General features: G+C 65.8%; 214 protein-coding genes, 5 tRNA genes, 2 pseudogenes and 1 riboswitch (2 of these 222 cut by a window edge). Of the genes and pseudogenes, 114 read left to right on the top strand and 107 right to left on the bottom strand.

What is annotated here, in order from left to right; all coding sequences use genetic code 11:
• From FAZ98_RS11115 to FAZ98_RS11090, 6 genes are all read left to right on the top strand, one after another.
• A protein-coding gene (locus FAZ98_RS11115) for an L-iditol 2-dehydrogenase (protein ID WP_233272605.1) crosses the window boundary here: on the top strand, positions 1-639 show its 3' portion. Its footprint begins 165 nt before the window's first position; only the last 639 of its 804 coding nucleotides appear in the window; its start codon lies beyond the left edge, outside the window; the stop codon is at positions 637-639.
• 93 nt (positions 640-732) lie between these two features.
• Positions 733-2,067: an ABC transporter substrate-binding protein gene (locus FAZ98_RS11110; protein ID WP_158951261.1), complete on the top strand. Its 1,335-nt coding sequence runs from the start codon at positions 733-735 to the stop codon at positions 2,065-2,067.
• 174 nt (positions 2,068-2,241) lie between these two features.
• Positions 2,242-3,156, top strand: coding sequence for a carbohydrate ABC transporter permease (locus FAZ98_RS11105; RefSeq protein ID WP_233272711.1), 915 nt, complete (start codon positions 2,242-2,244; stop codon positions 3,154-3,156).
• Positions 3,153-4,031 carry a carbohydrate ABC transporter permease gene (locus FAZ98_RS11100; protein ID WP_158951259.1) on the top strand — a complete coding sequence of 293 codons (879 nt, stop codon included), beginning with the start codon at positions 3,153-3,155 and terminating at the stop codon, positions 4,029-4,031. The genes FAZ98_RS11105 and FAZ98_RS11100 overlap by 4 nt, the downstream gene beginning before the upstream one ends.
• Positions 4,031-4,747, top strand: coding sequence for an HAD family hydrolase (locus FAZ98_RS11095; protein ID WP_158951258.1), 717 nt, complete (start codon positions 4,031-4,033; stop codon positions 4,745-4,747). The genes FAZ98_RS11100 and FAZ98_RS11095 overlap by 1 nt, the downstream gene beginning before the upstream one ends.
• 74 nt (positions 4,748-4,821) lie before the next feature.
• The gene (locus tag FAZ98_RS11090) at positions 4,822-5,925 is read left to right on the top strand and encodes an ABC transporter ATP-binding protein (RefSeq protein ID WP_158951257.1); all 1,104 of its coding nucleotides are present in this window, start codon (positions 4,822-4,824) and stop codon (positions 5,923-5,925) included.
• Between the two features lie 192 nt (positions 5,926-6,117).
• Here the strand turns inward: FAZ98_RS11090 and FAZ98_RS11085 are convergent, their stop codons facing one another.
• The 5 genes from FAZ98_RS11085 to mutL form a co-directional block, all read right to left on the bottom strand.
• Positions 6,118-7,065, bottom strand: a complete 948-nt coding sequence (locus FAZ98_RS11085; RefSeq protein WP_158951256.1) for a sugar-binding transcriptional regulator — start codon at positions 7,063-7,065, stop codon at positions 6,118-6,120.
• 57 nt (positions 7,066-7,122) lie between these two features.
• Positions 7,123-8,604: a xylulokinase gene (gene xylB, locus FAZ98_RS11080; protein WP_158951255.1), complete on the bottom strand. Its 1,482-nt coding sequence runs from the start codon at positions 8,602-8,604 to the stop codon at positions 7,123-7,125.
• A gap of 140 nt (positions 8,605-8,744) precedes the next feature.
• Entirely contained in the window at positions 8,745-10,151 is a 1,407-nt protein-coding gene (dalD, locus tag FAZ98_RS11075; RefSeq protein WP_158951254.1) for a D-arabinitol 4-dehydrogenase, read from the bottom strand.
• A 416-nt stretch (positions 10,152-10,567) separates the two neighbouring features.
• Positions 10,568-11,554, bottom strand: coding sequence for a tRNA (adenosine(37)-N6)-dimethylallyltransferase MiaA (gene miaA, locus FAZ98_RS11070; protein WP_158951253.1), 987 nt, complete (start codon positions 11,552-11,554; stop codon positions 10,568-10,570).
• The gene (mutL, locus tag FAZ98_RS11065; RefSeq protein WP_158951252.1) at positions 11,551-13,707 is read right to left on the bottom strand and encodes a DNA mismatch repair endonuclease MutL; all 2,157 of its coding nucleotides are present in this window, start codon (positions 13,705-13,707) and stop codon (positions 11,551-11,553) included. The genes miaA and mutL overlap by 4 nt, the downstream gene beginning before the upstream one ends.
• A 242-nt stretch (positions 13,708-13,949) precedes the next feature.
• On the opposite strand from mutL, the gene FAZ98_RS11060 reads away from it, so the two are divergent.
• Positions 13,950-14,633, top strand: coding sequence for a DedA family protein (locus FAZ98_RS11060; protein WP_158951251.1), 684 nt, complete (start codon positions 13,950-13,952; stop codon positions 14,631-14,633).
• 86 nt (positions 14,634-14,719) lie between these two features.
• On the opposite strand, the gene FAZ98_RS11055 is transcribed toward FAZ98_RS11060, so the two are convergent.
• Positions 14,720-15,535: a mechanosensitive ion channel family protein gene (locus FAZ98_RS11055; protein ID WP_158951250.1), complete on the bottom strand. Its 816-nt coding sequence runs from the start codon at positions 15,533-15,535 to the stop codon at positions 14,720-14,722.
• Positions 15,536-15,909: 374 nt separating this feature from the next.
• On the opposite strand from FAZ98_RS11055, the pseudogene FAZ98_RS11050 reads away from it, so the two are divergent.
• Positions 15,910-16,524 (top strand): annotated as a pseudogene (locus tag FAZ98_RS11050) (ParB-like protein); the annotation flags it as partial.
• 139 nt (positions 16,525-16,663) lie between these two features.
• Here the strand turns inward: FAZ98_RS11050 and FAZ98_RS11045 are convergent.
• Both FAZ98_RS11045 and FAZ98_RS11040 read right to left on the bottom strand, forming a co-directional pair.
• Entirely contained in the window at positions 16,664-17,044 is a 381-nt protein-coding gene (locus FAZ98_RS11045) for a hypothetical protein (protein WP_158951248.1), read from the bottom strand.
• Positions 17,045-17,392: 348 nt separating this feature from the next.
• A complete protein-coding gene (locus FAZ98_RS11040) occupies positions 17,393-18,337 on the bottom strand; it encodes a LysR family transcriptional regulator (protein ID WP_158951247.1) in 945 nt (314 codons plus the stop codon).
• Between the two features lie 106 nt (positions 18,338-18,443).
• Between FAZ98_RS11040 and FAZ98_RS11035 the strand changes: the two genes are divergently transcribed.
• From FAZ98_RS11035 to FAZ98_RS11020, 4 genes are all read left to right on the top strand, one after another.
• Complete coding sequence (locus FAZ98_RS11035) at positions 18,444-19,007, top strand: cytochrome b (protein ID WP_199272266.1); 564 nt, start codon at positions 18,444-18,446, stop codon at positions 19,005-19,007.
• Between the two features lie 62 nt (positions 19,008-19,069).
• A complete protein-coding gene (locus FAZ98_RS11030) occupies positions 19,070-19,639 on the top strand; it encodes a YceI family protein (protein WP_158951245.1) in 570 nt (189 codons plus the stop codon).
• A gap of 76 nt (positions 19,640-19,715) precedes the next feature.
• A complete protein-coding gene (locus FAZ98_RS11025) occupies positions 19,716-20,306 on the top strand; it encodes a YceI family protein (protein WP_158951244.1) in 591 nt (196 codons plus the stop codon).
• 206 nt (positions 20,307-20,512) lie between these two features.
• Positions 20,513-21,250 (top strand): hypothetical protein, encoded by a 738-nt coding sequence (locus FAZ98_RS11020; protein WP_233272604.1) that lies wholly within the window; start codon positions 20,513-20,515, stop codon positions 21,248-21,250.
• A 78-nt stretch (positions 21,251-21,328) separates the two neighbouring features.
• Here the strand turns inward: FAZ98_RS11020 and FAZ98_RS11015 are convergent, their stop codons facing one another.
• Complete coding sequence (locus FAZ98_RS11015; RefSeq protein WP_158951243.1) at positions 21,329-21,772, bottom strand: BspC domain-containing protein; 444 nt, start codon at positions 21,770-21,772, stop codon at positions 21,329-21,331.
• A 170-nt stretch (positions 21,773-21,942) separates the two neighbouring features.
• Positions 21,943-22,209, bottom strand: coding sequence for a hypothetical protein (locus FAZ98_RS11010; RefSeq protein WP_158951242.1), 267 nt, complete (start codon positions 22,207-22,209; stop codon positions 21,943-21,945).
• An 85-nt stretch (positions 22,210-22,294) separates the two neighbouring features.
• Between FAZ98_RS11010 and FAZ98_RS11005 the strand changes: the two genes are divergently transcribed.
• The 4 genes from FAZ98_RS11005 to FAZ98_RS10990 are packed head-to-tail and all read left to right on the top strand — an operon-like array spanning position 22,295 to position 24,509.
• Complete coding sequence (locus tag FAZ98_RS11005; protein ID WP_233272603.1) at positions 22,295-22,846, top strand: PAAR domain-containing protein; 552 nt, start codon at positions 22,295-22,297, stop codon at positions 22,844-22,846.
• A 45-nt stretch (positions 22,847-22,891) separates the two neighbouring features.
• Positions 22,892-23,392, top strand: coding sequence for a PAAR domain-containing protein (locus FAZ98_RS11000; RefSeq protein ID WP_158951241.1), 501 nt, complete (start codon positions 22,892-22,894; stop codon positions 23,390-23,392).
• Positions 23,393-24,091 (top strand): M35 family metallo-endopeptidase, encoded by a 699-nt coding sequence (locus tag FAZ98_RS10995; RefSeq protein ID WP_158951240.1) that lies wholly within the window; start codon positions 23,393-23,395, stop codon positions 24,089-24,091.
• A gap of 1 nt (position 24,092) precedes the next feature.
• Positions 24,093-24,509: an OmpA family protein gene (locus FAZ98_RS10990; RefSeq protein WP_158951239.1), complete on the top strand. Its 417-nt coding sequence runs from the start codon at positions 24,093-24,095 to the stop codon at positions 24,507-24,509.
• Between the two features lie 134 nt (positions 24,510-24,643).
• On the opposite strand, the gene FAZ98_RS10985 is transcribed toward FAZ98_RS10990, so the two are convergent.
• From FAZ98_RS10985 to ydfG, 9 genes are all read right to left on the bottom strand, one after another.
• A tRNA-Lys gene (locus FAZ98_RS10985) sits at positions 24,644-24,719 on the bottom strand.
• A 230-nt stretch (positions 24,720-24,949) separates the two neighbouring features.
• Positions 24,950-25,699 (bottom strand): tol-pal system protein YbgF, encoded by a 750-nt coding sequence (gene ybgF / locus FAZ98_RS10980; RefSeq protein ID WP_158951238.1) that lies wholly within the window; start codon positions 25,697-25,699, stop codon positions 24,950-24,952.
• 21 nt (positions 25,700-25,720) lie between these two features.
• Entirely contained in the window at positions 25,721-26,230 is a 510-nt protein-coding gene (gene pal, locus FAZ98_RS10975) for a peptidoglycan-associated lipoprotein Pal (protein WP_158951237.1), read from the bottom strand.
• A gap of 18 nt (positions 26,231-26,248) precedes the next feature.
• Positions 26,249-27,541, bottom strand: coding sequence for a Tol-Pal system beta propeller repeat protein TolB (tolB, locus tag FAZ98_RS10970; protein ID WP_158951236.1), 1,293 nt, complete (start codon positions 27,539-27,541; stop codon positions 26,249-26,251).
• 123 nt (positions 27,542-27,664) lie between these two features.
• Entirely contained in the window at positions 27,665-28,693 is a 1,029-nt protein-coding gene (gene tolA / locus FAZ98_RS10965; RefSeq protein WP_158951235.1) for a cell envelope integrity protein TolA, read from the bottom strand.
• Positions 28,690-29,136 carry a protein TolR gene (gene tolR / locus FAZ98_RS10960; protein ID WP_158951234.1) on the bottom strand — a complete coding sequence of 149 codons (447 nt, stop codon included), beginning with the start codon at positions 29,134-29,136 and terminating at the stop codon, positions 28,690-28,692. The genes tolA and tolR overlap by 4 nt, the downstream gene beginning before the upstream one ends.
• Positions 29,137-29,154: 18 nt before the next feature.
• The gene (gene tolQ / locus FAZ98_RS10955) at positions 29,155-29,832 is read right to left on the bottom strand and encodes a protein TolQ (protein ID WP_158951233.1); all 678 of its coding nucleotides are present in this window, start codon (positions 29,830-29,832) and stop codon (positions 29,155-29,157) included.
• 154 nt (positions 29,833-29,986) lie between these two features.
• Entirely contained in the window at positions 29,987-30,481 is a 495-nt protein-coding gene (gene ybgC / locus FAZ98_RS10950) for a tol-pal system-associated acyl-CoA thioesterase (protein WP_407672006.1), read from the bottom strand.
• Between the two features lie 81 nt (positions 30,482-30,562).
• On the bottom strand, positions 30,563-31,309 hold the full coding sequence (ydfG, locus tag FAZ98_RS10945) for a bifunctional NADP-dependent 3-hydroxy acid dehydrogenase/3-hydroxypropionate dehydrogenase YdfG (RefSeq protein WP_158951232.1): 747 nt from the start codon (positions 31,307-31,309) through the stop codon (positions 30,563-30,565).
• 245 nt (positions 31,310-31,554) lie between these two features.
• Positions 31,555-31,683: riboswitch (ZMP/ZTP riboswitch) on the top strand.
• 169 nt (positions 31,684-31,852) lie between these two features.
• Here ydfG and glyA point away from each other — a divergent pair.
• From glyA to FAZ98_RS10910, 7 genes are all read left to right on the top strand, one after another.
• Positions 31,853-33,100 (top strand): serine hydroxymethyltransferase, encoded by a 1,248-nt coding sequence (glyA, locus tag FAZ98_RS10940; RefSeq protein ID WP_158951231.1) that lies wholly within the window; start codon positions 31,853-31,855, stop codon positions 33,098-33,100.
• A 15-nt stretch (positions 33,101-33,115) separates the two neighbouring features.
• Positions 33,116-33,619, top strand: coding sequence for a transcriptional regulator NrdR (gene nrdR, locus FAZ98_RS10935; protein WP_158951230.1), 504 nt, complete (start codon positions 33,116-33,118; stop codon positions 33,617-33,619).
• A gap of 196 nt (positions 33,620-33,815) precedes the next feature.
• Positions 33,816-34,352 carry a GspH/FimT family pseudopilin gene (locus FAZ98_RS10930; protein WP_158951229.1) on the top strand — a complete coding sequence of 179 codons (537 nt, stop codon included), beginning with the start codon at positions 33,816-33,818 and terminating at the stop codon, positions 34,350-34,352.
• The gene (locus FAZ98_RS10925) at positions 34,349-34,807 is read left to right on the top strand and encodes a hypothetical protein (protein WP_158951228.1); all 459 of its coding nucleotides are present in this window, start codon (positions 34,349-34,351) and stop codon (positions 34,805-34,807) included. Before FAZ98_RS10930 ends, FAZ98_RS10925 begins: the two co-directional genes overlap by 4 nt.
• On the top strand, positions 34,804-35,622 hold the full coding sequence (locus FAZ98_RS10920; RefSeq protein ID WP_158951227.1) for a PilW family protein: 819 nt from the start codon (positions 34,804-34,806) through the stop codon (positions 35,620-35,622). The genes FAZ98_RS10925 and FAZ98_RS10920 overlap by 4 nt, the downstream gene beginning before the upstream one ends.
• A gap of 56 nt (positions 35,623-35,678) precedes the next feature.
• Positions 35,679-36,149 (top strand): pilus assembly PilX family protein, encoded by a 471-nt coding sequence (locus tag FAZ98_RS10915; RefSeq protein ID WP_325072387.1) that lies wholly within the window; start codon positions 35,679-35,681, stop codon positions 36,147-36,149.
• A 72-nt stretch (positions 36,150-36,221) separates the two neighbouring features.
• Positions 36,222-36,644, top strand: coding sequence for a type IV pilin protein (locus FAZ98_RS10910; protein WP_158951225.1), 423 nt, complete (start codon positions 36,222-36,224; stop codon positions 36,642-36,644).
• A 40-nt stretch (positions 36,645-36,684) separates the two neighbouring features.
• Here the strand turns inward: FAZ98_RS10910 and FAZ98_RS10905 are convergent, their stop codons facing one another.
• From FAZ98_RS10905 to FAZ98_RS10895, 3 genes are all read right to left on the bottom strand, one after another.
• The gene (locus tag FAZ98_RS10905) at positions 36,685-37,164 is read right to left on the bottom strand and encodes a DUF3318 domain-containing protein (RefSeq protein ID WP_158951224.1); all 480 of its coding nucleotides are present in this window, start codon (positions 37,162-37,164) and stop codon (positions 36,685-36,687) included.
• Positions 37,165-37,334: 170 nt separating this feature from the next.
• Positions 37,335-37,721 carry a phage holin family protein gene (locus FAZ98_RS10900; RefSeq protein ID WP_158951223.1) on the bottom strand — a complete coding sequence of 129 codons (387 nt, stop codon included), beginning with the start codon at positions 37,719-37,721 and terminating at the stop codon, positions 37,335-37,337.
• A gap of 350 nt (positions 37,722-38,071) precedes the next feature.
• Positions 38,072-38,374 carry a DUF883 family protein gene (locus tag FAZ98_RS10895; RefSeq protein ID WP_117335984.1) on the bottom strand — a complete coding sequence of 101 codons (303 nt, stop codon included), beginning with the start codon at positions 38,372-38,374 and terminating at the stop codon, positions 38,072-38,074.
• 404 nt (positions 38,375-38,778) lie between these two features.
• On the opposite strand from FAZ98_RS10895, the gene FAZ98_RS10890 reads away from it, so the two are divergent.
• Positions 38,779-39,417 carry a peroxiredoxin gene (locus FAZ98_RS10890; protein WP_158951222.1) on the top strand — a complete coding sequence of 213 codons (639 nt, stop codon included), beginning with the start codon at positions 38,779-38,781 and terminating at the stop codon, positions 39,415-39,417.
• A 173-nt stretch (positions 39,418-39,590) separates the two neighbouring features.
• Here FAZ98_RS10890 and FAZ98_RS10885 read toward each other — a convergent pair whose 3' ends face one another.
• The gene (locus tag FAZ98_RS10885; RefSeq protein WP_158951221.1) at positions 39,591-40,781 is read right to left on the bottom strand and encodes an acyl-CoA dehydrogenase; all 1,191 of its coding nucleotides are present in this window, start codon (positions 40,779-40,781) and stop codon (positions 39,591-39,593) included.
• A 200-nt stretch (positions 40,782-40,981) separates the two neighbouring features.
• Here FAZ98_RS10885 and FAZ98_RS10880 point away from each other — a divergent pair, with 200 nt between their 5' ends.
• Positions 40,982-41,809 carry an IclR family transcriptional regulator gene (locus tag FAZ98_RS10880; RefSeq protein ID WP_158951220.1) on the top strand — a complete coding sequence of 276 codons (828 nt, stop codon included), beginning with the start codon at positions 40,982-40,984 and terminating at the stop codon, positions 41,807-41,809.
• Positions 41,810-41,888: 79 nt separating this feature from the next.
• Here FAZ98_RS10880 and argF read toward each other — a convergent pair whose 3' ends face one another.
• Positions 41,889-42,818 (bottom strand): ornithine carbamoyltransferase, encoded by a 930-nt coding sequence (argF, locus tag FAZ98_RS10875; protein ID WP_158951219.1) that lies wholly within the window; start codon positions 42,816-42,818, stop codon positions 41,889-41,891.
• A 561-nt stretch (positions 42,819-43,379) separates the two neighbouring features.
• Here argF and FAZ98_RS10870 point away from each other — a divergent pair.
• The gene (locus FAZ98_RS10870; protein WP_158951218.1) at positions 43,380-43,733 is read left to right on the top strand and encodes a DUF3579 domain-containing protein; all 354 of its coding nucleotides are present in this window, start codon (positions 43,380-43,382) and stop codon (positions 43,731-43,733) included.
• A 184-nt stretch (positions 43,734-43,917) separates the two neighbouring features.
• Here the strand turns inward: FAZ98_RS10870 and rpsT are convergent, their stop codons facing one another.
• Positions 43,918-44,190: a 30S ribosomal protein S20 gene (rpsT, locus tag FAZ98_RS10865; protein WP_158951217.1), complete on the bottom strand. Its 273-nt coding sequence runs from the start codon at positions 44,188-44,190 to the stop codon at positions 43,918-43,920.
• A gap of 702 nt (positions 44,191-44,892) precedes the next feature.
• Between rpsT and murJ the strand changes: the two genes are divergently transcribed.
• The gene (murJ, locus tag FAZ98_RS10860; RefSeq protein WP_158951216.1) at positions 44,893-46,443 is read left to right on the top strand and encodes a murein biosynthesis integral membrane protein MurJ; all 1,551 of its coding nucleotides are present in this window, start codon (positions 44,893-44,895) and stop codon (positions 46,441-46,443) included.
• Between the two features lie 5 nt (positions 46,444-46,448).
• Positions 46,449-47,288 carry a SirB1 family protein gene (locus FAZ98_RS10855; RefSeq protein ID WP_158951215.1) on the top strand — a complete coding sequence of 280 codons (840 nt, stop codon included), beginning with the start codon at positions 46,449-46,451 and terminating at the stop codon, positions 47,286-47,288.
• Positions 47,289-47,371: 83 nt separating this feature from the next.
• Here FAZ98_RS10855 and FAZ98_RS10850 read toward each other — a convergent pair whose 3' ends face one another.
• From FAZ98_RS10850 to lpxK, 5 genes are all read right to left on the bottom strand, one after another.
• Complete coding sequence (locus FAZ98_RS10850) at positions 47,372-48,130, bottom strand: 3-hydroxyacyl-CoA dehydrogenase (protein ID WP_158951214.1); 759 nt, start codon at positions 48,128-48,130, stop codon at positions 47,372-47,374.
• 207 nt (positions 48,131-48,337) lie between these two features.
• Positions 48,338-49,000, bottom strand: a complete 663-nt coding sequence (gene adk, locus FAZ98_RS10845) for an adenylate kinase (RefSeq protein WP_158951213.1) — start codon at positions 48,998-49,000, stop codon at positions 48,338-48,340.
• 309 nt (positions 49,001-49,309) lie between these two features.
• Entirely contained in the window at positions 49,310-50,113 is an 804-nt protein-coding gene (kdsB, locus tag FAZ98_RS10840; RefSeq protein ID WP_158951212.1) for a 3-deoxy-manno-octulosonate cytidylyltransferase, read from the bottom strand.
• A 204-nt stretch (positions 50,114-50,317) separates the two neighbouring features.
• A complete protein-coding gene (locus FAZ98_RS10835) occupies positions 50,318-50,515 on the bottom strand; it encodes a Trm112 family protein (RefSeq protein ID WP_158951211.1) in 198 nt (65 codons plus the stop codon).
• Positions 50,496-51,548, bottom strand: coding sequence for a tetraacyldisaccharide 4'-kinase (gene lpxK / locus FAZ98_RS10830; protein ID WP_158951953.1), 1,053 nt, complete (start codon positions 51,546-51,548; stop codon positions 50,496-50,498). Before lpxK ends, FAZ98_RS10835 begins: the two co-directional genes overlap by 20 nt.
• A gap of 638 nt (positions 51,549-52,186) precedes the next feature.
• Between lpxK and xseA the strand changes: the two genes are divergently transcribed.
• On the top strand, positions 52,187-53,563 hold the full coding sequence (gene xseA / locus FAZ98_RS10825; RefSeq protein WP_158951210.1) for an exodeoxyribonuclease VII large subunit: 1,377 nt from the start codon (positions 52,187-52,189) through the stop codon (positions 53,561-53,563).
• Between the two features lie 650 nt (positions 53,564-54,213).
• Positions 54,214-54,792 carry a superoxide dismutase [Fe] gene (gene sodB / locus FAZ98_RS10820; RefSeq protein ID WP_158951209.1) on the top strand — a complete coding sequence of 193 codons (579 nt, stop codon included), beginning with the start codon at positions 54,214-54,216 and terminating at the stop codon, positions 54,790-54,792.
• 123 nt (positions 54,793-54,915) lie between these two features.
• On the opposite strand, the gene FAZ98_RS10815 is transcribed toward sodB, so the two are convergent.
• Together FAZ98_RS10815 and FAZ98_RS35595 are read right to left on the bottom strand one after the other, a co-directional pair.
• A complete protein-coding gene (locus FAZ98_RS10815) occupies positions 54,916-55,491 on the bottom strand; it encodes an isochorismatase family protein (RefSeq protein ID WP_158951208.1) in 576 nt (191 codons plus the stop codon).
• 56 nt (positions 55,492-55,547) lie between these two features.
• Positions 55,548-55,826: a hypothetical protein gene (locus FAZ98_RS35595; RefSeq protein ID WP_233272602.1), complete on the bottom strand. Its 279-nt coding sequence runs from the start codon at positions 55,824-55,826 to the stop codon at positions 55,548-55,550.
• Between FAZ98_RS35595 and FAZ98_RS10810 the strand changes: the two genes are divergently transcribed.
• Complete coding sequence (locus FAZ98_RS10810; RefSeq protein WP_233272601.1) at positions 55,806-56,297, top strand: TetR family transcriptional regulator; 492 nt, start codon at positions 55,806-55,808, stop codon at positions 56,295-56,297. The two genes, FAZ98_RS35595 and FAZ98_RS10810, sit on opposite strands and share 21 nt — an antisense overlap.
• A gap of 52 nt (positions 56,298-56,349) precedes the next feature.
• On the opposite strand, the gene clpP is transcribed toward FAZ98_RS10810, so the two are convergent.
• Entirely contained in the window at positions 56,350-56,970 is a 621-nt protein-coding gene (clpP, locus tag FAZ98_RS10805) for an ATP-dependent Clp endopeptidase proteolytic subunit ClpP (RefSeq protein ID WP_158951206.1), read from the bottom strand.
• A 268-nt stretch (positions 56,971-57,238) separates the two neighbouring features.
• Between clpP and FAZ98_RS10800 the strand changes: the two genes are divergently transcribed.
• Positions 57,239-58,414, top strand: coding sequence for a sigma-70 family RNA polymerase sigma factor (locus FAZ98_RS10800; RefSeq protein WP_158951205.1), 1,176 nt, complete (start codon positions 57,239-57,241; stop codon positions 58,412-58,414).
• A 59-nt stretch (positions 58,415-58,473) separates the two neighbouring features.
• On the opposite strand, the gene FAZ98_RS10795 is transcribed toward FAZ98_RS10800, so the two are convergent.
• The 3 genes from FAZ98_RS10795 to FAZ98_RS10785 all read right to left on the bottom strand — a co-directional run bounded on the left by FAZ98_RS10795 (position 58,474) and on the right by FAZ98_RS10785 (position 63,236).
• Positions 58,474-59,739 (bottom strand): EAL domain-containing protein, encoded by a 1,266-nt coding sequence (locus FAZ98_RS10795; protein ID WP_158951204.1) that lies wholly within the window; start codon positions 59,737-59,739, stop codon positions 58,474-58,476.
• Positions 59,740-60,225: 486 nt separating this feature from the next.
• Positions 60,226-61,611, bottom strand: a complete 1,386-nt coding sequence (mdtD, locus tag FAZ98_RS10790) for a multidrug transporter subunit MdtD (protein ID WP_158951952.1) — start codon at positions 61,609-61,611, stop codon at positions 60,226-60,228.
• 179 nt (positions 61,612-61,790) lie between these two features.
• Entirely contained in the window at positions 61,791-63,236 is a 1,446-nt protein-coding gene (locus FAZ98_RS10785) for an aminotransferase-like domain-containing protein (RefSeq protein ID WP_158951203.1), read from the bottom strand.
• 179 nt (positions 63,237-63,415) lie between these two features.
• On the opposite strand from FAZ98_RS10785, the gene FAZ98_RS10780 reads away from it, so the two are divergent.
• Positions 63,416-63,874, top strand: a complete 459-nt coding sequence (locus FAZ98_RS10780; protein ID WP_233272600.1) for a DUF2917 domain-containing protein — start codon at positions 63,416-63,418, stop codon at positions 63,872-63,874.
• A 127-nt stretch (positions 63,875-64,001) separates the two neighbouring features.
• On the opposite strand, the gene FAZ98_RS10775 is transcribed toward FAZ98_RS10780, so the two are convergent.
• On the bottom strand, positions 64,002-65,258 hold the full coding sequence (locus FAZ98_RS10775; protein ID WP_158951202.1) for a citrate/2-methylcitrate synthase: 1,257 nt from the start codon (positions 65,256-65,258) through the stop codon (positions 64,002-64,004).
• 153 nt (positions 65,259-65,411) lie between these two features.
• On the opposite strand from FAZ98_RS10775, the gene FAZ98_RS10770 reads away from it, so the two are divergent.
• Positions 65,412-66,857 (top strand): CoA transferase, encoded by a 1,446-nt coding sequence (locus FAZ98_RS10770; RefSeq protein ID WP_158951201.1) that lies wholly within the window; start codon positions 65,412-65,414, stop codon positions 66,855-66,857.
• A 46-nt stretch (positions 66,858-66,903) separates the two neighbouring features.
• Here FAZ98_RS10770 and FAZ98_RS10765 read toward each other — a convergent pair whose 3' ends face one another.
• Positions 66,904-67,650: a GntR family transcriptional regulator gene (locus FAZ98_RS10765; RefSeq protein WP_158951200.1), complete on the bottom strand. Its 747-nt coding sequence runs from the start codon at positions 67,648-67,650 to the stop codon at positions 66,904-66,906.
• A 170-nt stretch (positions 67,651-67,820) separates the two neighbouring features.
• Here FAZ98_RS10765 and FAZ98_RS10760 point away from each other — a divergent pair, with 170 nt between their 5' ends.
• Positions 67,821-68,666, top strand: coding sequence for an aldo/keto reductase (locus tag FAZ98_RS10760; RefSeq protein WP_158951199.1), 846 nt, complete (start codon positions 67,821-67,823; stop codon positions 68,664-68,666).
• A 308-nt stretch (positions 68,667-68,974) separates the two neighbouring features.
• Here FAZ98_RS10760 and FAZ98_RS10755 read toward each other — a convergent pair whose 3' ends face one another.
• From FAZ98_RS10755 to FAZ98_RS10705, 11 genes are all read right to left on the bottom strand, one after another.
• Positions 68,975-70,012 carry a hypothetical protein gene (locus FAZ98_RS10755; RefSeq protein WP_158951198.1) on the bottom strand — a complete coding sequence of 346 codons (1,038 nt, stop codon included), beginning with the start codon at positions 70,010-70,012 and terminating at the stop codon, positions 68,975-68,977.
• A gap of 666 nt (positions 70,013-70,678) precedes the next feature.
• Complete coding sequence (locus FAZ98_RS10750; protein ID WP_158951197.1) at positions 70,679-73,054, bottom strand: dipeptide ABC transporter ATP-binding protein; 2,376 nt, start codon at positions 73,052-73,054, stop codon at positions 70,679-70,681.
• Entirely contained in the window at positions 73,051-73,890 is an 840-nt protein-coding gene (locus FAZ98_RS10745; protein WP_233272710.1) for an ABC transporter permease, read from the bottom strand. The genes FAZ98_RS10750 and FAZ98_RS10745 overlap by 4 nt, the downstream gene beginning before the upstream one ends.
• 59 nt (positions 73,891-73,949) lie before the next feature.
• Positions 73,950-74,984 carry an ABC transporter permease gene (locus FAZ98_RS10740; RefSeq protein ID WP_158951195.1) on the bottom strand — a complete coding sequence of 345 codons (1,035 nt, stop codon included), beginning with the start codon at positions 74,982-74,984 and terminating at the stop codon, positions 73,950-73,952.
• A gap of 85 nt (positions 74,985-75,069) precedes the next feature.
• Complete coding sequence (locus FAZ98_RS10735) at positions 75,070-76,800, bottom strand: ABC transporter substrate-binding protein (protein ID WP_158951194.1); 1,731 nt, start codon at positions 76,798-76,800, stop codon at positions 75,070-75,072.
• A gap of 297 nt (positions 76,801-77,097) precedes the next feature.
• The gene (locus FAZ98_RS10730; protein ID WP_158951193.1) at positions 77,098-78,117 is read right to left on the bottom strand and encodes a HoxN/HupN/NixA family nickel/cobalt transporter; all 1,020 of its coding nucleotides are present in this window, start codon (positions 78,115-78,117) and stop codon (positions 77,098-77,100) included.
• Positions 78,118-78,153: 36 nt separating this feature from the next.
• On the bottom strand, positions 78,154-78,687 hold the full coding sequence (locus FAZ98_RS10725) for a cupin domain-containing protein (RefSeq protein WP_158951192.1): 534 nt from the start codon (positions 78,685-78,687) through the stop codon (positions 78,154-78,156).
• A gap of 234 nt (positions 78,688-78,921) precedes the next feature.
• Complete coding sequence (gene fusA, locus FAZ98_RS10720; protein ID WP_158951191.1) at positions 78,922-81,027, bottom strand: elongation factor G; 2,106 nt, start codon at positions 81,025-81,027, stop codon at positions 78,922-78,924.
• Between the two features lie 403 nt (positions 81,028-81,430).
• Positions 81,431-81,949 carry a DUF192 domain-containing protein gene (locus FAZ98_RS10715; protein WP_158951190.1) on the bottom strand — a complete coding sequence of 173 codons (519 nt, stop codon included), beginning with the start codon at positions 81,947-81,949 and terminating at the stop codon, positions 81,431-81,433.
• Positions 81,950-82,265: 316 nt separating this feature from the next.
• Positions 82,266-82,466 carry a hypothetical protein gene (locus tag FAZ98_RS10710; protein ID WP_158951189.1) on the bottom strand — a complete coding sequence of 67 codons (201 nt, stop codon included), beginning with the start codon at positions 82,464-82,466 and terminating at the stop codon, positions 82,266-82,268.
• A gap of 351 nt (positions 82,467-82,817) precedes the next feature.
• Positions 82,818-83,399, bottom strand: a complete 582-nt coding sequence (locus tag FAZ98_RS10705) for a pseudouridine synthase (protein ID WP_158951188.1) — start codon at positions 83,397-83,399, stop codon at positions 82,818-82,820.
• Positions 83,400-83,732: 333 nt separating this feature from the next.
• Between FAZ98_RS10705 and icd the strand changes: the two genes are divergently transcribed.
• Both icd and FAZ98_RS10695 read left to right on the top strand, forming a co-directional pair.
• Entirely contained in the window at positions 83,733-84,986 is a 1,254-nt protein-coding gene (gene icd / locus FAZ98_RS10700; protein ID WP_158951187.1) for an NADP-dependent isocitrate dehydrogenase, read from the top strand.
• Between the two features lie 658 nt (positions 84,987-85,644).
• Entirely contained in the window at positions 85,645-87,303 is a 1,659-nt protein-coding gene (locus tag FAZ98_RS10695) for a multicopper oxidase family protein (RefSeq protein WP_158951186.1), read from the top strand.
• Between the two features lie 176 nt (positions 87,304-87,479).
• Here the strand turns inward: FAZ98_RS10695 and cspD are convergent, their stop codons facing one another.
• Positions 87,480-87,686 (bottom strand): cold shock domain-containing protein CspD, encoded by a 207-nt coding sequence (gene cspD / locus FAZ98_RS10690; protein ID WP_017776809.1) that lies wholly within the window; start codon positions 87,684-87,686, stop codon positions 87,480-87,482.
• Between the two features lie 616 nt (positions 87,687-88,302).
• Here cspD and clpS point away from each other — a divergent pair.
• The 3 genes from clpS (at position 88,303) to FAZ98_RS10675 (ending at position 92,595) form a co-directional block, all read left to right on the top strand.
• Entirely contained in the window at positions 88,303-88,617 is a 315-nt protein-coding gene (gene clpS, locus FAZ98_RS10685) for an ATP-dependent Clp protease adapter ClpS (protein WP_158951185.1), read from the top strand.
• Positions 88,614-90,914 carry an ATP-dependent Clp protease ATP-binding subunit ClpA gene (clpA, locus tag FAZ98_RS10680; protein WP_158951184.1) on the top strand — a complete coding sequence of 767 codons (2,301 nt, stop codon included), beginning with the start codon at positions 88,614-88,616 and terminating at the stop codon, positions 90,912-90,914. Before clpS ends, clpA begins: the two co-directional genes overlap by 4 nt.
• 286 nt (positions 90,915-91,200) lie before the next feature.
• Entirely contained in the window at positions 91,201-92,595 is a 1,395-nt protein-coding gene (locus tag FAZ98_RS10675; protein WP_233272598.1) for an amino acid permease, read from the top strand.
• A 68-nt stretch (positions 92,596-92,663) separates the two neighbouring features.
• Here the strand turns inward: FAZ98_RS10675 and dut are convergent, their stop codons facing one another.
• The 6 genes from dut to FAZ98_RS10645 all read right to left on the bottom strand — a co-directional run bounded on the left by dut (position 92,664) and on the right by FAZ98_RS10645 (position 100,119).
• The gene (gene dut, locus FAZ98_RS10670; protein WP_158951183.1) at positions 92,664-93,110 is read right to left on the bottom strand and encodes a dUTP diphosphatase; all 447 of its coding nucleotides are present in this window, start codon (positions 93,108-93,110) and stop codon (positions 92,664-92,666) included.
• 15 nt (positions 93,111-93,125) lie between these two features.
• Positions 93,126-94,133, bottom strand: a complete 1,008-nt coding sequence (locus FAZ98_RS10665) for an LLM class flavin-dependent oxidoreductase (protein ID WP_158951182.1) — start codon at positions 94,131-94,133, stop codon at positions 93,126-93,128.
• 73 nt (positions 94,134-94,206) lie between these two features.
• On the bottom strand, positions 94,207-95,379 hold the full coding sequence (coaBC, locus tag FAZ98_RS10660; protein ID WP_158951950.1) for a bifunctional phosphopantothenoylcysteine decarboxylase/phosphopantothenate--cysteine ligase CoaBC: 1,173 nt from the start codon (positions 95,377-95,379) through the stop codon (positions 94,207-94,209).
• Positions 95,380-95,568: 189 nt separating this feature from the next.
• Entirely contained in the window at positions 95,569-96,093 is a 525-nt protein-coding gene (lspA, locus tag FAZ98_RS10655) for a signal peptidase II (protein ID WP_158951181.1), read from the bottom strand.
• On the bottom strand, positions 96,093-98,954 hold the full coding sequence (gene ileS / locus FAZ98_RS10650; RefSeq protein ID WP_158951180.1) for an isoleucine--tRNA ligase: 2,862 nt from the start codon (positions 98,952-98,954) through the stop codon (positions 96,093-96,095). The genes lspA and ileS overlap by 1 nt, the downstream gene beginning before the upstream one ends.
• A gap of 169 nt (positions 98,955-99,123) precedes the next feature.
• Positions 99,124-100,119 (bottom strand): bifunctional riboflavin kinase/FAD synthetase, encoded by a 996-nt coding sequence (locus tag FAZ98_RS10645; RefSeq protein WP_158951179.1) that lies wholly within the window; start codon positions 100,117-100,119, stop codon positions 99,124-99,126.
• Positions 100,120-100,270: 151 nt separating this feature from the next.
• Here FAZ98_RS10645 and purN point away from each other — a divergent pair, with 151 nt between their 5' ends.
• The 6 genes from purN (at position 100,271) to nadC (ending at position 107,591) form a co-directional block, all read left to right on the top strand.
• Positions 100,271-100,930, top strand: a complete 660-nt coding sequence (gene purN, locus FAZ98_RS10640; RefSeq protein ID WP_158951178.1) for a phosphoribosylglycinamide formyltransferase — start codon at positions 100,271-100,273, stop codon at positions 100,928-100,930.
• Positions 100,927-102,381 carry an RsmB/NOP family class I SAM-dependent RNA methyltransferase gene (locus tag FAZ98_RS10635; RefSeq protein WP_158951177.1) on the top strand — a complete coding sequence of 485 codons (1,455 nt, stop codon included), beginning with the start codon at positions 100,927-100,929 and terminating at the stop codon, positions 102,379-102,381. Before purN ends, FAZ98_RS10635 begins: the two co-directional genes overlap by 4 nt.
• A 185-nt stretch (positions 102,382-102,566) precedes the next feature.
• Complete coding sequence (locus tag FAZ98_RS10630; protein WP_158951176.1) at positions 102,567-103,964, top strand: mechanosensitive ion channel family protein; 1,398 nt, start codon at positions 102,567-102,569, stop codon at positions 103,962-103,964.
• A gap of 234 nt (positions 103,965-104,198) precedes the next feature.
• On the top strand, positions 104,199-105,395 hold the full coding sequence (locus FAZ98_RS10625; protein WP_158951175.1) for a DesA family fatty acid desaturase: 1,197 nt from the start codon (positions 104,199-104,201) through the stop codon (positions 105,393-105,395).
• Positions 105,396-105,561: 166 nt separating this feature from the next.
• Entirely contained in the window at positions 105,562-106,692 is a 1,131-nt protein-coding gene (gene nadA, locus FAZ98_RS10620; protein WP_158951174.1) for a quinolinate synthase NadA, read from the top strand.
• The gene (gene nadC / locus FAZ98_RS10615; protein WP_158951949.1) at positions 106,692-107,591 is read left to right on the top strand and encodes a carboxylating nicotinate-nucleotide diphosphorylase; all 900 of its coding nucleotides are present in this window, start codon (positions 106,692-106,694) and stop codon (positions 107,589-107,591) included. The genes nadA and nadC overlap by 1 nt, the downstream gene beginning before the upstream one ends.
• A 91-nt stretch (positions 107,592-107,682) precedes the next feature.
• On the opposite strand, the gene nadB is transcribed toward nadC, so the two are convergent.
• The 4 genes from nadB to radC all read right to left on the bottom strand — a co-directional run bounded on the left by nadB (position 107,683) and on the right by radC (position 111,071).
• On the bottom strand, positions 107,683-109,284 hold the full coding sequence (gene nadB / locus FAZ98_RS10610) for an L-aspartate oxidase (RefSeq protein ID WP_158951173.1): 1,602 nt from the start codon (positions 109,282-109,284) through the stop codon (positions 107,683-107,685).
• Positions 109,285-109,547: 263 nt separating this feature from the next.
• A complete protein-coding gene (rpmG, locus tag FAZ98_RS10605; RefSeq protein ID WP_158951172.1) occupies positions 109,548-109,715 on the bottom strand; it encodes a 50S ribosomal protein L33 in 168 nt (55 codons plus the stop codon).
• 10 nt (positions 109,716-109,725) lie between these two features.
• On the bottom strand, positions 109,726-109,959 hold the full coding sequence (gene rpmB / locus FAZ98_RS10600; RefSeq protein WP_027794135.1) for a 50S ribosomal protein L28: 234 nt from the start codon (positions 109,957-109,959) through the stop codon (positions 109,726-109,728).
• A 305-nt stretch (positions 109,960-110,264) separates the two neighbouring features.
• A complete protein-coding gene (radC, locus tag FAZ98_RS10595) occupies positions 110,265-111,071 on the bottom strand; it encodes a RadC family protein (protein ID WP_158951948.1) in 807 nt (268 codons plus the stop codon).
• 362 nt (positions 111,072-111,433) lie between these two features.
• On the opposite strand from radC, the gene FAZ98_RS10590 reads away from it, so the two are divergent.
• The 7 genes from FAZ98_RS10590 to FAZ98_RS10560 all read left to right on the top strand — a co-directional run bounded on the left by FAZ98_RS10590 (position 111,434) and on the right by FAZ98_RS10560 (position 117,733).
• The gene (locus FAZ98_RS10590) at positions 111,434-111,889 is read left to right on the top strand and encodes an FKBP-type peptidyl-prolyl cis-trans isomerase (protein ID WP_158951171.1); all 456 of its coding nucleotides are present in this window, start codon (positions 111,434-111,436) and stop codon (positions 111,887-111,889) included.
• Positions 111,890-111,894: 5 nt separating this feature from the next.
• Entirely contained in the window at positions 111,895-112,866 is a 972-nt protein-coding gene (gene ispH, locus FAZ98_RS10585; protein ID WP_158951170.1) for a 4-hydroxy-3-methylbut-2-enyl diphosphate reductase, read from the top strand.
• Positions 112,867-113,420: 554 nt separating this feature from the next.
• Complete coding sequence (locus FAZ98_RS10580; RefSeq protein ID WP_158951169.1) at positions 113,421-113,876, top strand: hypothetical protein; 456 nt, start codon at positions 113,421-113,423, stop codon at positions 113,874-113,876.
• A 211-nt stretch (positions 113,877-114,087) separates the two neighbouring features.
• Positions 114,088-115,038, top strand: coding sequence for a branched-chain amino acid ABC transporter permease (locus tag FAZ98_RS10575; protein WP_158951168.1), 951 nt, complete (start codon positions 114,088-114,090; stop codon positions 115,036-115,038).
• A gap of 14 nt (positions 115,039-115,052) precedes the next feature.
• Positions 115,053-116,222 carry an ABC transporter permease subunit gene (locus tag FAZ98_RS10570; protein WP_158951167.1) on the top strand — a complete coding sequence of 390 codons (1,170 nt, stop codon included), beginning with the start codon at positions 115,053-115,055 and terminating at the stop codon, positions 116,220-116,222.
• An 18-nt stretch (positions 116,223-116,240) separates the two neighbouring features.
• Entirely contained in the window at positions 116,241-117,017 is a 777-nt protein-coding gene (locus FAZ98_RS10565; protein ID WP_158951166.1) for an ABC transporter ATP-binding protein, read from the top strand.
• A complete protein-coding gene (locus FAZ98_RS10560; RefSeq protein WP_158951165.1) occupies positions 117,017-117,733 on the top strand; it encodes an ABC transporter ATP-binding protein in 717 nt (238 codons plus the stop codon). The genes FAZ98_RS10565 and FAZ98_RS10560 overlap by 1 nt, the downstream gene beginning before the upstream one ends.
• A gap of 103 nt (positions 117,734-117,836) precedes the next feature.
• Here the strand turns inward: FAZ98_RS10560 and FAZ98_RS10555 are convergent, their stop codons facing one another.
• Positions 117,837-119,006, bottom strand: a complete 1,170-nt coding sequence (locus tag FAZ98_RS10555) for a mandelate racemase/muconate lactonizing enzyme family protein (RefSeq protein WP_158951164.1) — start codon at positions 119,004-119,006, stop codon at positions 117,837-117,839.
• A 148-nt stretch (positions 119,007-119,154) separates the two neighbouring features.
• On the opposite strand from FAZ98_RS10555, the gene FAZ98_RS10550 reads away from it, so the two are divergent.
• Positions 119,155-119,877, top strand: coding sequence for a GntR family transcriptional regulator (locus FAZ98_RS10550; protein WP_233272597.1), 723 nt, complete (start codon positions 119,155-119,157; stop codon positions 119,875-119,877).
• Positions 119,878-119,907: 30 nt separating this feature from the next.
• Complete coding sequence (locus FAZ98_RS10545; protein ID WP_158951163.1) at positions 119,908-120,792, top strand: SMP-30/gluconolactonase/LRE family protein; 885 nt, start codon at positions 119,908-119,910, stop codon at positions 120,790-120,792.
• 6 nt (positions 120,793-120,798) lie between these two features.
• On the opposite strand, the gene FAZ98_RS10540 is transcribed toward FAZ98_RS10545, so the two are convergent.
• Complete coding sequence (locus tag FAZ98_RS10540; protein WP_158951162.1) at positions 120,799-121,842, bottom strand: LacI family DNA-binding transcriptional regulator; 1,044 nt, start codon at positions 121,840-121,842, stop codon at positions 120,799-120,801.
• A gap of 208 nt (positions 121,843-122,050) precedes the next feature.
• Here FAZ98_RS10540 and araD point away from each other — a divergent pair, with 208 nt between their 5' ends.
• The 5 genes from araD to FAZ98_RS10515 all read left to right on the top strand — a co-directional run bounded on the left by araD (position 122,051) and on the right by FAZ98_RS10515 (position 128,208).
• Positions 122,051-123,787, top strand: a complete 1,737-nt coding sequence (gene araD / locus FAZ98_RS10535; RefSeq protein WP_158951161.1) for an L-arabinonate dehydratase — start codon at positions 122,051-122,053, stop codon at positions 123,785-123,787.
• Positions 123,788-123,803: 16 nt separating this feature from the next.
• A complete protein-coding gene (locus FAZ98_RS10530; protein ID WP_233272596.1) occupies positions 123,804-124,625 on the top strand; it encodes an HpcH/HpaI aldolase family protein in 822 nt (273 codons plus the stop codon).
• A complete protein-coding gene (locus FAZ98_RS10525) occupies positions 124,625-125,398 on the top strand; it encodes an SDR family NAD(P)-dependent oxidoreductase (protein ID WP_158951160.1) in 774 nt (257 codons plus the stop codon). Before FAZ98_RS10530 ends, FAZ98_RS10525 begins: the two co-directional genes overlap by 1 nt.
• Positions 125,399-125,517: 119 nt before the next feature.
• A complete protein-coding gene (locus FAZ98_RS10520) occupies positions 125,518-126,879 on the top strand; it encodes a sugar porter family MFS transporter (RefSeq protein ID WP_158951159.1) in 1,362 nt (453 codons plus the stop codon).
• A 123-nt stretch (positions 126,880-127,002) separates the two neighbouring features.
• Positions 127,003-128,208, top strand: a complete 1,206-nt coding sequence (locus FAZ98_RS10515; protein WP_158951945.1) for a porin — start codon at positions 127,003-127,005, stop codon at positions 128,206-128,208.
• Between the two features lie 11 nt (positions 128,209-128,219).
• Here the strand turns inward: FAZ98_RS10515 and FAZ98_RS10510 are convergent, their stop codons facing one another.
• The 3 genes from FAZ98_RS10510 to FAZ98_RS10500 form a co-directional block, all read right to left on the bottom strand.
• The gene (locus FAZ98_RS10510) at positions 128,220-128,687 is read right to left on the bottom strand and encodes a GNAT family acetyltransferase (RefSeq protein ID WP_158951158.1); all 468 of its coding nucleotides are present in this window, start codon (positions 128,685-128,687) and stop codon (positions 128,220-128,222) included.
• A 38-nt stretch (positions 128,688-128,725) separates the two neighbouring features.
• Complete coding sequence (locus FAZ98_RS10505; RefSeq protein ID WP_158951157.1) at positions 128,726-129,910, bottom strand: acetylornithine transaminase; 1,185 nt, start codon at positions 129,908-129,910, stop codon at positions 128,726-128,728.
• Positions 129,911-130,276: 366 nt separating this feature from the next.
• A complete protein-coding gene (locus tag FAZ98_RS10500; RefSeq protein WP_158951156.1) occupies positions 130,277-131,308 on the bottom strand; it encodes a CDP-6-deoxy-delta-3,4-glucoseen reductase in 1,032 nt (343 codons plus the stop codon).
• Between the two features lie 106 nt (positions 131,309-131,414).
• Between FAZ98_RS10500 and FAZ98_RS10495 the strand changes: the two genes are divergently transcribed.
• Entirely contained in the window at positions 131,415-132,515 is a 1,101-nt protein-coding gene (locus FAZ98_RS10495; protein WP_158951155.1) for an NAD-dependent epimerase/dehydratase family protein, read from the top strand.
• 60 nt (positions 132,516-132,575) lie between these two features.
• Here FAZ98_RS10495 and FAZ98_RS10490 read toward each other — a convergent pair whose 3' ends face one another.
• Entirely contained in the window at positions 132,576-132,764 is a 189-nt protein-coding gene (locus FAZ98_RS10490; RefSeq protein ID WP_158951154.1) for a hypothetical protein, read from the bottom strand.
• A gap of 154 nt (positions 132,765-132,918) precedes the next feature.
• The gene (locus FAZ98_RS10485; protein ID WP_158951153.1) at positions 132,919-133,626 is read right to left on the bottom strand and encodes a pseudouridine synthase; all 708 of its coding nucleotides are present in this window, start codon (positions 133,624-133,626) and stop codon (positions 132,919-132,921) included.
• 483 nt (positions 133,627-134,109) lie between these two features.
• Here FAZ98_RS10485 and poxB point away from each other — a divergent pair, with 483 nt between their 5' ends.
• The 4 genes from poxB (at position 134,110) to FAZ98_RS10465 (ending at position 138,139) form a co-directional block, all read left to right on the top strand.
• Positions 134,110-135,828 (top strand): ubiquinone-dependent pyruvate dehydrogenase, encoded by a 1,719-nt coding sequence (gene poxB / locus FAZ98_RS10480; RefSeq protein WP_158951152.1) that lies wholly within the window; start codon positions 134,110-134,112, stop codon positions 135,826-135,828.
• A 314-nt stretch (positions 135,829-136,142) separates the two neighbouring features.
• Complete coding sequence (locus tag FAZ98_RS10475) at positions 136,143-136,973, top strand: TIGR04255 family protein (RefSeq protein ID WP_158951151.1); 831 nt, start codon at positions 136,143-136,145, stop codon at positions 136,971-136,973.
• A gap of 24 nt (positions 136,974-136,997) precedes the next feature.
• The gene (locus tag FAZ98_RS10470) at positions 136,998-137,540 is read left to right on the top strand and encodes a hypothetical protein (protein ID WP_158951150.1); all 543 of its coding nucleotides are present in this window, start codon (positions 136,998-137,000) and stop codon (positions 137,538-137,540) included.
• Positions 137,541-137,542: 2 nt separating this feature from the next.
• Positions 137,543-138,139, top strand: a complete 597-nt coding sequence (locus FAZ98_RS10465) for a hypothetical protein (RefSeq protein WP_158951149.1) — start codon at positions 137,543-137,545, stop codon at positions 138,137-138,139.
• Between the two features lie 244 nt (positions 138,140-138,383).
• Here FAZ98_RS10465 and FAZ98_RS10460 read toward each other — a convergent pair whose 3' ends face one another.
• Together FAZ98_RS10460 and FAZ98_RS10455 are read right to left on the bottom strand one after the other, a co-directional pair.
• Positions 138,384-138,719, bottom strand: coding sequence for a GrlR family regulatory protein (locus tag FAZ98_RS10460; RefSeq protein WP_158951148.1), 336 nt, complete (start codon positions 138,717-138,719; stop codon positions 138,384-138,386).
• A 543-nt stretch (positions 138,720-139,262) separates the two neighbouring features.
• Positions 139,263-139,973, bottom strand: coding sequence for a hypothetical protein (locus tag FAZ98_RS10455; protein ID WP_158951147.1), 711 nt, complete (start codon positions 139,971-139,973; stop codon positions 139,263-139,265).
• A 409-nt stretch (positions 139,974-140,382) separates the two neighbouring features.
• On the opposite strand from FAZ98_RS10455, the gene FAZ98_RS35360 reads away from it, so the two are divergent.
• The 12 genes from FAZ98_RS35360 (at position 140,383) to FAZ98_RS10400 (ending at position 149,897) form a co-directional block, all read left to right on the top strand.
• Entirely contained in the window at positions 140,383-140,547 is a 165-nt protein-coding gene (locus tag FAZ98_RS35360) for a hypothetical protein (RefSeq protein ID WP_199272262.1), read from the top strand.
• Entirely contained in the window at positions 140,540-140,830 is a 291-nt protein-coding gene (locus FAZ98_RS10450; RefSeq protein ID WP_158951146.1) for a hypothetical protein, read from the top strand. Before FAZ98_RS35360 ends, FAZ98_RS10450 begins: the two co-directional genes overlap by 8 nt.
• Positions 140,827-141,186, top strand: coding sequence for a hypothetical protein (locus FAZ98_RS10445; RefSeq protein ID WP_158951145.1), 360 nt, complete (start codon positions 140,827-140,829; stop codon positions 141,184-141,186). Before FAZ98_RS10450 ends, FAZ98_RS10445 begins: the two co-directional genes overlap by 4 nt.
• Positions 141,183-141,527: a hypothetical protein gene (locus FAZ98_RS10440; RefSeq protein ID WP_158951144.1), complete on the top strand. Its 345-nt coding sequence runs from the start codon at positions 141,183-141,185 to the stop codon at positions 141,525-141,527. Before FAZ98_RS10445 ends, FAZ98_RS10440 begins: the two co-directional genes overlap by 4 nt.
• Positions 141,528-141,692: 165 nt before the next feature.
• Positions 141,693-142,511: a hypothetical protein gene (locus tag FAZ98_RS10435; protein ID WP_158951143.1), complete on the top strand. Its 819-nt coding sequence runs from the start codon at positions 141,693-141,695 to the stop codon at positions 142,509-142,511.
• Between the two features lie 98 nt (positions 142,512-142,609).
• Positions 142,610-142,861 (top strand): helix-turn-helix transcriptional regulator, encoded by a 252-nt coding sequence (locus tag FAZ98_RS10430; RefSeq protein WP_158951142.1) that lies wholly within the window; start codon positions 142,610-142,612, stop codon positions 142,859-142,861.
• 279 nt (positions 142,862-143,140) lie between these two features.
• Complete coding sequence (locus FAZ98_RS10425; protein ID WP_158951141.1) at positions 143,141-144,151, top strand: hypothetical protein; 1,011 nt, start codon at positions 143,141-143,143, stop codon at positions 144,149-144,151.
• On the top strand, positions 144,148-145,545 hold the full coding sequence (gene dnaB / locus FAZ98_RS10420) for a replicative DNA helicase (RefSeq protein ID WP_158951140.1): 1,398 nt from the start codon (positions 144,148-144,150) through the stop codon (positions 145,543-145,545). Before FAZ98_RS10425 ends, dnaB begins: the two co-directional genes overlap by 4 nt.
• Before the next feature lie 823 nt (positions 145,546-146,368).
• On the top strand, positions 146,369-146,908 hold the full coding sequence (locus FAZ98_RS10415; RefSeq protein WP_158951139.1) for an aspartyl/asparaginyl beta-hydroxylase domain-containing protein: 540 nt from the start codon (positions 146,369-146,371) through the stop codon (positions 146,906-146,908).
• A gap of 544 nt (positions 146,909-147,452) precedes the next feature.
• Positions 147,453-147,797, top strand: a complete 345-nt coding sequence (locus FAZ98_RS10410; protein WP_158951138.1) for a hypothetical protein — start codon at positions 147,453-147,455, stop codon at positions 147,795-147,797.
• Positions 147,798-148,750: 953 nt separating this feature from the next.
• On the top strand, positions 148,751-149,665 hold the full coding sequence (locus FAZ98_RS10405; RefSeq protein WP_158951137.1) for an integrase domain-containing protein: 915 nt from the start codon (positions 148,751-148,753) through the stop codon (positions 149,663-149,665).
• A complete protein-coding gene (locus tag FAZ98_RS10400; RefSeq protein WP_158951136.1) occupies positions 149,658-149,897 on the top strand; it encodes a helix-turn-helix transcriptional regulator in 240 nt (79 codons plus the stop codon). The genes FAZ98_RS10405 and FAZ98_RS10400 overlap by 8 nt, the downstream gene beginning before the upstream one ends.
• Positions 149,898-150,062: 165 nt before the next feature.
• Here the strand turns inward: FAZ98_RS10400 and FAZ98_RS10395 are convergent, their stop codons facing one another.
• The 4 genes from FAZ98_RS10395 to hemN all read right to left on the bottom strand — a co-directional run bounded on the left by FAZ98_RS10395 (position 150,063) and on the right by hemN (position 153,761).
• Positions 150,063-150,722, bottom strand: coding sequence for a hypothetical protein (locus FAZ98_RS10395; protein ID WP_158951135.1), 660 nt, complete (start codon positions 150,720-150,722; stop codon positions 150,063-150,065).
• A 78-nt stretch (positions 150,723-150,800) separates the two neighbouring features.
• Positions 150,801-152,024, bottom strand: a complete 1,224-nt coding sequence (locus tag FAZ98_RS10390) for a tyrosine-type recombinase/integrase (protein WP_158951134.1) — start codon at positions 152,022-152,024, stop codon at positions 150,801-150,803.
• Between the two features lie 208 nt (positions 152,025-152,232).
• Positions 152,233-152,317, bottom strand: a tRNA-Leu gene (locus FAZ98_RS10385).
• 58 nt (positions 152,318-152,375) lie between these two features.
• Complete coding sequence (hemN, locus tag FAZ98_RS10380; RefSeq protein WP_158951133.1) at positions 152,376-153,761, bottom strand: oxygen-independent coproporphyrinogen III oxidase; 1,386 nt, start codon at positions 153,759-153,761, stop codon at positions 152,376-152,378.
• Positions 153,762-153,989: 228 nt separating this feature from the next.
• Between hemN and FAZ98_RS10375 the strand changes: the two genes are divergently transcribed.
• The 3 genes from FAZ98_RS10375 to FAZ98_RS10365 all read left to right on the top strand — a co-directional run bounded on the left by FAZ98_RS10375 (position 153,990) and on the right by FAZ98_RS10365 (position 155,941).
• Entirely contained in the window at positions 153,990-154,283 is a 294-nt protein-coding gene (locus FAZ98_RS10375) for a YkgJ family cysteine cluster protein (RefSeq protein ID WP_158951132.1), read from the top strand.
• A 105-nt stretch (positions 154,284-154,388) separates the two neighbouring features.
• Complete coding sequence (locus tag FAZ98_RS10370) at positions 154,389-154,976, top strand: DUF1439 domain-containing protein (protein WP_158951131.1); 588 nt, start codon at positions 154,389-154,391, stop codon at positions 154,974-154,976.
• Positions 154,977-155,044: 68 nt separating this feature from the next.
• The gene (locus tag FAZ98_RS10365; protein ID WP_158951130.1) at positions 155,045-155,941 is read left to right on the top strand and encodes an undecaprenyl-diphosphate phosphatase; all 897 of its coding nucleotides are present in this window, start codon (positions 155,045-155,047) and stop codon (positions 155,939-155,941) included.
• 111 nt (positions 155,942-156,052) lie between these two features.
• Here FAZ98_RS10365 and trmB read toward each other — a convergent pair whose 3' ends face one another.
• The 6 genes from trmB to FAZ98_RS35590 all read right to left on the bottom strand — a co-directional run bounded on the left by trmB (position 156,053) and on the right by FAZ98_RS35590 (position 160,099).
• Entirely contained in the window at positions 156,053-156,895 is an 843-nt protein-coding gene (trmB, locus tag FAZ98_RS10360) for a tRNA (guanosine(46)-N7)-methyltransferase TrmB (protein ID WP_158951129.1), read from the bottom strand.
• Between the two features lie 435 nt (positions 156,896-157,330).
• Positions 157,331-157,540, bottom strand: coding sequence for a hypothetical protein (locus FAZ98_RS10355; RefSeq protein WP_158951128.1), 210 nt, complete (start codon positions 157,538-157,540; stop codon positions 157,331-157,333).
• A gap of 347 nt (positions 157,541-157,887) precedes the next feature.
• Positions 157,888-157,962: transfer RNA gene (locus tag FAZ98_RS10350), tRNA-Gly, on the bottom strand.
• A gap of 93 nt (positions 157,963-158,055) precedes the next feature.
• On the bottom strand, positions 158,056-158,619 hold the full coding sequence (locus FAZ98_RS10345; protein WP_158951127.1) for a YggT family protein: 564 nt from the start codon (positions 158,617-158,619) through the stop codon (positions 158,056-158,058).
• A 131-nt stretch (positions 158,620-158,750) separates the two neighbouring features.
• Positions 158,751-159,071, bottom strand: coding sequence for an EthD family reductase (locus FAZ98_RS10340; RefSeq protein WP_158951126.1), 321 nt, complete (start codon positions 159,069-159,071; stop codon positions 158,751-158,753).
• Positions 159,072-159,556: 485 nt separating this feature from the next.
• Positions 159,557-160,099 carry a hypothetical protein gene (locus tag FAZ98_RS35590; protein WP_233272731.1) on the bottom strand — a complete coding sequence of 181 codons (543 nt, stop codon included), beginning with the start codon at positions 160,097-160,099 and terminating at the stop codon, positions 159,557-159,559.
• A gap of 275 nt (positions 160,100-160,374) precedes the next feature.
• Here FAZ98_RS35590 and FAZ98_RS10335 point away from each other — a divergent pair, with 275 nt between their 5' ends.
• The gene (locus FAZ98_RS10335; protein WP_158951125.1) at positions 160,375-160,683 is read left to right on the top strand and encodes a hypothetical protein; all 309 of its coding nucleotides are present in this window, start codon (positions 160,375-160,377) and stop codon (positions 160,681-160,683) included.
• A gap of 151 nt (positions 160,684-160,834) precedes the next feature.
• Here FAZ98_RS10335 and FAZ98_RS10330 read toward each other — a convergent pair whose 3' ends face one another.
• Together FAZ98_RS10330 and FAZ98_RS10325 are read right to left on the bottom strand one after the other, a co-directional pair.
• A complete protein-coding gene (locus tag FAZ98_RS10330; protein WP_158951124.1) occupies positions 160,835-161,503 on the bottom strand; it encodes a LysE family translocator in 669 nt (222 codons plus the stop codon).
• A 170-nt stretch (positions 161,504-161,673) separates the two neighbouring features.
• A complete protein-coding gene (locus FAZ98_RS10325; RefSeq protein ID WP_158951123.1) occupies positions 161,674-163,254 on the bottom strand; it encodes a UbiD family decarboxylase in 1,581 nt (526 codons plus the stop codon).
• Between the two features lie 689 nt (positions 163,255-163,943).
• Here FAZ98_RS10325 and FAZ98_RS10320 point away from each other — a divergent pair.
• Positions 163,944-165,167 (top strand): lytic transglycosylase domain-containing protein, encoded by a 1,224-nt coding sequence (locus FAZ98_RS10320; RefSeq protein WP_158951122.1) that lies wholly within the window; start codon positions 163,944-163,946, stop codon positions 165,165-165,167.
• A gap of 165 nt (positions 165,168-165,332) precedes the next feature.
• Here FAZ98_RS10320 and FAZ98_RS10315 read toward each other — a convergent pair whose 3' ends face one another.
• From FAZ98_RS10315 to ribBA, 4 genes are all read right to left on the bottom strand, one after another.
• A complete protein-coding gene (locus FAZ98_RS10315) occupies positions 165,333-166,526 on the bottom strand; it encodes a pyridoxal phosphate-dependent aminotransferase (protein ID WP_158951121.1) in 1,194 nt (397 codons plus the stop codon).
• Between the two features lie 115 nt (positions 166,527-166,641).
• Complete coding sequence (gene nusB, locus FAZ98_RS10310; RefSeq protein WP_158951120.1) at positions 166,642-167,076, bottom strand: transcription antitermination factor NusB; 435 nt, start codon at positions 167,074-167,076, stop codon at positions 166,642-166,644.
• Positions 167,073-167,585 carry a 6,7-dimethyl-8-ribityllumazine synthase gene (gene ribH / locus FAZ98_RS10305; protein WP_158951119.1) on the bottom strand — a complete coding sequence of 171 codons (513 nt, stop codon included), beginning with the start codon at positions 167,583-167,585 and terminating at the stop codon, positions 167,073-167,075. Before ribH ends, nusB begins: the two co-directional genes overlap by 4 nt.
• A gap of 76 nt (positions 167,586-167,661) precedes the next feature.
• Positions 167,662-168,813, bottom strand: a complete 1,152-nt coding sequence (gene ribBA, locus FAZ98_RS10300) for a bifunctional 3,4-dihydroxy-2-butanone-4-phosphate synthase/GTP cyclohydrolase II (protein WP_158951118.1) — start codon at positions 168,811-168,813, stop codon at positions 167,662-167,664.
• Positions 168,814-169,025: 212 nt separating this feature from the next.
• Here ribBA and FAZ98_RS10295 point away from each other — a divergent pair, with 212 nt between their 5' ends.
• Complete coding sequence (locus tag FAZ98_RS10295) at positions 169,026-169,316, top strand: type II toxin-antitoxin system RelE/ParE family toxin (protein WP_158951117.1); 291 nt, start codon at positions 169,026-169,028, stop codon at positions 169,314-169,316.
• Positions 169,317-169,326: 10 nt separating this feature from the next.
• A complete protein-coding gene (locus FAZ98_RS10290) occupies positions 169,327-169,683 on the top strand; it encodes a HigA family addiction module antitoxin (RefSeq protein WP_158951116.1) in 357 nt (118 codons plus the stop codon).
• Here FAZ98_RS10290 and FAZ98_RS10285 read toward each other — a convergent pair.
• From FAZ98_RS10285 to FAZ98_RS36030, 5 genes and pseudogenes are all read right to left on the bottom strand, one after another.
• Positions 169,680-171,509, bottom strand: a complete 1,830-nt coding sequence (locus FAZ98_RS10285) for an ABC transporter ATP-binding protein (RefSeq protein ID WP_158951115.1) — start codon at positions 171,507-171,509, stop codon at positions 169,680-169,682. The genes FAZ98_RS10290 and FAZ98_RS10285 overlap by 4 nt on opposite strands.
• 428 nt (positions 171,510-171,937) lie before the next feature.
• Positions 171,938-172,567, bottom strand: a complete 630-nt coding sequence (locus FAZ98_RS10280; protein WP_158951114.1) for a riboflavin synthase — start codon at positions 172,565-172,567, stop codon at positions 171,938-171,940.
• A 51-nt stretch (positions 172,568-172,618) separates the two neighbouring features.
• Positions 172,619-173,737: a bifunctional diaminohydroxyphosphoribosylaminopyrimidine deaminase/5-amino-6-(5-phosphoribosylamino)uracil reductase RibD gene (gene ribD, locus FAZ98_RS10275; RefSeq protein WP_158951113.1), complete on the bottom strand. Its 1,119-nt coding sequence runs from the start codon at positions 173,735-173,737 to the stop codon at positions 172,619-172,621.
• 133 nt (positions 173,738-173,870) lie between these two features.
• Entirely contained in the window at positions 173,871-175,205 is a 1,335-nt protein-coding gene (gene hemL, locus FAZ98_RS10270) for a glutamate-1-semialdehyde 2,1-aminomutase (RefSeq protein ID WP_158951112.1), read from the bottom strand.
• 557 nt (positions 175,206-175,762) lie between these two features.
• Positions 175,763-176,209 (bottom strand): annotated as a pseudogene (locus FAZ98_RS36030) (hypothetical protein); the annotation flags it as partial.
• 390 nt (positions 176,210-176,599) lie between these two features.
• Between FAZ98_RS36030 and FAZ98_RS10260 the strand changes: the two are divergent.
• A complete protein-coding gene (locus FAZ98_RS10260; RefSeq protein ID WP_158951111.1) occupies positions 176,600-177,835 on the top strand; it encodes a Bcr/CflA family multidrug efflux MFS transporter in 1,236 nt (411 codons plus the stop codon).
• 333 nt (positions 177,836-178,168) lie between these two features.
• Here the strand turns inward: FAZ98_RS10260 and FAZ98_RS10255 are convergent, their stop codons facing one another.
• From FAZ98_RS10255 to zwf, 3 genes are all read right to left on the bottom strand, one after another.
• Positions 178,169-180,088 (bottom strand): bifunctional transcriptional regulator/glucokinase, encoded by a 1,920-nt coding sequence (locus FAZ98_RS10255; RefSeq protein ID WP_158951110.1) that lies wholly within the window; start codon positions 180,086-180,088, stop codon positions 178,169-178,171.
• Positions 180,066-180,770 carry a 6-phosphogluconolactonase gene (pgl, locus tag FAZ98_RS10250; RefSeq protein WP_158951109.1) on the bottom strand — a complete coding sequence of 235 codons (705 nt, stop codon included), beginning with the start codon at positions 180,768-180,770 and terminating at the stop codon, positions 180,066-180,068. Before pgl ends, FAZ98_RS10255 begins: the two co-directional genes overlap by 23 nt.
• Positions 180,771-180,848: 78 nt before the next feature.
• Positions 180,849-182,318 carry a glucose-6-phosphate dehydrogenase gene (gene zwf / locus FAZ98_RS10245; RefSeq protein WP_158951108.1) on the bottom strand — a complete coding sequence of 490 codons (1,470 nt, stop codon included), beginning with the start codon at positions 182,316-182,318 and terminating at the stop codon, positions 180,849-180,851.
• A gap of 598 nt (positions 182,319-182,916) precedes the next feature.
• Here zwf and FAZ98_RS10240 point away from each other — a divergent pair.
• From FAZ98_RS10240 to FAZ98_RS10225, 4 genes are all read left to right on the top strand, one after another.
• A complete protein-coding gene (locus tag FAZ98_RS10240) occupies positions 182,917-184,164 on the top strand; it encodes an ABC transporter substrate-binding protein (RefSeq protein ID WP_158951107.1) in 1,248 nt (415 codons plus the stop codon).
• Positions 184,165-184,296: 132 nt separating this feature from the next.
• Positions 184,297-185,238 carry a carbohydrate ABC transporter permease gene (locus FAZ98_RS10235; protein ID WP_158951106.1) on the top strand — a complete coding sequence of 314 codons (942 nt, stop codon included), beginning with the start codon at positions 184,297-184,299 and terminating at the stop codon, positions 185,236-185,238.
• Positions 185,228-186,085, top strand: a complete 858-nt coding sequence (locus FAZ98_RS10230; protein ID WP_199272260.1) for a carbohydrate ABC transporter permease — start codon at positions 185,228-185,230, stop codon at positions 186,083-186,085. Before FAZ98_RS10235 ends, FAZ98_RS10230 begins: the two co-directional genes overlap by 11 nt.
• A gap of 40 nt (positions 186,086-186,125) precedes the next feature.
• Positions 186,126-187,244, top strand: a complete 1,119-nt coding sequence (locus FAZ98_RS10225; protein ID WP_158951105.1) for an ABC transporter ATP-binding protein — start codon at positions 186,126-186,128, stop codon at positions 187,242-187,244.
• Positions 187,245-187,340: 96 nt separating this feature from the next.
• On the opposite strand, the gene FAZ98_RS10220 is transcribed toward FAZ98_RS10225, so the two are convergent.
• Entirely contained in the window at positions 187,341-188,111 is a 771-nt protein-coding gene (locus tag FAZ98_RS10220; protein ID WP_158951104.1) for a Smr/MutS family protein, read from the bottom strand.
• Positions 188,112-188,502: 391 nt separating this feature from the next.
• Positions 188,503-189,498, bottom strand: coding sequence for a thioredoxin-disulfide reductase (trxB, locus tag FAZ98_RS10215; RefSeq protein ID WP_158951103.1), 996 nt, complete (start codon positions 189,496-189,498; stop codon positions 188,503-188,505).
• Between the two features lie 437 nt (positions 189,499-189,935).
• Here trxB and FAZ98_RS10210 point away from each other — a divergent pair, with 437 nt between their 5' ends.
• Positions 189,936-192,251: a DNA translocase FtsK gene (locus FAZ98_RS10210; RefSeq protein ID WP_158951102.1), complete on the top strand. Its 2,316-nt coding sequence runs from the start codon at positions 189,936-189,938 to the stop codon at positions 192,249-192,251.
• Positions 192,252-192,300: 49 nt separating this feature from the next.
• Positions 192,301-193,008: an outer membrane lipoprotein chaperone LolA gene (lolA, locus tag FAZ98_RS10205; protein ID WP_158951101.1), complete on the top strand. Its 708-nt coding sequence runs from the start codon at positions 192,301-192,303 to the stop codon at positions 193,006-193,008.
• Positions 193,009-193,143: 135 nt separating this feature from the next.
• Here the strand turns inward: lolA and FAZ98_RS10200 are convergent, their stop codons facing one another.
• Positions 193,144-194,214 carry an MBL fold metallo-hydrolase gene (locus tag FAZ98_RS10200; RefSeq protein ID WP_158951100.1) on the bottom strand — a complete coding sequence of 357 codons (1,071 nt, stop codon included), beginning with the start codon at positions 194,212-194,214 and terminating at the stop codon, positions 193,144-193,146.
• Between the two features lie 183 nt (positions 194,215-194,397).
• Here FAZ98_RS10200 and FAZ98_RS10195 point away from each other — a divergent pair, with 183 nt between their 5' ends.
• The 9 genes from FAZ98_RS10195 (at position 194,398) to bioB (ending at position 204,228) form a co-directional block, all read left to right on the top strand.
• Entirely contained in the window at positions 194,398-194,799 is a 402-nt protein-coding gene (locus FAZ98_RS10195; RefSeq protein ID WP_158951099.1) for a MerR family transcriptional regulator, read from the top strand.
• 90 nt (positions 194,800-194,889) lie between these two features.
• Positions 194,890-196,101, top strand: a complete 1,212-nt coding sequence (locus FAZ98_RS10190; protein ID WP_158951098.1) for an acetyl-CoA C-acetyltransferase — start codon at positions 194,890-194,892, stop codon at positions 196,099-196,101.
• Positions 196,102-196,216: 115 nt separating this feature from the next.
• On the top strand, positions 196,217-196,894 hold the full coding sequence (locus FAZ98_RS10185) for an SDR family oxidoreductase (RefSeq protein ID WP_158951097.1): 678 nt from the start codon (positions 196,217-196,219) through the stop codon (positions 196,892-196,894).
• A 53-nt stretch (positions 196,895-196,947) separates the two neighbouring features.
• Complete coding sequence (locus FAZ98_RS10180; RefSeq protein WP_158951096.1) at positions 196,948-197,400, top strand: YchJ family protein; 453 nt, start codon at positions 196,948-196,950, stop codon at positions 197,398-197,400.
• A gap of 571 nt (positions 197,401-197,971) precedes the next feature.
• A complete protein-coding gene (locus FAZ98_RS10175; RefSeq protein WP_158951095.1) occupies positions 197,972-199,387 on the top strand; it encodes a dienelactone hydrolase family protein in 1,416 nt (471 codons plus the stop codon).
• Positions 199,388-199,791: 404 nt separating this feature from the next.
• The gene (gene bioA, locus FAZ98_RS10170; RefSeq protein ID WP_158951943.1) at positions 199,792-201,150 is read left to right on the top strand and encodes an adenosylmethionine--8-amino-7-oxononanoate transaminase; all 1,359 of its coding nucleotides are present in this window, start codon (positions 199,792-199,794) and stop codon (positions 201,148-201,150) included.
• A complete protein-coding gene (bioF, locus tag FAZ98_RS10165) occupies positions 201,150-202,346 on the top strand; it encodes an 8-amino-7-oxononanoate synthase (protein ID WP_158951094.1) in 1,197 nt (398 codons plus the stop codon). Before bioA ends, bioF begins: the two co-directional genes overlap by 1 nt.
• Positions 202,343-203,101, top strand: coding sequence for a dethiobiotin synthase (gene bioD / locus FAZ98_RS10160; protein WP_158951093.1), 759 nt, complete (start codon positions 202,343-202,345; stop codon positions 203,099-203,101). Before bioF ends, bioD begins: the two co-directional genes overlap by 4 nt.
• Before the next feature lie 38 nt (positions 203,102-203,139).
• The gene (gene bioB / locus FAZ98_RS10155; RefSeq protein WP_158951092.1) at positions 203,140-204,228 is read left to right on the top strand and encodes a biotin synthase BioB; all 1,089 of its coding nucleotides are present in this window, start codon (positions 203,140-203,142) and stop codon (positions 204,226-204,228) included.
• Positions 204,229-204,341: 113 nt separating this feature from the next.
• Here the strand turns inward: bioB and cytX are convergent, their stop codons facing one another.
• Entirely contained in the window at positions 204,342-205,667 is a 1,326-nt protein-coding gene (gene cytX, locus FAZ98_RS10150; RefSeq protein WP_158951091.1) for a putative hydroxymethylpyrimidine transporter CytX, read from the bottom strand.
• 206 nt (positions 205,668-205,873) lie between these two features.
• Between cytX and FAZ98_RS10145 the strand changes: the two genes are divergently transcribed.
• From FAZ98_RS10145 to FAZ98_RS10135, 3 genes are all read left to right on the top strand, one after another.
• Entirely contained in the window at positions 205,874-207,217 is a 1,344-nt protein-coding gene (locus tag FAZ98_RS10145; RefSeq protein ID WP_158951090.1) for a replication-associated recombination protein A, read from the top strand.
• A gap of 77 nt (positions 207,218-207,294) precedes the next feature.
• Positions 207,295-208,587 carry a serine--tRNA ligase gene (serS, locus tag FAZ98_RS10140; RefSeq protein ID WP_158951089.1) on the top strand — a complete coding sequence of 431 codons (1,293 nt, stop codon included), beginning with the start codon at positions 207,295-207,297 and terminating at the stop codon, positions 208,585-208,587.
• A gap of 207 nt (positions 208,588-208,794) precedes the next feature.
• A tRNA-Ser gene (locus FAZ98_RS10135) sits at positions 208,795-208,885 on the top strand.
• 117 nt (positions 208,886-209,002) lie between these two features.
• Here FAZ98_RS10135 and FAZ98_RS10130 read toward each other — a convergent pair.
• A complete protein-coding gene (locus FAZ98_RS10130; RefSeq protein WP_158951088.1) occupies positions 209,003-209,806 on the bottom strand; it encodes a glycosyltransferase family 2 protein in 804 nt (267 codons plus the stop codon).
• A 220-nt stretch (positions 209,807-210,026) separates the two neighbouring features.
• Here FAZ98_RS10130 and map point away from each other — a divergent pair, with 220 nt between their 5' ends.
• The 6 genes from map (at position 210,027) to FAZ98_RS10100 (ending at position 214,430) form a co-directional block, all read left to right on the top strand.
• Positions 210,027-210,812, top strand: coding sequence for a type I methionyl aminopeptidase (gene map / locus FAZ98_RS10125; protein WP_158951087.1), 786 nt, complete (start codon positions 210,027-210,029; stop codon positions 210,810-210,812).
• A gap of 166 nt (positions 210,813-210,978) precedes the next feature.
• Positions 210,979-211,521 carry a GNAT family N-acetyltransferase gene (locus FAZ98_RS10120; protein WP_158951086.1) on the top strand — a complete coding sequence of 181 codons (543 nt, stop codon included), beginning with the start codon at positions 210,979-210,981 and terminating at the stop codon, positions 211,519-211,521.
• Positions 211,522-211,763: 242 nt separating this feature from the next.
• A complete protein-coding gene (minC, locus tag FAZ98_RS10115) occupies positions 211,764-212,651 on the top strand; it encodes a septum site-determining protein MinC (protein ID WP_158951085.1) in 888 nt (295 codons plus the stop codon).
• A gap of 73 nt (positions 212,652-212,724) precedes the next feature.
• Complete coding sequence (gene minD / locus FAZ98_RS10110) at positions 212,725-213,540, top strand: septum site-determining protein MinD (RefSeq protein ID WP_158951084.1); 816 nt, start codon at positions 212,725-212,727, stop codon at positions 213,538-213,540.
• A 14-nt stretch (positions 213,541-213,554) separates the two neighbouring features.
• On the top strand, positions 213,555-213,809 hold the full coding sequence (gene minE / locus FAZ98_RS10105; RefSeq protein ID WP_027795398.1) for a cell division topological specificity factor MinE: 255 nt from the start codon (positions 213,555-213,557) through the stop codon (positions 213,807-213,809).
• 303 nt (positions 213,810-214,112) lie between these two features.
• Positions 214,113-214,430, top strand: coding sequence for a YXWGXW repeat-containing protein (locus tag FAZ98_RS10100; RefSeq protein ID WP_158951083.1), 318 nt, complete (start codon positions 214,113-214,115; stop codon positions 214,428-214,430).
• Positions 214,431-215,192: 762 nt separating this feature from the next.
• Here the strand turns inward: FAZ98_RS10100 and FAZ98_RS10095 are convergent.
• The 9 genes from FAZ98_RS10095 to rph all read right to left on the bottom strand — a co-directional run bounded on the left by FAZ98_RS10095 (position 215,193) and on the right by rph (position 221,312).
• Positions 215,193-215,372 (bottom strand): hypothetical protein, encoded by a 180-nt coding sequence (locus tag FAZ98_RS10095; protein WP_158951082.1) that lies wholly within the window; start codon positions 215,370-215,372, stop codon positions 215,193-215,195.
• Between the two features lie 190 nt (positions 215,373-215,562).
• Positions 215,563-216,879, bottom strand: a complete 1,317-nt coding sequence (locus FAZ98_RS10090; protein ID WP_158951081.1) for an MFS transporter — start codon at positions 216,877-216,879, stop codon at positions 215,563-215,565.
• A 445-nt stretch (positions 216,880-217,324) separates the two neighbouring features.
• Complete coding sequence (locus FAZ98_RS10085; protein WP_158951080.1) at positions 217,325-217,852, bottom strand: energy transducer TonB family protein; 528 nt, start codon at positions 217,850-217,852, stop codon at positions 217,325-217,327.
• Between the two features lie 122 nt (positions 217,853-217,974).
• Positions 217,975-218,187 carry a hypothetical protein gene (locus FAZ98_RS10080; protein WP_158951079.1) on the bottom strand — a complete coding sequence of 71 codons (213 nt, stop codon included), beginning with the start codon at positions 218,185-218,187 and terminating at the stop codon, positions 217,975-217,977.
• A 108-nt stretch (positions 218,188-218,295) separates the two neighbouring features.
• Entirely contained in the window at positions 218,296-218,568 is a 273-nt protein-coding gene (locus FAZ98_RS10075) for a hypothetical protein (RefSeq protein ID WP_158951078.1), read from the bottom strand.
• Positions 218,541-218,630, bottom strand: a tRNA-Ser gene (locus tag FAZ98_RS10070). Before FAZ98_RS10070 ends, FAZ98_RS10075 begins: the two co-directional genes overlap by 28 nt.
• A gap of 96 nt (positions 218,631-218,726) precedes the next feature.
• Entirely contained in the window at positions 218,727-219,896 is a 1,170-nt protein-coding gene (gene hemW / locus FAZ98_RS10065; protein ID WP_233272708.1) for a radical SAM family heme chaperone HemW, read from the bottom strand.
• A 44-nt stretch (positions 219,897-219,940) separates the two neighbouring features.
• Positions 219,941-220,579 (bottom strand): RdgB/HAM1 family non-canonical purine NTP pyrophosphatase, encoded by a 639-nt coding sequence (rdgB, locus tag FAZ98_RS35580; RefSeq protein WP_158951077.1) that lies wholly within the window; start codon positions 220,577-220,579, stop codon positions 219,941-219,943.
• Positions 220,572-221,312: a ribonuclease PH gene (rph, locus tag FAZ98_RS10055; protein ID WP_158951076.1), complete on the bottom strand. Its 741-nt coding sequence runs from the start codon at positions 221,310-221,312 to the stop codon at positions 220,572-220,574. The genes rdgB and rph overlap by 8 nt, the downstream gene beginning before the upstream one ends.
• A 311-nt stretch (positions 221,313-221,623) precedes the next feature.
• Between rph and FAZ98_RS10050 the strand changes: the two genes are divergently transcribed.
• From FAZ98_RS10050 to FAZ98_RS10030, 5 genes are all read left to right on the top strand, one after another.
• A complete protein-coding gene (locus tag FAZ98_RS10050) occupies positions 221,624-222,559 on the top strand; it encodes a YicC/YloC family endoribonuclease (protein ID WP_158951075.1) in 936 nt (311 codons plus the stop codon).
• Positions 222,560-222,572: 13 nt separating this feature from the next.
• Positions 222,573-223,286 carry a guanylate kinase gene (gmk, locus tag FAZ98_RS10045; protein ID WP_158951074.1) on the top strand — a complete coding sequence of 238 codons (714 nt, stop codon included), beginning with the start codon at positions 222,573-222,575 and terminating at the stop codon, positions 223,284-223,286.
• A 40-nt stretch (positions 223,287-223,326) separates the two neighbouring features.
• Entirely contained in the window at positions 223,327-223,530 is a 204-nt protein-coding gene (rpoZ, locus tag FAZ98_RS10040) for a DNA-directed RNA polymerase subunit omega (RefSeq protein WP_027817423.1), read from the top strand.
• Between the two features lie 130 nt (positions 223,531-223,660).
• Positions 223,661-226,027: a RelA/SpoT family protein gene (locus FAZ98_RS10035; protein ID WP_158951073.1), complete on the top strand. Its 2,367-nt coding sequence runs from the start codon at positions 223,661-223,663 to the stop codon at positions 226,025-226,027.
• A 181-nt stretch (positions 226,028-226,208) separates the two neighbouring features.
• Positions 226,209-226,681 carry the 5' portion of a phage protein NinX family protein gene (locus tag FAZ98_RS10030; RefSeq protein ID WP_158951072.1) on the top strand. It continues 7 nt past the right edge of the window, so 473 of the gene's 480 nt are visible here — the first part of the coding sequence; its start codon is at positions 226,209-226,211; its stop codon lies beyond the right edge, outside the window.

Here is a 226,681-nt window from a genome sequence, read left to right as displayed (position 1 = left end):
CTGGCCGCCGCGTATCCCGAGCGCGTGCTCGCCGTGAGCGCCGACGTCACGCGCCGCGAGGACATCGACCGGATCGTGCTCTCGGCCGCCGAACGTTTCGGCCGCATCGACATTCTCTTCAACAACGCGGCGCTGTTCGACATGCGCCCGCTTCTCGACGAATCCTGGGACGTCTACGACCGCCTCTTCAACGTCAACGTGAAGGGCATGTTCTTCCTCATGCAGGCCGTCGCGCGCCGCATGGTCGAGCAGGGCGAGGGCGGCAAGATCATCAATATGTCGTCGCAAGCGGGCCGCCGCGGCGAGGCGCTGGTGTCGCACTACTGCGCGACCAAGGCCGCCGTGCTCAGCTATACGCAGTCGGCCGCGCTCGCGCTCGCGCCGCACAAGATCAACGTGAACGGCATCGCGCCGGGCGTGGTGGACACGCCGATGTGGGAGCAGGTGGACGCGCTGTTCGCGCGCTACGAGCATCGCGAGCTGGGCGAGAAGAAGCGCCTCGTGGGCGAGGCCGTGCCGCTCGGCCGCATGGGCCTGCCCGAAGACCTCACCGGCGCCGCGCTCTTTCTCGCGTCCGCCGACGCCAATTACATCACCGCCCAGACGCTCAACGTCGACGGCGGCAACTGGATGAGCTGAGCCACACCGACCGCTGTGCAACCCTTGCAACCCATGCCAGAACCCTCACGACCGGCCTGGCGCGAATAACGTAACAAACAAGGAGACAACGCCATGAAACCAGCCTTCAAGACCGCCGCCACGTGCATCGCTCGTGCGGTCGGCGCGGGCGCACTGATCGCCGCGGCCAGCGCGGCCCATGCGCAGACCGTGACCGTCGCCATGTTGAACAACCCCGACATGATCGAGCTGAAGAAGCTCTCGCCGGCTTTCGAGAAGGCCAATCCGGGCATCAAGCTCAACTGGGTGATTCTGGAAGAAAACGTGCTGCGCCAGCGCGCCACGACCGACATCACGACCAACAGCGGCCAGTTCGACGTGATGATGATCGGCACGTACGAAGCGCCGCAATGGGGCAAGCGCGGCTGGCTCGCGCCGATGTCGAACCTGCCCGCCGACTACGATCTCGACGACGTGGTGAAGTCGGCGCGTGACGGCCTCTCGTACAACGGCACGCTTTATGCGCTGCCGTTCTACGTCGAAAGCTCGATGACGTACTACCGCAAGGACCTGTTCGCGGCGAAGGGCCTGAAGATGCCCGACCAGCCGACCTACGACCAGATCAAGGAATTCGCCGACAAGCTCACCGACAAATCGGCCGGCACCTACGGCATCTGCCTGCGCGGCAAGGCCGGCTGGGGCGAGAACATGGCGTACGTGACGACGGTGGTGAACACCTTCGGCGGCCGCTGGTTCGACGAGAAGTGGCATGCGCAACTGACCACGCCGGAATGGAAGAAGGCCGTGGGCTTTTACGTCGACCTGCTGAAGAAGGACGGCCCTCCGGGAGCCAGCTCGAACGGCTTCAACGAAAACCTCACGCTGATGTCGTCGGGCAAGTGCGCGATGTGGATCGACGCGACGGTGGCCGCGGGCATCCTGTACAACAAGCAGCAGTCGCAGGTGGCCGACAAGATCGGCTTCGCGGCGGCGCCGACGGCCGTCACGCCGAACGGCGCGCACTGGCTGTGGTCGTGGGCGCTGGCGATTCCGAAGTCGTCGAAGTCGCAGGACGCCGCGAAGAAGTTCATCGAATGGGCGACCTCGAAGCAGTACATCGAAGCGGTCGCGAAGGACGAAGGCTGGGCCTCGGTGCCCTCGGGCACGCGCACCTCGACGTATCAGCGTCCTGAGTACAAGCAGGCCGCGCCGTTCTCGGACTTCGTGCTGAAGGCGATCACGACCGCCGACCCGAACCATCCGACCGCGAAGCCGGTGCCGTACACGGGCGTGCAGTTCGTCGGCATTCCGGAGTTCCAGTCGTTCGGTACCGTGGTGGGCCAGAGCATCGCGGGCGCCGTGGCCGGTCAGATGAGCGTCGATCAGGCGCTCGCCGCGGGCAACGCCGCCGCCGACCGCGCGGTCGCGCAAGCCGGCTATCAGAAGTAACGGTGCGGTCACGAGCCGTGCCGTAAGTAGTCCGCAGTCACTTCGGTAGTTACGCCTGCGCGCGCGGGGCCGCCCGGTTCCGCGCGCGCAGGCGACGCAGTGCGGCGCCGGTCCCCCGCCGGCGCGCAACCGAGAAAGGTGGTCCTCATGCGTCATCTCCATCTCCCCATGCCTATGTTCAATCGAGCGCGCGCCCAAAATTCCCAGCAAGTCGAGCAGCGCCGCTCGGCGTCGCGCTGGCTGGTTTCGCCGTCCGTCGCGGTGCTGTTGCTGTGGATGACGATCCCGCTCGCGATGACGATCTGGTATTCGTTCACGCGATACAACCTGCTGAACCCCGACCTCAAGGGTTTCGCCGGTATCGACAATTACAAGTACCTCGCCACCGATCCCTCGTTCGTGCCGTCGATCGTGCACACCATCGAGCTGATCGTGGCGGTGCTTCTCATCACGGTGATCGGCGGCGTGCTGATGGCCGTGCTGTTCGACCGCAAGTTCGTCGGCCAGGGCATCGCGCGTCTCTTCGCGATCGCGCCGTTCTTCGTCATGCCAACGGTCTCCGCGCTGATCTGGAAGAACATGATCCTGCATCCGGTGTATGGCCTCGTGGCCATCGCGATGCGCTCGATGGGCATGACGCCGATCGACTGGTTCGCCGACTATCCGCTCTTCGCGGTCATCATGATCGTTTCGTGGCAGTGGCTGCCGTTCGCGTTCCTCATTCTGTTCACGGCGATTCAATCGCTCGACCAGGAGCAGAAGGAAGCCGCGAAGATCGACGGCGCGGGCGCGATCTCGATGTTCTTCTACATCACGCTGCCGCACCTGCGACGCGCGATTGCCGTGGTCGTGATGATGGAGTCGATCTTCCTGCTGTCGATCTTCGCCGAGATCTACACGACCACGGGCGGCGGTCCCGGCAACGCGACCACCAACCTCACTTACCTGATCTACTCGATGGGCCTGCAGCAGTTCGACGTGGGTATCGCTTCCGCCGGCGGCATTCTCGCTGTCGTGCTCGCGAACATCGTGTCGTTCTTCCTCGTGCGCATGCTCGCGCGCAACCTCAAAGGGGAGTACGAAAAATGAGCCAAGTCACCGCAACGCATGCGCGCGCGCCCGAGTCGAAGCACGCGGTCAACCGGTCGTCGCCGTTGCAGTTCCTCGGCCGCGTGGTGCCGGGGCTGCTCGCGTGGCTGATTGCGATCGCGCTGTTCTTCCCGATCTTCTGGATGACGATCACTGCCTTCAAGACCGAGCAGCAGGCGTACATCCCGACGATCTTCTTCATGCCGACGCTCGACAGCTTCCGCGAGGTGTTCGCGCGCAGCAACTACTTCGCGTTCGCGTGGAATTCGGTGCTGATCTCGGCGGGCGTGACGGTCGTCTGCCTGATCCTCGCCGTGCCCGCCGCGTACGCGATGGCGTTCTTCCCGAACCATCGCACGCAGAAGGTGCTGCTGTGGATGCTCTCGACCAAGATGATGCCTTCCGTGGGCGTGCTGGTGCCGATCTACCTGCTGTGGAAGAACACCGGGCTGCTCGACACGGTGAGCGGACTCATCATCGTCTACACGCTCATCAATCTGCCGATTGCCGTGTGGATGGCGTACACGTACTTCAACGAGATTCCGCGCGACATTCTCGAAGCGGGCCGCATGGACGGCGCGGCCACGTGGCAGGAGATCGTCTATCTGCTCATGCCGATGGCGGTGCCGGGCCTCGCGTCCACGGCGCTCCTGCTCATCATCCTTTCGTGGAACGAAGCATTCTGGAGCATCAACCTGTCCAGCTCGAACGCGGCGCCGCTCACGGTGTTCATCGCCTCGTATTCGAGCCCTGAAGGTCTGTTCTGGGCGAAGCTCTCGGCCGCTTCGCTGCTCGCGGTGGCGCCGGTGCTGATCGTCGGCTGGCTCTCGCAGAAACAACTCGTGCGCGGTCTCACGTTCGGAGCGGTCAAGTAATGACGATCGATGCACGGACGAGGGAAGCGAAAGCGATCGAAGCGCTCATCTGCGACTGCGACGGCGTGCTGATCGACAGCGAAGCCGTGGCCGCCGCCGTGCTGGTGCGCGAACTCGAAGCGCGCTGGCCCGGCACGAACGTCGCGCCGGTCGTGATGCCGCTGCTCGGGCAACGCATCGAGCGCGTGCTGGCGGGCGCGGGCGAGGCGCTCGGGCGCACGCTCACGGCCGCCGACGTCGACGCGATCCGCCACGTGGCCGAAGCCGAAGCGCGCCAGGCGCCGCTCTTTCCCGGCGTGATCGCGGCGCTCGAAGGCGTCGCGCTCACGAAGGCCTGCGCGAGCAACAGCTACACCGAAGTGGTGCGCGAAGTGCTCGCGCGCAACGGGCTCGAACGCTTCTTCGGCGAGCGCGTGTATTGCGCCGATATCGTCGCGAAGCCGAAGCCCGCGCCCGACGTTTATCTCGCGGCGGCCCAGGGTCTGGGCGTCGCGCCCGGCGCCTGCCTCGTGGTCGAGGACAGCGTGACGGGCGTGAGCGCGGCGCGCGCGGCGGGCATGACGGTGCTGGGCTTCGTCGGCGGCACGCACGTGGGCGGCGAGGCGCATGCGCGCGAACTGCTCGAAGCGGGCGCGAGCGAGATTTTCGACGACATGACGACGCTGCCCGCACGCGTGGCGCAGTGGCTGCACAACACGGCGGTGGGCTCGCACTGAGCCCCTGCTTACGCGGATTCAACCGCAGTGACACGGCGGCGCGCACGATGCGCCGCCCGCACCGGAGACACATCATGGCAAGCGTGATCCTCAGAGACGTCCACAAGCGCTACGACGAAACCGAAGTGCTGCGCGACGTGAACCTCGATATCGGCGACGGCGAGTTCGTCGTGTTCGTCGGCCCCAGCGGTTGCGGCAAGACCACGCTCATGCGCATGATCGCGGGCCTCGAAGACATCAGCGGCGGCGATCTCACGATCGACGGCGCGCGCATGAACGACGTGCCGCCCGCCAAGCGCGGCATTGCCATGGTGTTCCAGTCGTACGCGCTCTATCCGCACATGACGCTGTACGACAACATGGCGTTCGGCCTGAAGCTCGCGGGCGCGAAGAAGCCCGAGATCGACGCGGCGGTGAAGAACGCCGCGAAGATCCTGCACATCGACCATCTGCTCGATCGCAAGCCCAAGCAGCTGTCGGGCGGCCAGCGTCAGCGCGTGGCCATCGGCCGCGCGATCACGCGCAAGCCCAAGGTGTTCCTGTTCGACGAACCGCTCTCGAACCTCGACGCCGCGCTGCGCGTGAAGATGCGCCTCGAATTCGCGCGCCTGCACGACGAGCTCAAGACCACGATGATCTACGTGACGCACGACCAGGTCGAAGCCATGACGCTCGCCGACAAGATCGTGGTGCTCTCAGCGGGCAACGTCGAACAGGTCGGCAGTCCGAACCGTTTGTATCACGCACCGGCGAACCGCTTCGTCGCGGGCTTCATCGGCTCGCCGAAGATGAACTTCCTCGACGGCACGGTCGCGCAGATCACGAGCGACGGCATTCTCGTGCGCTATCAGACCGGCGAAACGCAGATGGTGGCCGTGGAGCCGGGCGGCGCGCGCGAAGGCGACAGCGTGACCGTGGGGATTCGCCCCGAGCACCTGCACGTGGGCACGGAAGGCGTGAGCGCGAAGGCGATGACGGTCGAGTCGCTCGGCGACGCCGCCTATCTCTACGCCGAGTGCCCGGTCGCGCAGGACGGCCTGATCGCGCGCATTCCGCCGCTGGAAAAGCACGAACGCGGCGAGGCGCTGAAGGTTGGCGCGCCGGCCGATCACTGCCATCTGTTCAATGCGCAGGGGCTGGCGTTCGAGCGCCGCTTCGCGCAGGAACTGGCGGCTTGAATCGAAGGGTCGTTGCAGGAGGGCGCGCCGCCTTTCTCCCCTGTTGGCGGCGCGTCGAGCGTGTGTCGTACCGAGGTGGTAGTTGTCTGAGATATTGCGCCCGCTACGTGCGGGCGCTTTTTTTTGCCGGCGTGCCGTGCGTGCTGGGCGCGCCGTGATCGCGCCGCGTCGCGCGCGGGCGGGCGCGCGCGTTCAGCCTTCGAGCGCCGCGCGCGCGCACAACTCGTCGGTGACGAGTCCAGAGAGCCAGCCGCCGTTGAGCGCGGCGAGCACCGCGCGGCGCTTGCGTTCGCCGCCCGCGAAACCGATGGTCGGGCGCTTCGGCGGCGAGTCGAGATAGACGCTCGTCACGCGGCGGCCCGTGGCCGAATCCACGCGCTTGCCCGCCGCGTCGATCGGCAGACCGAGCATTTCGGCCACCGCGCCCTGTTGCATCAGCTCGCGCACTTCGCCGGAGGTGATGAAGCCGTCTTCGTGCAGCGGACAATGCTCGCCAATATTGCCGATACCGACGAACGCGACATCGGCCTCGCCCGAGAGCGACTCGACAATGCGATACAGCCGGTGATTGCACCATTGCGCGCGCTCGGCCTCGCTGTCGGCCATGAGCGGCGCGGGCAGCAGGAAATGCTTGCCGCCGGTTTTTTCGGAGATGTGCAGCGCGACGTCGTAGCGGTTCGAGGAGCCGTCCTGCGCGATCGCGCCCACCATCGACACGAGACGGTGCTGCGGCCGCTCCAGCTGCGCGATCTGGTCGACGGCGGCCTTGAGCGTACGGCCGCTGCTCACGGCCACCACCATCGGCCGTTCTTCGGCGAGGTAGCGCTCCATCACCTGGGCGCCCGCCACGGCCAGCTTGCGGTCGATTTCCTCGGGCGTGTCGTTGTCGACGGGCACGACTTCGCAGGCCGAAAGCCCGTAGCGCTTCGACAATTGATCCGCGAGCGCGAGACAGTCGGCGAGCCGATGATCGACGCGCACGCGAATCAGGTTCTTCTCGACCGCGAACGCGACGAGGCGCTGCGCGACCGGGCGCGACACCTGGAGCTTTTCGGCGATCTCGTTCTGGGTGTTGCCGGCCACGTAGTAGAGCCAGGCGGCGCGGGTCGCGAGATCGAGTTTTTCGGTGGACTTGGGCACGGTGTGAATCTGGGCTCGCGGGATGACGAAAGTGGGGCGTTCGCGGCGAAAGGCGCGTCAGACGAGGCGCTCGCGCGACGGCTCGAACAGCGGCCGCACATGCCGGTACAGCGCGCGGTAGGCGCCAAGGCGCTCGCGCAGCGCCGCATGACGCGCGGCGTTCGGCGTGTATTCGGCGACGATGGGCGGCTTGGTCAGCACGTCGGCAGCATGGCCGCCCGCCGCGAGCCAGCCGAGCCGCGCCGCGCCGAGCGCCGCGCCGGTTTCGCCGCCGCCGTGCTGGCGCGTGGGCGTGTCGAACGCGTCGGCGACCATTTGCGCCCAGTAGCCGCTGCGCGCGCCGCCGCCGAGCATCGAGAGCGCGCCGACTTCGGTGCCCGCGGCCGCGAGCGCGTCGAGGCCGTCGGTGAGCGCGAGCGTCACGCCTTCGAGCACGGCGTAGCCGAGCAGCGCGCGGTCGGTGGCGTGTGTCATGCCGAAGAACACGCCCTGCGCGTACGGGTCGTTGTGCGGCGTGCGCTCGCCCGAGAGATACGGCAGGAAGATCGGTGCTTCGCCGAGCGTGGCCGGCGCGAGTTGCTCGATTTCCGCGAGCAGCGTGGGCTCGTTCGTGCCCGTGAGCTTGCAGACCCAGCGCAGGCAGCTCGCCGCCGAGAGCACGACGCTCATCTGATGCCAGCGGTCGGGAATCGCGTGGCAGAACGCATGCACGGCCAAAGCGGGGTTCGGCCGGAAGCGGTCGCCGACCACGCACAGCACGCCCGACGTGCCGAGCGAGACGAAGCCGTCGCCGGGCTGCGTCGCGCCAATGCCGATCGCGCTCGTGGCGTTGTCGCCGCCGCCGGCCGCCACGATCACGTCGTCGCGCAAACCGAATTCGCGGGCGAGCGCGGGCAACAGCGTGCCCGAGGGCGCGCTGCCTTCGGCGAGCGAGGGCATTTGCGCGCGCGTCATGTTGCAGGCGTCGAGCAGCGCGTCGGACCAGTCGCGTTTGGCCACGTCGAGCCAGAGCGTGCCCGCCGCGTCGGACGGGTCGGAGACCTTGCCGCCCGTGAGTTGCAGGCGCAGATAGTCCTTCGGCAGCAGCACGCAGGCGGTCTGGCGGAACAGGTCGGGCTCGTGGCGCGCGACCCACAGGAGCTTGGGCGCGGTGAAGCCGGGCATGGCCAGATTGCCGGCGATACGGTGCAGCTGCGGCGCGCGCGCGGTCAATTCGGCGCATTCGTCGACGGCACGCATGTCGTTCCAGAGGATCGCGGGCCGCAGCACGCGGTCTTCGGCGTCGAGCAGCACCGCGCCGTGCATCTGGCCGGAGAGGCCGATACCGCGCACCTGCGCGAATTCATGCGGATGCGCGGCGCGCAGCGCGGCGAGCGCGCGGCGCGTGCCGTCCCACCAGTCGGCGGGATTCTGCTCGGCCCAGCGCGCGTGCGGACGCGACACGACGAAGGGCGTGCCGGCGGTGCCGATCACGCGGCCTTCGGGCGCGAGCAGCAGAACTTTCACTTCGGAGGTGCCGAGGTCGATGCCGAGATACATGAGCGCGCGGAAAAACGTGAGGAAGTTGGCGCTACTTTAGCCGCGCGCCGCCCGCGGCGCCATGCGCGCCGACCCCAAGGGCGCGCGCGGCGCGTGTAGCGTAAAAAAACAGGCGGAACGCGTCGAACCCGTCGAACGCTTCAAACGCCAAAGCCGCGCGAGGCGAGCCACGCGTCGACGCGCGCGAGCGCATCGCGAACGGCGGCGCCGAGCGTGGGGTTGTCGGCGAGACCGCCCCACAGCAGTTTGTCGGCGAGGAACACGGCGACCGGATCGGCGCTTTCGAACAGGCGATGCACGGCCGCTTCGTCCATCACGCCGTCCTGGTAGCGATACGGCAGCGTGCCCGTGTGCCAGCGTTCGAGAAAGCGCAGGAACAGCGCGGGCAGCACGGCCGTGGCGGCAGGCGTCGCGCCTTTGGCGATGCGCTGGGCGAGCGTGGGCGCGATGAAGCCGGGGATCTTCGAGAAGCCGTCGGCGGCCACGCGCTGGTTCGTGTCCTGGATATACGGATTGCTGAAGCGTTCGAGCACGACGTCGCGATACTTGTTCAGGTCGAGCGGACTCGGCGTGAGGCACGGAATCACGTCTTCGCTCACGTATTCGCGCGCGAAGCTGCGGATGTCGGGGTCGTTCGTGCCTTCGTGAATGTAGTCGAGGCCGATCAGCGTGCCCGCCCACGCAATGCAGCTGTGCGTGGCGTTGAGAATGCGGATCTTGGCTTCCTCGTACGGCATCACCGATTCGACGAGTTCCGCGCCCGCGCGCTCCCACGCCGGGCGGCCCGCGCAGAAGTGATCCTCGATCACCCACTGGATGAACGCCTCGCCCATCACCGGGCACTTGTCGTCGAAACCGGTCGCGGCTTTCACGCGCTCGGCCACGTCGGGCGTGGGCCGCGGGGTGATGCGGTCCACCATCGAGTCCGGGCAGGCCGTGTTGGCGTCGAACCAGTCGCGCAGTTCGGTCGCGCCGCGCAGCGCGAGGAACTCGCGCATGCCCGCGTGAAAGCGCTTGCCGTTGCTGCGCAGGTTGTCGCAGGTTTGCAGCGTGACGGGGCGGCCGCCGCGCGCCTTGCGCGCTTCCAGAATCGCGGCGAGCGCGCCGTAGATGGTGGTGCGGCCGCCCGCGAGGTCGGCGGCGAGGTCGGGATTGGCGGTGTCGAGGCGGTCGTGCTCGTCGAGGTAGTAGCCGCCTTCGGTCACCGTGAACGAGATGATCTTGCAGGCGTCGTCCGAGCCCGCTTCCACGAGGCCCGCGAGGTCCGCCGACCACGGCAGCACGCGCTGGATCGAGCGGATGGTTTCGTAGGCGCGCTCGCCTTGCGGCGTGACGGTTTCGAGCGTGTAGACGCCGTTTTGCGCGGCGAGCGCGTCGAGCACGGCGTTCATGTCGGAGCGGATATTGCCGACGGTGAGCGACCACGCGGGCTCGCCGGGCTGGCGCGCCTCGTTCACGCGTTGCAGATACCACGCCTGATGCGCGCGATGAAACGAGCCGGCGCCGATGTGCAGGATCACGTGTGCGCCGCTGCGGTCATTGTCCATGAGTGTCTCCGTTGTTCGCCGCGCCGCACGCCGACGCGCTGACGGCGTCGGGGCGCAGGACGGGCATCTGCCATGTCGATAAGGCTTTTTTCATGGCCGCACATTGCTGGCCCGCTACGGGAATCGTGGCGGCGGGCATGGGGCAACGGGCGGCTGAAGATCGAGCAAATGCTCGATTGATGAACGAATGATCGTATCGGGGCGGTCGAAAGTCAAGCGAAGGGCGCCGGGTTTCGGTGGCGCGCTGCGGTGAGATCGGTCGGCATGACAAGGCGAGCAAGCGCGCCGCAGGGGCGGGGCGCCATGCTGTGGCGCACAACGGCGCGCGGCGGATTATTCGTGCCGGGAAAAGGGCTGGCAGCGGGGATGGCAGCCCGGCATAACAACCAGGCGCAACAGCCGGCGGCGTGCGCCGCTTAGCCAGCCACCTGCGCCACGGCGTGGACCGCCTGCGCCGTCGCGTCGCCGGCGCAGCAATCGATCAGCACGCGCTCCGGCATCGCGCGCAGCCACGTGAGCTGGCGCTTGCACAACTGGCGCGTCGCGAACACGCCTTTGTCGCGCATGGTGTCGTAGTCGATCTCGCCGTCGAGGTATTCCCACGCTTGCCGATAGCCGACGCAGCGCATCGAGGGCAGGTCGGGCGTGAGGTCGCCGCGCGCGCGCAATGCCCTCACTTCGTCGAGAAAACCGTGCGCGAGCATCGTGTCGAAGCGCGCCGCGATGCGTGCGTGCAGCACCGCGCGATCCGACGGCTCGAGCGCGATCGGCACGAAACGGTAGCGGGCGGCGTCGTCCTCGCGCGTGGGCGGCGCGGCGAGCAGCACCGACATCGGCTGACCGGCCAGCAGGAAGATTTCGAGCGCGCGCTGGATGCGCTGCGAGTCGTTGGGCGCGAGGCGCGCGGCCGTGGGCGGATCGATCGCGGCGAGGCGCGCGTGCAGCGCGGGCCAGCCGTCGCGCGCGGCTTCGGCGTCGAGTTGCGCGCGCACCGCGGGGTCCGCGCCGGGCAGATCGTTGAGCCCCTGCGTGAGCGCCTTGTAGTAGAGCATCGTGCCGCCCACCAGCAGCGGCACGTTCCCGCGCGCGACGATCTCGTTCGTCACGCGCAGCGCGTCGGCGCGAAAGTTGGCGGCGGAGTAGGCGTCGGCGGGATCGACGATATCGATCAGGTGATGCACGACCGCCGCGCGTTCGGCCGCATCGGGCTTGGCCGTGCCGATATCCATCTCGCGATAGACGAGCGCCGAATCGACACTGACGATCTCGACCGTGCGCCCGCGCGCGGCCGCCTGCTCGGCATAGGCGAGCGCGGCCGCGGTCTTGCCCGAGGCCGTGGGGCCGAGCAGGCAGGCGACGCGCAGTGCCGCGCCGCCCGCTTCGGGTTGCGTTGCTGACGTCATTGACCGCGCATGAAAAGCCGATCGAGATCGGCGAGCGTGAGTTGGTACCACGTCGGGCGGCCGTGGTTGCACTGATCGGCGCGCTCGGTCGCTTCCATCTGGCGCAGCAGCGCGTTCATCTCGTCGAGCGTGAGGCGGCGGTTCGCGCGCACCGCGTGGTGGCACGCGAGCGTGCCGAGCATTTCGTGCTGACGCTCGGTGAGCACGCGCGAGCCGCCATAGGCGTGCAGGTCGGCGAGTACGGCGCGCGCGAGCGCCTGCAGGTCGGCGTCCTTGAGCAATGCGGGCACCGCGCGGATCGCGATGGAGGTGGGCGAGAGCACGGCGAGGTCGAAGCCGAGCGCTTCGAGCGTGGCCTTTTCTTCCTCGACGGTGCCGGTTTCCACGGGATCGGCCGGCATCGAGATCGGGATCAGCAAGGGCTGCACGGCGAGCGAACGTTCGGCGAGCGCGTGCTTGAACTGCTCGTAGAGAATGCGTTCGTGCGCGGCGTGCATGTCGACGATCACGAGGCCGCGCGCGTTCTGCGCGAGCACGTAGATGCCGTGCACCTGGCCGAGCGCGAAGCCGAGCGGATGATCGTCGTGCGCTTCGAGATGTTGCGGCGCGCGGGCGGTTTCCGTCGTGCCGGCGGCGTCTTCGGCTTGCAGCACCGTCGTGCCTTGCGGCGTGCCCGCGCCAATATCCTTGCGGCCGAACAGCGCGTCGTAGAGCGCGAGCGGCTGCGCGACGGGCAGATTGCCTTGCGTCATGCGCGACTGACGTTGCCACGTGTTGCCGCTGCTATTTCCACCGGCATGACCGGCGCCATGCGACATCGGCCCTGAACTGGCGCCGCCGAAGCTGCTCGCGACGCTCGCCGTGCCGAATTTGCCGTCGGCGCCGAAACCGCCCGGCGCGCGTGCGCTGCCGAAGTTCGCGGCGGCCGGCGACGCGCCCGAGGCGAGCCCGACCGAGCCGCCGAGCACGCCCGCGCCCGGAATCGCACGCGGCTCGATCAGCGCGGCGTGACCGCCGGAAGTGGTTTCCGGCGAGGCGCCCGCGTGACGCGCGAGCGCGCGCTGCACGGCGTGGAACACGAACTGGTGGATCGAGCGCGAGTCGCGGAAGCGCACTTCGATCTTCGAGGGATGCACGTTCACGTCCACCGCTTCGGGCGGCAGATCGAGGAACAGCACGTAGGACGGATAGCGGTCGCCGTGCAGCACGTCTTCGTAGGCGGCGCGCACCGCGTGCGTGAGCAGCTTGTCGCGCACGAAGCGGCCGTTCACGAAGAAGTACTGCTGGTCGGCGCGATTGCGGCTGGCCGTGGGCAGACCCGCGCAGCCGTACACGGCGAGCGGCCCGGCGCGCTCGTCGAGCGGCAGGTGCGCCGTGGCGAACACCTCGCCGAGGATCTTCGAAACGCGCGTGGACGGATCGCTCGCGTTCCAGTGCTCGACCGCGCGGCCGTTGTGCAGCACCGAGATCGCCACGTCCGGCCGCGCGAGCGCGCTGCGGCGGATCATTTCGAGGCAGTGGCCGAGTTCGGTCTGCTCGCTCTTGAGGAATTTGCGGCGCGCGGGCGTGTTGAAGTACAGCTCGCGCACTTCGATGGTGGTGCCCTGGCCGCCCGCGGCGGGCGAAATCGCGCCCGTGTTCGCGTCGATTTTCACGGCGTGCGCGGCGTCGGCGCTGCGGCTCGTGATCGACATGTCGGCGACCGAGGCGATCGACGCCAGCGCTTCGCCGCGAAACCCGAGCGTGGCGACGCTTTCGAGTTCGGCGAGCGAGCGGATCTTGCTGGTGGCGTGGCGCAGCAGCGCGAGCGGCAATTCGGCTTCGGGAATGCCGCAGCCGTCGTCGGCGATGGAAATGCGTTTGACGCCGCCTTCGTCGAGCAGGATGCGCAGCGTGGTCGCGCCCGCGTCCAGCGCGTTTTCGAGCAGTTCCTTGACGACCGAAGCGGGGCGCTCGACCACTTCGCCCGCGGCGATCTGGCTGATGAGCTGGTCGGGCAGCGCTTGGATCGCGCGCGCGGGCTGCGCGCCGCGGCCGCTGGCGTGACCGTCGTGATCGGTTGCGCCGCTGGGCGCGCTGGCGGCGGACGGCGTGGGCTCGCGGTCCGGGGCGGCGGCGTCGCTCGCGCCGGTGAGGTCGGGATTCGAAGACATGCGCAATTATAACGAGTTGGCGCGCCGGACTCGGGGCCCCGACCGGCTGCCACGTTGGTGTGACATGGCGCGCTTTGTGCGCCATTTTGAGAACGATTCGCGCATTTGACGGGAATTTTTCGTGACGCACGGGCACTTTCGGTATCATGGCGCGGTCAATCCGGCTTCTCGCCAATCACGCGGTGCACGCGCAGTTTCGACGCGCTCGAACGTGCGCTGCCCACGATCAAAAAGGGTCACTTTTGGATACGTTGCTGCAGTTCGTCAACCTTGTCTTGCACATCGACAAGTTTCTCGGCGTTTTCATCCACCAGTACGGTGCCTGGGTCTACGCGGTCCTGTTCCTGATCGTCTTTTGCGAAACGGGGCTCGTGGTGCTGCCGTTCCTGCCGGGCGACTCGCTGCTGTTCATCGGCGGCGCGTTCGCGGCCACGCACGAGATGAATCTCGGCCTGCTGCTCACTTTGCTGATCGTCGCGGCGATCACGGGCAACACGGTCAACTACCTGATTGGCCGCGCGATCGGCCCGAAGGTCTTCAATACGCGCATACGCGGGCTCGACCGTTTCCTCGACCGCGCCGCGCTCGAAAAGACCCACAACTTCTACGAACGCCACGGCGGCAAGACCATCGTGCTCGCGCGCTTCATTCCCGTCGTGCGCACGTTCGCCCCGTTCGTGGCCGGCGTTTCGCAAATGAGCATGCAGCGCTTCCAGCTCTTCAACATCGCGGGCGCGCTGTTCTGGGTGCTGCTGCTGGTGCTGCTCGGCTTCTTCTTCGGCAACATTCCGTTCATTCGCCAGTACCTGAACGTGATCGTGCTCGTTGGCATTGGCGCGGCCATCGTGCCGGTGCTGATCGGCGGCGTCTGGAAGATGCTGCGCAAGCCCGACGGCGGCGGTGTGCGCAAGCCCAACGGCGGCTGAGTACAGCGCCATCCGCATAAAAAACGGCATCGCCTGCGAGGGCGATGCCGTTTTGTTTTGCGCGATGGCGGGAGCGAGGCTCGCAGCTAGCCCGCCGCGCGGCGCACGAACGACGGCGTTTCGGGCGTCGGATAGCCCGCGCCCTTGAAGGTCTCGACGATCGCGCGGTTGGTGTCGAAGTAGACCTGCCAGTAGTTCGCGTTGCTCGCGTAAGGGCGCACCGCGAGCAGCGGGCCTTCGGGCGTGAACGAAAGAATCTCGACGTCGGGCGCGGGTTCCGGCGCGACGTTGGGAATGCGCGCGAGCGCCGCGCGCAGGCGCGTGGCCGCGTCGACGGGATCGACGCCGTTGGCGATCTTCGCGGTCAGCTCGACGCGGCGCACGGGTGTCGCGCTGTAATTCGAGATGGTGTCCGAGAAGATCTTGTTATTGCCGACGATGTTGACCACGTTGTCGGGCGAGATGATGGTCGTGCCGAAAATGCCGAGTTCCTTGACGGTGCCGGTCACGCCGCCCGCCGTCACGAAGTCGCCCACCTTGAACGGCCGCAGCACCTGCATGAACACGCCCGCCGCGAAGTGCGCGAGCAGGCCGCCCCACGCCGTGCCGATGGCGAGACCGAGGCCCGCGAGCAGCGCCGCGAACGAAGTGGTCTGCACGCCGAACACCTGCAGGATCGCGAGCACCAGCAGCAGGTTCAGCACGGCCGCGAGGATCGAGCCGAGGTAATGCGCGAGCGTGGGGTCGACGCGCTGGTTGCGCCCGAGTACCTTGCGCAGCAAACCGGCCAGCAGGCTGATCGCCCATCGGCCGATGATCCACAGCACGATCGCACCGACGATCTTGGTCCCGAAGTCGATGCCTCGGGTCATGATGAACACGCGTATGGTTTCCAGATCCACGATGCCCTCGCTTGAGTCGTTGGTTGAGCCTTAAAGACGTGCCACGAACTGGCGAATGACTGCGGTGAATGACTGCGGCGAACGAGCCTGGAAACACGCTTGCGAACGTGTTGGCGAAGCCCGGCGGATTGCGTGACGGGAAGTGCTGACGGAAGGCGCGCGACGCACCGGCCGCGTGCGTCTTCCTCGTGGATTTATAGGCGAAGCGGCGCGCGGGCGCAACGAACGTGCCCATGCGCGTGTCGAACGAGGCGGTTTCCCTGCGCGGTTCGCGCTATCGTGGCGCGAGCGCGCGTCGCACACGTATGCGAACGACCGTGGCAAATAGCAGTGGCAAAGGCGCGCGCGCCGCAATCCAGGAAAAGAGGACGCCCATGAATCTGCAGCACAACGATCTGCATCTCGTGACCGTGAAGCTCGACGAACTGCGCCCCACGCAGATCACGGTCGGCTATCGCGAAGTGAGCGCGAAGCGCGCGCACTGGAACACGCTCGACAAGAAGGGCCGCGCGGGCGCCATCGACACGCACTGGTTTCCCGCCGTGCTCGGCCCGAAGTCGCGCTACTACGTGGTCGATCATCACCATCTCGGGCGCGCGTGGCTCGAAGAAGGCGTGGCCAGCGTGCGCGTGACGGTGCTCAAGGATCTCTCGTGGCTCGAGCCCGAACTGTTCTGGCGGATGATGGAGCACAACCAGTGGGTGCATCCGTTCGACGCGTCGGGCGAGCGCTGCGACTTCGGCGCGTTGCCGAAGCAGTTGTCCGGTCTCGCCGACGACCCGTATCGCAGTCTCGCGGGCGAGTTGCGCACGGCGGGCGGTTACGCGAAGGACACCACGCCGTTCAGCGAATTCCTGTGGGCCGACTGGTTGCGCCGCAAGGTGTCGGAAGCGCACGTGCGCAAGGATTTCGACGCCGCGCTCGCCGACGCGCTCGCGCATGCGCACGATGCCGACGCGCGTTATCTGCCGGGCTGGTCGGGCGTGGTGCCGCAAGCGCCTGTAGCGCCGGCTGGGGTGGCTGCCGCGCCCGCTGCTCCCGCCAAAGACACGAAGGACGCCAAAGACGCGAAGCGCAAGAAAGCGTGATGCCGGCGTGGCGCGCGAGCGCCGGGGGCCCGGGCGGGCCTCACATCGGCAAGGTCGATTTGCTGTAAGGCGAGGTTTCGATTTCGACCGGGCCTTGCGCGGGCTGGCGAGGCTGACGCGTCTCGCGCTGCTTCAGGTAACGCGCCAGCATCAACGCGAGCAGCGCCGCAAGCACGTACGCCGAAGCGCGCTCGCCATAGGTCTCGCTGGGGTTGTGCATGCGCCACGGTCCGCCCGCATCGGCGAACACGAGGAAGGTGAGGGCCGTGTCGAAGGCGAGCGCGATCGTCATCAAGCCGAGAAAGATGCGCGTGCCGTGCGGCGTGAGATCGGGGCGCGCGCAACGAATCAGCCAGCAGGCCAGTTGCACGGCGCCGAGCAGGGCGAGATTCCAGAACAGAAAGCAGACGAAGTCGAGCATGATGCGGAGAAAGCGGGACGGGCGCTCGCGCTCGAGTCACAAGCTGCGCGCGATGCGCGTTGCGGCCCGCAAGCGCGAGTGGCGCGATCCTGGCATGTCCCCGCATCTCGATAAATGGCGCGCGACGCGGCGCGCCGCTCGCGTGCGCCGGGCATGGCCGTGCGCGCGAGACTCGGCGCGGCTCGCGCGGAGTTGTGAAGATTTGTCAGCCGCTAGGGCGGGTTGGGACCCGCGCAACGGCGTGTCGGAAATCTGTCGGCGCAAGTTTGCACGAGGCTTTCGAGGCGATCGTATGGGCGCGACACGCTCGCCCGGCGTGCCTCGTTGGCGCGTCCCGGTCAGCGTGTTTCAGCGCGCGTCCGGCAGCGGACTTTCGGGCGGCGTGCCGCGCGTGAGGTAGTGCGTGAGCCAAAGGCTGGCCGGACCGCGCACGGTGTCGGTGCGGTGGATCAGCGAAACGTTGTAGTTGACCGAGCGGCGGTCCGCGAGCGCGACGCGCACGAGCCGCCCGGCTTCGAGATCGGCTTCGACCAGGTGGAATGGCATGGAGCCCCAGCCCAGCCCCGCGAGCAGAAGCCGGTGCTTCGCGCCCAGATCGCCGAGCTTCCACGCGCGGTTGCTGTACACGCCGAAAGTCTGGCCTTCCGTGAGGCGGCTGCGGTCGGTGAGCACGAGCTGCGTGTGCTCGCGCGCGTCGGAAATGCGCACGGGCGCCTCGGCCTGCGCGAGCGGATGGCAGGGCGCCGCGACCAGCACGAGTTCGACCGTGCCGATCGACTGCGCCTCGATCACGTGCGGCCAGTTGTGGTTCGGGCCGCTGATGCCGAACGCGCACTCGCCGTCCATCACGAGCTTGAGCACGCCGCCGAGCGCTTCCATCGTCAGGTTGAGGACGACGGTCGGGAACGCCACCGCGAACGCCTGCAGCGCCTCCACGAGCCGCTGCGAGGGGAACATCACGTCGACGGCCACCGAGACTTCGCCCTCCAGCCCGCGCTGCAAACCGGCCGCCTTGGCGTTGAGCTGGCCCATCAGCAGGTCGAGCCGGCGCGCATCGGCGAGAATGGCACGGCCGGCCGCCGTGAGTTCGGGCTTGCGCTTGCCGCGCGCGAACAGCGCCACGCCGAGCAGCGCTTCCAGATTGGCGATGGTGTAGCTCACCACCGACTGCGCGCGGTCGAGCCTGAGCGCGGCGGCGGAAAAGCTGCCGGTTTCGGCCACGGCGATCAGCGCGCGCAACTGTTCGAGGCTGGGCGCACGGTCGGCGCGATCTTTGTCAGAATGGCGATCCATCAATGAACTATCGACAAAATGGATAAGAACGATCCATTCTAGACGATTGTTTGAATATGTTTGGCCGGTTAAAGTGCGTGTCCAACCTCCACAAAACCCTATGCCGATGAATCTTTCCGTCAAGCCGCCCAGCCGCTATAGCGGCGTCGCGATGCTGCTGCACTGGCTGGTCGCCACGCTGATCATCTGGGGCTTCGCGCTCGGCTGGGTGATGACCGACATTCACGGCATCACGCCCACGAAGCTGCGCTACTTCTCCTGGCATAAATGGATTGGCGTGACGGTGCTCGTGCTGGTGCTGCTGCGCCTCCTCTGGCGCGCGACCCACGCCGCGCCCGCGTTGCCGCGCTCGATGCACGGCTGGGAAAAGCTCGCCGCGCACGCGGGCCATCTGGTGCTGTACGTGCTGATGGTGGCGATTCCCGTCACGGGCTATCTGTATAGCTCGGCGGCCGGCATTCAGGTCGTGTATCTCGGCATCTGGCCGCTGCCCACGCTGATCGGCCCCGACACCGCGCTCAAGGGCGTGCTGCGCACCGTCCACGTGACGCTCAACTACACCTTGCTGGCCGTGGTCGTCCTGCACGTGCTGGCGGTCATCAAGCATCAGTTCATCGACCGGCAGAATCTCATCGCCCGCATGTTGCCGTTCGGCACGCCGCGCGACTGACGCCGCGCCTTTCGCGCGGCGCTCCGCCGCTTCCTCTTTCGACGCTCAACAGACTGAACGCCATGATCCAACGTTTCGCCCGTACCGTTTCCGCCGTCGCGCTCGGCGCGGCGCTCGCCGCCGGCGCGGTTTTCGCCAGCAGCGCCGATGCCGCCGACGCGAAGAATTCCGTCTCGGCCGTTTTCAAGCAGATGAACGTGCCCGTGGAAGGCCACTTCACCCGCTTCACCGCCGACGTGAAGTTCGATCCGGCCAACGTGGCCACGTCGAGCGCGAAGCTCGATGTCGATGTCGCGAGCTTCGATATCGGCGCGCCCGAATACAACAAGGAAGTCGCCGGCGACGAATGGTTCGACGCCGCGAAATTCCCGCATGCCACCTTCGTTTCTTCGCAGATCAAGGCGGGCGCGAACGGCGCGTACACGGTCGCGGGCAAGCTCACGATCAAGGGCAAGACCACCGACGTGGTCGTGCCGGTGCAGTACCACAAGGACGGCGCGAACCAGGTGTTCGACGGCACGCTGCCCATCAAGCGCCTGAACTACAACATCGGCACGGGCGACTGGAAAGACACGTCGATCGTTGCCGACGACGTGCAGATCAAGTTTCACATCGTGAACGCCGCGCATTGAGCGCGTTCGCGCACGACGTTCGTTTCGCATTCACGCCGTTATTTCCGAACCCAACAGAACCAACAGGAATCGTTTCATGAAGATCACGTCTTTCGCGGCCGCCGCCGCCGTTGCGCTCACCGCGGCCCTCGCCACGCCGGCTTTCGCGGCTGCCACGACCTATAACCTCGATCCGTCGCACACGTACCCGAGCTTCGAAGCCGACCACTTCGGCGGCGTTTCGGTGTGGCGCGGCAAGTTCACGAAGAGCAAGGGCGTGGTCACGCTCGACCGCGCCGCGAAGACGGGCACGGTCGACGTCACGATCGATGCCTCCTCGATCGACACGGGCAACGCGCTGCTCGACAAGCACGTGAGCGGCACCGAATTCCTCGACGCGGCCAAGTACCCGACGGCGACCTACAAGGGCACGTCGATCCGCTTCGACGGCGACACGCCCGTGGAAGTCGTCGGCGAATTCACGCTGCACGGCGTGACGAAGCCGCTGAACCTCAAGATCAACACGTTCAAGTGCTTCCAGAACCCGATGCTCAAGCGCGAAGTGTGCGGCGCCGACGCCTCGGCCGAATTCGATCGCGCCGACTACGGCGTGAACTGGGGCCAGTCGTACGGCTTCAAGACGCTGACGAAGCTGCAGATCCAGGTCGAAGGCGTGAAGGCCGACTAAGTCGCTTGAGTCGCGACGCGTTCGCTTCGGCGTGCGTGTTGCGCCGATCCGCGAGTTGGAGAAAAAGCCCGTGTGCCGAATGGCGCGCGGGCTTTTTTATTGGTCGGCGTGAAGCGATGTTGATCGTGAGGCGCGCGCGATCTGTGGCCACGTTGCGCCGATCTGCGCGAGAATGCGCCCGATCGAAACGACGAGGAGCGGGGACGATGGACCGTTGGCGAAAATGGGCGATGTGCGCGTGGATGGGCGCGCTGGGTGTGATGAGCGCGACGCAGGTAACGGCCGCGCTGGCGGTCGAGCCCGGCGACTATCTCTACACCGAAGGCGGGCACGCACACGGCTCGCTCGTCGTGAAGAAAGACAGCTTCACGATCGAGACGGTGGGCGGCAACTGTCACTCGTGCTCGATCTCGGGCGCGTTGAAGGGCAACACGGGCACGGCGGTCGACGGCAGCGACACCTGCCGTCTCTCGATCACGGGCGGCAAAGGCATGCTCAAGGTCGATTCCGGCGACAGCGAAGCGTGCCGCGCGTATTGCGGCGCCCGCGCGATGTTCGACGGGCAGTATCGGCAAGCGAGTCCCGCCTGCATGGACCGCACGCGCGCGAAGCGGCTTTCGCAGGCGCGAACCCTGTATGCGAAGAAGGATTACGCGGCGGCGGCGGCGGGGTTCACGTCGCTGCTCGGCGAATGCTCGACGGAGATGGACTGGATCGAAGCCGACAGCGTGCGCAGCGATCTCGCGCTCACGCAGTATCACCTCGGCGACAACGCGCAATGCCTCGCGACACTGGCGCAAACGATGGCGCTGCGCAACGGCGGCGACGACGCGCAGCCGGACGCGGACTTCGGTTTGCCGCCTTGCGACGCCGACAACTATCGCTCGACGGGCAAGGCGATCCTGCACAACGCGGCGCTCTGCCAGGCGCCGCGCGCGAAGTAACGGCGCAAGGGCGTGGCGGCGTGCGTTCAAGCCCGGGCTCGCACGCGGCTCCCGGCTCGCACGCGGTGCGAGACGCGCTCAGTGAATCGGCGTGGTGGTCGTGTGCAGGCTGCGCGGTGCGAGCGCCACCCCGACGACGTGCGAATGCCAGACGTTGCAGGTCGCGCGCACGGGCACCCACGCGTACTTGCCGCGAATCTTCGCGAAGGCGCGCAGGTGGATCAGCGAATCGATCGGCGAACTCGGCGTGTTGGCGTTCGCCGATGCAGGCGTGACGTTCGACTGCGCGGGTTCTTCGATGCGCGCGGACAGCGCGCGGCGGTCGGGCACGAGCAGCGAGTCGTAACGCTCCGCTTTGTGCACCCACTGATCGAGCGCGGCGACGCAATTGACGACGGCATCGGGAACGCGAATACGGCGCAGATACTCGTAGTCCTCGGCTTGCGGCTGCATTTGCGCCTGCACGCTGAGGCTTATCCAGAAAAGCGCGAGCAGGGCACACGCGAGAGTCATGAACTTCATGTGAATAGAGCGAGGAACAGCGAAATATCGGGGGAAAAACGGCGGAGAGGGAGAAGTATACACGGTGAAAGGTAGCTCACGTCGTGAGGCTTTCATCGGGGATGCCTATCAAGGCGAGAAAAGCCGCCTTGACCGAATCAACGCAGAGATACAAGCGCGGCGGCCAGGATTCAATCAGGCGGTTGCGCTGCGAAGTCACGACCACGCTTCGCGCGAATGAAGACGTTCGCGTTGCGGTCGAAAAGATAGCGTGGACTAGCCGTCAGTCTGGACGACACGAACTGGCGTTCGACGGACCCATGCGGCTTGGCCGAGGGCGAAATATCAAAAAATTCAAATCGCACTAAAGGCCCGCCAGCATGGCGACCGGGCGAGAGCACTACCGCGCGAACCTTGCCGATGATCAAATTGGCCTCGGCACACGATGCAAAGCGCATTGCTTGAAGCCGTTTCGAGGCGTTCTCTGATAGCGCGCCCCACGGAGTACTCCGACGATTGCCGGTTAGCGAAGGCGGGTCCGCTGTGACCGTGCCGGTCACCTACCGGCGGCTTCGTTACCTGCAAACGAACGGAGGGGCCGAATTGAGGCGATATCTGCTGAGGCTGGGCGATAAATCCACGGCGGGCGGTGTTGTGGTGGAAGGCGCGGAAAACTGCTCGCATCGCGGAATACCTGTCACGTTTATCGGGGCGAAGGTGTGGTGTGAAGCGTGCAAATCCGAGGGCTACATTAAGGCAGTCGGACCGCACCGCAACGCAACGATGCTTGGGAAGCAGCAGGCGCTGGACGACGATATCTGTATCTGCAAGTGTTCCCCGCCGCCCGTACTGCTCGCATCGCAAACAAGCGCTTCTCACAGATGGGATGACGAATGTGGGGATAGGGGCTATGCCGCGAGCCTGGCGGCGTCACAGGTCAAACAGCACGTCCCATACGACGAACAGTTCACGCTCACCGATAGAGACGGGCGCGCGCTAGCGAAGGTGCGCTATCGCGTCCGTGATGCATCAGGCGTAATCGCTGGCGGAACCACAGACGCCAACGGTCGCACACAACGCGTCAGGACAACATAAGGGCAAGCGTTACGACTCGATATCGCTCATTGAAAAGGAGGAACCATGTTCGAACGGCTTGTGGCAGACGGGGACCGCACGTCTACGGGCGGCGTTGTGTTTGGCGATAGTGATTTTTTTAACGAAGAAGGCAAGGCATACGCACGAAAGGAGAACAAAGCGACGTGCGGCAACTGTAAGGGCTTATGGGCGATATACGGCACTGCTGACAACTGGACCGATGTCGGTGAACCGTATGTGAAAGACGGGGATCGTGTGCTGTGTCCTTGTGGGAAAAATTTCGTCTCTGCCGCCTTTTCTTCTGATGCCTGGTACTCGGATGACAAAGGCAATGCAAAGGACTCCCCCGCGCCGCAAGCGCTTATCTATGACCAGCATTACACGCTGCGGGATAGCGATGGCCAACCAATCGCCAATCTGGCGTATCGAATGCAGATCGGGGGCGAAGTCGTTGCAAGCGGCGTGACTGACTCAGAGGGGCGCACCGTCCGTATCAGCACGGAAGCAGCGCGGCGGGTTGAACTCGAAATCAATGGGCGAAGCTGAATGAGCGGTTTTTCAAGTGAAAACAAATACGGTTTTAAAGCCAATGAAGAGGAAGAATGGGTTACGGTTCATTCCACTGCGGTCACAAATACGAATCCCGGTTCGATGGTATATGTCAATGTCAATACTGAAAGAATCTGTCAGAACATGTCCAACAAGGAATTCAGGGAGATTATTAATAGCATTCTCCAGCGTGCGATTCCGCTAGTTGATGTCCGCGTGCATGCCTTGACTTTATGGACGCCGGGCGAGCGCGCACGCGTACAGCGTTGGTTTGGACGCAATGATGAATCAGCGCACACGATTTTGCTAAACGGCATACCGCGTATCGCGGCCGTCCTGCGTAGCCTGAGTCCGGCTAACTTCGTTCGCACTGGAAGCGACCGCGACAGAGCGACGGGTTGCATGCCCAACCCAGCGGCTCCTGGCCAGGAGGCCGCACATGTTTGCGCGCCCGATACGGCAACGCATACTGTCAGCATTAGTCCGCTGTTTTGTACCATGAGGCATTGGTCGGACAACTCGGATTCGCGCGTATCGACTGTAATTCACGAAGTCACACACTTCCTGGACACAATGGCGACTCAAGACAACAAATATACGATTGCGTTTACGCTTCGAGATTGGGCGCAATCGAATTCTGATCTCGCACTAAATAACGCCGATAGCGTTGCTGGCTATATTGTCGAGGGTGACTAAATTGAAACGCATCGTTTTGTTTCTTTCTCTCGCACTCGCATTGCCGTGTGCATTCGCGTGTGCGGGATCGCCGCCGATTCCGGGGGTAACAAGAGATATAAATTTTGCATTTAATTCGAGTGAGATGAGTAACGCTGAGATTCTTTCACTCGCAAACTGGATTGTAGACACGCATAGTAAGCGGTCCGTTCTTGAAGGTGTTTCTATTACCGGCCTGGCCGACAAGCGCGAGCATAACCCGCAACTTATCGCGGAGGAGCGCGCCAACATCGTCAAGCGAACGTTGGACGTGCTAGGTGTGCGCGCGGCGAAATTTGAAGTTGTCGGCCACTTATATAGGGCCGCTGTGCCGAACGATAAATTTGAGCCAACAGGAACCAGAGCGGAATTAACGCTTATTCCGGAGTGTCCGGAATAGTAACGTCGAACCTGCGCGGGGAGGCGCAGCTGCCGACTTTTATTCGGTGTGACTAGTCAGCGTGGATAGCGGCGCTGGTCCGTTATACGAAGCAAATAAAAAGGGCTCAGCTTGCGCTGAGCCCTTTGTATCTTTGGTAGGCCGTACGGGATTCGAACCTGTGACCAACGGATTAAAAGTCCGCTGCTCTACCAGCTGAGCTAACGACCCGAAAGAAGCGGGATTATAGCGGGTATAGCGGGGCTGGTCAACTACCCGCACACGCGAGCGCCGCTTCGAACAAAAAACGCACGAAAGCACGGCCCCAAAAAGAAAGCGTGGCCCAAAAAGGACAAGGCCCGAAGCACACCGTGCTTCGGGCCCATCCTCATTTGCGAGAGGCGCGTTTCGCGGCGACATCGAACTGGCGCCGCGTCACGCCATACATCGTCCAGCAGCGCTTATTTGAGCTGTGTGAGCTTGGTCTGCGCCGTCTGGGCAACATCCGAACTGCCGTATTGCGCGACGATCTGCTCGAGCGTGTGCTTGGCCGCAGCCTTTTGCCCCTGCTCGATCTGATTGTTCGCAATGGCCAGCAACGCCTCCGGGGCGCGCGGATGCTGCGGGTAGTTCTTGACCACGTTCTGCCACGTTGCCGTCGAACCCTTGTAGTCCTTCAGCGCGTAGAGCGCGTTGCCGAGCCAGTACTGCGCGGTCGGCTGATACGGGCTCTGCGGGTACTTCGCGATAAAGCTGCGGAACGCCGTTGCCGCATTCTTGAAGTCGCCGCTGCGGAACTGCTGGGAAGCGGCATTGAACGCATCCGTTTCACCCGGCTGAACGGTGCCTTGCATGCCGTCCACGGTTTCCTGCTGCGGCTCGAACTTCTTGAGACGCGTGTCCAGGTCCGTGTAGTAGTCCTTCTGTTGCTTCTGCAGGGTCGCCAGCTGGTTCGCGAGATCCTCGTTCTGTCCGCGCAACGTCGCGACCTGCTGGTTGAGCTGGTCGATGTGGTTGGACTGATCGAGGATCGAGCGCTGGGCGGCGGACAACTGGTTCGACAGATTGTCCGTCTTCGCGCGCAGGTCGAGAATCGCCTGGCGCGCCTGATCGTCATCGAAGATACCTGCGTGAGCCGGCAGCGCCGCGAAGGCGACGCCAGCTACGCAGGCGGCTGCGGCGGCCCGCAGCGGGGAGAAACGGTGCGTCATACGCCCCTTCAAATACGTCGATTACTGTTGATACACGAGGTCAGCACGGCGGTTTTGCGCCCACGATGCTTCGTCGTGGCCCGTTGCGACCGGCTTTTCCTTACCGAGGCTCACGGCTTCCATTTGCGAGTCGGGCACGCCCATCAGCGACAGCGCCTTGCGGACGGCTTCAGCACGCTTCTGGCCGAGTGCGAGGTTGTACTCGCTCGTGCCGCGTTCGTCGGTGTTGCCCTGGATCAGGACGTGACGTTCCGGATGCGTCTTCAGGTATTGCGCGTGAGCCTGAACCACGTTTTGGTAGTCGTCCTTGACGGCGTAGCTGTCGAAGTCGAAGTACACGCTGCGCTTGGCGAGCGGGCTGTTCGGATCGTTCAGCGGGTCGACGTTGACTTGCGCGACGGCGTTCGGGTTCGGCTGCGTGCTCATCGAGCCGGCGTTCGCGTTTTCGTCGGCTTTCGGAGCCGACTTACACGCTGCCAGTGCACCGATCATCAGAACGACCAAAGCCACGCGGACTTTATTCGACATCATTTTTTCTCTCCTGAAGTGTTATTGCATAAAAGGACCCCAGGACGGCTCGCGTACGCTGCCGCCCTGAACGGACAGGATTTGCCGCGTACGACCGTCGGTCGATACAGCAGCCAGCACGCCACGGCCGTTCACCTGAGTGGCGTAAAGAAGGTACTGACCGTTCGCCGCGAAGCTGGGCGATTCGTCATGAGTCGTGTCGGTGAGCGCGGTGGCGACGCCAGACTGAAGATCTTGAATGTACAGCTTAAATCCGCCGCCCGTGCGTGATATGTACGCCACTTGTTTGCCGTCCGGGCTGACCTTCGGGCTCGTGTTGTAGCTGCCCGTGAAGGTCACGCGTTGTGCCGCGCCAGCGCTTTCGCCCTGGGCCGGCATCTTGTAGATCTGGGGCTGGCCGCCGCGGTCACTGGTGAAGTAAATCCAGCGTCCGTCAGGAGAGTAGGTGGGTTCGGTGTCGATCGTCGTGCCTTGCGTGAGGCGGCGCAGACCGCTGCCGTCGGCATTGACGGCGAAGATCTGCGTGTTGCCCGTGCGCGACAGCGCCACGGCGAGCGTACGGCCGTCCGGGGACCAGGCGGGCGCCGAGTTGTTGCCCTTCTGGTCCGAGATGACGACGCGACGACCCGTGGGCAGGTCATGCACGTAGACGATCGGCTTTTTCTTTTCGAAAGAAACGTAGGCGACCTTGGTGCCGTCGGGCGACCAGGCCGGCGAGATGATCGGCTCGGGGCTCGACAGCGCGATGTGCGCTTCCTGGCCGTCGGAGTCGGAAATCTGCAACTGGTAACGGCCGCCCGTGCGGATCACGTACGACAGACGCGTGGCGAACACGCCGCGGTCGCCGAGCAGCTTTTGGTAGATGTAGTCGGCGACTTTGTGCGCGCTCATGCGCAGGCCGCTCGCGGGGCTCGTGAGCACGAGACCGCCGAGGCTTTCGCCCTTCGCGGTGTCGTAGAGCTTGAAGCGCACTTCGTATTGGCCGTTCGCGAGCTTGTTCACGCTGCCCGCGACGAACGCGTTGGCGCCCTTGGCCTTCCAGCTGCCGAGGTCGACCGAGTCGTTTTCGGAGATGGGCGCGCTGCCTGCGTCGATGTTGGTGAACTTGCCGCTGCGTTGCAGGTCGGCGCGCACGATGGCCGCGACCTGCTCGGGCGAGTTCGCTTCGCCGGCGAAGTTAGCCGTGGCGATGGGGAACTGGGTGGAGCCCACGCCGGTGACGAGGACGTTGAGTTGTGCGTTCGCCGTGCCGCCGACCGCGATCAGGCAGGACGCGACGAGAGTTCGCAGGCCAAGCTTCGTCATCAAACTCATGCTGTGATGTTTCCTGAAAGAGCGTTTCCGTAATACCGCGCAACAGCAGACAGACCCCGAAACGCCTGAAACGTTCCTGCGCCCGCTGCCGTGCGCCCGCTTTCTAAGCCCCTGTTTTGCGCCTCAACCTGCCGGACGCAAAGTAATCGTAAAGCTGCCCGGCGCCTTGCCGTCGGTATCAACCGGCATCGGGTCCGAGGCATGGACTGCGCGCAGTGCTGCGCTGTCCCACGCCGCGTTGCCGCTGCTGCGCGTGATGGTCGCCGAAAGCAACGTGCCCGACGGCGAGCAGCGCACTGCGACGACCGTTTCCAGGCCCGCGGTTTCGCCGGACCAGATGACGTTCGGACGGACACGCCGCTGAACCTTGTCCGCATAGCCCGGCGAAGTCGCGTTGCCGCCCGAGCCGCTGCCGTTGCCGCTCTTCGCGAGCCCGTTGCCGCTCGAACTGTCGCCGCCGCCCATCGACCCTTGCATCTGCGCGATACGCGCGCGACGTTCGGCGTCGAGCTTCTTCGCCTGCGCGTCGGCTTGCGCTTGCGCCTTCGCCTTGGCGGCCTTCTCGGCGTCGGCCTTCTTCTGCGCGTCGAGCTTCGCCTGCTTTTGCTGCGCTTCTTCCTGCTGCTGCTTCTTGAGCGCTTCCTGCTGTTGTTGCTGCTGTTGCTGCTTGAGCTTCTCGGCCGCGGCCTGCTGTTGCTCCTGCTGCTGTTGCTTGAGCTTCGCGGCCTTTTGCTGCGCGGCGAGTTGCGCCGCCTGCTGGGCCGCGAGCTGCTGCTGACGCTTGGCCTCGGCTTCCTGCTGCTGCTTGAGGCGTTGCTGTTGCTGCTGTTCGGCGAGTTGCGCCTCGCGTGCCGCTTCTTGCTGCTTACGCTTTTGCTGTTGCAGCGCGATGTCGGCGTCTTCCGTTTGCGGCGGCGGCGGGGCGGGCTGCACCGGCACGGGCGGCGGCGGCCTGGGCGTGGGCGCCGAAAGGTCCGGCACTTCGGTCCAGAGTTCCGCTTCTTCGCCCGCCGGCGTGCTGTTCTGCCAGTGGATGCCGTGATACAGGAAGAACGCCAGCAGCACGTGCATCAGCACGGCAAGCGCAATAGCACGCCCCGTGCCACGCTCGCGCGGCGGCTGTAGCGGATACGTATCGTTCTTCCGGATCATTGCGATTTGACGAGCAGGCCGACACGTTTGACGCCGTGCGCCTTCAGGTCGGACATGACGTTCATCACCGTCTCGTACTTGACGGCCTTGTCGGCGGCGATCACGACCGGCTGGTCGGGATGGCTTTGCTCGCGATCGTTGACGAAGCCGTTGAGATCGGCGCGCGTCATGGTTTCCTGCTGCGTGGCGCCCGAGTCATCCTTGTAACGGACGCTCAGGTTGCCGTCGGGGCGAATATTGACCACGACGGGCGGCACCTGCTGCTGTTGCGACGCGCCGCCCACGGTCGGCAGATTGACGATCGACGGCGCGACCAGCGGCGCGGTCACCATGAAGATCACGAGCAGCACCAGCATCACGTCGATGTACGGCACGACGTTGATGTCGGCCATTGCACGGCGCGAGCGGTTGCCTCGCATGCTCGAACGCATTGAGCCTGCCATCTTCGACTCCTTTGAAGATTAGTGGGCCTGACGCTGCAGGATGTTCGAAAACTCTTCGATGAAGGTTTCGAAGCGGATCGCCAGACGGTCGATGTCGTGCGCGTAGCTGTTGTAAGCGACGACAGCCGGAATCGCGGCGAACAGACCGATGGCGGTGGCCGTCAGCGCTTCGGCAATGCCGGGCGCGACGTTCGCGAGCGTGGCCTGCTGCACGTTCGCGAGACCGCGGAACGCATTCATGATCCCCCAGACCGTGCCGAACAGACCGATATACGGGCTGACCGAACCGACCGAAGCGAGGAACGACAGATTCGCCTCGAGTGCGTCCATTTCGCGCTGGAAGGCGGCGCGCATGGCGCGGCGCGCGCCGTCGAGCACGAGGCTCGGATCGTTCAGGCGCTTTTCCTTCGCCTTCAGGAACTCGCGCATGCCCGATTCGAAGATGCGTTCGAGCGCGCCGATCGTGTGGCGGTTGTTGGCCGCGCTCTGGTAGAGCGCCTGCAGATCGCCGCCGGACCAGAAGTCGCGCTCGAAGCGCTCGGTTTGCGCGCGGGCGCGGCGGATCGCAAACCACTTGCGGAAGATGAAGGTCCAGGAGATCAGCGAGAGGAGCAGGAGAAGCCCCATCACCGCCTGTGCCAGGATACTCGCATTAAGAACGAGTGAAATGATCGACAGATCTTGTGTAGTGTTCATATAGGTTCGTTTTGACGTCCCGGAAGGGGCGAGCGGCTGCAAGACAACGCGAAGCTTTCCGTAGGCTGTTGGGAAGCTTTTGCGCCGTCGCGGCCGAACCCTGCTTGGTCCTGCATTGACCGGCGCGAGTTCACTAGCGCTGTATCAACGGTAATTACTGCACTACCGTTGACACGGCAAACAGTTCTTTCTGCGGACCGCGTCGCAATGCGTCGTGCACATGGTCCGGAATGGGAGCAGGGCGCATTGCCGCGCCATCGACACACGCGACGCGGATGCTGCCCCTTGCAAGCAGCGTGCCGTCCCGCCACGCCTCCTGCATGAAGTCGACAGAAGCGCGGCCGAGCTTCTCGATGCGGCTGACCGTAGTGACAATGTCGTCGAGTCGGGCGGGCGACCGATAGTCGAGCGCGGTGCTGCGCACGACGAACAGCACGCCGGTTTGCTCGGCGAGCCGCCGCTGGTCGATACCGCACGCGCGCAGCCATTCGGTGCGCGCGCGTTCGAAGAACTTCAGATAGTTCGCGTAGAACACGATGCCGCCGGCGTCGGTGTCCTCGTAGTAGACGCGCACGGGCCACGAAAAATCGCTGCCCGCGGGCGGCTGCACGGCGTCCGGCTTGCTGGTAAATCTTTCCATGCCGCGCATTCTACCGGAACGCGCGGCCCGCTCGCCGTTCGTACGCCTGACGATAGAAAGACATCTGTAAGGCTATTTTCTTCTGAAGATTCAGCCGCGATGCACGCTCAATCCGGCAAACGCTTGCGCCACCGGCATCAGTTCGATCGTGTTGATGTTGACGTGCGCGGGGCGCGTGGCGATCCAGTAGATCGAGTCGGCGATGTCCTCGGCCGTGAGCGGTTCGACGTCTTTGTAGACGTTCGCCGCCTTGGTGTCGTCGCCGCGAAAGCGCACGTTGGAGAACTCGGTGCCGCCGCACAGGCCCGGTTCGATGTCGGTCACGCGCAGCGCGGTGCCGGCGAGGTCGGCGCGCAGGTTCAGGCTGAACTGACGCACGAAGGCCTTGGTCGCGCCGTAGACATTGCCGCCCGGATACGGCCAGCGGCCCGCGACCGAGCCGAGATTGAAGACGTGACCGCGATTGCGCTCGACCATGCCGGGCAGGAACGCGTGCGTCACCTGCACCAGACCCGTGCAGTTCGTTTCGATCATGGTTTCCCATTCGTCGAGGTCGGCCTTCTGCGCGGGTTCGACGCCGAGCGCGAGACCGGCGTTGTTGACGAGCACGTCGACGGCCGCGAATTCGGGCGGCAGCGCGGCGGGCGCGGCTTCGACGGCGGCGCGATCGCGCACGTCCAGCTCGAACGGCAGAAGGGCGTCGCCGAGTTCGGCGGCGAGGGCGTCGAGGCGGTCCTTGCGGCGCGCCGTGGCGACGACGCGATGGCCGCCCTTGACGAAGGCGCGCGCGATGGCGGCGCCGAATCCCGCGGATGCGCCGGTGACGAATACGATCATGGTTGCTCCCTGGTCGGTGGTAGGCGAGGAAAGCGGACAGCCTACTTCCAATGACGCGCTGCGGCAAGGAAGGGCCAGAACGCTCGCGGGCCTGCCGGCCTGCTGGTGCCGGGCGAGCCCGGGCGGGGGCGCGCCGGGCGGCGGCGCCGGCATCGGGCACGCGCCGTTTTCGCCCGCCATCGACGGGATCACGGCGATGGCACGCCGGTTGCCTATTCCCGGCCGTTCCAATAAAATTACGCGCTCAATCCCTGCGTGACTGGCGATAGGGTTCCGGAACGGCGCAAGCAAGGCTCGCCGGGCTGGGAACTCAAGGTGGAACGACCCACCGTGAAGCGCAGGGTGCCGTTTTGCCGTTCGCCTGGGCAGCCGAGATCCGCGCGCTTCATCAAGCGCTGCTGGAGCTGCCCTGCCTCGCGTGCGCGGTACCCTCTTTCGCCACGTCAAGGCTGGCCTGTTTCCACAGCGTGCCAGCAGCGCCGCGTACCTGCTACGTGTTCCGCGCGAGACCCGGTCAACCTGAACACACTTAACGGAATCCGTATGTTTGACAGAGCCGAAAGCACCATCGCCAACGTCGATCCCGAACTCTGGAAGGCGATCGAACTCGAGAACCGTCGCCAGGAAGAGCACATCGAGCTCATCGCGTCGGAAAACTACACCTCGCCCGCCGTCATGGCCGCGCAGGGTTCCCAGCTCACCAACAAATACGCCGAAGGCTACCCCGGTAAGCGCTATTACGGCGGCTGCGAAAACGTGGATATCGTCGAGCAGCTCGCGATCGACCGCGTGAAGCAGCTGTTCGGCGCCGAAGCCGCCAACGTGCAGCCGAACTCGGGTTCGCAGGCGAACCAGGGCGTGTTCTTCGCCGTGCTCAAGCCGGGCGACACCATCATGGGCATGAGCCTCGCCGAAGGCGGTCACCTCACGCACGGCATGGCGCTCAACATGAGCGGCAAGTGGTTCAACGTCGTGAGCTACGGCCTCGACGCGAACGAAGACATCGACTACGAAGCGCTCGAAAAGCGCGCGCATGAAACGAAGCCGAAGCTGATCATCGCGGGCGCTTCGGCATTCGCGCTGCGGATCGACTTCGAACGCATCGCCAAGGTGGCGAAGGCCGTGGGCGCGTACTTCATGGTCGACATGGCGCACTACGCCGGCCTGATCGCCGCGGGCGTCTACCCGAACCCGGTGCCGCACGCCGACTTCGTCACCACGACCACGCACAAGAGCCTGCGCGGCCCGCGCGGCGGCGTGATCCTGATGAAGGCCGAGCACGAGAAGATCATCAACTCGGCGATCTTCCCGGGCATCCAGGGCGGTCCGCTCATGCACGTGATCGCCGGCAAGGCCGTCGCGTTCAAGGAAGCGCTCGCGCCGGAGTTCAAGACCTATCAGCAGCAAGTGCTCGACAACGCGCGCGTGCTGGCGGAAACGCTGGTCAAGCGCGGTCTGCGTATCGTTTCGGGCCGCACGGAAAGCCACGTCATGCTGGTCGACCTGCGCGCCAAGAAGATCACCGGCAAGGCCGCGGAAGCCGTGCTCGGTTCGGCGCACATCACGGTCAACAAGAACGCCATCCCGAACGACCCGGAAAAGCCGTTCGTGACGAGCGGTATCCGTCTCGGCTCGCCGGCCATGACCACGCGCGGTTTCGGCGTGAAGGAAGCCGAGCAGGTGGGCAACCTGATCGCCGACGTGCTCGACAATCCGGAAGACGCCGCGACGATCGAGCGCGTGAAGGCGCAGGTCGCCGAGCTGACGCAGCGCTTCCCGGTCTACCGCTAAGCCCTGCGCTGATCCATGCGCTGCCCCTTCTGCCGGCACGAAGACACGCAGGTCGTTGACTCGCGTGTTTCCGAAGACGGCGCCGCGATCCGGCGCCGGCGTCGCTGCCCGGCCTGCGACAAGCGTTTCACGACGTACGAGCGGGTCGAGCTGGCCATGCCCGCCGTGGTCAAGAAGGACGGCAGCCGCACGGAGTTCGACCGCCGCAAGATCGCGGCGAGCATGAAACTCGCGCTGCGCAAGCGGCCGGTTTCCGCCGACGCGATCGACGAAGCGGTCGCGCGCATCGAGTATCAACTGCTCGGCAGCGGCGAGCGCGAGGTGCGCAGCGAACGCCTTGGCGAACTCGTCATGGGCGAGCTGCGCAATCTCGACAAGATCGCGTTCGTGCGCTTCGCCTCGGTGTATCGCCGCTTCGAGGACGTTTCCGAATTCGAAGACGTGATCGAGGAATTCCGCCGCTCCGGCGGCGCGGCGGCCGCCGCCGCGCCCACGCCCGCCTCCGGCAAGAAGCGCTGAGCGCGCTCGCCGCATTCGCGGCATCCGTGTTCTTCGCGAACTCCGCATTCCTGTTCTCCCTTCCTGTTTCGCCGATGTCGTGACGCTTGCATTCTCGCGAGCCCACGCTGCTTCGAACAGTTAGCCGTTCGGCTAATTGTTCGGGCGGGCGTTCGTCCGTAGATTGATGGCAATCCGCACACCTTGAGGATTGCTGATGAAACGCTCGGGATTCACGCTGCTCGAAACGATGATCGTCATCGTGCTGCTCGCGATTTGCGCCACGGCGGCCACGCCCGTGTTCGTCGCGTGGCGCGTGCGCGATCAGGTCGACGCGCGCGCCAACGCGCTGCTCGGCACCTTCGCCTATGCGCGCAACGAAGCGATCCGGCGCAAGGCGCGCATCACCGTTTGCCGTATCGATACCGCGCGCCATTGCCTCGCGGCGGCCAAGGCCTGTCCGTCGGGTCTCGCCGACTGGTCGTGCGGCTGGGCCGTGATGATCGAGCGCGCCGGCGCCTACGTGCCGTTGCGCATGCAACCGCCGCTCGACGCGATCGCTGTCGCGTCCACGCTCACGGCGGTCACGTTCTCGCCGCCCGCCGGGCAGACCATCGGCAGCCTGCGCAATTTCGAGGTCGCGCCGCGCGCGCCGAGCGCCGCACAGCGCGGGACCGCATGGCGCCGATGTCTGCGCATCGCCGCGGGCGGCCGCGCGCGCATCAGCGCGGGTGCGTGTTCGGGGGCGTCATGAAACGGCCAAACGGCAACGCGGCGCGCGGCTCGACGCTGCTGGAAGTCGCCATCGCGCTCGGCATCATGGCGCTCTGCGGCCTCGGTCTCATCAACACGCAACTGGGCCTCGCGCGTCATGCACAACTTGCGGCGGCGCGCGAACGAGCCGCCTTCGCCGCCGACGCCTTGGCGGAATCCGCGTGCCTCTCGGTTTTATCGGGCACATCGGGCACATCGGCCGCAACCGGCGCGGCGGCGGCCGAGCGCTGGAAAACACTCGCGTCGGGCATCGTGCCGGAAGGCAAGCTCACAGCGGCCGGCGTCGGCGGCGACGTGTCCGTCGCGAGCCTCACCTGGCGCGCGACATCGTTCATGTCGATGGCGAGCGCGCCCGCCGTGTCGCACAGCGCGTCATGCGCCGAGGCGAGCGTGCCCGCCGGCCGCGATTGCCTCGCCGTGGCCTTCCTGCGATGAGTGCCGCGCGCAGGAAGCCGCGGCGCTCGCCCGGCCACACGCTGCTCGAGCTGACGATCGCCGTGGCGCTCGGGCTCGTCGTCGTGCTCGGCGCGCTCGCGGCGTATCGTTCGCAGCGCCAGGCGTTCGCCGCTGCCACCGACGCCGCACGCGTTCACGACGCGGGCATGAACGCGTTGACGCTCATCGGCGAGCAGTTGCAGATGGCGGGCTTCGTTGCCGCGGAAGTCACCGCGCCTTTGAGCGGTCCCGCAATCTTCGGCTGCGCGGCAGGGCGCGCCGTGGGCACCGACGCCGTACCGGTCTGCGAAGCGCTCTCGAATCGCTCGGACGGCGTGGCCGTGCGCTATCGCGGCGACGCCGTATCGACATGGTCCGCAACCAGCGGTCAGGCCACCGATTGTCTCGGCCAGGCCGTGGGCGCGGCCGGTTCGACGGAGGCCGAGATCGTCAACCGTTTTCACGCGAAGGCGAGCAGTTCGACCGGCGAGCCCGAGTTGTACTGCGAGGGCAGCGGCAAGGTCGGCACGGCGCAGCCGCTGGTCGAAGGCGTGGAGCGCCTGCGGTTGCGCTACTGGCTCGCGGGCGCGGCGCAAGCCGTGGAGGCTTCGGCGCTCGCGCGCGAGCAATGGAGCGCGGTCGTCGCCGTCGACGTGTGCGTGCTCGTGCGCGGCGCGCCTCTCCCGTTGCCTTTGCCACAGCGCACGCGTTATGTCGATTGCGAGGGCGCGCAGGCGAGTGGCACGGACGGCCGCGCGCGCCACGCGTTCTGGCGGCACGTCGTGCTGCGAAACGCGATGGCGGCGCAATCATGAGCGGCAGGTTACATCGACGGCGAGGTGCCAGGCCGCGAGGCGTCGCGTTGCCGGTCGTGCTGATGATCGTCTCGATGATGCTCGTGACGTCGGCCGCGTGGTTCGAATCGGCGTTGCTGGAAGCGCGCAATGCGAACGCCGTCGCCGATCATCTGCAAGCGTTTCACGCCGCCGACGCCGCGCTCGTGCTGTGTTCGCGCGCGGCGGTAGAGGGTTCGCTGTCGTCGTGGTCGCCGGCTGCGCAGCCCGGCGAGCCGCAGGCGTGGCGCAGCGAAAGCGCTTTCACGCGCGCGGCGCTCACGCCGCTGGCGGCGTGGCCCGGTTCGACGCGCGCGCCGCAATGTCTCGTCGAGGCGTGGCGCGTGGCGAGCCGCCCGCTCGTACGCGCGTATCTGGTCACGGCGCGCGGCTTCGGCGCGACGGAGGAGACGCAAAGCTGGTTGCAGGACGAGCTGGTTCTGGACGGCGTGGGCGACGCGCTGCGTGTGGAGCATCACTGGCGTCGCGTGGTCGCGCGGCCGTTCTAATCGATGCAAGGAGGCGAGGTGAGGCGTGGGACGAACGCAGGCACGGGAGGTTGGAGGAAATCGGCAAACGCCATGCGGCGTCGGGCGTTCACGCTGCTGGAACTCGTGATCGCGCTGGCGGCCGTGGCGATCGTCGCGGCGTACGCGTTGCCCGGCTGGTACGCGCAGATCGCGCGCGGTCATCGCATCGACGCGGTGGCCGCGCTTTATCGCGCCGCGCAATGGATCGACACGCAGAATCCGTCCGCGCTGGCTTTGCCAGCGGGTTACGAGCAGGCGCCATCGACGGGAAGGCCGGTCTATCGTCTGCGCATCGCCTCCGGCGACGAAACCAACGGCGGCTATGCGATCAGCGCGGAGCCGGCGGCGGGTGGGCCCATGCGCGACGACACCTGCGGTACCTTCGTGCTCGATGCAACGGGGGTGCGCGGCAATCGGGTCGCGAGCGGCGATGCCGCGGCAACCGTCACGCAGATGTGCTGGAAAGACCGCTGAGCGCGGCCGGCGGCCCGCTATTGGCGACCGGCCGGGCAGCTCAGCCGGTGAGATCGCCTTCGTCGGCCGGAGTGCGGCGCGCGGCCGCGGGATCGCGCTGGCGTCGCATCTGTTGCCAGACGCGATAGCCCTCCCACGCGGTGAAGGCAAGGCCGCCCCACTTGATCGCGGGGCGCACGGCCGAGGCGAGGCCCGAGCGCAGCGGCTTGGCAAGCACGAGCGACGCGAGCGAACTCAGGATCGGATATTCCTTGAGCAGCGCGCCCATGCCACCGAGGCCGCCCAGGCTCGCCAGGCCGCCGCCGCGCGCGCCCGCGAAGCCAGGCACGATGAAGCGCAGCCAGCTGAAGTTGGTGACGGCCGAGCGCACGTCGAGCAGCGCCTCGGCCATTTCGGCGCGTTCGACGCTCGCGCGCACGAGCAGCAGCTCCTTGCGCAGCGCACGCAGTTGCGGCGTCGAAAGGTCGTGCGAGCGCGTGTGCGTCTGGCGAAACGTGTTGTCGAGGCGGGGTTGGCTCATGGCTTCGGTTCGCGGCGTTAGGGTGGAGCGGGGCGGATGGCGCGTCAGCACGTCACCGCGCGATTGGCACCAGGCCGGGCAGAGGTGCGTCGTCTGAAGCAGCGATAACGCGTCTTAAAGCGGCATAAAGCAGCCACAAGGCGGCCACAAAGCGAGCGCCGCCGGATGGCTTACGGTCGGCGCAAGATCTCGCGATCTTTTTCGAACTCTTCGAGCGTGGTCTGGAACACGATCGGTGCGTTGCGCAAACCGCTGCGCGCCTTCAGCGCACAAACGATCGCGGCGAGCGCGTAGATGGCCGTGATACAGGCGAGCGCCTGCCAGCGGTACGTGTCCCAGAAGGCGATGGCAACGAGCGCGGTCAGCGCGATCAGCGACAGCATCGCCAGCATCATCGCGGCGAGGCCGAGAAAGAGCACGCCGATCAAACGTTCCTTTTCTTCGGCCAGTTCAATGCCGATCAACTCGAGGCGCGTTTGCAGGATCGAGAAGGCGGAGCCAAGCAGGCGGCGCAACGGGCCGTGTTCCTGTCGCTGCGAATGGTGGTCTGTCGTCATGGCGAGGGCAGGTTGCGCGAGCGGGTGCGCGTGCGGTGCGCAAGAAAAAACAGCCGGACATGCGGTCCGGCAAGAGGTGATACACGATGCGCGACGATGCGTGGGCACGCGGCGGATCGGTAAGCGTCAGGACAGTCGCGCCGCATTACATCGCAAGATCGCAAGCCGCCCGGAGCGGAAGCGGCGCCGCGTGATCGGCCAAACAAAACTCGGCACGCGGTCGCCAAGGCAAGCGAAGCCACCGGCCGCCAGGCGACATGCGCGATGAGTTCGGCGCGATCGGGTTGCCGCGCGCTCACAGCGAGGGCGGCGCGACCGCCGCTCTCACCGTGAAGCGCAGTGCGCCGCGCTTACTTGCGGTTGATCAGCAGACCCACCACCACGCCCACGCCGGCCGCGATGCCGATCGACGCCCACGGATGCTCGTGCACGTAGTCGTCGGTGGCGCGTGCCGCCTTCTTGCCTTTCTCGACCACGACAACCTGCACGTCGGCGGCTTTTTCCTTGGCTTGCTTCAGCCGCGAGAGAGCCGTTTCGCGCAGCTCGGAAGCGCGCTCGCCCGTTGCGCTCGCAGCCTGCTTGAGCAAATCTTCTGCGTCCGCGAGGACGGTTTTGATATCGGACATCAGCCTCTCCTTATTGACTTCTGACATTGACTGGCTCCATTCGTGTCACATCACGCGTGAATCGTAACAAAGAAACGGGCGCTGGCAAGCGTGACGCGCCGCCATGGTCGCAGTGCGCGCACGATCCGTACCTGCCTGCGTCGTCAATTGGGCCGACCCAAGCCCGGGACATGCGCACGAGTGGAGCAAAAAACCCTGCGCTTTGCGCAAGAACGAGTCTGAGTGACTTGATCCGGCACGCAAAGTTTCCGCGCGGCTTTCAAAATTACAAAAACTCATACCGGTGTGAGGCGATGTTCGTTATCGGAATGCGGTCGCTGCCTGTATGCTTGAACCTCTGAGCTTCCAGGAAACCGGCGGGCGAGCTTCGCTGGATCGCAGCGGCGAATCGCGCGCCCGTCTCGTCATTTCACGTTCAAAGGAACCGCACCATGAGTCTTCGTCTTGGCGATATCGCACCCGACTTCGAGCAGGATTCGAGCATCGGCACCATCAAGTTCCACGATTGGCTCGGCGACAGTTGGGGTGTGCTGTTCTCGCATCCGGCCGACTTCACGCCGGTCTGCACCACCGAACTGGGCCTGACCGCGAAGCTCAAGGACGAGTTCGAGAAGCGCAATGTGAAGACGATCGCGCTGTCGGTCGACAGCGCCGAGTCGCATAACGAGTGGATCAAGGACATCAACGAAACGCAGGCCGCGAGCGTCGGTTTTCCGATTCTCGCCGACGCCGACCGCAAGGTTTCCACGCTCTACGACATGATCCATCCGAACGCCAACGAGACGCTCACGGTGCGCTCGCTGTTCGTGATCGACCCGAAGAAGAAGGTGCGCCTCATCATCACGTATCCGGCCAGCACCGGCCGCAATTTCGACGAAGTGCTGCGCGTGATCGACTCGCTGCAACTCACCGACAATCACTCGGTCGCGACGCCGGGCAACTGGAAGCAGGGCGACGACGTGGTGATCGTGCCGTCGCTGAAGGACGAAGAGGTCATCAAGCAGAAGTTCCCGAAGGGCTACAAGGCCGTGCGCCCGTATCTGCGTCTCACGCCGCAGCCCAACAAGTAAGCAGGTCGTGCAGAAGCGCTGGCGAGGCACTGCCCGCGAGCGCGATGCACCAAAAAAAACGCCGCGCGGCTCGAAACCGTGCGGCGTTTTTTTGTCGACGGGCTGGCAATCCCGTGCGTCGCGATGCGCGGCGAATGCCGCCGCGTATCGCTTCATGGCACGCGTCAATGCGCTCAGAAGAACGCTTGAATGCCCGTTTGTGCGCGGCCGAGAATCAGCGCGTGGATGTCGTGCGTGCCTTCGTACGTGTTGACGACTTCGAGGTTGACGAGATGGCGCGCCACGCCGAACTCGTCCGAGATCCCGTTGCCTCCCAGCATGTCGCGTGCGAGACGCGCGATGTCGAGCGACTTGCCGCACGAGTTGCGCTTCATGATCGACGTGATCTCGACGGCGGCGGTGCCCTCGTCCTTCATGCGGCCGAGACGCAGGCAGCCTTGCAGGCCAAGCGTGATTTCGGTCTGCATGTCGGCGAGCTTCTTCTGGATCAGCTGGTTCGCGGCGAGCGGACGGCCGAACTGCTTGCGGTCGAGCGTGTACTGGCGCGCCGTGTGCCAGCACGACTCCGCCGCGCCGAGCGCGCCCCACGCGATGCCGTAGCGCGCCGAATTCAGGCAGGTGAACGGACCGCGCAGGCCCTTCACGCCCGGCATGAGGTTCTCTTCCGGCACGAACACTTCGTCCATGACGATTTCGCCCGTGATCGACGCGCGCAAGCCCACCTTGCCGTGGATCGCCGGTGCCGTGAGACCCTTCCAGCCTTTTTCGAGGATAAAGCCGCGGATCTCGTCCTTGCCGTCTTCCTCGAGCTTCGCCCACACGACGAACACGTCGGCGATCGGCGAATTCGTGATCCACATCTTCGCGCCCGAGAGCGAGTAGCCGCCGTTCACTTTCTTCGCGCGCGTGACCATGCTGCCCGGATCCGAGCCGTGGTTCGGTTCGGTCAGGCCGAAGCAGCCGATCCACTCGCCGCTCGCGAGCTTGGGCAGATACTTTTCCTTTTGCGCGTCCGAGCCGAATTCGAAGATCGGCACCATCACGAGCGACGACTGCACCGACATCATCGAGCGATAGCCCGAGTCCACGCGCTCCACTTCGCGCGCGATCAGGCCGTACGCGACGTAGTTGAGGCCGGGGCCGCCGTATTGTTCGGGAATGGTCGGGCCGAGCAGGCCGACTTCGCCCATTTCGCGGAAGATCGCGGCGTCGGTTTTTTCGTGGCGGAACGCCTCGATCACGCGCGGCGCAAGCTTGTCCTGCGCGTAAGCCGCGGCGGCGTCGCGCACCATGCGCTCTTCTTCGGTGAGTTGCTGGTCGAGAAGAAGCGGATCTTCCCAGTGGAATTGAGCGTGTGCTGCCATGGTGCGTCTCTCCTGAGTCTCGAAATTTTCGCGGATTTGCAGGGTGGGGCGTCTGCGCGGATCGAAGCCGGGGGCCGGCGATATCAGCTGAACGGCGTGGCTGACCGACGCGGCCGAACGACGATTTACGCTTGACTGAAGTTCCGCTATGCGGAACAATGTTTTGCAAATTGATCCTAGTGTATCTCACTCGCGCGCCCATGTCTGCATCCGAATCCGAATCGACCTCTCTCGCTGCCGCCTTCCCGTCGGCGCTCCCGGACGGCCCGATCGACGAGCGCAAGTTCGTCGTGGCGCTCGCGCGCGGGCTGGAATTGCTGCGCGCGTTCCGGCCCGGCGAAACGCTGCTCGGCAACCGCGACTTCGTCGAGCGCACCGGCCTGCCGAAAGCCACGGTCAACCGGCTGGCCTACACGCTCACGGTGCTCGGCTACCTGCGCTTCGACGAATCGCTCGGCAAATACGCGCTCGACGCCGGCGTGCTCTCGCTCGGCTTCGCGCTGCTCTCGAGTACGGACACGCTCGAGCTGGCGCGCCCGCACCTGCGCGCGTTCGCGCGCGAAGTGGGCGCGGCCGTGTCGCTCGGTTGCCGCGACGGCCTCGACGTGATCTATCTGGAAACGATCCGCAGCGAAACGGCGCTCACGCTCGGTCTCGCGTCCGGGTCGAAGCTCTCGATGCTCACGAGTTCGATGGGGCGCGCCTATCTCGCCGTGCAGCCGATCGACGTGCGCACGGCGCTGTTCGCCGAACTCGCGAAGGCGGCCGGCGAGGCGGGGCCGGCGCTCGTCGAGGCGGCGAAGCGCGAGATCGAGGTGTTCGGCCGGGAAGGGTGCTGCTACTCGTTTCGCGACTGGCACGAAGACGTCAACGCGGTGGCCGTGCCGTTTCGCGAGCCGCGCGAGCGGCGCTGGCTGGTGCTCAGTTGCAGCGGGCCGGCTTCGTCGATGGGACCCGAGGTGTTTCGCGAGCGCGTCGCGCCGCTGCTGAAGTCGCTGGCACGGCGGCTCGGCGAGACGGTCGGATAAAGCACGCGAGGCGCGCGCCGGACGAAAAAAAACCGGGACGCAGGTCCCGGTTTTTCATGGCGCCGATACGGCAGGCCGCTCAGTGATTGAGCTTGCCCAGCAGCAGGAACTCCATCAGCGCCTTCTGCACGTGCAGGCGGTTTTCGGCTTCGTCCCAGACCACGCTCTGCGGGCCGTCGATGACTTCGGCGCTCACTTCCTCGCCGCGGTGCGCGGGCAGGCAGTGCATGAACAGCGCGTCGGCGTTGGCGCGCGCCATCATGTCGGTGTCCACGCACCAGTCGGCGAACGCCTTCTTGCGTGCTTCGTTCTCGGCTTCGAAGCCCATGCTCGTCCAGACGTCGGTCGTGACGAGATCGGCGCCCGCGCAGGCTTCGTTCGGGTCGTCGAACACGGCGATGAACGGCTCGCTCTCCGGCGCGACCAGCGCGGGGTCGAGCGGATAGCCCGGCGGCGTGGAGACGCGCAGCTTGAAGTCGAGGATCTGCGCGGCTTCGATCCACGTGTAGAGCATGTTGTTGGCGTCGCCGATCCACGTGACGGTCTTGCCGCGGATCGGACCGCGATGCTCGTAGAACGTGAAGATGTCGGCGAGCACCTGGCACGGGTGATATTCGTTCGTCAGGCCGTTGATCACGGGCACGCGCGAGCTTTCCGCGAAGCGCTCGATGATGTCCTGGCCGAACGTGCGGATCATGATGATGTCGACCATGCGCGAGATGACCTGCGCCGAGTCTTCGATCGGCTCGCCGCGGCCCAGTTGCGTGTCGCGCGTGTTCATGAACACGGCGTGGCCGCCCAGCTGGAAAATGCCGGCTTCGAACGAGAGGCGCGTACGCGTGGAGTTCTTCTCGAAGATCATCGCGAGCGTGCGGTCGTGCAGCGGATGATACGTCTCGTAGTTCTTGAACTTGCGCTTCAGGATGCGCGCGCGCTCCAGCACATATTCATATTCGTCAAGGGAGAAATCCTTGAACTGCAGGTAATGGCGTATGGTCCGGGAGGTCATGAAACAAAAATGGCGCCCGATCCGGCCTTGAACTGCAGAAAAGGCCGGGCGACGCCGCTGCGGTTGGTGGTAAGTCAAAGCAGCATAAAGGATTTTGCCGAATTTGACGAGTTGGCCAATAGTGGGAGGAACGTTGCGTGCGCTCCGGCCCCGCGCGCCATGCAACCGGCGGAAGCGGCGTAAAGACGGGGCTTTCCCCCTCTGTTTGGGGCTTGTGTGCGGTGCGTCAAAACGGTCGGTAGGCTATAATCTTCAAGATTTTTCTGGCACGACAAGCAGGCTGGCGCGGTACGGGAAAGCGTTGTGAAAGCACTGTGCGCCGTGGCGCGAACGAGCCGGCGGGAGTGGCCGGTGCCGCTGGCGGTGCGCGCGGCAGCCACCTCCCAATCCATCGGACTAACCATGCGCGTGGTGGTGGGCGACCGGCAACGGGCGACCGGCGACCGGCAACGGGCGGCGACCCCTGCGGCCGGCGTCCCGCGGCAACAGGCGCGGAAAAGCGCTCGTGTCGACGTGACCTGCTGCCATCGCACCGGCAGCTATATACACAGGTACTCCTGCATGGCCGACGAAGCCCCAACCGAATACTTCATTCAAGGCATCACCAGCAACGGCAAGAAGTTTCGCCCGAGCGACTGGTCGGAGCGTCTGGCGGGCGTGATGTCGAGCTTCGGCCCGAAGGCGTCGGCCAACGCGCGGGGTCCGAATGCGTATCTGCGTTACTCGCTGTACGTGCGCCCGACCATGATCGGCGATCTCAAGTGCGTGATTCTCGATTCGCGTCTGAAAGACATCGAGCCGATGGCGTTCAACTTCGTGCTGAACTTCGCCAAGGACAACGATCTGCTCGTGACCGAGGCCTGCGAACTGCCGCTCGAGCACGCGGCCCAGCAGCCGGGCGGCGTGAAGCGATAAGCCGCTAACCGGCTGTCGTGCTGTAGCGATGAAACCCGCCGCGAGCGGGTTTTTTTACGTCCGCGGGTGGTGGCGCGAGCGGTTTTCCATCGGCGGAAAAACAAAAAACCCGCCTAAGCGGGTTTTTCGTGGTGCAGCGGAATCGTCCGGGCAGCGCGCCGAAGCGGGGCGCCCGAAGGAAACCTTACTGCGCTGCCTGCATCGCCTTGATGGCGGCCGACAGGCGGCTCTTCTGGCGAGCGGCCTTGTTCTTGTGAACGATCTTCTTGTCGGCGATGATGTCGAGCGTCTTGGCCGAAGCCTTCAGGACTTCAGCAGCCTTAGCCTGGTCGCCGGCGTCGATCGCCTTGCGAACCGCCTTGATCGCCGTACGGAACTTCGAGCGCAGTGCCGAGTTGTGCGAGTTTGCCTTCGCGGCCTGACGGGCACGCTTGCGTGCTTGTGCGGAATTTGCCATTACATATCCTTGGATTTTCTGGAGCGCGTCCGCCGGTTGCCTATGCGTTCGGACTGGAACGTCGCTCTGTGCCTGGATTTGCGCCTTGGGGCGTGGCCCGAAAGCGCAAAACGGTATTGCCGGCGAGGCTGCGAAACACCGCCCGCCGGCTGCGCCCCTTGTGCCGAAGCGGGCAGCGGCGCTTTGACAGGCCGATGCGCGCTCCCTTTCCAGGACGCATCCGGGTTTCTGGAACTTCTTACAGCCTCTTTACGAAGCCCAGCGAAACTCGGAACCGAAGAGTATAGCAACGAAATCATGAGGATGGCAATCGCGACGTGGCGCCGCGGGTAACGATAACGATCGCTGACGGTCGCTCTTGCAACTAACTGCAAATTCCACGCGCTACGCAGCGATGCCGCGGGATCGATGGACGGGCGAGGGCGGGGGCCTTGGCGATCGCTTTATACCGTGCGCAGGCGCGGGGTTCGTCCATGGCTGCGCGTCGGTCTTCGCTGGCCGGCGCCGTCCGGCGTCGATTTGTCCGGAACGCACATGCGCTTCACCCGCGCCGCACCCGCGTTTCACCCGCGCCGCCCAACGTACCGCCATCGACATCCCGCCTTCGCACCCGCTCGACAAAACCTTGCGGCCCGAGTACCGCACCGCATGCGCGGCGCCCAACATCGGCGCGACCCGCGGCGCCCGTATAATAGGCGCCCCATGAATCTATTCCGAGCCCTGCTGACAGTCAGCGGCTTCACGCTGCTGTCGCGCGTGACCGGACTGGCCCGAGAAACGCTGATCGCGCGCGCCTTCGGCGCGAGCCAGTTCACCGACGCTTTCTACGTCGCGTTTCGCATTCCCAATCTGCTGCGCCGCATTTCGGCGGAGGGCGCCTTCTCGCAGGCGTTCGTGCCGATCCTCGCGGAGTTCAAGAATCAGCAAGGCCACGACGCCACGCGCGCGCTGGTCGACGCCACCTCCACGGTGCTCGCCTGGGTGCTGGCGGTCCTTTCGCTGCTGGGCATTTTCGGCGCGACCTTCGTCGTGACCGTGGTCGCTTCGGGCCTGAAAGCCGACGGCCAGGCGTATCCCATGGCCGTCACGATGACGCGCATCATGTTCCCGTACATCGTGTTCATTTCGCTGACGTCGCTCGCGTCCGGCGTGCTGAACACGTACAAGCAGTTCTCGCTGCCCGCGTTCGCGCCCGTGCTGCTCAACGTCTCGTTCATCACGGCGGCCGTGGCGGTCGCGCCGCACATGAAGCAGCCGGTGTACGCGCTCGCGTGGGCCGTGATCGTCGGCGGGGTGTTGCAGTTCCTCGTGCAATTGCCGGGCTTGAAGCGCATCGACATGATGCCGCGTATCGGCTGGAATCCGCTCAAGGCGCTCGCGCATCGCGGCGTCAAGCGCGTGCTCGCGAAAATGGTGCCGGCGATGTTCGCGGTCTCGGTCGCGCAGATCAGCCTCATCATCAACACGAATATCGCCTCGCGGCTCGGGCCGGGCGCGGTGTCGTGGATCAACTACGCCGACCGGCTGATGGAGTTCCCCACGGCGCTGCTCGGCGTGGCGCTCGGTACGATCCTGTTGCCGAGCCTGTCGAAAGCGCACGTCGACGCCGATCCGCACGAATATTCCGCGCTGCTCGACTGGGGCCTGCGCGTGACCTTCCTGCTGGCCGCGCCTTCGGCCGTCGCGCTGTTCTTCTTCGCCGAGCCGCTCACGGCCACGCTGTTCCACTACGGCAAATTCGACGCCACCTCGGTCGTGATGACGGCGCATGCGCTGGCCGCGTACGGCGTGGGTCTCATCGGCCTGATTCTCATCAAGATCCTCGCGCCCGGGTTTTATGCGCGCCAGGACATCAAGACGCCCGTGAAGATCGGCGTGGGCGTGCTCGTCGCCACGCAGATCAGCAATTACATTTTCGTGCCGATCTTTTCGCACGCGGGTTTGACGCTCTCGGTCGGTCTGGGCGCGTGCATGAACGCGCTGCTGCTCTTTATCGGCCTGCGCCGGCGCGGTATCTACATGCCTTCCGCGGGCTGGACGCGTTTCTTCGTGCAACTGCTCGGGGCATGCCTCGTGCTGGCGGGAGCCATGCACTGGTGCTCGATCAGTTATGACTGGATCGCACTGCGGCACGAGCCGGTCTCGCGCATCGCGCTCATGGCGGCGTGCCTCGTTCTGTTCGCAGCGCTATATTTCGGTATGCTGTGGCTGATGGGCTTCAAATACGCGTACTTCAAGAGGCGGACGAAGTGATCACGATGTCTACGCGGGTTCTGGATTATTTCAGCGCGCTCGTTGCCGAAGACGAGAGCCTGCCGCTCACCGAAGCGGCGCTCGCGATCGCGCAGGATGCCTACCCCGATCTCGACCTGCAGGCCACGCTGGCCGAGCTCGACGAACTCGCGTTGCGCGTGGGCCGCCGTTTGCCCGAAGGCGCCGACGTGCGTCAGCAGATCGGCATTCTGAACCGCTGCTTTTTTCGTGAGATGGGTTTCGCGGCCAATCTCAACGACTATCTCGATCCCGACAACAGTCATCTGAACGCCGTGCTCAAGCGCCGGCGCGGCATTCCCATTTCGCTCGCCGTGATCTATCTGGAGATCGCGAGCCAGTTGGGCCTGCCGGTGCAGGGCGTGTCGTTTCCGGGGCATTTCCTGCTGCGCGTCTCGCTGCCCGAAGGCGACGAAATGCTCGATCCCACCACGGGCCGCACGCTCACGGAATCGGACATGGTCGAGATGCTGGAGCCGTTCGTGGCGAACACGGGCGACTCCGTGGCGCGCGCGCTGCGCATGCTGCTCGAACCGGCCACGCGGCGCGAGATCGTGGCGCGCATGCTGCGCAATCTCAAGTCGGTGTATCTGCAAACCGAGCGCTGGCAGCGCCTGCTCGCCATCCAGCAGCGTCTCGTGATCCTGCTGCCCGGCAGCATCGAGGAAATTCGCGATCGCGGTTTCGCGTATGCGCGGCTCGACTATCTGCGGCCCGCGCTCGAAGACCTCGAACAGTATCTGGAAGCGCGCCCGGAGGCCGAGGACGCGACCGTCGTGGAATCGCAATTGCACGAGTTACGGCAGCGCACGCTCGACAACGACTGATCGCGCCGTTTGCCCAGGCGCCAGCAAAAAAGCCCGCGAGTGATCGCGGGCTTTTTCGTATCGGCGATACATCGTGGCGGCGCTTACTTCGGCTGCATGCGGATCGCGCCGTCGAGGCGAATCACTTCGCCGTTGAGCATGGGATTCTCGACGATCTGCTTCACGAGCATCGCGTACTCGTCGGGTTTGCCGAGGCGCGGCGGGAACGGCACCATCGCGCCGAGCGCGTCCTGCACCTCCTGCGGCATGCCGAGCAGCATCGGCGTTTCGAAAATACCGGGCGCGATGGTCATCACGCGGATGCCGCTGCGCGAAAGGTCGCGCGCGACCGGCAACGTCATGGCCACGACGCCGCCCTTGGACGCCGCATAGGCCGCCTGGCCGATCTGCCCGTCGTAGGCCGCCACCGAGGCCGTGTTGACGATCACGCCGCGTTCGCCGCCCGCGCCCGGCGCGGTTTGCGCGATCGCGGCCGCCGCGAGGCGAATCATGTTGAAGGTGCCGATCAGGTTCACCGAGATGGTTTTCGAGAACGTGTCGAGCGGATGCGGCCCGTCCTTGCCAACGGTTTTCGCGGCCGGCGCGATGCCCGCGCAGTTCACGAGGCCGCGCAGCGTGCCGAGCGCCGTCGCGGCGGCCACGGCGCGCGCGCCGTCTTCCTCGCTCGCCACGTTGCAGGTCACGAATACGCCGCCCAGTTCCTGCGCGAGCGCGTTGCCGGCTTCGGCGTTCAGGTCGGCGATGACGACTTTGGCGCCTTCCGCGGCGAGCAGGCGGGCGCTGGCCGCGCCGAGTCCCGAAGCGCCGCCGGTGATGAGAAATACGTTGTCGCGAATTTGCATGGCTCGTCTCCTGTGTTGTTGTAGGCGCCGTGCCCCGAGCGGGGCGGGCCGCAAAGCAAAACGGGCCGCCTGGCGCCGCGCACGAGGTGAATCGTGACGCGACGCCAGCCGGCCCGCAGGCATGCTCGATGTCGGACTGAAGCCCGCCCGGGCCGACGGCGGGAAGCCCGGTCACGCCGGACCTCCGGCGCGGCCGGAGCGTTGAGCTTACTTGAGTGCGGCGAACACGCGCTCGCGGATTTCGTCGACGCTGCCGAGACCCGAGATCGCGCGGTACTGCGGCGCTTGCAGGCCGTTTTCCTCGCCGCGCTGCGCCCATTCGCTGTAATAGGCGATGAGCGGCTTGGTTTGCGCGACATAGACGTCGAGACGCTTGCGCACGGTTTCTTCCTTGTCGTCGTCGCGCTGGACGAGTGCTTCGCCCGTCACGTCGTCTTTCATGTCTTCCTTGGGCGGGTTGAACTTGACGTGATAGGTGCGGCCCGAAGCCGGGTGCATGCGGCGGCCGCTCATGCGCACGATGATCTCGTCGAACGGCACGTCGATCTCGAGCACGTAGTCGATCGCCACGCCGGCCTGCTTCATGGCTTCGGCTTGCGGCAGCGTGCGCGGGAAGCCGTCGAACAGATAGCCGTTCTGGCAGTCGGGCTGCTGCAGGCGTTCCTTGACGAGGTTGATGATGAGTTCGTCAGTGACGAGTTCGCCGGCGTCCATGAAGCGCTTCGCTTCGATACCGAGCGGCGTGCCGGCCTTGACGGCCGCGCGCAGCATGTCGCCCGTCGAGATCTGGGGGATGCCGAACTTTTCCTTGATGAAGTTTGCCTGGGTTCCCTTGCCCGCGCCGGGCGCGCCCAACAGGATCAAACGCATGGTGAACATCTCCGATCTGTGTGAATTCTTCCGGCGCGGCGGCCACCCCACGCGCGGGGGCGGCAAACGGCAGCATTGGTGCTTGCTTTCGGCACGTGCCTCCCGCTCGCTCACGCCGTGAAAGGCCGGGCAGACGGGGGGCGGCGACACATCCCGCGCGGCAGCGTCCGGGGCGAATGACAGTCAAACGCAGCGGACGGCGCAGCGGGCAGCGCCGGCAAAAAGTGGGGAAACCCCGGTGCACAAAGGCTTTAGACGGCTCGCGCAAACAATTGATTATGCCATGGGATTTTGGCCCCACGGCCCGAATTAAGGCCGGAATAACGCCTGCACGCGAGCGAGATCGGCAGGGGTATCGACGCCCGGCGCGGGCGCTTCGGCGGTCACGAGGACCGCGATGCGCTCGCCGTGCCACATCGCGCGAAGTTGCTCCAGCGCCTCGACCTGCTCGATCGGCGACTGGGACAGCGTGGGGTAGCTGCGCAGGAATTTAGCGCGATACGCGTACAGCCCGATATGCCGATAGACCGTCGCGGGAGCCGGCGGGGCGGGCATTGCGGCGAGATCGAGGCGCGCCGGCGACCAGTGCGGCTGCCAGGCGTCGCGGGCCCAGGGAATGGGCGCGCGCGAGAAGTAGAGCGCCACGCCGCGCGCGTCGAGCACGACCTTCACGACGTTCGGGCTGAGGATTTCGTCCGGTGCCGTGATCGGATGCGCGGCGGTTGCGATGGCGCAATCGGCGTGTTCGGCGAGGTGCGACGCAACGCCGCAGACGAGCTGCGGGTCGATCAACGGCTCGTCGCCCTGCACGTTCACGACGATGGTCTCGTCGCTCCAGCCATAGTGGTCGGCGACCTCGGCGAGGCGGTCCGTGCCGGTGGGATGGTCCGCGCGCGTGAGCATCGCTTCGAAGCCGTGCTCGCGGGCGGCGTCGAGCACGCTCTGCGCGTCGGAGGCGACCAGCACCTGCTGCGCGCCCGAGGCGAGCGCGCGTTCGGCCACGCGCACGACCATCGGTTTGCCGCCGATGTCGGCGAGCGGCTTGTTCGGCAGCCGGGTGGAGGCGAGGCGCGCCGGAATCACGGCGATGAAGGGTTGCACGGAAGCGGTCATGACCTGGGTTCGGACAGTTGCGCGGGCGCTCGGGCGCTCGAGGATGCGCCTCGACTCATCGCGCTGGAAAAAACAACGCGCCGGAAGCGGCGCGCTGCATGACGGACTGGCTCGTCGACATCGCGACGGTAATCACGGGTATCGACAGTATCGGCGAAACGCCGTTCGACGCCCGCGCGGCCCCGGCCGCGCAGCGGCGCGACGTCAGGCGCCGGCGCCCGGGTCGACGGGCGTGCCTTCCACCGTTTGACGCGCCTCGTCGACGAGCATGACGGGGATGCCGTCGCGGATCGGATAGGCGAGTTTGTCGGCGTTGCAGATCAGCTCCTGCGCGGCGCGATCGTAGCTGAGCGGGCCCTTGCAGATGGGGCAGACCAGGATTTCAAGCAGACGGGCGTCCACGGAGTTTCTCCACAACCAGGGTGATAAGGCGATGATCGAGCGCGGCTTCCACGGGGACGACCCAGATGCGCGCGTCGTTCCAGGCCGCCAATTTTACTGCATCCTTTTCGGTGACCAGGATCGTCTCGGCGGCGAGGTCGGCAAACGGATTCGTCGTGTAGGCGTAATGGTCGGGCAAGGGCAGCGTGTGCGGCGCGAGACCGGCCGCGCGCAGCGTCGCGAAAAAGCGCTCGGGCGCACCGATGCCGGCCGCCGCCACGAGGCGCGGCGCGGTCGAGTCGGCGCTGGAACCCGCGCCCGCGTGGTTCGCGAACTGCGCGAGCGGGCGGCGCAGCGCGGGATTCGCGAGATGCCACGCGTCGCCGGGCTCGAGCTTGAGCGCGAAGGTGTTGGGCCACGGCGGCAGCGTGCGCGCGTACGGGTCGTTGACGAGCGTGGCGTCGCGGTGGCGCGACAGCGATTCGCGCAACGGGCCCGCGGGCAGCAGGAAGCCGTTGCCGCCGAGCCGGTGATCGAACACCACGAGTTCGAAGTCGCGCTGGAGCCGGTAATGCTGGAGGCCGTCGTCGCTCACGATCACGTCGACGTCGGGATGCGCGCCGCACAGCGCCGTGGCCGCCGCCACGCGGTCGGGCGAGACCCACACCGGCACGCCGGTGCGGCGCGCGATCAGGAGCGGTTCGTCGCCGGACAGTCTGGGCGGCGTGTCGGGCGTGACCGGCGTGGGCCGGTCGATCTTCGCGCCGTAGCCGCGCGACACCACGCCGGGCGCGTAGCCGGCCGCGCGCAGCGCCTCGACCAGCGCGATCACCGTGGGCGTCTTGCCCGTGCCGCCCACCGTCACGTTGCCGACCACGACCACCGGCACGCCCACGCGCACGCTCTGGAGCCAGCCCGCCGCGAACGCCGCGCGCCGCGCGCCGCTCACCGCGGCGAACACGGCCGCGAGCGGCGTGAGCGCCCACGCGAGACCGCCGCGCCGCTGCCACGCCTTTGCGATACCGGCTTCGGCGCGATCCTTCAACGTGGAAATCGGGCCGGTCATGAGCAGAAAGCGGGGCGAAACGCGCGAAGCGCGGCGCCGCGAGACGCGCCGCGCGCCGCCAGGCAGGCGTCACGATGCGAAGGGCGGGCGGGTAAAACGGGCATCGGGTCGGATCTCCGGTTCGAAGGGGCGAGCGAGCGTCAAGTCGGCGATCGGCCAGCAAGCGGCGGAGTTTCGGCGCGCTCGCGAACCCGGGACTCTAGCGCGCATCGGCCAGCCGGGGCAAGTTGGGTGTCCGCGCGATCGCCCATGCATCGCGTGAATACACCCCTGTGGATAACTTTGTGGAGAAGTCGCCTGCGCGCGGCCGGAAAGGCCCGTTCCGACGCCCTTCCATCGGTGTAAGGATAAATTATCGAAATTAAAAATCCATAAAAATCAAATAGATAGACGAATTTATCCGCGTTTGCGAGGCGCTTTCGGTCATCATGACGCATGATGTGGCCCGTGTGGACACTTCGCGCCGGTTGCGGGCCGGGTCCCGTTCGTGCTCACGACCACCGCTGGACTGCGGCCCCCGGAACGGTCTATCGTCTGTCCGGCCCACGCCGTGCCGGGCGCGTTTGGCCGTGTTTTCGACGCGCTTTCCGGCGAGTTTTTGCCGCGTTTTTGCCCATTCCATTCGCATGCTATCCGACCGTTTTTCCGCTTCCTCCGCCTCGTCCGGCGACGTCGTCGTGCCGGTATCGGCGCTCAATCGCGCCATCGGCGCCATGCTCGAGCGTTCGTTTCCGCTCGCCTGGATCTCGGGCGAAGTCTCGAACTTCACGCGCGCCGCGAGCGGTCACTGGTATTTCTCGATCAAGGACGCGCAGGCGCAGATCCGCTGCGTGATGTTCCGCGGCCGCGCGCAATACGCCGAATTCACGCCGCGCGAGGGCGACCGCATCGAAGTGCGCGCCCTCGTGACGATGTACGAACCGCGCGGCGAACTGCAACTGAACGTCGAGGCCGTGCGCCGCACGGGGCAAGGGCGGCTCTACGAAGCGTTCTTGCGTCTGAAGGCGCAGCTCGAAGCCGAAGGCCTGTTCGACGCCGGGCGCAAGCGCGAGTTGCCCACGCACCCGCGCGCCATCGGCGTGATCACGTCGATGCAGGCCGCCGCGCTGCGCGACGTGCTCACCACGCTGTGCCGCCGCGCGCCGCACGTGCCCGTGATCGTCTATCCGGCGCCGGTGCAGGGCGCGGGCTCCGCCGACAAGCTCACGACGATGCTCGAGACCGCCAATGCGCGCGCCGAAGTCGACGTGATCGTGCTGTGCCGCGGCGGCGGCTCGATCGAAGACCTCTGGTCGTTCAACGACGAAACGCTCGCCCGCGCGATTGCGGCCAGTGCGATTCCGGTCGTGAGCGGCGTGGGCCACGAAACCGATTTCACGATCGCCGATTTCGCCGCCGACGTGCGCGCGCCCACGCCCACGGGCGCGGCCGAACTGGTGAGCCCGCAGCGCGCGGTGCTGCTGCGCGAACTCGATCAGCGCCACGCGGCGCTCGCGCGCGACTTCGGCCGCCTGTTGGAGCGGCGCGCGCAGCAACTCGACTGGCTTGCGCGACGCCTCGTGTCGCCCGCCGAGCGCCTCGCGCAGCAGCGTACGCATTTGCGTCAACTGACGATCCGGCTCGCCTCGGCGGGCACGCGCGCGACCGCCGACGCGCGCGCGCGCCTGAGCCTCGTGCAGATGCGCTGGCAGCGCGCGCGGCCGGACCCGAGCGCCGCGCGCAGTCGCGTCGAGTCGCTGGCGCGGCGTCTGGACAGCGCGTTCGAACGCCGCCGCGAGCGCGAGATCGCGAGCGTTTCCAAGCTAGCGGCGCGGCTCGAGGTGCTGAGCCCGCAGCGCACGCTCGAGCGCGGTTATGCGGCAATGCTCGATGCGCAGAGCGGCGCGGCGCTGCGCTCGCCCGCGGCGCTCAAGCCGGGCAAGCGCGTGACCGTGCATCTCGCGCAGGGTAGCGCCGACGTCGCGCTCGCCGACGTTCAGCCGCGTCTCGCCGACGGGTTTTGAGCCCCGTAGCGACATGCCTGCGGTTGGCTCGCGCATCGGGCGCGTCGCTTGCGGCATCGATCGGGCGACGTATCCGCCGGGCGGCGTATCCGCCTGAAGAATGCGTGCCTGAAGATTGCGTATGACATGGCGGATGCGTCGCGGCCGGCTGGCATCGACCTGACATGAGGCTGCGCGACGATGAACGTTTCACGCGCGTAGGCCTCGCGAGGCAGCACTAGCGCGACGCGCGTCATGCGATGGCAGCTCGATCGCCGCGACCGCATCGCAAAGGGACGAAGGCACGCGAATGGACCCATGCCTGCGCGTTTGACAGCGCGTTTGGCGAGCCTGTGTTATCCCTTTGCAAGAAGTCGACGTGCAGGTCGAAAACGCGGCGAGCCAGGCGGTGAAGCAGGCGATGAAGCACGCGCTTTGCTGCACGACGATCGTTCGCCGCTGGAGCGACTGACGAGGGCTTGCGAAAGCTTGCAAACACGACGCCAGAGCGCGCCGAAGCGACCCTGCCAACGCGCTGAAAAACGCGTGTTCGCCATAAAGTCCGCGCGTTTGCGGGGTTATTCCAACTCGCCTACAATCGAGTGCTCCATGCCGGCGACTATGTAGAACTTCAAGCAGAACTCCCCATAACACGACGAAGGAACCGCATCATGTCATTTACGCTCCCGCCGCTGCCGTTCGAAAAGAACGCCCTCGCTCCGCACATGTCGGAAGAGACGCTCGATTTCCACTACGGCAAGCATCACCAGGCTTACGTCACGAATCTGAACAACCTGATTCCGGGCACCGAGTTCGAAAAGCTGTCGCTCGAAGAAATCGTCAAGAAGTCGTCGGGTGGCGTGTTCAACAACTCGGCGCAAGTCTGGAACCACACGTTCTTCTGGAACAGCCTCTCGCCGCAAGGCGGCGGCGCACCGTCGGGCGCGCTCGGCGAAGCGATCAACGCCAAGTGGGGTTCGTATGACGCGTTCAAGGAAGCGTTCACGAAGGCCGCAGTCGGCAACTTCGGTTCGGGCTGGACGTGGCTCGTGAAGAAGGCAGACGGCTCGCTCGACATCGTGTCGACCAGCAACGCCGCCACGCCGCTCACGACCGACGCAAAGGCACTGCTCACCGTCGACGTGTGGGAGCACGCTTACTACATCGACTACCGCAATGCGCGTCCGAAGTTCATCGAAGCGTACTGGAACATCGTGAACTGGGACTTCGCAGCGAAGAACTTCGCTTAAGCGCCTCCCGCTGCACACGTTGTTCAGCGCCGCACTCAACCTGCGGCGCCCAGCAAAAAGCCCTCGATTCGCATCGAGGGCTTTTTGTTTTTATGCCTGAAATCAGCGGGTTTTTACGAAATCTTATTGAAACGCCGCCATGGTTTCCTGCGTCGAGCGCACGTGGCCCATGATGCCGAACAGCTTGTCGAAGGCGAAGCGGTGCATCTCCTCGTTCAGGCCCGAGGTGGCGTCTTCGACGAACACGAGCTTGAAGCCCCGGTCGAACGCCGCGCGCGCGGTGGACTCCACGCCGAAGTTGGTGGCGATGCCGCCGAGCACGATGGTCTCGATCCCGCGACGGCGCAGTTGCTGTTCGAGGTCGGTGCCGTGGAACGCGCCCCACTGACGCTTGGTCACGAACACATCGCCGTCCTGCGCGCCGATTTCGGGCACGAGTTCCGATGCCTGGGGCGGCGCGGCGGGCGTGTCGGGCTTGCGCATGGGGGTATCCGCGGGCAGCGCCAGAATCTCGTTGACGAGTACGCGTACCCAGACGACCGTGCCGCCCCTGGCGCGCAGCGCATCCGCGAGCGGTCTGGCCTGCGCCACGACCTGCGGGCCGCTATAGGGGCCGAGCGGACGGCTCACGATGCCATGTTGCAGATCGATCATTACGAGCGCGGTCGTGCGCGGATCGAGAGAAAGTGCTTGCGTCATGATTCACCTATATGTGAGGATGGCCTCACATATACTACACGAATGTGAGGGAGTCTTCAGATATGGCGGCAGACCCGCTTGCGCGAGCGAATGGTCGCGGTGTGCGCGATGGTGAAAAAGGCGGCGAAAAAAGCGGCAGGAAAGCCAGCACGAAAGCCGGCGCGAAAGCCGGTGCGAAAGCCGGTGCGAACACCGCCGCGCCAGCCCCGGCGGACCGGCGCGTGCCGCGTCAGGAACGCGCGGCGCGCACCCATGACGCGCTGCTCGAAGCGGCGGGCGAGGCGTTCGCCGAACGCGGTTTCGAAGCGGCCACCATGACGCAGATCGCGCAGCACGCGGGCGTTTCGATCGGCGCGGCGTACCAGTACTTTCCGAACAAGGACGCGCTCGCGTTCGCGCTGCGCCAGCGTTACGGCGACGAAATGGACGCGCGCTGGAGCGCGCTCGTTGCCGGGCACGACAGCGCGGGCGAACTGCCGCTCGCGGCATTGGCCGAACGCGTCATCGACTTGATGGTGGACCTGATGAGCGCGTATCCCGCGTATTTGCCGCTGCTTTCGGTGGCGCTCGGGTTCAAGCGCGACGCGGCCGCGCGCAATCAGTTGCGGCAGCGTTTCGCGGCGCTGTTCGTGCGTTACCGGCCCGCGCTCGAAGCGGAGGAGGCGTATCGCATCGCCGAAGTCATGCTGCAGGTGATCAAGAGCCTCAACCCGCTCTACGCGGCCGCGAAGCCGAAGGAGCGCAAGCTGCTGGTCGCCGAATACAAGGGCGTGGTGGCGGCCTGGCTCGCGGCGCGGCTGGGTTGAGCGCATTTGACAACGCGCTTCGGTGCCTGTTTCCGCGCACGAATCCGCGCGGCTACAACGCTTCGCGCGTCGCGAGCACGCGGTCGATCAGCCCATATTCCGCGGCTTCGTGCGCCGACATGAAATTGTCGCGGTCGGTGTCGCGGGCGATCTGCGCGATGTCGCGTCCCGTGTGCGCGGCGAGCATCGCGTTGAGCCGTTCGCGCTGGTAAATGATCTCGCGCGCCTGCAATTCGACATCGGCGGCCGTGCCTTGTCCGCCGCCCGAGGGCTGATGGATCATGATGCGCGCGTTCGGCAGCGCGAAGCGTTTGCCGGGCGCGCCCGCGGCCAGCAGGAACGAGCCCATGCTGGCGGCGAAACCGGTGCAAAGCGTGGAGACGTCGGGCTTGATGAAGGCCATCGTGTCGAGAATCGACATGCCGTCGTACACGGAGCCGCCCGGCGAATTGATATAGAGGCTGATGTCCTTCTCGGGATTTTCGGCTTCGAGAAACAGCAGTTGCGCGACCACGAGGCTCGCGTTCTGTTCTCCCACCGGGCCGATCAGGAACACGATGCGCTCGCGCAGCAGGCGCGAATAAATGTCGTAGGCGCGTTCGCCGCGTCCCGACGTTTCGATCACGGTCGGCACGAGATTGAGCGCGCTGGGCGAGAGTGGAGCACTATGCATGAAGACCTCGTCGATTGAGCGCGCGGCGCGAATGCGCCGCGTTCTCCCCATGACGCGCGCCGCGCTCGCCGCGTGACGAAAATTTTTTCGCGCGCGGCTGTCACACGGGCGCGCGGCCGTTCGTCATGGCAGGAAGGCGACGAACGCCCGGACGAGAGCGACGCCGCAAGGCGAAGGAGCGAAGCGAATGACGCAGCGGATCAGCCGAATCGGCCCGATTAGTCCCAATCACCCAGGTAACCCGGGCACGCGGAAGATGAGCCATGCAATGGACGCCGAGGCAATCGACGCGAAGGCGCCAGGCGCCGAGGTATTCGACATATCGACACCCGACGTATCGACACCCGACGTAGCGACGCCCGACGAAGCGACGCCGGACGTATCGACGCCCGACGTATCGACACCCGACGTATCGGCGCCCGACGAAGCCACCCGCGCGGCCGTGTTCGACGCGGCGCGCGCGCGTCTGCTCGCGCTCGCCACGCGCGTGCTCGGCAGCCGCGCCGAAGCCGAGGACGTCGTGCAGGACGCCTGGTTCCGCTGGCGCGACGCCGACGCGCAGGCCGTGCGCACGCCGCAAGCGTGGCTCTCGACGGTCACGGTGCGGCTCGCGATCGACCGGCTGCGGCGCCTGCGTCGCGAACAGGCCGACGGCGCGCTCGAGCGCGTGGAAGACAGCGCGCCTTCGGCCGAAGAGACGGGGCTGCTGGCCGCGCGCCTGTCCGACGGCCTGCTGATGTTGATGGAGCGTCTGGCGCCGCTGGAGCAGGCCGTGTTCGTGCTGCGCGAGGGGTTCGACTGCGATTACGCGCAGATCGCGGCGCTCACGGGTTGCACGAATGCGCATTGCCGCCAGATCGTGCGGCGCGCGCATCTGCGGCTCGCGCGGGTTGCAGCGGCGCCACCCGTGCGATCGGTGCCATCGACGCGGCCTGTGCCAGCACAGCGCACCGAACACGCGCGCACGGTCGAGCGGCTGCGCGACGTGCTGCGCGAGCAGGATCGCGCGGGACTGATGGATCTGCTGGGCGTGACCGCGACGGCACTGGTCGCGGCATCGGCGGAAACGACGGTGGTGGCCGGAGCGAGCGCTGCGGCGAACGCGGCCAGCCATGGCGTGTTGCGCGCCGAGGCGCTTGCCATCGGCGAGCGGGACGGCGTGGCGCTCGTCGCCGCGAACGGCGAACTGGCGGCGTGGCTGCATGTGCGCGACGACCGCGACGGCGCGTTCGAGCCCGTGGTGTGCGTGGCCGGCTGGCAAGCGGACAAGAGCGGGAACGAGGGCGAGGGCGACGCTGCGCACGCGTTCGTTGCCGCGAATCGCGCGTTCGGCGGTGCGGCCGTGCGCGCGCTGCTCGCGAAACTCAACGCCCGTACGTGGCGTGTTTCAGCACGAGGCGCTACGTCGCGCGCGGCGGTGGAGCAGCCGCACGCGCTCGCCTGATCGGCAAAGAGAAAGAGAACGGCAAAGGGACGGCCGCGGCACGCGAAACCGCCGCGCGATCAGATGCGCTGCGCCGCCGCGTCCCAGTTGATGTCGACGCAGAGCACCTGCACGCCGTGCGGGGTTTGCGCGGCGATCGAGGCGGTCACGCACAGGTGCGCTTCGTTGATCGACAGATACGGCGGCGTGAACTGCACCCGCCCCGGCGACTTCATCGCGCCGATGAAATACGGCCGCCGCTCCCAGCTCGCGCCCTCCGAATGCAGCAGCGGACGGAAGCGCTTGGCGCGTTGCGTCGTGCGGCCTTCCGGCAGCACGTTGTCGCCGATCTGGCGGCCCGAGGCGTCGAGCAGAAAGCTGCGCGCCGTGTCGTCGAGGTCGAGCAGCGGCAGCGTGGCGTCGTTCATGCTCGCGCCCGTCGCCAGTTGCTGCGCCGCCGCTTCGAGTGCGCTCACGTACGGCGCGAGGCGCGCCGACTGCGCGCGGTCGCGCGCGCTCACGCGCTCGCGCAGGCGCGTGGAGAGATCGTCCATCAGGCTTTGCGCCGTGGCGGGCGGCACCGGCTCGACTTCGGGGCGCGCGAAATACGCGCCTTGCACGAAGTCGGCGTTGCTCTCCAGCGCGATGAGCGCGTCGCGCTCGGTCGAGAGGCCGCCCACGAGCACGAGTTGCCCGGACTCGTGCAGCATGGAAACGAGGCCCGGCAGCACGCGCTCGATATGCGCGTGGCGGCTCGCCTGCGCGAGCAGGCTGCGGTCGAGCGTGACGATGTCGGGGCGCAACTGCCACACGCGGTCGATGTTCGAATGCTTGGCGCCGAAACCGTCCAGCGCGATCACGAAGCCGGCCTTGCGCAGCCCGTCGATGATCGCGGCGAAGCGCGAGTTCTCGCCGCCCGCCTGTTCCGAGACTTCCAGCACCACGCGCTGCGGCGGCAACCCGAGCGCCTTGAGGCCCGCGAGCAGGGCGTCGCCGTAGCTCGTGTCCATGAGCGCGGCCGGATGCAGGCTCAGAAACAGCCATTCGTCATGCGAATCGAACGCGTTGAAGTTGCCCAGATGCAGCGATTCCGCGAGCCGCCCGAGTTCGAGCAGATCGCCGCGCCGCGCCGCCTGGGTGAAGACTTCCTGCGACGGCACCTGCTGACCCTGCTCGTCGTGCGCGCGCAGCGACGCGTGATAGCCGATCGCGCGACGGTGCGCGACCGAGAACACGGGCTGGAATACGCTGAAGACGGTGTAGCCGCCGTAGAGCACGGTGCGGCGAGCGCCTTCTTCGCCCGCGATGGGGCGCGACTGGTAGCCGGGGGGATCGAGGTCGATCATGCTGGTTTCATCGATGAGGAACGCGCGTGGAGCGGCACGCGTGAGCGAAAGTTTACAGCAAGCCGTTGCAGGGGGCCGCAGTTTCAGAATGTGCGGGCTCCGGGCGGGCCGCCACGGATTGCATGAGACCGCAACGAACGAAGCCACGAACGAAGCCACGCGCGGTGGCGAATCCGTGCACCGGGGCGTGCACGAAGCCTTGCCAGACCCGGTGCACGGAGCGCCGTGACAAGGTGGAGCAAGAAGCGTGCAAATGGCGCGTGGATCGATGCGCGATGAGGTAAGCGGGCCCGATTTAGCCGGTTATGGCGCGCTCAGGGCGGCGCTAGCGCGATTTTCGCGGTGCGCGCACGCGCGGCGAGGCCAACACCGCGCGCGGGCGCCATCGACGGAACGAATTGCCTGCACCGAAGCGGTGCGAAACCCGCCGTGCTCAGCTTCGCTTTGGCCCGTTCGCGCCCGCTTCAGGCCCGTTTCAGGCTCGTTTCAGGCCCGTTCCGAGGGGTCGGTTTTCTTCGCCGCGCGCCGCACTTCCGGGGAAAGCTGCGCGAAGATCCACGACGAGGCCGCCGTGATGATGCCCACGCAGACGAAGGTCGCGTGGAACGCGGGGATCACGTTGGTCTCGCGCATGTGGCCGATCAGGCCGGTGAAGGTCGTGAGCAGCGCGCCCGCGACCGTCACGCCGAGACTCATGGAAAGCATCTGCACGAGCGAGAACAGGCTGTTGCCGCTGCTCGCGCCGCCCGTGCCGAGGTCCTTGAGCGTGAGCGTGTTCATTGCCGTGAACTGCATCGAGTTGACCGCGCCGAACAGCGCCAGTTGCGCAATGCGCATCCACAGCGGCTCGCCGGGCGTGGAGAGCGAGAAGCTCGCCATCATCAGCCCGACCAGCACCGTGTTCGACGTCAGCACGCGCCGGTAGCCATAGCGCATGATCAGCACGGTGACGAGACGCTTCGAGAACATGCCCGCGGCGGCGGTCGGCAGCATCATGAGGCCCGCTTCGAACGGCGTGTAGCCGAGCGCGACCTGCAGCAGCAGCGGGATCAGATACGGCATCGCGCCGCTGCCGATCCGCGCGAACAGATTGCCGAGCAGCCCCACGCTGAAGGTGTGGATCTTGAAGAGATCGAGCGAGAAGATCGGCTGCGGCGTGCGCACCGCGTGCAGCCCGTAGGCGACGAAGGCGGCGAGCGAGACGATCAGCAGCACGAGCACCGTGGCCTGATTGAGGCCGAGTTCGGAATGGCCGTCGAGCGCGAACGAGATCGTCACCATGGCGGTGACGAGCAGCAGGTAGCCCGGCAGGTCGAAGCGCGGCGTGTTCGGGTTGCGGCTGTCGGGCATGAAGATGAACGTGGCCACGCAGCCCACCACGCCCACCGGCACGTTGATGAGAAAGATCCAGTGCCACGAGGCGATCTGCACGAGCCAGCCGCCGAGCGTCGGGCCGATCAGCGGGCCGATCAGCCCTGGAATGGCCACGAACGAGAGCGCGGGCAGATAGCGTTCGGCGGGAAAGGTGCGCAGCACGGCAAGCCGCCCGACCGGCAGCAGCATCGCGCCGCCCACGCCCTGCGCGATGCGCGAGAGCACGAGCTGGTTCAGCGTATGCGCGCTCGCGCAGAGCAGCGAGCCCACCGTGAACACGAGAATCGCGCCGAGAAACACGCGCCGCGTGCCGAGCTTGTCGGCGAGCCAGCCCGAGACGGGAATCATCACCGCCATCGTCAGCGAATAGGCGATCACGACCGACTGCATGCGCAGCGGCAACTCGCCGAGGCTTTGCGCCATTGCCGGAAGCGCCGTATTGACGATGGTCGAGTCGAGCGTCTGCATGAAGAAGCCGGTGGCGACGAGCCACAGCATCACGGTCAACTTGCGTTCGGAGGGCGTGGTGCTGGGCGAGGTCGAGGCTTCGATGTCGGACATGGGCGAAAAGTCGCTGGGCGGAAGGCGAGGGCCGAAAGGCGGGGCGGCCGGGCAAGCGCCATTGTAGGGAAAACGCTTTACGCGCGGTGGGAAGCGGCGGCGCGCCCGCGCGCGACTTACGCCCGCAGCTTCGCCGCTTTTGCGAAAAACGCCTGCGCGCGCGGGTCCTGCGCGAGCGCCACGTTGATGCGGATCCACGGACACGCCTCGCCGTGCGGGCGGAAGTGGCTGCCCGGCGACACCGCCACGCCGAGCGTTTCGCCACAGGCCGCGAGCCGCGCGGAGTCGTCGATGCGCGGCACCCGCGCCCACACGAACTTGCCGCCCGTCTGCGCATAGCCGCGCGCCGCGACCGCCGCCGCGTTCTCCTGCGCGCCGAAGATCTCCCAGCCGTGCGCTTCGAGCGTGAGCGCCGCCGCGCCCTGCGCCTCGGCCACGCGCCGCCGCAGCCGGTCGAGATACTTGCGATACGCGCCGCGTTCCAGCAGCGTGGCCGCCACGGCCTGCGCGAAGCGCGAGCCGCTGATGGAGGTGAGCGCCTTGATCGCGGCGAGATCGCGCACGATCGCGGCGCTGGCGACCACGTAGCCCACGCGCAGCGAGGAGGACAGCGTTTTCGAGAGCCCCGCGACGTAGACCACGTGCTCGAACTGGTCGAGCGCCGCGAGACGGTCGGTGGGCTCGGTCTGGAAGTCGGCGTAGATGTCGTCCTCGACGATCGTGAAGCGGTGCTCGCGCGCGAGTTGCAGCAGCCGGAACGCGACGGGCGGCGAGATCGACGTGCCGGTCGGGTTGTGGAACACCGGGTTGACGAAGAACGCGCGCGGCCGGTGCTCGGCGAGCATCGCGTGCAGATGCTCGAGGTCGGGCCCGTTGGCCGCGCGGCGGATGCCGACGAGCCGCACGCCGTGCAGCTTCAGCAGGCCGTAGAGGTTGTAGTAGCCCGGATCTTCCACGAACGCGACGTCGCCGGGCTTGAGCATGTAGCGCATGAGCAGGTCGAGGCCTTCGCTCGCGCCTTCGGTGATCAGAATCTGCTGCGCGTGAGCGACGATGCCGAGCGGCGCGAGCCGGTTGCGCAGATGCTCGCGCAGCACGGGATCGCCGCCCGGCGTGCCGTAGTCGACGAGACTCGCCGGGTCGCTGCGCGAGACGTGGCGGATCGCCTGGCCGAGCGCGTCGAGATCGCGCCACGGCTGCGGGATCGAGCCGCTGTCGAGCTGCAGCACTTCGCCCGCGCGCTCGAACTGGCTCAGCAGATGGCCGGATTCGTCGGCGGCGTTCGAGAGATCGCAGGTGCCCATGCCCGCCATGCCGCCGCGCGCGTGTTCGCTCACGTAGAAGCCCGAGCCGTGGCGCGAGTCGAGGAAGCCGAGCGACACGAGGCGGTCGTAAGCCTCGATCACGGGAAAGCGGCTGATGGCGTAATCGGCGGCGAACTGGCGGATCGACGGCAGGCGCGCGCCGGGATGCGCGGCGCGCGAGCGGATCCATGTCTGCACGCCAGCGACGATCTGTTCGGTGAGCGGCACGTCGCTCGTGCGGTCGAGTTCGAGTTTCATGCGGGTCCAGGCGGAGAGTGTCCGGCGCGCGCTGCGCAAGTGTCCGGCCTAAGTGTCCGGTTTTTTCGCTGCACAGTTTCGCGCGAAGTGTTCGGAACTGTGCATGGGGTCGCGGCGCGCTGTTCGCAATAATGCTCCAACCGGGAGGGCGCTTCAAGCGGCCTTTCGCGGCGGCCGGGGTGACATCGGAGAGCATCGGACGGCCGAACCTCAAGGAGCACGGCAATGCGCGAAATCCGAATCTTCGAACTGGAACAGGGCGAGCCCGTCGAGACCTGGCGGCTCGCGCAGCCCATGAACTGCATGTAAGCGAAGGCGAACTGTGGCTCACCATCGACGGCGACGCGGGCGATTACTGGCTGCGCGCGGGCGATGCGATCGATCTGGCGGGCGGCGCGCGCGTGCACGTGAGCGCGGGATCGGGCGCGGGCATGGGCGTGAGCTTCCCGGACCCGCGCGGCAAGGCGGGCGCGCGCTTCGTGCTCGCACTCGGCGGGGCGCGGGCGGCGGGAGCGCAGGCCCGCGACGGTTTCGCCGAAGTGCGCGCGGGCGGCGCCTCCGGCGTGGTGGCGCGGCTGGGCGAAACGTTGCGCGACTGGGCGCGGCGCGGCCAGTGGGGCGTGCGCGCGGCGGGTTGAGCGAGCGGGCGGCAGCGCGCCGGCGTCGGCGGCTGTTGGTGTAATCCAGGTCGATTTCGGCGCGCGAGGCCTGTCGCTCTCGCATCGAGCGGGCTGTCTCGCGCCGGCATCGACATCCGTCGGCGCGCTATGCCTGCCGCTCGTGCGCCATCTCCCCGACATAACGCGCGCGCGGCCGGATCAACCGGCCATCGGCAGACTGCTCCAGCGCATGGGCGATCCAGCCCGTCACGCGTCCCGCCGCGAACAGCGTGAACGCCGCGCCCGCCGGCAGGCCCAGCACGCGCTCGATGGCGCCGAGCGCATAGTCGAGCGTGGGCCGCGCGCCCGAAGTCGCTTCCACCGCCGCCGCGAGCGCATCGACGTCGCGCATCGCGGCGCGCGCGCCCGGACCCGCGCGTTCGCGCAACCACGCCAGCAGCAGCCGGGCACGCGGGTCGCCCTCGGGGTAGAGCGGATGGCCGAAGCCCGAGAGCGCGGGCGCGTGGCCGTGCTCGTCGGGTGCGAGCCGCGCGGCCAGCCAGCGATGCAGATCGCCGGCGCGCGTGGCTTCCGCGGCTTCGTTGAAGAGCGCCGCCACGCGCAGGGTTTCGCCGCCGTGACGCGGGCCCGCGAGCGCGGCCAGCCCGCCCGTGGCCGCGCCGAACAGATGCGTGCCCGTCGACGTGATGCAGCGCACCGTGAATGTGGACGCGTTCAGTTCGTGGTCGGCGCACAACACGAGCGCCGCGCGCAGCAGGTCGGCGTGCGCACGCGAGCGCACGCCCCATGCGTCGGCCAGTTGCCGGTGCAGCGGCGCATTCGACGGCGCGGCGGAAATCAGCGCGGCCGCGAGCAGGCGCATGAGCATCGCGGCGGTGTCGAGTTGCGCGTCGCGGCCTTGCGCCCAGATGCGCGGGATCTGCGCGGCGGCCGCGGGCAGCAGCACGAGCGCGCGTTCGAGCGGCGTGTGCGCGCTCCAGAGCTTGAGCCACGCCGACCACTGCGCGGACGCGATGGGCGCCTCGGGCGCCTGCGCGAGACGGCGCGGCGTGCATTGCCAGAGCCGCGCGGCCACCCCTTCGAGCGTTGCGCTGTGCGCGAGCGCGATGGCGTCCTCGCCGCGATACCAGAGCCGGCCTTCGGCGATCAGCGTGATCGACGATTCGAGCACGGGCACGCCCCAGTCGAGCACCTTCTGCGCGACCTTGCCCGCGCGTTTGCCGTCCGCCTTGCGGCGCGCGAGGCGGCGCACTTCGTCGGCGCGGTAACGGCGTTGCGGGTGGCTTTTGCCTTCCGGCGACGGCGCGGATTCGAGCAAACCGCGGCTCACGTACGCGTAGAGCGTGGCCCGGCTGATGCCGAGCGCGCTGGCCGCTTCGGCGGCGGTCATATAGCTGGACATGGCGGATCGACCTCGGAAACCGAATAAATCAATCTATGTTGATGATGATAATCAAGATTGATCGCTGACGGCTCCGGCGCGACGATTTCGCACGGGCTCGACCCCAGGCCCAACCCAGACCACGCCAATCCAACGCTGACAAGGACATTCGCCATGACGCCCCGCGACGCGCTCGAACACCTCTGGATGCTGGCCGATGCCGACCCGGCCGCGCTCGACCGGCTCACGATCGAGGGCGCCGATCCGGGCCTGCCGTCGATATTCCGTGTGGGCACGCTGGCGGCCGCGAGCATCGGCGCGGCGGGGCTCGCCGCCGCGCAACTGCACGAACTGCGCACGGGCCGTGCGCAACGCGTGGCGATCGACGTGCGGCGCGCGCTGGCGGCGTTTCGCAGCGAGCGCTACCTGAGCGTGGACGGCGCGCCGCCCGTCGAACTGCGCCATCCCGTGACGGGCCACTTTCCGACCGGCGACGGCCGCTGGATTCAGCTGCACGCGAACTTCCGCCATCACCTCGACGGCATCCTGCGCGTGCTCCAGTGCGCCGACGACCACGCCGCCGTGGCGCGCGCGATTCTCGGCTGGGAGGGCGCGGCGCTCGACGACGCGCTCGCGCAGGCGGGCCTGTGCGCCGCGCTCGTGCGCTCGCCGCGCGAATGGGCCGCGCACGAGCAGGCGAGGGCGGTGGCGAGCCTGCCGTTGTTCGAGATCGAACGCATCGGCGACGCGCCCGCGGAATTGCCGCGCGCGAACACGCACGCAGGCGCGCTTGCGCGCCCGCTCGACGGCGTGCGCGTGCTCGACCTCACGCGCATCATCGCGGGGCCGGTGGCGGGGCGCACGCTCGCGCAGCATGGCGCGAGCGTCTTGCTCATCAACGGTCCGCATCTGCCGAACATCGCGCCGCTCGTGATCGACAACGGGCGCGGCAAGCGCTCGGCCACGCTCGACCTGCGCGAGGCCGCCGCGCGCGAGCAGTTGAGCGCGCTGGCGCGCGACGCCGACGTGTTCCTGCAAGGCTACCGTCCGGGTGCGCTGGCGGCGCGCGGCTTCGCGCCCGAGGCGCTGGCGCGGCTGCGGCCCGGCATCGTCTGCGTGTCGATCAGCGCGTACGGGCATCGCGGGCCGTGGCGCGAGCGGCGCGGCTTCGACAGCCTCGTGCAGTCGGCGAGCGGGATCGTGTGGGCAGAGAGCGTGGCGAGCGAAGCACGAGCCGCGGGCGAGCACGGCGCGCCGTTCACCCAGGCGCGGCCGCTGCCGTGCCAGGCGCTCGATCACGCGACGGGTTATCTCGCGGCGTTCGGCGCGATGATTGCGCTGGCGCGGCGCGCGCGCGAAGGCGGTTCGTGGCACGTGCGGCTTTCGCTCGCGCAAACGGGGCGCTGGCTGCAAACCATGGGGACCGTCGATGGCGGTCAGCGCGCGCCCGAGGTGCATGCCGCCGATCTCGCCGATTGCCTGCAGGAGACGGCCTCGCCGTTCGGGCGCGTGCGCGCGGTCGCACCCGCGGAACGGCTCGAACTCACGCCGCCGTATTTCGCGCGGCCGCCCGTGCCGGTCGGCACCGATGCGGCAACGTGGGACGCGTCGAACGGCTGAACCCGGTCGTCATCGACCTACGCTGGCTGGCGTCCGGCTCGCGCGCCTATTTGCGCAATTCGGCAACGAAATCGTAATAGTCGTTGCGGCAGTAGGTGTCGGTGAGTTCGATCGCGCGCTGGTCGGCCGTATAGCCCACGCGCGTGATGAGCAGCAACGCTTCGTTGGGCGCGATGCTCATCTGCTGCGCGATCTCCTCGCTCGCGTTCACGGCGCGAAAGTGCTGGAGCGCGCGCACGATGGAGAGACCGCGCTGCTCCAGAAAGCTGTAGAGCGAGTCGCCGATCGCGTTCGGATCGGGAATCAGCGCGGCGGGGAAGGTGGAGTTCTCGACGGCCATGACGATGCCGTCCGCGAGCCGCAGTCGCTTGAGGCGCGTGACGGCGGCGGCGGGCGAGAGCCCGAGCTGGATGACTTCGTCGCGGCTCGCGGGCTGGATCTCGCGCGAGAGCCAGCGCGAGGCGGGCGTGAAGCCGCGCTGCCGCAGCATCTCGCTGAAGCTCGTGAGACGCGAGAGCGGGTCTTCGTAGCGCGGCGTGATGAAACTGCCCGCGCCTTGCGTGCGCCGGATCAGCCCCTGTTCGACGAGTAGCGCGATGGCCTTGCGCGCGGTGATGCGCGAGACGCCGAGCGCGTCGGCGAGCACGCGCTCGGACGGCAGCGCCTCGCCGGCGTTCCAGCGGTTGTCGTGGATCGCCACGCTCAGCTTGCGCGCGAGTTGCAGATACAGCGGCGTGTCGTTGTCCGGGTCCGGGCGCAGGTCGCGCCAGCGGTCTTCCGTGGGTGCGTTCATGGGAAGCAGGCATGAAAGGCGAACGGCAATTTTATGTCATCGGCGCAAGAAGCCGGTAATGATTGGCCTGCGAGCGCGCGTATGACCGCGCCGCGCACGAGGCAGTACACTGGTTGGCCGATTTCCAGGCGCCGTGTTTTGCTGGTCGCGCCGCCACGCCGGAGACTTTCATGACGACCGATATCGCCACCGTCGCGCTGCCGAACGGCGAACGCATCCCGAAGCTCGGGCAGGGCACGTGGGAGATGGGCGAGCGCGCCGCGCACCGTGCCGCCGAGATCGCCGCGCTGCGCGAGGGCGTGGCGCTGGGCATGACGCTCATCGACACGGCCGAGATGTACGGCGACGGCGCGACCGAGCGCCTCGTGGGCGAAGCGTTGCAGGGCCTGCGCGACGCGGTGTTTCTCGTCAGCAAGGTGTATCCGCATAACGCGAGCCGCGCGGGCGTCGTGCGCGCCTGCGAGGCGAGCCTCGAGCGCCTGAACACCGACCGGCTCGACCTGTATCTGCTGCACTGGCGCGGCGGCGTGCCGCTCGCGGAGACGGTCGCGGGTTTCGAGGCGCTCGTGCGCGCGGGCAAGATCCGGCATTGGGGCGTAAGCAATTTCGACACCGACGACATGATCGAACTCTTCGACGCGCCGGGCGGCGAGGCGTGCGCGACCAACCAGATCCTCTACAACATCGCGCGGCGCGGCGCCGAATTCGACCTGCTGCCGTGGAGCGTCGCGCATCGCATGCCGGTGATGGCGTATAGCCCCGTCGATCACGCGCGGCTGCCGCGCCGTTCGCCGCTCGACGACATCGCGCAGGCACGCGGCGTCTCGGTGTATCGCGTGGCGATGGCGTGGGTGTTGCGGCAGGAGGGCGTGTGCGCGATTCCGAAGGCGGGGCGCGTCGAGCACGTGCGCGACAATCGCGCGGCGCTCGATCTCGTGCTCGATCCGCAGGAATGCGCGGCGCTCGATGCGTACTTCAAGCCACCGCGCGCGAAGCGTCCGCTGGAGATGCTGTAGCGGTTCGCGGCGGCGTTCGAGGCGATATTCGCAGACGAAATGATGTCGATGGCGCGCGCGGGCCGGTTGCGCGCGCAACGAGTCGGGCGCGATCGCCGGGTCAGTCGAAGTCCTCGACGTGCCGGTGCCGCGCGAGCAGGCACGGCTGAGCGGCACCGGCGGGGTTGACGGCGTAGCCGGCGTCCGGACCGCGGCGGCGGCGACCGGCCGGGGGACCGGTACGCCGCCGCCGATGCCAGGACTGGCGCGTGTGGCTTTCACGCCAGATCGGAGTGGCCGGAGCCGTTCGCCTGCACCGCCGTGCGGGCTCAATGACCGCCGCCATGGCCGCCACCGCCACCACCGTGGCCGCCGCCGTGCCCGCCGCCCGGGCCGCCCGACGAACCACCCTTGCCGAATCCTCCACCGAAACCACCGCCAAAGCCTCCACCGAAACCGCCGCCGAAGCCGTCGCCAAATCCCCCACCGTGACCGCCGGATGGCCCGCCAGCCGATCCGCCGTGTCCGCCGCAACCGCAGCCGGAGCTTCCGCCGCCGTTGTTACCACCGCCGTTGTTACCACCGCCGTTGTTACCACCGCCGTTGTTGCCACCGCCGTTGTTGCCGCCGCCGTTGTTGCCGCCACCGTTGTTACCACCGCCGTTGTTGCCACCGCCGTTATTGCCGCCGCCGTTGTTGCCGCCGCCGTTGTTGCCGCCGCCGTTGTTGCCACCGCCGTTGTTGCCACCGCCACCGCCGCCGCCCGAATTGCTCGAACCGCCGCCGGATCCGCTCGATCCCGAACCGCCCACGCCCGACGAGCCGCTGCCGCTGCCGTGACCCGAGGTCGAGCCCGAGGTGCCCGCGGAGCCGGACGATCCCGAAGATCCGCTCGAACCCGACGAGCCGCTAGAACCCGCCGCGCCCGCTCCGGCGCCCGCGCCGCCGCTGCTCGCACCGGCACCCTTGCCGCCGGGGAAGCAACTGCCGTGATGCTTCTCGCAATCGTCGGGGGCGAATACCGTGGAGAAGTCGCCCGCGACGGTAATCGCGTCGGAGTCCGAACGAGTCGCCGACGGGCCTTTCGTATTCGCCGCGCCGGCCACCGCTGCCGACGACGCGCCGAACGCAGGCGCCGCCGCAATCGGCGCTGCCGCCGAGAGCTTGCCGCGTCGCGTCGCCTGCGCGCCGCTCGCCTGAACCGGCGCATCGGCGACCAGCACGGGTTGCGCGAAGATATCCTCGTGCACCGCGTCCTGTCCGGCTCGCGCGCCGCTGGCCGGCAGCATCACGGCCGCCGCTATCGCGCTCAGTGCGAGTCCTCGCGCTATCCCGTAGCAGTACTGATGAATCGTGCTTGTTCTCATCGCGGTCTCCCGGGCGTGGCGTCTTACGCCACCGCCTCACGCGCCTCGTGCCGGGCCGCTTGCGTGATCGCTCGCGTGCGCTGTCCCCGTCAGGCAATCCCGCTTCATGTCGGCGGTCGCGTCCCTGGCTGGCGGCGCGTCCGGTTCCTTCCGGCGCGAGCGGTACTCGCAGTGCTAAACGAGCACCCAGCCGGCCACATGGCGAGTGGCCGGATCGGACAGGGCGGCTTGTCGATTGTCGGTTTGCGCGTGCGGGCCGGCGGATGAAAAGCGTCGAGCGTCCAGCCACCCGTTCGCCCGGACCCGCCGCGCCGTGTGGTGCGCGGCCGGTCCGGTTTGCGGCGACCGGATGCCTGATGCTGATTTAGCGAGTTCTGTGCCACCGGCCGCAAACGGCCTCGCGTCGCGGGCCTGACAATTGACCTGCGTCCGCGAAGACTGAAAACGTCATGAAAACGTTTCGATGATGAAACGCGCGGCCCCGGTGAGCGCGATTTACGTTACAGACGTGATGCGCGTGGGTCGCGCGGGTGTTGTGCGCTCGGTTCGTGCGTTCGCGTTGCGTGCCGGGGTTGCGCGCGTGTCGGGTTTGCGTTGCCGATGCGCGAGTCGTGCGCGCGAATCGCGGGACGGCGCAACGAACCGCGCGGACGATCGAGCGCGCGCTCAGTTCACCGCGCGCGCCGCCTGCGCGGCGCGTTGCTGCTCGCGCAACGTGTCGACGGGAATGTGGCAGAGGATGCGATGGCCGCCGCCGGCGTCGGCGAGCGGCGGGGCTTCGTCGTCGCAGATCGCGCCGAGCTTGCGCGGGCAGCGCGCGCTGAAAATGCAGCCGCTTCGCGATGCCAATGGCGGCCGCGCGGCTCCGGCGTTCGCGGCGACGTTCGCATCGGCACTCACATCGGCACTCACATCGGCACTCGTATTGGCATTCGTATCGACGTTTGCCGCGGCACTCGCATCGGCATTCGTATCGACGTTCACCGTGGCACTCGCATCGGCCTTCGCGGCTTCGTCGCGGTCGCCCGCCCGGCGCGCCGCGAGCAGCGTTTCCGTGTACGGATGCCACGGTCCGTCGAACACGGCCGCCGCCGGGCCGCTCTCGACCACGCGCCCCGCGTAGAGCACGGCGATGCGGTCGGCGAGATAGCGCACCACGTCGAGATTGTGCGAGATGAACAGATAGCTCACGTCGCGCTCGCGTTGCAGGCGCGCGAGCAGATTGAGGATCGCGGCCTGCACGGAAACGTCGAGCGCCGAAGTCGGTTCGTCGCAGATCACCACGCGCGGCGCGCCCGCGAACGCCTGGGCGATCGCCACGCGCTGTTTGAGACCGCCCGACAGTTGCCGCGCCCGTGCCGCGAGATAGCGCGCGGGCACGCGCACGGCGTCGAGCAGCGCGCCCACGCGAGTGTTCTCGTCGCCAACGTCGTGCGCGGTATGCGCGTCGTTCGCGGCGTCGCGCGGGCGCGTAGCGGCGTTGGGCGCGAGCGCGCGCGCCACGAGCCGCTTCACGCTGAGCGCGCGATTGAGCGACGCGTCGGGATGCTGGAACACCACGCGCAGCGCCGCGCGCTGGGTGGCGTCTCGGCGCGCGACGCGGCCGTCGAGCGGCTGGCCGTCGAGTTCGATCGCGCCGCCCGCGTCGGGTTGTTGCAGACCGAGCAGCAGCCGTGCGAGCGTCGTCTTGCCGCTGCCCGACTCGCCCACGAGGCCGAGCGTTTCGCCCGCATGCAGTTCGATCGACACGCCGTCGAGTGCGCGCACCGCCTGGGCGCCGCGTCCGAACGTGCGCGACACGTCGACGGCGCGCAGCACCACGCGCGCTTCCCGCGCGGCATCCGGCAGGGTGTCCGGGAGTGCGTTCGGCGATGCAGCTGGCGAGGCCGCCTGCGCATCGGCATCGACATCGACATTGACATCCGCATCGATATCCGCCGCGGCATCGACATCGTCATTCCTCTCGACACGCGCATCTTCGGCGGACATCGCGAGCGGCAACTCGATCGCGCGCTCGTGATAGTGGCAGCGCGACATCTGTTCGCCGTGCGGCGAGGTGAGCCGATGCGGCGGCGGCGCCTGTTCGCGGCAGCGCGCGTCGGCGAGACGGCAGCGCGGCGCGTACACGCAGCCATGCAGCAGCGCGCCCGGCGCGGGCAGTTCGCCCGGAATCGTGTCGAGCGCGCCCGCGTGCTTGTTGCGGCCGTGCGCGGGCAAGCAGCGCAGCAGCCCGACCGTGTACGGATGGCGCGCGCGCGCGAACACGTCGCGCGTCGGGCCTTCTTCCACGAGGCGGCCCGCGTAGAGCACGCCCACGCGCTCGCACATGCGGCCGATCACGGCGAGATCGTGGCTGATGAGCAGCACCGCCATGCTGAGTTCCGCGCGCAGCTTCGCGATCAGGTCGAGCACTTCGGCCTCGACGGTCGCGTCGAGGCCCGTGGTCGGCTCGTCGAGGATCAGCAGCGCGGGATTCGAGGCGAGCGCCATGGCGATCACCACGCGCTGCTGCATGCCGCCCGAGAGTTGATGCGGATAGCTCGCGAGCACGCGCTCGGGATCGGCAATGCGCACGCGCTCGAGCATCGCATAGGCGCCGTCGCGCGCGTCGCGCTCGTTCGCGCCCGCGGCTTCGAACGCTTCGACCAACTGACGGGCAATGGTGAGCGTGGGATTGAGCGCGCTGGCGGGGTCCTGATAGACCATCGAAACAGCATTGGCGCGCAGCGTGCGCAGGCCGTTCGCGTCGAGCGCGAGCACGTCTTCGCCGGCGATCTGGATGCGTCCGGCCTTCACGCGGCCGTTGCGCGCGAGATAGCGCAGCGCCGCGAGCGCGACCGTCGACTTGCCGCAGCCCGATTCGCCAACGAGCCCGTACGCCTCGCCGCGCTGAATGCGCAGCGAGACGTCGGTGAGCACGTCGCGGTCGCGGCCGCGCACGCGGTACGCCACGGTCAGGCCGACGAGCGCGAGCGCGTCGTCGTCGCGGGGCGCGGCGAAGGTCGCGAGCGGCGAGCGTGCGGAGTGGGGCGAGGCGTTCATGTTTGCAGGACCTCGCGCAGGCTGTCGGCGATCAGGTTCACGGCCACCACGAGCGACGCGATCGCGAGCGCGTCGAAGGCCACGGTCCACCACGCGCCGCCCGCGAGCAGCGTGTACGAGTCGGCGAGCGCGAGGCCCCAGTCGGCGGAAGGCGGCTGGATGCCGAAGCCGAGAAACGAGAGCGTCGCCACCGCGAAGATCGCATAGCCGAGCCGCACCGTGGCTTCCACGATGATCGGCGGCCACACGTTGGGCAGGATCTCGGTGAACATCACGTCGAAGGCGTTCGCGCCGCGCAGTTGCGCGGCCGCGACATAGTCGAGATGCCGTTCGGCGAGCACGGCCGCGCGCACCGTGCGCGCGATCAGCGGCGCGAAGGTGATGCCGATCACGAGAATCACCGCGAGATTCGACGCGCCCACGGCCGCGAGCACGAGCAGCGCGACGATCACGAGCGGCAGCGCGAGCACGGCGTCGAGCGTGCGCGCGACCAGCGTGCCGAAAAAGCCCTCGAAATAGCCGGTGACGAGCCCGAGCGCCGCGCCCGCGAGCGTGCCCACGAGCGTGGCGAGCGGCGCGATGGTGAGGATGTCGCGCGCGCCCACGATCACGCGCGAGCAGATGTCGCGGCCCAGTTGATCCGTGCCGAACCAGTGCGCGTGGTCGGGCGGCAGCAGCGAGCTGAGCGGATCGGAGGCATAGGCGTCCTGCGGAGCGATCCACGTGCCCGCGAACGCGCAAACGATCCAGCCCAGCACGATCAGCGCGCCCGCGACGAACGAGGGCGAGCGCAGCAGCAAGCGCCAGGCGTCGCGCGCGCGGGTGTCGGCGGGCATGTCATGGTTGTCGCGAGAGTCGTGACCGCTCGGGGCGATCGATTCGGGGGGCGCGTCGCTCATGCGCGTCCTCCGGCATTGCGCAGGCGCGGATCGAGCAGCGCGTGCAGCGCGTCGGCGGCGAGATTGGCGAGCGTGTAGACGGCGCCCACCGTGAGCACGCCCGCTTCGAGCAGCGGAAAGTCCTTCGACTTCGCGGCGTTGTAGATCAGCGAGCCAATGCCCGGATAGCGGAACAGCGACTCCACCACCACGAGCCCGCCGATCAGATAACCGAGCTGCGTGGCCGCGACCGTCACGCTTGGCAGCAGCGCGTTGCGCAGCACGTGACGGCGGATCACCACGTGACGCGGCAGGCCTTTGAGAATGGCGGTGCGCGTGTAGTCGGCGTCGAGCGCGACGATCGTGCCCGCGCGCGCGATGCGGGCGAGATAGCCGAAGAACACGAGCACGAGCGGCAGCACCGGCAGCACGAGGTGGCGCAGCGTTTGCAGCGCGCCCGCGCCCGGCGGCGCGACGGCTTCGATCGGCAGCCAGCGCAGCCACACGCCGAAGATCAGGATCAGCACGATCGACGAAACGAACTCGGGCACCGCGCTCGCGCACAGGCCGCCCGTGCTGATCGCGCGATCGAGCGCGCGGCCCTCGTGCAGTGCCGCCCACACGCCGCCCGCGATGCCGAGCGGCACCACCGCGACGAACGCGAGCAAGCCGAGTTTCGCCGATTGCAGGAGCGCGTCGCCCACGAACGCCGCCACGGGTTGCTTGAAGGTCCACGACATGCCGAAGTCGCCGCGCAGCGCGTGCGTGATCCAGCTCACGTACTGATCGACGAGCGGGCGGTCCGCGCCCAGTTGATGATTGAGCGCGGCCACGGCGCGGGCGTCGGCGAGCGGCCCGAGCACCGCGCGGCCGATGTCGCCGGGCAGCAGCTGGCCGCCCGCGAACACGAGCACGGACAGCAGCCAGAGCGTGAAAATCGCCCACGCGACGCGCACGCCGAGAAAGCGTGCGATGCCCGCGCGCGCGCTGGACGGGTGCGCGGCGCGGGCGGGGCCGGGGGCATCGGGCGTTCGCAAGACCGGCGTGGCCATCGGACCTCCGTTTTCTCGTTTTCTCGTTGTCTATTTCGTTGCGGGTGCGCTGGCGCCGGACAGCAGCTGGGGCGACACAGCGCGCTCAGCCCGCGAGCGTCGCGCGATCGAAATAGAGCTGGGCCAGCGCCGTGAAGCGCACGCCCGAGAGCGCGGCGCGCTGCGCGATCAGCTGGTCGTAGAAGTACGGAATGATCACGGGCGTTTCGTCCAGCAGGAGCGTCTGGATTTGCGCCGCGACCTGTTTCTGCGCGGCAATGTCGAGCGTGGCCGAGAACTGCGCGACCAGCTTGTCGTACTGCGCGTTGCGAAAATGCGCAGCATTCCACGTGCCGCCCGAGGTGAGCGGCGCGTTGAGAAAGAGATTGGGCACGCCGCGATGGCCGTAGTCGGTGATGCCGAGCGGCGAGTCGAGCCAGTCCGACTTGCCGAAGGTGCCCGCGCCGTAATACTGCGACTGGCTTTCCACCTTGAGCGTGATGCGCACGCCGATCGCCTTGGCCGCGTTTTGCACGACCACGGCGAGATCGGGAATCTCCATGTACTTCTCGGTCGTGAGCGTGATGTCGAAGCCGTTCGCCACGCCCGCCTGCGCGAGCAACTGGCGCGCCTTCGCCACGTCGAGCTTGCGCTGCGGCACGGTGCTCGCCGTCGACGGGAAAATGGGCGCGAACGGGCTGTCGTTGCCCACCACGGCGCGGCCCTTGAAGAGCCCGCGCACCAGCACGTCGCGGTCGAGCGAGAGGGCGAGCGCCTGCCGCACGCGCTTGTCCCTGAACGCGGGCACGTCGTTGCGCATGTGGATCTGCCGGTGCGCGGCCGAGCGCACGCCGATCACCTTGAAGTCGGGATTGTTGAGCACGCCGATGCCGCCCTGCACGGTGAAGGTGCCCATCACGTCGGCCTGATGGCCTTGCAGCGCGAGCAGTTGCGCCTGCTCGTCGGCGTAGAACGCGAATTCGAGGCGCGCGGGCAGCGCCTTGTCGCCCCAGTAGTCGGGGTTGCGCACGAAGCTCGCGCCGCGGCGCGCCTCGTAGCGTTCGAGCTTGAACGCACCCGTGCCGATAAAGCTCTTTTCGTAATTGCCCGCGTAATTCGCGGGCAGCAGCACCGCGTTGTAGTTGTCCGAGGAGACGTAGTAGGGGAAGTTGCCGTTGGGCGCGTCCAGATGGAACGCCACGGTGTGTTCGTCCACCACCTTGGCGCCGCCCTTCGAGAGCACGCCCTTGAGCACGGAAAGTGCCGCCGAACCGCTCGCGGGGTCGGCGAGCCGGTCGAAGGTAGCGACCACGTCCTTCGCGCCGAAGGGCTGGCCGTCGTGGAATTTCACGTTCGGGCGCAGCTTGAACGTCCAGACGTCCGCTTTGGCGTTGGGCTGCCAGGAGAGCGCGAGCGCGGGCTGAAGCTGGCCGTGCTCGTCGTCGTTGGCGAGGAATTCGCCGGTCTGGTTGAGCAGGCAGAGCGCGCCCGCGTCCGTCACGGTGAGCGGGTCCACGGCGGCCGCGGGCATCAGGTGCGCGACGCGAATCGTTTGATTGGTGGGCGTGCCGGGTTTGGCCGCGCCTTGCGCGTGCGCGCCGCGCGGCACCAGCAGGGCGGGCAACGCCGCGCCGAGCCCGAGCACGCTCGCGTGGCGCAGCAACTCGCGCCGCGTGAGGCGGCCCGCGAGGAACTCGTCGATGGCGTGATTGGCGGGTTCGCTCGCGGCATGGCCGCGCGGGCGCCGCGAATCGAGAGAGGCAGACAGCGCGCGTTGCGACTGCGGGGATTGCGAAAGCGGTGACGAGAACTGTGCGGAGAACTTCGGTCGTTTCATCGGTGCGGATTTCCGTGCGATTCCGTTTGTGGGACGCGCGGCTTCGTGTGAAGACGCGACGGCGGCATGCGGTACGGCAGACGACGAATGGGCGCGGCGGGGTCGTGACGCGGCGCCGGATAATCGGCCTAGTTTACGCGTTTTCGCCCGCTCAGGCGTGCTGCGGGTGCCGCTCGGGGTTTCGCTGGGTTGCGCGCGGGCGCGTTATCGTGCCGACGACGTGCGCCGATGAAGTGCGCCGATACAGCGGGGCAACGCGCGGCGTCACGCGCGCCGCGCGCGGGAAAGCGCGTGCGTTCAGACAGCGGGCCGCTTCCAGCGATGGAACAGCACCGAGCCGATCCAGCACGCGATGAAGGTGGCGACGATGCCGTAGCCGATCTCGCCAAAGCGGTCGTTCAGGTCCGCGACGAGCGACCACACGCCGCCGCTCGCGCCGAGCGTGTCGCCGATCAGGCCGAGCGCTTCCACGCCGCCGATCACGATCGCCACCATCGCCGAGACGAACGTGATGCTCGCGTTGTAGTAGAGCTTGCGCCGGGGATCGTCCATGGCCCAGCCGTAGGCGTGCACCATCAGCACGTTGTCGGTGGAATCCACGAGCGTCATGCCCGCCGTGAACAGCGCGGGAAACACGAGGATCGAGTAGATCGGCAGACCCTTGCCCGCTTCGGCCGCGGCGATGGCGAGCAGGCCGATTTCCGTGGCCGTGTCGAAGCCGAGTCCGAACAGCACGCCCACGGGGTACATGTGCCAGCTTTTCGTGACGAGCGCGAACAGCGGGCGCAGCGCGCGCGAGAACAGACCGGCCGGCGCGCTCGCATGGGCTGCGGCGGCGAGCGCGGTGTCGTCGCCGCGTTGCGCGCGGCGGTAGCGCGACCACACATCGCGCAGGATCACGAGGTTCACGCCCGCGAGCACGAGCAGAAAGAGCGACGACACCAGCGTGCCGACGGTTGCGCCAATCGCATGAAACTGTTCGAAGCGGCCGTGCAGCGTGAGCGCCGTGAGCGCGATGCCCACGGTCGCGGCAATCACGATGGTCGAATGCCCGAGCGAGAACGCCAGCCCCACGCCGAGCGGCCGCTTGCCTTGCTGCATGAGCTTGCGCGTGACGGCGTCGATCGCGGCGATATGGTCGGCGTCCACCGCGTGGCGCAGGCCGAAGCCGTAGGCGAGCAGGGCGGTGCCGAGCAGCAGCGGGTAGTGGCGAAATGCGATCAGCGCCCACGCCCACGCGCCGAGATTGGCGGCGAGCAGGCCGGCGTAGAGCGGAATCAAACGGGCGCGCAGCGGGGCGTGAGTGGGCGTCGTCATGGATGAAGCGAGGGCGCTCGAAGGTTCAGGGGGCGTTCAGTGATCGTGAGGATGACGATGGATCGGGTCGACCCAGTACACGGTTTCGGGCGCTTCCACGGCGTCGATGTTCAGGTTCACGACCACGGCTTCGTTGTCGCTGCGCACGAGCACGCATTCGAGCGGATCGTCGGTGCTCGCGTTGATTTCCTGGTGCGGCACGTAGGGCGGCACGAAGATGAAGTCGCCGGGACCCGCTTCCGCCGTGAACTCCAGATGCTCGCCCCAGCGCATGCGCGCGTGGCCGCGCACGACGTAGATCACGCTTTCGAGCGCGCCGTGATGATGCGCGCCCGTCTTCGCGTTCGGATGGATCGTCACGGTGCCGGCCCAGATTTTCTGCGCGCCCACGCGCGCCGCGTTGATGGCGGCCGCTCGGTTCATGCCGGGCGTTTGCGCGGTGTTCGCGTCGAGCTGGTCGCCGCGTATCACCTGGACGCCGTGTTCGCGCCAGTCGGGTGCGCCGTGGTCGCCGGGTTCGTCGCCATGAGGGTGATCGTGCGGATGGTCGTGGCCGTGTTCGTTGCTCATCGTCGTGTCTCCTTCGCGTTATCTTCGCTCGTCTCGCAGACGACTTCGGCGCATTGTGGCATGGCCAAAAATCGCGCTGTGCCCGCTGCGCCGCCATCGTGCGTCACTGCGCGCTTCGGCTTCGTGCGCGCCCATGAAAAAAGCCCGTCCGGAGGACGCGTTGCATCGCGTCGGGACGGGCTTCGTGGCGTCGCGCGCGGCCGAAAAGCATGAGCGGCCGCGCGCTGCACCGGATTACTTCTTCGCGTTGATGACGGCTTCCGCCACGTTCTGCGGCGTTTCCGAGTAGTGCTTGAACTCCATCGTGTAGGTCGCGCGGCCTTGCGTGAGCGAGCGCAGCGACGTGGAATAGCCGAACATTTCCGAGAGCGGCACTTCGGCGCGCACGATCTTGCCGCCGCCGCCCGCGATGTCTTCCATGCCCTGCACGATGCCGCGGCGGCTCGACAGATCGCCCATCACGTTGCCCATGAAGTCCTCGGGCGTTTCCACTTCCACGGCCATCATCGGTTCGAGCAGGATCGGCTTGGCTTTGCGCATCGCTTCCTTGAAGGCCATCGAGCCGGCCATGCGGAAGGCGTTTTCGTTCGAGTCCACGTCGTGGTACGAGCCGAACGTGAGCGTGACCTTCGTGTCGACGACCGGATAGCCCGCGAGCACGCCCGCCTTGAGCGTTTCCTGGATGCCCTTGTCGACAGCCGGGATGAACTCGCGCGGAATCACGCCGCCCTTGATCGCATCGACGAATTCGTAGCCCTTGCCCGGCGTCTGCGGTTCGAGCGTGATGACCGCGTGGCCGTACTGGCCGCGCCCGCCCGACTGCTTGACGAACTTGCCTTCGACATCCTCGACCTTGTTCTTCACCGTTTCGCGATACGCCACCTGCGGCTTGCCGACGGTCGCTTCCACGCCGAACTCGCGCTTCATGCGATCGACGAGAATTTCCAGGTGCAGCTCGCCCATGCCGGAGATGATGGTCTGGCCGGATTCCTCGTCGGTCTGCACACGGAACGACGGATCTTCCTGCGCGAGGCGGTTGAGCGCGATGCCCATCTTTTCCTGGTCGGCCTTGGTCTTCGGCTCCACGGCCTGCGAGATCACCGGCTCGGGGAAGATCATGCGTTCGAGCACGATCGGGTTGGCCGGATCGCACAGCGTGTCGCCCGTGGTGGCTTCCTTCAAACCCACGGCGGCGGCAATGTCGCCCGCGCGCACTTCCTTGATTTCCTTGCGCTCGTTCGCGTGCATCTGCAGGATGCGGCCAAGGCGTTCCTTCTTTTCCTTGATCGCGTTGAGCACCGTGTCGCCCGATTCCACCACGCCCGAATACACGCGGAAGAAGATCAGCTGGCCGACGAACGGGTCGGTCATGATCTTGAAGGCGAGCGCCGAGAACGGCTCTTCGTCGCTCGGGTGACGCTCGATTTCCTTGTCGCTCAGGTCGTGGCCGAGAATGGCGGGCACGTCCACCGGCGAGGGCAGATAGTCGATCACGGCGTCGAGCATCGCCTGCACGCCCTTGTTCTTGAACGCGCTGCCGCACAGCATCGGCACGATTTCGTTGGCGATCGTGCGCTTGCGCAGCGCGCCCTTGATTTCCTCTTCGGTCAGGCTCTCGTGATCTTCGAGATACTTTTCGAGCAGCGTCTCGTCGGCTTCGGCGGCGGCCTCGACCATCTTTTCGCGCCACTCTTTCGCGGTCTCGAGGAGATTCGCGGGAATCTCGGCGTATTCGAACTTCACGCCCTGGCTTTCGTCGTCCCACACGATCGCCTTCATCTTCACGAGATCGACCACGCCCTGGAAGTGATCTTCGGCGCCCACCGGAATCTGGATCGGCACCGCCACGCCTTTGAGGCGCTCGCCGATCTGCCGCTGCACGCGAAAGAAGTCCGCGCCGATGCGGTCCATCTTGTTGACGAACGCGATGCGCGGCACCTTGTACTTGTTCGCCTGGCGCCACACGGTTTCGGACTGCGGCTGCACGCCGCCGACCGAGTCGTAGACCATGCACGCGCCGTCGAGCACGCGCATGGAGCGCTCGACCTCGATCGTGAAGTCCACGTGCCCCGGCGTGTCGATGATGTTGATGCGATGCTCGGGGTAGTTGCCGGCCATGCCTTTCCAGAACGCCGTGGTGGCCGCCGACGTGATCGTGATGCCGCGCTCCTGCTCCTGCTCCATCCAGTCCATGGTCGCCGCGCCGTCGTGCACCTCACCGAGCTTGTGGTTCACACCGGTGTAGAAGAGGATGCGTTCGGTCGTGGTGGTTTTGCCGGCATCGATGTGAGCACTGATCCCGATGTTTCGATAGCGCTCGATGGGGGTCTTGCGAGGCACGGTGATCTCCTTGGAATGACGCGCCATGGAAGCTTGCGGGCGGCGTGCGGCGCGGCCTGCGCGCGGCCCGATGCGCTGCGCGGCGCGCGCCGCCTCGAATCTTCGGGAGTCGTTGGCGGGGCGCCGCGCCGTGCGGGACTTAATAGGATAGCGCTTGCGCGCGGCTTTTGCTGGTAAGCGGACCAGGCGGCCCGGCGGGCGAGACGCCGCCCCGGCAGGGCTGCACGGCGCGGAGCGGGCGGGGAGAGCGGCTGCGCGGCGTCACGCGCGCCGGGCCGGGCCGCGCGAAGCGCGGGGCGCGCGGATGCACGAGGCGCACCCAGATGCGAAAAAGCCGGCGCCGCTGCGTAGCGGGACCGGCTTCAGGGAAAGTGCGGCGGCGCGCGATGAAGCGCGCGGCGCGTTATTGCTGCGGCGGCAGGCCTTGAATCTTCATGCCGGGCTTGATGCCCTTCGACGTGAACCAGCCTTTGCTCATTTCCAGCGCGTAGACGCCGTTGTTGCGCGGGCAGTGGTTGTTGGTCGTTTCGGCGTCCATCTCGTCGATGTCGGTCACGGTGCCGTCGGCGCGCATGAAGGCGATCGAGAGCGGGATCAGCGTGTTCTTCATCCAGAAGCAGTGCACCGCGTTTTCGTTGAAGACGAACAGCATGCCTTCGTTCGGTGCGAGTTGCGTGCGATACATGAGACCTTGCTCGCGATCCGGGTCGTTGGCGGCCACGGCCGCGTCGATCACGAACATGCCCGCCGTGAGTTTCACGCGCGGAAATTCGCTGGGCTGTTTGGCGCCGGGCGGCATTTGCTGGGCATGCGCGACGCCCGAGGTCGCGGCGGTCGCGAACGTGAAGGCCGCGCAGGCGGCAAGCGGCATCGCAATGGCGAGCGCGCAGCGCACGAGTAGCGGGCGCAGGGAAAATCGCACGAGAGACTCCTTGCTTGAGAGTAATGCGCGCATGTTACGCGACCAGGTCAACGCGGGTCAAAATGCGCGAGATCAAATCATCGATACATCGAAGAATCGTACTGGCAAAACGGCTTGACGAACTCAACATGACGAACGGCGGCGGCAAAGAGAAAACCGCGGAAAAACGGCGAAGCGCCACGTAAGCCACGTAAAGCCCAACGATTTCGTCGACGAACGCCCAAACAAAAAGGCAGAACGCCTTGCAGCGTTCTGCCTTTTATCGCGCATGAACAACGGCATTGAATGCCGTTCTCCCAAGCGTCTTACAAGGAGCTTACTCCGAAGCTGCCGAAGCGGCTTCAGCCTTCGCTGCCTTCTTGTGCGACGACTTCTTGTGCGACTTCTTGTGCGATGCCTTGTGTGCCGACGAAGCAGCAGCAGCCGGAGCAGCCGAAGCAGCTTCCGGAGCCGAAGCTTGTGCGAAAGCAGCCGATGCGAAGAGGCCAGCGACCAGAGCAGCGATCAGTTTGTTCATGTTTTGAATCCTCAGCTTGAGTTAATTTAACCAAGTGACCCGGTTATTGGAGTCAGGTCGGTAAACGTGCCATCCACCTTTCGGTTGACAGTCGCAATCATCAAATTCCGTCAAAGTCGAACGAACCTGAAATTGCATCTGCCAGCGGTCGGGACCGAGCATTGCTGCGAGACCCCTTAAGGCTGAATGCCGGATAGCTTCGGCGGCATCTGTGTCGAATAACGCATGGTCCGGCGAGACGGTTGACGCGAATTTCTCATTTGCTTTTCAATGCCGCGAAGATGAAAGATTCACACTCGTGCGCGGCTTTGAAAAAAATCAAAAAGAAAATAAAAAACGCTGTCGCAACAGTCACTTGTGTTTCGAAGCCGTGCGTTGCCATGGCGCGTCGCTGGGTACGTCGCGGCTTTCACCGGGCGCGAGGCCCAACGAAAAAATATCGAGCGAGCCGATCGCAACGCGCACGAGACGCAGTGTGGGATAGCCGACCGCAGCGGTCATGCGTCGCACCTGACGGTTCTTGCCTTCGCTGATCGCGATCTCCACCCACGTGGCGGGAATCGCGGCGCGATAGCGAATGGGCGGATTGCGCGGCCACAGGTGTTGCGGTTCGTCGATCACGCGGGCCTGACACGGTTGCGTCACGAAGTCGCCGAGATCGACGCCGCCTTCGAGTGTGGCGAGCGCCTGCGCATCGGGTGCGCCTTCCACTTGTGCCCAATAGCGCTTCACGAGTTTGCGACGCGGCTCCGCGATGCGCGCCTGCAACGCGCCGTCGTCGGTGAGCAGCAGCAACCCTTCGCTGTCGGAGTCGAGGCGGCCGGCCGGATACACACCCGGCACCTTCACGAAGTCCGCGAGCGACTGCCGCGTTTCGTGCGGCGAGAACTGGCAGATCGTGCCGAACGGTTTGTTGAGTGCGATCAATCGCATGGCGTGGCTCGCAAGACAGGAGGAAGGCGGGTGGAACGGGTGAGGGCGTGATCTTAAAGCATCGCGCGACATCGGCGATTTGCTCTCTTATATAAGACATAAGAGATGGGTCTTGTGCGGCAGAGTCGATCGGGCCATGCCGCAGCGCAGCATGCGTAGTGGCCTGCGGCGCGTGCCGCAACGGCGGCGGGACGCGCCACGCCGTGCGAAAAGCGTGGTTAGAATAGCGGCCAGATCGCAGGCGGACGTCGCCCCGCGCGCGCCCGCGGCCGCCGCGGCGCCACCTTGTCGCGACGCCCGCCGTCACAGCCTTTGCCCTTTTTGGAGTCGACCATGCCGTATCAGCACATCCAGGTTCCGACCGGCGGTGAGAAGATCACCGTCAATCCGGATTTTTCGCTCAACGTTCCCGACCGGCCGATCATTCCGTTTATCGAAGGCGACGGCGTGGGCGTCGACGTCACGCCGGTCATGATCAAGGTGGTGGATGCGGCGGTCGAGAAATCGTACGGCGGCAAGCGCAAGATTCACTGGATGGAAATCTACGCGGGCGACAAGGCAACGCGCGTGTACGGCCCGGACGTCTGGCTGCCCGAGGAAACCGTCGACGCCGTGAAGGACTACGTCGTGTCGATCAAGGGCCCGCTCACCACGCCGGTGGGCGGCGGCATTCGCTCGCTCAACGTCACGCTGCGCCAGACGCTCGATCTCTACGTGTGCCTGCGCCCGGTGCGCTACTTCAAGGGCGTGCCTTCGCCGCTGCGCGAGCCGGAAAAGACCGACATGGTGATCTTCCGCGAGAACTCGGAAGACATCTACGCGGGCGTCGAATGGCCCGCCGAATCCGAGGGCGCGAAGAAGCTCATCAAGTTTCTGCGTGAAGAGATGGGCGCGAAGATCCGCTTCCCGGATACTTCCGGCATCGGCATCAAGCCCGTGTCGCGCGAAGGCACGGAGCGTCTCGTGCGCAAGGCGATCCAGTATGCGATCGACAACGAACGCCGCTCGGTCACGCTCGTGCACAAGGGCAACATCATGAAGTTCACCGAAGGCGCGTTCCGCGACTACGGTTATGCGCTCGCGCAGAAAGAATTCGGCGCGGAACTCATCGACGGCGGTCCGTGGATGAAGATCAAGAGTCCGAAAACGGGCGCGGACATCATCGTGAAGGACGTGATCGCCGACGCCTTCCTGCAGCAGATCCTGCAACGCCCGGCGGAATACGACGTGATCGCCACGCTGAACCTGAACGGCGACTACATCTCCGACGCGGCGGCGGCACAAGTGGGCGGCATGGGCATCGCGCCGGGCGCGAATCTTTCGGATTCCATCGCGATCTTCGAAGCGACGCACGGCACGGCGCCGAAGTACGCGGGCAAGGACTACGTGAATCCGGGCTCGGAAATTCTCTCGGCGGAAATGATGCTGCGTCACCTCGGCTGGACCGAGGCGGCGGATCTCATCATCGAGTCGATGGAAAAGTCGATCCAGGAAAAGCGCGTGACGTACGACTTCGCGCGCCTGATGGAAGGCGCGACGCAGGTGTCGTGCTCGGGCTTCGGCCAGGTGATGATCGACAATATGTGACGTTGACGCGATGCTTGGTGTTGCGCGAAACCCCGGCGGATCGATGACCTGCCGGGGTTTTTGTTTCACCGGCGATTAATCAGGATCACGAATCAAAAGGGTGATGCGATACGAAATCGGCCGACATCGTTGCGCCGCCTTTGTGCGTTATCATCGTGTGCACCTGATGCCGCCTTCCTCACCGCCCGCCGCATGACTTTCCTGTGCCGTCTCCTCGTCGTTGGCCTGTTCGCGCTCTTCGCGATGCGCGGCGCGCAGGCGTGCGAGTCGATGTCGCATTCCGTGCCGCCAACCTCGCACGTCATGCGCATGGCCAACGGTCATGGCAGCATGGCGCATCCCGCGAGTCGCGATTCGCACGGCGCATGTCACGCAAGCTGCTGCATGGCTGGTTGCTGCGGGCATTGCGGCGCGCCGCCGCTCGCGTTTCATTTCGCGACTCCCGCGTCCGGGCGGGCCACGTTGGCGGCGCGCGCCGTCGCGTTGCGCGCCGGCATCACGCACGCGCCTCCCTTACCTCCGCCCATCGCCTGAACGCGGCCGCATCGTGCGGTCGCGCTCGAATTCGAAGCACTTCGCGCGTTGCGGCACTGCGCGAAGCGATGGCTCGCACGTGCGTCGCGCGAGCCGGCATAACAGAGGGTTGAGGAATTTCATCATGAAACGCAGAGCGTTTTTGTCGGGCAGCGCGAGTCTGATCGGCGCGGCAGTGGCGTCGGTGTTCGCGCGCGAGTCGTTAGCGCAGTCGGTTGCACAGTCGATCTCAGAACCAGCCCATGATTCGATGCATGGCATGCAGGCGATGCCGGGCATGGCGCCGGCCTCGTCCGCAATGCCCGCGTCCGCGCCGCTCGCCGCCGTGGACGCGTTGCCGGCCGGCGCGCCGCTCGCCGCGCTGCGCACGCTCGCCAACGAGCGCCGCGAGCCCGGGCATTTCCGCGCGACGCTGGTTGCTCAACCGGCCGCGCGGCCGTTGCTCGCGGGCCAGGCGCCGACCCCGTTCTGGCAATACGACGCGAGCGGGCCGGGCGATACAACGGGTCCCGTGATCGGTCCGATGCTCGACCTGCAGGAAGGCGACAACGTCGAGATCACCTTCGTCAATCGGCTCGCGCAACCGTCCACGATTCACTGGCATGGCCTGCCCGTACCGCCCGATCAGGACGGCAATCCGATGAATCCGGTCGCGCCGGGCGAGCAGCGCGTCTATCGCTTCACGTTGCCGGCGGGCAGCGCGGGCACCTACTGGTACCACCCGCATCCGCACATGCAGAGCGCCGAGCAGGTGTTTCGCGGGCTCGCCGGACCGATCGTCGTGCGCGCCGCCGACGACCCGCTCGCCGCATGGCCCGAGCGGCATCTCTTCGTGAGCGACCTCAAGCTCGCCGCCGACGGCACGATTCCCGCGAACGGCATGATGGACTGGATGAACGGCCGCGAAGGTCAGTTCGTGCTCCTGAATGGTGCGCGCGAGCCGCTGATCGAAGTGGCGCGCGACGAACGCTGGCGCGTGTGGAACGGCTGCAACGCGCGCTACGTGCAACTCGCGTTCGACGACGGCCGCGCATTCGCGCAGGTCGGCACCGACGGCGGTTTGCTCGGCGCGCCGCGCGAGGGCGTCACGTCGCTGTTGCTCGCGCCGGGCGAGCGTGCCGAACTGATCGTGCGCGCGGCGCCGCGGGGCGCGCCCGGGGCGCAGGTTGCGCTGGTCGCCGCGCAGTACGACCGCAAGAAAATGGCGATGTCGCACGGCAGCCTGCCCGCCACGCCGACGCAGAAGCTGGCGACCGTGCGCTTCCTGGCCGCCGGCGCCGAAGCGCAAGCGCCGCAGGCAGCGCTGCCGCGGCGTCTGCGCCCGATCGCGCCGCTGCTCGCGACATCGGCGAAACAGAAAACCCCACGCAAAACGGTGGTATTCAGCGAAGCCATGGACATGCACGCGATGCACCAGCCGGGTGCGTCTGCACTGGCCATGCCCCGGGGCATGCAGTTCATGGTGAATGGCGCGACCTGGTCGCCGTCGCGCGTGACGTTCGCGAGCCGGCGCGGCGAAGTGGAAACGTGGGCTATCGAAAACCGTTCGGACATGGATCATCCGTTTCATCTGCACGGCACGCAGTTTCAGGTACTGGCGCGCGAGCAGGGCGGCACGATCGTGGAGGAGTCCTTGCTGGCGTGGCGCGACACGGTCAACGTGCGGCCCGGCGAGACGGTGCATATTGCAACGGTGCAGCGCGAGGCGGGCGACCGCATGTTCCATTGCCATATCCTCGAACATGAGGATCTCGGCATGATGGGCGTCGTGCGTGTGAGCTGAGACGTTGCGCGCTCAGAGTGAATGCGTGAATGCAAACCTCGCTATCACGCCGTCGATGTCAAGGCGATGAAAAAAACGTGAAACGTGCGCCGGCGATGCAAGCGGCATGCACGCGCGGCGCACCCAAAAAGAAACCCGGCCGAAGCCGGGTTTCCAAGGTACGGGTACCGAACGGATCAGGCGGCTGCCTGAATGTTCGATGCCTGTTTACCCTTCGGGCCTTGCACGACCTCGAAGCTCACCTTCTGACCTTCTTTGAGGGTCTTGAAGCCATTCATTTGAATAGCCGAAAAGTGAGCGAACAGATCCTCGCCGCCTTCATCCGGCGTGATGAACCCGAAACCCTTCGCGTCGTTGAACCACTTGACCGTACCGGTTGCCATACCTACTTCCCCTGTAACTCATGTCCCTACCACGAGCAGTTCGAAAAGCTAAACGATCGCGGTGCGATCGCCCCCTCCTCACAAGCTCACCAACGGCATTTTTTCGAATTTGAGGCGGTTGAAAAAAGTGCCAGCTTGATTGTTGAGTCTCTTTATTCTGCTGTCAAGAATATTTTGAGACGCCGTTTGACGCGTTGTAAAGAGCGCATTTCCAGGGTTTTTCCTGCTTTTCGCAGACGCTAGGCGCAGGTGCATCGTCGACCCCCGCATCGACATTTGAATGGATCAGCGACATATCTTGAAAAGTCGCATAATCGACTCACATGGGATGCACCGCAGCACGAAATCTGACACCCAGCGTGCGGCGGCCTACAGTCGCTTTCCACGACGATGCCAAGGTTGTGCGATACTCGATTCAACGGTGGCGTGAAAGCTGCTGACATCAAGATGCAACACGATGCGAACCGGCCCCGCAGCCGGTCAGCAAGGTCGGTCAGGCTGGGGAGGCGCATGAATTGCTTGCGCAGCAAGGCAGGGCGAGAGCGCCGGTTTCACCGGCTGGCCGGTCGGGTTTCGGCAGGATTGCGGGCCTGTCCGAGTTGTTTAGAATGGGTGTATGGCGATTATCCCGGACAAGCAGGATTCAACGGTACTGGAGCGGCAGGATCAAAAGACGAAACCGCCCTCCATGTACAAGGTCGTGCTGATGAACGACGACTACACGCCGATGGAATTCGTCGTGATGGTCGTGCAGGAATATTTCAATAAAGACCGCGAGACCGCAACGCAGATCATGTTGAAGGTGCATCGCGAGGGCAGGGGAGTTTGTGGGGTCTATACGCGGGACATCGCGTCGACCAAGGTTGAGCAAGTCGTTACCCACGCACGGCAGGCCGGGCATCCGCTGCAGTGTGTGATGGAGGAAGCATGATTGCCCAGGAACTGGAAGTCAGCCTGCACATGGCGTTCATGGAAGCACGTCAGGCAAGGCACGAGTTCATCACAGTAGAGCATCTGCTCCTGGCGCTGTTGGACAATCCAACGGCGGCGGAAGTGCTGCGCGCGTGTGCCGCCAATATTGAAGACCTGCGACAGAACCTGCGCAACTTCATTCACGACAACACCCCCACGGTCCCCGGCACGGACGACGTCGATACGCAACCGACGCTCGGGTTCCAGCGTGTGATTCAGCGCGCGATCATGCACGTGCAGTCCACGTCGAATGGCAAGAAGGAAGTCACGGGCGCGAACGTGCTCGTCGCCATCTTCGGCGAGAAGGATTCGCACGCGGTGTACTACCTGCAACAGCAGGGCGTGACGCGTCTGGATGTCGTGAACTTCATTTCGCACGGTATCGCGAAGACCGGCACGGGCGAAGCCGCCAAGGCCAGCGACGCGAACGCCGAGGCGGAAGACGCGGCCGGCCAGAAGGAAACGCCGCTCGCGCAGTTCACGCAGAATCTGAACCAGATGGCGAAGGACGGTCGCATCGACCCGCTCATCGGCCGCGAACTCGAAGTCGAGCGCGTGGTGCAGGTGCTGTGCCGCCGCCGCAAGAACAATCCGCTGCTCGTGGGCGAAGCCGGCGTCGGCAAGACCGCGATCGCGGAAGGCCTCGCCTGGCGCATCACGCGCGGCGAAGTGCCGGACATTCTCGCCGACGCGCAGGTGTATTCGCTCGACATGGGCGCGCTGCTCGCGGGCACGAAATACCGCGGCGACTTCGAGCAACGTCTGAAGACGGTGCTCAAGGAGCTGAAGGAGCGTCCGCACGCCATTCTGTTCATCGACGAAATCCACACGCTGATCGGCGCGGGCGCGGCATCGGGCGGTACGCTCGACGCGTCCAACCTGCTCAAGCCGGCGCTCTCGTCGGGCACGCTCAAGTGCATTGGCGCGACCACGTTCACGGAATACCGCGGCATCTTCGAAAAAGACGCGGCGCTGTCGCGGCGTTTCCAGAAGGTCGACGTGGTCGAGCCGACGGTCGAACAGACCGTGGCGATCCTGCGTGGCCTGAAGTCGCGCTTCGAGGAGCATCACGGCGTGAAGTATTCGTCGGGTGCGCTGAACGCGGCGGCTGAGCTCTCCGCACGCTTCATCACCGACCGTCATCTGCCCGACAAGGCGATCGACGTGATCGACGAAGCGGGCGCGGCGCAACGCATCCTGCCGAAGTCGAAGCAGAAAAAGACCATCGGCAAGAGCGAGATCGAAGAGATCATCTCGAAGATCGCGCGCGTGCCGGCGCAGAGCGTGTCGCAGGACGACCGCAGCAAGCTGCAAACGCTGGACCGCGACCTCAAGGCCGTCGTGTTCGGCCAGGACCCCGCCATCGACGCGCTCTCCGCTTCGATCAAGATGGCGCGCGCGGGTCTCGGCAAGACCGACAAGCCGATCGGCGCGTTCCTGTTCTCGGGCCCGACGGGTGTCGGCAAGACCGAAGTGGCGCGGCAACTCGCGTTCACGCTCGGCATCGAGCTGATCCGCTTCGACATGTCCGAGTACATGGAGCGTCACGCGGTAAGCCGTTTGATCGGTGCGCCGCCGGGTTACGTGGGTTTCGATCAGGGCGGTTTGCTTACCGAAGCCGTCACGAAGAAGCCGCACTGCGTGCTGCTGCTCGACGAAATCGAGAAGGCGCATCCGGACATTTTCAACGTGCTGCTGCAGGTGATGGACCATGGCACGCTGACGGACAACAACGGCCGCAAGGCGGATTTCCGCAACGTCATCATCATCATGACGACGAATGCGGGTGCGGAGGCCATGAACAAGTCCACGATCGGTTTCACCACGCGCCGCGAGCAAGGCGACGAAATGGCCGACATCAAGCGCCTGTTCACGCCTGAATTCCGCAACCGGCTGGATTCGACCATCAGCTTCCGTGCGCTCGATGAGGAAATCATCATGCGCGTGGTCGACAAGTTCCTCATGCAGCTCGAAGACCAGCTGCACGAGAAGAAGGTCGATGCGTTGTTCACCGACGCGCTGCGCAAGCATCTCGCGAAGCACGGTTTCGACCCGCTCATGGGCGCGCGACCGATGCAACGCCTGATCCAGGACACGATCCGCCGTGCGCTCGCCGACGAACTGCTGTTCGGCAAGCTCATGAACGGCGGTCGCGTGACCGTGGACGTCGACGCGGAAGACAAGATCCAGCTCACGTTCGACGAGAACTCGGCGCCGCCGCGCAATCCGAATCCGGAAGCGATCGAAGTGGATTGACCCGGCGCCCCGTTAGGGGTGGCAAGAAACGGTCGGCAAGAAGCGGTCGGCAAAAAACGGCGTAGTCCTTCGGGGCTGCGCCGTTTTTCTTTGGGCGCGCGCCGGGCGGACAAGGCGGCTTCGAGCGGCGCGAGTCGAACGCAATGCGGGCGCACGAGAGCACACGAGAGCACACGAGAGCACACGAGAGCACACGAGAGCGCACTGAGGCACCCCAAGGCGCCCACGCGCCACGCAGTAAAATAGCCGATTGTCTTCCGAGAAGCGCAATCGCAGGGGTATCACAGTGGTAAGACGTAATTCGGGCGCGTTCGACACGATCGTCGAGCGCGAACAGGGGCTGCGCCACGGCTTGTCCGCCGGGCAGATGACAATGATCGCCATCGGCGGCGCGGTGGGCACGGGGCTCTTTCTCGGCAGCGGTTTCGCCATCAGCTTCGCGGGGCCGGGCGTGCTGGTTTCGTACGCGATAGGCGCGCTGATCGCCTTGTTGCTAATGGGCGCGCTCGCCGAGATGACGGTCGCGCATCCCACCTCGGGCTCGTTCGGCGCGTATGCCGAGCACTACATCGGGCCGCTCGCGGGCTTCGTGGTGCGCTATGCGTACTGGTCGGCGTATGTGCTTGCCGTGGGCACCGAGGTCGCCGCCATCGCCGTGTATATGAAGTTCTGGTTCCCGCAGGTGCCGGGGCTGTACTGGATCGTCGGGTTTGCGGCAGCACTGATCGCGGTCAACGCACTGAGCGTGCGCGCCTACGGCGCCATCGAATATGGCTTCTCGAGCCTGAAGATCGCGGCCATCGTCGCGTTCATCGTGCTGGGCGCGTGGTTCGTGTGGCGCGCGCCCGCGGGTTCGGGCGTGGGCGTCGCGAACTACACGTCGCACGGCGGCCTCTTTCCGAAGGGGGGGTGGGGCGTGTGGGTGGGCACGATCGTTTCGCTGTTCAGCTACCTGGGCGTGGAAACGATCGCCGTGGCCGCCGCCGAAGCGCAGGACCCGCAACGCGCCGTTACGCGCGCGTTTCGCGGAACGGTGCTGCGCCTCGTGCTGTTCTATCTGCTCACGCTCGCGCTGATGCTCGCGATCGTGCCGTGGACCGCGGCGGGCGGCAACGAAAGCCCGTTCGTGAAAGTGATGGCCGAAACCGGCGTGCCTTACGCGGCTGGCGCGATCAACTTCATCGTGCTGGTGGCCGCGCTCTCGGCCATGAACAGCCAGCTCTACATCACCACGCGCATGATGTTCAGCCTGTCGCGCGCGGGTTACGCGCCCGCCGCGTTCGGCCGCCTCACGCGTCAGGGCGTGCCCACGGCGGCGCTCTCGCTTTCGACCATCGGTATCGCGGTCGCGGCCGTGCTCAACGCGCTGTGGCCGCAAACGGCCTTCACGCTGATGATGTCGATCGCCATGTTCGGCGCGATGTTCACGTGGCTCATGATCTTCGTCACGCAGATTTTCTTCCGCGTGCGCCGGCAGCGCGAAGGCGCCGCGCCGCTCGCGTTTCGCATGTGGGGCTTTCCGTTCACCAGCGTGCTGGGCGCGCTGCTGATGCTCGGCATTCTCGCGGGCACAGCGTTCACGCGCGAGTTCCGCATGACGCTCGCGTACGGTATCGGCTTTCTCGTGTTGCTCGTGGTGGTGTATGCGCTCTGGTATCGCCGGCGCGTGGAATCCGCGTAACTCCGCGTCGCTTCAAAAGCAAAAAAGCCCGCGTTTAGCGGGCTTTTTCGTTGGCGAGACGGAAATGTTCAGTGCTTGCCCGTGCTGCCGAAGCCGCCTTCGCCGCGCTCGCTCGCCGGGAATTCATCGACGATATTGAACTGCGCCTGCACGACCGGCACGATCACGAGCTGCGCGAGACGTTCGAGCGGATTGAGCGTGAAGCTGGTCTGACCGCGATTCCAGGTGGAGATCATCAGTTCTCCCTGGTAGTCGGAATCGATCAGGCCCACGAGGTTGCCGAGCACGATGCCGTGCTTGTGGCCGAGACCCGAGCGCGGCAGGATCAGCGCCGCGTAGCCGGGGTCGGCCACGTGGATCGCGAGACCCGTGGGCACGAGCTTCGTTTCGCCCGGTTCGAGCGTGAGCGGCGCCTCGAGGCACGCGCGCAGGTCGAGACCGGCGCTGCCCGGCGTGGCGTAATGGGGCAGTTGATCGCGCATGCGCTCGTTGAGGATCTTGATGTCGATTTTCATGTCGATGGGGTGAGTTCAGATTGAACGAGGCAACTGGAAGGCCTCGGCGAGAAGTTCATAGGAGCGCAGGCGCGCCTGGTAGCTGCCCGCGACGGTCAGCACGATCAGTTCGTCGGCCTGGAAGCGCTCCTGCAAGGCGAGCAGGCGCTCGGCGACGCTTTCCGGCGTGCCGATCACGCTGCGCGGTTTTTCGCGGTCGATGACGATCTGCTCGCGCTCGCCGTATTCCTGCAAACGGCCTTGTTCGAGGCTTGGAACAGGCGCGTTGAGGCCGTAGGCCATCTGCAGACGGCGCAGGTCGACGGCCTTCTCGAGTTCGACGGCTTCGGCTTCGGTGTCGGCGCAGATCGCGAACACGGCGCAGGCGAGATAGGGCTTTGCCTCGCGCGTCGCCACGAAGCGCTCGCGGTACGCGTTTGCCACCAGATGCCCGAAGTGCGCGTTGATGAAATGCGCGAACGCGAAGCGCAAACCAAGCTGCGCCGCGAGCAGCCCGCCGAATTCGCTGGAGCCGAGCACCCAGAGTTCCGGGCGCGTCTCGACCTGCGGCTGGAGGATGACGTTGTGCGCGACGTGGTCGGCGGGCAGCGTGCCGTCCATCAAACCAACCAGATCCTGCACCTGCTGCGCGAACTGATCGCCGCGGTTGTACTCGCCCTGCGCGACCGCCTGCGCCGTGCGCATGTCGCCGCCGGGCGCGCGCCCCACGCCGAGATCGATGCGCCCCGGAAACAGCGCTTCGAGCATCATGAACTGCTCGGCGACCTTGAACGGGCTGTAGTAGGGCAGCATGACGCCGCCCGAGCCCAGCCGGATGCGCTTCGTCACGCTGCCCAGACGCGCGAGCATGACTTCGGGGCAGGGGTTGCAGACGCCGAGCAGGCCGTGGTGCTCCGCGCACCAGTAGCGCGTGTAGCCGAGGTCGTCGGCGAGTTGCGCGAGGTCGACGGTGGCGGCCACGGCGTCGGCGGCGGTGTGCCCGTAGATCACGGGCGACTGGTCCAGCACGGATAGCAGTGTCATGGCGGACGGCTCCAGAAGGGCGATCGCGATGCGGCGTTGCGAGGCTCGCGCCCCGTCACGCGCATCGCGCGCCTCACGAAATGATGCTCGTGTCGGGAAGACGCCGGGCGATTTCGGCGACGAGCGTTTGCGCGAGCGCCGCCTTGGCCGCGCGCGGCAGCGGCGTGCGGCCGGCCGCTTCGAACAGCACGACTTCGTTGTCGTCGCGGCCGAAGGTGAGCGGACCGAGATTGCCGATCAACAGCGGCACCTTCTTGCGCGCGCGCTTTTCTTCGCCGTGCACCTCGAGGTCGCCGCTTTCGGCCGCGAAACCCACGCAGTACGGCGGGTCCGGCAGGGCCGCGACCGAGGCGAGGATGTCGGGGTTTTCGACGAACGTGAAGGTCGGCATGCGCTGTTCGGCCGTCTTCTTGATCTTGTGCGCGGCCACGTGGTCGACACGCCAGTCGGCCACGGCCGCCACGCCGATGAACACGTCGGCGTCGGGCACCTCGCGCATCACCGCGTCGTACATCTGCTGGGCGGTCTGCACGTCTTCGCGGTACACGCCCCAGGGCGTGGCGAGCGCGACCGGTCCGGCGACGAGATGCACTTCGGCGCCAGCCTGCTGCGCGGCGCGCGCGAGCGCGAAGCCCATCTTGCCGCTGGAGCGGTTGGTGATGCCGCGCACGGGATCGAGCGGCTCGAAGGTCGGGCCGGCGGTGATGAGCAGGCGGCGCCCCGCGAGCACCTTCGGCGCGAAGAACGAGACGATGGCTTCGTAGATGGCTTCGGGTTCGAGCATGCGGCCGTCGCCGATCTCGCCGCATGCCTGCGGGCCGGAGTCGGGGCCGAGCGTTTCGATGCCGTCGGCGCGCAGCTGCGCGACATTGCGCTGCGTGGCCGGGTTCTGCCACATCTGCCGGTTCATCGCGGGGACGACCAGCAGCGGGCAGTCGCGCGCCACGCAGAGCGTGGAGAGCAGGTCGTCGGCGAAACCGTGCGCGAGTTTGGCGAGAAAGTCGGTGGAGGCGGGCGCGATGACGATGGCGTCCGCCTCGCGCGAGAGGTCGATGTGCGCCATGTTGTTGGGCACGCGGCCGTCCCACTGGCTCGTGTACACAGGGCGCCCGGAGAGCGCCTGCATCGTCACGGGCGTGATGAACTGCGTGGCCGCTTCCGTCATCACGACCTGCACGGTCGCGCCGGCCTTGGTCAGGAGGCGCGTGAGTTCGGCGATCTTGTAGCAGGCGATCCCGCCCGTCATGCCGAGCACGAGATGACGGCCGGCGAGTTCGCCCTCGTTTGCAGCGGAAGTGTTCACGGTGGCTATCTCCTGTCGACCAGAGTTAGCGCTTTAGCGCTTACTCTGGTCCCATGCAGAGCGGTCGACCAGAGTTAGCGCTTTAGCGCCTACTCTGGTCCCATGCGGCAGAGCCGCTCAGCGTTATTCCACTCAGCGCGTGCCGCGCACGCGCCGCAATTCGTCGATCACGAGCAATGCCGCGCCAATGCAGATCGCGCTGTCGGCGACATTGAACGCGGGCCAGTGCCACGCGCCCACGTGGAAATCGAGAAAGTCGATCACGTGGCCGTACATCACGCGGTCGAGCACGTTGCCGAGCGCGCCGCCCATGATGAACGCGAGCGCCGTGCAGAACATGCGCTGCGCCGCGTGGCGCTTGAGCAGATAGCTGATGACGAGCGCCGCGACCACGCCGAGCAGCGTGAACGCCCAGCGTTGCCAGCCGCCCGCCGCGGCGAGGAAGCTGAACGCCGCGCCCTTGTTGTAGACGAGCACGAGATTGAAGAACGGCGTGATCTCGCGGCCGTGACCGTACGCGAACAGCTTGGCGATGGTGATCTTCGTGAGCTGGTCGGCGAGGATCACGATCACCGCGACGCCCAGCCACGGCGCGAGGGAGCCGCCGGCGCCGCTTGCGCGACTCGAATGCGATTGCTTCGGCATAGTTTTCGCCATTATGCGGCGCTCCGTTGTTCACCTTCGCCAAACAGGTTCGTCACGCAGCGGCCGCACAGGCCCGGGTGCTCGGCGTGCGCGCCCACGTCGTCGCGGTAGTGCCAGCAGCGCTCGCACTTGAGGTACTTCGAGGTGACCACTTCCACGCCTTCTTTCGCTTCGCTTTCGACCTTCACGACTTCGGCGGCCGAGGTGATCAGCACGAACTTGAGGTCGTCGCCGAGCGAAACGAGCGCGTCGTAACGCGCGCCGCTCGCGAGAATGCGCACTTCGGCTTGCAGCGACGAACCGATCTGGTTCGCCACGCGCGCGTCTTCGAGCGCCTTCGTCACGTTGCCGCGCACTTCGCGCAGCAGCGTCCACTTGGCGATCAGCTCGCCCGCTTCGACCACGCTCGCCGCGACATCGGGGAACGCGTGGAAGGTTTCCGTGAAGATGGTTTCGCTGTTCGGCTGGAACACCTTCCACGCTTCTTCGGCCGTGAACGAGAGGAACGGCGCGAGAATGCGCAGCAGGCTGTGCGTGATGTGATGCAGCGCGGTCTGCGCGGCGCGGCGGGCCTTCGAATCCGGCGCGCTCGTGTAGAGGCGGTCCTTCAGCACGTCGAGATAGAAGCCGCCCAGGTCTTCCGAGCAGAACGTCTGCAGCTTGGCCACGACCGGGTGGAACTCGTAGCGGTCGTAGTGCGAGAGCACGTCGTTTTGCAGCGTGTGCGTGAGCGCCACGGCGTAGCGGTCGATCTCCAGCCATTCGGCGGGCGGCAGCGCGTGCTTCTCGAAGTCGAAGTCGGACAGGTTCGAGAGCAGGAAGCGCAGCGTGTTGCGGATCCGGCGATAGCCTTCCGTCACGCGCTTCAGGATTTCCTCGGAGATGGCCAGCTCGCCCGAATAGTCGGTCGAAGCGATCCACAAACGGATGATTTCCGCGCCCAGGCGGTTCGCCACTTCATGCGGATCGACGCCGTTGCCGAGCGACTTCGACATCTTGCGGCCTTCGCCGTCCACCGTGAAGCCGTGCGTGAGCAGGGCGTTGTAGGGCGGCCGGCCGTCGAGCATCGAAGCCGTGAGCAGCGACGAATGGAACCAGCCGCGATGCTGGTCCGAGCCTTCGAGGTACAGGTCGGCCGGGAATTGCAGTTCGTCCTTGTGCGAGCCGCGCAGCACGTGCCAGTGCGTCGTGCCCGAGTCGAACCACACGTCGAGCGTGTCGCGGTTCTTCTCGTACAGATTGGCGTCGTCGCCGATCAGCTCGCGCGGGTCGAGCGTCTGCCAGGCTTCGATGCCCGACACTTCCACGCGTTTCGCGACTTCTTCGAGCAGCTCCAGCGTGCGCGGATGCAGCTCGCCGGTTTCCTTGTGCACGAAGAACGCCATCGGCACGCCCCATTGGCGCTGGCGCGAGAGCGTCCAGTCCGGGCGGTTGGCGATCATCGAATAGAGGCGCTGCTTGCCCCACGACGGATAGAACGCCGTGGCCTCGATACCTTCGAGCGCCGTCTCGCGCAGCGTCTTGCCGCCGTCTTTGGGCGTGACGTCCATGCCCGCGAACCACTGCGAGGTGGCGCGATAGATGATGGGCGTCTTGTGGCGCCAGCAGTGCATGTAGCTGTGCAGATACTTTTCGCTGCGCAGCAGCGTGCCGGCCGTGTCGAGCGCCTCGACCACCTTCAGGTTCGCGTCCCAGATCGACAGACCGCCGAACAGCGGCAGCGATTCGACATAACGGCCGTCGCCCATCACCGGGCTGATGATGTCCGAGTCGGCCATGCCGTGCGCCTTGCACGACACGAAGTCTTCCACGCCGTAGGCGGGCGCCGAGTGCACGATGCCCGTGCCGGTGTCCGTCGTCACGTAGTCGCCGAGGTAGATCGGCGAGGTGCGCTTGTAGCCCGGATGCGCGGAGGCGAGCGGGTGATGGAAGCGCAGGTTCGCGAGCTTTTCGCCGAGGGTTTTGGCGACGACGGTGCCTTCGAGACCGAAGTCCTTCATGCAGGCTTCGACGCGTTCTTCGGCGAGGATCAGCAGGCCGCGCTGCGTGTCGACGAGCGCGTAGGTGATCTCGGGATGCACGTTGAGCGCCTGGTTCGACGGGATCGTCCAGGGCGTGGTGGTCCAGATGACAATGCCGCCTTCCTCGCGCGGCAGCGCGGCAAGCCCGAACGCCGCCGCCGTTTCGGCCGGTTGCGCGAACGGGAACAGCACGTCGATGGTCGGGTCGGTCTTGTCCTTGTACTCGACTTCCGCCTCGGCCAGCGCCGAGCCGCAGTCGAAGCACCAGTTCACGGGCTTCAGGCCGCGGAACACATAACCCTTCTCGATGATCTTCGCGAGCGCGCGGATCTCGCCGGCCTCGTTCGCGAAGTTCATGGTCTTGTACGGGTTGTTCCAGTCGCCGAGCACGCCCAGACGCTTGAAGCCGACCTTTTGCGTTTCGATCTGGCCGGACGCGTACTCGCGCGCCTTCTTCATCACTTCCTGCGCGGGCAGCGACTTGCCGAACTGCTTTTCGATCTGGATTTCGATCGGCATGCCGTGGCAGTCCCAGCCCGGCACATAGACCGCGTCGTAGCCCGCGAGATTACGCGCCTTGACGATCATGTCCTTCAGGATCTTGTTCACCGCGTGGCCGAGGTGGATGTCGCCGTTCGCATACGGCGGGCCGTCGTGCAGGATGAACTTCTTGCGGCCCTTCGAAGCCGCGCGGATCTTCTCGTAGATCTGCTTCTCTTCCCATTCCTTGACCCATTGCGGCTCGCGCCTGGGCAGGTCGCCGCGCATCGGGAACGGGGTGTCCAGCAGGTTGACGGGATATTTCGATTCGGACTTCTGCGGCTTGCCGGAAGATGCTTTCTTGTCGCTCATGGTGAGATCACGGTGAATTCGGGGGATGCACGGCGTCAGCGTTGCGGCGATGCCGCGCAACCGTCGCCTCGTGCGCCGTGCGCGTGAATTCGCACGCGGCGCCGGGGGCGGTGCGGCTCGCGTCGCGCCGGTTCGATACGGATCGAAACCGGCGCGGGCGAGCCGCGGGTCACCTAATTCGGTCGGTGGCCGAGGTGGCGAAGCCAGTGGAACGGCCGCCGGTGATGCTGGCGCCCGCCGCGGCGAACCACGCGCGGGCGTTGCTCACGTCGCGAGCGATCGCGGCGGTGAGCGTTTCGAGGTCGACGAACTTTTCCTCGTCGCGCAGCTTCTTCAGAAACTCGACGCGCACGAGCTTGCCGTAGGCGTCGCCGTGCCAGTCGAGCAGATGCACTTCGAGCAGCACGCGGCCGGAATCGTCCACGGTCGGGCGCAGGCCGAGGCTCGCCACGCCGGGCAGCGGGTGGTCGGCAAGGCCGTGCACCTGCACGACGAAGATGCCGCCGAGCGCCGGACGCTTGTGGCCGATCGGCAGATTCAGCGTGGGAAAGCCGAGGTCGCGCCCGAGCTTGAGCCCGTGCGCCACGTGGCCGCTGATCTGGTAGCCGCGCCCGAGCGAGGCGCGCGCGGCGTCGAGGTCGCCCGCCTGCAACTGCGTGCGCACGGCCGAGCTGGAAATGCGCACGCCCGACGGGTCGGCCACGGTCGCCATCTGCTCGACTTCGAAGCCGTAATGCTCGCCCGCGAGCTTGAGCGAGGCGAAGTCGCCCGCGCGCTTCGCGCCGTAGCGGAAGTCGTCGCCGATCATCATCCAGCGCGCGTGCAGGCCGCCCACGATGATGTTTTCGACGAAATCCGCCGGCGACTGGCTCGCGAACGTGTGGTTGAAGTGCTCGACCACGACGCGGTCCACGCCGTTCTCGCGCAGCGCCTCGAGCTTGTCGCGCAGCATGGCGATGCGCGGCGGGGCGCTGGCCGGATTGAAGAACTCGCGCGGATGCGGCTCGAAGGTCATCACGCAGACGGGCAGCCCGCGTGCGTCTGCGGCTTCGCGCACGCGCGCGAGCAATGCCTGATGCCCGCGGTGGACACCGTCGAAATTGCCGATGGTGAGCGCGCAGGGCGCGCGGCTTTCGGCGTTGGGAAGACCGCGGAAGACTCTCACGATAGCGGAACCTGGAGGAACCTCGAATAACGCTGGGCCGGGCCCGTCGGTCAGGCGACCGGCCGCGACGAAACAGAAGATTATAAACGCACGAGACGACGATCGCCGTCGCCCGCACGTGGCGCGGTGTGCCCGATGATAAAATCCGCGGATGAAAAATCTCGTCATCCTGATTTCAGGACGGGGCAGCAACATGGAAGCCGTCGTGCGCGCGTGCGCACAGGAAGCCTGGCCGGCGCGCGTCGCGGCCGTGATTGCCAACCGTCCGGACGCCGCGGGGCTCGACTTCGCGGCTTCGCACGGCATTGCCACGGCGGTCGTCGACCATCGCCAGTTTCCCGACCGGGCCGCGTTCGACGCCGCGCTCGCGCAGACCGTCGACGGCTTCGAGCCGCATCTCGTCGTGCTGGCGGGCTTCATGCGCGTGCTGACGAACGGCTTTGTGGACCATTATTCGGGCCGGATGATCAACATCCATCCTTCGCTGCTGCCCAGTTTTCCGGGCCTCAAGACGCACCAGCAGGCGCTCGACGCCGGCTGCCGCGTGCATGGCGCGACCGTGCATTTCGTCACGCCCACGCTCGATCACGGGCCCATCGTCGCGCAGGCCGCCGTGCCCGTGCGCGAGACCGACGACGCCGCGGCGCTGGCCGCGCGCGTGCTGCAAACCGAACACGTAATTTATCCGCGCGCGGTGCGCTGGTTCGTCGAAGGGCGCCTGTCGCTCGACGGCGAGCGCGTGCGCCTCGCGCCGGCCGAGCCTCAGTGGCTCTTCTTTGACGACTCGCAAGCCGCCGGGGAGGGCGCATGAGACTACATGGTTTTCTGATTGGACAAACGGAGACGTTGCTCGCCGACGTCCTTAAATTCACGGGTCCCGCCGACGCGGTGACGAGCCGCTTCTTCCGCGAGCATCCCAAGCTCGGCCACGCCGAGCGCGGCGTGATCGCCGAAGCCGTGTTCGCCGTGCTGCGCCGGCGCATGGAGTTCGCGCATCTGGCCGAAGGCGGCTCGGGCAGCCCCACGCGCCGCCTCACGCTGCTCGGCCTGATGGCCACGGCGGGCCGCTCGGCGATCCGCCCGTTCCTCTCGGACGCCGAGGCGAACTGGCTCGAGCACGTTGCCCGCATCGACCCGGCCAGCCTGCCCGTGCGCGTGCAGATCAATCTGCCCGATTGGATCACGAAGGCGCTCGACGGCCGTTTCGAGCCCGCCGAACTGGCGCAGCTCGCCGCCGCGCTCAACTATCCGGCGCCGCTCGACCTGCGCTCGAACCCGATCAAGGCGAACCGCGACGAACTGCTGCGCTCGCTGTCCGAGGCGGGCATCGAGGCGGGCGAGACGCCGTTCGCGCCCAACGGCGTGCGCGTGGTCGGCAAGCCGGCGTTGAGCAAGCTCGACGCGTTCAGGAACGGCTGGTTCGAGGTGCAGGACGAAGGCAGCCAGCTGCTGTGCTCGCTGGTCGCGCCGCGCCGCGGCGAAATGGTGGTGGACTTCTGCGCGGGCGCGGGCGGCAAGACGCTCGCGCTCGGCGCGATGATGCGCTCGACCGGCCGTCTCTACGCGTTCGACGTGTCGGACCGCCGTCTCGCCAAGCTCAAACCGCGCCTCGCGCGCAGCGGGCTGTCGAACGTCAATCCGGTGCTCATCGACAGCGAACACGACGCCAAGATCAAGCGCCTCGTCGGCAAGATCGACCGCGTGCTGGTGGACGCGCCGTGCTCGGGCCTCGGCACGCTGCGCCGCAATCCCGACCTGAAATGGCGCCAGACGCCGGAATCGGTCGCGGAACTCGCGCCCAAGCAACTGTCGATTCTCACGAGCGCCGCGCGCCTGCTCAAGCGCGGCGGCCGTCTCGTCTACGCAACCTGCAGTATTCTCGAAGCCGAAAACGAAGCGGTCGTGAAGCAGTTCCTCGACGCGCATCCCGACTTCGCGCTGGTGAGCGCGCGCGACGTGCTCGCGGAGCAGCGCATCGGCCTCGATACGGGCGACTACCTCTCGCTCTGGCCGCATCGCCACGCCACGGACGGCTTCTTCGCCGCCGTGCTGGAGCGGCGCGGCGACGCCAAGCCGAAGACCAAGGCGGCCGGCGCTGAAACGACGCCCGAGGAAGCCGCTGCCGCCGCCGCGGAAGAGGCCGCCGACGTGATCGCCCGCGCGAAATCCGTCGACGAAACCCCCGACGCCGCGCCGGAAACGGCCGAGCCGGATCCGGCAGGCGCGAAGGTGAAGGCGAAGAAGAGCAAGTCGAAGCAGTAAGCCGTTCGTTTCGACACGCGATGCAACACGCGGGGCCGTCCGGCATCAGTCCGGGCGGCCCCGCGCCGGTTTTGTCGACGGGTTTTCGGGGCGGCGTTTGTCTGGCGTTCTTCCGGCCGGGGCTCGCCGTTGCCGCGCCCGCGTTATCCGTCTCGCCCCTTTCGGTCTCTCCCTTTTAGCGTTTCATGTTCGAAAACCGTCTTTTCTCCCACATGCTCGGCGGCGTGCTCCGCGACTTCGGCCAGCCCGTCATGCTCTGGCAGGCGGCCGTGCTGATCGGGGCGCTCGCCGTGGCGTTCGTGCTGTCGCGGCTCGCGCGCCGCGCGCTCGACGCCCGCCGCCAGACGCGCTACGAGAGCCTGCGCTTCGGCGCGGAAAGCCTCTCGAGGGCGTTCTTTCCGCTGATCGGCGCGCTGTGCGTGTGGGGCGCGCGCGAAATCGCGCACCACTTCATCCACACCTCGCTGCTCAATCTCGCGCTGGTGCCGCTCATCGGCATCGGGCTGATCTACATCGCGTTCTTCTTCGCGCGGCGCGTGTTCGGCGCGAGCGGCGAGACGCACGCGTGGCTCGCCATCGTCGAAAAGCTGGTGTCGCTGATCGTCTGGGTCGCGATGCTGCTCACGGTGCTCGGCATTCAGGACGACGTGCTCGACTGGATGGAGAGCGTGCGCTTTCGCATCGGCACGGCGCACGTGACGCTGCTCTCGCTGTCCACGGGCGTGCTCTGGGTCGGCGTGACGATGATCGTGGCGATCTGGGCCGGCGCCGCGCTCGAAGACCGCCTGATGCGCGCGACCACCATCGACGCCAACCTGCGGGTGGTGCTCGCGCGCGTGGGCCGCGCGATTCTCGTGGTCGCGGCGGTGCTGTTCAGCCTCTCGATCGTCGGCATCGACATCACGGTGCTCGGCGTGTTCGGCGGCGCGCTGGGCGTGGGCCTCGGCTTCGGCCTGCAGAAGATCGCGAGCAACTATGTTTCGGGCTTCATCATCCTGATCGACCGCTCGCTGCGGCTCGGCGACACCATCAACGTGGCCGGGCTCGCGGGCAAGGTCACGCAAATCCGCACGCGCTACACGGTCGTGCGCGGCCTCGACGGCGTGGAAACGCTGATCCCGAACGAAAAACTCATTACCGACGTGGTGCAGAACCAGTCGTCATTCCTGACGCGCGGCTACGCGAAGGCGGCGGTGCAGGTCGCCTACGACACCGACCTCGACGCGGCGATGGCGCTGCTCGCGCGCGCGGCCGAGGGAGTAGAGCGCGTGCTCGCCGATCCTGCTCCGACCCCGTATCTCGCGAACTTCGGCGCCGACGGCATCAATCTCGAACTCGGTTTCTGGATCGCCGACGCGGCCACGGGGACCTCGGGCGTGCGCTCGGCCGTGAATCTGAACATCTGGCGCTTATTTAACGAGCATGGGATCTCGATCCCGTTCGCGCAGCGCGAAGTGCGCATCGTGGGCGTGCCGGAACGCATGGCCGGACCCGCCTCGGGCGCCGCCGTGGAAAGCCGGTCCGGGACTGAAACGTGCGCGCCTTTCAGGTCTGACGAAAGCCCGTCCGAAGGTGTGGCGTAGACGTCACAGTGGCGGGCCGCGCGCATCGTGCCGGGCGCCCTGAAAGCTGCGGCAAAGCGCCTCTGCGCTGCTCAAAATGGTTGACTCGGCCAGCGATTAGGAAAAAAATCTTCATTTGTTACAAACACTTGGAACGGTTCGCGTAGAATGCCGTCCAACCGCTTCAGACCGCTTTCACTTTCTTGACACCGCGCATGGCTGAAACGCCGCGCCCCCGCTTCACAGGTAAATGCCTTGTTGAACTCCCTGCTTGATTTCCTTGCCCACGGAACGCTGCACTTCTCGTGGTGGCAAATCGTGCTGTTCGCCGTCGTGGTCACGCATATCACGATCATCGGCGTCACGGTGTATCTGCACCGCTGCCAGGCGCACCGCGCGCTGGATCTGCACCCCATCGCCGCGCACTTCTTCCGCTTCTGGCTGTGGATGACCACGGGCATGCTCACGGGCCAGTGGGCGGCTATTCACCGCAAGCACCACGCCAAGTGCGAGACCGAGGAAGATCCGCACAGCCCGCAAACGCGCGGCATCTGGAAGGTGCTGCTCGAAGGCGCGGAACTCTATCGCACCGAGGCGAAGAACGAAGAAACGCTGCGCCGTTTCAGCCACGGCACGCCCAACGACTGGATGGAGCGCAACGTCTACACGCGCTACCCCATTCTCGGCGTGAGCATCATGATGGTCATCGACGTGGCGCTGTTCGGCGCGGTCGGCCTGACCGTGTGGGCCGTGCAGATGGCGTGGATCCCGTTCTGGGCCGCCGGCGTCGTGAACGGTCTCGGCCACTTCTGGGGCTATCGCAACTTCAATTCGTCGGATGCGAGCACGAACCTGTTCCCGTGGGGCATCATCATCGGCGGCGAAGAACTGCACAACAATCACCACACGTTCGCGACGTCGGCGAAGCTGTCGAACAAGTGGTACGAGTTCGACATCGGCTGGATGTACATCCGCGTGATGTCGGCGGTGGGCCTCGCCAAGGTCAAGAAGGTCGCGCCCACGCCGCGTCTCACCAGCGGCAAGCTCGTGCCCGACCACGAAACGCTGCAGGCCGTGCTCTCGAACCGCTACGAAGTGATGGCGCGTTACGCCAAGGCCGTGAAGCAGGCGTACCGCCAGGAGCTCGCGCACCTGAAGGAAGTGGGCGAGCGCGAGAAGTACAAGGTCATGCGCGGCGCGCGCAAGTGGTTCGACAAGGAAGAAGCCAGTCTCGACGAACCGCAGAAGCGCCAGCTGCCGCAGATCTTCGCGAACAGCCAGAAGCTGCGCACCTACATCGAGCTGCGCAACGAACTCGCGGCGATCTGGGAACGTTCGAGCGCGTCGCGCGAGCAACTGCTCACGCAACTCCAGGACTGGTGCCATCGTGCCGAGCAAAGCGGCATCAAGGCGCTGCAAGAGTTCGCGTCGCGTCTGCGCCGCTACGCCTGACCGGCTTTTTCGGCCTCCGGTGGAGCGCCTGAAAATCCTTTAAAATGACAGAACGTCACAAAACCCCGCGCTGGCGGGGTTTTTCTTTTTGGGCCGCAGCAACAGCGACCGAGCCGGCGTCCCCACAATGGCTCGATCGACGCGGCGATCGGTAGGGGCAGGAGATATGAGTCAGGCGATCAGAAAGGTCGAATACGACCGCCCGCAAGGCACCGTGTGCAGCGTCGGACAAGCGTGGGCCCGCGTGCCCGACGCGCCGTCGCAAGCCGAGCGCGCCGCGTTGAAAGAGCGCGTGCGGGCATTGCTCAAGCGCGAGAAAGCGGTGCTCGTCGCGCACTATTACGTCGATCCCGAATTGCAGGAGCTGGCCGACGAAACCGGCGGCTGCGTGGCCGATTCGCTCGAAATGGCGCGCTTCGGCCGCGACCACGAAGCGCAAACGCTCGTGGTGGCGGGCGTGCGCTTCATGGGCGAGACCGCGAAGATCCTGAGCCCGAACAAGCGCATTCTCATGCCCGACCTCGACGCGACCTGCTCGCTCGATCTGGGCTGCCCCGTGGACGAGTTCTCGGCGTTCTGCGACGCGCATCCCGACCGCACCGTGGTTGTCTATGCGAACACCAGCGCCGCTGTGAAAGCGCGCGCGGACTGGATGGTCACCTCGTCCATCGGTCTGGAGATCGTCGCCGACCTGCACGCGAAGGGCGAAAAAATCATCTGGGCGCCGGACCGCCATCTGGGCAATTACATCCAGAAGAAAACCGGCGCCGACATGCTGCTGTGGCAGGGCTCGTGCCTCGTGCACGACGAGTTCAAGGGCGTGGAGCTGGACCTGCTGCGCGCCGAATACCCCGACGCCAAGGTGCTCGTGCACCCCGAGTCGCCCGAAGGCGTGGTCGCGCTCGCCGACGTGGTCGGCTCGACCACGCAGCTGATCGACGCGGCCGTGAAGCTCGACGCGCAACGCTTTATCGTCGCGACCGATCTCGGCATCCTGCACAAGATGCAGCTCGCCGCGCCGGGCAAGACCTTCATCGAAGCGCCCACGGCCGGCAACAGCGCCACCTGCAAGAGCTGCGCGCATTGCCCGTGGATGGCGATGAACGGTCTCGGCAATCTCGCCGAGGTACTGGAGCGCGGTCACAACGAAATTTTCGTCGATACCGCGATTGCCGAGCGCGCGCGTCTGCCGATCGACCGCATGCTCGCGTTCGCGGCCGAACACAAGCGCCGCGTGCAGGCGAGCGGCGACCTCGCGCGCGACACGGCGCTGTTCTCGCAAGTAGGAGCCGCATGATGGGTGCACTGGAATTGCTCGCCGTGGACGCGCTCGCGCCCGTGCTCGCCGAGGTGCGCGCGCAGTACGGCGCGGCCTTCGACGCCGCCATCGAGCGCAATGTGCAGGACGCGCTCGCGGAAGACGTGGGCGCCGGCGACCAGACCGGCCGTCTCGTGCCGGCCGACGAGATACGCGACGCGCGCATCGTCGTGCGCGAAGACGCGGTGCTGTGCGGCGTGCTGTGGTTCGACGGCGTGGTGAAGCGCGTCGATCCGCGTATCGAGGTGCGCTGGCACTATCGCGAAGGCGAACGCATGACGGCCAACACGCCCGTGTGCTCGCTGCGCGGCCCGGCGCGCTCGCTGCTCACGGCCGAGCGCAACGCCATGAACTTCCTGCAGTTGCTGTCGGGCGTGGCGAGCGCCACGCGCGGTTACGTCGGCATGATCGCGCACACGCAGGCGCGCATTCTCGACACGCGCAAGACGCTGCCGGGGCTGCGCCTCGCGCAGAAGTACGCGGTGCGCGTGGGTGGCGGCGTCAACCAGCGTCTCGCGCTCTACGACGGCATTCTGATCAAGGAAAACCACATCGCGGCGGCGGGCGGCGTGGGCGCGGCCATGCACGCGGCGCTCGCGCTGAACTCGGGCGTGCCGATCCAGATCGAGGTGGAAACGCTCGAGCAGCTCGAAACGGCGCTCGCGCACGGCGCGAAGTCGGTGCTGCTCGACAACTTCTCGTTCGACATGATGCACAGCGCCGTGACGCTCACGGCCGGGCGCGCCGTGCTCGAAGTCTCGGGCGGCGTGAACGCGGAAACGGTGGTCACCATCGCCGAAACCGGGGTCGATCGCATTTCGATCGGCGCGCTCACGAAAGATGTGCGCGCAACGGATTACTCCATGCGAATCGTCTGAGGCGCGCGGTTGCACGGCGCCTGGCCCGTGCGCCATCCTCGTAAAAAAGCCGCCTCATGGGCGGCTTTTTCTTTGCGGCGACAGGCGAGGCTCAGGACACCGTGCGATTGCGCACGCGCTCGGGCGCGAGCACGGTGGGCAGTGCCTTGGGCAGCGTGTTCGGCCAGTCGCGGCTGAAGTGCAGGCCGCGGCTTTCGCGGCGCGAACGCGCGCTTTCGACGATCAGCGAGGCGACTTCGACGAGATTGCGCAGTTCCAGCAGGTCGCGCGTGACGCGGAAATTCGCGTAGTACTCGAGGATTTCGTCGCGCAGCAGCGAGAGCCGGTGCTGGGCGCGTTCGAGCCGTTTGTCCGTGCGCACGATGCCGACGTAATTCCACATCAGGCGGCGCAGTTCGTCCCAGTTGTGCGCGACCACGACTTCCTCGTCGGAGTCGGACACGCGGCTTTCGTCCCAGTCGGGCAGCGGCGCGTGCGCGGCCGCGCCGAAGCCTTCGGCCTCGATCGCTTCCGCCGCCGAGCGGCCGATCACGAGGCATTCGAGCAGCGAGTTGCTGGCGAGGCGGTTCGCGCCGTGCAGGCCGGTGTACGAGGTTTCGCCCACAGCGTAGAGGCCCGCGAGGTCGGTGCGGCCCGCGAGGTCGGTGACCACGCCGCCACAGGTGTAGTGCGCGGCGGGTACGACGGGAATGGGCTCTTTCGTGATGTCGATGCCGAACTCGCGGCAGCGCGCGAGGATCGTCGGAAAATGTTCTTCGAGGAACGCCGGCGGCTGGTGGCTGATGTCGAGATGCACGCAGTCGATGCCGTGCTTCTTGATCTCGAAGTCGATCGCGCGGGCCACGATGTCGCGCGGCGCGAGTTCGGCGCGCGCGTCGTGCTCGGGCATGAAGCGCGTGCCGTCGGGCAGGCGCAACAGGCCGCCTTCGCCGCGCACGGCTTCGGAAATCAGGAACGACTTGGCGTGCGGATGGAACAGGCACGTGGGGTGGAACTGGATGAACTCCATGTTCGCCACGCGGCAACCCGCGCGCCATGCCATGGCAATGCCGTCGCCGGTGGCCGTGTCGGGGTTGGTCGTGTAGAGATAGACCTTGCCCGCGCCGCCCGTGGCGAGCACGGTGTGCGGCGCCTGGATCGTCACCGTGCGGTCGTTCGCGAGGTCGAGCGCGTAGAGGCCGTGGCAGCGGCGGCCGGGCAGGCCGAGGCGGTCGGACGTGATGACGTCGATGGCCTGATGGTCTTCGAGGATCGTGATGTTCGGATGCTGGCGCGCGCGTTCGAGCAGCGTTTGCACGACGGCGTGGCCGGTGGCGTCGGCGGCGTGAATGATGCGGCGATGGCTGTGGCCGCCTTCGCGCGTCAGGTGGAAGCCGAGTTCGGCCGCGGCGTCTTTCGTGAACGGCACGTCCTGCGCGATCAGCCATTCGATGGCTTCGCGGCCGTGCTCGACGATGAAGCGCGTCGCGCCTTCGTCGCAGAGCCCGCCGCCGGCCACGAGCGTGTCGTCCACATGGTTTTCCACGCTGTCAGCCGAGTCGAGCACCGCGGCAATGCCGCCTTGTGCCCGGTCGCTGGCCCCTTCGGTCATCGCGCGCTTGGCGATGATGACGACGCGCCGCGAGTCGGCGAGATTCAACGCGACGCTCAGGCCTGCCAGCCCGCTGCCGACGATCGCTACATCGAAATTCATGATCCTGCTTCTCCGTCTCTCTTGTTCTGCTTCTGACGTTCATGGTTACCGTCAGACTGAGGTAATCGGCAAGCATACTCCGAGAGCGGAGCGAACGGAAATGGGCGACGTGGCCGCGGGCGTGAAAACACCTTTGCGCGGGCAGGGCAGGTTGGGGCGAAAGGAGAGACCGGGTACGCGCGCACAAAAATGGCGCGCAAAAAACAAAACCCCGCTGCGAGAGCGGGGTTTTGCTGTCTTCGTCAGGCTCGGAGCCAGATCAATTACTTGATCTTGGTTTCCTTGTACTCGACGTGCTTGCGAATAACCGGGTCGAACTTCTTGATCGACATTTTTTCCGGCATGTTGCGCTTGTTCTTCGTGGTCGTGTAGAAGTGACCCGTACCTGCGGTCGACTCGAGCTTGATCTTGTCGCGGATGCCCTTGGCCATGATTTACTCCTTACAGTTCGCCGCGTGCGCGCAGGTCTGCGAGCACGGAATCGATGCCGTTCTTGTCGATCAGGCGCAGGCCTGCGTTCGAGATGCGCAGACGCACCCAACGGTTTTCGCTTTCAACCCAGAATCGGCGGTTTTGCAGATTCGGGAGGAAACGGCGCTTGGTCTTGTTGTTAGCGTGGGAAACGTTGTTGCCGCTCATCGGCGCTTTCCCAGTGACTTGGCATACGCGTGCCATAAGTACACTCCTACGGAATTCTGAGTTCGAGAGCCGCTTTAGTTTCCCAGGGCGAGAAATGGCCGGAAAAGAGAGCGCTCACGTATGGATGAGAGACTACCTCGAACCCAGGCCATATTTCCCCTGGAAGGCCTTGAGGCTTTCGGAACAGGGTTGGAAATAGGCAAACCGTGAGTCTAGCAGAAAAAGCCCTGGAAAATCAAACGCAAATTGCGGCAGGTGTTGCGCGAAGTGTTGCGTAACCCGAACTGTTGCGTAGCCCATTGCGCGACCCGTGCGCCCCGAACGCTGTCGCAGGCCGGCCGCTAGTTCCAGCCATGCCGCGCGAACGAAAACGTCTCGCGCGCTCCGATCACCAGATGATCGACCAGTTGCACTTCCACGAGCGCCAGCGTTTCGCGCAGCACACGCGTGAGGCGGCGGTCGCTCGCGCTCGGCTGGACCGCGCCCGACGGATGATTGTGCGCGACGATCAGGCTCGCGGCATTGAGCGTGAGCGCGCGCCGCACGATCTCGCGCGGGTACACCGCCATGCGCGTGAGCGAACCGCGCGAGATCTCCTCGGAGCGGATCAGCCGGTGACGCGCGTCCAGAAAGAGGCAGACGAACACCTCGTGCGGCCGCCCGCCGATCAACAGGCGCAAATAGTCCTCCACGGCGGCGGGCGAGTCGACGAGCGGTTTGTCGTCGAGCGCTTCGGCGAGCGCGCGGCGCGCCAGTTCCGTGATCGCCTGGAGCAGCGCCGCTTTCGCCGGGCCGATGCCGCGCAGGCCGTCGAACTCCTCGGGCTGTGCGTCGAGCAGCGCGCGCAGCGAGCCGAAACGCGTGAGCAGCGAGCGCGCGACGTTGAACACGTCGTGGCCGGGCAGGCCGGAACCGAGCAGGATCGCGATCAGTTCGATGTCGGAGAGCGCCGTCGCGCCGGCCGTGCGCAGCCGCTCGCGCGGCATGTCGCGCGAGCGGAGCGGCAGCGGCGGTTCCGGGGAGGTGCCCGCGTCCGAAGTTGCCAGCGATGCCGCGGCCGACGGTATGGCCGACGGTATGACCGACACAGCCCCCGACGCCGCGGTCGATGCCTGGGGTGCCGGTTCGGCCACCGTTTCAACCGTCATGTCGACGGGCGGATTGCCGGCCTGCGCCGCCCGCCTTGCGCGGGCGCGCGGCCGTTCGCGTTCGGCGCAGGCGAGCGCGGGGCCAACGAGCGGCCCGGTATTCGAACGGCCTGGAACCGGGCGCGGCTCGAGCGCGCGTTGCGGGAGGACTTGCGTCATGGCGTGACTCCTGATGCTGAAAAAGGGTGGCGCGCCGACCTCGACCGTTCATGAAAGCGGCGCACAATTCGACGAGCGGCACCGCACGTCCGCCCCGGCCAAGTGGCTTACAATAGATGTTTTCCGGTCGCCCGACGGGGGCCGGACCGGCGCCTCGCGGCGCGCACGCGCGTCTTGCGCGTCTCGACGAGAATGAGTAACGCATGAGCATCATCGACATCTCCGAAGTGAAACCGGGTTCCCATGTGACGCTGCACTACCGGCTTTCGCTCGCCGATGGCACCGAGATCGTCAACACGTTTGTCGACCGGCCGGCCACGCTGCTGCTGGGCGCCGGCCAGCTGGCGCCGCCGCTGGAGAACATTCTGCAGGGCCTGAAGGTTGGCCACCACTCCACCTTTCAGCTAGAACCCGGGGTCGCCTTCGGCCAGCGCAATCCCGACCTGATCCAGCGCGTCTCGCTCAAGACGCTGCGCGACAACGCCATGATCGGCGAGTCGTTCAAGCCGGGCGACCTGGTCGAATTCAACGCGCCCAATGGCGACCGCTACGCGGGCGTGCTCAAGGAAGTCAACGAGACTTCCGCCCTGTTCGATTTCAACCATCCGCTCGCAGGCCAGGCGGTTGCGTTCGAAGTGCAAATCATCGGAATCCTGTAAAGCCCATGACCACCACGGACACGTCTGTACTCGCCGAGCTTGCCGAAGCGGAAATCCTGCTTGCCCAGCCGCGCGGTTTTTGCGCCGGCGTCGACCGGGCCATCGAGATCGTCGAGCGCGCCATCCAGTTGCACGGCGCTCCCATCTACGTGCGTCACGAGATCGTTCATAACGCCTATGTCGTTGAGGATCTGCGCCAGAAAGGGGCGATCTTCATCGAGCAGCTCGACGAAGTCCCCGCGGGCAATACCGTGATCTTCAGCGCGCACGGTGTTTCGAAGGCGGTGCGCGCCGACGCGGCCGCGCGCGGCCTGCGTATTTACGACGCCACGTGTCCGCTCGTCACCAAGGTGCACGTCGAAGTCGCGAAAATGCGCGACGAAGGCCTCGACATCGTCATGATCGGCCACAAGGGTCACCCGGAAGTGGAAGGCACGATGGGCCAGGTGGGCGAGGGCATGTTTCTCGTCGAAGATATCGCCGACGTCGAGGCGCTCGCGTTGCGCGATCCCGCGCGCGTTGCCTTCGTCACGCAAACCACGCTGTCCGTGGACGACGCCGCCGAAATCATCGCGGCGCTCAAAACGCGCTTCCCCGAAATTCGCGAGCCGAAAAAGCAGGACATCTGCTACGCCACGCAAAACCGCCAGGACGCCGTCAAGTTCATGGCGCCGCAGTGCGACGTGGTGATCGTGGTGGGCAGCCCGAACAGCTCGAACTCGAACCGCCTGCGCGAAGTGGCCGAGAAGCGCGGCATTCCCGCCTATATGGTGGACGCGCCCGAGCAGATCGACCCGCAGTGGCTCGCCGGCAAGCGCCGCATCGGCCTGACCGCGGGCGCTTCGGCGCCCGAGGCGCTGGCGCAGAAGATCATCCAGCGCCTGCACGAACTCGGTGCGCGCAACGTGCGCGCGCTCGAGGGCATCGAGGAGAACATCGCGTTCCCGCTGCCGCGCGGCCTGGGGCAACCGGGCTGAGTTCCGGATCGGTTCTCCGCAGACGAAAGCGCGCCGCTGGCGCGCTTTTTTTGTGCCTCCGCAGGCGAATCGGCTCCATTTAATGGGGTCGCATTAAGAAAAGCGAGCGGTTAACCCCGCGAAACCTGCCGGTTTTTATCAGTGTTTTCGCTATATTGGGGCGTCATATCATCGATATAGCCCTAATTATTTGAGCCTGATTACGTGCTCAATCTCCCATCGCCCCAATTCGGTGCATTGCGTTTTTCGCACTGCACGATTGCTCAGCGCCCGCACCAATGCCCGCCCCACAAGGCATTGCGCCCGTCGGCCGCAACACATGATGCCGATGCCGCCAATTTTTGGTGCAACTGGTGCACGAAAATGCGGCGCAACCTAGGTGCAACCCGCGCCCGGCTCTTATCTAGATATTCGGTTGCAATGCAGGAAAACCCTGCCGGTTCAACAATATTGCCCGTCGCATAATTGGCGTTACAATGCGCGCGTTCTGAGGGTTGGAGAGGTTTTGGAAGGCCCTCGAACAAGCATTTCGGAAGGCGCAGGAGACCTGATTAATGCACGTCGAATTTGCTTTTGCCACGCCTTCGATGGCGGCGGTTGCGCCACGCGACGCGTGGTTCAGCCCAACGATCGAATGGGCGGTTCGCGTGGGCAGCGGCGAAATATCGACGATCGTTGCGCGCACTGAAGGAGCCGAAGTGCGTTTCGGATACGACGATGAAAACGGCCACGCCCGAGTCGCACCTGCGGCCCGCGCGGATGCCTCAAAGACGTCCGGAATCGCGTTCGCTCCCGTCGTCATGAAAACTGGCATGCACCTTGCTTTTGCATGCACCGGCGCAAGCGCTGTCGTTGTGCCGGTTCGTCGCCTGACTGGCGGGCCTCTCGTATGCGAGGGTGTCCGGCGCGCAGGCGGTCCGGAAGAGGGAGTCATGACGTTCGACGCATTCACGGCGCCGGTCCGCAAGACCGGCCGCGAGTTTGGCGCCGCGCACGTGACAGGTAGTTGAACCCGACGGCACCGAACCATCCGACGGTGCCGTTTTTGCATCCGCTTCCGGCGAGCCTGCCGCTGCAACACAGCGACAACGCAAACCGGCCGCGGCCAACCTTTACCGGTCTTTTACTTCAGTACCCGAGAGTGTCGTTGCGGTTCCGTAAAACATCGCCCACCGGCCGATGACAAGCGCGAATCCGGTCGCACGGGCTAAGGAGCATTAAATGGATATTTTCATCCAGCAGATCCTGAATGGGCTGGTGCTTGGCAGCATCTACGCCATCATCGCACTGGGCTACACCATGGTGTACGGGATTCTGGGCATCATCAACTTCGCGCACGGCGACGTGCTCATGGTCGGCGCCATGGTCGCGCTCTCCGCGATCACCGTCATCCAGAATCACTTTCCGGGTCTCGGCCACATCCCCACGCTGATCATCGGGCTGGTCGTTGCCGCCGTCGTGTGTTCGGTCGTCGGCTACACCATCGAGAAGGTCGCTTACCGGCCGCTGCGCCGCGCGCCGCGCCTCGCACCGCTGATCACCGCCATCGGCGTGTCGATCCTGCTGCAGACGCTGGCGATGATGATCTGGGGCCGCAACCCGCTCGCGTTCCCGCAGCTCATCTCGACCGATCCGATCAACGTGATCGCCCCGACCGAAACCGGCGTGGGCGCCGTGATCTCGCCGACGGAAATCGTCATCATCGTGGTCGCGTTCCTCGTGATGGCGGGCCTGCTGCTGCTCGTGCACCGCACGAAGCTCGGCCGTGCCATGCGCGCGATCGCCGAAAACCCCAACAACGCCTCGCTGATGGGCGTGAACCCGAACTTCGTGATCTCGGCCACGTTCATGATCGGCTCGGCGCTGGCGGCGCTGGCCGGCGTGATGATCGCCTCCGAATACGGCAACGCGCACTTCTACATGGGCTTCATCCCTGGCATGAAGGCGTTCACGGCCGCGGTGCTGGGCGGGATCGGCAACCTGGGCGGCGCGATGGTGGGCGGCGTCGTTCTCGGTCTCATCGAACAGCTCGGCGCGGGTTACATCGGCAATCTGACCGGCGGCGTGTTCGGCAGTAACTATCAGGACGTGTTCGCATTCGTCGTGCTGATCGTCGTGCTCGTGTTCCGTCCGTCGGGGCTGCTGGGCGAACGTGTCGCGGACCGCGCATAAGGGAGTAGCACAACATGACTTCAATTCAACCGATCGAGCCGTCGACGACGCTCATCCCCGAAAAGAACCGCACGAAGACGCTGACGGTGGGCATCGCCACGGCGATCATCGTCGCGATCCTGCCCTTCGTGGTGGGCGCCACGGGCGGCAACTACTGGGTGCGCGTGCTGGACTTCGCGATGCTCTACGTGATGCTCGCGCTGGGTCTGAACGTGGTGGTCGGCTTCGCCGGCCTGCTCGACCTGGGCTACATCGCGTTCTACGCGGTGGGCGCCTACGTGGCCGCGTTGCTGACCTCGCCGCACCTCACCACGCAGTTCGCGTGGATCGCCAACATGCTGCCCGGCGGCATGCACACGCCTTACTGGATCGTGATTCCGGTGGCGATGGCGCTCGCGGCCATTGCGGGTATCTGTCTGGGCGCGCCGACGCTGCGTCTGCGCGGCGACTACCTCGCGATCGTGACGCTGGGCTTCGGGGAAATCGTTCGTATCTTCATGAACAACCTCGACCGTCCGGTGAACATCACCAACGGCCCGCAGGGCATCACGGGCGTGGCGCCGCTGTCGATCGGCGGCTTCAACCTCGCGCAGCCGCACGAGATTCTCGGCTTCACGTTCACGTCCGTGTACATGTACTACTACGCGTTCGTGGTTTGCGCGCTGCTCGTGATCTGGGTGTGTACGCGTTTGCAGCACTCGCGTATCGGCCGCGCCTGGGCCGCGATCCGCGAAGACGAAATCGCCGCCAAGGCCATGGGCATCAACACGCGTAACGTGAAGCTGCTGGCGTTCGCGATGGGCGCCTCGTTCGGCGGTCTCTCGGGCGCGATGTTCGGTGCGTTCCAGGGCTTCGTCTCGCCGGAATCGTTCACCTTCTGGGAATCGGTCGTGGTGCTCGCCTGCGTGGTGCTGGGCGGCATGGGCCACATTCCGGGCGTGATCCTGGGCGCCGTGCTGCTCGCCATCTTCCCCGAGTTTCTGCGCTCGACCATGGGCCCGCTCCAGCACTGGATCTTCGGCCATGAAATCGTCGATACGGAAGTCATCCGCCAGTTGCTCTACGGCCTCGCGATGGTCGTCATCATGCTGTATCGCTCGGAAGGCCTGTGGCCCGCGCCGAAGCACGAAGACAAGATCGCGAAGATCGCGAAGCGCGGCAACAAGAAGCCGGTGCGCGCGTAATACGGAGAGGACAACGCTATGAGCAACAAATCCATTCGCCTGTCCGTGAAGGGCGTGAACAAGCGCTTCGGCGGCCTGCAGGCGCTCTCCGACGTGGGCCTGCAGATCGAGGAAGGCACGATCTACGGTCTGATCGGCCCGAACGGCGCCGGCAAGACCACGTTCTTCAACGTGATTACGGGGCTGTACACGCCGGATTCGGGCGAATTCAAGCTCGACGGCACGGAATACAAGCCGGAAGCCGTGTATCAGGTGGCGAAGGCCGGTATCGCGCGCACGTTCCAGAACATTCGCCTGTTTGGCGGCATGACGGCGCTCGAAAACGTGATGGTCGGCCGCCACGTGCGCACGAAGCACGGCCTGATCGGCGCGGTGCTGCAAACGCCGTCGGAACGCCGTGAAGAGCGCGAGATCAAGGAACGCGCGATCGAACTGCTCGAATACGTGGGCATTTCGCAATACGCGGACTACACCTCGCGCAATCTCTCGTACGGCCACCAGCGCCGTCTGGAGATCGCCCGCGCGCTCGCGACCGATCCGAAGCTGCTCGCGCTCGACGAGCCGGCGGCCGGCATGAACGCGACCGAGAAGGTCGAACTCACGCGCCTGCTCGACAAGATCCGCGCCGATGGCAAGACCATCCTGCTGATCGAGCACGACGTGAAACTGGTGATGGGCCTGTGCAACCGCATGACAGTGCTCGACTATGGCAAGGTGATCGCCGAGGGTCTGCCGCAAGACGTGCAGAAGGACCCGAAGGTGATCGAGGCATATCTGGGCGCGGGGGTTCACTGATGGCAACGCCGGTACTGAAAATCAAGGGTCTGCAGGTCAATTACGGCGGCATTCAGGCGGTCAAGGGCGTGGACATGCAAGTCCAGCAGGGCGAGCTTGTCACGCTGATCGGCGCGAACGGCGCGGGCAAGACCACGACCATGAAGGCCATCACGGGCCTGAAGGCGTACGCCGCTGGCGACATCGAATACATGGGCCAGTCGATCAAGGGCGTGCCCGCGCACGAGCTGCTCAAGCGCGGTCTCGCGATGGTGCCGGAAGGCCGCGGCATCTTCGCGCGCATGTCGATCGTCGAAAACATGCAGATGGGCGCGTACCTGCGCAACGATAAAGACGGCATCGCGAAGGACGTCGAGCGCATGTTCGGCTTCTTCCCGCGCCTGAAGGAACGCGCCACGCAGCTCGCGGGCACGCTCTCGGGCGGCGAACAGCAGATGCTGGCCATGGCGCGCGCGATCATCTCGCGTCCGAAGCTGCTGCTGCTCGACGAACCGTCGATGGGTCTCTCGCCGATCATGGTCGAGAAGATCTTCGAAGTGGTGCGCACGATCTCGTCGGAAGGCATCACGGTGCTGCTGGTCGAGCAGAACGCGCGTCTCGCGCTGCAGGCGGCGAACCGCGGCTACGTGATGGATTCGGGTCTCGTGACGATGGAAGGCGAGGCCAGGCAGATGCTCGACGATCCGAAGGTGCGCGCGGCGTACTTGGGCGAATAAGTTGGGCCAATAAGCTGGGCGAATAAGCCGCTCAAACCACGTTCGCCGAAACCGGGCTCCGCATCAAGCGGGGCCCGGTTTTTTTTCGTCGATACGAAAGGCTTCAGCGGGGGTTGCCGATTTCGCGGCGCAAGGCGGCCACGTCCGGTTCGATGCCGATGCCCGGCGCCTCGCCAAGGCGCACGCGGCCGTTCGTCGGCCGCTCGACTGGCCCGGAGAGCCATTCGCGCAGCGGGTTCGGATTCGCATCGACTTCGAGCATGCCGCGTCCCGCGCTGTCGCCCGCGGCGGCCAGCAGGTGCGCCGAAGCGAGCAGGCCGACGCCCGCGCCCAGGTAGTGCGGGCAATACGTGAGGCCGGCGCGCTGCACCGCGCGCGCCACGGGCAGGTTGCCGGAGATGCCGCCCCACTTGGCGGCGTCGGGCTGGATCACGCGCAGCGCGCCGCCCGCGATGCCGGCCTCGAACGCCGCGGCATCGGCGAAATTCTCACCGGCGGCGAGCGGCGTGCTCAGCCGTTGCGCGAGCGTCTGCCATTCGTGCATGGGCCGGTTGCAGCGCAGCGGCTCCTCGAGCCAGCCGGGCGCATGCGCGTCGATGACGTCGGTCATTGCGAGCGCGGCGTCGAGATCCCACGCCTGATTCGCGTCGACCATCAGGCGCCGCGCGCCGCCGATCATCTCGCGCAGCGCCGCGAGATTGCTGGTGTCGCGCTCGCGCCCGAAGCCGAGTTTGAGCTTGAACGCCTCGAAGCCGCGCGCGATCCGCTCCTCGACGATGGGCTGCGCGCCCGTGGGATTGAGCCCGCTCGCATACACGCCGATCTCGCCGCTGGCGCCGCCGAGTAGTCGCCAGAGCGGCAGGCCCGCGCGCCGCGCCTGCAGGTCCCACAGCGCGAGGTCGATGCCCGCGATGGCCTGCGCGAGCGGACCCGGTTCGCCCGATTGCAGCGCGAGTACGGCGGTGCGCTGCGTGAGGGCGTCGAACTGCGCGGCGGGGTGGCGGACCGTTTGCCCGGCGGCCAGCGGCGCGAGCACCGTGCGGATCAGCGCCGCGCGATGTTCCGCGCCGCACGCGGGGAAGTTGCACCAGACTTCGCCCCAGCCCGAGGCGCCGTCGCGGGCGATGACTTCGACGAACAGAGCCGGGCGATCGCGCATGACGCCGAACGACGTCTGCACGGGCGTGGCGATGGGCGCGCGCAGCACATGCGCCTCGATACGCTCGATGACGACAGGGGAGAGCCGGGGGTCGTCGGCAGGCAAATCGGTCATGATGGCGGTGCCCATATCTAAAAGTATGGTTTATAGTACTTTAAGGTCATGACGCGTTTCAAGTTCTCGACAAGTTCCCCGCGCGTTCCCGCAACTTCCGCGCGCCGCGGCGTAAGATCCCGCTTCGCCCGCCCAGTCCGTGTTCATCATGCGTTCAGCCACGTCCAGTCCCGTTCCCCTCTATCTGCAGATCGCCGATGCCTTGCGCGATCGCATTGCGCGCGGCGTCTGGCGTGAAGGCGACCCGATTCCCACGCTCGAGCAGATCGCGGCCGAGTTCGGCGTCGCGCGCGTGACGGCGCGCCAGGCCGTGCAGTTGCTGAGCGCGGAGGGGGCGCTGACGCCCCAGCGCGGCCGCGGCACCTTCGTGAGCGCGCCCGCGTCGCGGCACGAGGCGATGCATGTGGTCACGAGCCTCGACGCGCTCTCGGAAACCTGGCACCGGACCACGCCCGAACTGCTCACGCTCGACGAAGGAAGCCGGCTGCCGCCGCTGCGCGCGACGGACGGCAGGCTCGCGCGCTCCTACACCTACATGCGGCGCGTGCATGCGATGCAAGGCGAACCGTATTGCGTGATCGGCGTCTATCTGGAGGAGAAGCTGTTCGCGAAGCAGCGCGCGCGCTTTCGCCGCGAGACCGTGATCCCGATTCTCATGGCGATGACACCCCGGCCCATGGCGCGCGCGCGTCAAACGCTCACGATCGGCGCAGCGGATGCCGATACGGCCCATCATTTGCGCATTGCCATCGCGTCGCCCGTGGCGCGCGTGCAGCGCGTGTTCCACGACGCGAACGGCGTGGTCGTTTATTACGCGGACGTCACCTATCGCGGCGACGCCATCGAACTCGAGATGGATCTCGACATCTGAAACCGGTTTAGCTCTATGGAGGATGCAGTCATGTCGAAACTGGAATGCGTGTTGCCGGCCGCCGCCGCGCTCGGCGAGTGTCCGCGCTGGGACGAGCGGCGCGGCAAACTGTGGTGGGTGGATATCCAGGCGCCCGCGCTGCACGGCTTCGACCCGAAGACCGGCGAGGACCGCAGGATCGACATGCCCGAGAATATCGGCTGTTTTTCGCTGACGGAAGACGGCGGCTTCGTCGCCGGTATGCGCACCGGCATTTTCCTGCTCGACGAACACGGCAAGGTCGTGCGCAAGCTGTGCGACAACGCCGAAAATCCGGCGACGAGCCGCTTCAACGACGGCCGCTGCGACGCCCGCGGCCGCTTCTGGCTCGGCACGCTCGACGAGCCGAAGGCGGGCGGCAACGCCGGGCTCTATCGCTACGACCAGGGCGAACTCGCGCGCATCGACTCGGGCCTGCTCACCTCGAACGGCATGGCGTTCAGCCCCGATCATCGCTACTGCTATCACTCGGACACGCCGCGCTTCACGATTTATCGGCACACGTTCGACCTCGACAGCGGCGCGGTCGGGCCGCGCGAAGACTGGGTCACGTTCACGCCCACCGACACCGACCGCGGGCGCCCCGACGGCGCCTCGGTCGACAGCGAAGGCTACTACTGGGCGGCGCTCTACGAGGGCGCGCGCGTGGTGCGCATCTCGCCCGAAGGCAAGGTGGTCGAGGCGCACCCGTTGCCCGCGCGCTGCCCCACCATGTGCGCGTTCGGCGGCGAGGACCTGCGCACGCTCTACGTGACCACGGCGCGCCAGGGCCGTCCCGCCGCGGAGATCGCGCAGTATCCGCAATCGGGCGGCGTGTTCGCCATGCGCGTGAGCGTGCCGGGCCTGATCGAGCCGCGCAGCAACGTCACCCGCTGATCCCGCTCAGGCGCTTTCGCGTTCGACGATCTCGTAGGACAGCAGGTTGTCGCGCGCGATGGCGCTGGTGGGCGAGTCTTCTTCGATGGCGCGCAGCAGTTCGATCACGCGCATTGCCGCGATCTTGCCCATTTCGTAGCGCGGCGGCCGCACCGTGGTCAGCGAGGGCACGAGTTTGTCCGCGATCGACAGGTCGCCGAATCCCATCACCGCGCAGGCCTGCGGGATCGCGATCTTCTCGCGCAGGCCGTGCAACAGCGCGCCGGCGGCGAGATTGTCGTTGGAGAACAGCAGGGCGTCGGCGGGTTTGCGGCCGCCCGTGAGCGTGCGGAAGGCCTCGGCGCCCGCCTCGAGCAGCACCGAGGCCTGCGGGCGAAACGTCATGGGCGTGAGATCGAGTTCGCGCATGGCCGCTTCGTAGCCGCTCGCGCGATCGTTCGCGCCCATGTCGTCGGTGCGTTGCGGATGCACGAACACGATGCGGCGGTGCCCGCGTTCGTGGAGGTAGCGCGTGCAGTCGCGTCCCACCGAGGGATTCGAAAATCCCACCTGGATATGCTGCGGCCGCGCCCGGTGCGCCCAGGTTTCCACTACCGGAATGCTCGCGTTGGCCAGCAGTTCCGTGGTCTTGCGCGAGCGCTTCTGGCCCGTGAGGATGATCGCGGCGGGCGCCCAGCCCATGAACGCGCGCACGGCCGCTTCTTCTTCCTCGGTCGAATAGTTCGACGACGCCAGCAGCAACTGATAGCCGAACGGGCGCAGCGTGTCGGTCACGGCCTGCACCGTTTCGGCGTACACGCCACCCGCGATATGCGGGATCACCATGCCGACCGAGCGCCCGCGCGCCGAAGCCAGCGAACCCGCGAACACGTTGCGCACATAGCCGGTTTGCTCGATGGCGGCCGAAATGCGCTTCTGGATGTCGATACCCACGCCATCCTTGTTGTTGAAGTAGCGCGAAACCGTCATTGCCGACACGCCCGCCAGTTCGGCGACGTCATGCAAGGTGGTGCGGCCGGAGCCGCGCCGCTTGCGGGCTGGTTGAGTCATTACCAGGGAAATCCTTGAACGAGTTGAGTTGACTTCGCGTTAGCGCTAACCAATACTAGCTCACGTTAGCGCTAACGTCGCGACGTTTCTTCCGTCTCTTCCATTTCTTCCATGACGGCGTAGTCGACGTGACGGCGCATCGCACGCCCCGGCGCATTTATCCCCGCACGCCGCACCTCGCGCGGCAGCCGTCTCATCGAAGGAAAGCATGAACGTCAACACGAAGCGCAAATGTCTCGAAGATCTGCGCAGCCAGCGCTGGCTCGCGCCCGACAACACGCGGTCGTTCGCGCACCGGCAGCGCTTGCAGCAGATGGGCCTGCGCCGCGAGGAGTTTCTCGCGCGTCCCGTGATCGCCATCGTCAATACGTGGAGCGACCTCTCGCCGTGCCACGCGCATTTGCGCGAGCGCGCCGAAGCCGTGAAGCGCGGCATTCTGCTCGCGGGCGGCATGCCGTTCGAACTGCCCGCCATGTCGCTCGGCGAAGTGCTCGTCAAGCCGACCACCATGCTCTACCGGAACTTTCTGGCGATGGAAGTGGAAGAACTGCTGCGCTCGCTGCCTGTCGACGGCGCCGTGTTGCTGGGCGGTTGCGACAAGACCGTGCCGGGCCTCCTGATGGGCGCGCTGAGCGCCGACTTGCCCTGCATCTTCGTGCCCGCCGGGCCCATGCTCAACGACCGGTATCGCGGCGAGAAAGTGGGCGCGGGCACGCACACGCGCAAGTTCTGGGACGAGCGCCAGGCCGGCCACCTGGGCGCGCGCGAGTGGATCGCGCTCGAGTCGAAGATGGCGCGCACGCCGGGCACCTGCAACACCATGGGCACGGCGAGCACGATGACACTCGTCGCCGAGGCCATGGGCTTCACCTTGCCCAACGCCGCGAGCATCCCGGCCATGGACGCCGCGCACACGCGCATGGCGTCGCAAAGCGGCGAGCGCATCGTCGGCATGGTGTGGGAGGACCTGAAGCCTTCGTCGTTCTTCAACGCCGATTCGGTCGCGAACGGCATCGCCGCGTATATGGCGATAGGCGGTTCGACCAACGCCGCGATCCACCTGATCGCGATCGCGGGGCGCGGCAACGTGCCCCTGACGCTCGACGACATCCAGCACAAGGGCAAGGACATTCCCGTGCTCGCGAACATCCTGCCCTCGGGCGCCGCGCTGATGGAAGACTTCTATTTCGCGGGCGGCTTGCCGGCGCTGCTGCAGCGCGTGCATGCGCGGCTCGTGCCGGACTGCCTGACCGTGAACGGCCGCACGCTCGGCGAGAATCTCGAACCTGCGCGCTGCGACGACAACGAGGTCGTGCGGCCGCTCGCCGCGCCGGTGAGCGAACGCAACGCGCTCACGGTGTTGCGCGGCAATCTCGCGCCCGACGGCGCCGTCATCAAGCCGAGCGCGGCCAGCGAGAACCTGCTCCGCCACACGGGCCGCGCGCTCGTGTTCGATTCGATGGCGGACCTCAACGCGCGTATCGACGACCCCGATCTCGATGTCGATGCGAACACCGTGCTCGTGCTGCGCAACGGCGGCCCGCTCGGTGCGCCGGGCATGCCCGAGTGGGGCAATCTGCCGATCCCGAAGAAGCTGCTCGCGCAAGGCGTGCGCGACATGGTGCGCATTTCCGACGCGCGCATGAGCGGCACGCATTACGGCACCTGCGTGCTGCACGTCGCGCCCGAAGCCGCGGCCGGCGGCCCGCTCGCGTTGCTGCGCACGGGCGATCTCGTCGAGCTGGACGTGGGCGTCGGCCGGCTCGCCATGCTGGTTTCGGATGACGAACTATCCGCCCGCCGCGCCGTATGGCAGCCCGGTGTGCGCAGGCCGGCACGCGGCTACACGAAGCTGTTCCTCGACCACGTCACGCAGGCGAACGAAGGCTGCGATTTCGATTTCCTCGCGGGCTGGAGCGAGCCGACCGAACCGGTGATTTATTGATAGCGGAGATGACCCAGTGAACAACGACTTTCTGGCCTTGCTCGAACCGGGCAACGCCGACGATCCGGACCAGCGCGCGCCGCTCGGCACGTGGCTCATGGCCGGCACGGCGAGCAATGCGGAAGCGCTCGGCCACGCCGGTTTCGACTGGCTGCTGATCGACATGGAGCACGGCCCGATCGAGTTTCGCGATGCGTGGCAGATGATGCAGGCCGTCGATTGCACGCGCGCCGTGCCGGTCGTGCGGGTGTCCGGCAGCGACGATCCCTCGCTGGTGAAGCGCGCGCTCGATCTGGGCGCGCGCACGCTGATGTTCCCCTACGTGCAGAGCGCGGAACAGGCGCGCCGCGTGGTCGACGCCATGAAATATCCGCCGCTCGGCCAGCGCGGTTTCGCGGGCGTGCACCGCGCGAGCCGCTACGGCATGGTGAGCGACTACGGCAAGCGCGCGAATGCGTTGACCGCGTGCATCGTGCAGCTCGAAACGCCGCAAGCCATCGGGCAGCTCGAAGCGATCGCCGCCGTGGAAGGCGTCGACGCGCTCTTCGTCGGTCCCGGCGATCTCTCGGCGGCGCTCGGTTGCATCGGCGATCTCAAGGACGCGCGCGTGCAGGCGCTCATGCGCGAGGCGGCGCAGCGCGCGCGGGCGGTCGGCAAACCGATCGGCACGCTCGGCCCGAATCCGGAAATGGTGAGCGGCTTTCTCGACATGGGTTACGACTACGTCGCGGTCGGCTCCGACCTCGTGTTCATGATGCAGCAGGCGAAGGCGGTGCTTGCGCGCATGAAGGGCGCAGAGGGCGAGGCCGGCCCGGCCGCGATGCAGGTGGCCTACTGATGGGCGCGCGCTATGCCTCGCTCGAAGGCGCGGTGGTGTTCGTGTCGGGCGGCGCCTCGGGCATCGGTGCCGCGCTGGTCGAGGCGTTCGTCGCGCAACAGGCGCGCGTGGCCTTCTGCGATCTCGACGAAGCGGCGGGGCGGGCGCTGTGCGAGCGCTTTCCGGCGCACGCGCGGCCCTGGTTCGGGCGTTGCGACATTCGCGACATCGAAGCCTACCGGGGCGTGCTCGACGCCGCGGCGGCGGCGCTCGGCCCGATTCGCGTGCTCGTGAACAACGCGGGCCGCGACGACCGCGGCGCGCTCGACGACCTCACACCCGAACGCTGGGCCGACATGCTGCACACGAACCTCACGCATCACGTGTTCGCCGCGCAGCGCGTGGCGAGCGCGATGGCAAGCGCGGGCGGCGGCTCGATCGTCAACATGGGGTCGATCTCGTGGCTGCGCGGGCGGCCGAACCTGATCGCCTACACGGCCTCGAAGGCGGCCATCAGCGGCATTTCGCGCACGCTGGCGCGCGAGCTGGGCGGCGGCAACATCCGCGTGAACTGCGTGCTGCCCGGTCCCGTGCTCACCGAGCGGCAAAAGGCGCTGTGGTTCGATTCCGCCGACGCGCAGCGCTTCGTCGAGTTGCAGTGCCTGAAGTTTCCGGTCGAGACGAAGCATATCGCCGACATGGTGCTGTTCCTCGCCTCGGACCAGTCGGCGGCCGTGACGGGGCAGAACCTGATCGTCGATGCGGGGCTGGCGCAAGTGTCGGTGGTGGGGTAGCGCACGACGATCCACCGAAGGAGACCCGCGCCCGCGATCGACGGCTCGACCACACAACCGCACACCACGAAGCCCGCAGGCGCGTCGTTCGAGAAAACCAAAAATGGAGCGAGACAACCATGAAATCCGAAACCCTCACGTATTTTCCCGCGCGCTCGCGGCATCGCGCGCGCATGGCGTACCTGTTCGGCGCGCTGGGCGGCATCCTGTTCGGCTATGACAGCGGCGTGATCGCCGGCGCGCTGCTGTTCATCCGCAAGGACATGACGCTCGACGCGCGCCTGCAAGGCCTCGTGGTGGGCGGTCTGCTGCTCGGCGCGATGGTCGGCGCGTTCGGCACGGGGCGGATCGCCGACCGCTACGGCCCGCGCAAGATGCTGATCGGCGCGGGCGTGATGTTCATCGTCACGTCGATCCTCTCGGCGCTCGCGCCCGATCCCGTCACGCTGATCGTCGCGCGCGTGCTGATCGGCGTGACCATTGGCGTCTCGACGATCCAGGTGCCGCTCTATCTCTCCGAAATCGCGCCCAAGCACATTCGCGGCGGCCTCGCCTCGATGAACCAGCTCGCGATCGCCATCGGCATCCTGATCTCGTACATCGTCTGCTATGGGCTGGCGGCGCATGCGCAATGGCGCTGGATGCTCGGGCTCGCGGCCGTACCTTCGGTATTCCTCACGATCGGCATGCTGTTCCAGCCCGACTCGCCGCGCTGGCTCGTGCGTCAGGGGCGCGTGGACGAAGCGCGCCGCGTGCTCGAAATCACCAACACGCCGCAGGACGCCGCGGATTCGCTGCGCGAGATCCAGCAGGCGAGCGACGCCACCCGCACGGTGCGTCTCGTCGACGTGTTCCGCTCGAAGGCGCTGCGCCCGACGCTTGTCAGCGTGTTCGGGCTCGCCGTGCTGCAACAGGCGCTCGGCATCAACACGATCGTCTATTACGCCCCGACGATCCTGCGCGCGGCGGGCTTCGGGGAGTCGGCGGCGCTGCTCAACGCCGTGGGCCTCGGCGTGCTCTCGATCATCATGACGATCTGCGCGGCGCGCGTGGTGGATCGCGTGGGGCGGCGTCCGCTGCTGGTGTGCGGCGCGCTCGTGATGGCGCTCAGCATGGTCGTGCTCGGCGTGGTGTTCCATGCGGGCGTCACGACCTCCGCGGCGGGCAGCGTGGTGGCCGTGGGCGCGCTCGCGTTCTTCAAGGCCGCGTTCTCGTTCAGCTGGGGCCCGCTCGTGTGGGTGATGATGCCGGAGCTGCTGCCCTTGCGCATTCGCGCGCGGACCATGTCGGCGGCGGCGCTCGCCATGTTCCTCACCAACTTCATCGTCGCGGCGACGTTTCCGGCGCTGCTCGAAATGGGCGCGGCTTCGGCGTTCGCGGTGTTTTCGGCGTGCTGCGTCGTGGCCTTTCTGTTCGCGATTTATCGTCTGCGCGAAACGGCGGGCTTGAGTCTCGAGGAAATCGAAAAGGGCGTGGGTTGAGGCGCGGGGTCCCGCGCACCGGCTCGACGCACGGACAAATACGTTAGCGCTAACGAAAAACCCCGCGCATCACGATCAAAAACAACATCTGGAGACAGCTTCGTGAAGACTTCTTTTCGACGCATGGCAACGTTCTGCGCCACGGGCGCGGCGGTGCTCCCGGCGCTCGCCCCGCTCGCGGCACATGCGCAGAGCAGCGTCACGCTCTACGGCACGGTCGACAACGCCATCGCGTGGTCGAACAGCCAGACCGCGCTCGGCTCGAATGCCAACGGCCGCCACAACGTGCAGATGGCGCCCGGCACGTGGGACGGCAGCAAGTTCGGCTTTCAGGGCCGCGAAGATCTCGGCGACGGCTGGGCCGCGATCTTCAACCTGATGTCGCGCTTCAATTCGGCGAACGGCAACGCGCAATACTCGGGCGCGATGTTCGGCCAGCAGGCATGGGTCGGCATGACGAACGCGCGCTACGGCAGTCTCACGCTGGGCCGCCAGCTCACCTCGTACTACTGGATGGTCGCGCCGTGGTCGCCCACCAACTGGCTCACCGGCTTCTCGGGTGCTCACCCGGGCGATCTCGACAACTTCGACACGATCTACAAGACCAGCAATACCGCGCTCTACAAGTCGCCGAGCTTTTATGGCCTGACCGTGAGCGGCGCGTACGCGCTGGGCGGCCAGCCCGGCAGTCTCGCGCAGGGCTCGAGCTGGAGCGCGGGCCTGCAGTACCGGCTGGGCGCGTTCGGCGTGGGCGCGGGCATCGAGCGCTTCAACAACGCGACGCCGGGCGGCGGCGCCTGGGACCCGAACTCCACGGCGTCGCAGGCGGGGGAGATCGGCGTATCGGCGGTGACCAACGGCTATCGCACGGCGGCGGCGCAGCAGCGCATCGCGGTCACGGGCGGTTATGCGATCACGTCGAACGTCGATGTTTCGGCGTCGTATTCGAACGTCCAGTACGTGCCGGGCGCCGGCTCGGCGTTTCGCTCGACGGAAGTCTGGAATACCTTCGGCGCCGTGTTGCACGTGCGGCTCGCGGCGGTGTGGGATCTGGCGGCGGGTTACAGCTACACGCGCGCGAGCCAGGCGAACGGCATCACGAGCGGCGCGCAGTATCAGCAGGGATCGCTGGCGGAGTACTACAGCCTGTCGAAGCAGACAGGCCTCTATTTCCTGCAGGCTTACCAGCGCGCCAATGGGCAGACGCTGGGCACGGACGGCGTGTCGATCATCAATGCCACGCCGACGATCGGCGACGGTTTCAACGGCTCACCGTCGTCGTCGCGCAGCATGGTGACGGTCGCGGCGGGCTTGATCCACCGCTTCTGATCGAGCGCGCCTCAGCTCGCCGCCGGCTCCATCACGGCGAGCCGCTTGCCGAGGCTGACCACGGCGTCGGCGCGATAACCGAGCGCGTCGTAGAACGCGAGCACGTCGGGCTTGTCGCTGAGCACCTGCAAGTTGAGCTTGAGGCAGCCCAGCGCGGCGAGCGCGGCTTCGGCGTGGCGCACGAGGCGCGTGCCGAGACCGTGCCGCCGCGCGGGCGGCGCGACCGCGAGCGAATAGAGCCAGCCGCGATGGCCGTCGTAACCCGCCATCACCGTGCCAACGAGCGTGGGTTGTTCGCCATCGCCGTCCTGCTCGGCGACGAAGAACAGCTCCGGCTGCGTCCCGAGCTTGTTCGCGATCGACAGGCGCGGATTGCGATGCGGCCGGCTCGCGTCGTTGTACTCGGGAAAGGCGTCGAGCCAGAGCGCGAGCACGGCCTCGGTATCGGCCTCGGTGAAGGTGCGGATCGTGATGGACATCCGGTTTCCCAGTTCTGCTGACGGTCGGTCGGGCTGGCTCAGAGCGAGTCGAGCACCGTGCGCAGCATCGCCATCATCTGGTCGATCTCGGCGTTCGTCACGTTGAGCGCGGGCATGAAGCGCAGCAGGTTCGGACGCGCGGCGTTGAGCAGCAGGCCGTCCGGCTGCATGTCGCGCGCCTTCTCGACGATCTGCGGGCCAATGTCCTTGCCGAGCAGCAGCGCGCGCAGCAAGCCTTCGCCGCGCTCGCCCTCGAAGCCGCGTTCGGCCGAGAGTTCGAGCAGCTGGTCGCGCAGGTAGTCGGCGCGCGCGCGCACGCCTTCGAGGAAGCCCGGCGCCACCAGTTGCGAGATCACCGAATAGCCCACGGCCGTCATCAGCGGATTGCCGTTGTAGGTGCCGCCCTGGTCGCCCGCTTCGAACACGCAGGCGCTCTCCTTCGCGCACAGCGCCGCGAGCGGTACGCCGCCGCCAATGCCCTTGCCGAGCGTCATGATGTCCGGCTCGATACCCGAGAGTTCGTAGGCGAACAGCGTGCCCGCGCGGCCGCAACCGCTTTGCACTTCATCGGCGATCAGCAGGATGCCGTGCTTTTGCGTGAGCGCGCGCAGCGCCTGCATGAATTCGCGCGTGGCCGGAATCACGCCGCCTTCGCCCTGGATCGGCTCGAGCATGACTGCGACGGTCTTCGCGTTGATGAGCTTCTCGACCGAAGCGATGTCGTTGAGGTCGGCCTTCGGGAAGCCCGGCACCTGCGGCGCGTAGATCGTGTCCCAGCCCGGCTTGCCGCTCGCCGACATGGTCGCGATCGTGCGGCCGTGGAAGCTGTGATCGAACGTGATGATCTCGAACGCGCCGTCGCGATGCTTCTTGCCCCACTTGCGCGCGAGCTTGATCGCGCCTTCGTTGGCTTCGGCGCCGCTGTTCGCAAAGAACACCTTGTCGAAGCAGCTATTCGCCGTGAGCAGGTCCGCGAGCTTCGCCATCGGCGCGTTGTAGAACGCCGGCGACGGGTTGATGAGCAGACGCGACTGCTTTTCGAGCGCCTCGATCATGCCGTCGTTGCAGTGGCCCAGGCTGTTGACCGCCCAGCCCTGGATGAAGTCGAGGTAGCGTTTGCCTTCGTTGTCGTAGAGCCACGACCCCTTGCCATGCGTGAAAACGATTTCGGGCCGGTTGGTGATGTACATCAGCGACTCGATCGGGTACTCGGAAAAATTCATGGCAACGGGCTCCGCGCAGGGACTGCAAAGGGTTGAAAGACAGCTGCCGAAGTGACACCAGCGACGGCTGCAAAAACAAAAAGCCACGGACTGGCCGTGGCTTTCGTAATTCGAACTTTCCTGTGCGCCGGTGGGTTCAACCCTTCACGACGCGCGTCCGCGACTAAGCCAGGCCCTAAAGGTGGGGCAAGCGGCGACGTCGAAGTTCGGACAGGATGCGGTTCATGGGCGCAAGAATACGACAAGCGGCGCGGCGATGTAAACCATCAATGTACGCACCGACCAGGAAATTTTCTTGACGGTCGGCGTGAACCGGCGGGGCAGGTGCACGCGAAAGGTGGCGCGCGCCTGGCCCGCACGCCGGTGTCAGACCGGATTCGCGAGGTCCGCGGCGCTCGTGAAGGAGTCCGCATAGAACTCGTCCTCGGGCAGGCCGTGATGCTGCGAGAAGTCGCGCTGCGCCGATTCCACCATGACCGGCGCGCCGCACGCGTAGACCTGGTACGCCGAGAGATCGGGCAGATCCTCGACCACGGCGCGGTGCACGAAGCCCGTGCGGCCCGTCCAGGCGTCGCTGGCGGCGGGCTCGGAGAGCACGGGCACGAAGCGGAAGTTGGGGATGTCGCGCGCCCATTGTTCGGCGAGTTCCATCAGGTACAGGTCCTTCTTCTGGCGCGCGCCCCAGTAGAGCGCCATCGGCCGGTTCAGGTTCTTGTGGACCGCGTGCTCGACGATGGCCTTGATCGGCGCGAAACCGGTGCCCGAGGCGAGCAGCACGATGGGCTTGTCCGAGTCCTCGCGCAGGAAAAAGGTGCCGAGCGGCGCCTCGAAGCGCAGGATGTCGCGCTCTTTCATCTGCGAGAAGACGTGGTCGGTGAACTTGCCGCCCGGCATGTGGCGGATATGCAACTCCAGCGGGCCTTCCTCGTGCGGCGCCGAGGCCATCGAATAACTGCGGCGCGTGCCGTCCTTGAGGATGAACTCGAGGTACTGGCCGGCGAGATATTGCAGACGCTCGTTCGCGGGCAGTTGCAGCTTGATGACGACGACGTCGTCGGCGCGGCGCTCGATCGCGGCAATGCGGGTTGGCAGCTTGCGCACCTGCATGTCGCCCACGCCGGCGATCTCGCGGATGTCGATTTCGAGGTCGGTTTGCGCCGTCGCGCAGCAGAAGAGGGCCATGCCGCGCGTGCGTTCGTCGTTCGACAGCGCCGATGCCGCGTGCGCGCGCTGCTCGACTTCGCCCGCGCAAACCGTGCCCTTGCACGATCCGCACGCGCCGTTCTTGCAACCGTACGGCAGACCGATGCCCTGGCGCAGAGCCGCGTTGAGGATGAATTCGTCGGGCTCGACCTGGAACTGGCGGCCGCTTTGCTTGAGCGTTACGTTGAAAGCCATAGTGGGGAAAGCGAAAGTCTCGATTTCGAAAGTTGAAACGGCTGCGCGGGCGCTTGCAACAGGCGATAAAGCCTGGGCGGCCCCCGGCGGCTAAAATGGTTCCACCATGATTGCCACCAGAAAACTGCGCCGGGCGCGCATCCTGATAGTGGGCGCGGGCGACGTCGGGCTGCGCTGTCTCCACCCGTTGCGGGCGCACGCCAGCGGCGCACGCGTGTTCGCGCTCACGCGCCGCACCGAACGCGCCGGCGAACTGCGCGCCGCGGGCGCCGTGCCCGTGGCGGGCGACCTCGATACGCGCGCGAGCCTCGCGCGGCTTGCCGGTCTTGCGCGCGTCGTGCTGCACCTCGCGCCGCCGCAGAAAACCGGCGACGACGACCTGCGCACGCGCCGTTTGATCGCCGCGCTTTCGGCGCGCCGCCGCGCGGTTGCGCGAGCGCCGCAACCGGCGCTGGCGGGCGCTTCGCGGTCCGCATTCTGGCGCACCGTTCGCAGCGCCGGAATCAGTGCGGGACCGTTCGCCAGACCGTTCGCCATTGTACCCGAGCGCACTTTGCGCTCCCGGCGCGCGCAGCGTGCTGCTCCTCATGCACCTCGTGCCACCCGTGCCGTTCCGCCGCGCACGCGGCTGGTCTACGCGAGCACGACAGGCGTGTACGGCGACTGCGGCGGCGCGCGCATCGACGAAACCCGCACCCCGCGGCCCGCCAACGCCCGCGCGATCCGGCGTATTTCCGCTGAACGGCAGTTGCGCCGCGCCACCGCGCGCGGCGCGCTTACGGCAACAATCGCGCGCATTCCCGGCATTTACGCGGCCAGCCGCTTGCCGCTCGCGCGTCTGGAAAAGCGCACGCCGGCGCTGGTGGCAGCCGACGACGTTTACACGAGCCATATCCACGCCGACGATCTCGCGGCCATCCTGTTGCGCCTCGCCACGCACGGCCGGCCCGCCCGCACGATACACGCGAGCGACGACAGCGAACTGAAGATGGGCGAGTACTTCGACCGCGTGGCCGATGCCTTCGGTTTGGCGCGTGCGCCGCGCGTGAGCCGCGCCGAGGCCGAGCGCGAACTCGATCCCGTGCTGCTGTCGTTCATGCGTGAGTCGCGGCGTCTCGCCAATACGCGGCTCAAGCGCGAGGTACGCGCGCGCCTGAAGTATCCGGATGTCGATGCGTTTTTGCGCACGCTGCCGCCGCGTTCATGACGGCCGGATCGAAATGATCGCGGGCCGGAGCGCGCGGCGGCCGGGCGCAAAGCGTGCCGTTCACGTGATGGCCGGCAGCGCCTCGATAAGGAGGAAGCACAATAGAGCGCCAATCAGCGCGCCGATCAGATTCGGGTGGTATTGATGCCGGAAATGCATCGACGCCAGCAGCCCACCGATCAGAATCGCCCCTAGCGCCACGAATGCCATCAACACGGTTGAGATCTGGAATGTGCCGTTGATGATCATGATGCCCCTCCTTGCTGCTTGTAATCGTTGTTTAAACGAGTATAGGGCGCATCGTCAGGAAGGGCATGCTGCACCGCCGCGAAAATGGGGGCAGTTTGCAAAGATCCGTGCGTCAACGCACTGAGGGGCGGGCGTCGGCGCGAGCAGCCGTGGTTTACCCGTTGTTGCGCAGCGCGTCGAGGGCGGCGGCGTCGAGCCATTGCCATTGGCCCGGTGCGAGCGTGCCGGGCAGCCCGAAACCGCCGATGCGCTCGCGATGCAGTGCCTCCACGCGGTTGCCCGCCGCGGCCACCATGCGCTTGACCTGGTGGTACTTGCCTTCGAGCACCGTGAGTTCGAGCGTGTGCTCGCCGCGCGCGACGGCCGCGACGGCGGCGCTGGGCGCGCGCTCGCCGTGCAGCAGAACGCCTTCGCGCAGGGCCTGCAACTGGGTTTCGTCGATGGCATGACGCGTGGTCGCGAGATAGACCTTCGGCACCTTGCGTTTGGGCGAGGTGAACGCGTGCACGAACTGGCCGTCGTCGGAGAGCAGCAGGAGGCCCGTGGTGTCCTGATCGAGGCGGCCGACGCACTGCACGTTGCGCTCGGCGAACTGCGGCGGCAGCAGATGAAACACACTCAGGTGATGCTGCGGATCGCGCGAACACTCGTAACCGGCGGGCTTGTTGAGCGCGACATAGGCGTGCGCGTGATACGGCCACGCCGCGCCGTCGACGCTGAAGACGAGGCCGGCCGGGTCGAAGTCGGCGAGCGGGTCGGTGCACGTTGCGCCCGCGACGGCGACGCGCGCATCGGCGATCATTGCGCGACATTGGCGGCGCGTGCCGAAACCCTGGCTGAAGAGAATGCTTTCGAGATTCATGACGGCGATGGACGGCGTGAACGACGCGAATAGCGCGCCGAGCGGCGTATTTTAGCGGTCGCGCGGCGTTCGCAGCTTAGCCGCGCAATCGTGGCGCGATCTTGCAGCGGTCGTGCCGCGATTGTGCCTTCCCGGCGGCGCGGGACCGGCAGGTTGGCGGCCCGCGCGGGCGCGCCCGGCGCGTCGCGGCGCAAGCTCGAACGCCTCGGGTCCCGTTATCTCTTGTCAGATCACGCCGCACACTTCACGTCGATTGCAGGCCCATTTCGCGCGCCTTTCACATGCGCACGGCTTGACCACGTGTTTTGCGCGGATGGCGTAACGTAGCGCGAGGCATCGGCAGGTAGGGTCCACGCGCGTCGTGCTACGCGCGAACCGGCCGCACGCAGCGCACGCCGGTGCCCATCCCCATTCCTCACGCGCAGCGCCACGGCCGCGAACTTGCCACGCGTGCTGCGCCGACCGTTCACGTGGAGAACAGCAATGGCGAAGACGATCGCGGATCATCTGGCGAAAACGCTCGAAGCAGTGGGTGTCGAGCGTATCTGGGGCGTAACGGGCGACAGCCTCAACGGCCTCTCGGCGAGCTTGCGCAAGCTCGGCACGATCCGCTGGATGCACACGCGCCACGAAGAAGTCGCGGCGTTCGCGGCCGGCGCCGAAGCGGCGGCAACGGGGCGCCTCGCGGTGTGCGCGGGCAGTTGCGGACCGGGCAATCTGCATCTCATCAACGGACTCTACGACGCGCATCGCAACCGCTCGCCGGTGCTCGCGATCGCGGCGCATATTCCGTCGACGGAAATCGGCCTCGGCTATTTCCAGGAAACGCATCCGACCGAACTGTTCCGCGAATGCAGCCATTACGTCGAACTCGTGACGAACGCCTCGCAGTTTCCGCGCGTGCTCGACACGGCGCTGCGCACGGCGATCGACCAGAAGGGCGTGGCCGTGATCGTGCTGCCCGGCGACGTCGCGCTGCTCGAAGCGCCCGACGAAGACGCCACCTGGGCGCAGGCCGCGCGCCCCGCGACGCTGCCTTCCTCGGCCGACATCGACCGGCTCGCCGAACTGCTCAACCGCTCGGAAGCTGTGACGCTGCTGTGCGGCAGCGGCTGCAAGAACGCGCACGACGAAGTGGTGGCGTTCGCCGACGCGCTCGGCGCGCCGACCGTGCACGCGCTGCGCGGCAAGCAATATGTCGAATGGGATAACCCGTACGACGTGGGCATGACGGGCTTGATCGGCTTCAGCTCGGGGTATCACGCGATGATGTCGTGCGACACGCTCGTGATGCTCGGCACCGACTTTCCGTATCGCAACTTCTATCCGCAGAACGTGAACATCGTGCAGATCGATCGCGACGCCGCCGCGCTCGGCAAGCGTGCGCCGCTCACGCTGGGCTTGATCGGCGACGTGCGCGAGACGTTGCGCGCGCTCGCGCCCAAGCTCACGCGCAAGCAGGATCGCCGCTTTCTGGAGCGCGCGCGCGACCACTACGCGGAGGCGCGCAAGGGACTCGACGATCTCGCGCGCCCGGCCGCCGCGGGCAAGCCGCTGCATCCGCAATACGTGGTGGCGCGCCTGAACGAAATTGCCGACGACGACGCGATCTTCGCCGTGGATGTCGGCACGCCGACGCTGTGGGCCGCGCGCTATCTGACGATGAACGGCCGGCGCCGTCTGCATGGCTCGTTCAACCACGGCTCGATGGCGAACGCGATGCCGCAGGCGCTCGGCGCGCAGGCCGCGCATGCGGGTCGTCAGGTCGTGTCGCTCTCGGGGGACGGCGGTTTGTCGATGCTGCTCGGCGACATTCTCACGGCGCGCCAGCTCGATCTGCCGATCAAGATAGTGGTCCTGAACAACGGCTCGCTCGGTTTCGTGGCGATGGAGATGAAAGCGGGCGGCTACGTGGAGACGGGCACCGATCTCGCCGCCACCAATTTCGCCGAGATCGCGAAGGGCGCGGGCCTCTTCGGCGTGCGCGTGGAGACCTCGGAGGCGCTCGACGAAGGCTTGCGCGCGGCGTTCGCGCATCCGGGACCGGCGCTCGTGGACGTGGTGACGACGAAGCACGAACTCGCGATGCCGCCGAAGCTGCAATGGGCGCAGGCGAAGGGTTTCAGTCTGTATATGCTGCGCGCGGTGCTGAGCGGTCGCGGCGACGAAGTGGTGGAACTGGCGCAGACGAATTTGCGCTGACAACGAAAAACCCCGCGAAGGCGCGAGCTTTCGCGGGGTTTTAGCGTTCTGGTGCTCGGGCCGGAATGAAATATCGGCCGCTAAGCCTTGTCAGATGGGAGTTTCGGGGCTTGCGATCCATGAAAAACCCCCAAAAAAACCCCCGACACCTCTTGGCTAGAGCACACTGAGGTCGTTGCAATTTGACGATTATGTCCCCATGTTGGTGGGCAGCAATCGCAAAGTTTGGCTAGCTTTGGCTCCGATCTTATCGGCCCTTGGTACAATGCCAGCAAAACGGGATGTTGTAATTCTGACCGACGCTAACTAACAACATGGATCTCAGCGCTCTCTATCCGGCTGGCGGGAATCACGCGATACAGAACGTCGCGTTCGTCCTTGAGTGGCCCGTACCCTTGACGGAGAGCAATATTGCTACCGCGAAAGAGATCCATCAGCGGCACTTACTGAAGGCGTTTCCAAGAGCCGAAACGCCGCAAATCATCACGTTCAATTTTCAAGCAGGTATCGGTGCGCCTCCCCAGCCTCCCCAGGCCGGTATCGGATTGATGCTGACGCGCCCGAGGGGAACTGCCGCCGGCAACAACGTCGCGGCAAGTATCCAGATCACCCAGCAGAATTGCGTGATCGTGGTCAACGAGTACACCCGATGGGCCACGATTTGGGCGGATGTGTCTCACTGGCTAAGGCTGCTCTTGCCGGCTATTCAGAAAGACGGTAATCCGCTCACGGGAGCAACTCTCCAGTACACCGACGCCTTCGAATGGCGAGGAAATCCCCGCGAGTTTATTCCCAAAGTGCTGTTCTCGGCAGACTCCACATTTGTGCCAAAAAACGCCTTGTCATCACTTGGTCTATGGCATTCGCATCATGGTTTTTTTGTCGAGGTTGATCCGAGCGACGGGTATCAACTTTTGGAAAATGTGAACGTTAACGTTCATGAGCATCCTGAATCCCGGCAGCGCGCGGTGGTTGTTATGACGAGCCATAAAGCGACGTTCAGCGAGGGAATATGGGGTTCGGATAAGGCTGTCGACGCGCTCGATCCCCTTATGACCCGATTACATGAAAGAAACAAAGACATCCTGAGAGACATGCTCGCCAGCGATGTAAAGAAGATGATTAAGCTTGATGTAGCTAATTAAGAGGGGGCAATCGTGTCATTCGCAGTGAGCACTATGATTATGTGGGTTGGCCTCGCTCAGCAACCGGTAACACTGTTAAACGGCGTAGAAAGCGTCGTTCAGGCGGCTCCGTATGTGGCTCGTTCGAGCGGAACGACGATTAATCTTTTTGCGACCACGACGCATGCGCCCTCGGAAAATACCGCTGCAGACATTCCTCCCGTGCTAACCAAGATTGAGGCTTTAAGAGCAGAGATCAACGACTACGCCGGCCTTGCGGATGGATGGGACGGAGAGGGCAGTCGCGCACCTAGCGCCGACGCGGTGGTAGACGCAATCTGTTTAACGATGCACCTGCCTGCTGGCATTCCCGTTCCTCGAGCGATGGTTTCTGCGAATGGCGAAGTTGGCCTGTATTGGAGATCAGACCGGGCATACGTAGATATCGCAATTGAAGATGGTGGCACTATTTCCATCTATGCGCGCGACAAGGCCAATGGTGATCAAGAGCAATTTTGGGATGAATTGCCAGCCAGTAAGGTTACGACGGCTGATCTTTCGAACTATCTTGCAATCTTGGCGGCTTAATCGTGACGGGGCAGCCTCACGATACGGATGAAAATCCGTGCCAGTCCTTTTTTGAAGCCAACGAAGAAAATAAGGAAAAAGTTAAGGCGCTTCAGAAACATCCCCGGTTGTCAGAATTTGAGAATTTGACCGCCTCGCGGTTATCGCCTGGAGTCGTGGCCGGTGGTGAAGATTTGCTGAGGCAAGTCTTTAATCCATTACATATCGAGCTGGATACGGGAGATTTGAAGCCTTCAGCGTTCGACGACGCGAGTAGCATGGGCCTGTCTGTGGATCGCGAGGCCCACCGTGCTGCGAAGGCGACTGTGACAGAAGGGCTGGCTCGAGCGGAGGCGGCTAACGCACGTGAAGGTTCTACGCCCCGAAAACTTCATGGAGTCGCGCGTTTGAGGGCCTGCGACGTACGCGAACTGAAGACAGAGGGCGCGCGATGCTTCGGGGTATATGACACCGCGATTGAATCAAACATAGCTCACGCTGACGTATGTCAACTGATTGCGGGTAAATTGCCGGGACGCAGTGCTAGGTCCAAATTAGTGGAACTGGCTCAAAACAAAGTCATTCTGTACGCACCCGAAGAAGGTTCCGGGGCTGCCTGACAGTTGCTATCGATCGGCGCCCTTCACCGCGGCTTCCAGTGCGAACTCGTGGCCAACGCGCTCGGCGATTGTTTGTCGTAGAACTTGTTCATGTCCTCTTTAACGGCTCTGGGCCAAACGTCCGGAGTATCGCAGTATTCGTTCTTTCCATCATCACGTCTAGCGGATGAGATCATCCGCTAGCGTTCGGCTAATCGATCATCATGACGCAACCGTTATAGATGCACGTACAAATAAAAGACTATTAGTCGAGCGAAGTTCCGCACAGCCGGCGGCCTCGGATCGTGATGGTTTGTCCTGAACCCGGGGCGGATCCTGAAAATATGAGATCGTTGCCTGTGACCTGCCCTGTAAGCTGAAGGGTATATTCGCCGCCTTTGGTATTGAATACGCTGACGGCGTTCGGAGCAAAGGCCTTTATCTTTAGAACTGCGCGAAGCTGGTCATCGGAGCCGGAGACCTCGCCCGAATACAGATACTCGTTATCGCCGCCGCGGACCTTACCGTTCTCCACGACAACTAGACCGCCACCCCGCAGGAGAGCGCTGAAACTAACAGCATAAAATCCATCGATCGTCATTTGACTCTCCGGTTACATTTAAGAATATGCATTGCCATACGACTTTTGTACGCAACGCGCCGCCCCAAATTGCTTTGGCACGGTCCGCAATGAATGCGATACGTTGAAACTGCCGCTACTGCACTTTCCTATTAGTAACCCGGACTTTTATGTCCCGCTTGGCCGGTGTAAGGGTTGACGTTGCCTTGACTCGAATAGTTGTTATAAGGGTTAGAGTCGGGCGCAGTGCGATGATACGGCTCAACGTACGTGCCATTGCTGCGCGTGTAGCCGCTCACCATCTGATCATTTCCATAGCTATTACTACCGGCGTTTCCGTACGACGAACCGCTCGAATGGCTGCTTCCGTAGTAGCTTTGAGCAAAGGCAGGTGCCGTTGCCAGACAGGCGGCAAGTAGAAGTGTGTGTTTCACGGTGGTCCCCGGTGTCGCTGTATGTGAGCGGCTGGTTGGTCTGACAGTAATTAATTTCTTTGTGTTGTTTGCCAGATAGTGCCACGATTCGCTAAGTTTACAAAATCCATGCGTTTCGAATCAGGCGACCCTAGTGAAACACTGCACCATACCGGAAGAAGAGATGTTTCTGCGCCGGGCGCATTGAGCCACAGACACGGCGGAAACGAACGGGTGCGTGCCGAGGGCGCCGTTTGCCACGGTGAGGCCGGAAATTCGGCGGAACAGTCGCCACGCCGTCAAACACTGACGGCTGGCGGCGTGCGGTGACATCTGCCCGAGCGAGCCGTGCATCCAATGTTGCCGGTTGGATCGCGAAGTGCCGGGCGATTGCTCCGCTATCGCCGTCGAATTGGTCGAACACGTGGTAGTAGGCGACAGCCTCTGAGAACTGCGCGTGCATGACTCGAGCGGCTTCGGCAGCCTCTTCCGCCAGCTCGATCGCAATCTCTGGCTCGTAGTTCTGCGGCGCTGCCAGGCGAGCAGATATGGCGTTTTCCCGGTAGTCCCCATCGTCGTCGCGGTCCTCATGGTCGAGCCGGGCCGCGAAGCGCATTGCCCGGTTCACAAAACGACCGAATAACTTGTGCAGACGCGTCACGACGGTCTCTTGCAGGTCTGCGTCCTCTGGCTCGACAGCGCCGCCGCGCTCCGCCTTGACCTCTTCGGCGATGATCCACGCTTCGCTCTTCAGATCATCAACCGAGTGCTCGCCTTGACTAGCGCCAGCGATCTGGCGCAGATGCTTGAGCATCGGGGCGATGAGTCGATCAAAAAAGGACGCGTCATTTCGCTGGGCCATCGCACCGCCTTTGAGAGAGGAAGCTGGAACCACATTGCGCCGGCAGTCTATTCCGCAGCCGTGACATTTGAAGTGCGGCCGTCGGGCGCACCGGCAATTGAGCACGCATATCGACAGGCTACGGACTTTCACGGACCTCTTGACCGCGCGGTGCCTTGTGCTATTCTGAACTTGCTGCTGAAACAACAGCGGCCGGGTTTGGCGACCTGATACTCAAGGCGGACGACGACCGCCACATGGCGGTATTTTTTCGTCTGTACACTACGCAAGCGCCCAATCAACGGGCGGGCGATGGTGGGGATACCTTCGGGTATGCCGGATTCCTTGAGTACCGGTTCGCCAACCCTGTCATCCGCCCGCCCACCCCATTTGGCGATGGGAAGCGGGTTCCAATACTCAGGGACCCACTATGCTTCAGACCTCTGCTCGTTCCGAGCAAAAGCAGTCCATCATTGAGATCATCCGCGCTGCTCTGCGTGCCGCTGCGCTTTCGGACCGGCCGAATGACGCTATCGACACGTTGGCCGATGCACTTATCCGCTTGATTGAAATCGCGGAGGTGTGTCATGCATGAAGTTAAGATCACTTTTCCCGAGGCTGCACGAGCCGTCTTGATCTCCATCGATACGGATGGTGAACTCGTCACGCTTCCAATCGACTCGGGCTTTTCGGTGCTGAACATCGAACGCGATCTCATGTCGCATCTCAATGAGCGCCCGTTTAGCGACGAACGGCTGAGCCAACTGATGAACTATGTTGCCGGGCGCATTGAGGCGCGCCAGCGAGCAGCTGCGTCCCGTGGCGTTGCTTTTCCTTCCGGCAGCGAATGGCGTGTCGTCGAGGGGGCGGTGCGATGATCTCTGAAAATTTTCTCAACGATTCATTCTCGATTTTCACTGACGCTGCGGTCGAGGCTACCGCTCATGGAGCGCTCATCCGTTCGGAGCCGCTGCTTCATCAGATGAACCGCGCTTTTCTTGTTACGCGCGGCGTTCGCGAGATCATGAAGATTACGCGAGCCAATCTGATCCGAGAAACCGTCTACGCCACCGGTGCCAATGATGGATTGGAGCCGCCTCTCGATCGCGCGTCGATCGAAGCCCTGCTGGGCCTTGGGGTCGCTGTCACAGAGATGTTCGAAGAAAGCCTTGAGGACACTGCGTCGTGGGCCGATAGGGAAGCAAATAACGATCAAATGGAGGTACAGCGATGAGCCGCCACAGCTATCTCCAACAGAATTTTCCTCGGTTTTCTGAGCGAGTCGTTACGGCGGCGCGCGACGGCCGCCTGGACGCTGCACCTTTGATTGATGTGTTGGAGCGCGCGTCAGTTGTCGCCAGCGGGGTGTCCGCAGTCCTCACCATTGAGGCTGCCAACACTGTCCGAGGCGAAGTGATTACCCCCGACGACGGACTTGAACCGCCGTTGTCGAGCGGCATCATGTACAGATTGATAGGGCTGGCACGTATTGCGGCGGAATCCCTTGAACGCGAGATCGAGCGCGTCGCCGAATGGGCAGAGGAACACGGCGTTCAGGAGTGCGCCGAAAAGTAGCGCGAATCGCTGCAGCGTGCCCTGTTTCATCCGCAGGTCGGTGTAAATGGCATCGGCTGACGCATAATTGTTTCCACCGCGCCTAGCTCGACGGGGCGAAAACCGGGCTCCCTTACCCGGCCGGCGCGGTTCCTATCACGAGGGGACGCGTTTAAGGGGCGCGATATGCCATACGAAAACCTGTATCAGCAGCATGCGTTAGACGACACGCTGCATTACGCGATTTCACTACGCGAAGCAGCGTTATTGATCGCTCTCGATAACGATGATCGAGATCAAAGCGAGATCGAAGCGGAAATGCCAAACGGTGGCGATTACGTGGTGGGAATGTCCCCATTGCTTGAGCCTTCAGGAAAGCTTAGAACGGCTCGCGACCACATCGAAAAGAGCATTCTACGAGCGATCGAATCTCGCCGAATCGACTTCGCGCTTTGTGCTCGGACTCAAGACGATAAGATCGATGCAGTGTATTCGCTGGTTTCTGGTAGCGATGTTGAAAGCTGGTGCAACGAGCACGACATGCGGTACGGCGAATGGTGGATGCGTTGGCAGGAAGACGAAAACGAATTCCTTGTTGCAATCGCTGACGATGTCGTCGCGCGTCGAATGCCCGCGCCTTTGGAGCGAGCCCCATCTCCAGGCGACGAAGAGATCATGGCCCAGTTCCTCAACTCTGAAGAGGATCAGCGAAAGTGGATGTTCAAAAAGCTGCAGGACGAATTGCATGAGGCGAAGCAAAAGTCGAAGTCGCCGACTGTTGAGCACGAGACGCTTGGCACGCGTGAAAGAAACACACTTCTGACGATCATCGCTGCCCTCATCGACGAGTTGGGTGATCGGCTGCCGAGCGGCACGTACAAGCGAGCGCAGGCCGTCGCGGCAATAACTCATAGAATTGGCGCTTCGCTCGCCGATAACACGGTGGATAGCGTATTGAAAAAGGCCGCAGCTACCATCGACCGCCGCCCGCGAGATTCTGCTTGACCCGCCTCAGTTTGGGTGAAAGCCGCCTCAATTGAGTTTTTTCGGGGCCGCTGAAACATAGCATTCGTTCACCAACTCCTACCAAGAACGGTGAACGAATGAAGAACACTTCTGAGGCGTCAATCGGTGCTCCTTCGGCCGAGATCGTGGCCCTGCCGATCCTCCCGGCGATCGGCCTTTCAAAGTGGCCTCAGATCGCTCCGTTCCTCCCCATCGGTCGCGAAACGTGGCGCAAACTGGTCCGTGCGGGTAAAGCTCCGCAGCCGATTCGGTTGTCCGGGACTTGCGTTGTTTACCGCAACGAAGAGATCCATCAATACCTTGCCGATCCGCTCGGCTATCGCTCCTGATGGTGGTGCCAGTGCGAACCAGCGCGAATCGAGTTTCGCCAATCAGTGCGCGTCGGCGATTCGGTGGACTTGGCACCACACCGGTTTCCTTTCACGTGGTGCGTGGACCCTGGGTCGTTCAGAAGGACCTCGCGTGGCCGGCTATCACGTGGAACGACGGTCGCTGCTGGGCATACCTACACGATATGACGCCAGCGGCCGTCCAGCACGTCCTCGAATGCTTGCGCGAGGCAGAGCTTGACCGTTGCCAGCCGCATGGCCTGCTCACGGGGTGGTGATATGAGCGCCAAAACCATATCAGCCGTTGAAGTCGTGCCGGTTGCGAAAGCTCGATACCGAAAAATCGAGGTGCGCATGTGGGGCGACGAGAAGTTCTGCGCGCTCTCTCCGATTCAGCCGTCGGCGCAAGCTCTCTGGATTTTCCTGCTCACCGGACCTCATACGGGGCCGATTCCAGGCCTTTTCCGCTCCGGGCGCGCTGCAATGGCCGAAGAGCTCAACTGGGGTCCGGAAGCCTTCGAGGAAGCCTTCCGGGAAGTCTTTCAGCAAGGCATGGCGCAGGCCGACTGGAAAGCCAAGGTCGTATGGATTCCGAATGCCATCAAGTGCAACCGCCCCGAGTCTCCGAACGTCGTCCGATCTTGGGCGAGTGAGTGGGCTTTGATCCCCGAGTGCGACCTCAAGCGAGAGGCATATGAATCGCTGAGAGCCAATATCCACGGGCTTGGAGAGGCTTACGGCAAGGCTTTCGAAGAGGCTTTCGGAAAGGCTTCCGGGAAGCCTAGCGGCAAGACATGCGGGAATCAGGAACAGGAACAGGAACAGGAACAGGAGAAAAGCTTGGCGGCTAACGCCGCTGTCGACAACTGCGCTGGCGCGCCTTTGATCGACCTCCTTGGAGCAGAGATCGGGAATAGCAAAGACGTGACAAAAGGCACAGGTGTCGCGCAACTGCTTTGCCCTACGGATCGAATTGTTCGCGCTTATCACGAGGTGATGCCGGATAACCCGCGAGTCAAGGTGCTGAATAACGGTCGCCGAAAGAGCATTGCCGCTCGGTGGAAGGAGGCTGCACGGCTGGATTGCAAGCCGTTCGGCTACAGCACTGTTGCGGAGGGCCTGGCAGCGTGGCGCGCGTTTTTTGAAGTCTGCGCTCAGTCCGAATTTTTGACCGGCAGATCCAAACCGCAGCCCGGCAAGCCGCCGTTCGTAGCGGATATCGATTTTCTGATGTCGCCCGGCGGCTTCTCGAAATGCCTCGAGAACAAATATCACAGGGATGCAGCATGAACGCCCCTCACGAACTTGATGAACTCGGCGTGCGTGTGCCGCCAGCCGCGATTGAGATGGAGCAGTCTGTGTTGGGCGCGCTGCTTCTCGACAACGACGCAATTGATCGAATTGGGGATCTCCGCGCCGAGCACTTCTATCGCTATGAGCATCGGCTGATCTTCGAAACGATTCAAAAAATGCTGATGGCGTCGCGTTCGGCGGACGTAATGACGGTCTTCGAATGGATGCAGTCGGCGGGAACTCTCGATCGCACAGGCGGCTTGCAATATCTAAACGCACTGGCAGGCACCGCAATGGGATCCGCGAACATCGCGCGCTATGCGCAGATCGTTGTCGACCGGTGGAAGCTGCGCGGCGTGCTGGCGGCGCTTGATGAGGTTGGGGCAATGGTCCACAACCGCAATGGCCGGGAGGTTGGCGAGATCATCGCAGAAGCGCAGACGCGGCTCGAATCGCTCGCCGATACCGCCGTGCAGGCGCCACAGCTTGCAGCGGCCGGACTCGCAGAACTCGTTACGGAGCTCGACGCACAGTTTCACGGCACGCCGACGAGCGCGACGGTAGTGAAGACCGGATTTACCGACGTCGACCGGAAGCTTGACGGTGGGATGCGTGGTGGGGACTTGGTTGTCGTTGCGGGGCGTCCGTCGATGGGCAAGACGGCTTTTTCGATGGCGATCTCCGATCATGCCGCTGCCCACGCAGGTCCTGCACTCGTGTTTTCGATCGAAATGCCCACGAAGCAGTTGAATATGCGGCTTCTTGCACGAGCTGGGAATCTTCCTATCGGGAAGTTGAAAGACGGTTCAAAGATGGAGGACGGAGACTGGCCGAAGCTGACGCGCGCCGTTCAACACATCTCGGACTTACCGCTCTACATCGACGAGTCCGGGAGCGTCTCGCTTCCCGACATCGTCAGCCGAGCGCGCGCGCTAAAGCGCCGTGAAGGCCTCTCGCTGATCGTCGTCGACTATCTGGGCCTCGTGAAGCTCGGCAAGGAGGAGCGCCATGATCTTCAGATCGCCGCGGTAACGCGCGGGCTGAAAGAGCTCGCGAAGCAACTCGACGTGCCGGTGCTGTTGCTCTGCCAATTGAGCCGCGAGGTTGAAAAGCGTCCGAACAAACGCCCGCAGATGTCCGACCTCCGTGATTCAGGTGCGATCGAGCAGGACGCCGACGTGATTCTCTTTTTGTATCGGGACGAGGTCTATCACCGGGACACCGCAGATAAAGGCGTCGCGGAAGTGATCTTTGCCAAGCAGAGGAACGGGGCGCTCGGAAAGGTTGGCCTCGCATTCGTTGGTGATCACGCCAAGTTTGCGGATCTCGATGCGGGACGTCTTTTGGGGAGCAGCGAGTCGCGAGCTACTCGAGCACGGGGCTTTGACTAGCGAAGAAGCCGCTGCTCCACGGGGCTCATGAAACGGATCGGCAGACCGCGACCAACGAAATAGCTCAATTCGATCAGATCTGAAAACCGATAAAGGCCTATTTGTGGCAGGTGGATTGAGTGAAAAAACGTCCTTAGCGACGTTGTCGCCACGCTAAGTAGTTGCGAACGAGATAGGGTCATCGCGCTGAAGCGTAACCGGCGTGTTGTCTGAATCCGGACTCGCTGTCGATCTCGAGAGGATAGACATCAACGATGTGGGTGAATGCAAAGGGGGGCGGGATGAACAGGCCGTTTCTGGTAGGCGATCTGAAGATAGCAATTCAAAGCGTTCCTGACGACGCCGTAGTCATGGTGCGTATCAACCACGATCTCGGCTTCAATCCGGGCGACGAAGGTTACGAGCCGGCTTGGGGCGACGTCTTCTACTGCGTTGACGACAACAGTCTGAACGTCGAGTGAGGCTCGAATGCTTCTTGCGGACAAACGGTGCAAGTGATGGCGCGAATTCATAAGTGCTGCACGTGCCGGCAAGCGCGGTAACTAAGAGCCTATGCCACAACTCGCGCCTCGAGTTGTGTCGACACTGACAGAGCCCAACGACGTGAAATTCTCGTATGCGTCTTCCGTGTCTGGAAAGGCGGTGGGAATTTCCGCACACCAAAAAGAAAACCGCAGGACTGCGCTAAGCGTTTAGATCGAGACAGAAGCTAGGTACGCTAGTCGCGATCGGCCGCGAACCTGAGGCTCAGGCGAGCAGTATTCGCCTGAATAGCCCGCTGAAACGTTTCTTATGGGCAGCTACAAACAAGGTGAAAACACATATGGATAACTTCCTGCTGATCGCGATTAACACTGACGTGATGCCGTTGCGCACAGCCCTTCAGCGCAATCCTGATCTTTGGGGCGCCAATTCTGTTCGGCAAGATTTTGCAAACTCCCCGCACGCGGACGTGCGGGACATCTTGTTGAGATTTTCTGACACTTCGGCTTCGAATATCGGAGACCAGCTTGTTTGCTCCAGCATGCCCGCGCTTGCTCAACTGCCCGAGGCTCGTCCATTGATTCACGGCTTGTTGGCGCGCGTCAACGCCACGATGCTAGGGCGAGTCCTGATAACGCGGTTGCCTGCCGGCAAATCTATCAAGCCGCATCGCGACGTCCTTGGTGCTTATGCGCATCACTATCAGCGCTACCACATACCTCTTCAAAGCCTTCCTGGTTGCTCCTTTTGTGCCGGTGGCGAACACGTGTTCATGAAGCCTGGCGAAGTTTGGTGGTTCAACGCTAGTGTGGACCATGAAGTCGTGAACAACAGCGCTGACGATCGTATCCATCTCATCATTGACGCCCGTTCGGATTGACTGACTATGAACAATTTCCCTGTCGAACAATTTTCCGCGGCGCTTGCCGATACCTTGGCGCTCTACGAATACGGTCGTTGGTTCGAAGGTTACCAACCGCCCCTCGGTGCGGTTCACCCTTCGTCGTCTTCGGGCGAAATGTTCACTGCGATGCTAAAGCAGCAGCGGAATCACGCTCACTTGGCGCGGCGATTGCGTGACGAAATCGCGGCTCGTCGAAGTGATACGAGCCTTGTCACGACCTCTGCGACTGATTGACCTATGTCGTCAAGCCAGGGCCCCGCGTTCGGAGCGATGAGGCAGCCGATCGACTTCAATTTGCTTGAGACCGCAATTGACCAAGCACGCCGCGGCGGCTCGCATTGGCTGAAAAAGTACGAAATCGAAAGGGCTTGGATGGTGATACAGACCCGGCATCGCGCTAGCTTCCGTTGGAAGGCACGCAAATCGCCGGATTCGCCATGATGGTCGCGGTCCCGTTCATTGCTCGCCTCCCCCGTGATATGGTTCGCTCGCAACGACCACAACTCACGGGGAGAACGCGTTGAAAAAAGCGGCCGCATTGTTTTGCCTAACCACTTTGGTGGCGGGTTGCGTTAGTACGAGCGAAGTCACGCAAATTGGGAAGGATACCTATACCGTTGGAACTACCGCACGGGGTGGTTTGAATTCCCGCGCGGAGATCATGGCGACGACAGTAAAGATCGCGGCCCAGTACTGCACGAGTCTGAACAAGAAGATGCAACTCTCGCATTCCGATGCCTCTGGTGTGCAGGGCTGGACGCCGGTCGAGACGGACATCGTTTTTCAGTGCTTGGATGAAACCGATCCGGGGTACGGCCGCGTTACTGAGCACCGAGACATCGGGGCAATTCAAGTGACGCACTGATCTCTACCGAAAGAGGTTTCGCAGGGGAAGACAGAGGATGTTCGACATCGCATGTTGCACAATCACAACGCGGCAGCTTTCGTTGCTCTCGCAGCGTCACTTTGTGAAATCAGGGCCTGTCACAGCGCCCTCATGAAAAATGAAATGCGTCACTCTGCGAACGAGACCGGCACCACGGGGACGATGGCCAATGCTATGCGGAAATGCTTGCCGGCTGACCGCTCACCGGCTAATCTCGCTGCAAACCCGCCTGGATAGGCATCGACTTCAAAACCCGGAGACTCTGGGGTAGGGGCTTCATTGCCCGCAGCACCCCCGAGGCTTCGAGATCAGCTGGGATACCCAGCCATTAATTGTGAAAGCTCGCCTTGCGGGCGCGGTGGTTTGCTTCACCGTTTGAATTTCTTGAGTTGGGCCTGAGGCCCAAAATCCGTCCATCGGTTTTAGATGGGCTATGCAACAGCTTCGTCGACAGGCGAGGCGTCCCGTCTGCCTTTCCGCTCCGGTGGAAGGCATGTAGTGCAATCCCCGTTCGCCGCTTCTGCGGCATTAATCCGTGACGTGCGCTCCCCAGCGCCTACGCCGCGCCTCGTTGCGTCCGTCGTCTTCGTCCGTGTGACGAGCGTCGGCGCGCGTGGTCGCGGCCTCTGCAATGTCGTGTCAGCTCGTCTGGCACCCATCAATTCGCGCGGTCAGGGCATTGGCGCCCCCTGATCGGTCGCACAGCCAAATTCACGGAACGAACGGGGAGAAGCGTTCACCTGTTGCGGCTTTCGCCCATGGCGAAGTCGTACAGGCTGCGTCGGCCTGCCGGCGCTGCACGCTCCCAAACTCACCAGCACGAGGCTCGTGCCCCCGTTCGTTGTCTCTCATGCGCATCGCGCGCAGGGCCGCCGTGGCCCGTGCGAGAGACAACCTGGGGTCGAGCCTCACACTGGATTGACGGGGTACGCATGTCTCACAAATCATTGGCGGCCGACCTGTGCCGCGCTGCGCGCTCGGCGCGCGGGAAACAGGCAGATCACACCCGGAAGGGGCGTGATCAATCTCTCATGCGCTTCGCGGTTAGCGTTTGGGAGGCAGGATTTCAGGTTCACACGGCTGGCGGGATCAAGGAGAAGCACATCGAGGCATGGGCTGCGGATATGGAATCGCGCGGCCTGTCCAAGCGCACCCGAGCAAACAACCTCGCGCATATTCGTACCGCACTGGAGGGCGTTGGACGCCGCCCGTTTGCGGACAAGCTGTCCAACTCACGTCTGGATGCCGCGGGGGCCAGTCGGGCCGGCACGAAGCGGCCGATGCCGCACGAGGCACTCGCTGTCTATCTGCCGACCGTCGCAGCGATCGACCCCGGCGTCGCGGTGGTCCTCGAACTGATGGCGCAATTCGGGTTGCGCGCGGAGGAGGGCGTGCGGGCTGTGAAGTCGCTTGCCGACTGGCTTCGTGCGTTGCGCAATCCGGCTGCTGACGGGTTCGTAACTGTCATCCATGGCACGAAGGGCGGTAAAACCCGGCGCAGCCCATCGTTGGACCGCCAGCACGCGGCAACGCTGGTTGAGCGCGCAATCGATCTCACAAAGGCGTCCGGCGGCAAGCTTGTGCGGAAACCCGACCTAAAGCGGGCAATGGATCGCTTCCACTACGTGGTGCGCAAGGCGGGGATGACCGGCGCGGATGCCCCGCACAGCCTCCGTTATGCGTACACGGCGGAACACCTCAGGCGCCTGAAGGCAGTCGGCGTGTCGCGGCGCGAAGCGGCGGCCGGCGTGTCGACGTGGCTCGGTCATGGAGATGGCCGCGGCACTTGGGTGGAGTACGTGTACGGTCGGAAAGAGCTGGCGGCCGAGGAGGTGGGGAATGCATAAGCACACCGACACTCTGCCGCTTGTGGGTCTTTCGCGCTGGGACCAGATTGCGCCGTTCGTCGGCGTTTCTCGTGAGACTTGGCGCAAGCGCTGTCTGGAAGGGAGGGCGCCTAAACCGATCCAGCTGACCTTGCGTTGCACCGTGTGGAAAAACGAGGAGGTGCATTGCTGGCTGGGCGATCCGGTCGGGTACCGCGTCCCGAGCGTCGCCGACGTTGGAACCGACGCTTGACGGATTGTGGGCGCCGCTGGGTCGCTGTTAAGGCGGCGCGATTCTTCACACCGAAAAAGAGCACGCACGCGTCCACTACGCGCGCGCGAATGACGCGCTGTTGACGAACCAGTAAGGTGAGCTAGCATTGGATGCGCGTGGGAGCTTGCGTGACGAAAGTCCGCACTATAGGACGCGCGCGAGCTCCACGGAAAGGGATCCCAGAGTACTGCCGAAGAGGAGCCACGCAGCACCGCAGAGCGTCAGATCAAGGCCACCTGTTGCCGTCATTTCCAATTTTTGGTGAATTTCCACATCGGCTGTCGAACGACTAGTAGATTCGGCTTCTATAAGATTTTGATGTTCAGCCAACTTCTGAAGAAGCTCGGTCTTGTCTCGTGTCGCGTTTATCATGATTTCTTGCATTTGCTTCTCTAACACCAGCACGCGAGCATCGATTGGTTGAGCGGTACTCGCAGTTACTCCAACTGTGCCGACGGCGGCACTTGTGCTGATTCCGCCGAGGCTGGCGCCAACGGCGACGATTGCCGATTTTGGGAAGCGGGGCCGTTCACGGATAAATGCCTCGACGCGATCAGCTAGAGAAGGGCGTCCGAACTGCCTTCGAGTGCTTGCTACACCGATGGCGACGTTGAATACACCGAGGGTCTGCAGGAAAAGCCCTGACCATCGGAAATGTGGCTCTGTACAGCCCACCAGCCACAACCACGCAATGACGCTAACGATTGGCAAGATGGCGAGAACTGCCATCCGTAATCTCGCTAGCCAACGGCCTAGCTGCTTCAGCCAGATGAGGGTCAGTGCTTTCCTGTCGACGGAACTCATGATCGCAGTCTGCTCCGGTATTGTTGTACGTCACGGCTCGCTGCTGGAGTCATCCAAGCACTAGATCGAAGATAGCTCCTAAGCCACTCTGGCTGTCGGATTCATCGAAATAACGTGCGCGCCTGCCTTGAGTCCTTCGAGATAATCCGCCCACTTCTGCATCATTGCGCGCCGCTCCTTGAGGAACTTCGTGCGGTTGTAAGCTTTTCCGAGGTTATCGGGAACCGAGTGCGCGAGCTGGTGCTCGATGACTTCCGGCTTTTGCTCCAACTCCTCGTGGAGGATAGTACGCGCCATCGCGCGGAAGCCGTGGCCGGTGATTTCCGTGCGCGTGTCATACCCGAGGCGACGCAGCGCCGCGTTAACCGTAGCTTCGCTCATGGGGCGTTTTCGGTCGCGTGCGCCGGGGAACACGTAACGATCGGAGCCGGTCAGCGCGTGCAACTCGCGCAAGATGACGACCGCCCGCGTGGCCAACGGCACGAGATGCTCCGTCTTCGTCTTGCTGACGTGGTAGCGCCATTCGCCTTTGTCCAGATCGATCTCCGTCCATTCGGCCTGCCTCAGTTCGCCGGGCCGAACGAACAACATCGGCGCGAGCTTGAGCGCGCACAGCACCGGGAAGGTGCCAGTGAAACCGTCGAATGCACGCAGCATCTCGCCGACCTTGGCCGGCTCGGTGATGGACGCGAAATGCTCAGTCTTGGCTGGCGGGATTGCCCCGACCAGATCACGAGCGGGATCGGACTTGCAAAAGCCTTCCTTGATCCCATAGCGGAACACACGGCTGATCTCGCCGCGCAGACGGTGAGCCGTGAAGCGTGCGCCGCGGCTATCGACGCGCTTTAGCGCATCAAGAATCTCTGGCGCATCAATCTCGGAGATGGGGCGCTTGCCGAGCCAGGGAAAAGCGTCGTTCTTGAATCGTGCCAGCGTCTTATCGTATTGCGCCGGTTCAACGTACGGGCGCCGCTCGTCCATCCACGCCAGCGCAACGGCTTCGAACGAGTTGGCAGCCGCCAGCTTCGCCGCGCGCTTGTCAGCCTTCTTGGCTTCGCCCGGATCAGTGCCCGCCGCCAGCTTTTCCCGCGCGGCGTCGCGCCGCTTGCGGGCTTCGACCACCGAGACTTCGGGATAAGTGCCGAGCGCGAGGCTCTTTTCCTTGCCGCCGATCCGATACTTCAGCACCCAGCGCTTGCCGCCAGCTGGTGTGACGAGAAGGAAGAGACCGCCAGCGTCGAACAGCTTCTGCTGTTTTTCCGCCGGCTTGGCGTTGCGAACCGCGAGATCGGTGAGAGCCATGTGGGTGCTCCGTGCGACGGTCGCAGGGGTCTTTTCGGGGGTCTTTTTCACCGCCGACTTGCCCGAACGCAGGACAACCCCCGGAAGAACCCCCGCATGGGGGTTGTTGGTACTGGTGAAAGTTGGGAGTAGTTTGCAATAAAAAACCCCGCGAGACTATATCTGGCGGGGTTTTCTGGTCAAACGTGGTGGACGTTTGGAAGGTATATGGTGCCTCGGGCCGGAATCGAACCGGCACTCCTTTCGGAACCGGATTTTGAGTCCGGCGCGTCTACCAATTTCACCACCGAGGCGGGTAGCCGGTGATTATGACGCAAATCCCCCGCTCAGGCAACCGCGGCAACCGCCGCCTCAGATCGTCCGCGAAAACCGGTCGGGCCGCTGCGCGCCCAGGTAGCGGTCGAACACCATCGCGATATTGCGCACGAACATGCGTCCGGCCGGCAGCACCTCGAGCCGGTTCGCACCGCGCGCCACCAGGCCGTCGCGCTCGAAACCGGCGAGGCGTTCGAGTTCGTCGCTGAACGTGGCCGCGAAACGCACGCCGTAGGCGGCTTCGAACTCGTCGTATCGCAGTTCGAGATTGCACATGAGTTCGGTGATGATGTCGCGGCGCAGACGGTCGTCGGCGGTAAGGCGCACACCGCGCGCGATCGCGAGGCGCCCGGCGTCGATCGCCGCGCCGTAGCCGGGCAGGTCTTTCGCGTTCTGCGCGTACACGTCGCCGACCTTGCCGATGGAAGACGCGCCGAAGCCGATCAGATCGCAGTCGGCGCGCGTGCTGTAGCCCTGGAAATTACGATGCAGCGTGCGCCTCGCCTGCGCGCGCGCGAGTTCGTCGGTGGGCAGCGCGAAGTGATCCATGCCGATGTAGACGTAACCGGCGTCGGTCAGCTGTTCGACCACGAGTTGCAGCAGCGCGAGGCGCGTGGCCGGGGTGGGCAGCGTGGCTTCGTCCATCTGGCGCTGCATCTTGAAGAGATGCGGCATGTGCGCGTAGCCGAACACGGAAATGCGATCGGGTGCGAGCAGCAGCATCGTGTCGAGCGTACGGCGGAAACTTTTCACGCTCTGATGCGGCAGGCCGTAGATCAGATCGACGCTGATCGATTCGAAGCCGTTCGCGCGCGCGGCGTTCATCACGTCCACCGTGAGTTCGAGCGGCTGCACGCGGTTGATCGCCTGCTGCACGACCGGGTCGAAGTCCTGCACGCCGAGGCTCAGCCGGTTGAAGCCGAGCGAGCGCAGATGTGCGACGGTCTGCGCCGACGCCTCGCGCGGGTCGATCTCGATCGAATACTCCGCTTCGTCGTCGGGGCGCAGCGCGAAGCGTTCGCGCGTCGCGGTCATCAGCGTGCTCATCTCGTCGAGCGAGAGGAACGTGGGCGTGCCGCCGCCCCAATGCAGCTGCGAAACCGGGCGCTTCGTGTCGAACAGCGCGGCCTGGCGGTCCAGCTCGCGAATCATCTGCGCGAGATACGGCTTCGCGCGGGCGCGGTTTTTTGTCGCGATCTTGTTGCAGCCGCAATAAAAGCAGACCGTGTCGCAGAACGGAATGTGGAAGTAGAGCGAGAGGTCGGTGTCGCTCGCGCCGGGATCGGCGGCGGCGCGCGCGTAGTGGGCGAGATCGAAGTCGTCGCGGAACTGCAGCGCCGTGGGGTAGGACGTGTAGCGCGGGCCGTTGGCGCCATATTTGGCGAGCAGGTCGGGACGGAAGAGCAGGTCGGCGTCGCTCATGCGGACTCTCGGGGGTGGGCGGCGCGCGCCGGGTCGTGTCCGACAGCGCCTGTGACAGAAAGTGTAAGAGCGTGTCGGACGAAGCGTTTGCGTAAAAAGGTCGCAGACCCGTCGATGGCACAATGCGGGGGGCGCCACCGGCGTGCGCCTGGGTCGCTGCCGTTCCCGTTGTTGAACGCGCGTCGACACGTTTTGTCAGAATCGCCGGACGTTTTCAGGAAACCCGTTGTGACTTCCGTTGTTCTTACCGATGTGTCCGCGCACGCCTGCCGTCCCGGCTGTGGCGCGTGCTGCATCGCGCCTTCCATTTCGAGCCCGATTCCGGGCATGCCCGAGGGGAAGCCGGCCGGCGTGCGCTGCGTGCAGCTCGGCGACGATCTGCGTTGCCGGATTTTCGGCTCGCCGCTGCGGCCTGCCTGCTGTTCGGGCCTGCAGCCGCAAGCGGAAATGTGCGGCGAGTCGCGCGACGAGGCGCTCGCCTGGATCGCGCGTCTCGAAAGCGAGACGCAGCCGGCACGCTGAGTTTCGCGCGCCGGTTCCTGCAAGCCGTGCGCGCCTTCGGCCAGAATGTCGGCTGCGCGCGACGGCGCTGTTCGCTGCGCGCCCATTTCATCGAGGAGATTTCGCATGATCCGTACCGCAACGCGCGTGTCCCGTCGCGCCTTCCTGCTTGCCGCGTGCGCCGCGGCGGGCTCGGCGATGTCGCTCGGCGCGTGTGCGACGGGGATTTTCCCGTTCATTCCCGACCACTACACGTTCTCGCAGCAGCAGGTGCAGGAAGCGGTGCAGCGCAAGTTTCCGTATCACCGCTCGATGCAGCAGATCTTCGACGTTTCGCTCGCGAATCCGGTCGTGACGCTCTTGCCCGATCGCAACCGCGTGGCCGTGCGGCTCGACGTGCATCTGGAAAGTCCGCTCGCGCAGGAGCCCGTGAACGGCGCGTTCACGATGTCGAGCGAACTCGCCTACGACGCGCAGAGCCGCGCCGTCGTGCTGCGCTCGCCGTCCGTCGATAGCGTCGATATGGCGGGCAACGCGGCCGCCTACGCGCAGCAGGTCAATGCGGTGGCCGCGCTGGTCGCGACGCAGTTGCTCAACAACTATCCCGTCTATACGTTCAAGCCCGAACAGCTGCAATTTGCCGGCGTGAATTACGAACCCGGTACAATCACCATCCTTACAAACGGCATACGCGTGCAGATCGTCGAAAAATAGACGGACTACTTCGCGCCGGCGCGCGCCACCGCTTCCAGCGCGCGTCCTTACGACCACAAGGAAAAGGGATGGACTGGTTATTGACCTGCAAGGCCTTGATTCTCGGCATCGTCGAGGGGCTGACGGAGTTCCTGCCCGTGTCGAGCACGGGCCATCTGATCGTCGCGGGCAGCGTGCTCAACTTCGAGGGCGACTTCGCCAAGACTTTTGACGTGGTGATCCAGTTCGGCGCGATCCTGGCCGTGTGCTGGGAGTTCCGCCGCAAGATCGGCGACGTCGTGACCGGCCTGCCCAAACGCGCCAACGCGCGGCGTTTCGCGCTCAACGTGATCGTCGCGACGATCCCCGCCGTCGTGCTCGGCCTGTTGTTCGAGAAGGCGATCAAGTCGGTGCTGTTCGCGCCGGTGCCGGTGGCGTTCGCGCTCGTGGCGGGCGGTATCGTCATCCTCTGGGTCGAGGCGCGCTTGCGTCGCGGCGCGAAGGCGCGCGCGGCCGCGCCGGTCGAGGCCCAGGCTGAAGCCCAGCTTCAGGCGAAGGCACCGCGCCCCGCGCGCGTGAATTCGCTCGACGAGATCACGCCGCTCGACGCGCTCAAGGTGGGGTTCGCCCAGTGCTGCGCGCTGATTCCGGGCATGTCGCGCTCGGGCTCGACGATTATCGGCGGGATGCTGTTCGGTATCGAGCGGCGCGTCGCCACCGAGTTCTCGTTCTTTCTCGCGATTCCCGTGATCTTCGGCGCCACGCTCTACGAGATGCACAAGGCGTGGCACGCGCTCTCGGCCGACTGGCTCGGGCTGTTCGGCGTGGGTTTCATCGCCGCGTTCGTGAGCGCGTTCGCCTGCGTGCGCTGGTTGCTGCGCTTCGTCGCCTCGCACGACTTCACGGCGTTCGCGTGGTATCGCATCGCGTTCGGCCTCGTGATCCTGCTGTTCGGCTATGGCGGCGGCCTCGGCTGGGACGAGTGATTGCACGCCGATCAAGCGGGCTGCAAACGCAAAACGGGCGCCGATATCGGCGCCCGTTTTTTTGTTGCGCGCCGCTCGAAAGACGGAGCGCCGCAGACGGAGCGGTGGGCCTCAGTCCGCGCGGCGGCGGAACACCAGATCCCACACGCCATGACCGAGACGCAGCCCGCGGCGCTCGAACTTCGTCACGGGACGATAGTCGGGGCGCGGCGCGTAGTCGGCGGCCGTGTTTTCGAGCGCGGGCTCGGCGCTGAGCACTTCGAGCATCTGCTCGGCGTAGTTCTGCCAGTCGGTCGCGCAATGCAGGTACGCGCCCGGCTTCAGATGCGCGACGAGTTGCGCGACGAACTTCGGCTGGATCAGGCGGCGCTTGTGATGACGCGCCTTGTGCCACGGATCGGGGAAGAAGATGTGCACGCCGTCGAGGCTGGCGGGCGCGATCATGTGCTCGAGCACTTCCACCGCGTCGTGCTGGATGATGCGGATGTTGGTGAGGTTCTGCTCGCCGATCAGCTTGAGCAACGCGCCCACGCCGGGCTCGTGAACCTCCACGCCCAGAAAGTCGTCCTGCGGGCGCAAGGCGGCGATCTCGGCCGTGCTCGCGCCCATGCCGAAACCGATCTCCAGCACGCGCGGCGCTTCACGGCCGAACACCGCGTTCCAGTCGGCGGGTTGCGGCGCGTAGGGCACGACGAAGCGCGGGCCGAATTCGTCCATGGCGCGGCGCTGGCCGGTCGAGACGCGGCCGGCGCGGGTCACGAAGCTGCGGATGCGGCGATGGCGCAGGCCATCCGCGCCGGATTCGTCGCTGGCCTCGTCGATGGCCTCGTCGATGATGTCGTCGGCCGGGGCGGCGGCTTGTGCAGCTTGTGCGGCCGCGTCCGCGGCGGCGTCATGGGCGTCGTTGGACGGCGTGCAGTCGGGACGGACTGCGTCGTTGGGATCGTGATTCATCTTCGCGGATGGTGGTGAGAGCCGCGGAAGTCGCGGCGCTCGATAACGGGGTTTGCCGCGGGGCCGGCGCGCGGGCCACGCGAGTGGGCCCGGATCGGCGATCGGCGCAAGGCGCGCGGCCTTCGGCGACGGCGCTTCGTGGCGAACGTGCCGGCGAGCATGTCGCGCCAGGGCCACGACCGGTGTGGCCGGGTGTGGCCCGGCGTTGCCCGGTGTTGCCCGTTTGCCGCGGGCGGGCTCGCCGATAACAGCGAGCTTCCTGTTCGCCTCGCGCGGCTCGATTTCGCACGGCGCGGCCGGTGCAGCGTCGACGCGCATTATATCAGCGGGTCATGGCCGGTCTGGCCGCGCGGCGGGCGGGTGACGCCGGCCGCACGCGCGGGGCGATCGCGGCCGGTATCGCGGTCGGTATCGGCGGAAATTTGGTGTAGGAAGTCAGTCGGCGGAAATCACGACATGCATGCGCGTGGGCTCGGTGAGCTCGAACGTGTCGACGCGGCCCGCGCGCACGTCGAGCAGCACGCTCAGGAGCCGCTCGGCGGCGTTGTGCAGGCGCGTGGCATCGGCGGGCAGGCGCTCGCTGGCATCGGCAAGGAGCGCCTTGCGCGATTTCACGATCAACGCGATCGCGCTCGGCCGGGACATGAAGAATCGATCCATCGTTGACTGACGCGCCGAAGGGCGCGCGGCAAGCCGCTCAGTGTGCTCAGTGTGGATGCGTACGCGGTCGCGCGGATGACAGATCGGGGAACCGGCTCGCGGCATGCAACGACCGCTGCGAGGGACGCAATCGCGCCAACGTGCCAACGCGAAAACCCGGCGACACTCGACGCCGTGATACTGAAGGCCAACGATGGAGTTCCGGTCTTGCGGCACGAACCGGCTAAGGCGGCTCAGCCACGCCGGGGCGCGCGCCAGAATGCCTCGAAGCGAGGCCGGTCACCGATGTGAAGTCGCGCGAGAAGCCGCGATGCAGGCTACTTGAGACTGGGTGGAGCGGGCGATGGGAATCGAACCCACGTCATCAGCTTGGGAAGCTGAGGTAATGGCCATTATACGACGCCCGCAGAGCGCGCTATTTTACGCGGTTTCGGCCGCACCGCGCAATGACGCCGGCGCGGCCCTGTCCGCGCACGAGGCGCAGCAGGGCCGCGAACCGGTCAAATCCCGAACAGCGTGAGCGAGACCGCCACGCGCGTCACCACCATCAGCAGGACCTGCACGATCACGAACAGCAGGATCGGCGAGAGGTCGAGGCCGCCCAGGTTCGGCAGGATGCGGCGCAGCGGATTCAGGAACGGCGCGGTGAGCTGGAACAGCGCCGGCATGGCGGGCGAGCGCGGATTGAGCCACGACAGCAGCGCCATCAGGATCGTGAGCCAGATCAGCAGGTTGAGCGCCCACTTGACCAGCGTGAGCAGCGCGACGATCAGCAGCGTGGGCAGCAGACCGATCGGATCGACGCCCGCGAGCCACACCATCGCCAGCACGAACACGATGGCCGAGATCAACGCCCCGACCACGCTCGCCCAGTCCACGCCGCGCGTGCCGGGAACGATGTGCCGCAGCGGCAGCACGAGCCAGTTGGTGACCTGCTGGATCGCATGGGTCACCGGGTTGTACGGCGGCACGCGCACGTATTGCAGCCAGGCGCGCAGCAGCAGCGCCGCGCCGAACAGCGTGAAGACCGTATTGAGCAGAAAGCGGGCGATATCGCCGAACATCGGTGTTGTTTCCTTCGTGTGTTGGGTAGCCGGATGGATTCAGCGCAACGCGTTCCGTGCAGGAGGTGGCGTGTCGCGCTGTCGTCGTTCGTACGGCCCCGTTCCGTCCGGACGACATACCGCGTGGAATATCAGACCGACACCTTGATCTCGCTGATCAGGATGCGGCCGTTTCCGCCGTCGGTGTAATTGGGAATATCGTCGAGCAGCGTGTCGGCGTGCGGCTGGAACGCCGCGTAGAACGCGTCCATCGTCTCGAACAGGAAGTGTCCGACCGCGACGTAAGGCGGCGGCGAGCCCGGCGGCCCCGCATTGACGCCGATGTCGACCGACCAGCCCTTGAGCGCGCTGCCGAAGAGCTTCGCCGCGAGCGGCATGTGGTGCGTGCAGTAGTACTCGGTGTCGAAGCGCCCGTTTTCGCGATACGGATAGAGGATGCTGACCTTGATCATTGTGCGTTCTCGTCGATGAATCCGCCTGGCGCGCGGCGTGTGGCATCGCGCCGTCGCCACATTACCACGGCTTACGCCCCGCCAGTATCCGCGATCGGTGCGGGTGCGCGGCGCCCCACGTTCGGCGCGGCGGGGCAGCGGGCTGCCGATGTCATCGTAGGCGAATTTCTTGTGAAGAATAAGAAAGCTCCGACTCGAATCAGGTTTTTCCGCACCGGGTTACAGTGGGTTCGACAGCGTGTTGAACGGCTTCCGAACGCATCGCCGCGCATCGCATCGACGATCGCGGACGAAGAACGGCGCATTCGTCGACGGCAGGACAGGCGCGAACGGTGGCGGAAGCATGGCTTCGCGCGCCGCCGAACCCGGCGCGCAACAAAGCGGGACGGTACGCGGCACGCGATATGCGGGTTAGCAAACAGGCGCACGAAGGCGCCCGAGTCCGAACCCAGCACGGCGCGGCCACGACGAACAGCATGGCGCGCTTATGAGATAACCGTGCGGCTATCACGCAACACGGCATCGCCGTTATCCCATAATCTGAGCACAATACTTCGCATCGTTTCGGTTTCGTTGTTGCAGTCGTGCACCTGGGTTTGTTCCTGTCGGTAGTCCGATTCGGGGAGTTCACCATGAGCATCTTCGCTTACCGAAAGCATCTGCGTTTCCTTACGCCCGTTCAACGCCGCCGCTGGTGGGATCAAAAGAAGCGTCTCTCGCCGCGGGTACGGATCAGCGTCGCCTATGTGCCGCCGAGCGTTACGCGCGAGTTCGCCTATGTGAAGGTCGGCTAGCGATAGCGCCGTCATACGTGCAGGAAACTGCCGTGGGGTGTTGCCGATTTTGTTGCCGATTGCCAGCGTAGCCAATGGCTGATGGCCGACGCATTCCGCCGCCGATGCACTCCGAAGCCCGGTCCGACGATCGGGCTTCGTCGCTTCCAGACCGCTGCCTGGCGGACGAAACCCTGCAAAGCGAGCCGGGCCGAGCCTTACCACGCGCGGTTTTTCCAACCAATTTGTAATCAAACATTTCCGGAAAACCGGCGGATTTTTGCGTGCGAGTCGGTAATTACGACAGTTCGCACGTCCGTTCGCCCAAGCGTGCCTTGATGCGGCGCTTTTACGGCCTTTCCGGACGCCCGATTTTTCCGCGAGCCTTGATCCGGCGCCAGGCAACCCGCAAATGGGATTGCAATTCGAAACAAATGGCTACGGTTGCCAGCCCCTGTTTTCTATACATTGAATGCGTGGGCTGTGCCCGTTACATGAGCGTGCCGCTGTCGGCCGCCAGGAGAAGAGAAGTGAAAAAGACCGTTTCGTTCATCGTTGCCGCTGCGCTGGGTGTGGGGTTTGTCAGCGCGGCTCAGGCGCACGTTTCGGTGGGTATCGGCATTGGTGTGCCGGTCGCGCCGGCTTATCCCGTCTATGCCGCGCCGGTCTACGCTCCGCCGCCGCCGCCCGTGGTGTACGCGCCGCCCCCGCCGCCGGTTGTCTACGCTCCGCCGCCGGCTGTCGTGGTGGGCGGTTACGGTGGCTATGGTTACTACGGCCACCCGTACTGGCATCACGGTTACTACCATGGCTATGGCCGTGGTTACTATCGTCGCTGATCGAGTTCGGGCGATGGCGCGCGACGGCTTCGTGGCCCGCTGACATCGTCGGAAGCCGGGAAAAAACGGCGCAACGCCGGCTGACGCCGCGTTGCGCCGTTTTGTTGCGCCGTGTTTGCTATGCGCGCGCCGCAATCCGCGTGTTGAGTGTTCAGGTCGCGCGTGGCAGAAGCAGATCGTGGTAACCCTGCACGATCACGCTGTACGAAAAATAGGCGAACAGCAGCGCCGAAAATACGTGGCACACGCGCAGCAAGCCGGCGCCCGCGCGCTTGCGGCCGTGACTCGCGAGGCCGCAGAGGAACAACGTCCAGCCGAGTCCGCCCGCGAAAAAGCCGATCAGAAACAGCGCCGCCGCAGCCGCGCTCGTGGCCCCCGACTTCGCGATCAACGCGCCGCCCACGGCCGCGAACCACAGAATCGCGCTCGGCGAAGAGAGCGCGAGCACGACGCCGCGCACGAAGCTGCGCCAGGGTCGCGGCAACGGCGCGGTGTTATCGGCGTCGCCGGCCACGGGCGGCGCGGCGGCCGGGTTCAGCGCTTCGCGCGCCATCTTCACGGTGAGCAGCAACAAGAGCGCCGATCCACCGATCCAGACGATCCAGCGCACCGCGGAGAATTGCAGCAGTGCGGCCATGCCCGCGAGCGCGAGCGCCGCATAGATCAGATCGCCGAAACACGAACCGAGGCCGAGCCAGAAGCCCGGCCGGAAGCCGTGCGTGAGCGTGAGCGAGAGGATCGCCACATTGACGAGACCGATGTCGAGGCACAGCGAGAGCGACAGGAAAAAGCCGTCGGACAGCAGGGAAACGTGAGGCATCGATACGGGATGAAAGCGAAGGCCGGCTGAGCGTTATCGGCGCGGCGCCCGCCTGCCATGACAGGGAGGCGCCGCGCCCGGAACCGAATCTTCAGCCGGATGGGTAGCCGGGTGCTGGCGAAATTGACCGCGCCGGGGCAGGGCGCCGCGCCCAGCGCGCCGTTCGTCGATTAAAAGCCGAGTTCGTCGTAAAGCCGGTCGACGCGCGTTTTCACGTCGGCCGACATCTCGATCGCGCGGCCCCATTCGCGGTCCGTTTCGCCCGGCCACTTGTTGGTCGCGTCGAGTCCCATCTTCGAACCGAGTCCCGCCACGGGCGAGGCGAAATCCAGATAGTCGATGGGCGTGTTCTCGACCAGCACGGTGTCGCGCGCGGGATCGATACGCGTGGTGATCGCCCAGATCACTTCCTTCCAGTCGCGGATGTTGACGTCGTCGTCCACGACCACAATGAACTTCGTATACATGAACTGGCGCAGGAAGCTCCACACACCGAACATCACGCGCTTCGCGTGGCCCGGATAGCTCTTCTTCATCTGCACGATCGCCATGCGATAGCTGCAACCTTCGGGCGGCAGATAGAAGTCGGTGATCTCGGGAAACTGCTTTTGCAGCAGCGGCACGAACACTTCGTTGAGCGCGACGCCGAGCACGGCCGGTTCGTCGGGCGGCTTGCCGGTATAGGTCGAGTGATAGATGGCGTCGCGGCGCAGGGTGATGCGCTCGACCGTGAACACGGGAAACCACTCCTGCTCGTTGTAATAGCCGGTGTGATCGCCGTACGGGCCTTCGAGCGCGTGTTCGTACGCCGCGCTCGCGCCTTTCGCCGGGCGCGGCGGCGCACCCGCGGGCGCTGGACCGGGCGCGCCGTCCTGCGGATAGATGAAGCCTTCGAGCACGATCTCGGCGCGCGCGGGCACCTGCAAGGTATCCACGCCGGGCGTGATGCACTTTGCGAGTTCCGTGCGGCTGCCGCGCAGCAGGCCCGCGAACTGGTATTCGGAGAGCGTGTCCGGCACCGGCGTGACGGCGCCGAGAATGGTGGCCGGATCGGCGCCGAGCACCACGGCCACCGGGTACGGCTTGCCTGGATTACGCAGCGCGAACTCGCGAAAATCGAGCGCGCCGCCGCGATGCGCGAGCCAGCGCATGATGAGTTTGTTACGGCCGATGAGCTGCTGGCGGTAAATGCCGAGATTTTGGCGGCTCTTGTTCGGGCCGCGCGTGACGGTCAAACCCCATGTCACAAGCGGTCCGGCGTCGCCGGGCCAGCAGGTCTGAATCGGCAATTTTGCGAGGTCGACATCGTCGCCTTCCCAGACGATCTCCTGGCAAGGCGGGGCGCTCACCGTTTTGGGTGCCATATCCCAAACGGCTTTGGCGAGCGTGAACAGCTTGCCCGCATCCTTCAAGCCGCGCGGCGGTTCGGGTTCCTTGAGCGCCGACAGCAGACGGCCCACGTCGCGCAGCGACTCGAGCGCCGCACCGTTGGCGTCGTCGCCCGGTTTGCCAACGTTCGCGTCGATACCCATGCCGAGCGCCACACGCCGAGGTGTGCCGAACAGATTGCCGAGCACCGGAAACGCATGCGTGGCGCGGTTCTCGAACAGCAGGGCCGGGCCGCCCGCGCGCAAGACGCGATCGCAAAGCTCGGTCATTTCCAGAACCGGGGAGACGGCTTGCGGGACGCGGCGCAATTCGCCGAGCGTCTCCAGGCGACCGACGAAGTCGCGCAGATCTTTATATTTCATTGGGAGTGGCGAGTTGGATCGAGTGTCTTATTCGAATTAGATTCAAACCCTAATAATCAGCGCGGGCCATTAACTTTGCGAATAAGACATTTGGCAATCAAGTCACAAATAGGTCGCAAACGCGGCACGGCACCTGCTATCACGCACCGGCGTCGCGTCGAGGCGGATTCTTCAGCGCATTACACGATTGTCGATTTTACCTGTGTTGGCTGACGCACGCCGTCAGCCGAATCGCATAACTGTCTGAAGACGCGCTTGGCGCGTGGATCTCCACGAGTTGAACGCCGTTTATCATTACAAATAGTTATAACTTTGACATTCTATAGTATTGACGATCTATAAAACGCTGCTAGAATCCGTCCACACTGGTTGCAGGGCTTGAAATTTTTAACCACTTCCCGGTCCTTCAGACGCAACGCGTCGCCGTTTAGCCGACTCCCTGCACGGCTTTGTTCGGTTTAGATTGGTTGTCCTCGCCAGCGCCCATCGCGCTGGCTGTTCGCGTGAGAGCTTCCGCGCGCGCCCACAGCGCGCCTCGGTTGCCTTGGAAGCTCCACCCACGGCGCACTTTGCCGTTTTCCCGACGTCGCAGCCGCACCAGCCAGGGCGCGCGATGTCTTGATCCTGCTTCGGCCGTCAGCCTCGCGCCGACTCCGCTGCCGGGTCATGCAACATGGGGAGATCTGTAGATGAATACCTGGTTATCGTGGTGGCGTGCCGATGAGCGTGTCGCTCTTGGCCTCCGTGCGCTGCTACGTCGTGGCACCCGCCTGAGTCATCACCTGTTCAGCATCGTCGGCGGTTGTGCCGTTCTGCTCGCGCTCGCCATCTGGCTGCTGCCCACGTGGCGCGGCACGCTCGCGGCGCGCATGATGCCCTTCGTTTCGGCTGCCGTGCAGGCCGGCCCGGCACGCCTGCTGCAAGGCAATCCGCTGCCGTCGCTCGCGCCGCCCAGCACGCCGGACAACGAACCGCTCGCCAGCAATGGCAACAATGCCGATGCCGGCGAAACGCCCACCGTGGCGCCCGCGCTGGTGCCCGACACGGGCGTGACGCCGCAAGGCTCGAACGGCACGGTGTCGCGTGTCGCGAGTTCGGTGTCCAACGGCGGCATCGCCACGCTCGACGCGGTCACGCTCAACGGTCTCGACCCGCGCGCGCTGCCGAGCGTCGGTTCGCTGGCGCGCATGATTCCGGCCCAGCGCATCACCCCCGACGCCCGCGACGACCGCGTGCTCGTTTCGGCGCGCGAACAGGCGCTCGTCGCCACGTATCTCTCGCGCCGCTATCGCGTGGCGCAGGAGCCCGTTGGCGAGCTCGTAAAGGCGGCGTTCGACACGGGGCGCGAAGTCGGTCTCGACCCGCTGCTGCTGCTCGCGGTCATGGCGATCGAATCGGGCTTCAACCCGTACGCCGAAAGCGGCGTGGGCGCACAAGGCCTGATGCAGGTCATGTCGAAGGTGCATTCGGACAAGTTCCAGTACTTCGGCGGCCAGAACGCGGCGCTCGATCCGCTCGCGAACATCAAGGTCGGCGCACTCGTGCTGAAGGATTGCATCGCACGCGGCGGCTCGCTGCCGGGCGGCTTGCGTCTGTACGTCGGGTCGACGTCGCCGGACGACGGCGGCTACGGCGCCAAGGTGATGGCCGAGCGCGGCCGGCTGCGCGACGTCGCCCGTGGCCGCAACGTGCCGATCAATGCGCCGCAGGCGCCGGTCACGACCACCGTCAGCGCGCCCGTCGCGCAGAAGGTGGCGAGCGAATCCGGCGACAAGCGTGTGCACGTGACGCTCGACGGCGCCCACGCGCTGGTCGAGAAGGTCGCGACGCCCGTGAAGGCTTCGTCCGAACAGGACGACGCCAGCAGCGGCGGCACGGCGCAAAAGCACGGCTCGCCCGAACTCGGCGCCTGACGCGTGGCGTTTGCGGCGTTTGTCGCGGTTTTCAAGCGCCAATCGTTGTAGAAGGACCGGACCAGTGAAAAAGGCACCCACGGGTGCCTTTTTGCATTGAAGCGGCGTTTTCGTCGACAGAACTTCATCGACCGGACTTCGTCGACAACACGCCATCGACGGAATTCAGCGCCCGAAGAACCCGCGCAGCCGTTCGACCGCTTCTTCCAGCCGCGCATACGCCGTGGCGTACGAGAGCCGCACGTACTGGCGCGGCGCGGCCACGCCGAAGTCCATGCCCGGCACGAGCACCGTGCCCGCGTCGTGCAGCATCGCGCGTGTGAGCGCGTCGCTGTCGCCCGCGGCGGCGTGGTTCACGTTCGAGCAGTCGGCGTACACGTAGAAGGCGCCGTCGGGCATCACGGGCACCGTGAAGCCGAGCGATTCGAGCGCGGGCGCGATGAAGTCGCGGCGACGCTTGAATTCGAGCCGGCGCGCCTCGTAGATCGCGAGCGTGTCCGGCTCAAAGCACGCGAGCGCCGCGTGCTGCGCGAGCGCCGACGCGCAGATGAAGAGGTTCTGCGTGAGCTTCTCGAACGCCCCGACGAGCGCGGGCGGCACCACCAGCCAGCCGAGGCGCCAGCCCGTCATGTTGAAATACTTCGAAAAGCTGTTGACCGTCACCACGTCGTCGCCGAACGAGAGCGCGGAGACGGGCGGCGCGTCGTACGACAGGCCCTGGTAGATTTCGTCGACGATCGTGAAGCCGCCGCGCGCCCGCACCGCATGGACGATGCGCTCCAGCTCGGCCGGTTCGATCGACGTGCCCGTGGGATTGGACGGCGAGGCGAGCAGCACGCCACGCGTGCGTGCCGTCCAGAGGCGTTCGACGTCGGCGGCGGTGAGCTGGAAGCGCGCTTCCGGACCGCTCGGCACGAGCACCGGCTTGCCTTCCGCCGCGGCCACGAAGTGGCGGTTGCACGGGTAGCTCGGGTCGGGCATCAGCACTTCGTCGTCGCGATCGACCAGCGCCGTGCAGGCGAGCAGCAGCGCCGCCGAGGCGCCCGCCGTCACCACGATGCGCGCGGGATCGACATGAATGCCGTAGGCGTGCTGGTAATGCGCGGCGATGGCTTCGCGCAGCGCGTGAATGCCGAGCGCGCCCGTGTACTGCGTGACGCCCCGGCGCAGCGCGGCGGCCGCGGCCTCCACGACGGGTTCGGGCGCCGTGAAATCGGGCTCGCCGATCCCCATGTGGATGATGTCGCGCCCGGCGCGTTCGAGCGCGGCGGCTTCCTTCGCCAGTTCCATGACATAGAACGGCTGGATCGCGTCGACGCGCGCGGCAAGCCGCAACAGCGGTTCGGCAACGGTGTTCATGCGGGTCTTTCCAGAACTTCGGATACTTCGAGTACAAATGGAGCGCGCCGCGCGAGGCGGGCGGGCGCGACTACCGAGCCTGGCCCGCCGCCGCGCGGCGCGTGATGACGACGCTTTACGAGCGGCGCGCGGCCTGGGCTTCGGTCGAACGCAGTTGCGCCGCGATCTTGTCGAGCACGCCGTTCACGTACTTGTAGCCGTCCGAGCCGCCGAACGTCTTGGTCAGTTCGACCGCCTCGTTGATGACAACACGGTACGGAATGTCGACGTGATGCTTGAACTCGTAGGTCGCGACCATCAGCACCGCGCGTTCGACCGGCGAAAGCTGTTCGATCGGACGGTCGAGACACGGCGCGATGTCGGCCGACAGCGTGTCCGCCTCGCGGATCACGCCGTGCAGGATCGCGTCCAGATGCTCGTGGTCGGCCTTGTCGTAGCCCTGCGAACCGCGCAGTTGCGCGTCGATCTCGCCGGCGGGCACACCCGACAGCAGCCACTGATACAACCCCTGCGTGGCCAGTTCGCGGGAGCGGCGGCGAGCGCTCTTCATTGCTGTTCCTCTTCGTCTTCCTCGTCTTCTTCGTCGTCGCCGCCGTCGAGTTGTTCGAGGGCGACCGTGAGGTTCGCCATCTCGACCGCGACGCGCGCCGCGTCACGACCCTTTTCGGTCATGCGCGCGACAGCCTGTTCGTCGTTTTCCGTGGTCAGCACCGCGTTCGCGATGGGCACGTTGAAGTCGAGCGAGACGCGCGAGATGCCCGAGCCGCTTTCGTTCGAGACGAGCTCGAAGTGATACGTTTCGCCGCGCACGACCGCGCCGAGCGCGATGAGCGCGTCGAACTGGCCGCTTTCGGCGAGCTTTTGCAGCGCGAGCGGGATTTCCAGCGCGCCCGGCACCGTGACGAGCAGCACGTCTTCGCCCGTCACGCCGAGGCGTTCGAGTTCTTCGATGCAGGCGTCGGCGAGGCCGTTGCAGACGGGTTCGTTAAAGCGCGACTGGACGATGCCGATGCGCAGGCCGTCGCCGTCGAGGTTCGGTTGGTATTGTCCGATTTCCATGTGGTATCCGTTATCCGTTCGTTGGTTCGGTTGAGCGTGGTGACGCGTATTGAGTTGGGCGCGAGCGTGGCGGCGTTTAGCGCGTAACCGTTTCGGGCGGGCAGGGCGCTTCGGCGCCGCCGCCCGGCATCGGCACGAAGCCGGTCACTTCCAGGCCATAGCCCGACATGCTGCCGAGGCGGCGCGGCTTCGAGAGCACCTGCATGCGGCCCACGCCGAGATCGCGCAGGATCTGTGCGCCGATCCCGTAGGTCTTGAAGTCCACGGGGCGGCGCGCGAGGGCTTCCGCGCGTTCCTTCTGGTCGAACGCCTTGAAGACGTCGACCAGATGTTCCTTGCTCTCGCCACAATTGAGCATGACGATCACGCCGAGTTCCCGCGCGGCGATTTCGCGCATGGCGGCGTCGACCGTCCACGAGTGCGTGGACGAGCCGGTTTCGAGCAGATCGAGCATCGAGAGCGGCTCGTGCACGCGCACCGGCGTTTCGACGTCGGGCGCGGGCGTGCCGCGCACGAGCGCGATGTGCGGCGTGCCGCTCGGTTCGTCGACATACATGATCGCGCGGAAATTGCCGTGCGCGGTGTGCATGGTGCGCTCGGCCACGCGCTTGACGATGGACTCCGTGCGGCTGCGATAGTGGATCAGGTCGGCGATGGTGCCCACCTTCAGGCCGTGCTCCTGCGCGAACTCCATGAGGTCGGGCAGGCGCGCCATCGTGCCGTCGTCCTTGATGACTTCGCAGATCACCGAGGCCGGCGTGAGCCCCGCGAGCGCCGTGAAGTCGCAACCGGCTTCCGTGTGGCCCGCGCGCACGAGCACGCCGCCGGGCTGCGCCATGATCGGGAACACGTGGCCCGGTTGCACGATGTGCTCGGCGCGCGCGTTGGGCGCGACGGCCGCCTGGATCGTGCGCGCGCGGTCGGCGGCCGAAATGCCGGTGGTGACGCCTTCCGCGGCCTCGATGCTGACCGTGAACGCCGTGCCGTACTGCGTGCCGTTGCGATGCGTCATGAGCGGCAGGTTGAGCAGCTTGCAGCGCTCCTGCGTGAGCGTGAGGCAGATCAACCCGCGGCCGTGCTTCGCCATGAAGTTGATCGCTTCGGGCGTGACGAACTCCGCAGCGATGACGAGGTCGCCCTCGTTCTCCCGGTCTTCTTCGTCGACAAGGATGACCATCTTGCCGGCTTTGAGTTCGGCGATGATCTCTAGGGTGGAGGCGAGCGTCATGTTGGGATTCTGGCTGGAAAGCGCGTATTTTACGCCACGCGGGCGGGCGCGTCGCCCGAAACGGGGGGCGCGCACACGCACGGCGTGGACCGTTGCGGCGCCGGCCGGGCGGGCCGCACGGGACGATATTGGCCGAATGGCCGACTGGTGCGGGCCACGCGGCTTTCTCATAATAGTAACGCTTGACGTTAATAACGCACAACGTTACTATCATGATCACTTCGTTTGCCTGCCGCGACACGGCGGCGCTCTTCGCCGGGCGCCGCGTCGCCCGCTTCGCCGCCATTGAAAAGGTGGCCGTGCGCAAGCTGCAACAGATTCACGCGGCGGCCACGCTCTCGTTCCTGAAGGTCCCGCCGGGCAACCGGCTGGAACTGCCGGCGGGCGAGCTCGACGGCTGGTACAGCATCCGCATCAACGTGCAGTGGCGCGTGTGTTTTCACTTCAGCGTTCACGCCACGCACGGCGAGGCATCCGAAGTTCGTATTCTCGATTACCACTGAGGAGCTTCACATGCCACGCGACGTTCCGCTCGCCACGCCCGGCGAGATTCTCGCCGAAGACTGGCTCAAGCCCATGAGCATCAGCCAGTACGCGCTCGCCAAGGCGATTGGCGTGCCGCCGCGTCGCATCAACGAAATCGTGCTCGGCAAGCGCGCGATCACGGCCGACACAGCGGTGCGCCTCGCCGTTTATTTCGGCACGGACGCGCGTAGCTGGATGGAACTCCAGGCGCACTACGACACCGAAATCGCGCGCGAGACGCTGGCCGGGGTGCTGGCCAATATTCGTCCGCATGCGAGTGCCGCTGCGGTCACAACCGCCGCCACCGGCGCCGCTGAGGGCACCGGCGGTCAGGGCGCCGCCTAGCGGAAGATCACGTCGTCGGCGAGACCCTTCGTCAGCTCCAGCGCCTGGCGCTCGAACAGCCGCCGGTACAGCCCGTTTTCGCGCCGCACGAGTGCGTCGTGCGTGCCTTCCTCGACCACCCGGCCGCGTTCGAGCACGATCAGCCGGTCGAGCGCGCGCACGGTCGAGAGCCGGTGCGCGATCACGACCGTCGTGCGGCCCACCATGAGCCGTTCCATGGCCTGCTGGATCAGCACTTCGCTTTCGCTGTCGAGGCTGGAGGTGGCTTCGTCGAAGATCAGGATGGGCGCGTTGGCGAGGAACGCGCGCGCAATGGCCACGCGCTGGCGCTCGCCGCCCGAGAGCTTCACGCCGCGCTCGCCCACCAGCGTGTCATAGCCGTTCGGCAGCGCCATGATGAAGTCGTGCGCGCTCGCGAGCTTCGCGGCGTGTTCGATCTCGGCATGCGTCGCACCCGGCCGCGCATAGGCGATGTTCTCCGCGAGCGAGCGGTGGAACAGCACCGGCTCCTGCTGGACGATGGCGATCTGCGAGCGCAACGAAGCCTGCTGCACACGCGCGATGTCCTGCGCGTCGATCGTCACGCGGCCGCCGGAAACATCGTAGAGGCGCTGGATCAGCTTCACGAGCGTCGTCTTGCCCGAGCCCGAATGGCCCACGAGTCCCACGCGCTCGCCCGGCGCGATACGCAGCGTGAGGTTCTCGTAGAGCGGCCGTTCGAGCGCGCCGTAGCGGAACGTCATGTTCTCGAAGCGGATGTCGCCCTGATCGATGACGATGGGCGGCGCGCCGGGCATGTCGTCGATACCGAGCGGTTCCGCGTCGAGCATCACGAGTTCTTCCATGTCGTTGATGGAGCGTTGCAGGTTGCGCACGTGCATGCCCACGTCGCGCAAATAGCCTTTCAGCAAGAAGAACAGCGTGAGCGCGAACGTGATGTCGCCCACGCTCGCGAGCCCGCGGGCCCACAGCATGAGCGCCGCGCCCAGAATGGCCGCCTGCATGCCCACCAGCAGCACGCCTTGCACGCCGCCGTTGAAGGTGCCGCGCCGCCACGTGCGGCGCGTGCGGCTGTTCCATTTGGTGATGACGCGCGCGAGTCGCGCTTCCTCGCGCGCTTCGGCGCCGAACGCCTTGACCACGGCGTTGCACGAAATGGCGTCGGCGAGCGCGCCGCCCATCTTCGTGTCCCACTGGTTGGCGAGGCGCGCGGAAGGCGCGACGTAGAACAGCGACAGCGACACCGTGATCGCGAGATAGAGCGCCGAGCCCACGCCAACCACGAGGCCCATCACGTGCCATTGCAGCGCGAGCAGCAGCGTCGAGCCGACCAGCATCACGAGCGAGGGAAACAGCGCGACGAGCAGCGTGTCGTTGAGCAGGTCGAGCGCCCACATGCCGCGCGTGATCTTGCGCACGGTCGAGCCGGCAAAGCTGTTCGCGTGCCAGTCGGTCGAAAAGCGCTGCACGCGGTGGAACGCCTGGGTGGCGATCTCGCTCATCATGCGCAGCGTGAGCACGATGATGTTGCGAAACGCCGCCTGGCGCATCATCGTGCCCACGAGCCCGAGCGCCGTGAGCGCCCAGAACGCCACCACGGCGGCGTGCCACGCGGCGGCGTTGCCGGCCGTGGCGTCGTGCGTGAGCGCGTCGACCAGTTGACCCGCGTAGTGCGGCGTGAGCACGTCGGCCACGGCGCCGAGCAGCGAGGCGAGCGCGACCGTGCCCACGCGCGCGGGCTGGCGGCCCCAGTGGCGGAAGGTGAAGCCGAGAACCTTGCGGAACGTTTGTCCGCCCGAGTCGGGTTTTTTGCTGGATTCTGTCATGGACAGTCTGCTCCGGGCGCGACGCCCGAAGACACTCCTGAGATAAGGCGCTACTTGGCGATAAATCGAAACACGGGATTCGCGCGCCCGAACCCCACGGGCCGGACGGCACAAACTGAACCGATTGGAAACGCAGCGCGGCGGCTCGAGCCAACGTGCCGCGCTTGAGTCAACGCTGAATTCAACGACTCATTCAGCGACTGCGCGAACGCTACGGCAGTGCGGGGAGTGGGAGCGTTGCCCGAACTCGCGGCAGGGCGGCAGCGGTCGTGTCGATCATTGCCATACCTGCCTCCTCGTGCGGTTCGGGCGAATTGGAGCGTGGGTGCGAGCGGCGCGCCGTAATGGCCGCGCGCGAAGAAAGAACTTCGATATTATCAGCGGCCGGGCGCGCGTGCTCGCACCCAGCTTGTTCTCGCGCAGCGTTTTCAGTCCTTGTCGACGAGTTTGTCGGCGCTGAGCATGCGCTCCACATACCGCGCGATCAGGTCGATCTCCAGATTGACCTTGCTGCCCGCTTGCAGATGCTTGAGCGTGGTCACTTCCACCGTGTGCGGGATCAGGTTGATCGAGAACTCGCAGCCTTCGGCGCGATCGTCCACGGTGTTCACTGTCAGGCTCACGCCGTTCACCGTGATCGAGCCCTTGTAGGCGAGATAGCGGCCGATTTCGGCGGGCGCGAGGATGCGCAGTTCGTGCGATTCGCCCACGGGCGCGAAGCGCGTGACCGTGCCGAGGCCGTCCACGTGACCCGAGACGATATGGCCGCCCAGCCGGTCGTTCGCGCGCAGCGCTTTTTCGAGATTCACTTCGCCCGTTTGCGTGAGGCCGACCGTGCGGTTGAGGCTTTCGCGCGATACGTCGACGTCAAAGGTCGTGGCGGTCTTGGCGATGGCGGTCATGCACGCGCCCTGAATGGCAATGCTGTCGCCGAGCTGCACGTCGTCGAGACCGAGCGTGCCCGCGCTCACGGTGAGACGCACGCCCGCGTTGTCGTCGGCGCCGAGCGGCGTGATCGATTCGATGCGGCCCACTGCCGCGACGATTCCGGTAAACATCGTGTGGTTCCTTGTATTCGAGATCGATAAAAACGGTCGATAAAAACGGCTTCAGTCGTCCTGCGCCGCGACGACGCGCGCCAGGATGCGCAGGTCGCCGCCAATGCGGTCGACGGCATGGAAAGCGAGCCGCGTGCGCCAGTCGAGCTTGTCGGGCGCGGCGATGTCGATCATGCCGAGCGAGTTCGTGCCGAGCAGCGCCGGCGCCATGTAGAGCAGCAGTTCGTCCACGCAGCCTTCGCGCATGAGCGAGCCGTTGAGCTTGTAGCCCGCTTCCACGTGCAATTCGTTCACGCCGCGCGCAGCCAGCTCGGCGAGCATGGCGGGCAGGTCGACCTTGCCGTGCGCATTGCCGAGCGCGACGATTTCCGCGCCGCGCGCGCGCAGTTGCTCGGCGCGTTCCTCGTTGCTCGCGTCGAGCACCGAGCAGAACACGAGCGTGGGCGCGCCCACGAAAATCTGCGAGAGCGGCGAGGCGTCGAGGCGGCTGTCGATCAGCACGCGTTTGGGCTGGCGCGGCGTGTCGATCGCGCGCACGGTCATGCGCGGATCGTCTTCCTTCACCGTGCCGATGCCGGTCAGGATCGCCGAGGCGCGCGCGCGCCACGCGTGACCGTCGGCGCGCGCGGCTTCGCCCGTGATCCACTGGCTTTCGCCCGAAGGCAGGCCGGTGCGGCCGTCGAGCGTCGCGGCCACTTTCACGCGCACCCACGGGCGCTTGCGCGTCATGCGCGAGACGAAGCCGATGTTCAGCTCGCGCGCCTCGTTGGCGAGCAGGCCGCAACGCACGTCGATCCCGGCGTCGCGCAACATCGCGAGACCGCGGCCCGAGACCTGCGGATTCGGATCTTCCATCGCGGCGATCACGCGCCCGACCTTCGCCTCGATCAGCGCGTTCGCGCAGGGCGGCGTGCGGCCGAAGTGGCTGCACGGTTCGAGCGTCACGTAAGCGGTCGCGCCGCGCAGGTCGTTGCCGCGCGCGCGGGCGTCCTTCATCGCCTGGATTTCGGCGTGGTCGAAACCGGCGGGCTGCGTGAAACCTTCGCCGATCACCACGCCGTCCTTCACGAGCACGCAGCCCACGCGCGGGTTCGGATCGGTCGTGTAAAGGCCGCGCACCGCGAGGGCGAGCGCGCGTTCCATATGGACGAAATCGGATTGCGAGAACATCGGCGTGCTTTCTCTCGGGCGGCAACTAACGGTGATGCGCGGTTGGCGCAACGCGCGAGCGGACCACGGCGCTCGCGAGCGATGACGAGGCGCGCCCGGCCTTCTTCACGAAGGCGCGAAGCGCGCGGGCGGTTTATTGCTTGACGTTTTCGGCCGCGGCTTCGGCGGCGAAGGCGCGGCGCGCGGCTTCGATCGTTTCGTCGAGCAGGGCGTCGCTGTGCACGCTCGACACGAAGCCCGCTTCGTACGCCGAAGGCGCGAAGTACACGCCCGCGTCGAGCATCGCGTGGAAGAAGCGGTTGAAGCGCGCGACGTCGCTCTTCGTGACTTCGGCGAAGCTGCCCGGCACGTTGTCGGCGAAGTAGAGGCCGAACATGCCGCCCACGGAGTCGGCGGCGAACGGCACCTTCGCTTCGCGCGCGGCGGCCGTCATGCCCTTCACGAGGCGCTCGGTCTTGAGCGTGAGCTGCTCGTAAAAGCCCGGCGCCTGGATCAGTTGCAGCGTCTTGAGACCGGCCGCGACGGCGATCGGGTTGCCCGAAAGCGTGCCCGCCTGATACACGGTGCCGTTGGGCGCGAGGTGGTCCATGATCTCGCGCCGGCCGCCGAACGCCGCCGCGGGCATGCCGCCGCCGATCACCTTGCCGAGACACACGAGGTCGGCCTCGACGCCGTAGAGCGCCTGCGCGCCGCGCAGACCCACGCGGAAACCGCACATCACTTCGTCGAAAATCAGCACGCTGCCGTGCTTCGCCGTGAGGCTGCGCAGCGCGCCGATGAATTCGGGCGTGGCCTTCACGAGATTCATGTTGCCCGCGACGGGCTCGACGATCACGGCCGCGATCTCGTCGCCGAACGCCTTGAACGCTTCTTCGAGCGCGGCGACGTTGTTGTACTCGAGCACCGTGGTGTGCTTCGCGACGTCGACGGGCACGCCCGCCGAGGTCGGGTTGCCGAACGTGAGCAGGCCCGAACCGGCCTTCACGAGCAGGCTGTCGGCGTGACCGTGGTAGCAGCCTTCGAACTTGACGATGCGGTCGCGCTTCGTGAAACCGCGCGCGAGACGCAGCGCGCTCATGGTCGCCTCGGTGCCGCTCGAGACCATGCGCACCTGTTCCATCGACGGCACGATCTTGCAGATTTCCTCGGCGATCTCGATCTCGGCCTCGGTGGGCGCGCCAAACGAGAAGCCGTTGGCGAGCACGCGCTGCACGGCTTCGAGCACGTCGGGATGCACGTGGCCGACGATCATCGGGCCCCACGAGCCGATGTAGTCGATGTAGCGCTTGCCTTCGGCGTCCCAGAAATACGGGCCTTGCGCGCGCTCGATGAAGCGCGGCGTGCCGCCGACCGAGCGGAACGCGCGCACCGGCGAGTTCACACCGCCGGGAATCGTGCGCTGGGCGCGTTCGAAGAGGGCGGCGTTGCGCGACGTCGTGGTGGCTTGCGAAGTAGTGGTGTCGGACATGAGTGCTGGACCTGCGAGAGTATTGGGGCGCGTGGCTGCGCGGCACGGCTTGCCTGCGAAGTACGCGGGCAGCGCGCTGCGGGCGACGGCCGAAGGGCGACCCCATGCGGCGCCGCGAGGCGCCGGCGATGGGGCGAGCGATCAGTCGGTTCTGCCGAAATTGTACCTAAGACGCGCCGATCGGGCCGGGCGCTCCGGCGGCCGGGCGCACGCGCCCGCGCCGCTTCGCGCCCGGCGGGTTCCGGCGAGCATGGTGTGCCGGGCGGGTCGCAGCGGCGTGGGGCCGCCGTCGGTCGCGATGCCGGTTCCGCGCCGGTTCAGCGCGCCGCGCGCGTGCGCGGGCGCCTGGGGGCGGCGGGCTGCGGCGCCGTGTCGCGCGGTTTCGTCGAGGCGCCGGCGGCGTTCGTCCGCTTGCGCGCGGGTTTGCCGCCGCCCGGTTTCGTCGATGCCGATCGCGCGCCGTGGGCCGTTTCGTCCGCCTTATCCGATAGCGGCGCTTGCGCCGCCTTCGCGCGCTGCGCGTCGTGCCACGCCGTGAGCGCCACGACGGCGGCGAGAGGCATCGGCCGTTTGCCGGTCAGCTCGGCCCAGCGCTTTTCGAGCGGCCCCTCCACCACGGGCTTGATGACGGTGCCCGAACTCTGCGCGTCCCATGTCTGCACGGACCACGGATGCGCGCGCAGCGCGTCGCGCGCGATCACCACGTCCTCGCCGGCATCGGCGAGCCAGTCGTACACGAAGTCGATGCACAGGCGGTAGCCACGTTTATAGGCGGCGTCCGGCACTTCGTAGGGCGCGCGCGTGACGTAGCCGGAGCCGAACAGCCCGCGCGGTTCGGCGGCCACGCGATGCAGGAACACCCGGTCGCCGGGCAGGATGCCGCGCGCAAAGCCGCAGCCCCAGGTGTCGGCGACGGCCTCGCCCGCGCGCACGCGGCGCGCGAAGTCGGGCAGCTCGGGCCACGGCCATTTCTTGGGGCTCCAGATCAGCAGGAAGGCGGTCATGTCGTCACGTCGTCACGGGAAAGCGCCGGCGGCGCCAGGCGCGGAGCTTAGCGCAAAGGCGCGTGCCCGTGGCGACGGGCGCCGCGCGCCGTGCAACGGGCAACGTGCAACGGGCAACGGGCAACGGGCAACGCGCAACGGGCAACGGGCAACGGGCAACGGGCAACGGGCAACGGGCGAGGAGGCGCGCACCGCGTTGCCGCTGGCAGCGCGGGCCGCAATGAAGGCGTGTAGTAAGCGTCGGTTACAATGCGACGGCACCGTTGCCGCCGTTCGAGCGTCGATGGCCCCGCGTACGCGGGCCGTCCCGCGCGACCGGTCCGGCAACCCGAATCGAACGTCGAATCGCATTCCGGGGCGCGCCAGCCGCGCCTCGCCGTCACTCACACCATGTCCCATTCTCCGCGCCGCCGGCCCGATGGCCGGCTGATCGTATTGCTCGGTGCGCTGGCCGCCTGCGGCCCGCTCGCCACCGACATGTACCTGCCGAGCCTGCCCGCCATCGCGCAGTCGTTCGGCGTCAGCGCCTCGGCGGCCGCCGCGACGCTCACCAGTTTCATGGCCGGCTTCTCGATCGGCATGCTGCTCTACGGCCCCGTCTCCGACGCTTACGGCCGCCGCCCCGTGCTGCTCGGCGGCATCGCGCTCTTCACGGTCGCGAGCATCGCGTGCTGGCTGTCGTTTTCGGCGGGCGAACTCGCCATCGTGCGCTTCCTGCAGGCGCTCGGCGCGGGCGCGGCCTCGGTGCTCGCGCGGGCCATCGCGCGCGACGCCCACGAGCCGTCCGACGCCGCCAAGGTTCTGTCGATGGTCGCGATCGTCACCTCGATCGGGCCGCTGCTCGCGCCGCTCATCGGCGGCCAGTTGCTGCTGATCGGCGGCTGGCGCGTGGTGTTCGTCGCGCTCACGCTGTTCGGCCTCGCGTGCGGCGTCGCCGCGTACTGGCGCGTGCCCGAAACCTGGCCCGCCGAGAAGCGCGAGAGCGCGGCCGTGCTGCGTTCGTTCGCGGCCTATGGCCGGCTGCTGCGCGACCCACTCGTCTGGGGGCACATGCTCTGCGGCGGCATGGCGTTCGCCTCGATGTTCACCTACATCTCCGCGACGCCCTTCGTCTACATCGAGTACTTCCACGTCTCGCCGCAGCACTATGGGTTCTTCTTCGGCATGAACGTGTTCGGCATCATGCTCGGCAACTTCCTCAACACGCGCTTCATCGGCCAGTTCGGCACGCTGCGCATGGTGTCGATGGCGTCGAGCGTGAGCATCGTCGCGTCGTTGTTCGTGGCGCTCGTGTGCATCACGGGGTGGGGCGGCCTGTGGTCGATCGTGGCCGGGCTGTTCTTCGTGGTGAGCGTGGTGGGCCTGCTTGGCGCGAACTGCGCGACGGACCTGATGTATCGCTACCCGAAGAACGCGGGCGCGGCGGCGGCGGTGTTCGGCGCCGCGCAGCTCGGCCTGGGCGCGTTCGCGAGCGCGGTGGTCGGCTGGTTTCCGGGCGTTTCGCCGTTCGGCATGGGCTGCACGATCGGCGCATGCGGGCTGATGACATGGGCCGGGCGCCGCATTGTCGTGAAATGGCATGGACGGCCCGCGCCGGGCGCGGCGGCGGTGTCGTCGGCGCAGTGAGGTTGCCTTGAGGCTCTATCGCAACTAACGGCGCCGTATTTTCGCGACGATGTGTGCCGGTTGATGGGTGCGTTGCCTACGCGCGATGGGCGAACGATGCGGCATGCGATGCGCGGCATGCGATGCGCGGCATTCAATGCACGACATGCGATGCACGACATGCGATGCACGACATGCGATGCACGACATGCGATGCACGACATGCAACGCGCGACATGCAATGCGCTTGCGGAGCAAAACAAAACGGGACGCCCACTGGACGTCCCGTTTTTCATGGTGCGGCGTGAATCCGCGAGCGGACGCTCACGCGCAAGATCAAGCGCAGGCTCGAACTCACTCGCGCGCCGAAGGCGACGCGCCGTGGCTCAGCCAGTCGAGTACCGCCGAGGCGTCGTCGTCCGCGTGCTCGCGCGCTTTTTCGACGGCGTTGTTCACGTTGGCGTCCGGCGAGGCGCGGCGAATCGCAACACCCACCGCGAGGATGTCGATCATCAGCAGATGCAGAATGCGCGAGATCATCGAGAGCTGCGACTCGCGCATTTCGATGTGATCCGTTTCGAGCGCCACCGTCGCGCGCTTGGCGAGCGGCGTGTTGCTCGAAGTGATGGCGATCACCTTCGCGCCCGCCTGCATCGCCACGTCGAGCACGCGCAGCAGTTCCGGCGCGCGGCCCGACTTCGACACGGCCACGATCACGTCGCCCTTGCCGAGCAGCGCGGCGGAAGCCGCCTGCATGTACAGGTCGCCATACGCGATGGTCGGAATGCCGAAGCGGAAGAACTTGTAGTGCGCGTCCTGCGCGACGATATGCGAGTTGCCGAGCCCGTAGAACTCGATGCGGCGCGCGCCGTTGAGCAGCGTGATGGCCTGCTCCACGTGCTCGAAGTTCAGATGCTCGCGCAGCTGCAAGATGGCCGAGACGGTGTTGTCGAGCACCTTCGCGCCGAAGTCCGTGGCCGTATCGCCGAGATGCACCTGGCTGTGGCTCACCGGAATCGTGCCCGTCAAACCCGTGGCGAGCTTGAGCTTGAAGTCCGAGAGACCCTGGCAGCCGAGCGAGCGGCAGAAGCGGATGACCGTGGGCTGGCTCACGTCGGCCTTGCGTGCGATGTCGACGATCGGATCGTTGATGATCGAACGCGGGTGATTCAGCGCGAGATCGGCCACGCGGCGCTCGGCGGGCGTGAGCGCGTCGCGCATCTGGCGAATGCGCTCGAACACGGCGGAAGACCCGCCGCCCGCGCGATTGGACAGCTGCTCCGCGAGAATCGCCGAAACGCCGAGGAACGCCGGATATTCCGCCGTGATCACGTAGGTGGGCACGTTGGCGAGATAGGCGTCGAAGCGGCCCTTCGCCTCGAAGCGCTGGCGGAACGACGAGCGCGTGAACAGCTCGCCGAGGCGCGGCACGACGCCGCCGCCCACGTAGATGCCGCCGAGCGAGCCGAGCGTCATGGCGATGTTGCCCGCGAAGCTGCCGAGAATGCCGCAGAAGCATTCGACGGTTTCGAGCGCGAGCGCGTCGCCGTCGTGCGCGAGCTTGACGATGTCGGCCGGATCGATGGGCTCGGCGGCCAGCTTCTTCTTGTCGCGGCCCGCGAGCGCGCGATAGATCAGCTCGATGCCGGGACCCGCGCAAACGCGCTCGAACGACACGTGCGGCCACTTCGTGCGCGCGAGCTGGAGCACGAGGTCTTCGCGTTCGTCCTGGGGCGAAAAGCTGGCGTGGCCGCCTTCGCTGCCGAGCGCGATCCAGCGGTCGTCGGCGGGAATCAGGCCCGAGACGCCCAGACCCGTGCCCGGCCCGAGCAGGCCGATCACGCTGTTCTGGCGGCGCTGGCCGCCGCCCACCTGCACGCGCTGCGAGTCGGTCAGGCCGGGCAGCGCCATGGCGAGCGCGGTGAAGTCGTTCACGACCAGCAGCGTGTCGAAGCCGAGCGCGCGGCGCGTGGCTTCGATCGAGAAGGTCCAGTCGTGATTGGTCATGCGCACCTGGTCGCCGTCGACCGGGTTCGCGATGGCGATGGCCGCGTGATTGACGCGGCCGATCTTCGTGTCTTTCAGATACTGCTGGATGACTTCCGCGACGCCCGGATACTGCGCACACGGATACACGCGCACCTGGCCGATCTCGCCGGGCGCCGTCTCCAGCGCGAAGCGCGCGTTGGTTCCGCCGATATCGGCGAGCAGCCTCGGTCCGTCGGCGTGCTGGCCCGCGGTGGGGGCAGTTTTAGTTGGCACACCAGTAGACATCGAGTCTCACTCCCTTGTCGTTCGCCAGTCTGGAAATGGCGTTGTTTTGTTCGGCCGCAGCGGCCTGTTGCAGCACTTCGAGCTTGCGTTGTCCCGCGATCAGCAGAAAGAGGCGGTCGACCTGGCGCAGCGCCTGCATCGACCACGAGACGCGCGCGTGCGGCGCGGCCTGCGGATGCACGGCCACGAACGGGCGCGCCGTGGTGATGGCTTCCTGCCATTCGGGCGCGTCGGCGAAGATCGAGGCGGTGTGGCCGTCCTCGCCCATGCCCAGCACGGCCACGTTCGGCAGCAGGCGCGTGGCGTCGGCGTTGAGCGCGGCCACGTGGGCGTCGAGTTCCTGCGTCACGTCGACGAGCGGCAGGAAACGCGCCTGCGCGGCTTCGTGCCGGAGCAGCGTCTCGCGCACGAGGCGCGCGTTGCTCGCGCTGTCGCTTTCGGGCACCCAGCGGTCGTCGACGAGCGTGACGTCGATATGCGCCCACTCGAAACGATGCGTCGACAAGCCTTCGAGAAACGGCCGCGGGCTCGTGCCGCCCGAGACGGCGAGCGTGGCGCGGTTCACCGCGCCGCCGGGCGCCGCTGTCTGAGCCGCGAGCGACGCATGTAGCGCGTCGCCCACGGCTCGCGCCAGCGCGTCGGATTGGACGCGCGGGTCGTCGAATACGTGAAGCTCGATCACTTCTCCTCCATGCTGCTTTTTTGTCAACCTGCGGTGTGGGTCGTCACGGTCAGGCACGTCCACGGTCAGGCACTGCGTTCAGTTCTCTTCCTCGAGCCAGCAGGTGCCGTGCTGCGCGAGCATCGCGCTCGCCGCCGCCGGTCCCCACGTGCCCGCCGCGTACGGCTTGGGCGGACGCGGTGCGGCGGCCCATTCGTTCAGGATGGGCTCGACCCACTTCCACGCCGCTTCCTGTTCGTCGCGGCGCACGAAGAGGGCGAGGCGGCCGTTGATCACGTCGAGCAACAAGCGCTGATACGCCTCCATCTGGCCTTCGCGGAAGAACTGGTCGAACGCGAGATCGAGATGCACGCTCGCGAGGTTCATGCCTTCGCCGGGCTGCTTCGCGAGGCAGTAGAGGCGGATGTTCTCGTTCGGCTGCAGGCGGATCACGAGCCGGTTCGCGCCCGCGCGCAATGCCGGCGCGCCGAGCGCCGAATGCGGCACCGGGCGGAAGTTCACGACGATCTCGGCCACGCGGTCGGCGAGACGCTTGCCGGTGCGCAGGAAAAAGGGCACGCCCGCCCAGCGCCAGTTCTCGATCTCGACCTTGAGCGCGACAAAGGTTTCCGTGCGGCTGTCCGGCTTCACGCCGTGCTCCGTGGCGTAGGCGGGCACCGCCTGGCCGCGGATCACGCCCGCGTGATACTGGCCGCGCACCGCGACCTTGTTGATGTCGAGCGGCTCGATGGGCTTGAGCGCGCGCAGCACGCGCAGCTTCTCGTCGCGCACCGAGTCGGAGTCCATCGAATGCGGCGGCTCCATGGCGACGATCGACAGCAACTGCAACAGGTGATTTTGCACCATGTCGCGCAATGCGCCGGTGTTGTCATAAAAGTCGCCGCGCGCTTCCACGCCCAGTTCCTCGGCGATGGTGATCTGGATGCTCTCCACCCATTCGCGGCGCCACAGCGGTTCGAACAGCGCATTGCCGAAGCGCAGCGCGAGCAGGTTCTGCACCGGTTCTTTACCGAGGTAATGGTCGATGCGGTAGATCTGCTCTTCGGCGAAGATCTCGCCCACGGCGTCGTTGATCGCGTTCGACGACTTGAGGTCGTAGCCGAGCGGCTTTTCGAGCACGACGCGCGAATTCTGGTTCAGGCCCACCGTGGCGAGCGCGCGGCAGATCGGCACGAACAGCGAGGGACCCGTGGCCAGATAGAACACGCGAATCCCGGGCAGCTCGGCGATGCCGTCGCGCAGGTGCGTGAAATCTTCGGCGCGCGAGAGATCGAGCTTCACATAGACGATGCGTTCGAGAAAGCTCGCCCAGGCGGCCTCGTCGAACCCGCCGTTTTTCGTGACATGCGGCTTGACGTGCTCGTCCACCCACTGGATATAGGCCGCACGGTCCTCTTCGTGGCGCGCGACGCCCACGATCTTCCCGGCCGGCGCGAGCATGTTCGAGCGGTGCGCTTCATACAGGGCCGGGAGAATCTTGCGCATCGACAGGTCGCCGGTGGCGCCGAAGAGCACGAACGTGAAACCTGAATCGGTCTGGTTTTGCATGAGTCTCCGTCACAGTCCTGGGTGGCCGCGGCAAGCTTCGTCAAGCGTCATTTCCGATGATGACGGAAGGGCGGTTCGGGCGGCCGTAGTCCGATAAAATTTTTTTTGACACTGAATTGTAGTTTAACTACAATCCAAATCAAGAGGTAACGTTCATTCGATGTAAAAAGCGTGAGACGCAGGTGCTACGGCGGTCTTGCGCGGTTTCGCGAGCGGACGGAATGCCCACTCATGGTAACGGAGAACGTTGCGGGACCTTGCCGCGCTCGACCAGCGAGCCAGCAGCCCGAATCGCCGCTTGCCGCGAGGTTTGGGGCTTCGGGTCGCATGACGCAAGCGGCACCTCGGCCGGCTCAGACAGCCGGTGAAAATCAAAAGAGGAGACAGTCAAGTTGCATTCCGAACCACTCATCTCTTGAGCGTCCTGCGGCCGGACACCGGCACGCGGCCCGCGCGCATCGAACGACAAGTACGCGCGCGGCACTCCGGCGCCCGACCGTCCAGTGTTTTGCCTGTTTTAGCCTGTTTGACCAACCACCGCTCCCTGGCGGCTCAGGGGCCAACCGTTTTTTGTTCAGGTGTCTGGAGGAGATAAGCAATGAAATTCCGCGCGATCATGGGCGCCCTGTGCGCCGCAGGTCTGTTGGGCAGCGTCGCCACGGCGCAAGCGGCCGAGTCTCTCGAAGTGCTGCATTGGTGGACGTCGGGCGGCGAATCGAAAGCCGTCGGCGTGCTCAAGGACGACATGCAGAAGCAGGGCTATGTGTGGAAGGACTTCGCGGTCGCCGGTGGCGCGGGCGCGGCGGCCATGACCGCACTGAAGACCCAGGTGATCTCGGGCAACGCGCCCACGGCCGCCCAGATCAAGGGTCCGCTGATCCAGGAATGGGCTGAGCAAGGCGTGCTCGCACCGATCGATTCGGCCGCGACCGACTGGAAGGCCAACCTGCCGCCGCAGATCGACAAGATCATGCACGCCGACGGTCACTACGTTGCCGCGCCGTTCTCGGTGCACCGCGTGAACTGGGTGTGGATCAACAAGGCAGCGCTCGACAAGGTCGGTGCGAAGCCGCCCACCACGTGGCCGGAATTCTTCGCGGTCGCCGACAAGCTCAAGGCCGCGGGCATCCAGCCGGTCGCCGCCGGCGGTCAGCCGTGGCAAGACCTGACGCTGTGGGAAGACGTGGTCCTCTCGCAAGGCGCCGACTTCTACAAGAAGGCCATCGTCGATCTCGACCAGAAGACCCTCACGTCGCAGCAGATGGTCGGCGTGTTCGACACGGTCCGCAAGATCGAGTCGTACATGGATAACGGCCGCACGGGCCGCGACTGGAACCTCGCCACGGCCATGGTCATCAACGGCAAGGCCGGCATGCAGTTCATGGGCGACTGGGCCAAGGGCGAATTCGCGAACGCGAACAAGCAGCCGGGCACGGACTACATCTGCGCACCGGTGCCGGGCACGGCGAAGGGCTACACGTTCAACGTCGACTCGTTCGTGTTCTTCCAGCAGAAGGGCCAGAAGGCGGCCACGCCGGGTCAGCTCGCGCTCGCGAAGACCATCATGTCGCCGGCGTTCCAGGAGCAGTTCAGCCTGTACAAGGGCTCGATCCCGGTCCGTCTGGGCGTGGACATGAGCAAGTTCGACGCATGCGGCAAGCAGTCGTACGCCGACGAACAAACGGCGATCAAGTCGGGCGGCTATGTGCCGTCGCTCGCTCACGGCATGGCTCAGCCTGACGCCACGGCCGGCGCGATCACCGACGTCGTCACGAAGTTCATGAACTCGAACCAGGATTCGAAGAGCGCGGTGGAAGCGCTCGCGAAGGCTGCGAAGACGAAGTAAGTCTTGATCGGGTAGCAATGCAGTCGTAAAGCGGGGCGCGCCGTACGCGGCGCGCCCCGGGCATCACGGTTCCACCGAACCCCCTCATCGTGCGGAACCCACGCGGTTTCGCTCCGTACCAGGAGTTGCGCAGTGACTGCTTCTCTTAGCGGCAACGGCAAGGCGGCCACGCCTGCCCCACGCCGCGCGTCGCCGATGGCGGCGCTCGCAGACCGCTGGATTCCGAAGCTGGTGCTTTCACCCAGCATTCTGATCAGCATCGTATTCGTCTACGGCTTCATTCTCGTCACCGGCTATCTGTCGCTGTCCAGTTCGCGACTGATGCCGCGTTACGACTTCGCGGGCTTCGACCGCTACAGCGAGCTGTTCTCCAACGACGTCTGGTGGACGTCGGCGCAGAACCTCGGCTGGTTCGGCATTCCGTTCATCGCGATCTGCGTGGTCCTCGGGCTGTTGCTCGCGATCCTGCTCGACCAGCAGATCCGCCAGGAAGGCGCGCTGCGCGCGGTGTTCCTCTATCCGATGGCGCTCTCGTACATCGTGACGGGCACGGCATGGCAGTGGATCTTCAACCCCGACCTCGGCATCCAGCAGGTGCTGCACCAGTGGGGCTGGACGAGTTTCCAGCTCGACTGGCTCAACGACCCGGACAAGGCCATTTTCTGTATCGTGGTCGCGGCGGTGTGGCAGTCCACGGGCTTCTGCATGGCGCTGTTCCTCGCGGGCCTGCGCGGCGTGGACGCGGAAATCTTCAAGGCGGCCCAGGTCGACGGCGCGACGCTGCCCACGATCTACCGCAAGATCGTCATTCCGAGCATGCGTCCGGTGTTTTTCTCGGTGCTGCTCATTCTCTGCCACATCACGATCAAGACGTTCGACCTCGTGGTGGCGCTCACCGCGGGCGGTCCGGGCACGTCGTCTTCGCTGCCGGCCATCTTCATGTACACGTTTTCGTTCAATCGCGGGCAGCTCGGCGTCGGCGCGGCCTCGTCGATGATGATGCTCGCAACGGTGGTGGCCGTGCTCGTGCCGCTCATGTATCTGGAATCGAGGAGCACGCGCAATGCAGCCTAAGATGAAGCTGAGCCGCGTGTTCGTCTATGCGGCGCTGATCCTGTTCGCGTTGTACTTCCTGTTCCCGCTCTACGTGATGCTGTCGACGTCGTTCAAGTCGCTCGACCAGATTCACACGGGCAACATGCTCACGCTGCCCACGAGCCCGACCTTCGCGCCGTGGATCAAGGCGTGGAGCGAAGCCTGTACCGGCGTGCGCTGCGACGGCATGCAGCCGTTCTTCATGAACTCCGTGAAGATGGTGATCCCGGCCGTGCTGATCTCGTCGATCATCGGCGCGTTCAACGGCTACGTGCTCACGCACTGGCGCTTTCGTGGCGCGGACGCGCTGTTCACGATGCTGCTCGTGGGCTGCTTCATTCCGTTCCAGGCCATTCTTCTGCCGATGGCGCGCGTGGAAGGTTATTTCGGCCTCTCGAACACGATCGGCGGTCTGGTGCTGGTGCACGTGGTCTACGGTATCGCCTTCACCACCATGTTCTTCCGCAACTTCTACGTGAGCGTGCCGGCCGAACTCGTGAAGGCCGCGCGGATCGACGGGGCCGGCTTCTTCACGATCTTCAGCAAGATCATGATGCCGCTCTCGTTGCCCATCTTCATGGTGTGCCTGATCTGGCAATTCACGCAGATCTGGAATGACTTCCTGTTCGGCATCGTGTTCTCGGGCGTCGATTCGATGCCGATCACGGTCGCGCTGAACAATCTCGTGAACACGTCCACGGGCGTGAAGGAATACAACGTCGACATGGCCGGCGCGATCATCGCCGCGCTGCCCACGCTGCTCGTCTACGTGATCGCCGGCCGCTATTTCGTGCGCGGCCTCACGGCGGGCGCGGTGAAGGGCTAACTGCGCGACAGAACGCGCATTCGATTAAAGGATTCATAGCATGGCAAGCCTTTCCATTCGCGACGTCTACAAGACCTACCCGAACGGGGTGCCCGTCCTCAAGGGCGTGAACATCGACATCGAAGACGGCCAGTTCCTGATTCTGGTCGGCGGCTCGGGCTGCGGGAAGTCCACGCTGCTCAACATGATCGCGGGTCTCGAAACCGTGACCAAGGGCGAGATCATGATGGACGGCAAGGTGGTGAACAACCTCTCGCCGAAGGACCGCGACATCGCGATGGTGTTCCAGTCGTACGCGCTGTATCCGTCGATGACGGTGCGCGAGAACATCTCGTTCGGCCTGAACATCCGCAAGGTGCCGAAGGCCGAGCAGACGCAGATCGTCGACCGCGTGTCGAACATGCTGCAGATCCAGCATCTGCTCGACCGCAAGCCGGGCCAGCTCTCGGGCGGCCAGCGCCAGCGCGTCGCCATGGGCCGCGCGCTCGCCCGCGACCCCATCATGTTCCTGTTCGACGAACCGCTCTCGAACCTCGACGCCAAGCTGCGTATCGAGATGCGTTCGGAAATCAAGCTGCTGCATCAGCGCGTGGGCAAGACCATCGTCTACGTGACGCACGACCAGATCGAAGCCATGACGCTCGGCGACCGCATCGCCGTGATGAAGGACGGCATCGTGCAGCAGTTCGGCGCGCCGCAGGACATCTACGACTCGCCGTCGAACCTGTTCGTCGCGGGCTTCATCGGCGCGCCGCCGATGAACTTCATCAACGGCCGTCTGGTGGAGCAGGGCTCGGGCGTGGGCATCGAACTCGACACGGGCGTCGCGCGCAACGTGCTGAACCTGCCGTTCGACGCGAACAAGCTGCGCGGCCATATCGGCCAGGACGTGGTGCTGGGCCTGCGCCCGGAACGCATCACCGACGCGCGCAGCTCGCACGACGGCCATGGCCACGAACTCCAGCGCCACACGGTGAAGGTCGACGTGATCGAGCCGACCGGCCCGGACACGCTGGTGTTCGCGCAGGTCAACGGCAAGCGCGTGGTGAGCCGCGTGCACCCGGGCGCGAATCCGCAGCCGCTCAACAACATGGACCTGCTGTTCGACGTCTCGAAGGCCGTGCTGTTCGACCCGAAGACGGAAGAGCGCATCGCGTAAGCGTCGCGCACTCCACGTTTGCGGCGATAAAAAACCCCGCGCTGCGGTTGCAGCGGCGGGGTTTTTCTTTGGGCGCCGCGAGTTCGCGGCGCGGTGTCAGGGCGACTGCCGAGGCTGCGCGTGGGAATGCGAGTGCGGCTGTAACAACACGAGCACCGCGCCCGCGCCGCCGTCGTGCGGACGCGCCTCGCAAAACGCGATCACTTCTTCCTTCTGCACGAGCCACGCGCGCACCTTGCCCTTGAGCACGGGTTCCTTGCCGACCGAACCCAGCCCCTTGCCGTGGATCACGCGCACGCAGCGCAGCCCGCGCTTGCCCGCTTCGCGGATGAAGTTCTGCAGCGCCTCGCGGGCTTCCTCGCGGCGCAGGCCGTGCAGGTCGAGCTGCGCCTGCACGATCCACGCGCCGCGCCGCAGCTTCTTCACGACTTCGGCGCTCACGCCGGGGCGGTGATAGAACAGCGAGTCGCTGGTGTCGAGATACGCCTCGGGATCGAAGTCGTCGGAGATCGCTTCGTGCAGCACGGCCTGTTCATCGAGGCGCGTTTGCAGCGGCAGCGGCACGGGCGCCTCGCGGCGCGGCAGCGCACGCATGGGCGGCTTGAGCGGCGCGACCGAACCGATCTCGCGGCGAAACAGGTCGCTGTCCGCAGCGGCTTCGGTGCGCGCGGCTTTCTCGATCGCGCGCTCGCGTTCGCGTTGGCGCGTCTGCACTTTAAGCGCGTCGCGCAGGCTGCCGAGTCCGGCGAACCCCGACTGCGCGCTGGCGGCTTGCGCGAGTTCCTGCGGATCGGGGGTGGGTGGCGGCGCAGGTCGCGCGGGCGCGGCGCGGCGCGGCTCGCCCGGATGGGGCTTGTTCTTGGGCATGACAGGTTGCGCTGAAAAACTCTCGTGAGGGCGGCACGCGTGGCGCGCGGGTCGCGTCCTGGGTCTCGTCCTGAGTCTCGTCCCGATGGTGCGGCCTGGGCCGACGGCCGAAGTGCAAAAGCCCGGGCTCCCAAGCCGCAGGTTCAAAGCCGCAGGTTCAAAACCGCGGGTTCGAAGCCACGGTTTGAAAGCAAAAGGGCCGTCGGCCTGGCTGGCCACGGCCCTCTGCGTCTCGCGCGCGGCGGCGTGCCCGCTTGCGCTGCTCATCGCCGCGATTCATCGCCGCGATTCATTGCCACGATTCACCGCCGCGATTCACTACGATTCGCCGCGCTCCAGGCCAGCGCCGTCGTCCGGCGACGCCACGGCCCGACGCGCGCGATAGCGCCGCTTAGCGGTCGGCTTCGGCGCTCATCACGTGCGCCTGGCCGAGTTCGTGCACGCTTTCCAGATAGCGCTGCGCGTCGAGCGCGGCCATGCAGCCCGTGCCCGCGCTCGTGATGGCCTGGCGATACACGTGGTCCTGCACATCGCCGGCCGCGAACACGCCCGGCACGCTCGTGCCCGTGGCATTGCCGCTCAGGCCGCCGTTCGTGATGATGTAGCCGTTCTTCATCGTCAGCTGGCCTTCGAAGATGTCGGTGTTCGGCTTGTGGCCGATCGCGACGAACAGGCCCTGCAGGTCGATGTCGGTGGTCGTGCCCGTTTCCGTGCTCTTGATGCGCAGGCCGTTCACGCCGCCTTCGTTGCCCTTCACTTCGTCGAGCACGTGGTTCCACTTGATCTCGACCACGCCTTCCTTCTCTTTTTCCAGCAGACGGTCGATGAGGATCGGCTCGGCGCGGAACTTGTCGCGGCGGTGGATCACCGTGACCTTCTTCGCGATGCCCGAGAGGTACAGCGCTTCTTCCACGGCCGTGTTGCCGCCGCCCACCACGGCCACGTGCTGGTTGCGATAGAAGAAGCCGTCGCAGGTGGCGCACGCCGACACGCCGCGGCCCATGTACAGCTCTTCGCTCGGCAGGCCGAGGTATTGCGCCGAAGCGCCGGTCGCGATGATCAGCGAATCGCAGGTGTACTCGCCCGAGTCGCCGATCAGGCGAATGGGCTTTTCTTCGAGCTTGGCCGTGTGAATGTGATCGAACACGATTTCCGTGTTGAAGCGTTCAGCGTGCTCGAGGAAACGCTGCATGAGTTCGGGGCCTTGCACGCCATTCGGGTCCGCGGGCCAGTTTTCCACGTCGGTGGTGGTCATGAGCTGGCCGCCCTGCGCCAGACCGGTGACGAGCAGCGGCGAAAGGTTCGCGCGCGCCGCGTAGACGGCCGCCGTGTAACCGGCGGGGCCGGAACCGAGAATCAGGACTTTGGCGTGTTTGGTAGCGGGCATGATCGATTTCCGTAGAAAGACTGCGTGCGCCGGTTGCGGCGCGATGTTCCGTCGCCCGGCGCCGCCGTGGGGCGCGCTTGGGGCATAAGCCTCGGGCACACGGAGGTAATTGGGCATCAGCCCGCAATTATAAAGGGCGGGGGGATTCGCTGCCCGATGAGGCTTTTTCATCGTCCCGATAGCGTAGGCGTTCCGGCCGATACCCCGCGCGCTCAAGCCCGGCGGGGCGCGCGGGCCGGCGTTGTCAGTTACCGTCATTTACAGCGCGGGACCGCCGGGGCCTAAACAACGCGTTTACAATAGGCCGCAGACGGATCGACGCACACACGCTCGAATACACGGCTGCCGGCCCGCACGAAGGCGGCAGCGCCGGGCTTCGCGGCGCCTTCGGGCGGAGCGCGAACCGGCAAAACGCACAAGATTCAGCCCAGAGTTCAATGGCCAAAGCTCCTTTTTCCGCGCAGGCGCAGGCATTGCCGCATCGCATGTCGCGCCTTTTCACCGAAATCCGCTGGATTTTGCAGGTCGCGCTCGGCGTGTTCCTGCTGATGGCGCTCATCAGCTACAGCCGCCACGATCCGAGCTGGACGCACGCCGCGCAGGTCGATCACATCGCCAACTGGGCGGGCCGCGTGGGCGCGCGCATCGCCGACATCCTGCTGCTGCTGTTCGGTCTTTCCGCGTACTGGTGGGTCGTGCTGCTCGGGCGCTTCATTTCGGCGAACTACCGGCGCATCACGCATCGCGAGACCGCTGCCGAGGACGACGAAGACAAGCCGCGCGACATCACCTGGATCGCCGAGGCCTTCGCGTTCGCGCTCGTGCTGCTCTCGTGCTGCGGCATCGAGGCGCTGCGCATGTGGTCGCTCAAGGTCCAGTTGCCCGCCGACCCGGGCGGCGTGGTCGGCTCGGCGGTCGCGCGCGGCGTGTCGCACGCGCTCGGCTTCACGGGCGGCACGCTCGCCATGCTGCTCGCGCTCGCGATCGGCCTGTCGCTGTACTTCCGTTTCTCGTGGCTCACCGTCGCCGAAAAAGTCGGCGAATCGATCATCAACGCCGTGACCATGGCCAAGCTGCGCCGCGAGGCCGGCCGCGACCGCAAGCTCGGCGAGGCCGCCGCGGTCAAGCGCGAAGGCAAGGTCGAGCGCGGCCGCGTGAAGATCGAGGAACACGAGCCGGTCACGATCGTGCCGCCCGTGGTCACGCCGCAGCGCTCCGAGCGCGTGGAGAAAGAGCGCCAGGTGCCGCTCTTCACGGATCTGCCGGGCGACTCCACGCTGCCCGCGATCTCGCTGCTCGACCCCGCGCCCGCGACCCAGGAAACCATCTCCGACGACACGCTCGAATTTACCTCGCGTCTCATCGAGAAAAAGCTCAAGGACTTCGGCGTGGACGTGGCCGTGGTGGCCGCGTATCCGGGCCCGGTTGTCACGCGTTACGAGATCGAGCCCGCCACCGGCGTGAAGGGCAGCCAGATCGTCAACCTCGCCAAGGATCTCGCGCGTTCGCTCTCGCTCGTGTCGATTCGCGTGGTGGAAACGATCCCGGGCAAGAATTTCATGGCGCTCGAACTGCCGAACCAGCGCCGCCAGACCGTGAGGCTTTCGGAAATTCTCGGCTCGGCGGTCTATGCCGACGCGCCTTCGGCGCTCACCATGGGGCTCGGCAAGGACATCGGCGGCAAACCGGTGTGCGCCGATCTCGCGAAAATGCCGCACTTGCTGGTGGCCGGCACGACCGGTTCGGGCAAGTCGGTCGGCATCAACGCCATGATCCTCTCGCTGCTCTACAAGGCGAGCGCGGAACAGGTGCGCATGATCCTGATCGACCCGAAGATGCTCGAAATGAGCGTCTACGAAGGCATTCCGCATCTGCTGTGTCCGGTCGTGACCGACATGCGCCAGGCCGGCAACGCGCTGAACTGGACCGTGGCGGAAATGGAGCGCCGCTACAAGCTCATGAGCAAGCTGGGTGTGCGCAATCTCGCGGGCTTCAACAACAAGATCGAGGAAGCGAACAAGCGCGAGGAGAAGATCCCGAACCCGTTCAGCCTCACGCCCGACGACCCCGAACCGCTCTCGAAGCTGCCGAACATCGTCGTGGTGATCGACGAACTCGCCGACCTGATGATGGTGGTCGGCAAGAAGGTCGAAGAGCTGATCGCGCGCATCGCGCAGAAGGCGCGCGCGGCCGGCATTCACCTGATTCTCGCCACGCAGCGGCCGTCCGTCGACGTCATCACGGGTCTCATCAAGGCCAACGTGCCCACGCGCATGGCGTTCCAGGTGTCGTCGAAGATCGACTCGCGCACGATTCTCGACCAGATGGGCGCGGAGTCGCTGCTCGGCATGGGCGACATGCTCTATCTGCCGCCGGGTTCGGGTCTGCCGGTGCGCGTGCACGGCGCGTTCGTCTCCGACGAGGAAGTGCACCGCGTGGTGGACAAGCTCAAGGAGCAGGGCGAGCCGAACTATATCGAGGGCCTGCTTGAAGGCGGCGTGGCGGGCGAGGGCGACGAAGGCACGGCAAGTGCTTCGGGTACCGGCGACGAGTCCGATCCGCTCTACGATCAGGCCGTCGAAGTGGTCATCAAGAACAAGCGCGCGTCGATCTCGCTCGTGCAGCGGCATCTGCGCATCGGGTATAACCGTGCTGCGCGGCTGCTGGAGCAGATGGAGCAGTCGGGGCTGGTTTCGGCGATGTCGTCGAGCGGCAACCGCGAGATCCTCGTGCCCACGCGCGACAGCGAGTAAGCACGGCGAATCACCCGCGCCCCAGAATTTCCCTCTTGGAGAACGATAGATGCAGTTTTCGGCTGGACTTCCGACCCGCTTCGAGCGCTTCGCGCGCCGTGCCCTGTTCGCGGTGGCGGGCGCGTCGGTATTGATGGTCTCGCAGGCGTACGCGAGCGGCACCGACCAACTGAAGCAGTTCGTCTCGCAGGTTCACGCCGCGCGCGGCAGCTTCGTGCAACGCGAACTCAAGCCGCAATCGAACGCGAAGAACGCGAGCGACGCGGTCGCCACGGCCACGCTCAATTCCAAGGTGTCGAGCGGCACGTTCGTGTTCGCGCGGCCCGGCAAGTTCGTGTGGTCGTACGAGAAGCCGTATCAGCAGGTGCTGCAGTCTGACGGCGACAATCTCTACGTGTACGACAAGGACCTGAACCAGGTGACCGAGCGCAAGCTCGGCGGCGCGCTCGGCGCGAGCCCGGCCGCGATCCTGTTCGGCAGCAACGACCTCGACAAGAACTTCACGCTCTCCGACGCGGGCGTGAAGAACGGCATCGACTGGCTCGAACTGGTTCCGAAGGCGCGCGACACGCAGTTCAAGAGCGTGGGCATCGGCTTCAAGGACGGCAATCTGCAGGCCATGGAACTGCACGACGTGTTCGGCAACGTGACGCTGCTCACGTTCTCCAACATCGAGAAGAACCCGTCGCTGCCGGCCACCACGTTCAAGTTCGTGCGGCCCAAGGGCGCCGATCTGATCACGGGCGGCGGCAACTAAGGCGCTGGCATCGCGCTGCTATCGAGCTTCGCGGCAAGCCTTGCCGCAAGCCAAACGGGCGGTCTCTTCCGGGAGCCGCCCGTTTTTTATTACGCCGATGCGAGGTGCGCCCGATTCACCGCGGAGGCACGCGGCTCAAGGCGCGAAACGAATCACGCCGTTGGCGTCCGTCGAACGCTGGAGCTTGCCCGCGAGCCACAGCAAATGCAGATGCGCGAGCGCCTCACCCATCGCGAACGTCATCTGGTGGATGTCGAGCTGGCGCTTGAACATGAGCGGCACGATGTCGGCGGCGCTTTGCGGCGCGCGCTCGCAGGCCTCCATGACTTCGGCCACGCGCGCGTCGTGGTGCGCGCGCAGTTGCGCGATACGCGTGCGCACGCCGCGAAACGGCTTGCCGTGCGAGGGCAGCACGAGCGTGGCTTCGGGCAGCGTTTCGTAGCGGCCGAGCGAGTGCAGATACAGGCCGAGCGGATTGCCTTCGGGCTCCATGTCGAACACGGACACATTGGTCGAGATGCGCGGCAGCACCATGTCGCCCGAGATCAGCGTGTCGATTTCGGCGCTGTAGAGCGCGCAGTGTTCCGGCGAATGGCCGTAGCCGGTGATGACCTGCCAGTCGCGCCCGCCGATCCGCACCGTGTCCGCCTCGCGCAACCGGCGGTATTGCGGCGGCAGCGCCGGCACGAGCTTGCTGTAGTAATCGCGGCGATTGCGCAGCTTGTCGAGCGCGGCTTCGTCGGCGAGACCGTGACGCGCGAAGTGGCGCGCCGCGCCTTCGCCGCCCGCGTTCGAGCCGTCGCCGGACGCCATCACGCGCGCCTGCATGTACTCGCCGTGCGTGGTCCAGAGGCGCACGTCCCAGCGCTGCTTCTCGCCGCCCGCGCAGATCCAGTGCGCGAGGCCGATGTGGTCGGGATGACAATGCGTGACGATCACGCGCAGCACCGGCAGGCCTTCGAGCTGGCCGTCGAATACGTCTTCCCAGCGCGCCTTGATGGTGTCGTCGGTGATGCCGCAGTCGATCACGGTCCAGCCCGGCTGGCCGTCGATCTCGTCGCGCAGCAGCCACAGATTGATGTGGTCGAGCACGAACGGCAGCGGCATGCGCAGCCATTTCACGCCCGGCGCGACTTCGAAAACGTGACCGGGTTCGGGGAGCGTGTCGGCGAAGGGATAGTCGAGCTGGTGTTCGAGTGCGTTCATTGCGGGCGTCTTCTCGTGGTCTCGGGTTCTGGGTGGACGGTCTTTGCCATGGGGGCGGCATCGTCGGGCGTCCCGGGGCGAGCCGGGTTGCGAAACGCTCAGGTTGACGATAACGTAAACGTCGATTCTATCGCCGCTCGCGCCATCGTGCCGGCGACGTCCCACACGCTTCATCGCCCGACCATGACGACCCAGTACACGATCACCGAGCTTGCCCGCGAATTCGACGTGACGCCGCGCGCGATCCGCTTTTACGAAGATCAGGGCTTGCTTGCACCGAGCCGCGAGGGCGCGAGCGGGTTGCGGCGCGTGTTTTCGGGGCGCGATCGCACGCGGCTGAAGCTCACGCTGCGCGGCAAGCGCCTCGGCTTCACGCTCTCGGAAATCCGCACGCTGCTCGATCTCTACGAATCGCCCACCGACACGCTGCCGCAGCTTCAGGCGTTTCTCGACACGGTCGTGCATCACCGCGAGATTCTCGAACGCCAGCGCGCCGACCTCGACGCGACACTCGAAGACCTCGCGCAGTACGAAGCGCAGGCGCGCACGCTGCTCGACCGGACCACGGCGGGCGCGAAGCCATAGGAAACCGCGCGCGCTGCCATAAGCCGCCGCGCGCCGCCGCAGACGCGGTATCGACATCCCATTCGAGACATCCATCGAAGGAGAGACACCATGAGTGAGACAGCACGCAAACAGGAACAGGATCAGGACGCCGTCGTGATCGTCGCGGCGGCACGTACGCCGATGGCCGGTTTTCAGGGCGATTTCGCCTCGCTCACGGCGCCCGAACTGGGCGCGGCCGCGATCGCCGCGGCGGTCGAGCGCGCGGGCCTGAAGCCGGAGCAGATCGACGAAGTGGTGATGGGCTGCGTGCTGCCCGCGGGGCAGGGCCAGGCGCCCGCGCGTCAGGCGGCGCTGGGCGCGGGCTTGCCGCTCGCGGCGGGCGCGACCACCGTCAACAAGATGTGCGGCTCCGGCATGCGCGCGGCCATGTTCGCGCACGACATGCTGCGCGCCGGTTCCGTCGACGTGATCGTGGCGGGCGGCATGGAAAGCATGTCGAATGCGCCGTATCTGCTGCCCAAGGCGCGCGCGGGCATGCGCATGGGCCATGGCCAGGTGCTCGACCACATGTTCCTCGACGGCCTCGAAGACGCCTACGACAAAGGCCGTCTGATGGGCACGTTCGCCGAGGAATGCGCGGGCGAATACGACTTCTCGCGCGAGCGCCAGGACGCGTTCGCGATCGAATCGCTCGAGCGCGCGAAACGCGCCAACGAAGATGGCTCGTTCGGCTGGGAAATCGCGCCGGTGAAGGTCACGTCGCGCGCGGGGGAAACCACCATCGAGCGCGACGAGCAACCGTTCAAGGCCAGGCCCGACAAGATCCCCACGCTCAAGCCGGCGTTCAGCAAAACCGGCACGGTCACGGCCGCGAATTCGTCGTCGATTTCGGATGGCGCGGCGGCGCTCGTGATGATGCGCGAATCCACGGCCAAACGTCTGGGCGTCACGCCGCTCGCGCGCGTGACCGGCCATGCGACTTTCGCGCAGGAGCCGTCGAAGTTCACCACGGCGCCCGTCGGCGCGATCGCGAAGCTGTTCGGGAAAACCGGCTGGGAGGCGGGCGATGTCGACCTCTTCGAGATCAACGAGGCCTTCGCCGTGGTCACGATGGCCGCGATGAAAGCGCACGATCTGCCGCACGACAAGGTCAACGTGAACGGCGGCGCGTGCGCGCTCGGGCATCCCATCGGCGCCTCCGGCGCGCGCATTCTCGTCACGCTGATCGGCGCGTTGCGCGCGCGCGGCGGCAAGCGCGGCGTGGCGACGCTGTGCATCGGCGGGGGCGAGGCCACGGCGATGGGCGTCGAACTGCTGTAGGCTTGCGCCTGAACGTGCGCCGCAGGGAGGCGGCGCACGGCAAGACCGCACGCGGCGCCATGGCACGGAAGTTCGCGCATGGCCACGAGCCGCGGCAAGCAAACAAGGTGGCGAGATGAAAACAGCGTTGATCGTGGGAGCCTCGCGCGGGCTCGGTATCGAATTCGTGCATCAATACCGGAAGTCGGGCTGGCGCGTGCTGGCCACGGCGCGTTCGCCCGAAGCGCTCGACGCGCTGCGCGACGCGGGCGCGCAACCGTTCGCGCTCGACATCACGCGGCCGGAAGAGATCGCGGCGCTCGGCTGGAAGCTCGACGGCGAGCGTATCGACGTGGCGCTCATCAATTCGGGCGTGTACGGCCCGCGCACCGAAGGCGTCGAAACCGTCACGGCGGAAGACTTCGATCACGTCATGAGCACCAACGTGCGCGGCCCGATGCAACTGATTCCCACGGTGCTGCCGCTCGTGGAAGCGGCGCATGGCGTGCTGGCGGTGATGTCGAGCCGCATGGGCAGCATCTCGATGACCACCGGCACGACGGGCTGGCTCTATCGCGCGAGCAAGGCCGCGCTCAACGACGTGCTCAAGGTGACCGCGCTGCAAACGCGCCGCGCCACCTGCGTCTCGCTGCATCCGGGCTGGGTGCGCACAGATATGGGCGGCTCGCACGCGGCCATCGACGTGGCGGCGAGCGTGGCCGGCATGCGCGAGGTGCTCGCCGAGGCCGCCGCCGCGCGCGACGTGTTCAACGGCCGCTTCTTCCAGTACGACGGCACCGAACTGGACTGGTAAGGCGGGGCGCCGTTGCGCTACGCTGTGCGCCTTCTCGTTTCTATCCGAATGCAATGAACGCCGATACCCCGCGCGCCGCCCGGCCCGCCGATTGTCCCTGCGGCGGCGCCGCGCCGAATCTCAAGGCGAACGGGAAACCGCCGCGCTATGCGGCATGTTGCGGCCGCTTTATCGACGATCACGCCGTGCCCGCCAGCGCGCTCGAACTCATGCGCTCGCGCTACACGGCGTATGTGCTCGGCGACGTGGCGTACCTGCGTGCGACGTGGGCGCCGCAAACCTGTCCCGCCGACCTCGAGGTCGACCCCGCCGCACCCGATGCGCCGCGCTGGCTCGGTCTCGCCGTCAAACGCCACGAACAGACGGACGAGACGCACGCGATCGTCGAATTCGTCGCGCGCTACAAAACCGGCGGCCGCGCGTTTCGTCTGCATGAAACGAGTCGTTTCACACGCGAAAGCGACGGCCGCTGGCGTTATGTCGAAGGCGATGTCGATTCGCGCTGAAACGGCGCGGGATTTTATTTGACGCGGCAAATAAACGACCGTATTAAATCCGCTTATTACCGATTATTCAACGTTCGAAAACCGTGCAGAACAGCGCCTCTTTAAGAGGCACGCTTGCACCAGAACCGCCTCTGTTGGCCGCACGCGACGCCTGATTTCGCGACCTTTTTAATCTTTTTCGCCTTTCCCGTCGCTTACTGTTTTGCCGATGCGCCGCGCAGCAAGGCTTGCGCGGCGTTGGCACGCGTTATGCCGGGTAACCCCTGAATTGCACAACAATTATTTGTCGTGCGAGTATCGAATCACGGTGTTCGTTCCAGCACGTAAGCGCGTAGTGAAAAGCTTTTTCACGCAGCGTCTAAAGCGGGTTGCGAGCGAAGGCTGGCGGCGGGTCTGATCGACAGGAACTGCGCCGCGCAAGTATTCCGGTCGGTTTTACTTCCCCCGAGACGGGTCATGTGCCAGCGCCTGGCTTTCGAGCCATGCGCCACGGTGATTCGTTGTGCGTGCAACGGATTCGACCGGCGGCAAGTCAGATTCTCGGCAGGTTTTTTTGCAGGTGGTGTTGCGCATGGCGTTCAGGAAGCTTCTTACCGGATGGGTCGTAGCCGGCACCACGTGCCTGGTTTCGGTGGCTCACGCTGCGCCGCTGGCCGAGTCGGCCGCCAGGGGCGCTACGGCCGCGGCCAATGCCAATGCGCAAGCTGCCCAGTCGCGTGACACCGCGCGCGCCGCGCTCGCGGGCGGCCCGCTCGGCAACGCCAACGTGCCGCGCATCGCGCTCGACGACGCCTATCTCCCGGCCGTGCGCGCCGATCTCAACGAGCAGGTGATCCGCGTTCCCGTCGACGCATCGGGCGACGTCACGCTCGAAACCACGATCTATCGCCCGGACGGCCCCGGCCCGTTCCCCATGGTCGTGTTCAATCACGGCAAGATTCCCGGCGACCCGCGCCTGCAAACGCGCAGCGACCCGCTGTCGTTCGCGCGCGAATTCGTGCGCCGCGGCTACGTGGTCGTGGCACCCAACCGCCAGGGCTTCGCCGATTCCGGCGGCACTTATCAGCAGGACGGCTGCGACGTGGCGAGCAACGGTCTCGGCCAGGCGTCGGATGTGGCGGCGACGGTCGCGTACATGTCGAAGCAGTCGTACGTGGACCCCAACCAGATCGTCGTGGCGGGCACCTCGCACGGCGGCCTCGCGACCATGGCCTACGGCACCGAAGCCGCCAAGGGCGTGCGCGCGCTCATCAACTTCTCGGGTGGCCTGCGCCAGGACGCCTGCACAGGCTGGCAGGGCAATCTGACGCAAGCGTTCGGCGCATACGGCGGCAAGGCTCGCGTGGCCTCGCTCTGGCTCTACGGCGACAACGACTCGGTGTGGTCGCGCGATCTCGTCACGAAAATGTTCGCGGCTTACGAGGGCGCGCAAGGCGGCGAGGACCGTCCGGCAGCGGTTGCCAAGCTCGTCGACTTCGGTTCGTACAAGAACGACGCGCATCGTCTGGTCGGCGACCGTGACGGCGTGAAGATCTGGTGGCCCACGGTCGAAGCGTTCCTCGCCTCGGCGGGCCTGCCCACGGCGGTGCAGTATCGCGTGAACACGCCCGCCGCGCCGCACGGCACGGGCTACGCCTCGATCGATTCGGTCGGCGCCGTGCCGTTCCTCGATCAGGCCGGCCGCGACGGCTACCGCAACTTCCTCAAGCAGTACTCGAGCCGCGCGTTCGCGGTGTCCGACTCGGGCGCCTGGTCGTGGGCCGAAGGCGGCGACAACCCGATGAACGTCGCCATCTCGAACTGCGAAAAGCACAGCTCGGACCCGTGCCGCCTCTACGCGGTGAACGAAACGGTGGTCTGGAATGACGACACGGCCGCCACCACGGCGCAAAACGGCGCGAACGGCGGCAAGGACGCCGCGCCCGCCGCCACGGCATCGACGGACAACAACGCCGCCGACAACTCGCACTCGCTGGCCAGCCGTTAAGTTCGCGCGGCTTGACCCACACGTTTCCTGACCCGGGCGGCTCCTTCGCGAGCCGCCCGGCGTTTTTGCGTCCGGCTTTTTCCGTCGATGGCGCGGCTCCGGCGCGTTCGGCCATCGTCCAGCCGCGCCTCGGCCGGGCGCCAACGCGCGCCAAAATTCTCGCCCGCGTTACCCGCCCCGCGCCGTTTTCCGCCGCGCCGCAGATTTTTTTGCATAAGGCGGGTTCACTTTGTCGTCGCTATCTCCGGGCATTTCCGGCCTTTTCGATATAACAGCCGAAAGCGGCGCCGAACCCCGCGCAACCCCGCGCCGGCAGGGCTTTGGCGCTGTTTTCCGGGGTAGTGCAATGCGGCGGCGAACGCGCTAATCTCGGCCCGCTGTTGTTTCCGGAGCCGTACTTGAATCTGCACCCGAATTCCGCCCCCGGCGACGCGCACGACTGGATCGCTCGCAGCCTGCGCGCCGTGTGGCACCCCTGCACCCAGATGAAGCACCACGAGCGCGTGCCGCTCGTGGCCGTCGCGCGCGGCGAAGGCCCGTGGCTCTACGACCGCGAAGGCCGCCGTTATCTCGACGCGATCAGCTCGTGGTGGGTCAATCTGTTCGGCCACGCCAATCCGTCGATCAACGCCGCGCTCAAGGCGCAGCTCGACACGCTCGAACACGTGATGCTCGCGGGCTGCACGCACGAGCCCGCCGTCGAGCTGGCCGAGCGGCTGGCCGCGCGCACGAACCACACGCTCGGCCATGCGTTCTTCGCGTCCGATGGCGCTTCGGCGGTCGAGATCGCGTTGAAGATGAGCTTTCACGCGTGGCGCAATCGCGGCGAGACCGGCAAGCGCGAGTTCGTCTGCCTCGCCAACAGCTATCACGGCGAGACCATCGGCGCGCTCGGCGTGACCGACGTGAAGCTGTTTCGGGATGCTTACGATCCGCTGCTGCATCACGCGCACGTGGTCGCTTCGCCCGACGCGCGCCTCGCGCAGCCCGGCGAAACCGCGGCCGACGTGGCGGCGCGCGCGCTCGCCGACGTCGAGCGCCTGTTCGCCGAGCGCGACGGGCGCATTGCCGCGCTGATCGTCGAGCCGCTCGTGCAATGCGCGGCCGGCATGGCGATGCACGATCCCGCGTATCTGCAAGGCCTGCGCGCGCTCTGCGACCGTCACCGCGTGCATCTGATCGCCGACGAGATCGCCGTGGGCTGCGGGCGCACCGGCACGTTCTTCGCGTGCGAGCAGGCGGGCATCTGGCCGGATCTGCTCACGCTTTCGAAGGGCATCAGCGGCGGGTATCTGCCGCTCTCGATCGTGCTGTCGAGCGACGACATCTACGGCGCGTTCTACGACGACGACACCACGCGCGGCTTCCTGCACTCGCACTCGTACACGGGCAATCCGCTCGCGTGCCGCGCGGCGCTCGCGACGCTCGACCTGATCGAGCGCGACGACGTGCTCGCCGCGAACGCGCGCAAATCGGCGCAATTGCGCGCGGCGTTCGCGCCGCTCGAAGCGCATCCGCTCGTGCGCGACCTGCGCCAGTGCGGCACGATCCTCGCGTTCGACGTGGCGCTCGCCGACCCGCGGCGCGCTGCCACGTTCTCGCGCCGCTTCTTCGAACACGCGTTGCAGCGCGAACTGCTGCTGCGCCCGATCGGCACGACCGTCTACGTCATGCCGCCTTACATTCTGGACGCCGAAACGCAAGCGCTGCTTGCCGCGCGCACGCGCGACACCTTCGACGCCACCGTTGCGGAGGACCTGTGATGACGCTGCTTGATACGCTCGAACGAGGCCTGCGCGAGATCGACGCGCGCGGTTTGCGCCGCCGCCGCCGCACCGCCGACACGCCGTGCAGCGCGCACATGCAGGTGGACGGCCGCGCGACGATCGGTTTCGCGAGCAACGACTATCTCGGCCTCGCCGCGCATCCGCAGCTCGTGGCCGCGCTCGCCGAAGGCGCGCAGCGTTACGGCGCGGGCAGCGGCGGTTCGCACCTGCTGGGCGGTCATTCGCGCGCGCACGCGCAACTCGAGGACGATCTCGCCGCATTCGCGGGCACCTTCGTCGACGCGCCGCGCGCGCTGTACTTCAGCACCGGTTACATGGCGAATCTCGCCGTGCTCACCGCGCTCGCGGATCGCGGCACGACGATCTTTTCCGATTCGCTCAATCACGCCTCGCTGATCGACGGCGCGCGGCTCTCGCGGGCGCAGATCGAGATTTATCCGCATGCCGATGTCGATGCGCTGGCGGCGCGGCTCGAAGCCTCGGACGCGCCGGCCAAGCTCATCGTGAGCGACACGGTGTTCAGCATGGACGGCGACGTCGCGCCGCTCGCGCGTCTGCTCGGACTCGCGGAACGTCATGGCGCGTGGCTCGTGCTCGACGACGCGCACGGCTTCGGCGTGCTCGGCCCGCAAGGGCGCGGCGCGCTCGCGCACGCGGCGCTGCGCTCGAAACACCTCGTGCTGGTCGGCACGCTCGGCAAGGCGGCGGGTGTGTCGGGCGCGTTCGTCTGCGCGCACGAGACCGTGATCGAATGGCTCGTGCAGCGCGCGCGTCCGTACATCTTCACCACGGCGTCCTCGCCGGCGGTCGCGCATGCTGTGTCCGCGAGCCTGCGTTTGATCGCGGGCGAAGAGGGCGACGCGCGCCGCGCGCATCTCACGCGGCTCATCGCGCGCACGCGCGCGTTGCTCGCGCAAACCCGCTGGCAGCCCGTGGATTCGCACACGGCCGTGCAGCCGCTCGTGATCGGCGCGAACGACGCGACGCTCGCGCTGCAGGCGGCGCTCGAACGCGACGGCCTGTGGGTGCCCGCCATTCGTCCGCCAACGGTGCCCGAAGGCACCTCGCGTTTGCGCATTTCGCTTTCGGCCGCGCATTCGGAAGCCGATCTCGACCAGCTCGACGCCGCGTTCCAGCGCGCGAGCCTCGAGGCGCGGGAGTGTGCCGCATGACGCGCAACGCAACGCTTTCGCTCTTCGTCACCGGCACCGATACCGAGATCGGCAAGACCTTCGTGAGCGCGGCGCTGTTGCGCGGCCTCGCGCGCGCGGGCCTGCGCGCGACGGCGCTCAAGCCGATCGCCGCGGGCGCCTACGAGCGCGACGGCGTCTGGCACAACGAAGACGCCGATCAACTCGACGCCGCCGCGAGCGTGCTGCTGCCGCCCGAAATTCGCACGCCGTTTCTGCTGAAGGAACCGGCCGCGCCGCATATCGCCGCCGCGCTCGAAGGCGTGACGCTCGACATGGCGCGCATCGTCGCTTGCCATCGCGAGGCGTGCACGCGCGCCGACACGGTGGTGGTGGAAGGCGTGGGCGGGTTTCGCGTGCCGCTCACGCAGGAACACGACACGGCCGATCTCGCCGTGGCGCTCGGGCTGCCCGTGGTGCTCGTGGTGGGCATGCGGCTCGGCTGCATCAGCCATGCGCTGCTCACGGCCGAGGCGATCGCCGCGCGCGGCCTGCCGCTCGCGGGCTGGGTCGCGAACCGTATCGACCCGGCCATGACGTTCCCCGACGAAAACATCGAGGCGCTGCGCGAACGTCTCGCCGCGCAATACGGCGCGCCACTGCTCGGCGTGGTCCCGAATCTGCGCGATGCTTCGCTGGCGTCCGGCACGCTCGCCGACCAGGCCGCGGCGCATCTGAATATCGACGTCTTGCTCGCACGCCTCGCCGACCCGGCCGCGCGCGGCAACGCGTCCTGACGCTAAACAGTCAAAACGTCCCGAAGGATCACGACAACATGACGCAAACCCACATCGACCTCACTTCGCTCAAGTCCACCGCGCCGAGCGCGCAGGCCGCGGCCGAAGCCGCCGCGCGCTGGAAAGTCGCCGACGTCGCCGCGCTCTACGAGCTGCCGTTCAACGACCTGATTTTCCGCGCGCAGCAAGTGCATCGCGAGCACTTCGACGCGAACGCCGTGCAGCTTTCCACGCTGCTCTCGATCAAGACGGGCGGCTGCGAGGAAGACTGCGCGTACTGCCCGCAGTCGTCGCACTACGAAACCGAACTCGAAGCCGGCAAGCTGATGGCCGTGGACGCCGTGCTGGACGCCGCACGCGCGGCCAAGTCCAACGGCGCGACGCGCTTCTGCATGGGCGCGGCGTGGCGCAATCCGAAGGATCGTCACCTCGAGCCGATCAAGGACATGATTCGCGGCGTGAAGGCCATGGGCCTCGAAACCTGCGTGACGCTGGGCATGCTCGAAGATCACCAGGCGAAGGCGCTCGCCGACGCGGGCCTCGACTACTACAACCACAATCTCGATACCTCGCCGGAGTACTACGGCAAGATCATCACCACGCGCACTTACGAAGATCGTCTGGAAACGCTCGAGCGCGTGCGCGACGCGGGCATCAACGTGTGCTGCGGCGGTATCGTCGGCATGGGCGAGTCGCGTCGCGAACGCGCGGGCCTGATCGCGCAGCTCGCGAACATGGAGCCGTACCCGGAGTCGGTGCCCATCAACAATCTCGTGCAGGTGAGCGGCACGCCGCTCGACGGCACCGAGCCGCTCGATCCGTTCGAATTCGTGCGCACGATCGCCGTGGCGCGCATCACCATGCCGAAGGCGATGGTGCGTCTTTCGGCGGGCCGCGAGCAGATGGACGACGCGCTCCAGGCGCTGTGCTTCATGGCGGGCGCGAACTCGATTTTCTACGGCGACCAGCTGCTCACGACGAGCAACCCGCAAGCCGAAGCCGACCGCAAGCTGCTGCAGCGTCTGGGCATCAGCGCGCAGGCCGCGCAGCATCTGCCCGCCGACGAACATGGCCACGATCACGCGCATCACGGTCACTCGCACGGCGGTTGCGGCCACCGCGAGTAAGGTCCGTTTCGCGCTGACTCGCGTGCTGGATCGGCGCTGAAAACGAAAACGCCACGCTAACGAAGCGTGGCGTTTTTTTATTGCGTCGATGCCAACGCGGAAGACCGCGCGCGTTACGCGTAGGCCGCGCGGCGGCGCCCCGCGAGCACGAGGTAACACACCGCGCCCACGACGAGCGCGGGCAGCGTGGCGCCGAGATTCGGCAGCCATTGATTGAGCGCGTGATAGGCGCCGATGCCGAGCGCCCAGGCGATGAACGCGCTCACGTGCCAGCCGCCCGAATAGCCGTAGACGCCGTTGAGATCGGCGAGCGCCTTCGCTTCGATGCGGCGGCGGCGCACGATGAAGTGATCGGCGAGCACCACGCCGAACAGCGGCGCGAACACCGAGCCAATGAAGAGCAGGAAGTTTTCGTACTTCGCCATCGGCACGACGAGGCCGATCAGCGTGCAGAGCGCGCCGAACGCGGCCGAAAGCCAGGGCACGCTGCCGCGCGACCAGAACGTGCCGGTCGAAACGGCGGCCGAGTGGATGTCGGCGAAGGCGTTGTCGATTTCGTCGATCAGCACGAGCAGCAGCGCGAAGCCGCCGCCCGCCTGCGCGAGCGCCGTGGTGAGCAGCGCGTCGCCGCCGCCCGCCGCGAGGCCGTAGATCGCGCCGAGCGCGTAGAACCACAGGTTCGCGATGCCGTAGCCGAGCAGCGTGCCGCGGAAGGTTTCGCCCGCCTTGCGGCCGAAGCGCGTGTAATCGGCGATCAGCGGCAGCCACGAAAGCGGCATCGCCACGACGAGGTCGATGGCGCTGCCGAACGGCATCTCGCCCGTGCCCGGACGGCGCATGAGCGCGCCGATGTCGTGCTGCGCGAGCAGCGCGTAGGTGAGCCACGCCGCGCCGGCGAGCAGCAGCCAGATGCCCCACGTGCGCAGGAAGCGCCGCACGAACGAGAGCGGGCCGCTGATGGCGAGCAGGGTGGCGAGCACGCCGAAGATCACGGTCCAGACGAGCGGCATTGAGAGGCCGAACGACTGCTTCGCGAGCGCGTCGGCGGAATCGCGCATCACGATGATCTCGAACGAGCCCCAGCCCACCAGTTGCACCATGTTGATGACGGCCGGAATGGACGCGCCGCGCACGCCGAGCGTCGGGCGCAGCGACGACATGGCGGCCAGGCCCGTGTCCGTGCCGATCACGCCCGCGAGCGCGAGCAGCACGACGCCGATCACGCTGCCGATGCCGATCGCCCAGAGCGCGTGCGGCAGCGAGAGGCCCGGCACGAGCAGCGCGCCCGCCTGCGCGACCAGCAGGCCGATGCCGAGCGAGAACCAGAGCGCGAAGGCGTCGCCGGTGCGGAACTGGCGGCGCGCGTCCGGTACCGGCAGGTTCGGCGCGTAGGCCGACGCTTCGCTGGCGCTCGCGCCGGAGGTGGAGTCTTGAGTCATCTGGAACGCTTTCCCTGAAGTTGCTGTGATGTTGTGGGTTCCGGCGGCGTCGGCGTGGATCGCGCCGCGTCTCGCGTGGCGGCGGGCGCTGTCATAATGCTCGACTGCATCCGGCGCGCCCGGGCAACGGGCGGGGTATCGACGTGATCGATGCTGCCCCGATTCCCCGCGCGCTGCCGTCAAGCCGTCATTATCGCGAAAACGTCATGTTTGAAGAAACCCGTGCCAACGTCCCGCTCGCCGAGCGGCTGCGCCCGCGCTCCATCGACGAGGTCATCGGCCAGAAGCATCTGCTCGGGCCCAACAAGCCGCTGCGCGTGGCGTTCGAGTCCGGCGAAGCGCATTCGATGATCCTCTGGGGCCCGCCCGGCGTGGGCAAGACCACGCTCGCGCGCCTCATGGCCGACGCGTTCCACGCGCAGTTCATCGCGCTTTCGGCGGTGCTTTCGGGCGTGAAGGACATTCGCGAGGCGGTCGAGCAGGCGCAACTGCATCGCGCGCACGGCCACCAGACGCTGGTGTTCGTCGACGAGGTGCATCGCTTCAACAAGAGCCAGCAGGACGCGTTCTTGCCGCACGTGGAGTCGGGGTTGTTCGTGTTCGTCGGCGCGACCACCGAAAATCCGTCGTTCGAGGTGAACAGCGCATTGCTGTCGCGGGCGGCCGTCTACGTGCTCAGGAGCCTCGACGAGGAAGAGCAGGGCGAACTGCTCGCGCGCGCCAGCGCGGAGCTCGGCGGCCTCACGTTCACCGACGAAGCGAAGAAGGCGCTGATCGGTTCCGCCGACGGCGACGGCCGCAAGCTGCTGAACAATCTGGAGATCGTCGCGCGCGCGGCCGCGCAGCAGAAGAAAACGGAGATCGACGGCGAACTGCTCGGCAGCGCGCTCGCCGAAAACCTGCGCCGTTTCGACAAGGGCGGCGACGCGTTCTACGACCAGATCAGCGCGCTGCACAAGTCGGTGCGCGGCAGCAACCCGGACGGCGCGCTCTACTGGTTCTGCCGCATGCTCGACGGCGGCGCGGACCCGCGCTACCTCGCGCGGCGCATCGTGCGCATGGCGTGGGAGGACATCGGTCTGGCCGATCCGCGCGCGGCGCGCATGACGCTCGACGCCGCCGAGACCTACGAGCGCCTCGGCTCGCCCGAAGGCGAACTCGCGCTCGCGCAGGCCGTGATCTATCTCGCGGTGGCGCCCAAGTCGAACGCGGGCTACAACGCGTATAACGCGGCGCGCAGCTTCGTCGGCAAGGACCAGTCGCGCGCGGTGCCCATTCATTTGCGCAACGCGCCCACCAAGCTGATGAAGGAACTCGGCTACGGCCACGACTACCGTTACGCGCACGACGAACCCGACGCCTACGCGGCCGGCGAGACCTATCTGCCCGACGGCATGCGCGAGCCGCACTGGTATCGGCCCACGCCGCGCGGGCTCGAAGGCAAGATCGGCGAAAAGCTCGCGCGCCTCGCGGACCTCGACGCGCAGTGGCGCGAGGAACATCGCGACGAAATCGCCGAGGAAGCGCGCAACCGCAAGCGCCGGGGCTAAAGCGGCGGGGCGCGGTATCGCCGCGCCGGTGCGCTAAAATCGCCTCTTCACACAACGAAACTGCGTCTCACAATCCCATGCTCGACATCCAGCTGCTGCGCAAAGACCTCGACGGCGTCGCGAAGCGCCTCGCCGACCGCGGCTACACCCTCGACGTCGCGGCTTTTTCCGCGCTCGAAGCGGAACGCCGCGCCATCCAGACTCGCACCGAAGACTTGCAGGCGCGCCGCAACAGCCTGTCGAAGCAGATTGGCGCGATGAAAGGCCGGGGCGAGGACACCTCGGCGGTCATGGCCGAAGTGGGCGGTATCGGCGACGAAATGAAGGCGTCGCAGGTCACGCTCGACGAGATCCAGTCGAAGTTGTCCGATCTGCTGCTCGGCGTGCCGAACCTGCCGCACGAGAGCGTGCCCGCGGGCAAGGACGAAAAGGACAACGTGGAAGTGCGCCGCTGGGGCACGCCGCGCACGTTCGACTTCGCGGTGAAGGATCACGTGGACGTGGGCACGCCGCTCGGGCTCGACTTCGAGACCGGCGCGAAGCTCTCGGGCGCGCGTTTCACGATGCTGCGCGGCCAGATCGCGCGCCTGCACCGCGCGCTCGCGCAGTTCATGATCGACACGCACACGCTCAAGCACGGCTACACGGAAACGTACACGCCCTACATCGTCAATCCGGAAATCCTGTACGGCACGGGCCAGTTGCCCAAGTTCGCCGACGACATGTTCCGCGTGGAGAAGGGCGGCGACGAGAACACGGTCACGCAGTATCTGATCTCCACCTCGGAAATTTCGCTCACGAACACGGTGCGCGAGAGCATCGTCGAAGGCGACGCGCTGCCGATCAAGCTCACGGCGCATTCGCCGTGCTTCCGCTCGGAAGCGGGTTCGTACGGCCGCGACACGCGCGGCCTGATCCGTCAGCATCAGTTCGACAAGGTCGAAATGGTGCAGATCGTGGCGCCGGAAACGTCGTACGACGCGCTCGAGCAAATGGTCGTGCACGCGGAAGCCATCCTGCAAAAGCTCGGCCTGCCGTATCGCGTCATCACGCTGTGCACGGGCGACATGGGCTTCTCGGCCACCAAGACCTACGACCTCGAAGTCTGGCTGCCGGCGCAGGACACGTATCGCGAAATTTCGAGCTGCTCGAATACCGAGGCGTTCCAGGCGCGACGCATGCAGGCGCGCTACCGCAACGCGCAGGGCAAGCCGGAACTCGTGCACACGCTCAACGGTTCGGGTCTCGCCGTGGGCCGTACGCTCGTGGCGGTGCTGGAGAATTATCAGGAGGCGGACGGCTCGGTCACGGTGCCGGAAGTGCTGCGTCCGTACATGGGCGGTGTGGCGCGGCTCGAAGCGTCGGCTTAAGTGGGCAAATAAGCGGGTGAATGAGCGGCGCACGGAACCGCGTGTGCCAGCTGTCTGCTGAATCCGCCGAAAGTGCCTCAAAACCGGCCCGCAAATTTCTTCGCCGATTTTGCACACGAGGGCTTGCAAAAGCCTAAAAGTGTTCTATAATCTTCGCTTCTCTGGTCGCCGACCAAGACCTGAGAAGCAGTAAAAATGCAGGACGCCGGAGAGGTGGCAGAGTGGTCGAATGTACCTGACTCGAAATCAGGCGTACGGTAACCCCGTACCGTGGGTTCGAATCCCACCCTCTCCGCCAAATTCAGAAAACCCCGCAAGTCGAAAGACCTGCGGGGTTTTTGCTTTGCGGCGGCGAATTTGTGGATGTCGCCGAACGCGCGGCACCCATGCGCCGCGCCTGATTCACGCCTTCTCGTTACGGCTTCCTGTGCCCGCGCAATTCCAGCGCGCGCAGGTACGTGCCCGATATCGACGACGCGCCGTGATGCGTGATTTTCTCGTCGACGAGCGCCCACACCGGCATACCCGACTCGCGCACGCGCCGGCAGAACGACAGGTCCTCGGAGAGATAGACGCCTTGCTCGCTGATCGTGTCGAAAAAACCGTAGAAGCGGCCATCGGCGAGATACGGCGCGTACTGGGAAGGCGGGCGGTAAAGCTGCGTGCGCGGCAGGATCGCTTCGATCGCGTCGCGGCGCACGAGAAAGATGCCGGTGCCGATGTGATTCACCTCGGCCCAGCCGCCGTGCACGTGGCTGTTGCCCGTGGCGTCGGAGACGATCGCGGTGTTGTACGTGACGGTCTTTTCCTGCCATTCGCGCAGCGAAAGCCCGACGTCGGCGCTCGTGATTGTCGTGGCGCCGTCGAAGAAGCGGTACGGGCAGGCAATGCCGGCCACGGGCTTGTTGCCGGCGAGCAGGCGCGGGATGGCTTCGGCGGAGAAGTCCATGTCCGTGTCCAGAAACAGCAAATGCGTGAATTCGGGGCGGCTCAGGAAGTAGCTCGCGAAGAAGTTGCGCGCGCGAATGATGTGCGACGAGGCCGTATGAATGTATTCGTAGCCGATGCCGCGTTCCTTGAAGGTCGCCATGAGTTTGGCGAGCGCCATGGCGAAGTCGAAGTGCACCGAGTTGTCGTAGGTCGGCAGCGCGATGAGGATGTTGATGGGAGGCGCGGCGGCAGTGGGGGCACCCGTGGTACCCGTGGCGGAAGCGGTCATGAGCGAAAATCGCCTTGCGATGTAAGATATTTCTTATTCTTGACGGCGGGTTGCGCTACAACAATCGGACGTATCTGAAAATTCAATCGCAGCCGGCCGAGTTCCCGCGCAGCCGACGCCGCCGCGCCGGTACAATCGCTCCTTTGAATTTGCGGCGAGATGCCGCGTCGGTTACGTGGGTCACGTAGCCACGCGCGCCGCCGCCCACTTCGGTCTCCAGATGCCTATCACTTACAAGTCAGCCGACGATATCGCCCGCCTGCGCATTTCAGGCCGGCTCGCCGCCGACGTGCTCGCGATGATCGGCGAGCACGTCAAGCCGGGCGTCTCCACCGACGACCTCGACGCGATCTGCAACGACTTCATCGTCAATACGCTCAAGGCGGTGCCGGCCAACGTCGGCTACCTCGGCTTCCCGAAGACGATCTGCACCTCGGTCAACTCCGTGGTGTGCCACGGCATTCCGAACCGCGGCGAAGTCTTGAAGGACGGCGACATCATCAACATCGACGTGGCCGTGATCCGGGACGGCTATTTCGGGGACACGAGCCGCATGTACACCGTGGGCACGCCGAGCGCCGTGGGCCGCCAGCTCATCGACACGACCTACGAGGCGATGCTCGCCGGCATCCGCGAAGTGAAGCCGGGCGCGACGCTCGGCGACGTCGGGCACGCCATTCAGCGGCGTGCGCAGGCCGAGGGGTTTTCGATCGTGCGCGAGTATTGCGGCCACGGCATCGGCAAGGTCTATCACGAGGAACCGCAGGTGCTGCACTATGGCCAGCCGGGGCAGGGCGTGCGTCTGAAGCCGGGCATGGTCTTCACGATCGAGCCGATGGTCAACGCGGGCCGCGCGGGCACCACGGTGCAGCGCGACGGCTGGACCGTCGTCACCAAGGATCGCTCGCTCTCCGCGCAATGGGAGCACATGGTCGCCGTCACCGAGGACGGCTACGAACTGCTCACGCCCTGGCCGGACGGCACAGGCGCTTACGAGGCGCCGTGAGGGCGGCCGTGCGGGCGCTCACGCCCGCTGTCAAGAGCGGCGGCAGGGCTGGCGGCGCAACCGTTGTGCGGTGCGGCGCGCGGCATCAATTGTCAAATAAGGATTTGACTCTCAAGCCAGTTCGGTTAAAGCTACGCGTTAGCGCTTTATTGGGGTTTACGACTGCATGAGTCCGTCACTGTCACTGACCGTTCGCCGTATCGCCGCCGATCAGGGTGCCGTGCTCCGCGAGCTTCGAACCGCTTCGCTGCGAGACGCGCCCTATGCATTCGGCGACACGCTCGAAGACGCGCTTTCTGCCGACGCAGCCGTCTTCGACGCCGCGGCGGCCCGGCATGCGGACTCGCACACGGGCACGTCGTTCATTCTGTACACCGAGGGTCATCCCGCCGGATTGATCGGCGCGAGTTTCGAGAGCGCGCCGGCGCGCCGCGCGTTCGTTTCGGCGCTGTGGGTCGCGCCCGCCGTGCGTCATCTGCGCGGCGGCGAACTGCTGCTCAACGCGGCCATCGACTGGCTCGTGAGCGAAGGCGCCACGCAAATCTACGCGTGGATCACCGACTCGAACACCACGGCCATGCGCTTTTACGAGCGCCTCGGTTTCGTCGCCACGGGCGATCACGCGCGCAGCCAGCAGTCGCCCGAGCAATGGGAAACGCTGCTCATGCGCGACGTGAGCGCGCACGTCAAGGCGGCGTCTTCGTCGTAGTCCCTCAAATCGCGGGCGCCTGGGCGTCGCGCCCGGGCCGCGCTCGACGCCCGCCGGCGTCGCGTGATCGCGGCGTGCTTCCCATGTGATCGCCGCCGCGTGGCCGTGCTCGCGGCGCGCTTTGCCTGCCCCGCGATTTTTGTTCCGATTTTGTTTGCGCGAATCCGGCCGGCTAGCCCGCTAAAAATAATGGCCGTGCGCGTTGGCGCCTGTAAAATACGCAAAATTTTTAGCCGAACGCCATGTCGCCCAGGAAATCGCCATATTTTGAACTGAAGAGCGGTTCAGTCGATACGCTTCTGTTCGTGGTCAAGACGACCGAGCTCGACGCCATGCGCGCCGAACTCACGCGTCGCTTCGAGGCGACGCCTGAATTCTTCGCGAACGACACCGTCGCGATCGACTTGCGGCGTCTCGCCGAAGCGGAACAGGTCGCGCTCGGCGACATCGTGCGTCTGCTCGAAAGCGTGCGCATGCGCCCGGTCGGCGTGGTCGCGCATGCCGCGCAGCACGCGTGGGCCGCCGAGGCCGGGCTGCCGTTTCTCGAAGCGCGCGATCGCCGTGGCGCGAACGCGAAATCCGCCGAGGAAAGCAGCGAGCCGGCGAGCGCCGCGCCTGCCGCGAACGCGAGCGAGGTCGGGGCCACGGCTGCCACGGCTTCCGCTGAAGCCTCCACGGAGCCGGCCACGGCCGCTTCTGCCCAGCCTGAACTGTTTTCCCTCGAAGCCCAGAATGCCAGCGCCGCCGCGCCTGACGCCGCCACGCCTGAAGCCGGCGCGGCCGCCAACGCGCGTCCGGAAACGCTCGTGGTCGACCGGCCGCTGCGCTCGGGCCAGCGCATCTACGCGAAGGGCGACGTGGTCGTGCTCGGCCTCGTCTCGAACGGCGCCGAGGTCATCGCCGAGGGCAACATCCATATTTACGCGCCGTTGCGCGGCCGCGCGCTCGCGGGCGTGCACGGCAATCACGACGCACGCATCTTCTGCACGTGCCTCGAAGCGGAACTGATTTCGATCGCGGGCATCTACCGTACGACCGAGGTCCCGCTCACGGCCGACGTGAAGGGCAAGCCGGTGCAAATCCGGCTCGACGAAGAAAAGCTGTTGATCGAACCGTTGAGGCTCACCTGATTCGCCGCTCGCTCAAAGTTCAGGCGGCACGCGATGAGACCAAACTGGAAACTGACGAACGCAAGGTAAGGGAATGGCAAAAATCATTGTGGTGACTTCGGGCAAGGGTGGCGTCGGCAAGACGACCACGAGCGCGAGTTTCGCATCGGGCCTCGCGTTGCGCGGCCATAAAACCGCAGTCATCGACTTCGACGTGGGCCTGCGCAATCTCGACCTGATCATGGGTTGCGAGCGCCGCGTCGTGTACGACCTGATCAACGTGATCCAGGGCGAAGCGAACCTGAATCAGGCGCTCATCAAGGACAAGAAGTGCGAGACGCTCTTCGTCCTGCCCGCTTCGCAGACGCGCGACAAGGACGCGCTCACGAAGGAAGGCGTCGAGAAGGTCATCGACGATCTGATCAAGATGGACTTCGAATACATCATCTGCGACTCGCCGGCCGGTATCGAATCGGGCGCGCTGCTCGCGATGCATTTCGCCGACGAAGCACTGATCGTGACGAATCCGGAAGTGTCCTCGGTGCGCGACTCGGACCGTATTCTCGGCATGCTCTCGTCGAAGACGAAGCGCGCCATCGAAGGCAAGGACCCGATCAAGGAGCATCTGCTCATCACGCGTTACAACCCGAAGCGCGTGAGCGAAGGCGAAATGCTCTCGCTCTCCGACATCGCGGAAATCCTGCGCATCGAGCTGATCGGCGTGATTCCCGAATCGGAAGCCGTGCTGCACGCTTCGAACCAGGGCGTGCCCGCCGTCCACCTCGACGGCACCGACGTCGCCGAAGCGTATAAGGACGTCGTGGCGCGCTTTCTCGGCGAAGAAAAGACGCTTCGCTTCACCGACTACCAGAAGCCGGGGCTCCTGCAGCGCCTGTTCGGCAGCAAGTAAGGGAGGCGCACGTCATGTCGTTTCTTTCGTTTTTTCTCGGCGAGAAGAAGAAGTCCGCCTCGGTAGCGAAGGAACGCCTGCAGCTCATCATTGCTCACGAGCGCGCAGGCGGTCATCCGCCCGCCGATTATCTGCCGGCCCTGCAACGCGAACTCGTCGCGGTGATCTCGAAGTACGTGAAGATCTCCGACGAAGACATTCGCGTGAGCCTCGAACGTCAGGACGATCTCGAAGTGCTCGAGGTCAAGATCGAGATTCCGCAGGCTTGAGTTTCCGCGCGCGCGGCTGGGCATGCCGCGCGCGTAGTTGTGGTTGTCGTTGTCGTTGTGGTTCGTCGTCCATCGCCGTGGTGTGTCGATGTCCTTCCCGGTGCGCGTTCCGTGCGCGCCGTTCGCCGCGCTGAGCGCGCGCGGGCCCAGTCCGCTTGCGGCGCCTTCCCCGCTATTGCCTCGCCGAAATATTCGGTTTCACTTCACCCTGTGCCGTTACACCGTGCATGTCAGCGCGAACGTGCGCTCGCGCATTGTTCCGGTAACGCCGGATTGCGGCGTCCAACTACAAGGGTGATCGATATGAACAACACACTTCGTGGCTTCATCGCCAAGGCCGCCATCGTTGCGGCCGGTACCTGCGCCGTGGCCGCGCCCGCGTTCGCCGCGGTCGTGATCGTCGAGCCGAATGTCGCGCCGCCCGCCGAGCGCGTCGAGGTGATGCCGGCGCCGCGCGCGGGCTACGTCTGGGACAAAGGTCACTGGCAGTGGGCGCGCGGCCACTACGTGTGGGTGCAGGGCCACTGGCAGCACGAGCGCGTCGGCTATCACTGGGTGCCGGGCCACTGGGTCGCGCACGGTCCGAACTGGCGCTGGATCGAAGGCCATTGGGCCGCTTGATCCCGTGCGCGTCATGTTGATGGCGCGCGCTCGAACGCGCGCGCCGTGGGGGAGAACATCATGAGCAGGAAGCTGCTTGCCGTGGCCGCGCTGGCATTCGTGCTGGCGGGCTGCATCGTCGTACCCGTGCAGCCGGTGCATGTCCGGCCCGCGGTGGTGGTCTACTGACGTCGACTCATCGTCGATGCGGGATGCGCCCGGCGCGTCTCGGCGGTGCAGGTGTGCCGCCGGGACGTAGCCGGGCGTTTTTGCTTTTGTGCGTTCGTGTTTTGCTTTTACGTGAGATGCGCAGGCGGTTTTTCGCGTACGCGAAAATGCCTTCGACAACCTCGACGCCGCCGATCCGAACGACACCGATCACGCCGTTTTTCCGCGCCGCTTTCTATTACACGCTTGTTAGAAGTGTGCCCGTTGCCTGGCCGTCGTCGCGCGAAAAGCACGCCAGCGCGCGTCTCGCGAGCGTGGTGTTACATGGGCCATACCGCTGCTTACACTTTGCAACGCCTTGGGGGTTCGGCGTCGTGTTCAATCGGAACTGTCCAGCCGATACGCATTGAACCGCACTGCGTGACTGGCAAACCGATACTGACTCGACGGGAGAACGAAGTGAAACGATTGACGCTTACCCTCATCGCCGGCGCCTTGCTGGCGGCCTCGCTGGGCGGCTGCGTCGTGGTGCCGGCCGGCGGCTACTACGGCGGCGGCTACCATCACGGCTACTACTATCGCTGATCGCCGTCGGCCAACCCGGCTCGCCTGAGTTCAGGCGAGCAGCATTTCGATCGCGACGACGGCGGCAATGGCGGCCGCATTCGCCGCGATCGCTTCGAATACCACGGCGCGCCAGCTGGAGACTCGCCAGCGGAACGCCAGCAGCAGCGATATGCCTAGCGCGAGCGCCATGATCATCACGATGTCGGCATTGCTCAGATGCAGGTTCATGGTCGGCTCCCTGCGAGTTCGCTCGCGGCCTGTGAGTCGAGTATAGGAGCGCATCGGGTGTACCCGAAAGTAAACAAAAAAGCGCAAAAAAAACCGCGCACACGCTCAAGACAGAACGCAAAAAAGCGGCGCCGGATTGCTCCGGACGCCGCTTTTTTTATCGACGAATGATCGACGAAAACCGCGGGCTTTACGTGAGCGACGTGTGCCGCGTTTCGCGCATGCAGAGCACGCCGACGAGGCTCACCGCCGCCGCGATCGACACGTACATGCCGACCCACGACAGGCCGCCGCGCGCCGCCAGCACCTGCGCGATGTAGGGCGCCACCGAAGCGCCCAGGATGCCGCCAAGGTTGTAGGCCACGCCCGCGCCCGTGTAGCGCACGCTGGTGGGGAACAGCTCGGGCAGCAACGCGCCCATCGGGGCGAAGGTCGCGCCCATCAAGAACAGCTCGATCACGAGGAACAGCAGTACGAGCGGCAACTGGCCGCTGCCAAGCAGCGGTTGCATCGTGAAGCCCGAGAGAATCGCCAGAATGCAGCCGACGATCAGCACCGGCTTGCGGCCGTAGCGGTCGGAGAGCCAGGCCGAGATCGGCGTGGCGATGCCCATGAACACCACGGCGATACACAGCATGCCGAGGAAGGTCGGACGCGCGATGTGCAGCGCGCCCACGCCGTGCGAGAGCGAGAATACCGTGGCGTTGTAGAACAGCGTGTAGCAGACGACCATGGACAGCGCGCCGAGCAGCGTCGGCACCCAGTGCTTCGAAAGCAGCGTGGCGACCGGCACGCGCACGCGCTCCTTGCGCTCGATCGCGGCCTTGAACGCGGGCGTTTCAGCGATCTTCAGGCGCACGTAGAGACCCAGCGCGACGAGCACCGCCGAGACGATGAACGGCACGCGCCAGCCCCAGTCGCGGAACTGCTGGTCGGAGAGCGTCGTGGCGAGGCCGAAGAACAGGCCGTTCGAGGCGAGAAAGCCCACCGAGGGGCCGAGCTGCGGGAACATGCCGAACCAGCCGCGCTTGCCTTGCGGCGCGTATTCGGTGGCGAGCAGCGCCGCGCCGCCCCATTCGCCGCCCAGACCGATGCCCTGGCCGAAGCGCAGCACGCACAGCAGGATCGGTGCGAGGCTGCCGATGGCGTCGTAGCCGGGCACGAAGCCGATCAGCGTGGTCGAGAGGCCCATGACGAGCAGCGAGGCGACGAGCGTCGATTTACGGCCGATGCGGTCGCCGAAGTGGCCGAACAGGAACGAGCCGATCGGGCGCGCGACGAACGCGATGCCGAACGTGACGAACGCCGACAGCGCCTGCGCCGTGGCGGAGCCGTGCGGGAAGAACACAGGGCCGATCACGAGCGCGGCCGCGGTGGCGTAGACGTAAAAGTCGTAGAACTCGATCGCGGTGCCGATAAAGCTCGCGAAAATCACGCGCGCGGTGCTCTGCTGCCTGGCCGCGTTGGCGTCGTCGGCGCGCGCGGGTGAAATGGGGGAGGTGGACATCGAAGGTCTCCAGTCGTTGTGACGTGCGCTGGCGCTCGGAACGGGCCGTGGCGGCGCGGGCGTCTTTGTTCGGGCTTGCAGGCGTGGCAGGCGCCCCGAAGCAATGGCGCGCGTATCGATCTTCGAGGCGGGGTGATGCCGAATGGCCCGAATCGCCGTGGATCGACCGTCATGCGGCCAGTGCCGGTTTGTCAGTATGCATCGCGCCGCGCTGGCTGTGCGTGCGATGTTCGGGACCGCGCGAAGCGCGCGCCGATAGGCGCGAAAGGGCGCAACGCAGGGTCTTGCGTCCGGCGCGGCCGCACGGATGGCGCGTGGCGCGGGACTGCCGGCAGGCGCCGGCGAGGGATAACGAAAAATTATAACGACCGCGCATGCCGCGCAGCAAGGCGGCTGTTTGCTTTGCGTGCGTCTCGCGCGCGGCGGGAGCGCCGCGGCGGCGGTTTCAGTCGAAGTTTTGCGCCTGCGGCGAGGCCATGGAGCGGAGCTGGAATTTGCCGTTGTCGTTGAACAGCCAGTCTTCGAACAGCTCGATCTGACCGGCGGAATTGAGCAGGCGCGAGGGCGGCGCGGGCAGCGGTGCCGCGCGGCGCAGGGTGGAGAGGGCGGTGGCTTCGGCCTCGTCGTCGCCGTTGGTGCGATACACCGACGACTTCACGAGCTGGCCGTTGCGGTCGACGGTAAAGGAGACGACCACGAGCGAGCGCAGCATCGCTTGCGGCGAGCCATGGAGGATGTACGAGGGATTGCGGTCGACGATGCGCTTCGCGACCGCCGAGCGATAGTCGTCGAGCGCGCCGCTATTGAGCGCGGCGGGCGGCATGACGAGCAACGGTTTTTGCGGCAGCGTGATCGTACAGGCGGCGAGCCAGGCGCTCAAGCCGAGTGCGACGAGTGCGACGAGGGTGCCGAGGCGTTGCGCGAGCGCAGCGCGGGGCAGGGCAAGACGGGCACGACGAACGCGGATCGGCATGATCGGCTGGCTCGAAACGGAACCTGATTCGAGCTTAGCCGAAACGCGAGGGGTTTCAATCGGCACAGTCCCGCGTTGCATGTGGCGCGAGCCACGGCGCCCGCGCGGGACGATTTAACGCTTTATTCGACGGGGAATTGCGCGCAGGGGTCCGAGATGGTCGTGGCGCAGGCGTACGAGTATTCGCCGCTCTTCAGGAACAGCTCCTTGCCGACCTGGAAGTTCTCGCGCAGGTCCGGCGACGATTCCCACGCGATATAGCTGGAGCACATGGCGGCAAAGAGGCAGACGAAGGAAAAGGCGACCTTTTCCAGGATGTGGTGTTCGTGCGGCATGGTGAGTTATCCCTTCAGTGTGTGGGATTTTACCCTGGGATTAGGGTTTTCACCTAGGTTGTTGTGCAAATGCCGAAAAGATGGATTGTGGTTCGACCCTTTTATGGGTTATTCAGGATTTTTTCGTGTGATTTGCGCGCCGATTCCGTGAATAGCTTCAGCGGGCGGCCGCCGGCACGCGATGGGCCAGTTCGCGAAAACAATTCGCGCGGATGAAAGCGGGAAAGCGCAAAAGCGCAGGGTGCAATCACGGCTCGGTTCGCGGGCGAAACCGGCGAATGGGAAGAGGCGCGGAAGAGAAGCGAAGAGAACGTTGAACCGGAGTGATTCGGAAAGCGGCGATGCGTGGGTTCTGGCGGAGGCGGTGAGATTCGAACTCACGGAAGGATTACTCCTTCGCCGGTTTTCAAGACCGGTGCATTCAACCACTCTGCCACACCTCCGGAGCCGCGCATTGTAACCTGGATCACACACCCCACGGCAGGGCGCGCCTCGACTGCGTCAAAACTTTGAGTCCGCGCGCCTCGCTGGACCCTGTTTCAAGCCTCGTCCTTCAAAAACAGCCCTTGCAAGTCGTTGAGAAACCGCTGGCCCAGTTCGGTCGGCGCGATCTTTTCGTGGTCGCGCGCGATGAGCCCACGCCGCTCCGCTTCCTGCAGCGCCGGCTCGATCGTCGTGATCGGCAGACCCGTGCGTTCGATGAAACGGTGCACCGGAAAGCCTTCCACGAGCCGCAGCGCATTGAGCATGAATTCGAACGGCAGATCGTGCGCGCTCACTTCGTGCTGTTCGTGGATCGGCGTGCCCGCGCGCGCCTGCTCGATAAAGGTGGTCGGATGCTTGTAACGCATCTGGCGCACGATGCGGTTCGGAAACGACAGCTTCGAATGCGCGCCCGCACCAATGCCGAGGTAATCGCCGAAGCGCCAGTAGTTGAGATTGTGCTGCGATTGCCGGCCGGGTTGCGCATACGCCGAGACTTCGTAGCGCCCGTAGCCCGCTTCCGCTGTGCGCGCGTGGATCCACTCCTGCATGTCGGCGGATTGATCGTCGTCCGGGAGCACGGGCGGAAACTTCGCGAACAGCGTGTTCGGTTCGAGCGTCAGGTGATAGAGCGACAGATGCGGCGGCTTGAACGCGAGCGCCGTTTCGATATCGGCCTGACATTGCGCGAGCGTCTGCTGCGGCAACGCGAACATCAGATCGAGATTGAAGTTGTCGAAGGTGCTCGCCGCGACTTCGACGGCATGGCGCGCCTGCGCCGCGTCGTGGATGCGGCCGAGCGCCTTCAGGTGCGCCTCGTCGAAGCTCTGGATGCCCACCGAAAGCCGGTTCACGCCGCTCGCGCGAAACTGCGCGAACTTCGCGGCTTCGAAGGTGCCGGGATTCGCTTCGAGCGTGATTTCCGCGTCGGCGTCGAGCGGCAGCAGCGCGCGAATGTCCGACAGCATGCGGTCGAGCCCTTGCGCCGAAAGCAGGCTCGGCGTGCCGCCGCCGATGAAGATCGTGTGCACCTGGCGGCCCCACACGAGCGGGAGCGCCTGCTCGAGATCGGCGCGCAACGCGTCGAGATAATCGTTCTCGGGAAAGCGCTCGCCTTTCCATTCGTGCGAGTTGAAATCGCAATACGGGCACTTGCGCACGCACCACGGGAAATGCACGTAAAGCGAAAGCGGCGGCAGCGACGTCAGGCGCACGCTGCCCGGCATCGTGAACGACTTCACGACTTCGATGCCAATGCGGTGCTGCTGGCTCACGCTTCCTCCTCGAGCCGCGCGAGCAGTTGGCGCAGCGCGATCGCGCGATGGCTCGACGCGTTCTTCAGCGCCGGGTCCACTTCCGCGGCGGTGGCCTCGAGTTCGGGCACGTAGAAGTAGGGGTCGTAGCCGAAGCCGTTCGCGCCGCGCGGCGCGTCGAGCACGACGCCGTGCCAGCGGCCTTCGGCGATCAGCGGTTCGGGATCGTCCGCGTGACGCACGAGCGCGAGCACGCAGTAGTAGTACGCGCGGCGATCGGCGTGTTGCTCCAGATTGGCGACGAGCAGCGCGTTGTTGGCCGCGTCGCTCTTTTCGCCGCCCGCGAGTTGCGCGTAGCGCGCCGAGTACACGCCCGGCGCGCCGCGCAAGGCACGCACGCACAAGCCGGAATCGTCGGCGATGGCGGGCAGGCCCGTGAGCTTCGCCGCGTGACGCGCCTTGGCGAGCGCGTTCTCGACGAAGGTCGGATGTGGCTCCTCGGCTTCGGGCACGTTCAGCGCCCCTTGCGGCACGAGTTCGATGCCGGCCGCGCCGAGCAGCGCCGCGAACTCGCGCAGCTTGCCCGCGTTGTTCGAGGCGAGCACGACGCGCTTGAACACGCCGTCATTCGCCGCGTCGTTCGATACCTCAGCCATGCACGATCTCCAGCGCGGCTTTTTGCATGTCGATCAGCGAGCGGATGCCGCCTTGCGCGAGGTCGAGCAAGGCGTTGAGTTCCTCGCGCGAGAACGGCGCGCCTTCGGCCGTGCCCTGGACTTCGACCATGCCGCCCGAGCCCGTCATGACCACGTTCATGTCGGTATCGCACTGCGAGTCTTCGGCATAGTCGAGATCGAGCACGGGCAGGCCGTTGTGAATGCCGACCGAAATCGCGGCCACGTAGTCGCTGATCGGCGAGCGTTCGAGGCGGCCCGTCGCGAGCAGCTTCGACACGGCGTCGTGCGCCGCGACGAACGCGCCCGTGATGCTGGCCGTGCGCGTGCCGCCGTCGGCCTGCAGCACGTCGCAATCGAGGTTGATGGTGCGCGCGCCGAGCGCTTCGAGATCGAACACCGCGCGCATCGCGCGGCCGATCAGGCGCTGGATTTCCTGCGTGCGGCCGGTCTGCTTGCCGCGTGCGGCCTCGCGGTCGCTGCGCGTGTGGGTGGCGCGCGGCAGCATGCCGTATTCGGCCGTGAGCCAGCCCTGGCCCTTGTCGCGCAGGAACGGCGGCACGCTTTCGGAAACGCTCGCGGTGCACAGCACCTTGGTTTCGCCGAATTCGACGAGCACGGACCCTTCGGCGTACTTCGTGTAATGGCGGGTGATGCGGACGTCGCGAAGCTGGTCGGCGGCGCGGCCGGAGGGGCGCTGGATCGATTGGGTCATCGTGGGAGGTGCGTGCGCACCGCGGAAGGAGGGGAAAACGCAATTTTACCGCCTTCGCGCCACCCGCGATGCGCCGGGCCTCGCCGCCCACATCGACGAAACGCGCCGGCGTTGCCACGCGCCTCGGCGGACCCGCGTCGGGACCCCGGTTCGCGGGGCGCGCCGCCAAAAATGGGATAATACGGTTTCCCCGCCCCGCGCCTGTCGTCCGCTCCTCAATCGTCGACGACTTCCCGCCGGGCGCCTCGTTTTTCCCGCCGTGAATCGCGCGCTGCCGGCGCGGCATCACGGCTTTTTTCGCGAGACGAACCATGATTTACAGCATGACCGGCTATGCCAGCGCGACGCGCGAGCTTGCAGCGGCATCGGGCACGGGCGGCGCGAGTGTCTCCGTCGAATTGCGCACGGTGAATTCGCGCTTTCTCGACCTGAACTTTCGCATGCCCGAAGACGTGCGCGTGATCGAGCCCACGCTGCGCGAGATGCTGATGACGAAGCTCTCGCGCGGCAAGGTCGACATCCGCATCAACATCCAGCGCAGCGAGCAGGCGGCCAACGCGGGCGCGCTCAACCGCGACGCGCTCGAGCAGCTCGCCGTGCTGGAGCGCGCCGTGCTCGAAGCGTTCCCCGAGTCGGGGCGCCTGCGCACCGGCGAGATCCTGCGCTGGCCCGGCGTGATCGCCGAGAGCGGCGTGGCGGCCGAGGTGCTGCGCGACGCGGTGCTCGGTTGCGGCAAGCAGGCCATTGCCGACCTCATCGACGTGCGCGCGCGCGAAGGCGCGCAACTCGCGACCATGCTGCTCGCGAACGTCACGGAGATGGAAGCGATCGTCGCGCGCATCACGCCGCTCGTGCCGGAACTCATCGCGCGGCATCAGCAGAAGATCGTGGAGCGTTTGCAGGAAGCGCTCGGCATCGCCGCGCCGAACAGCGAGGCGAGCGGCACCATCGGCAGCGTGTCGCGCGACGAAGTGGCCGAACGCATTCGTCAGGAAGTGACGATGTACGGTATCCGCATCGACATCGCCGAAGAACTCTCGCGTCTCACCGCGCATCTGAACGAAACGCGTCACGTGATCGAGAAGGGCGGCCGCGTCGGCAAGCGTCTCGACTTCATGATGCAGGAACTGAATCGCGAAGCGAACACGCTCGGTTCGAAGGCGGCCGCGAAGGAACTCGCCGACGCCTCGATGACGCTCAAGCTGCTCATCGAGCAGATGCGCGAGCAGGTACAGAATCTGGAATAAGGAAGCAACGAACATGACCGACTCCACCCACACGCCGCTCTCGGAGATCAAGCCGGAGAAGAAGCGCAATCCGTACGTGGGCACGTACCCCGGCAATCTGTTCATGGTGGTGGCGCCTTCGGGCGCGGGCAAGTCGACGCTCGTGAACGCGCTGCTCGCGGAAGACAGCGCAATCCGTCTGTCGATCTCGTACACCACGCGCGCGCCGCGCTCGAAAGAGCGTGACGGCGAGCATTACCACTTCACGAGCGTCGACGATTTCCTCACGCGCCACGGCGCGGGCGAGTTCCTCGAAAGCGCGGAAGTGCACGGCAACTACTACGCCACTTCGCGCGTGTGGATCGAAGACCAGATGAAGAACGGCTGCGACGTGCTGCTCGAAATCGACTGGCAAGGCGCGCAGCAGGTGAAGAAACAGTTTCGCAACGCGGTGGAAATTTTCATTCTGCCGCCGTCGCTCGAAGCGCTCGCCGACCGCCTGAAAAAGCGCGGCGAAGACGAACCGAACGTGATCACGCGACGCCTGCTGGCGGCGGGCAGCGAGATCGCGCATGCGAGCGAGTCGGAGTACGTCGTCATCAACGAAAACTTCGATCGCGCGCTGCAGGAACTGCGCAACATCGTGAGCGCGACGCGTCTGCGTTTCGCTTCGCAATATGCGCGGCATACGGAGCTGTTCGTGCAGCTCGGTATCCACCAGCCCCAGCCCGGCGCATCGGGCACATAAGGTAGAATAAGAACCTGCTGAGAATGAGAAGGAAACCGACATGGCCCGCATCACCGTCGAAGATTGTCTGAAACAGATTCCGAACCGCTTCGAACTGGCGCTCGCCGCGACGTATCGCGCGCGTCAGCTCGCACAAGGTCACACGCCGAAGATCGAAAGCCGCGACAAGCCTACCGTCGTCGCGCTGCGCGAGATCGCTTCCGGCCAGGTGGGTCTGGAAATGCTGAAGAAGGTGCCGGTCTAACCACACCTGGCACGCTTAACCCGCGTGCCCGCTTTTCTGTATTGCCGTAGTGTGTAGTTCGCAACAAGTCATACGCGCAGTCGCATCGATCGCATCAACCGTCAACGCCTGACCTGATACGGAGGGGAACATGAGCACGACGCCCTCACCGGCCACCGAGGTGGACCAGGAAGCCGAGACGACGAGCCCTGCGCGCAATTACATCGACGCGGTCCTCGAACAGTCGTTTCGCCATCTGTTCGGACCGACCGCGACGCCGGAGCAGCCCCGCAAGCACGGGGTCGTCTCCATCGCCAATCTGACCGCCGCGCTTTCCGGTTACCTCACACCCGAGGAAATCAAGGAAGTGAAGGCGGCGTTCCACTTCAGCGACGAAGCCCACCTCGGGCAATATCGCCAGAGCGGCGAACCCTACATTACCCATCCCGTCGCGGTCGCGGAAATCTGCGCCGGCTGGAAGCTCGACGCGCAGTCGATCCAGGCGGCACTGCTGCACGACGTGATGGAAGACCAGGGCGTGACCAAGGCGGAACTCGCCGAGCGCTTCGGCGCGAAAGTCGCGGAACTGGTCGACGGTCTCTCGAAACTCGACAAGATGGAGTTTCGCAATCGCGAGGAAGCGCAGGCGGAAAATTTCCGCAAGATGCTGCTCGCGATGGCGCGCGACGTGCGCGTCATTCTCGTCAAGCTCGCCGACCGGCTGCACAACATGCGCACGCTCGGCGCGGTGCCGCCCGAGAAGCGCCGCCGCGTGGCGCGCGAGACCATCGACATCTATGCGCCCATCGCGCACCGTCTCGGCCTGAACAACACCTATCGCGAGCTGCAGGACCTGAGTTTCGCGAACTTCAATCCGAACCGCTATGCCACGCTCGAAAAAGCGGTGAAGTCGGCGCGCGGCAACCGGCGCGAGGTGGTGAGCAAGATCCTCGAAGCGGTGCAGCGCGCGATTGCCGAAGCGAAGCTCGACGCCGAGGTCACGGGCCGCGAGAAGACCATCTTCAGCATCTACAAGAAGATGCGCGACAAGCAGTTGTCGTTCTCGCAGGTGCTCGACGTGTACGGTTTTCGCGTCGTGGTGGAGTCGGCGCTCGAGTGCTATACGTGCATCGGCGCGCTGCATGCGCTCTACAAGCCGGTGCCGGGCAAGTTCAAGGATTACATCGCCATTCCCAAGGTGAATGGCTATCAGTCGCTGCACACCACGCTCGTGGGCCCGTTCGGCGCGCCCATCGAGTTCCAGGTGCGCACGCGCAAGATGCACGAGATCGCCGAGGCGGGCGTGGCCGCGCACTGGCTCTACAAGAACGGCGGCGCCGATCTCAACGACGTGCAAAAGCGCGCGCACCAGTGGCTCAAGTCGCTGCTCGACATCCAGAGCGAGGCGGGCGACTCGAGCGAATTCCTCGAACACGTCAAGATCGACCTGTTCCCGGACGCGGTTTACGTGTTCACGCCGAAGTCGAAGATCATGGCGCTGCCGCGCGGCGCCACGGCGCTCGACTTCGCGTATTCGATCCACAGCGACCTGGGCAACCAGTGCGTCGCGGTGAAGATCAACAACGAGCTGCTGCCGCTGCGCACGGAGTTGAAGAGCGGCGACATCGTCGAAGTGATCACGGCGCCGTATTCGAAACCGAACCCCGCGTGGCTCGGTTTCGTGCGCACCGGTAAGGCGCGCTCGGCGATCCGCCACTATCTCAAGACGATGCGGCTCACGGAGTCCGTGCAGCTGGGCGAGCGGCTCGTCGATCAGGCGCTCAAGGGCTACGGTTACCAGCTTTCGGAAGTCACGCCGGAGGTGTGGGAAAAGCTGGTCCTGTGGACCGGCAACAAGAATCGCCAGGAAATTTACGCCGACATCGGTCTCGGCCGGCGCGTGGCGGCGGTCATGGCCAAGCGCATCGAGGTGCTGATGAGCGGCCAGGACGCCGACGATCCCGAGCATCATCACGCGCCGCGCGACCCGAATGCGCCGCACGCGCCGCCGGTGGTCATCACGGGCACGGAAGGCATGTCGGTGCAGCTCTCGGCCTGCTGCCGCCCGATTCCCGGCGACGACATCATGGGTTACATCGGCATCGGGCTCGGCATGGCGATCCATACCACCGACTGCCGCGTGGCGCAGCGCATCCACCGCCGCGATCCGGGCCGCTGGATCGACGTGGCATGGGCGCCGCAGCCGGGCCGCCTGTTCGACGTGGCCGTGAAGGTGCTCGTGAAGAACACCAAGGGCGTGTTCGCGCGCGTGGCCGCCGACATCACGTCCGCCGACGCCAACATCGTGCACATCGCCATGGACGACGATCTGGCGCAGGAATCGAATCTCCTGCGCTTCGTGATCCAGGTGAGCGATCGTGTGCATCTCGCCAATGTCATGCGCCGCGTGCGCACGAACCCCGACGTGATGCGCATTTCGCGCGAGCGTCCGAGCGACGACGGGCACCATCGCCACGATGGCGGCATGCGCATCGACCGCGAGCGCGCCGACTACTGACGCGGCGCATTCGGCGCGGTCCACGCCGCGCGCTGGTTACGCACTCGCCGCGTATTGCGTCACGTTGCTGCGTCGCGTTTCCATCGCGCCCTGCGTCGTTCGGGGCGCTGCCCGGCACGTGATCGGGTAGTCTACTCAGGCAGTTCTGCCATTTCCCTTCGAATCCGCAACGAGGGCACACATGAACATCGCTGATCTCACCGGCACGGCGCTCGACTACTGGGTCGCGCGCAGCCTGCCGGAATTCGTACGCGAAATCTACTTCACCGACAGCGGCGAGACCGTCGCCGTGCGCGGCAACGATCGCGGCCGTCCGTGGGACGGGCGTTTCGTGCCGAGCGAATCGTGGGAAGCCGCTGGCGTGGTACTGGAACGTGTGCGGCGCATCGAGTTGCGCGACGGCGACCCGGCGTTCTGCGCAGCGGAGTTCGAGGGCGGCACGCGCGCCGTGCAGGCGTATGGCGCAACGCGGCGCGAGGCGCTCTTGCGGGCGTTCGTGGCGAGCCGCTTCGGCGAGACGGTCGGGACGATGGTGCGCCAGCCACAGGCGGTGGATGGCACGACCATGGAGCTGACCGCCGAACCGGGCGCGGTAGGCGACGTGGAGGATTTGCCGCGGCCCGATGCGCAGATCGGCGATGTGGGATCGCTGCC

Source organism: Paraburkholderia acidisoli (assembly GCF_009789675.1).
GTDB lineage: Bacteria > Pseudomonadota > Gammaproteobacteria > Burkholderiales > Burkholderiaceae > Paraburkholderia > Paraburkholderia acidisoli.
This window is presented reverse-complemented; position numbering and strand designations above follow the sequence as displayed.

Coding starts and splice junctions, on each gene's coding strand:
- FAZ98_RS11110 (WP_158951261.1), top strand. CDS start 733: ATGAAACCAGCCTTCAAGACCGCCGCCACGTGCATCGCTCGTGCGGTC.
- FAZ98_RS11105 (WP_233272711.1), top strand. CDS start 2,242: ATGTTCAATCGAGCGCGCGCCCAAAATTCCCAGCAAGTCGAGCAGCGC.
- FAZ98_RS11100 (WP_158951259.1), top strand. CDS start 3,153: ATGAGCCAAGTCACCGCAACGCATGCGCGCGCGCCCGAGTCGAAGCAC.
- FAZ98_RS11095 (WP_158951258.1), top strand. CDS start 4,031: ATGACGATCGATGCACGGACGAGGGAAGCGAAAGCGATCGAAGCGCTC.
- FAZ98_RS11090 (WP_158951257.1), top strand. CDS start 4,822: ATGGCAAGCGTGATCCTCAGAGACGTCCACAAGCGCTACGACGAAACC.
- xylB (WP_158951255.1), bottom strand. CDS start 8,604: ATGTATCTCGGCATCGACCTCGGCACCTCCGAAGTGAAAGTTCTGCTG.
- dalD (WP_158951254.1), bottom strand. CDS start 10,151: ATGGACAATGACCGCAGCGGCGCACACGTGATCCTGCACATCGGCGCC.
- miaA (WP_158951253.1), bottom strand. CDS start 11,554: ATGACGTCAGCAACGCAACCCGAAGCGGGCGGCGCGGCACTGCGCGTC.
- mutL (WP_158951252.1), bottom strand. CDS start 13,707: ATGTCTTCGAATCCCGACCTCACCGGCGCGAGCGACGCCGCCGCCCCG.
- FAZ98_RS11045 (WP_158951248.1), bottom strand. CDS start 17,044: ATGCTCGACTTCGTCTGCTTTCTGTTCTGGAATCTCGCCCTGCTCGGC.
- FAZ98_RS11040 (WP_158951247.1), bottom strand. CDS start 18,337: ATGGATCGCCATTCTGACAAAGATCGCGCCGACCGTGCGCCCAGCCTC.
- FAZ98_RS11035 (WP_199272266.1), top strand. CDS start 18,444: ATGAATCTTTCCGTCAAGCCGCCCAGCCGCTATAGCGGCGTCGCGATG.
- FAZ98_RS11030 (WP_158951245.1), top strand. CDS start 19,070: ATGATCCAACGTTTCGCCCGTACCGTTTCCGCCGTCGCGCTCGGCGCG.
- FAZ98_RS11025 (WP_158951244.1), top strand. CDS start 19,716: ATGAAGATCACGTCTTTCGCGGCCGCCGCCGCCGTTGCGCTCACCGCG.
- FAZ98_RS11020 (WP_233272604.1), top strand. CDS start 20,513: ATGGACCGTTGGCGAAAATGGGCGATGTGCGCGTGGATGGGCGCGCTG.
- FAZ98_RS11015 (WP_158951243.1), bottom strand. CDS start 21,772: ATGAAGTTCATGACTCTCGCGTGTGCCCTGCTCGCGCTTTTCTGGATA.
- FAZ98_RS11010 (WP_158951242.1), bottom strand. CDS start 22,209: ATGCGCTTTGCATCGTGTGCCGAGGCCAATTTGATCATCGGCAAGGTT.
- FAZ98_RS11000 (WP_158951241.1), top strand. CDS start 22,892: ATGTTCGAACGGCTTGTGGCAGACGGGGACCGCACGTCTACGGGCGGC.
- FAZ98_RS10995 (WP_158951240.1), top strand. CDS start 23,393: ATGAGCGGTTTTTCAAGTGAAAACAAATACGGTTTTAAAGCCAATGAA.
- ybgF (WP_158951238.1), bottom strand. CDS start 25,699: ATGACGCACCGTTTCTCCCCGCTGCGGGCCGCCGCAGCCGCCTGCGTA.
- pal (WP_158951237.1), bottom strand. CDS start 26,230: ATGATGTCGAATAAAGTCCGCGTGGCTTTGGTCGTTCTGATGATCGGT.
- tolB (WP_158951236.1), bottom strand. CDS start 27,541: ATGAGTTTGATGACGAAGCTTGGCCTGCGAACTCTCGTCGCGTCCTGC.
- tolA (WP_158951235.1), bottom strand. CDS start 28,693: ATGATCCGGAAGAACGATACGTATCCGCTACAGCCGCCGCGCGAGCGT.
- tolR (WP_158951234.1), bottom strand. CDS start 29,136: ATGGCAGGCTCAATGCGTTCGAGCATGCGAGGCAACCGCTCGCGCCGT.
- tolQ (WP_158951233.1), bottom strand. CDS start 29,832: ATGAACACTACACAAGATCTGTCGATCATTTCACTCGTTCTTAATGCG.
- ybgC (WP_407672006.1), bottom strand. CDS start 30,481: ATGCGCGGCATGGAAAGATTTACCAGCAAGCCGGACGCCGTGCAGCCG.
- ydfG (WP_158951232.1), bottom strand. CDS start 31,309: ATGATCGTATTCGTCACCGGCGCATCCGCGGGATTCGGCGCCGCCATC.
- glyA (WP_158951231.1), top strand. CDS start 31,853: ATGTTTGACAGAGCCGAAAGCACCATCGCCAACGTCGATCCCGAACTC.
- nrdR (WP_158951230.1), top strand. CDS start 33,116: ATGCGCTGCCCCTTCTGCCGGCACGAAGACACGCAGGTCGTTGACTCG.
- FAZ98_RS10930 (WP_158951229.1), top strand. CDS start 33,816: ATGAAACGCTCGGGATTCACGCTGCTCGAAACGATGATCGTCATCGTG.
- FAZ98_RS10925 (WP_158951228.1), top strand. CDS start 34,349: ATGAAACGGCCAAACGGCAACGCGGCGCGCGGCTCGACGCTGCTGGAA.
- FAZ98_RS10920 (WP_158951227.1), top strand. CDS start 34,804: ATGAGTGCCGCGCGCAGGAAGCCGCGGCGCTCGCCCGGCCACACGCTG.
- FAZ98_RS10910 (WP_158951225.1), top strand. CDS start 36,222: ATGCGGCGTCGGGCGTTCACGCTGCTGGAACTCGTGATCGCGCTGGCG.
- FAZ98_RS10905 (WP_158951224.1), bottom strand. CDS start 37,164: ATGAGCCAACCCCGCCTCGACAACACGTTTCGCCAGACGCACACGCGC.
- FAZ98_RS10900 (WP_158951223.1), bottom strand. CDS start 37,721: ATGACGACAGACCACCATTCGCAGCGACAGGAACACGGCCCGTTGCGC.
- FAZ98_RS10895 (WP_117335984.1), bottom strand. CDS start 38,374: ATGTCAGAAGTCAATAAGGAGAGGCTGATGTCCGATATCAAAACCGTC.
- FAZ98_RS10890 (WP_158951222.1), top strand. CDS start 38,779: ATGAGTCTTCGTCTTGGCGATATCGCACCCGACTTCGAGCAGGATTCG.
- FAZ98_RS10885 (WP_158951221.1), bottom strand. CDS start 40,781: ATGGCAGCACACGCTCAATTCCACTGGGAAGATCCGCTTCTTCTCGAC.
- FAZ98_RS10880 (WP_158951220.1), top strand. CDS start 40,982: ATGTCTGCATCCGAATCCGAATCGACCTCTCTCGCTGCCGCCTTCCCG.
- argF (WP_158951219.1), bottom strand. CDS start 42,818: ATGACCTCCCGGACCATACGCCATTACCTGCAGTTCAAGGATTTCTCC.
- FAZ98_RS10870 (WP_158951218.1), top strand. CDS start 43,380: ATGGCCGACGAAGCCCCAACCGAATACTTCATTCAAGGCATCACCAGC.
- rpsT (WP_158951217.1), bottom strand. CDS start 44,190: ATGGCAAATTCCGCACAAGCACGCAAGCGTGCCCGTCAGGCCGCGAAG.
- murJ (WP_158951216.1), top strand. CDS start 44,893: ATGAATCTATTCCGAGCCCTGCTGACAGTCAGCGGCTTCACGCTGCTG.
- FAZ98_RS10855 (WP_158951215.1), top strand. CDS start 46,449: ATGTCTACGCGGGTTCTGGATTATTTCAGCGCGCTCGTTGCCGAAGAC.
- FAZ98_RS10850 (WP_158951214.1), bottom strand. CDS start 48,130: ATGCAAATTCGCGACAACGTATTTCTCATCACCGGCGGCGCTTCGGGA.
- adk (WP_158951213.1), bottom strand. CDS start 49,000: ATGCGTTTGATCCTGTTGGGCGCGCCCGGCGCGGGCAAGGGAACCCAG.
- kdsB (WP_158951212.1), bottom strand. CDS start 50,113: ATGACCGCTTCCGTGCAACCCTTCATCGCCGTGATTCCGGCGCGCCTC.
- xseA (WP_158951210.1), top strand. CDS start 52,187: ATGCTATCCGACCGTTTTTCCGCTTCCTCCGCCTCGTCCGGCGACGTC.
- sodB (WP_158951209.1), top strand. CDS start 54,214: ATGTCATTTACGCTCCCGCCGCTGCCGTTCGAAAAGAACGCCCTCGCT.
- FAZ98_RS10815 (WP_158951208.1), bottom strand. CDS start 55,491: ATGACGCAAGCACTTTCTCTCGATCCGCGCACGACCGCGCTCGTAATG.
- FAZ98_RS10810 (WP_233272601.1), top strand. CDS start 55,806: ATGACGCAGATCGCGCAGCACGCGGGCGTTTCGATCGGCGCGGCGTAC.
- clpP (WP_158951206.1), bottom strand. CDS start 56,970: ATGCATAGTGCTCCACTCTCGCCCAGCGCGCTCAATCTCGTGCCGACC.
- FAZ98_RS10800 (WP_158951205.1), top strand. CDS start 57,239: ATGGACGCCGAGGCAATCGACGCGAAGGCGCCAGGCGCCGAGGTATTC.
- FAZ98_RS10795 (WP_158951204.1), bottom strand. CDS start 59,739: ATGATCGACCTCGATCCCCCCGGCTACCAGTCGCGCCCCATCGCGGGC.
- mdtD (WP_158951952.1), bottom strand. CDS start 61,611: ATGCTGTGGCTCGTCGCCACCGGCTTCTTCATGCAGACGCTCGACTCG.
- FAZ98_RS10785 (WP_158951203.1), bottom strand. CDS start 63,236: ATGAAACTCGAACTCGACCGCACGAGCGACGTGCCGCTCACCGAACAG.
- FAZ98_RS10775 (WP_158951202.1), bottom strand. CDS start 65,258: ATGTCCAGCTATATGACCGCCGCCGAAGCGGCCAGCGCGCTCGGCATC.
- FAZ98_RS10770 (WP_158951201.1), top strand. CDS start 65,412: ATGACGCCCCGCGACGCGCTCGAACACCTCTGGATGCTGGCCGATGCC.
- FAZ98_RS10765 (WP_158951200.1), bottom strand. CDS start 67,650: ATGAACGCACCCACGGAAGACCGCTGGCGCGACCTGCGCCCGGACCCG.
- FAZ98_RS10760 (WP_158951199.1), top strand. CDS start 67,821: ATGACGACCGATATCGCCACCGTCGCGCTGCCGAACGGCGAACGCATC.
- FAZ98_RS10755 (WP_158951198.1), bottom strand. CDS start 70,012: ATGAGAACAAGCACGATTCATCAGTACTGCTACGGGATAGCGCGAGGA.
- FAZ98_RS10750 (WP_158951197.1), bottom strand. CDS start 73,054: ATGAACGCCTCGCCCCACTCCGCACGCTCGCCGCTCGCGACCTTCGCC.
- FAZ98_RS10745 (WP_233272710.1), bottom strand. CDS start 73,890: ATGCCCGCCGACACCCGCGCGCGCGACGCCTGGCGCTTGCTGCTGCGC.
- FAZ98_RS10740 (WP_158951195.1), bottom strand. CDS start 74,984: ATGGCCACGCCGGTCTTGCGAACGCCCGATGCCCCCGGCCCCGCCCGC.
- FAZ98_RS10735 (WP_158951194.1), bottom strand. CDS start 76,800: ATGAAACGACCGAAGTTCTCCGCACAGTTCTCGTCACCGCTTTCGCAA.
- FAZ98_RS10730 (WP_158951193.1), bottom strand. CDS start 78,117: ATGACGACGCCCACTCACGCCCCGCTGCGCGCCCGTTTGATTCCGCTC.
- FAZ98_RS10725 (WP_158951192.1), bottom strand. CDS start 78,687: ATGAGCAACGAACACGGCCACGACCATCCGCACGATCACCCTCATGGC.
- FAZ98_RS10710 (WP_158951189.1), bottom strand. CDS start 82,466: ATGAACAAACTGATCGCTGCTCTGGTCGCTGGCCTCTTCGCATCGGCT.
- FAZ98_RS10705 (WP_158951188.1), bottom strand. CDS start 83,399: ATGCGATTGATCGCACTCAACAAACCGTTCGGCACGATCTGCCAGTTC.
- icd (WP_158951187.1), top strand. CDS start 83,733: ATGCCGTATCAGCACATCCAGGTTCCGACCGGCGGTGAGAAGATCACC.
- FAZ98_RS10695 (WP_158951186.1), top strand. CDS start 85,645: ATGAAACGCAGAGCGTTTTTGTCGGGCAGCGCGAGTCTGATCGGCGCG.
- cspD (WP_017776809.1), bottom strand. CDS start 87,686: ATGGCAACCGGTACGGTCAAGTGGTTCAACGACGCGAAGGGTTTCGGG.
- clpS (WP_158951185.1), top strand. CDS start 88,303: ATGGCGATTATCCCGGACAAGCAGGATTCAACGGTACTGGAGCGGCAG.
- clpA (WP_158951184.1), top strand. CDS start 88,614: ATGATTGCCCAGGAACTGGAAGTCAGCCTGCACATGGCGTTCATGGAA.
- dut (WP_158951183.1), bottom strand. CDS start 93,110: ATGAAAATCGACATCAAGATCCTCAACGAGCGCATGCGCGATCAACTG.
- FAZ98_RS10665 (WP_158951182.1), bottom strand. CDS start 94,133: ATGACACTGCTATCCGTGCTGGACCAGTCGCCCGTGATCTACGGGCAC.
- coaBC (WP_158951950.1), bottom strand. CDS start 95,379: ATGACGGGCGGGATCGCCTGCTACAAGATCGCCGAACTCACGCGCCTC.
- lspA (WP_158951181.1), bottom strand. CDS start 96,093: ATGGCGAAAACTATGCCGAAGCAATCGCATTCGAGTCGCGCAAGCGGC.
- ileS (WP_158951180.1), bottom strand. CDS start 98,954: ATGAGCGACAAGAAAGCATCTTCCGGCAAGCCGCAGAAGTCCGAATCG.
- purN (WP_158951178.1), top strand. CDS start 100,271: ATGAAAAATCTCGTCATCCTGATTTCAGGACGGGGCAGCAACATGGAA.
- FAZ98_RS10635 (WP_158951177.1), top strand. CDS start 100,927: ATGAGACTACATGGTTTTCTGATTGGACAAACGGAGACGTTGCTCGCC.
- FAZ98_RS10630 (WP_158951176.1), top strand. CDS start 102,567: ATGTTCGAAAACCGTCTTTTCTCCCACATGCTCGGCGGCGTGCTCCGC.
- nadA (WP_158951174.1), top strand. CDS start 105,562: ATGAGTCAGGCGATCAGAAAGGTCGAATACGACCGCCCGCAAGGCACC.
- nadC (WP_158951949.1), top strand. CDS start 106,692: ATGGGTGCACTGGAATTGCTCGCCGTGGACGCGCTCGCGCCCGTGCTC.
- nadB (WP_158951173.1), bottom strand. CDS start 109,284: ATGAATTTCGATGTAGCGATCGTCGGCAGCGGGCTGGCAGGCCTGAGC.
- rpmG (WP_158951172.1), bottom strand. CDS start 109,715: ATGGCCAAGGGCATCCGCGACAAGATCAAGCTCGAGTCGACCGCAGGT.
- rpmB (WP_027794135.1), bottom strand. CDS start 109,959: ATGGCACGCGTATGCCAAGTCACTGGGAAAGCGCCGATGAGCGGCAAC.
- radC (WP_158951948.1), bottom strand. CDS start 111,071: ATGACGGTTGAAACGGTGGCCGAACCGGCACCCCAGGCATCGACCGCG.
- FAZ98_RS10590 (WP_158951171.1), top strand. CDS start 111,434: ATGAGCATCATCGACATCTCCGAAGTGAAACCGGGTTCCCATGTGACG.
- ispH (WP_158951170.1), top strand. CDS start 111,895: ATGACCACCACGGACACGTCTGTACTCGCCGAGCTTGCCGAAGCGGAA.
- FAZ98_RS10580 (WP_158951169.1), top strand. CDS start 113,421: ATGCACGTCGAATTTGCTTTTGCCACGCCTTCGATGGCGGCGGTTGCG.
- FAZ98_RS10575 (WP_158951168.1), top strand. CDS start 114,088: ATGGATATTTTCATCCAGCAGATCCTGAATGGGCTGGTGCTTGGCAGC.
- FAZ98_RS10570 (WP_158951167.1), top strand. CDS start 115,053: ATGACTTCAATTCAACCGATCGAGCCGTCGACGACGCTCATCCCCGAA.
- FAZ98_RS10565 (WP_158951166.1), top strand. CDS start 116,241: ATGAGCAACAAATCCATTCGCCTGTCCGTGAAGGGCGTGAACAAGCGC.
- FAZ98_RS10560 (WP_158951165.1), top strand. CDS start 117,017: ATGGCAACGCCGGTACTGAAAATCAAGGGTCTGCAGGTCAATTACGGC.
- FAZ98_RS10555 (WP_158951164.1), bottom strand. CDS start 119,006: ATGACCGATTTGCCTGCCGACGACCCCCGGCTCTCCCCTGTCGTCATC.
- FAZ98_RS10550 (WP_233272597.1), top strand. CDS start 119,155: ATGCGTTCAGCCACGTCCAGTCCCGTTCCCCTCTATCTGCAGATCGCC.
- FAZ98_RS10545 (WP_158951163.1), top strand. CDS start 119,908: ATGTCGAAACTGGAATGCGTGTTGCCGGCCGCCGCCGCGCTCGGCGAG.
- FAZ98_RS10540 (WP_158951162.1), bottom strand. CDS start 121,842: ATGACTCAACCAGCCCGCAAGCGGCGCGGCTCCGGCCGCACCACCTTG.
- araD (WP_158951161.1), top strand. CDS start 122,051: ATGAACGTCAACACGAAGCGCAAATGTCTCGAAGATCTGCGCAGCCAG.
- FAZ98_RS10525 (WP_158951160.1), top strand. CDS start 124,625: ATGGGCGCGCGCTATGCCTCGCTCGAAGGCGCGGTGGTGTTCGTGTCG.
- FAZ98_RS10520 (WP_158951159.1), top strand. CDS start 125,518: ATGAAATCCGAAACCCTCACGTATTTTCCCGCGCGCTCGCGGCATCGC.
- FAZ98_RS10515 (WP_158951945.1), top strand. CDS start 127,003: ATGGCAACGTTCTGCGCCACGGGCGCGGCGGTGCTCCCGGCGCTCGCC.
- FAZ98_RS10510 (WP_158951158.1), bottom strand. CDS start 128,687: ATGTCCATCACGATCCGCACCTTCACCGAGGCCGATACCGAGGCCGTG.
- FAZ98_RS10505 (WP_158951157.1), bottom strand. CDS start 129,910: ATGAATTTTTCCGAGTACCCGATCGAGTCGCTGATGTACATCACCAAC.
- FAZ98_RS10500 (WP_158951156.1), bottom strand. CDS start 131,308: ATGGCTTTCAACGTAACGCTCAAGCAAAGCGGCCGCCAGTTCCAGGTC.
- FAZ98_RS10495 (WP_158951155.1), top strand. CDS start 131,415: ATGATTGCCACCAGAAAACTGCGCCGGGCGCGCATCCTGATAGTGGGC.
- FAZ98_RS10490 (WP_158951154.1), bottom strand. CDS start 132,764: ATGATCATCAACGGCACATTCCAGATCTCAACCGTGTTGATGGCATTC.
- FAZ98_RS10485 (WP_158951153.1), bottom strand. CDS start 133,626: ATGAATCTCGAAAGCATTCTCTTCAGCCAGGGTTTCGGCACGCGCCGC.
- poxB (WP_158951152.1), top strand. CDS start 134,110: ATGGCGAAGACGATCGCGGATCATCTGGCGAAAACGCTCGAAGCAGTG.
- FAZ98_RS10475 (WP_158951151.1), top strand. CDS start 136,143: ATGGATCTCAGCGCTCTCTATCCGGCTGGCGGGAATCACGCGATACAG.
- FAZ98_RS10460 (WP_158951148.1), bottom strand. CDS start 138,719: ATGACGATCGATGGATTTTATGCTGTTAGTTTCAGCGCTCTCCTGCGG.
- FAZ98_RS10455 (WP_158951147.1), bottom strand. CDS start 139,973: ATGGCCCAGCGAAATGACGCGTCCTTTTTTGATCGACTCATCGCCCCG.
- FAZ98_RS35360 (WP_199272262.1), top strand. CDS start 140,383: ATGCTTCAGACCTCTGCTCGTTCCGAGCAAAAGCAGTCCATCATTGAG.
- FAZ98_RS10450 (WP_158951146.1), top strand. CDS start 140,540: ATGCATGAAGTTAAGATCACTTTTCCCGAGGCTGCACGAGCCGTCTTG.
- FAZ98_RS10445 (WP_158951145.1), top strand. CDS start 140,827: ATGATCTCTGAAAATTTTCTCAACGATTCATTCTCGATTTTCACTGAC.
- FAZ98_RS10440 (WP_158951144.1), top strand. CDS start 141,183: ATGAGCCGCCACAGCTATCTCCAACAGAATTTTCCTCGGTTTTCTGAG.
- FAZ98_RS10435 (WP_158951143.1), top strand. CDS start 141,693: ATGCCATACGAAAACCTGTATCAGCAGCATGCGTTAGACGACACGCTG.
- FAZ98_RS10430 (WP_158951142.1), top strand. CDS start 142,610: ATGAAGAACACTTCTGAGGCGTCAATCGGTGCTCCTTCGGCCGAGATC.
- FAZ98_RS10425 (WP_158951141.1), top strand. CDS start 143,141: ATGAGCGCCAAAACCATATCAGCCGTTGAAGTCGTGCCGGTTGCGAAA.
- dnaB (WP_158951140.1), top strand. CDS start 144,148: ATGAACGCCCCTCACGAACTTGATGAACTCGGCGTGCGTGTGCCGCCA.
- FAZ98_RS10415 (WP_158951139.1), top strand. CDS start 146,369: ATGGATAACTTCCTGCTGATCGCGATTAACACTGACGTGATGCCGTTG.
- FAZ98_RS10405 (WP_158951137.1), top strand. CDS start 148,751: ATGTCTCACAAATCATTGGCGGCCGACCTGTGCCGCGCTGCGCGCTCG.
- FAZ98_RS10400 (WP_158951136.1), top strand. CDS start 149,658: ATGCATAAGCACACCGACACTCTGCCGCTTGTGGGTCTTTCGCGCTGG.
- FAZ98_RS10395 (WP_158951135.1), bottom strand. CDS start 150,722: ATGAGTTCCGTCGACAGGAAAGCACTGACCCTCATCTGGCTGAAGCAG.
- FAZ98_RS10390 (WP_158951134.1), bottom strand. CDS start 152,024: ATGGCTCTCACCGATCTCGCGGTTCGCAACGCCAAGCCGGCGGAAAAA.
- hemN (WP_158951133.1), bottom strand. CDS start 153,761: ATGAGCGACGCCGACCTGCTCTTCCGTCCCGACCTGCTCGCCAAATAT.
- FAZ98_RS10370 (WP_158951131.1), top strand. CDS start 154,389: ATGATCCGTACCGCAACGCGCGTGTCCCGTCGCGCCTTCCTGCTTGCC.
- FAZ98_RS10365 (WP_158951130.1), top strand. CDS start 155,045: ATGGACTGGTTATTGACCTGCAAGGCCTTGATTCTCGGCATCGTCGAG.
- trmB (WP_158951129.1), bottom strand. CDS start 156,895: ATGAATCACGATCCCAACGACGCAGTCCGTCCCGACTGCACGCCGTCC.
- FAZ98_RS10355 (WP_158951128.1), bottom strand. CDS start 157,540: ATGTCCCGGCCGAGCGCGATCGCGTTGATCGTGAAATCGCGCAAGGCG.
- FAZ98_RS10345 (WP_158951127.1), bottom strand. CDS start 158,619: ATGTTCGGCGATATCGCCCGCTTTCTGCTCAATACGGTCTTCACGCTG.
- FAZ98_RS10340 (WP_158951126.1), bottom strand. CDS start 159,071: ATGATCAAGGTCAGCATCCTCTATCCGTATCGCGAAAACGGGCGCTTC.
- FAZ98_RS10330 (WP_158951124.1), bottom strand. CDS start 161,503: ATGCCTCACGTTTCCCTGCTGTCCGACGGCTTTTTCCTGTCGCTCTCG.
- FAZ98_RS10325 (WP_158951123.1), bottom strand. CDS start 163,254: ATGAAATATAAAGATCTGCGCGACTTCGTCGGTCGCCTGGAGACGCTC.
- FAZ98_RS10320 (WP_158951122.1), top strand. CDS start 163,944: ATGAATACCTGGTTATCGTGGTGGCGTGCCGATGAGCGTGTCGCTCTT.
- FAZ98_RS10315 (WP_158951121.1), bottom strand. CDS start 166,526: ATGAACACCGTTGCCGAACCGCTGTTGCGGCTTGCCGCGCGCGTCGAC.
- nusB (WP_158951120.1), bottom strand. CDS start 167,076: ATGAAGAGCGCTCGCCGCCGCTCCCGCGAACTGGCCACGCAGGGGTTG.
- ribH (WP_158951119.1), bottom strand. CDS start 167,585: ATGGAAATCGGACAATACCAACCGAACCTCGACGGCGACGGCCTGCGC.
- ribBA (WP_158951118.1), bottom strand. CDS start 168,813: ATGACGCTCGCCTCCACCCTAGAGATCATCGCCGAACTCAAAGCCGGC.
- FAZ98_RS10295 (WP_158951117.1), top strand. CDS start 169,026: ATGATCACTTCGTTTGCCTGCCGCGACACGGCGGCGCTCTTCGCCGGG.
- FAZ98_RS10290 (WP_158951116.1), top strand. CDS start 169,327: ATGCCACGCGACGTTCCGCTCGCCACGCCCGGCGAGATTCTCGCCGAA.
- FAZ98_RS10285 (WP_158951115.1), bottom strand. CDS start 171,509: ATGACAGAATCCAGCAAAAAACCCGACTCGGGCGGACAAACGTTCCGC.
- FAZ98_RS10280 (WP_158951114.1), bottom strand. CDS start 172,567: ATGTTTACCGGAATCGTCGCGGCAGTGGGCCGCATCGAATCGATCACG.
- ribD (WP_158951113.1), bottom strand. CDS start 173,737: ATGTTCTCGCAATCCGATTTCGTCCATATGGAACGCGCGCTCGCCCTC.
- hemL (WP_158951112.1), bottom strand. CDS start 175,205: ATGTCCGACACCACTACTTCGCAAGCCACCACGACGTCGCGCAACGCC.
- FAZ98_RS10260 (WP_158951111.1), top strand. CDS start 176,600: ATGTCCCATTCTCCGCGCCGCCGGCCCGATGGCCGGCTGATCGTATTG.
- FAZ98_RS10255 (WP_158951110.1), bottom strand. CDS start 180,088: ATGTCTACTGGTGTGCCAACTAAAACTGCCCCCACCGCGGGCCAGCAC.
- zwf (WP_158951108.1), bottom strand. CDS start 182,318: ATGCAAAACCAGACCGATTCAGGTTTCACGTTCGTGCTCTTCGGCGCC.
- FAZ98_RS10240 (WP_158951107.1), top strand. CDS start 182,917: ATGAAATTCCGCGCGATCATGGGCGCCCTGTGCGCCGCAGGTCTGTTG.
- FAZ98_RS10230 (WP_199272260.1), top strand. CDS start 185,228: ATGCAGCCTAAGATGAAGCTGAGCCGCGTGTTCGTCTATGCGGCGCTG.
- FAZ98_RS10225 (WP_158951105.1), top strand. CDS start 186,126: ATGGCAAGCCTTTCCATTCGCGACGTCTACAAGACCTACCCGAACGGG.
- FAZ98_RS10220 (WP_158951104.1), bottom strand. CDS start 188,111: ATGCCCAAGAACAAGCCCCATCCGGGCGAGCCGCGCCGCGCCGCGCCC.
- trxB (WP_158951103.1), bottom strand. CDS start 189,498: ATGCCCGCTACCAAACACGCCAAAGTCCTGATTCTCGGTTCCGGCCCC.
- FAZ98_RS10210 (WP_158951102.1), top strand. CDS start 189,936: ATGGCCAAAGCTCCTTTTTCCGCGCAGGCGCAGGCATTGCCGCATCGC.
- lolA (WP_158951101.1), top strand. CDS start 192,301: ATGCAGTTTTCGGCTGGACTTCCGACCCGCTTCGAGCGCTTCGCGCGC.
- FAZ98_RS10200 (WP_158951100.1), bottom strand. CDS start 194,214: ATGAACGCACTCGAACACCAGCTCGACTATCCCTTCGCCGACACGCTC.
- FAZ98_RS10195 (WP_158951099.1), top strand. CDS start 194,398: ATGACGACCCAGTACACGATCACCGAGCTTGCCCGCGAATTCGACGTG.
- FAZ98_RS10190 (WP_158951098.1), top strand. CDS start 194,890: ATGAGTGAGACAGCACGCAAACAGGAACAGGATCAGGACGCCGTCGTG.
- FAZ98_RS10185 (WP_158951097.1), top strand. CDS start 196,217: ATGAAAACAGCGTTGATCGTGGGAGCCTCGCGCGGGCTCGGTATCGAA.
- FAZ98_RS10180 (WP_158951096.1), top strand. CDS start 196,948: ATGAACGCCGATACCCCGCGCGCCGCCCGGCCCGCCGATTGTCCCTGC.
- FAZ98_RS10175 (WP_158951095.1), top strand. CDS start 197,972: ATGGCGTTCAGGAAGCTTCTTACCGGATGGGTCGTAGCCGGCACCACG.
- bioF (WP_158951094.1), top strand. CDS start 201,150: ATGACGCTGCTTGATACGCTCGAACGAGGCCTGCGCGAGATCGACGCG.
- bioD (WP_158951093.1), top strand. CDS start 202,343: ATGACGCGCAACGCAACGCTTTCGCTCTTCGTCACCGGCACCGATACC.
- bioB (WP_158951092.1), top strand. CDS start 203,140: ATGACGCAAACCCACATCGACCTCACTTCGCTCAAGTCCACCGCGCCG.
- cytX (WP_158951091.1), bottom strand. CDS start 205,667: ATGACTCAAGACTCCACCTCCGGCGCGAGCGCCAGCGAAGCGTCGGCC.
- FAZ98_RS10145 (WP_158951090.1), top strand. CDS start 205,874: ATGTTTGAAGAAACCCGTGCCAACGTCCCGCTCGCCGAGCGGCTGCGC.
- serS (WP_158951089.1), top strand. CDS start 207,295: ATGCTCGACATCCAGCTGCTGCGCAAAGACCTCGACGGCGTCGCGAAG.
- FAZ98_RS10130 (WP_158951088.1), bottom strand. CDS start 209,806: ATGACCGCTTCCGCCACGGGTACCACGGGTGCCCCCACTGCCGCCGCG.
- map (WP_158951087.1), top strand. CDS start 210,027: ATGCCTATCACTTACAAGTCAGCCGACGATATCGCCCGCCTGCGCATT.
- FAZ98_RS10120 (WP_158951086.1), top strand. CDS start 210,979: ATGAGTCCGTCACTGTCACTGACCGTTCGCCGTATCGCCGCCGATCAG.
- minC (WP_158951085.1), top strand. CDS start 211,764: ATGTCGCCCAGGAAATCGCCATATTTTGAACTGAAGAGCGGTTCAGTC.
- minD (WP_158951084.1), top strand. CDS start 212,725: ATGGCAAAAATCATTGTGGTGACTTCGGGCAAGGGTGGCGTCGGCAAG.
- minE (WP_027795398.1), top strand. CDS start 213,555: ATGTCGTTTCTTTCGTTTTTTCTCGGCGAGAAGAAGAAGTCCGCCTCG.
- FAZ98_RS10100 (WP_158951083.1), top strand. CDS start 214,113: ATGAACAACACACTTCGTGGCTTCATCGCCAAGGCCGCCATCGTTGCG.
- FAZ98_RS10095 (WP_158951082.1), bottom strand. CDS start 215,372: ATGAACCTGCATCTGAGCAATGCCGACATCGTGATGATCATGGCGCTC.
- FAZ98_RS10090 (WP_158951081.1), bottom strand. CDS start 216,879: ATGTCCACCTCCCCCATTTCACCCGCGCGCGCCGACGACGCCAACGCG.
- FAZ98_RS10085 (WP_158951080.1), bottom strand. CDS start 217,852: ATGCCGATCCGCGTTCGTCGTGCCCGTCTTGCCCTGCCCCGCGCTGCG.
- FAZ98_RS10080 (WP_158951079.1), bottom strand. CDS start 218,187: ATGCCGCACGAACACCACATCCTGGAAAAGGTCGCCTTTTCCTTCGTC.
- hemW (WP_233272708.1), bottom strand. CDS start 219,896: ATGCCGGGCAGCGTGCGCCTGACGTCGCTGCCGCCGCTTTCGCTTTAC.
- rdgB (WP_158951077.1), bottom strand. CDS start 220,579: ATGGCTGAGGTATCGAACGACGCGGCGAATGACGGCGTGTTCAAGCGC.
- rph (WP_158951076.1), bottom strand. CDS start 221,312: ATGACCCAATCGATCCAGCGCCCCTCCGGCCGCGCCGCCGACCAGCTT.
- FAZ98_RS10050 (WP_158951075.1), top strand. CDS start 221,624: ATGATTTACAGCATGACCGGCTATGCCAGCGCGACGCGCGAGCTTGCA.
- gmk (WP_158951074.1), top strand. CDS start 222,573: ATGACCGACTCCACCCACACGCCGCTCTCGGAGATCAAGCCGGAGAAG.
- rpoZ (WP_027817423.1), top strand. CDS start 223,327: ATGGCCCGCATCACCGTCGAAGATTGTCTGAAACAGATTCCGAACCGC.
- FAZ98_RS10035 (WP_158951073.1), top strand. CDS start 223,661: ATGAGCACGACGCCCTCACCGGCCACCGAGGTGGACCAGGAAGCCGAG.